This window comes from Dietzia sp. MNB45 (assembly GCF_051994785.1).
Lineage (GTDB): Bacteria > Actinomycetota > Actinomycetes > Mycobacteriales > Mycobacteriaceae > Dietzia > Dietzia kunjamensis.
In genome coordinates, this window is record NZ_CP163397.1 from 3,368,231 (window position 1) to 3,592,606 (window position 224,376).

The 224,376-nt window shown below is 70.6% G+C and carries 220 protein-coding genes, 4 pseudogenes and 1 riboswitch (2 of these 225 only partly in view); of the genes and pseudogenes, 119 read left to right on the forward strand and 105 right to left on the reverse strand.

Annotation, left to right across the window (positions count from 1 at the left end):
* Positions 1-245, reverse strand: partial view of a Rieske (2Fe-2S) protein gene (locus AB5G72_RS16130; protein ID WP_082924071.1) — the 5' portion only. The gene continues 235 nt to the left of window position 1, outside the view; only the first 245 of its 480 coding nucleotides appear in the window; the start codon lies at positions 243-245; the stop codon falls past the left edge of the window.
* 76 nt (positions 246-321) lie between these two features.
* On the opposite strand from AB5G72_RS16130, the gene AB5G72_RS16135 reads away from it, so the two are divergent.
* The gene (locus tag AB5G72_RS16135) at positions 322-1,482 is read left to right on the forward strand and encodes a pyridoxal phosphate-dependent aminotransferase (protein WP_440220397.1); all 1,161 of its coding nucleotides are present in this window, start codon (positions 322-324) and stop codon (positions 1,480-1,482) included.
* 128 nt (positions 1,483-1,610) lie between these two features.
* On the forward strand, positions 1,611-3,440 hold the full coding sequence (locus tag AB5G72_RS16140) for an acyl-CoA dehydrogenase (RefSeq protein ID WP_440220398.1): 1,830 nt from the start codon (positions 1,611-1,613) through the stop codon (positions 3,438-3,440).
* A gap of 187 nt (positions 3,441-3,627) precedes the next feature.
* On the opposite strand, the gene AB5G72_RS16145 is transcribed toward AB5G72_RS16140, so the two are convergent.
* From AB5G72_RS16145 to AB5G72_RS16155, 3 genes are read right to left on the reverse strand one after another with little or no spacing between them, the layout of a single operon-like run.
* On the reverse strand, positions 3,628-4,593 hold the full coding sequence (locus AB5G72_RS16145) for an NADPH:quinone oxidoreductase family protein (protein ID WP_440220399.1): 966 nt from the start codon (positions 4,591-4,593) through the stop codon (positions 3,628-3,630).
* Positions 4,594-4,614: 21 nt separating this feature from the next.
* Entirely contained in the window at positions 4,615-5,052 is a 438-nt protein-coding gene (locus AB5G72_RS16150; protein ID WP_120285311.1) for a hypothetical protein, read from the reverse strand.
* Positions 5,053-5,074: 22 nt separating this feature from the next.
* On the reverse strand, positions 5,075-5,737 hold the full coding sequence (locus AB5G72_RS16155; protein WP_182634059.1) for an SDR family oxidoreductase: 663 nt from the start codon (positions 5,735-5,737) through the stop codon (positions 5,075-5,077).
* Positions 5,738-5,913: 176 nt separating this feature from the next.
* Here AB5G72_RS16155 and AB5G72_RS16160 point away from each other — a divergent pair, with 176 nt between their 5' ends.
* Complete coding sequence (locus tag AB5G72_RS16160; protein WP_440220400.1) at positions 5,914-7,176, forward strand: Ig-like domain-containing protein; 1,263 nt, start codon at positions 5,914-5,916, stop codon at positions 7,174-7,176.
* 156 nt (positions 7,177-7,332) lie between these two features.
* Here AB5G72_RS16160 and AB5G72_RS16165 read toward each other — a convergent pair whose 3' ends face one another.
* Complete coding sequence (locus tag AB5G72_RS16165) at positions 7,333-8,808, reverse strand: peptide MFS transporter (protein ID WP_067719028.1); 1,476 nt, start codon at positions 8,806-8,808, stop codon at positions 7,333-7,335.
* 226 nt (positions 8,809-9,034) lie between these two features.
* Here AB5G72_RS16165 and AB5G72_RS16170 point away from each other — a divergent pair, with 226 nt between their 5' ends.
* Positions 9,035-10,396, forward strand: a complete 1,362-nt coding sequence (locus AB5G72_RS16170) for a hemolysin family protein (RefSeq protein WP_069390358.1) — start codon at positions 9,035-9,037, stop codon at positions 10,394-10,396.
* The gene (locus tag AB5G72_RS16175) at positions 10,393-11,496 is read left to right on the forward strand and encodes a hemolysin family protein (RefSeq protein WP_227022199.1); all 1,104 of its coding nucleotides are present in this window, start codon (positions 10,393-10,395) and stop codon (positions 11,494-11,496) included. The genes AB5G72_RS16170 and AB5G72_RS16175 overlap by 4 nt, the downstream gene beginning before the upstream one ends.
* A gap of 40 nt (positions 11,497-11,536) precedes the next feature.
* On the opposite strand, the gene AB5G72_RS16180 is transcribed toward AB5G72_RS16175, so the two are convergent.
* Positions 11,537-12,040, reverse strand: a complete 504-nt coding sequence (locus AB5G72_RS16180) for a DUF4112 domain-containing protein (protein ID WP_069390357.1) — start codon at positions 12,038-12,040, stop codon at positions 11,537-11,539.
* 63 nt (positions 12,041-12,103) lie between these two features.
* On the opposite strand from AB5G72_RS16180, the gene AB5G72_RS16185 reads away from it, so the two are divergent.
* From AB5G72_RS16185 to AB5G72_RS16195, 3 genes are read left to right on the forward strand one after another with little or no spacing between them, the layout of a single operon-like run.
* A complete protein-coding gene (locus AB5G72_RS16185) occupies positions 12,104-14,092 on the forward strand; it encodes a penicillin-binding transpeptidase domain-containing protein (protein WP_440220401.1) in 1,989 nt (662 codons plus the stop codon).
* A 9-nt stretch (positions 14,093-14,101) separates the two neighbouring features.
* Positions 14,102-15,055: an SDR family NAD(P)-dependent oxidoreductase gene (locus AB5G72_RS16190; RefSeq protein ID WP_440220402.1), complete on the forward strand. Its 954-nt coding sequence runs from the start codon at positions 14,102-14,104 to the stop codon at positions 15,053-15,055.
* A 49-nt stretch (positions 15,056-15,104) separates the two neighbouring features.
* Complete coding sequence (locus AB5G72_RS16195) at positions 15,105-16,916, forward strand: acyl-CoA dehydrogenase (protein ID WP_440220403.1); 1,812 nt, start codon at positions 15,105-15,107, stop codon at positions 16,914-16,916.
* 177 nt (positions 16,917-17,093) lie between these two features.
* On the opposite strand, the gene AB5G72_RS16200 is transcribed toward AB5G72_RS16195, so the two are convergent.
* The gene (locus AB5G72_RS16200) at positions 17,094-17,771 is read right to left on the reverse strand and encodes a fasciclin domain-containing protein (protein ID WP_167457869.1); all 678 of its coding nucleotides are present in this window, start codon (positions 17,769-17,771) and stop codon (positions 17,094-17,096) included.
* A 503-nt stretch (positions 17,772-18,274) separates the two neighbouring features.
* Here AB5G72_RS16200 and AB5G72_RS16205 point away from each other — a divergent pair.
* The 3 genes from AB5G72_RS16205 to AB5G72_RS16215 all read left to right on the forward strand — a co-directional run bounded on the left by AB5G72_RS16205 (position 18,275) and on the right by AB5G72_RS16215 (position 21,344).
* Positions 18,275-19,834 (forward strand): molybdopterin-dependent oxidoreductase, encoded by a 1,560-nt coding sequence (locus AB5G72_RS16205; protein WP_440221515.1) that lies wholly within the window; start codon positions 18,275-18,277, stop codon positions 19,832-19,834.
* A gap of 74 nt (positions 19,835-19,908) precedes the next feature.
* Positions 19,909-20,490, forward strand: coding sequence for an ECF RNA polymerase sigma factor SigK (gene sigK / locus AB5G72_RS16210; protein ID WP_067719012.1), 582 nt, complete (start codon positions 19,909-19,911; stop codon positions 20,488-20,490).
* Positions 20,487-21,344 carry an anti-sigma factor gene (locus AB5G72_RS16215; protein WP_440220404.1) on the forward strand — a complete coding sequence of 286 codons (858 nt, stop codon included), beginning with the start codon at positions 20,487-20,489 and terminating at the stop codon, positions 21,342-21,344. The genes sigK and AB5G72_RS16215 overlap by 4 nt, the downstream gene beginning before the upstream one ends.
* A 136-nt stretch (positions 21,345-21,480) precedes the next feature.
* On the opposite strand, the gene AB5G72_RS16220 is transcribed toward AB5G72_RS16215, so the two are convergent.
* From AB5G72_RS16220 to AB5G72_RS16230, 3 genes are read right to left on the reverse strand one after another with little or no spacing between them, the layout of a single operon-like run.
* Positions 21,481-22,797, reverse strand: a complete 1,317-nt coding sequence (locus AB5G72_RS16220; protein ID WP_440220405.1) for a class I SAM-dependent methyltransferase — start codon at positions 22,795-22,797, stop codon at positions 21,481-21,483.
* Positions 22,794-24,266 carry an FAD-binding oxidoreductase gene (locus AB5G72_RS16225; protein WP_440220406.1) on the reverse strand — a complete coding sequence of 491 codons (1,473 nt, stop codon included), beginning with the start codon at positions 24,264-24,266 and terminating at the stop codon, positions 22,794-22,796. Before AB5G72_RS16225 ends, AB5G72_RS16220 begins: the two co-directional genes overlap by 4 nt.
* Positions 24,267-24,276: 10 nt before the next feature.
* The gene (locus AB5G72_RS16230) at positions 24,277-25,206 is read right to left on the reverse strand and encodes a sterol desaturase family protein (protein WP_440221516.1); all 930 of its coding nucleotides are present in this window, start codon (positions 25,204-25,206) and stop codon (positions 24,277-24,279) included.
* A 142-nt stretch (positions 25,207-25,348) separates the two neighbouring features.
* Between AB5G72_RS16230 and AB5G72_RS16235 the strand changes: the two genes are divergently transcribed.
* Positions 25,349-25,909 (forward strand): DUF732 domain-containing protein, encoded by a 561-nt coding sequence (locus AB5G72_RS16235; protein ID WP_440220407.1) that lies wholly within the window; start codon positions 25,349-25,351, stop codon positions 25,907-25,909.
* An 11-nt stretch (positions 25,910-25,920) separates the two neighbouring features.
* Here the strand turns inward: AB5G72_RS16235 and AB5G72_RS16240 are convergent, their stop codons facing one another.
* On the reverse strand, positions 25,921-27,069 hold the full coding sequence (locus tag AB5G72_RS16240; protein ID WP_440220408.1) for a patatin-like phospholipase family protein: 1,149 nt from the start codon (positions 27,067-27,069) through the stop codon (positions 25,921-25,923).
* A 190-nt stretch (positions 27,070-27,259) separates the two neighbouring features.
* On the opposite strand from AB5G72_RS16240, the gene AB5G72_RS16245 reads away from it, so the two are divergent.
* Both AB5G72_RS16245 and aroD read left to right on the forward strand, forming a co-directional pair.
* Positions 27,260-27,742 carry a DUF4262 domain-containing protein gene (locus AB5G72_RS16245; protein WP_154830188.1) on the forward strand — a complete coding sequence of 161 codons (483 nt, stop codon included), beginning with the start codon at positions 27,260-27,262 and terminating at the stop codon, positions 27,740-27,742.
* A 38-nt stretch (positions 27,743-27,780) separates the two neighbouring features.
* Positions 27,781-28,560: a type I 3-dehydroquinate dehydratase gene (aroD, locus tag AB5G72_RS16250; RefSeq protein ID WP_440220409.1), complete on the forward strand. Its 780-nt coding sequence runs from the start codon at positions 27,781-27,783 to the stop codon at positions 28,558-28,560.
* On the opposite strand, the gene AB5G72_RS16255 is transcribed toward aroD, so the two are convergent.
* Complete coding sequence (locus AB5G72_RS16255) at positions 28,557-28,997, reverse strand: SRPBCC family protein (protein WP_154830186.1); 441 nt, start codon at positions 28,995-28,997, stop codon at positions 28,557-28,559. The genes aroD and AB5G72_RS16255 overlap by 4 nt on opposite strands.
* A gap of 49 nt (positions 28,998-29,046) precedes the next feature.
* On the opposite strand from AB5G72_RS16255, the gene AB5G72_RS16260 reads away from it, so the two are divergent.
* The 3 genes from AB5G72_RS16260 (at position 29,047) to AB5G72_RS16270 (ending at position 30,939) form a co-directional block, all read left to right on the forward strand.
* Entirely contained in the window at positions 29,047-29,616 is a 570-nt protein-coding gene (locus AB5G72_RS16260) for a DUF1697 domain-containing protein (protein WP_440220410.1), read from the forward strand.
* A gap of 250 nt (positions 29,617-29,866) precedes the next feature.
* Positions 29,867-30,427, forward strand: coding sequence for a DUF2599 domain-containing protein (locus AB5G72_RS16265; protein WP_440220411.1), 561 nt, complete (start codon positions 29,867-29,869; stop codon positions 30,425-30,427).
* Positions 30,424-30,939 (forward strand): GNAT family N-acetyltransferase, encoded by a 516-nt coding sequence (locus tag AB5G72_RS16270; protein ID WP_163376180.1) that lies wholly within the window; start codon positions 30,424-30,426, stop codon positions 30,937-30,939. Before AB5G72_RS16265 ends, AB5G72_RS16270 begins: the two co-directional genes overlap by 4 nt.
* On the opposite strand, the gene AB5G72_RS16275 is transcribed toward AB5G72_RS16270, so the two are convergent.
* Positions 30,863-32,371, reverse strand: a complete 1,509-nt coding sequence (locus AB5G72_RS16275) for a hypothetical protein (protein WP_440220412.1) — start codon at positions 32,369-32,371, stop codon at positions 30,863-30,865. The two genes, AB5G72_RS16270 and AB5G72_RS16275, sit on opposite strands and share 77 nt — an antisense overlap.
* Positions 32,372-32,416: 45 nt before the next feature.
* Between AB5G72_RS16275 and AB5G72_RS16280 the strand changes: the two genes are divergently transcribed.
* Complete coding sequence (locus AB5G72_RS16280; RefSeq protein WP_440220413.1) at positions 32,417-33,244, forward strand: alpha/beta fold hydrolase; 828 nt, start codon at positions 32,417-32,419, stop codon at positions 33,242-33,244.
* On the opposite strand, the gene AB5G72_RS16285 is transcribed toward AB5G72_RS16280, so the two are convergent.
* Positions 33,210-33,962: a PAS domain S-box protein gene (locus AB5G72_RS16285; protein ID WP_271800417.1), complete on the reverse strand. Its 753-nt coding sequence runs from the start codon at positions 33,960-33,962 to the stop codon at positions 33,210-33,212. The two genes, AB5G72_RS16280 and AB5G72_RS16285, sit on opposite strands and share 35 nt — an antisense overlap.
* Before the next feature lie 170 nt (positions 33,963-34,132).
* Between AB5G72_RS16285 and AB5G72_RS16290 the strand changes: the two genes are divergently transcribed.
* The 3 genes and pseudogenes from AB5G72_RS16290 (at position 34,133) to AB5G72_RS16300 (ending at position 37,248) form a co-directional block, all read left to right on the forward strand.
* On the forward strand, positions 34,133-35,791 hold the full coding sequence (locus AB5G72_RS16290; protein ID WP_440220414.1) for an AMP-dependent synthetase/ligase: 1,659 nt from the start codon (positions 34,133-34,135) through the stop codon (positions 35,789-35,791).
* Positions 35,792-35,847: 56 nt separating this feature from the next.
* Positions 35,848-36,666, forward strand: a pseudogene (nadE, locus tag AB5G72_RS16295) (ammonia-dependent NAD(+) synthetase); the annotation flags it as partial.
* Positions 36,667-36,690: 24 nt separating this feature from the next.
* Entirely contained in the window at positions 36,691-37,248 is a 558-nt protein-coding gene (locus tag AB5G72_RS16300) for a cysteine hydrolase family protein (protein ID WP_440221517.1), read from the forward strand.
* A 15-nt stretch (positions 37,249-37,263) separates the two neighbouring features.
* Here AB5G72_RS16300 and AB5G72_RS16305 read toward each other — a convergent pair whose 3' ends face one another.
* The 3 genes from AB5G72_RS16305 to AB5G72_RS16315 all read right to left on the reverse strand — a co-directional run bounded on the left by AB5G72_RS16305 (position 37,264) and on the right by AB5G72_RS16315 (position 39,639).
* The gene (locus tag AB5G72_RS16305) at positions 37,264-38,271 is read right to left on the reverse strand and encodes a pirin family protein (RefSeq protein WP_440220415.1); all 1,008 of its coding nucleotides are present in this window, start codon (positions 38,269-38,271) and stop codon (positions 37,264-37,266) included.
* A gap of 55 nt (positions 38,272-38,326) precedes the next feature.
* On the reverse strand, positions 38,327-38,932 hold the full coding sequence (locus AB5G72_RS16310) for a DedA family protein (protein WP_120285713.1): 606 nt from the start codon (positions 38,930-38,932) through the stop codon (positions 38,327-38,329).
* A 74-nt stretch (positions 38,933-39,006) separates the two neighbouring features.
* Complete coding sequence (locus AB5G72_RS16315; RefSeq protein WP_206473511.1) at positions 39,007-39,639, reverse strand: YdcF family protein; 633 nt, start codon at positions 39,637-39,639, stop codon at positions 39,007-39,009.
* A gap of 112 nt (positions 39,640-39,751) precedes the next feature.
* Here AB5G72_RS16315 and AB5G72_RS16320 point away from each other — a divergent pair, with 112 nt between their 5' ends.
* The 3 genes from AB5G72_RS16320 to tpx all read left to right on the forward strand — a co-directional run bounded on the left by AB5G72_RS16320 (position 39,752) and on the right by tpx (position 41,833).
* A complete protein-coding gene (locus AB5G72_RS16320; RefSeq protein ID WP_440220416.1) occupies positions 39,752-40,420 on the forward strand; it encodes a DNA-3-methyladenine glycosylase family protein in 669 nt (222 codons plus the stop codon).
* A gap of 11 nt (positions 40,421-40,431) precedes the next feature.
* Entirely contained in the window at positions 40,432-41,235 is an 804-nt protein-coding gene (locus tag AB5G72_RS16325; protein WP_185951521.1) for an adenylate/guanylate cyclase domain-containing protein, read from the forward strand.
* A gap of 100 nt (positions 41,236-41,335) precedes the next feature.
* The gene (tpx, locus tag AB5G72_RS16330; protein ID WP_163376173.1) at positions 41,336-41,833 is read left to right on the forward strand and encodes a thiol peroxidase; all 498 of its coding nucleotides are present in this window, start codon (positions 41,336-41,338) and stop codon (positions 41,831-41,833) included.
* A 117-nt stretch (positions 41,834-41,950) separates the two neighbouring features.
* Here the strand turns inward: tpx and AB5G72_RS16335 are convergent, their stop codons facing one another.
* Positions 41,951-42,514 (reverse strand): NADPH-dependent FMN reductase, encoded by a 564-nt coding sequence (locus AB5G72_RS16335; RefSeq protein WP_067718956.1) that lies wholly within the window; start codon positions 42,512-42,514, stop codon positions 41,951-41,953.
* 66 nt (positions 42,515-42,580) lie between these two features.
* Positions 42,581-43,393, reverse strand: coding sequence for a hotdog fold thioesterase (locus tag AB5G72_RS16340; RefSeq protein ID WP_440220417.1), 813 nt, complete (start codon positions 43,391-43,393; stop codon positions 42,581-42,583).
* Between the two features lie 74 nt (positions 43,394-43,467).
* On the opposite strand from AB5G72_RS16340, the gene AB5G72_RS16345 reads away from it, so the two are divergent.
* Positions 43,468-44,949, forward strand: coding sequence for a sensor histidine kinase (locus AB5G72_RS16345; RefSeq protein WP_440220418.1), 1,482 nt, complete (start codon positions 43,468-43,470; stop codon positions 44,947-44,949).
* Between the two features lie 55 nt (positions 44,950-45,004).
* Here AB5G72_RS16345 and AB5G72_RS16350 read toward each other — a convergent pair whose 3' ends face one another.
* The gene (locus AB5G72_RS16350) at positions 45,005-45,691 is read right to left on the reverse strand and encodes a response regulator transcription factor (protein ID WP_096906600.1); all 687 of its coding nucleotides are present in this window, start codon (positions 45,689-45,691) and stop codon (positions 45,005-45,007) included.
* 12 nt (positions 45,692-45,703) lie between these two features.
* Entirely contained in the window at positions 45,704-46,543 is an 840-nt protein-coding gene (locus AB5G72_RS16355; protein ID WP_440220419.1) for a serine O-acetyltransferase, read from the reverse strand.
* A gap of 84 nt (positions 46,544-46,627) precedes the next feature.
* Between AB5G72_RS16355 and AB5G72_RS16360 the strand changes: the two genes are divergently transcribed.
* Positions 46,628-46,951 carry a putative quinol monooxygenase gene (locus AB5G72_RS16360; RefSeq protein ID WP_069389471.1) on the forward strand — a complete coding sequence of 108 codons (324 nt, stop codon included), beginning with the start codon at positions 46,628-46,630 and terminating at the stop codon, positions 46,949-46,951.
* A 24-nt stretch (positions 46,952-46,975) separates the two neighbouring features.
* On the opposite strand, the gene AB5G72_RS16365 is transcribed toward AB5G72_RS16360, so the two are convergent.
* The gene (locus AB5G72_RS16365) at positions 46,976-47,794 is read right to left on the reverse strand and encodes a DUF1906 domain-containing protein (RefSeq protein WP_271800425.1); all 819 of its coding nucleotides are present in this window, start codon (positions 47,792-47,794) and stop codon (positions 46,976-46,978) included.
* Between the two features lie 162 nt (positions 47,795-47,956).
* On the opposite strand from AB5G72_RS16365, the gene AB5G72_RS16370 reads away from it, so the two are divergent.
* A complete protein-coding gene (locus tag AB5G72_RS16370) occupies positions 47,957-48,871 on the forward strand; it encodes an SDR family NAD(P)-dependent oxidoreductase (RefSeq protein ID WP_440220420.1) in 915 nt (304 codons plus the stop codon).
* 68 nt (positions 48,872-48,939) lie between these two features.
* On the opposite strand, the gene dapA is transcribed toward AB5G72_RS16370, so the two are convergent.
* Positions 48,940-49,827 carry a 4-hydroxy-tetrahydrodipicolinate synthase gene (gene dapA / locus AB5G72_RS16375; RefSeq protein ID WP_440220421.1) on the reverse strand — a complete coding sequence of 296 codons (888 nt, stop codon included), beginning with the start codon at positions 49,825-49,827 and terminating at the stop codon, positions 48,940-48,942.
* A gap of 126 nt (positions 49,828-49,953) precedes the next feature.
* On the opposite strand from dapA, the gene AB5G72_RS16380 reads away from it, so the two are divergent.
* Genes AB5G72_RS16380 through AB5G72_RS16390 form a run of 3 tightly spaced genes read left to right on the forward strand, consistent with a single transcriptional unit; the run spans position 49,954 to position 52,722 of the window.
* Entirely contained in the window at positions 49,954-50,298 is a 345-nt protein-coding gene (locus AB5G72_RS16380) for a hypothetical protein (RefSeq protein ID WP_440220422.1), read from the forward strand.
* An 11-nt stretch (positions 50,299-50,309) separates the two neighbouring features.
* Complete coding sequence (locus tag AB5G72_RS16385; protein ID WP_120285372.1) at positions 50,310-51,683, forward strand: hemolysin family protein; 1,374 nt, start codon at positions 50,310-50,312, stop codon at positions 51,681-51,683.
* Positions 51,676-52,722, forward strand: a complete 1,047-nt coding sequence (locus AB5G72_RS16390; protein WP_440220423.1) for a hemolysin family protein — start codon at positions 51,676-51,678, stop codon at positions 52,720-52,722. The genes AB5G72_RS16385 and AB5G72_RS16390 overlap by 8 nt, the downstream gene beginning before the upstream one ends.
* A 48-nt stretch (positions 52,723-52,770) precedes the next feature.
* On the opposite strand, the gene AB5G72_RS16395 is transcribed toward AB5G72_RS16390, so the two are convergent.
* Positions 52,771-52,896, reverse strand: a complete 126-nt coding sequence (locus AB5G72_RS16395; RefSeq protein ID WP_256821000.1) for a hypothetical protein — start codon at positions 52,894-52,896, stop codon at positions 52,771-52,773.
* 235 nt (positions 52,897-53,131) lie between these two features.
* On the opposite strand from AB5G72_RS16395, the gene AB5G72_RS16400 reads away from it, so the two are divergent.
* On the forward strand, positions 53,132-53,914 hold the full coding sequence (locus AB5G72_RS16400) for a pirin family protein (protein ID WP_440220424.1): 783 nt from the start codon (positions 53,132-53,134) through the stop codon (positions 53,912-53,914).
* On the opposite strand, the gene AB5G72_RS16405 is transcribed toward AB5G72_RS16400, so the two are convergent.
* The 4 genes from AB5G72_RS16405 to AB5G72_RS16420 all read right to left on the reverse strand — a co-directional run bounded on the left by AB5G72_RS16405 (position 53,911) and on the right by AB5G72_RS16420 (position 59,039).
* The gene (locus tag AB5G72_RS16405) at positions 53,911-55,644 is read right to left on the reverse strand and encodes a BCCT family transporter (protein WP_440220425.1); all 1,734 of its coding nucleotides are present in this window, start codon (positions 55,642-55,644) and stop codon (positions 53,911-53,913) included. The two genes, AB5G72_RS16400 and AB5G72_RS16405, sit on opposite strands and share 4 nt — an antisense overlap.
* A 128-nt stretch (positions 55,645-55,772) precedes the next feature.
* On the reverse strand, positions 55,773-56,381 hold the full coding sequence (locus AB5G72_RS16410) for a CAP domain-containing protein (RefSeq protein ID WP_440220426.1): 609 nt from the start codon (positions 56,379-56,381) through the stop codon (positions 55,773-55,775).
* 100 nt (positions 56,382-56,481) lie between these two features.
* Positions 56,482-57,441, reverse strand: coding sequence for a diacylglycerol kinase (locus AB5G72_RS16415; protein ID WP_440220427.1), 960 nt, complete (start codon positions 57,439-57,441; stop codon positions 56,482-56,484).
* On the reverse strand, positions 57,438-59,039 hold the full coding sequence (locus AB5G72_RS16420; RefSeq protein ID WP_440221518.1) for an FAD-binding oxidoreductase: 1,602 nt from the start codon (positions 59,037-59,039) through the stop codon (positions 57,438-57,440). The genes AB5G72_RS16415 and AB5G72_RS16420 overlap by 4 nt, the downstream gene beginning before the upstream one ends.
* A gap of 155 nt (positions 59,040-59,194) precedes the next feature.
* Between AB5G72_RS16420 and AB5G72_RS16425 the strand changes: the two genes are divergently transcribed.
* Both AB5G72_RS16425 and AB5G72_RS16430 read left to right on the forward strand, forming a co-directional pair.
* On the forward strand, positions 59,195-59,791 hold the full coding sequence (locus AB5G72_RS16425) for a TetR/AcrR family transcriptional regulator (protein WP_096906590.1): 597 nt from the start codon (positions 59,195-59,197) through the stop codon (positions 59,789-59,791).
* Positions 59,788-61,461 carry a glycerol-3-phosphate dehydrogenase/oxidase gene (locus AB5G72_RS16430; RefSeq protein ID WP_440220428.1) on the forward strand — a complete coding sequence of 558 codons (1,674 nt, stop codon included), beginning with the start codon at positions 59,788-59,790 and terminating at the stop codon, positions 61,459-61,461. The genes AB5G72_RS16425 and AB5G72_RS16430 overlap by 4 nt, the downstream gene beginning before the upstream one ends.
* A 61-nt stretch (positions 61,462-61,522) precedes the next feature.
* Here AB5G72_RS16430 and AB5G72_RS16435 read toward each other — a convergent pair whose 3' ends face one another.
* Positions 61,523-61,921: a MerR family transcriptional regulator gene (locus AB5G72_RS16435; RefSeq protein ID WP_206473542.1), complete on the reverse strand. Its 399-nt coding sequence runs from the start codon at positions 61,919-61,921 to the stop codon at positions 61,523-61,525.
* Between the two features lie 132 nt (positions 61,922-62,053).
* Here AB5G72_RS16435 and AB5G72_RS16440 point away from each other — a divergent pair, with 132 nt between their 5' ends.
* Both AB5G72_RS16440 and AB5G72_RS16445 read left to right on the forward strand, forming a co-directional pair.
* Positions 62,054-63,619, forward strand: coding sequence for a SulP family inorganic anion transporter (locus tag AB5G72_RS16440; RefSeq protein ID WP_440220429.1), 1,566 nt, complete (start codon positions 62,054-62,056; stop codon positions 63,617-63,619).
* A gap of 76 nt (positions 63,620-63,695) precedes the next feature.
* A complete protein-coding gene (locus tag AB5G72_RS16445; RefSeq protein ID WP_440220430.1) occupies positions 63,696-64,904 on the forward strand; it encodes a glycosyltransferase 87 family protein in 1,209 nt (402 codons plus the stop codon).
* Here the strand turns inward: AB5G72_RS16445 and AB5G72_RS16450 are convergent.
* Entirely contained in the window at positions 64,856-65,632 is a 777-nt protein-coding gene (locus AB5G72_RS16450; RefSeq protein ID WP_259822114.1) for an acetoacetate decarboxylase family protein, read from the reverse strand. The two genes, AB5G72_RS16445 and AB5G72_RS16450, sit on opposite strands and share 49 nt — an antisense overlap.
* Positions 65,633-65,778: 146 nt before the next feature.
* Between AB5G72_RS16450 and AB5G72_RS16455 the strand changes: the two genes are divergently transcribed.
* Entirely contained in the window at positions 65,779-65,958 is a 180-nt protein-coding gene (locus AB5G72_RS16455; RefSeq protein ID WP_119192540.1) for a hypothetical protein, read from the forward strand.
* 70 nt (positions 65,959-66,028) lie between these two features.
* Here AB5G72_RS16455 and aspA read toward each other — a convergent pair whose 3' ends face one another.
* Positions 66,029-67,492, reverse strand: coding sequence for an aspartate ammonia-lyase (gene aspA, locus AB5G72_RS16460; protein ID WP_440220431.1), 1,464 nt, complete (start codon positions 67,490-67,492; stop codon positions 66,029-66,031).
* Positions 67,493-67,598: 106 nt separating this feature from the next.
* Here aspA and AB5G72_RS16465 point away from each other — a divergent pair, with 106 nt between their 5' ends.
* Entirely contained in the window at positions 67,599-68,420 is an 822-nt protein-coding gene (locus AB5G72_RS16465) for a phosphatase PAP2 family protein (protein WP_407335208.1), read from the forward strand.
* The gene (locus AB5G72_RS16470) at positions 68,417-68,989 is read left to right on the forward strand and encodes an O-acetyl-ADP-ribose deacetylase (RefSeq protein WP_096906583.1); all 573 of its coding nucleotides are present in this window, start codon (positions 68,417-68,419) and stop codon (positions 68,987-68,989) included. Before AB5G72_RS16465 ends, AB5G72_RS16470 begins: the two co-directional genes overlap by 4 nt.
* A 217-nt stretch (positions 68,990-69,206) precedes the next feature.
* Here the strand turns inward: AB5G72_RS16470 and AB5G72_RS16475 are convergent, their stop codons facing one another.
* Positions 69,207-70,502, reverse strand: coding sequence for an ISL3 family transposase (locus AB5G72_RS16475; RefSeq protein ID WP_440220432.1), 1,296 nt, complete (start codon positions 70,500-70,502; stop codon positions 69,207-69,209).
* A gap of 195 nt (positions 70,503-70,697) precedes the next feature.
* On the opposite strand from AB5G72_RS16475, the gene AB5G72_RS16480 reads away from it, so the two are divergent.
* Positions 70,698-71,255, forward strand: a complete 558-nt coding sequence (locus AB5G72_RS16480; protein WP_440220433.1) for a hypothetical protein — start codon at positions 70,698-70,700, stop codon at positions 71,253-71,255.
* Between the two features lie 195 nt (positions 71,256-71,450).
* On the opposite strand, the gene htpG is transcribed toward AB5G72_RS16480, so the two are convergent.
* A complete protein-coding gene (gene htpG, locus AB5G72_RS16485) occupies positions 71,451-73,526 on the reverse strand; it encodes a molecular chaperone HtpG (RefSeq protein WP_440220434.1) in 2,076 nt (691 codons plus the stop codon).
* A gap of 108 nt (positions 73,527-73,634) precedes the next feature.
* Between htpG and AB5G72_RS16490 the strand changes: the two genes are divergently transcribed.
* The 3 genes from AB5G72_RS16490 to AB5G72_RS16500 all read left to right on the forward strand — a co-directional run bounded on the left by AB5G72_RS16490 (position 73,635) and on the right by AB5G72_RS16500 (position 75,616).
* Positions 73,635-74,267, forward strand: coding sequence for a maleylpyruvate isomerase N-terminal domain-containing protein (locus AB5G72_RS16490; protein ID WP_440220435.1), 633 nt, complete (start codon positions 73,635-73,637; stop codon positions 74,265-74,267).
* Between the two features lie 83 nt (positions 74,268-74,350).
* A complete protein-coding gene (locus tag AB5G72_RS16495; RefSeq protein WP_120285398.1) occupies positions 74,351-74,779 on the forward strand; it encodes a VOC family protein in 429 nt (142 codons plus the stop codon).
* Positions 74,780-74,839: 60 nt separating this feature from the next.
* Positions 74,840-75,616 carry an SDR family NAD(P)-dependent oxidoreductase gene (locus AB5G72_RS16500; RefSeq protein WP_067718885.1) on the forward strand — a complete coding sequence of 259 codons (777 nt, stop codon included), beginning with the start codon at positions 74,840-74,842 and terminating at the stop codon, positions 75,614-75,616.
* Positions 75,617-75,755: 139 nt separating this feature from the next.
* On the opposite strand, the gene AB5G72_RS16505 is transcribed toward AB5G72_RS16500, so the two are convergent.
* The 4 genes from AB5G72_RS16505 to AB5G72_RS16520 all read right to left on the reverse strand — a co-directional run bounded on the left by AB5G72_RS16505 (position 75,756) and on the right by AB5G72_RS16520 (position 78,969).
* Positions 75,756-76,586, reverse strand: coding sequence for an amino acid ABC transporter permease (locus AB5G72_RS16505; protein WP_440220436.1), 831 nt, complete (start codon positions 76,584-76,586; stop codon positions 75,756-75,758).
* Entirely contained in the window at positions 76,583-77,245 is a 663-nt protein-coding gene (locus AB5G72_RS16510) for an amino acid ABC transporter permease (RefSeq protein ID WP_067718880.1), read from the reverse strand. The genes AB5G72_RS16505 and AB5G72_RS16510 overlap by 4 nt, the downstream gene beginning before the upstream one ends.
* A 113-nt stretch (positions 77,246-77,358) precedes the next feature.
* The gene (locus AB5G72_RS16515) at positions 77,359-78,177 is read right to left on the reverse strand and encodes a glutamate ABC transporter substrate-binding protein (protein ID WP_440220437.1); all 819 of its coding nucleotides are present in this window, start codon (positions 78,175-78,177) and stop codon (positions 77,359-77,361) included.
* Positions 78,178-78,234: 57 nt separating this feature from the next.
* Positions 78,235-78,969, reverse strand: a complete 735-nt coding sequence (locus AB5G72_RS16520) for an amino acid ABC transporter ATP-binding protein (RefSeq protein WP_069389523.1) — start codon at positions 78,967-78,969, stop codon at positions 78,235-78,237.
* Positions 78,970-79,083: 114 nt separating this feature from the next.
* Here AB5G72_RS16520 and AB5G72_RS16525 point away from each other — a divergent pair, with 114 nt between their 5' ends.
* Together AB5G72_RS16525 and AB5G72_RS16530 are read left to right on the forward strand one after the other, a co-directional pair.
* Complete coding sequence (locus AB5G72_RS16525; protein WP_440220438.1) at positions 79,084-80,322, forward strand: fatty acid desaturase family protein; 1,239 nt, start codon at positions 79,084-79,086, stop codon at positions 80,320-80,322.
* Positions 80,323-80,324: 2 nt separating this feature from the next.
* Entirely contained in the window at positions 80,325-80,789 is a 465-nt protein-coding gene (locus AB5G72_RS16530; RefSeq protein WP_440220439.1) for a hypothetical protein, read from the forward strand.
* Positions 80,790-80,835: 46 nt separating this feature from the next.
* Here AB5G72_RS16530 and AB5G72_RS16535 read toward each other — a convergent pair whose 3' ends face one another.
* The 3 genes from AB5G72_RS16535 to AB5G72_RS16545 all read right to left on the reverse strand — a co-directional run bounded on the left by AB5G72_RS16535 (position 80,836) and on the right by AB5G72_RS16545 (position 82,940).
* Complete coding sequence (locus AB5G72_RS16535) at positions 80,836-81,114, reverse strand: WhiB family transcriptional regulator (protein ID WP_067718868.1); 279 nt, start codon at positions 81,112-81,114, stop codon at positions 80,836-80,838.
* Between the two features lie 238 nt (positions 81,115-81,352).
* Positions 81,353-82,366: a hypothetical protein gene (locus AB5G72_RS16540; protein ID WP_396468207.1), complete on the reverse strand. Its 1,014-nt coding sequence runs from the start codon at positions 82,364-82,366 to the stop codon at positions 81,353-81,355.
* A gap of 13 nt (positions 82,367-82,379) precedes the next feature.
* Complete coding sequence (locus AB5G72_RS16545) at positions 82,380-82,940, reverse strand: type 1 glutamine amidotransferase domain-containing protein (protein WP_067719144.1); 561 nt, start codon at positions 82,938-82,940, stop codon at positions 82,380-82,382.
* Positions 82,941-83,026: 86 nt separating this feature from the next.
* On the opposite strand from AB5G72_RS16545, the gene AB5G72_RS16550 reads away from it, so the two are divergent.
* On the forward strand, positions 83,027-83,761 hold the full coding sequence (locus tag AB5G72_RS16550; protein ID WP_440220440.1) for an LmeA family phospholipid-binding protein: 735 nt from the start codon (positions 83,027-83,029) through the stop codon (positions 83,759-83,761).
* A 6-nt stretch (positions 83,762-83,767) separates the two neighbouring features.
* Here the strand turns inward: AB5G72_RS16550 and AB5G72_RS16555 are convergent, their stop codons facing one another.
* A complete protein-coding gene (locus AB5G72_RS16555) occupies positions 83,768-85,324 on the reverse strand; it encodes an adenylate/guanylate cyclase domain-containing protein (protein WP_440220441.1) in 1,557 nt (518 codons plus the stop codon).
* A 247-nt stretch (positions 85,325-85,571) separates the two neighbouring features.
* Here AB5G72_RS16555 and AB5G72_RS16560 point away from each other — a divergent pair, with 247 nt between their 5' ends.
* Positions 85,572-87,245, forward strand: coding sequence for a DEAD/DEAH box helicase (locus tag AB5G72_RS16560; RefSeq protein ID WP_440220442.1), 1,674 nt, complete (start codon positions 85,572-85,574; stop codon positions 87,243-87,245).
* A 52-nt stretch (positions 87,246-87,297) separates the two neighbouring features.
* Here AB5G72_RS16560 and AB5G72_RS16565 read toward each other — a convergent pair whose 3' ends face one another.
* The 4 genes from AB5G72_RS16565 to AB5G72_RS16580 all read right to left on the reverse strand — a co-directional run bounded on the left by AB5G72_RS16565 (position 87,298) and on the right by AB5G72_RS16580 (position 91,962).
* Positions 87,298-88,593 (reverse strand): ISL3 family transposase, encoded by a 1,296-nt coding sequence (locus AB5G72_RS16565; RefSeq protein ID WP_440220432.1) that lies wholly within the window; start codon positions 88,591-88,593, stop codon positions 87,298-87,300.
* Positions 88,594-88,791: 198 nt separating this feature from the next.
* Positions 88,792-89,616: a thioesterase family protein gene (locus AB5G72_RS16570; RefSeq protein ID WP_440220443.1), complete on the reverse strand. Its 825-nt coding sequence runs from the start codon at positions 89,614-89,616 to the stop codon at positions 88,792-88,794.
* A 22-nt stretch (positions 89,617-89,638) separates the two neighbouring features.
* Positions 89,639-90,841 (reverse strand): fatty acid desaturase family protein, encoded by a 1,203-nt coding sequence (locus tag AB5G72_RS16575; protein ID WP_440220444.1) that lies wholly within the window; start codon positions 90,839-90,841, stop codon positions 89,639-89,641.
* Positions 90,842-90,933: 92 nt separating this feature from the next.
* A complete protein-coding gene (locus AB5G72_RS16580; RefSeq protein WP_440220445.1) occupies positions 90,934-91,962 on the reverse strand; it encodes an LLM class flavin-dependent oxidoreductase in 1,029 nt (342 codons plus the stop codon).
* Between the two features lie 71 nt (positions 91,963-92,033).
* On the opposite strand from AB5G72_RS16580, the gene thiM reads away from it, so the two are divergent.
* On the forward strand, positions 92,034-92,891 hold the full coding sequence (gene thiM / locus AB5G72_RS16585) for a hydroxyethylthiazole kinase (protein ID WP_440220446.1): 858 nt from the start codon (positions 92,034-92,036) through the stop codon (positions 92,889-92,891).
* Positions 92,888-93,601, forward strand: a complete 714-nt coding sequence (locus AB5G72_RS16590; protein WP_440220447.1) for a thiamine phosphate synthase — start codon at positions 92,888-92,890, stop codon at positions 93,599-93,601. The genes thiM and AB5G72_RS16590 overlap by 4 nt, the downstream gene beginning before the upstream one ends.
* 83 nt (positions 93,602-93,684) lie before the next feature.
* Here AB5G72_RS16590 and AB5G72_RS16595 read toward each other — a convergent pair whose 3' ends face one another.
* Together AB5G72_RS16595 and AB5G72_RS16600 are read right to left on the reverse strand one after the other, a co-directional pair.
* Complete coding sequence (locus AB5G72_RS16595) at positions 93,685-94,365, reverse strand: potassium channel family protein (RefSeq protein WP_325769406.1); 681 nt, start codon at positions 94,363-94,365, stop codon at positions 93,685-93,687.
* Positions 94,358-95,734 carry a TrkH family potassium uptake protein gene (locus tag AB5G72_RS16600; RefSeq protein ID WP_271799717.1) on the reverse strand — a complete coding sequence of 459 codons (1,377 nt, stop codon included), beginning with the start codon at positions 95,732-95,734 and terminating at the stop codon, positions 94,358-94,360. Before AB5G72_RS16600 ends, AB5G72_RS16595 begins: the two co-directional genes overlap by 8 nt.
* Before the next feature lie 89 nt (positions 95,735-95,823).
* On the opposite strand from AB5G72_RS16600, the gene AB5G72_RS16605 reads away from it, so the two are divergent.
* Positions 95,824-96,177 (forward strand): VOC family protein, encoded by a 354-nt coding sequence (locus tag AB5G72_RS16605; protein WP_440220448.1) that lies wholly within the window; start codon positions 95,824-95,826, stop codon positions 96,175-96,177.
* Between the two features lie 5 nt (positions 96,178-96,182).
* Here the strand turns inward: AB5G72_RS16605 and AB5G72_RS16610 are convergent, their stop codons facing one another.
* Both AB5G72_RS16610 and AB5G72_RS16615 read right to left on the reverse strand, forming a co-directional pair.
* On the reverse strand, positions 96,183-97,082 hold the full coding sequence (locus AB5G72_RS16610; protein ID WP_440220449.1) for a sigma-70 family RNA polymerase sigma factor: 900 nt from the start codon (positions 97,080-97,082) through the stop codon (positions 96,183-96,185).
* A complete protein-coding gene (locus AB5G72_RS16615; protein WP_440220450.1) occupies positions 97,079-97,579 on the reverse strand; it encodes a carboxymuconolactone decarboxylase family protein in 501 nt (166 codons plus the stop codon). The genes AB5G72_RS16610 and AB5G72_RS16615 overlap by 4 nt, the downstream gene beginning before the upstream one ends.
* Positions 97,580-97,733: 154 nt before the next feature.
* Here AB5G72_RS16615 and AB5G72_RS16620 point away from each other — a divergent pair, with 154 nt between their 5' ends.
* The 3 genes from AB5G72_RS16620 (at position 97,734) to AB5G72_RS16630 (ending at position 98,804) form a co-directional block, all read left to right on the forward strand.
* Positions 97,734-97,874, forward strand: coding sequence for a hypothetical protein (locus AB5G72_RS16620; protein ID WP_156523631.1), 141 nt, complete (start codon positions 97,734-97,736; stop codon positions 97,872-97,874).
* 36 nt (positions 97,875-97,910) lie between these two features.
* Positions 97,911-98,051, forward strand: coding sequence for a hypothetical protein (locus AB5G72_RS16625; protein WP_317471152.1), 141 nt, complete (start codon positions 97,911-97,913; stop codon positions 98,049-98,051).
* 108 nt (positions 98,052-98,159) lie between these two features.
* A complete protein-coding gene (locus AB5G72_RS16630) occupies positions 98,160-98,804 on the forward strand; it encodes a DUF1707 SHOCT-like domain-containing protein (RefSeq protein WP_440220451.1) in 645 nt (214 codons plus the stop codon).
* 1 nt (position 98,805) lies between these two features.
* Here the strand turns inward: AB5G72_RS16630 and AB5G72_RS16635 are convergent, their stop codons facing one another.
* Entirely contained in the window at positions 98,806-99,300 is a 495-nt protein-coding gene (locus tag AB5G72_RS16635; protein WP_440220452.1) for a hypothetical protein, read from the reverse strand.
* Positions 99,301-99,354: 54 nt separating this feature from the next.
* Entirely contained in the window at positions 99,355-100,728 is a 1,374-nt protein-coding gene (locus AB5G72_RS16640) for an MFS transporter (RefSeq protein ID WP_440220453.1), read from the reverse strand.
* A 260-nt stretch (positions 100,729-100,988) separates the two neighbouring features.
* Between AB5G72_RS16640 and AB5G72_RS16645 the strand changes: the two genes are divergently transcribed.
* A complete protein-coding gene (locus tag AB5G72_RS16645) occupies positions 100,989-102,794 on the forward strand; it encodes an N-acyl-D-amino-acid deacylase family protein (protein ID WP_440221519.1) in 1,806 nt (601 codons plus the stop codon).
* On the opposite strand, the gene AB5G72_RS16650 is transcribed toward AB5G72_RS16645, so the two are convergent.
* On the reverse strand, positions 102,755-104,164 hold the full coding sequence (locus AB5G72_RS16650; protein ID WP_440220454.1) for an MBL fold metallo-hydrolase: 1,410 nt from the start codon (positions 104,162-104,164) through the stop codon (positions 102,755-102,757). The two genes, AB5G72_RS16645 and AB5G72_RS16650, sit on opposite strands and share 40 nt — an antisense overlap.
* A gap of 150 nt (positions 104,165-104,314) precedes the next feature.
* Here AB5G72_RS16650 and AB5G72_RS16655 point away from each other — a divergent pair, with 150 nt between their 5' ends.
* Together AB5G72_RS16655 and AB5G72_RS16660 are read left to right on the forward strand one after the other, a co-directional pair.
* Complete coding sequence (locus AB5G72_RS16655) at positions 104,315-104,725, forward strand: PPOX class F420-dependent oxidoreductase (RefSeq protein ID WP_067718824.1); 411 nt, start codon at positions 104,315-104,317, stop codon at positions 104,723-104,725.
* A gap of 105 nt (positions 104,726-104,830) precedes the next feature.
* Positions 104,831-105,403 (forward strand): peroxidase-related enzyme, encoded by a 573-nt coding sequence (locus AB5G72_RS16660; protein ID WP_440220455.1) that lies wholly within the window; start codon positions 104,831-104,833, stop codon positions 105,401-105,403.
* A gap of 16 nt (positions 105,404-105,419) precedes the next feature.
* Here the strand turns inward: AB5G72_RS16660 and AB5G72_RS16665 are convergent, their stop codons facing one another.
* On the reverse strand, positions 105,420-106,142 hold the full coding sequence (locus tag AB5G72_RS16665) for a superoxide dismutase family protein (RefSeq protein WP_440220456.1): 723 nt from the start codon (positions 106,140-106,142) through the stop codon (positions 105,420-105,422).
* A gap of 444 nt (positions 106,143-106,586) precedes the next feature.
* Here AB5G72_RS16665 and AB5G72_RS16670 point away from each other — a divergent pair, with 444 nt between their 5' ends.
* From AB5G72_RS16670 to AB5G72_RS16710, 9 genes are all read left to right on the forward strand, one after another.
* A complete protein-coding gene (locus AB5G72_RS16670; protein WP_440220457.1) occupies positions 106,587-106,811 on the forward strand; it encodes a Flp family type IVb pilin in 225 nt (74 codons plus the stop codon).
* Positions 106,812-106,904: 93 nt separating this feature from the next.
* Positions 106,905-107,297 carry a TadE/TadG family type IV pilus assembly protein gene (locus tag AB5G72_RS16675; protein WP_440220458.1) on the forward strand — a complete coding sequence of 131 codons (393 nt, stop codon included), beginning with the start codon at positions 106,905-106,907 and terminating at the stop codon, positions 107,295-107,297.
* 23 nt (positions 107,298-107,320) lie between these two features.
* A complete protein-coding gene (locus tag AB5G72_RS16680) occupies positions 107,321-108,229 on the forward strand; it encodes a pilus assembly protein TadG-related protein (RefSeq protein WP_440220459.1) in 909 nt (302 codons plus the stop codon).
* A gap of 10 nt (positions 108,230-108,239) precedes the next feature.
* Positions 108,240-108,956 (forward strand): Flp pilus assembly protein CpaB, encoded by a 717-nt coding sequence (cpaB, locus tag AB5G72_RS16685; RefSeq protein ID WP_440220460.1) that lies wholly within the window; start codon positions 108,240-108,242, stop codon positions 108,954-108,956.
* A complete protein-coding gene (locus AB5G72_RS16690; RefSeq protein ID WP_440220461.1) occupies positions 108,956-110,188 on the forward strand; it encodes an AAA family ATPase in 1,233 nt (410 codons plus the stop codon). The genes cpaB and AB5G72_RS16690 overlap by 1 nt, the downstream gene beginning before the upstream one ends.
* Positions 110,185-111,690 (forward strand): CpaF family protein, encoded by a 1,506-nt coding sequence (locus AB5G72_RS16695; RefSeq protein WP_440220462.1) that lies wholly within the window; start codon positions 110,185-110,187, stop codon positions 111,688-111,690. The genes AB5G72_RS16690 and AB5G72_RS16695 overlap by 4 nt, the downstream gene beginning before the upstream one ends.
* Positions 111,687-112,631 (forward strand): type II secretion system F family protein, encoded by a 945-nt coding sequence (locus tag AB5G72_RS16700; RefSeq protein WP_440220463.1) that lies wholly within the window; start codon positions 111,687-111,689, stop codon positions 112,629-112,631. Before AB5G72_RS16695 ends, AB5G72_RS16700 begins: the two co-directional genes overlap by 4 nt.
* A gap of 69 nt (positions 112,632-112,700) precedes the next feature.
* The gene (locus AB5G72_RS16705) at positions 112,701-113,609 is read left to right on the forward strand and encodes a type II secretion system F family protein (RefSeq protein WP_440220464.1); all 909 of its coding nucleotides are present in this window, start codon (positions 112,701-112,703) and stop codon (positions 113,607-113,609) included.
* A gap of 1 nt (position 113,610) precedes the next feature.
* On the forward strand, positions 113,611-114,264 hold the full coding sequence (locus AB5G72_RS16710; RefSeq protein ID WP_440220465.1) for a prepilin peptidase: 654 nt from the start codon (positions 113,611-113,613) through the stop codon (positions 114,262-114,264).
* Positions 114,265-114,294: 30 nt separating this feature from the next.
* Here AB5G72_RS16710 and AB5G72_RS16715 read toward each other — a convergent pair whose 3' ends face one another.
* The 4 genes from AB5G72_RS16715 to AB5G72_RS16730 form a co-directional block, all read right to left on the reverse strand.
* A complete protein-coding gene (locus AB5G72_RS16715; RefSeq protein WP_440220466.1) occupies positions 114,295-115,224 on the reverse strand; it encodes a TspO/MBR family protein in 930 nt (309 codons plus the stop codon).
* Between the two features lie 185 nt (positions 115,225-115,409).
* Positions 115,410-117,842, reverse strand: a complete 2,433-nt coding sequence (locus AB5G72_RS16720; RefSeq protein WP_440220467.1) for a heavy metal translocating P-type ATPase — start codon at positions 117,840-117,842, stop codon at positions 115,410-115,412.
* Between the two features lie 7 nt (positions 117,843-117,849).
* Entirely contained in the window at positions 117,850-118,065 is a 216-nt protein-coding gene (locus AB5G72_RS16725; RefSeq protein ID WP_154830127.1) for a heavy-metal-associated domain-containing protein, read from the reverse strand.
* A gap of 68 nt (positions 118,066-118,133) precedes the next feature.
* Complete coding sequence (locus AB5G72_RS16730) at positions 118,134-118,424, reverse strand: metal-sensitive transcriptional regulator (RefSeq protein WP_067718792.1); 291 nt, start codon at positions 118,422-118,424, stop codon at positions 118,134-118,136.
* 152 nt (positions 118,425-118,576) lie between these two features.
* On the opposite strand from AB5G72_RS16730, the gene AB5G72_RS16735 reads away from it, so the two are divergent.
* Together AB5G72_RS16735 and AB5G72_RS16740 are read left to right on the forward strand one after the other, a co-directional pair.
* Positions 118,577-119,005 (forward strand): ChaB family protein, encoded by a 429-nt coding sequence (locus tag AB5G72_RS16735; RefSeq protein WP_120285466.1) that lies wholly within the window; start codon positions 118,577-118,579, stop codon positions 119,003-119,005.
* A gap of 54 nt (positions 119,006-119,059) precedes the next feature.
* A complete protein-coding gene (locus AB5G72_RS16740; RefSeq protein WP_440220468.1) occupies positions 119,060-120,394 on the forward strand; it encodes an APC family permease in 1,335 nt (444 codons plus the stop codon).
* A 12-nt stretch (positions 120,395-120,406) separates the two neighbouring features.
* Here AB5G72_RS16740 and AB5G72_RS16745 read toward each other — a convergent pair whose 3' ends face one another.
* Positions 120,407-120,961 (reverse strand): hypothetical protein, encoded by a 555-nt coding sequence (locus AB5G72_RS16745; protein ID WP_187353589.1) that lies wholly within the window; start codon positions 120,959-120,961, stop codon positions 120,407-120,409.
* Between the two features lie 76 nt (positions 120,962-121,037).
* Positions 121,038-122,364 (reverse strand): annotated as a pseudogene (locus tag AB5G72_RS16750) (cytochrome P450).
* A gap of 8 nt (positions 122,365-122,372) precedes the next feature.
* On the opposite strand from AB5G72_RS16750, the gene AB5G72_RS16755 reads away from it, so the two are divergent.
* The 4 genes from AB5G72_RS16755 to AB5G72_RS16770 all read left to right on the forward strand — a co-directional run bounded on the left by AB5G72_RS16755 (position 122,373) and on the right by AB5G72_RS16770 (position 126,111).
* On the forward strand, positions 122,373-122,561 hold the full coding sequence (locus AB5G72_RS16755; protein ID WP_440220469.1) for a hypothetical protein: 189 nt from the start codon (positions 122,373-122,375) through the stop codon (positions 122,559-122,561).
* 179 nt (positions 122,562-122,740) lie between these two features.
* Positions 122,741-124,066, forward strand: coding sequence for a lipase family protein (locus AB5G72_RS16760; RefSeq protein WP_440220470.1), 1,326 nt, complete (start codon positions 122,741-122,743; stop codon positions 124,064-124,066).
* A 165-nt stretch (positions 124,067-124,231) separates the two neighbouring features.
* On the forward strand, positions 124,232-124,711 hold the full coding sequence (locus AB5G72_RS16765; RefSeq protein ID WP_440220471.1) for a MarR family winged helix-turn-helix transcriptional regulator: 480 nt from the start codon (positions 124,232-124,234) through the stop codon (positions 124,709-124,711).
* Positions 124,708-126,111, forward strand: coding sequence for an MFS transporter (locus AB5G72_RS16770; protein ID WP_440220472.1), 1,404 nt, complete (start codon positions 124,708-124,710; stop codon positions 126,109-126,111). The genes AB5G72_RS16765 and AB5G72_RS16770 overlap by 4 nt, the downstream gene beginning before the upstream one ends.
* Positions 126,112-126,186: 75 nt before the next feature.
* Here the strand turns inward: AB5G72_RS16770 and AB5G72_RS16775 are convergent, their stop codons facing one another.
* A complete protein-coding gene (locus AB5G72_RS16775) occupies positions 126,187-126,552 on the reverse strand; it encodes a DUF1330 domain-containing protein (protein ID WP_440220473.1) in 366 nt (121 codons plus the stop codon).
* Positions 126,553-126,601: 49 nt separating this feature from the next.
* Positions 126,602-127,339: a mycothiol-dependent nitroreductase Rv2466c family protein gene (locus AB5G72_RS16780; RefSeq protein WP_440220474.1), complete on the reverse strand. Its 738-nt coding sequence runs from the start codon at positions 127,337-127,339 to the stop codon at positions 126,602-126,604.
* 91 nt (positions 127,340-127,430) lie between these two features.
* On the opposite strand from AB5G72_RS16780, the gene AB5G72_RS16785 reads away from it, so the two are divergent.
* Positions 127,431-128,150, forward strand: coding sequence for a haloacid dehalogenase type II (locus AB5G72_RS16785; RefSeq protein WP_440220475.1), 720 nt, complete (start codon positions 127,431-127,433; stop codon positions 128,148-128,150).
* A gap of 241 nt (positions 128,151-128,391) precedes the next feature.
* Here the strand turns inward: AB5G72_RS16785 and AB5G72_RS16790 are convergent, their stop codons facing one another.
* From AB5G72_RS16790 to AB5G72_RS16825, 8 genes are all read right to left on the reverse strand, one after another.
* Positions 128,392-128,994 carry a cadmium resistance transporter gene (locus AB5G72_RS16790; protein ID WP_106385994.1) on the reverse strand — a complete coding sequence of 201 codons (603 nt, stop codon included), beginning with the start codon at positions 128,992-128,994 and terminating at the stop codon, positions 128,392-128,394.
* Positions 128,991-129,350 (reverse strand): Cd(II)/Pb(II)-sensing metalloregulatory transcriptional regulator CmtR, encoded by a 360-nt coding sequence (gene cmtR / locus AB5G72_RS16795; protein ID WP_440220476.1) that lies wholly within the window; start codon positions 129,348-129,350, stop codon positions 128,991-128,993. The genes AB5G72_RS16790 and cmtR overlap by 4 nt, the downstream gene beginning before the upstream one ends.
* Before the next feature lie 51 nt (positions 129,351-129,401).
* Complete coding sequence (locus tag AB5G72_RS16800) at positions 129,402-130,268, reverse strand: hypothetical protein (protein WP_440220477.1); 867 nt, start codon at positions 130,266-130,268, stop codon at positions 129,402-129,404.
* A gap of 128 nt (positions 130,269-130,396) precedes the next feature.
* Entirely contained in the window at positions 130,397-130,852 is a 456-nt protein-coding gene (locus AB5G72_RS16805; RefSeq protein ID WP_440221520.1) for an N-acetyltransferase family protein, read from the reverse strand.
* 351 nt (positions 130,853-131,203) lie between these two features.
* Complete coding sequence (locus AB5G72_RS16810) at positions 131,204-132,082, reverse strand: HTTM domain-containing protein (protein ID WP_440220478.1); 879 nt, start codon at positions 132,080-132,082, stop codon at positions 131,204-131,206.
* Complete coding sequence (locus AB5G72_RS16815; RefSeq protein ID WP_440220479.1) at positions 132,076-132,465, reverse strand: hypothetical protein; 390 nt, start codon at positions 132,463-132,465, stop codon at positions 132,076-132,078. Before AB5G72_RS16815 ends, AB5G72_RS16810 begins: the two co-directional genes overlap by 7 nt.
* Positions 132,462-133,814: an alpha/beta hydrolase domain-containing protein gene (locus tag AB5G72_RS16820; protein WP_440220480.1), complete on the reverse strand. Its 1,353-nt coding sequence runs from the start codon at positions 133,812-133,814 to the stop codon at positions 132,462-132,464. The genes AB5G72_RS16815 and AB5G72_RS16820 overlap by 4 nt, the downstream gene beginning before the upstream one ends.
* Positions 133,815-133,864: 50 nt before the next feature.
* The gene (locus AB5G72_RS16825; protein ID WP_440220481.1) at positions 133,865-134,620 is read right to left on the reverse strand and encodes a hypothetical protein; all 756 of its coding nucleotides are present in this window, start codon (positions 134,618-134,620) and stop codon (positions 133,865-133,867) included.
* 248 nt (positions 134,621-134,868) lie between these two features.
* Between AB5G72_RS16825 and AB5G72_RS16830 the strand changes: the two genes are divergently transcribed.
* From AB5G72_RS16830 to AB5G72_RS16840, 3 genes are all read left to right on the forward strand, one after another.
* Complete coding sequence (locus tag AB5G72_RS16830; RefSeq protein WP_440220482.1) at positions 134,869-135,693, forward strand: acyl-CoA thioesterase; 825 nt, start codon at positions 134,869-134,871, stop codon at positions 135,691-135,693.
* Positions 135,694-135,738: 45 nt separating this feature from the next.
* Positions 135,739-137,376, forward strand: coding sequence for an acyl-CoA dehydrogenase family protein (locus AB5G72_RS16835; protein WP_440220483.1), 1,638 nt, complete (start codon positions 135,739-135,741; stop codon positions 137,374-137,376).
* A 150-nt stretch (positions 137,377-137,526) separates the two neighbouring features.
* The gene (locus AB5G72_RS16840) at positions 137,527-138,894 is read left to right on the forward strand and encodes a cytochrome P450 (protein WP_440220484.1); all 1,368 of its coding nucleotides are present in this window, start codon (positions 137,527-137,529) and stop codon (positions 138,892-138,894) included.
* A 311-nt stretch (positions 138,895-139,205) separates the two neighbouring features.
* Here the strand turns inward: AB5G72_RS16840 and AB5G72_RS16845 are convergent, their stop codons facing one another.
* Complete coding sequence (locus tag AB5G72_RS16845) at positions 139,206-140,840, reverse strand: long-chain fatty acid--CoA ligase (RefSeq protein WP_120285489.1); 1,635 nt, start codon at positions 140,838-140,840, stop codon at positions 139,206-139,208.
* A gap of 84 nt (positions 140,841-140,924) precedes the next feature.
* Positions 140,925-141,338 carry a carboxymuconolactone decarboxylase family protein gene (locus AB5G72_RS16850; protein ID WP_120285726.1) on the reverse strand — a complete coding sequence of 138 codons (414 nt, stop codon included), beginning with the start codon at positions 141,336-141,338 and terminating at the stop codon, positions 140,925-140,927.
* A gap of 140 nt (positions 141,339-141,478) precedes the next feature.
* A riboswitch (cobalamin riboswitch) is annotated at positions 141,479-141,617 on the forward strand.
* Positions 141,618-141,706: 89 nt separating this feature from the next.
* Between AB5G72_RS16850 and AB5G72_RS16855 the strand changes: the two genes are divergently transcribed.
* The 4 genes from AB5G72_RS16855 to AB5G72_RS16870 are packed head-to-tail and all read left to right on the forward strand — an operon-like array spanning position 141,707 to position 145,366.
* Positions 141,707-142,654 carry an ABC transporter substrate-binding protein gene (locus AB5G72_RS16855; protein ID WP_440220485.1) on the forward strand — a complete coding sequence of 316 codons (948 nt, stop codon included), beginning with the start codon at positions 141,707-141,709 and terminating at the stop codon, positions 142,652-142,654.
* On the forward strand, positions 142,651-143,679 hold the full coding sequence (locus AB5G72_RS16860; protein ID WP_440220486.1) for a FecCD family ABC transporter permease: 1,029 nt from the start codon (positions 142,651-142,653) through the stop codon (positions 143,677-143,679). Before AB5G72_RS16855 ends, AB5G72_RS16860 begins: the two co-directional genes overlap by 4 nt.
* The gene (locus tag AB5G72_RS16865) at positions 143,676-144,545 is read left to right on the forward strand and encodes an ABC transporter ATP-binding protein (protein ID WP_440220487.1); all 870 of its coding nucleotides are present in this window, start codon (positions 143,676-143,678) and stop codon (positions 144,543-144,545) included. The genes AB5G72_RS16860 and AB5G72_RS16865 overlap by 4 nt, the downstream gene beginning before the upstream one ends.
* On the forward strand, positions 144,545-145,366 hold the full coding sequence (locus tag AB5G72_RS16870) for an MBL fold metallo-hydrolase (RefSeq protein ID WP_440220488.1): 822 nt from the start codon (positions 144,545-144,547) through the stop codon (positions 145,364-145,366). The genes AB5G72_RS16865 and AB5G72_RS16870 overlap by 1 nt, the downstream gene beginning before the upstream one ends.
* A 67-nt stretch (positions 145,367-145,433) precedes the next feature.
* Here AB5G72_RS16870 and AB5G72_RS16875 read toward each other — a convergent pair whose 3' ends face one another.
* Complete coding sequence (locus AB5G72_RS16875; protein ID WP_120285497.1) at positions 145,434-146,039, reverse strand: TetR/AcrR family transcriptional regulator; 606 nt, start codon at positions 146,037-146,039, stop codon at positions 145,434-145,436.
* Positions 146,032-148,410 (reverse strand): MMPL family transporter, encoded by a 2,379-nt coding sequence (locus AB5G72_RS16880; protein WP_440220489.1) that lies wholly within the window; start codon positions 148,408-148,410, stop codon positions 146,032-146,034. The genes AB5G72_RS16875 and AB5G72_RS16880 overlap by 8 nt, the downstream gene beginning before the upstream one ends.
* Positions 148,411-148,644: 234 nt before the next feature.
* Here AB5G72_RS16880 and AB5G72_RS16885 point away from each other — a divergent pair, with 234 nt between their 5' ends.
* The 7 genes from AB5G72_RS16885 (at position 148,645) to AB5G72_RS16915 (ending at position 156,213) form a co-directional block, all read left to right on the forward strand.
* The gene (locus tag AB5G72_RS16885) at positions 148,645-150,039 is read left to right on the forward strand and encodes an MBL fold metallo-hydrolase (RefSeq protein ID WP_440220490.1); all 1,395 of its coding nucleotides are present in this window, start codon (positions 148,645-148,647) and stop codon (positions 150,037-150,039) included.
* Between the two features lie 119 nt (positions 150,040-150,158).
* Positions 150,159-150,755 carry a rhodanese-like domain-containing protein gene (locus tag AB5G72_RS16890; protein WP_440220491.1) on the forward strand — a complete coding sequence of 199 codons (597 nt, stop codon included), beginning with the start codon at positions 150,159-150,161 and terminating at the stop codon, positions 150,753-150,755.
* 42 nt (positions 150,756-150,797) lie between these two features.
* Positions 150,798-151,679, forward strand: a complete 882-nt coding sequence (locus AB5G72_RS16895; protein ID WP_440220492.1) for a sulfite exporter TauE/SafE family protein — start codon at positions 150,798-150,800, stop codon at positions 151,677-151,679.
* Between the two features lie 186 nt (positions 151,680-151,865).
* The gene (locus AB5G72_RS16900) at positions 151,866-152,411 is read left to right on the forward strand and encodes a DUF421 domain-containing protein (protein WP_440220493.1); all 546 of its coding nucleotides are present in this window, start codon (positions 151,866-151,868) and stop codon (positions 152,409-152,411) included.
* A 77-nt stretch (positions 152,412-152,488) separates the two neighbouring features.
* On the forward strand, positions 152,489-153,376 hold the full coding sequence (locus tag AB5G72_RS16905; RefSeq protein ID WP_440220494.1) for a hypothetical protein: 888 nt from the start codon (positions 152,489-152,491) through the stop codon (positions 153,374-153,376).
* Positions 153,369-155,144 carry a GMC oxidoreductase gene (locus tag AB5G72_RS16910; protein WP_440220495.1) on the forward strand — a complete coding sequence of 592 codons (1,776 nt, stop codon included), beginning with the start codon at positions 153,369-153,371 and terminating at the stop codon, positions 155,142-155,144. The genes AB5G72_RS16905 and AB5G72_RS16910 overlap by 8 nt, the downstream gene beginning before the upstream one ends.
* Positions 155,145-155,226: 82 nt before the next feature.
* Complete coding sequence (locus AB5G72_RS16915; protein WP_440220496.1) at positions 155,227-156,213, forward strand: linear amide C-N hydrolase; 987 nt, start codon at positions 155,227-155,229, stop codon at positions 156,211-156,213.
* A 70-nt stretch (positions 156,214-156,283) separates the two neighbouring features.
* Here the strand turns inward: AB5G72_RS16915 and AB5G72_RS16920 are convergent, their stop codons facing one another.
* Positions 156,284-157,153 carry an oxygenase MpaB family protein gene (locus AB5G72_RS16920; RefSeq protein ID WP_440220497.1) on the reverse strand — a complete coding sequence of 290 codons (870 nt, stop codon included), beginning with the start codon at positions 157,151-157,153 and terminating at the stop codon, positions 156,284-156,286.
* 126 nt (positions 157,154-157,279) lie between these two features.
* Here AB5G72_RS16920 and AB5G72_RS16925 point away from each other — a divergent pair, with 126 nt between their 5' ends.
* The 4 genes from AB5G72_RS16925 (at position 157,280) to AB5G72_RS16940 (ending at position 160,946) form a co-directional block, all read left to right on the forward strand.
* Positions 157,280-158,083 carry a siderophore-interacting protein gene (locus AB5G72_RS16925; RefSeq protein WP_440220498.1) on the forward strand — a complete coding sequence of 268 codons (804 nt, stop codon included), beginning with the start codon at positions 157,280-157,282 and terminating at the stop codon, positions 158,081-158,083.
* A 114-nt stretch (positions 158,084-158,197) separates the two neighbouring features.
* A complete protein-coding gene (locus tag AB5G72_RS16930; protein ID WP_256820164.1) occupies positions 158,198-159,181 on the forward strand; it encodes an ABC transporter substrate-binding protein in 984 nt (327 codons plus the stop codon).
* Positions 159,178-160,152: an ABC transporter permease gene (locus AB5G72_RS16935; RefSeq protein WP_440220499.1), complete on the forward strand. Its 975-nt coding sequence runs from the start codon at positions 159,178-159,180 to the stop codon at positions 160,150-160,152. Before AB5G72_RS16930 ends, AB5G72_RS16935 begins: the two co-directional genes overlap by 4 nt.
* A gap of 2 nt (positions 160,153-160,154) precedes the next feature.
* Positions 160,155-160,946 (forward strand): ABC transporter ATP-binding protein, encoded by a 792-nt coding sequence (locus tag AB5G72_RS16940; RefSeq protein WP_440221521.1) that lies wholly within the window; start codon positions 160,155-160,157, stop codon positions 160,944-160,946.
* Between the two features lie 210 nt (positions 160,947-161,156).
* Here AB5G72_RS16940 and AB5G72_RS16945 read toward each other — a convergent pair whose 3' ends face one another.
* The 6 genes from AB5G72_RS16945 to AB5G72_RS16970 all read right to left on the reverse strand — a co-directional run bounded on the left by AB5G72_RS16945 (position 161,157) and on the right by AB5G72_RS16970 (position 167,769).
* Positions 161,157-162,002 carry a glycosyltransferase family 2 protein gene (locus AB5G72_RS16945; protein WP_440220500.1) on the reverse strand — a complete coding sequence of 282 codons (846 nt, stop codon included), beginning with the start codon at positions 162,000-162,002 and terminating at the stop codon, positions 161,157-161,159.
* Positions 161,999-163,105: a glycosyltransferase gene (locus AB5G72_RS16950; RefSeq protein ID WP_440220501.1), complete on the reverse strand. Its 1,107-nt coding sequence runs from the start codon at positions 163,103-163,105 to the stop codon at positions 161,999-162,001. The genes AB5G72_RS16945 and AB5G72_RS16950 overlap by 4 nt, the downstream gene beginning before the upstream one ends.
* Positions 163,102-164,352, reverse strand: a complete 1,251-nt coding sequence (locus AB5G72_RS16955) for a glycosyltransferase (RefSeq protein WP_440220502.1) — start codon at positions 164,350-164,352, stop codon at positions 163,102-163,104. The genes AB5G72_RS16950 and AB5G72_RS16955 overlap by 4 nt, the downstream gene beginning before the upstream one ends.
* 104 nt (positions 164,353-164,456) lie before the next feature.
* On the reverse strand, positions 164,457-165,869 hold the full coding sequence (locus tag AB5G72_RS16960; RefSeq protein WP_440220503.1) for a glycosyltransferase family 2 protein: 1,413 nt from the start codon (positions 165,867-165,869) through the stop codon (positions 164,457-164,459).
* The gene (locus tag AB5G72_RS16965) at positions 165,866-166,888 is read right to left on the reverse strand and encodes a hypothetical protein (protein WP_440220504.1); all 1,023 of its coding nucleotides are present in this window, start codon (positions 166,886-166,888) and stop codon (positions 165,866-165,868) included. Before AB5G72_RS16965 ends, AB5G72_RS16960 begins: the two co-directional genes overlap by 4 nt.
* Complete coding sequence (locus AB5G72_RS16970; RefSeq protein WP_440220505.1) at positions 166,885-167,769, reverse strand: WcbI family polysaccharide biosynthesis putative acetyltransferase; 885 nt, start codon at positions 167,767-167,769, stop codon at positions 166,885-166,887. Before AB5G72_RS16970 ends, AB5G72_RS16965 begins: the two co-directional genes overlap by 4 nt.
* Positions 167,770-167,830: 61 nt before the next feature.
* Between AB5G72_RS16970 and AB5G72_RS16975 the strand changes: the two genes are divergently transcribed.
* Complete coding sequence (locus AB5G72_RS16975; RefSeq protein WP_440220506.1) at positions 167,831-168,955, forward strand: glycosyltransferase; 1,125 nt, start codon at positions 167,831-167,833, stop codon at positions 168,953-168,955.
* Positions 168,956-168,982: 27 nt separating this feature from the next.
* Here the strand turns inward: AB5G72_RS16975 and AB5G72_RS16980 are convergent, their stop codons facing one another.
* Positions 168,983-169,660, reverse strand: coding sequence for a DNA alkylation repair protein (locus AB5G72_RS16980; RefSeq protein ID WP_440220507.1), 678 nt, complete (start codon positions 169,658-169,660; stop codon positions 168,983-168,985).
* A gap of 55 nt (positions 169,661-169,715) precedes the next feature.
* On the opposite strand from AB5G72_RS16980, the gene AB5G72_RS16985 reads away from it, so the two are divergent.
* The 5 genes and pseudogenes from AB5G72_RS16985 to AB5G72_RS17005 form a co-directional block, all read left to right on the forward strand.
* On the forward strand, positions 169,716-170,150 hold the full coding sequence (locus AB5G72_RS16985) for a pyrimidine dimer DNA glycosylase/endonuclease V (protein ID WP_440220508.1): 435 nt from the start codon (positions 169,716-169,718) through the stop codon (positions 170,148-170,150).
* A 22-nt stretch (positions 170,151-170,172) separates the two neighbouring features.
* On the forward strand, positions 170,173-171,339 hold the full coding sequence (locus AB5G72_RS16990) for an alpha/beta hydrolase (RefSeq protein WP_440220509.1): 1,167 nt from the start codon (positions 170,173-170,175) through the stop codon (positions 171,337-171,339).
* A 74-nt stretch (positions 171,340-171,413) separates the two neighbouring features.
* On the forward strand, positions 171,414-171,851 hold the full coding sequence (locus AB5G72_RS16995; protein WP_120285517.1) for a nitroreductase family deazaflavin-dependent oxidoreductase: 438 nt from the start codon (positions 171,414-171,416) through the stop codon (positions 171,849-171,851).
* 57 nt (positions 171,852-171,908) lie between these two features.
* Complete coding sequence (locus AB5G72_RS17000; RefSeq protein ID WP_120285518.1) at positions 171,909-172,838, forward strand: patatin-like phospholipase family protein; 930 nt, start codon at positions 171,909-171,911, stop codon at positions 172,836-172,838.
* Positions 172,835-173,471, forward strand: a pseudogene (locus tag AB5G72_RS17005) (NAD(P)-binding protein); the annotation flags it as partial. The gene AB5G72_RS17000 and the pseudogene AB5G72_RS17005, both read left to right, overlap by 4 nt.
* 393 nt (positions 173,472-173,864) lie before the next feature.
* Here the strand turns inward: AB5G72_RS17005 and AB5G72_RS17010 are convergent.
* On the reverse strand, positions 173,865-174,806 hold the full coding sequence (locus AB5G72_RS17010; RefSeq protein WP_120285520.1) for a GlxA family transcriptional regulator: 942 nt from the start codon (positions 174,804-174,806) through the stop codon (positions 173,865-173,867).
* Between the two features lie 107 nt (positions 174,807-174,913).
* Between AB5G72_RS17010 and AB5G72_RS17015 the strand changes: the two genes are divergently transcribed.
* The 3 genes and pseudogenes from AB5G72_RS17015 to AB5G72_RS17025 all read left to right on the forward strand — a co-directional run bounded on the left by AB5G72_RS17015 (position 174,914) and on the right by AB5G72_RS17025 (position 177,225).
* A complete protein-coding gene (locus AB5G72_RS17015; RefSeq protein WP_096906522.1) occupies positions 174,914-175,225 on the forward strand; it encodes a putative quinol monooxygenase in 312 nt (103 codons plus the stop codon).
* Positions 175,226-175,767: 542 nt separating this feature from the next.
* Positions 175,768-176,922: pseudogene (locus AB5G72_RS17020) on the forward strand (ISL3 family transposase); the annotation flags it as partial.
* Positions 176,923-177,036: 114 nt separating this feature from the next.
* A complete protein-coding gene (locus AB5G72_RS17025) occupies positions 177,037-177,225 on the forward strand; it encodes a hypothetical protein (RefSeq protein WP_143337732.1) in 189 nt (62 codons plus the stop codon).
* 45 nt (positions 177,226-177,270) lie between these two features.
* On the opposite strand, the gene AB5G72_RS17030 is transcribed toward AB5G72_RS17025, so the two are convergent.
* Positions 177,271-178,527, reverse strand: coding sequence for a glutaminase (locus tag AB5G72_RS17030; protein WP_096906520.1), 1,257 nt, complete (start codon positions 178,525-178,527; stop codon positions 177,271-177,273).
* 128 nt (positions 178,528-178,655) lie between these two features.
* Positions 178,656-179,063: a cupin domain-containing protein gene (locus tag AB5G72_RS17035; protein ID WP_120285521.1), complete on the reverse strand. Its 408-nt coding sequence runs from the start codon at positions 179,061-179,063 to the stop codon at positions 178,656-178,658.
* A gap of 230 nt (positions 179,064-179,293) precedes the next feature.
* On the opposite strand from AB5G72_RS17035, the gene AB5G72_RS17040 reads away from it, so the two are divergent.
* Positions 179,294-179,911 carry a fasciclin domain-containing protein gene (locus AB5G72_RS17040; protein ID WP_154830089.1) on the forward strand — a complete coding sequence of 206 codons (618 nt, stop codon included), beginning with the start codon at positions 179,294-179,296 and terminating at the stop codon, positions 179,909-179,911.
* A gap of 104 nt (positions 179,912-180,015) precedes the next feature.
* On the opposite strand, the gene AB5G72_RS17045 is transcribed toward AB5G72_RS17040, so the two are convergent.
* The 3 genes from AB5G72_RS17045 to AB5G72_RS17055 form a co-directional block, all read right to left on the reverse strand.
* The gene (locus AB5G72_RS17045) at positions 180,016-181,479 is read right to left on the reverse strand and encodes an FAD-dependent oxidoreductase (protein WP_185951636.1); all 1,464 of its coding nucleotides are present in this window, start codon (positions 181,477-181,479) and stop codon (positions 180,016-180,018) included.
* A 116-nt stretch (positions 181,480-181,595) separates the two neighbouring features.
* Positions 181,596-182,423, reverse strand: coding sequence for a mycofactocin-coupled SDR family oxidoreductase (locus tag AB5G72_RS17050; protein ID WP_120285524.1), 828 nt, complete (start codon positions 182,421-182,423; stop codon positions 181,596-181,598).
* Positions 182,424-182,499: 76 nt separating this feature from the next.
* Positions 182,500-184,020 (reverse strand): PLP-dependent aminotransferase family protein, encoded by a 1,521-nt coding sequence (locus tag AB5G72_RS17055; protein ID WP_440220510.1) that lies wholly within the window; start codon positions 184,018-184,020, stop codon positions 182,500-182,502.
* A 95-nt stretch (positions 184,021-184,115) separates the two neighbouring features.
* Here AB5G72_RS17055 and AB5G72_RS17060 point away from each other — a divergent pair, with 95 nt between their 5' ends.
* Positions 184,116-185,345, forward strand: a complete 1,230-nt coding sequence (locus tag AB5G72_RS17060) for an aminotransferase class I/II-fold pyridoxal phosphate-dependent enzyme (protein WP_440220511.1) — start codon at positions 184,116-184,118, stop codon at positions 185,343-185,345.
* 120 nt (positions 185,346-185,465) lie between these two features.
* Here the strand turns inward: AB5G72_RS17060 and AB5G72_RS17065 are convergent, their stop codons facing one another.
* The 7 genes from AB5G72_RS17065 to AB5G72_RS17095 all read right to left on the reverse strand — a co-directional run bounded on the left by AB5G72_RS17065 (position 185,466) and on the right by AB5G72_RS17095 (position 194,307).
* Complete coding sequence (locus AB5G72_RS17065; protein ID WP_440220512.1) at positions 185,466-186,650, reverse strand: alpha/beta hydrolase; 1,185 nt, start codon at positions 186,648-186,650, stop codon at positions 185,466-185,468.
* Between the two features lie 107 nt (positions 186,651-186,757).
* The gene (locus AB5G72_RS17070) at positions 186,758-188,053 is read right to left on the reverse strand and encodes an alpha/beta hydrolase (RefSeq protein WP_185951640.1); all 1,296 of its coding nucleotides are present in this window, start codon (positions 188,051-188,053) and stop codon (positions 186,758-186,760) included.
* An 81-nt stretch (positions 188,054-188,134) separates the two neighbouring features.
* Positions 188,135-188,629, reverse strand: coding sequence for a glutathione peroxidase (locus AB5G72_RS17075; RefSeq protein WP_069389837.1), 495 nt, complete (start codon positions 188,627-188,629; stop codon positions 188,135-188,137).
* Positions 188,630-188,803: 174 nt separating this feature from the next.
* The gene (locus AB5G72_RS17080) at positions 188,804-189,193 is read right to left on the reverse strand and encodes a DUF6262 family protein (protein ID WP_010079171.1); all 390 of its coding nucleotides are present in this window, start codon (positions 189,191-189,193) and stop codon (positions 188,804-188,806) included.
* Positions 189,193-190,668, reverse strand: a complete 1,476-nt coding sequence (locus tag AB5G72_RS17085) for a tyrosine-type recombinase/integrase (protein WP_440220513.1) — start codon at positions 190,666-190,668, stop codon at positions 189,193-189,195. The genes AB5G72_RS17080 and AB5G72_RS17085 overlap by 1 nt, the downstream gene beginning before the upstream one ends.
* Positions 190,665-191,783, reverse strand: coding sequence for a site-specific integrase (locus AB5G72_RS17090; RefSeq protein ID WP_440220514.1), 1,119 nt, complete (start codon positions 191,781-191,783; stop codon positions 190,665-190,667). The genes AB5G72_RS17085 and AB5G72_RS17090 overlap by 4 nt, the downstream gene beginning before the upstream one ends.
* A 424-nt stretch (positions 191,784-192,207) precedes the next feature.
* Positions 192,208-194,307: a HEAT repeat domain-containing protein gene (locus AB5G72_RS17095; RefSeq protein WP_440220515.1), complete on the reverse strand. Its 2,100-nt coding sequence runs from the start codon at positions 194,305-194,307 to the stop codon at positions 192,208-192,210.
* Positions 194,308-194,362: 55 nt separating this feature from the next.
* Here AB5G72_RS17095 and AB5G72_RS17100 point away from each other — a divergent pair, with 55 nt between their 5' ends.
* Together AB5G72_RS17100 and AB5G72_RS17105 are read left to right on the forward strand one after the other, a co-directional pair.
* Positions 194,363-195,139: a MerR family transcriptional regulator gene (locus AB5G72_RS17100; RefSeq protein ID WP_120285529.1), complete on the forward strand. Its 777-nt coding sequence runs from the start codon at positions 194,363-194,365 to the stop codon at positions 195,137-195,139.
* Between the two features lie 167 nt (positions 195,140-195,306).
* On the forward strand, positions 195,307-195,894 hold the full coding sequence (locus tag AB5G72_RS17105; RefSeq protein WP_440220516.1) for a dihydrofolate reductase family protein: 588 nt from the start codon (positions 195,307-195,309) through the stop codon (positions 195,892-195,894).
* A 3-nt stretch (positions 195,895-195,897) separates the two neighbouring features.
* On the opposite strand, the gene AB5G72_RS17110 is transcribed toward AB5G72_RS17105, so the two are convergent.
* Positions 195,898-197,298, reverse strand: a complete 1,401-nt coding sequence (locus tag AB5G72_RS17110) for an MFS transporter (protein ID WP_440221522.1) — start codon at positions 197,296-197,298, stop codon at positions 195,898-195,900.
* A 150-nt stretch (positions 197,299-197,448) separates the two neighbouring features.
* Positions 197,449-197,790, reverse strand: a complete 342-nt coding sequence (locus AB5G72_RS17115) for a transglycosylase family protein (protein WP_067713017.1) — start codon at positions 197,788-197,790, stop codon at positions 197,449-197,451.
* A 266-nt stretch (positions 197,791-198,056) separates the two neighbouring features.
* Here AB5G72_RS17115 and AB5G72_RS17120 point away from each other — a divergent pair, with 266 nt between their 5' ends.
* Together AB5G72_RS17120 and AB5G72_RS17125 are read left to right on the forward strand one after the other, a co-directional pair.
* On the forward strand, positions 198,057-198,935 hold the full coding sequence (locus tag AB5G72_RS17120) for an alpha/beta fold hydrolase (RefSeq protein WP_440220517.1): 879 nt from the start codon (positions 198,057-198,059) through the stop codon (positions 198,933-198,935).
* Positions 198,936-199,031: 96 nt separating this feature from the next.
* Complete coding sequence (locus tag AB5G72_RS17125) at positions 199,032-199,241, forward strand: DUF2945 domain-containing protein (protein ID WP_067713023.1); 210 nt, start codon at positions 199,032-199,034, stop codon at positions 199,239-199,241.
* Between the two features lie 48 nt (positions 199,242-199,289).
* Here AB5G72_RS17125 and AB5G72_RS17130 read toward each other — a convergent pair whose 3' ends face one another.
* Positions 199,290-199,754 carry an SRPBCC family protein gene (locus AB5G72_RS17130; protein WP_069389847.1) on the reverse strand — a complete coding sequence of 155 codons (465 nt, stop codon included), beginning with the start codon at positions 199,752-199,754 and terminating at the stop codon, positions 199,290-199,292.
* A 151-nt stretch (positions 199,755-199,905) separates the two neighbouring features.
* Here AB5G72_RS17130 and AB5G72_RS17135 point away from each other — a divergent pair, with 151 nt between their 5' ends.
* Genes AB5G72_RS17135 through AB5G72_RS17145 form a run of 3 tightly spaced genes read left to right on the forward strand, consistent with a single transcriptional unit; the run spans position 199,906 to position 203,704 of the window.
* Positions 199,906-200,949, forward strand: a complete 1,044-nt coding sequence (locus tag AB5G72_RS17135; RefSeq protein ID WP_440220518.1) for an ABC transporter substrate-binding protein — start codon at positions 199,906-199,908, stop codon at positions 200,947-200,949.
* Between the two features lie 48 nt (positions 200,950-200,997).
* Entirely contained in the window at positions 200,998-202,578 is a 1,581-nt protein-coding gene (locus AB5G72_RS17140; protein ID WP_163376935.1) for an ABC transporter permease, read from the forward strand.
* The gene (locus tag AB5G72_RS17145; protein ID WP_185951647.1) at positions 202,571-203,704 is read left to right on the forward strand and encodes an ATP-binding cassette domain-containing protein; all 1,134 of its coding nucleotides are present in this window, start codon (positions 202,571-202,573) and stop codon (positions 203,702-203,704) included. The genes AB5G72_RS17140 and AB5G72_RS17145 overlap by 8 nt, the downstream gene beginning before the upstream one ends.
* A gap of 258 nt (positions 203,705-203,962) precedes the next feature.
* On the opposite strand, the gene AB5G72_RS17150 is transcribed toward AB5G72_RS17145, so the two are convergent.
* Positions 203,963-204,796, reverse strand: a complete 834-nt coding sequence (locus AB5G72_RS17150) for an SDR family NAD(P)-dependent oxidoreductase (protein WP_120285536.1) — start codon at positions 204,794-204,796, stop codon at positions 203,963-203,965.
* Positions 204,793-206,379 (reverse strand): NAD(P)-binding protein, encoded by a 1,587-nt coding sequence (locus AB5G72_RS17155; protein ID WP_185951649.1) that lies wholly within the window; start codon positions 206,377-206,379, stop codon positions 204,793-204,795. The genes AB5G72_RS17150 and AB5G72_RS17155 overlap by 4 nt, the downstream gene beginning before the upstream one ends.
* 90 nt (positions 206,380-206,469) lie before the next feature.
* Between AB5G72_RS17155 and AB5G72_RS17160 the strand changes: the two genes are divergently transcribed.
* The 4 genes from AB5G72_RS17160 to AB5G72_RS17175 all read left to right on the forward strand — a co-directional run bounded on the left by AB5G72_RS17160 (position 206,470) and on the right by AB5G72_RS17175 (position 210,970).
* Complete coding sequence (locus AB5G72_RS17160; protein ID WP_440220519.1) at positions 206,470-207,507, forward strand: AraC family transcriptional regulator; 1,038 nt, start codon at positions 206,470-206,472, stop codon at positions 207,505-207,507.
* Positions 207,504-208,160, forward strand: a complete 657-nt coding sequence (locus tag AB5G72_RS17165; RefSeq protein ID WP_120285539.1) for a TetR/AcrR family transcriptional regulator — start codon at positions 207,504-207,506, stop codon at positions 208,158-208,160. Before AB5G72_RS17160 ends, AB5G72_RS17165 begins: the two co-directional genes overlap by 4 nt.
* A gap of 251 nt (positions 208,161-208,411) precedes the next feature.
* On the forward strand, positions 208,412-209,401 hold the full coding sequence (locus AB5G72_RS17170; RefSeq protein WP_440220520.1) for an AurF N-oxygenase family protein: 990 nt from the start codon (positions 208,412-208,414) through the stop codon (positions 209,399-209,401).
* A 9-nt stretch (positions 209,402-209,410) separates the two neighbouring features.
* Complete coding sequence (locus AB5G72_RS17175) at positions 209,411-210,970, forward strand: FAD-dependent oxidoreductase (protein ID WP_440220521.1); 1,560 nt, start codon at positions 209,411-209,413, stop codon at positions 210,968-210,970.
* A 68-nt stretch (positions 210,971-211,038) separates the two neighbouring features.
* Here AB5G72_RS17175 and AB5G72_RS17180 read toward each other — a convergent pair whose 3' ends face one another.
* From AB5G72_RS17180 to AB5G72_RS17195, 4 genes are all read right to left on the reverse strand, one after another.
* The gene (locus AB5G72_RS17180; RefSeq protein ID WP_440220522.1) at positions 211,039-211,839 is read right to left on the reverse strand and encodes a hypothetical protein; all 801 of its coding nucleotides are present in this window, start codon (positions 211,837-211,839) and stop codon (positions 211,039-211,041) included.
* Positions 211,840-211,954: 115 nt separating this feature from the next.
* A complete protein-coding gene (locus AB5G72_RS17185; protein ID WP_440220523.1) occupies positions 211,955-213,400 on the reverse strand; it encodes a protein adenylyltransferase SelO in 1,446 nt (481 codons plus the stop codon).
* Positions 213,397-214,101: a potassium channel family protein gene (locus AB5G72_RS17190; RefSeq protein WP_244200826.1), complete on the reverse strand. Its 705-nt coding sequence runs from the start codon at positions 214,099-214,101 to the stop codon at positions 213,397-213,399. Before AB5G72_RS17190 ends, AB5G72_RS17185 begins: the two co-directional genes overlap by 4 nt.
* 54 nt (positions 214,102-214,155) lie before the next feature.
* Positions 214,156-214,551 (reverse strand): hypothetical protein, encoded by a 396-nt coding sequence (locus AB5G72_RS17195; protein WP_407335288.1) that lies wholly within the window; start codon positions 214,549-214,551, stop codon positions 214,156-214,158.
* Positions 214,552-214,696: 145 nt separating this feature from the next.
* Between AB5G72_RS17195 and AB5G72_RS17200 the strand changes: the two genes are divergently transcribed.
* From AB5G72_RS17200 to AB5G72_RS17225, 6 genes are all read left to right on the forward strand, one after another.
* Complete coding sequence (locus AB5G72_RS17200; RefSeq protein ID WP_440220524.1) at positions 214,697-216,175, forward strand: sodium/glutamate symporter; 1,479 nt, start codon at positions 214,697-214,699, stop codon at positions 216,173-216,175.
* A 55-nt stretch (positions 216,176-216,230) separates the two neighbouring features.
* Positions 216,231-216,446, forward strand: coding sequence for a hypothetical protein (locus tag AB5G72_RS17205; protein ID WP_120285546.1), 216 nt, complete (start codon positions 216,231-216,233; stop codon positions 216,444-216,446).
* Positions 216,446-216,742, forward strand: coding sequence for a hypothetical protein (locus AB5G72_RS17210; RefSeq protein ID WP_096906501.1), 297 nt, complete (start codon positions 216,446-216,448; stop codon positions 216,740-216,742). Before AB5G72_RS17205 ends, AB5G72_RS17210 begins: the two co-directional genes overlap by 1 nt.
* Positions 216,739-217,269 (forward strand): bifunctional adenosylcobinamide kinase/adenosylcobinamide-phosphate guanylyltransferase, encoded by a 531-nt coding sequence (locus AB5G72_RS17215; RefSeq protein WP_163376892.1) that lies wholly within the window; start codon positions 216,739-216,741, stop codon positions 217,267-217,269. Before AB5G72_RS17210 ends, AB5G72_RS17215 begins: the two co-directional genes overlap by 4 nt.
* Positions 217,270-217,277: 8 nt before the next feature.
* Complete coding sequence (locus AB5G72_RS17220) at positions 217,278-218,171, forward strand: dihydrodipicolinate synthase family protein (RefSeq protein WP_440220525.1); 894 nt, start codon at positions 217,278-217,280, stop codon at positions 218,169-218,171.
* Positions 218,172-218,254: 83 nt separating this feature from the next.
* A complete protein-coding gene (locus AB5G72_RS17225; RefSeq protein WP_440220526.1) occupies positions 218,255-220,426 on the forward strand; it encodes a bifunctional lysylphosphatidylglycerol flippase/synthetase MprF in 2,172 nt (723 codons plus the stop codon).
* A gap of 281 nt (positions 220,427-220,707) precedes the next feature.
* Here the strand turns inward: AB5G72_RS17225 and AB5G72_RS17230 are convergent, their stop codons facing one another.
* Both AB5G72_RS17230 and AB5G72_RS17235 read right to left on the reverse strand, forming a co-directional pair.
* A complete protein-coding gene (locus tag AB5G72_RS17230) occupies positions 220,708-221,487 on the reverse strand; it encodes a dienelactone hydrolase family protein (RefSeq protein WP_440220527.1) in 780 nt (259 codons plus the stop codon).
* Between the two features lie 131 nt (positions 221,488-221,618).
* The gene (locus tag AB5G72_RS17235) at positions 221,619-223,391 is read right to left on the reverse strand and encodes a phosphoenolpyruvate--protein phosphotransferase (RefSeq protein WP_440220528.1); all 1,773 of its coding nucleotides are present in this window, start codon (positions 223,389-223,391) and stop codon (positions 221,619-221,621) included.
* 140 nt (positions 223,392-223,531) lie between these two features.
* Between AB5G72_RS17235 and AB5G72_RS17240 the strand changes: the two genes are divergently transcribed.
* On the forward strand, positions 223,532-224,299 hold the full coding sequence (locus AB5G72_RS17240) for a DeoR/GlpR family DNA-binding transcription regulator (protein ID WP_163376888.1): 768 nt from the start codon (positions 223,532-223,534) through the stop codon (positions 224,297-224,299).
* Positions 224,296-224,376: the 5' end (the start) of a 1-phosphofructokinase family hexose kinase gene (locus tag AB5G72_RS17245; RefSeq protein ID WP_440220529.1), read on the forward strand. 879 nt of this gene lie beyond the right edge of the window; the window shows 81 of its 960 coding nt (coding positions 1-81); it begins with the start codon at positions 224,296-224,298; its stop codon lies beyond the right edge, outside the window. Before AB5G72_RS17240 ends, AB5G72_RS17245 begins: the two co-directional genes overlap by 4 nt.

The following is a 224,376-nucleotide window of genomic DNA, read 5'->3' on the forward strand; positions in this document are numbered from 1 at the left end:
GCCCTGAACTGCTTGGCCGTGCCCGGCGGGATCTCGGCGGCGGGGATGGTGGTCGCGGGGACCGTGGTGGTCTGCTGCACCGTCGACGGGGGCTGCGCGGGCTCGGTCATGCCACAGGCCGAGGCGATGCCCGGCAGCAGGATGATCCCGGGCAGGGCGGCCAGCACCGCGCGGCGCTGGGTGCACGGCCCGACGGCGGCGGCTCCACCGGTCGAGGCGGACGTGGCGGCGAGGGGCTCGGTCATGCCGCCCATGGTATCGGTCGGCGCCACCCGTCTTGCGTGTGCCGAACACCGTGGGCCGAACACCTAGGCTGCCCGTATGACGGTCCGCAGACTCCGACCCCACGCCACGACGATCTTCTCCGAGGTCTCGCAGCTGGCCACGCGGTTCGACGCCATCAACCTGGGCCAGGGCTTCCCCGACACGGACGGACCGGAGTCGATGATCGAGGCGGCCGCACGCGCCATGCGGGAGGGCCACAACCAGTACCCGCCGGGCATCGGCACCCCGGAACTGCGCCGGGCCGCCGCCGACCACGAGACCGCCCACACCGGACTGGTGCACGACCCGGACACCGAGGTGCTGGTGACGGTCGGCGCGACCGAGGCGATCGCCGCCGCGGTGGTGGGCCTGGTGGAGTACGACGACGAGGTGGTCGTGATCGAACCGTATTACGACTCCTACGCGGCCACGGTGGCGATGGCCGGCGCCACCCGTCGCGCCGCGAGGATGGTCCGCTCGGGCGGCGAATTCCGACTCGACGTGGACTCGTTGCGGGACGCGTTCTCCCCGCGGACGCGGGCCGTGCTGGTGAATTCGCCCCACAATCCCACCGGGGCCGTCCTGCCGCGCGAGGACCTCGAACAGATCGCCGCGCTGTGCCACGAGTTCGACGCGATCGCCATCTCCGACGAGGTGTACGCCCACCTCACCTACGACGGGGTGGAGCACGTGTCGATCGCGACGCTGCCCGGGATGGCCGAGCGGACCCTGCGCATCTCGAGCGCCGGCAAGCTGCTCAACTGCACCGGGTGGAAGATCGGATGGCTCACCGGGCCCGCGGACCTCGTGGCGGGGGCCCGCACCGCGCGGCAGTACATGAGCTTCACCGTCGCCTCGCCCCTGCAACTGGGCGTCGCGCACGCACTGCGCCACGAGCAGGAGTGGATCGCCACGCTGCGGCAGGACATGCAGGTTCGGCGGGACCAGCTGGTGGACACGCTCTCGGGAGTCGGGTTCGACCTCGTCGTCGCACAGGGCACGTACTTCCTCACCGCGGACCCGCGCCCCCTCGGGGTGACCGACGCGGCGGCCTGGTGCCTGGAGTTACCGGAGCGGATCGGCGTGGCGGCGGTGCCGTTCGCCCCGTTCACCGACGCCTTCTCGGCGGAGTGGTCCCACCTGGTGCGGTTCGCGTTCTGCAAACGGCCCGAGGTGCTCGACGAGGCGGGGCGACGGTTGCGAGCCCTGCAGGAATAGTCGGTCCGGCACCGCCACCCACCTTCCGGACTACGGTCCGTAATCGCGCCGTCCGCGGGGCGCCGTGCTCTACCGTGGGCACCTGGTGCGCCGTCCGGCGCGGACCACCGTCGTCGGAAAGGCCCCGCGTGTCCCACTACCGCAGCAACCCACGTGACCTGGAGTTCGTCCTGTTCGACGTGTTCGGACTCGACGAGATCCTCGAGCGCGACGAGTCCACCGAACTCGACGGTGAGACCGTCCGGACGATGCTGCGCGAGGCCGCAGCCCTGGCCGAGGGGCCGGTCGCCGCGTCGTTCACCACCGCCGACCGCAACCCGCCCACCTTCGACCCCGAGACCCACGAGGTCACCCTCCACCCCGACTACGTGGCCTCCGTCCGCGCCTGGCAGGACGCCGGCTGGGGCCTCGTCGGCGTGGACCCGGCCGTCGGGGGCGTGGCCGCGCCGCGCCTGGTGACCTGGGCGATCACCGAGTATCTCGTGGGCGCCAACCCGTCGATCTTCATGTACCTGTCCGGGCCGCTGTTCGCCGGGATCATGCACTCGATCGGCAACGAGCAGCAGAAGACGTGGGCCACCAGGATCATCGAGCGCAACCACGGGTCGTCCATGATGCTCACCGAGGCCGAGGTCGGCTCCGACGTGGGCGCCGTGCGCACCAAGGCGATCGAGCAGCCCGACGGCACTTGGCACATCGAGGGCACCAAGCGGTTCATCACCGGCGCCGACACCGGCGACCTGTTCGAGAACATCTGGCACCAGGTGCTCGCCCGACCCGAGGGCGCCGGCCCCGGCACCAAGGGCCTGAGCTACTTCCTCGTGCCCAAGTACATGCCGGACCCGGAGACCGCCGCGCCGGGCGAGCGCAACGGCGTCTACGTCACCGGCATCGAGAAGAAGATGGGCCTGGCCGCCTCCGCGACCTGCGAGGTGGCGTTCGGCGCGCACGGCCGACCCGCCGTGGGGTTCCTGGCCGGTGACGTCCACCTGGGCATCAAGCAGATGTTCAAGACCATCGAGGCCGCCCGGATGATGGTCGGCACCAAGGCCATCTCCACCCTCTCCACGGGCTATCTGAACGCTCTCGAGTTCGCGCGCGAGCGGGTCCAGGGCAACGACATGGCCGACGCCGGCAACCCGGACGCCACGAAGGTCACCGTCATCCACCACCCCGACGTGCGGCGGTCGCTGCTCACGCAGAAGGCGTACGCCGAGGGGCTGCGCGCGGTGTACCTCTACGCCGCCGCCCACCAGGACATCGTGTCCGCGGAGGTCGTCTCCGGCGCCGGGCCCGAGCTCGCGCACACGGTCAACGACCTGCTCCTGCCGATCGTCAAGGGCGTGGGCTCCGAGCGGTCCTACCAGTGCCTCGCCGAGTCGCTGCAGTGCTTCGGCGGCTCCGGGTACCTCAAGGACTACCCCGTCGAGCAGTACATCCGCGACGCCAAGATCGACTCCCTCTACGAGGGCACCACCGCGATCCAGGCGCAGGACTTCTTCTTCCGCAAGATCATCCGCGACGGCGGTACCGCACTGGGCCACGTCGCGGCGCAGATCCACCGCACCGTGGACGAGGCCGGTCCCGCCGAGCTCGAACCCGCGCGCGCCGGGGTGGCCGGCGCCCTGGCCGACGTCGAGTCGATGGTCGGCACCCTCACCGAGCACCTCATGGGCGCCCAGGAGGATCCCGAGAAGCTCTACCTCATCGGGCTCGGCGCGGTCCCCCTCCTCATGGCGGTCGGCGACCTCATGGTGGGCTGGATGCTCCTGCGCGAGGCGGGCGTGGCGCTGGACCGGCTACCGGAGGCGACCGGCGACGACCACGACTTCTACACCGGCAAGGTGACGGTGGCGAACTTCTTCGCCCGCGCCCACCTGCCGCAGGTCGGCGCCGCGCGGGCCACCATCGAGGCGCTCGACGTGGACGTCATGCACATGCCCGAGGGCGCGTTCTAGGTCGGGGCCTTCCGGTTCGGCCCGCCGGGCCGGGAGCGCACCTCGTCGTCGTCGTCGATCCCGGCCCTGCGGGCTACGGTGTCGTTCCCGGCCCGCCCCCCTCGTCGAGAAGAGCGTTTCGCCCACGTCTACCGAGTAGACGTGCGCGAAACGCTCTTCTCGATGGGGATCTGGGACGAGAGGGAGCTCAGCGACCGGTGGTGAGAACGATCTTACCCACCGCGCCGCGGCCGTCCATGAGCTCGAGCGCCTCCGTGGCCTGCTCCAGGGGGAACTCGGCGCCGACCAGCGGGTCGAGCTTGCCGGCGGCCAGGAGCGGCTCGACCTCGACCCACTGCTTCTGCAGGTAACCGGGGTTGGACATCCAGTACTCGCCCCAGCCCACGCCCACGGCGCTCTTGTTGCCCAGCAGCAGCCGGTTGACCTTGACCGTGGGGATCTCGCCGCCGGTGAACCCGATGACGAGGATCCGCCCCTCCTGACCGAGGGACCGGATGGAGTCGGTGAACCGGTCCCCGCCCACGGGGTCGACGACGATGTCGACGCCCTTCCCACCGGTGAGCTCCTTCACGGCGTCCTTGAAGCCCTCGGGCGCGATCGCGTCGCTCGCCCCGGCCTTCAGCGCCAGGTCCCGCTTCTCCTCCGTGGAGGCCACGGCGATGACGCGGGCACCCATCGCGGTCGCGAACTGGGTGGCCGCGACCCCGATCCCGCCGCCAGCGCCGTGGACCAACACCGTCTCCCCCGCCTGCAGCCGGCCGCGGTGGGCCAACGCGAAGTGGACGGTGAGCACGTTCATCGGGATCGAGGCGCCCTGCGTGAACGACAAGCTGTCAGGGAGACGGAACACCTGACCGGGATCGGCCGAGACCACCTCGGCGAACCCGCCCAGACCCGGGAACGCGCACACGCGGTCCCCGGCGGCGAATCCCGAGCCGTCGGGGGCGGAACGCACCACGCCCGCCACCTCCGAGCCGGGGACGAACGGCAGCGGCGGCGAGATCTGGTACTTGCCGCGCGTCTGCAGCACCTCGGGGAAGGTCACCCCGGCGGCGTGGACGTCGATCAGCACCGCACCCGCGTCGGGCTCGGGGACGTCGACCACCTCGAGGACGGCGGGTCCGTCATGGCTGGAGATATGGATGGCACGCATGCGGTCCATAGTGTCAGCCCGTCACTGAGCGCGTGCGCCGTCCGCCTCGCGCTGGTGCCGCTGCCGGCGGAGCAGGTGCAGGGCCAGCCCCACCGCCACGACCACCTGGCCGATCTGGAAGGCCAGCGCCATGACGATGAACTCGCGGCCGAACGTCGTCGGCGAGATCAGGAGGGCTGCGCAGATGCCCAGCAGGACGACCGTGATGAGCTGTCCGCCCGCCAGGAACCGCCGCGGATTCGTGGTGAGCTGGCGACGGAACGCCATCAACAGCGAGTTGAGCGCCACCAGCAGACACACCGGGACGCCGATCTGGGCCGGGAACAGGAACAGCACCACGAACAGCGGGTGGGAACTGAGGGTGACCGTGCCCTCGAACAGGAACTGCGGAACACTCCACAGGGCCGTGAGCAGCGCGCAGATCACCGAGATCCACGAACCGCCCACGAGGATCCTCACGCGGAGAGAATAACGCCGCCGGTCACTCCCTCGTCAGCGCCTCACCGATCGGGATGTCGCCGTCCGAGAATTCGATGGTGCGACCGGCGGTGTCCGGTCGGCGCAGGACGGCGGCGATGACGGCGGCCACCGCGTCCCTGCTGGTCGACCGGTCCTCGCGCTTGTCGTCGCCCACCCCGATGGTCTCGCCGCCGGGCTCGTCGGTCAGCGCCCCCGGCCCGAGGATCGTCCACCCCAGGTCCGAGTCGCGCAGGTGCGCGTCCGCGGCGCCCTTGGCCTCCGCGTACGGGAAGAACGAGTCGTCCTCCGGGACGCCGTGGTCGGGGCCCGCACCGTCGTAGGAGACCATGACGTAGCGTCCCACCTCCTCGGCAGCGCTCGCGTCCATCGAGCGGATGGCGGCGTCACGGTCCACGGCGAAGGTGCGGTCGGGGTTCCCGCCGCCGGCGCCGGCGGTCCAGACGACCGCCCCGCTGCCGCGCACGATCTCGCGGAGCCCATCGACGTCGAGCGTCTCCACGTCCGCGACGACAGGGTTCGCACCCGCGGAGCGGACGTCGTCGGCGTGATCGGGATTGCGGATCACCGAATACACCTCGGCACCCGCCTCTGACAGGATTTTGGCGGCGCGGAGGCCGACCTTGCCGTGGCCGCCGATGATGGTCACTGGTTTGTCGATGCTCATCCTTCCGTTGTACGCCTCCGTGTTCGTCAGCGGGGGCTCCCGGGTTCGATCACGAATCCACAACAACCGGGCGTCCGTCGGTCCGGCGATTGGCCCGGTGTCGGACCCGGAGTGCATCATGTGGACATAAGCCGGGACTCACCGGCGGCCCCGCGTTCGTTCTTTCGGAGTACCGCATGTCCCTGTCCAGGTCTCGAACCCACTCTGCTCGGGCGGTGCCGGGTCCCCTCGGCCTGCTCGCCGCTCTCCTCGCCCTGCTCCTGGTCACCGCCGGGTGCACGATCCCGATGCCCGTCGGTTCCGCCGGGGAGACGACGCCCACGACTCCGACCTCCGAGGCGCCCGCCCCGGCGACGCTGGAGGTGACCCCGGCCGACGGCGCCACGGAGGTCGCCGTGGTGGACGGTGTCCGGGCCACCGTGGAGAACGGGACCATCACGGACGCCGTGCTCACCAACGATGCCGGCAAGGAGATCGAGGGCGAACTCTCACGCGACGGTTCCCAGTGGAAGCCGGCCGTCACCCTCGGATACGGGCGCACCTACACCCTCGAGATCACGTACGAGGGCGCGGCCGGCGGGAGCCGGAGCGACACCCGCACGTTCACCATGGCCGATCCGCTGGCCGTCGTCACGCCCAGCCTCGTCACCACGGGCGGGGCCGCCCTCGAGTCCGACCGTGAGTACGGCGTCGGGATCATCGTCGCGGCCAGGTTCGACCAGCCGATCGCCGATCGCGACGAGGCCGAGAAGCACATGACGGTCACGACGACCCCCGAGGTCGAGGGCAACTGGTTCTGGCTCAACGACTCGACCGCGCGCTGGCGACCCCGCGACTACTACGAGCCCGGCACGCGCGTGCAGGTCGCGCTGGACGTCGAGGGACGCAGCCTCGGCGGCGGGCAGTGGGGCGGGGCGAGCGCGGAAGCCGACTTCACCATCGGCGAGCGTCGCGTGGCGATCGCCGACGACGCGACCAAGACCGTCACCGTCTACCACGACCAGAAACCCGTGAGGGTCATGCCGACCTCCATGGGCAAGGGCGGATGGGCCACCTACGGCGACGTGACGATGCACTTCTGGACCCAGCCGGGCAACTACACGGTGCTCGACAAGGCCAGTTCCGTGGTGATGGACTCCTCGACCTACGGCCTGCCGTTGTCCGCCGGGTACAAGGTGACCGTCGACCACGGTGTGCGCCTCACCAACGACGGGATCTACCTCCACGCGCTCGAGTCGTCGATGTGGGCACAGGGGAACACCAACACCTCGCACGGCTGCCTCAACCTGTCGCCCACCGACGCGAAGTGGTACTTCGACCAGGCCGTGACGGGCGATGTCGTGGAGGTCAAAGGCACGGGCGGACCCGAACTCGGGGTCTGGCAGAACGGTGACTGGTCGGTGCCGTGGGAGGTCTGGCAGTCCGGCTCCGCCGACTGACGTCCCCCACGCGGCCCACGCGACCTACACGGCTCACGCGGCCCACGCGACCTACGAAATCCGCTATCCGGATTCCTGATCTGCGCTCCCGAATGGAGTAGCCGATCCGGAATCCGGATAGCGGATCTTCTTATCTCGTGGTGTCTGGGTGCGAGGTCAGCGCACGCCCATCATGTTCTTCCTGATCCACGGCGACAACGCGGCCATGATCCCGGCCAGGACGATCGAGGCGACGCCCAGCACGAGGAAGTAGTTGCGCTCGGCGCCGGCGTCCGTCGGGTCGTAGTACCCCGCGAGCACGCCGGACAACGCGCTGCCGATCGAGACGCTGAGGAAGAACAGCGCGACCATCTGCGTCTTGAACGCCTCCGGGGCGAGCTTGGTGGACAGGGACTGCCCGACCGGTGAGAGCAGCAGCTCGGCCATCGTGAACAGGAACAGGATCCCGACGATGCCCAGCAGCGGCGTCGCCACACTGCCCACGAAGAACAGGAACACCAGGTAGGCGATACCCATGATGAGGTTCGCGAGGGCGAACTTCATCGGGCTCGAGGGCTGACGGTTCCCGAGCTTGACCCAGAGCGTCGCGAACACGGCGGCGAAGATGATGATGAACAGCGGGTTGATGGACTGCACCCAGCTCGCCGGCATCTCCCAGCCGCCCAGGTTGCGGTCCAGTCGCTGGTCGGAATAGATCGCGATCACCGTGAACTGCTGCTGGAACAGGGCCCAGAACGCCACCGAGGCCACGAACATCGGGATGAACGAGACCACCCGGCTGCGCTCGACCGGCTCCGTCTTGGCACTGGTGATGAGGAGGGCGAACAGCGCGATGGCGCCGACCACGGCGATCGCGGTGACGATGTCCGCCAGTGACTCCAGCGGCACGAGGCCGGTGGCGATGGCTGCGACGACGAGCACCGCCACGACCGCGCCGATCCCCAGGTAGCGGACGCGCTGTGGCCGCGGGAGCGGGTCGGGGACGACAGCGCCGACGCCCTTGAGGGTGGCGCCGCGCATCGCGACGTATTGGATGAGCCCGATTGCCATACCCGCGGCCGCCGCCCCGAAGCCCCAGTGGAAGCCGTAGTTGTCCCACAGCACCCCGGTGAGCAGCGGGCCCGTCAGACCGCCGATGTTGACCGCCATGTAGTAGATCGAGAACGCGGCGTCCCGCCGGTCGTCGGTCCGGCGGTACATGTCGCCGACCACCGTGGAGGTGGTGGCCTTGAGGGTTCCCGCACCGACACCGACCAGCACGAGGCCGATGCCCAGGCCGATCGCCCCGGGTACGAGCGCCAGGGACAGGTGGCCGAGCATGATCATCACGGCTGCGCCGAACAGCGTCCTCTCGGCGCCGAGGAGGCGGTCCGAGACCCAGCCGCCCAGGATCGCGGAGGCGTACACCAGACCGCCGTACGCGCCGACGATCGAGGCGGCGATCTCCTGGGAGTAGCCGAGTCCGCCGTCGCCGACCGCGTAGTAGATGTAGTACGCCAGCAGACCCTGCATGCCGTAGAAACTGAACCGCTCCCACAGTTCGATCCCCGACAGGTTCGCCAATCCGAGTGGGTGGCCGAAGAACCTGCGGTCCGAATCGGCGAGAGCCACCTCGGCATTCCGAGTTGTCATGTACGTCAGTGATACTCCTGCTCCCCGAGCCGGACAAAACCGGTGCCGCGCGAGCTGCCCCGTAGGGGTGGGAGTCGACAATCGGTGCCCCAGACGGGAGAATCGGACCGATCAGCCCGGGCGATCTGCCCCGGGCGTAATCGAGAAGCGCAGGAGCACCTCCAGTGAGCCGAGCCGACACCCCGGCCCGATCTATCAGCCCCCTTCACCGAAGGGGGGACACCGGATGAGCATCGCGCTCTCACTCCTGGTCGGCGTCGTCGTCGTCCTGGCCATCACCGCGCTCACGGGCTACTTCGTGGCGCAGGAATTCGCCTTCATGGCCGTTGATCGCTCGCGGATGGGGGCTGCCGCCGAAAAGGGCGACCCCGTCGCCGACCGCGTACTCGGGGTCACCAGGCGGACCTCGTTCATGCTGTCGGGTGCGCAGCTGGGCATCACCGTCACGACCCTCGTCGTCGGCTACGTGGCCGAGCCACTCATCGGGCGAGCCCTGGGCGAACTACTCGGTCTGGCCTCCGTTCCACAGGCCATCGGCGTCGGTGTGGGCACGGTCCTGGCCCTGCTGTTCTCGACCGTCGTGCAGATGCTCTTCGGCGAGCTCGTGCCCAAGAACCTGGCGATCGCCAAACCTGAACCCGTCGCTCGCTGGTTGGCGCGGTCGACCACCATCTACCTGGCGCTGTTCGGCTGGCTCATCGGGCTGTTCGACAAGGCGTCCGAGGCCCTGCTCAAGGCCGTCGGCATCGAGCCGGTGCACGACAAGGAGCACTCCGCCACCGCCCGCGACCTCGAGCACATCGTCCACGAGTCCAGCGAGACCGGCGAACTCTCCCCCGAGCTCAGCCGCCTGTTGGACCGGATGCTCGACTTCCCCGGCCAGCCGGCGGAGCACGCGATGATCCCGCGCTCCCGTACCGACGTGGTCCGCGGGGAGGACGCGGTCCCGGACGTGCTGTCGAAGATGGCCACCGGCCACACCCGCTACCCCGTGGTCGGTGAGGACTCCGACGACGTCATCGGCATCGTCGACCTGCACGACCTGCTGGTGATCTGCGACGACGAGCGGGACACCTCCCTGACCCTGGTGTCGGAGGTCATGCGGGCCCCGATCGTCGTGCCCACCTCCCTGCCGTTGCCCGAGGTGGCGGCGCGCCTGAGCGAACAGAAGGCCGAGATGGCCGTGGTCGTCGACGAGTACGGCGGGTTCGCCGGAGTCGTGACGATGGAGGACATGGCGGAGGAGATCGTCGGGGAGATCGCCGACGAGCACGACCCGCAGGCCGCCGGGGACGCCCCGGTCAGTGAGGGGTTGGGCTGGGTCCTGGGGGGCGACACCCACCTGGACGAGGTCGAGCGCCTGCTCGACATCACCCTGCCCGAGGTCGACGCCGAGACGCTGGGCGGCCTCGTCGTCGAGACGATCGGTGACCTGCCGGACGTCGGCGACCGGGTGGACATCCCGCTGCCCGACACCGACATCCTCGAGGAGGTCTCCGCCGATCGCGTCCTGCGGGCCGAGGTCCGTCGTCTCGAGCGTCGCGTCCCCGCCGAGCTGCATATCGTGGTCGAGGAGGCCACACGATGACCCCCACCACGACCCTCATGGCCGCCGAGGCCCAGTCCGGACTCATGAGCAATCCCTGGGTGGTCCTGGCCGCGACCGTCCTGCTCATCGCGGCGTCCGCGTTCTTCGTGGCCGTCGAGTTCTCCCTCATCTCCGCGCGGCGCCACCGCCTCGAGGACGCCGCCGCCACCAGCAGGGCCGCCCGGGCGGCCCTGCGCAACGCCTCCGAACTCACCCTCCTGCTGGCGGGTGCGCAGCTGGGGATCACGCTGTGCGCGCTGGCGCTGGGGTCGATCACCAAGCCCGCCGTGCACCACTGGCTCACCCCGGTCTTCTCCGGCTGGGGCCTGCCGTTGTGGACCGCCGACGTCATCGCGTTCATCCTCGCGCTGATCATCGTGACGTTCCTGCACCTCGTGGTGGGCGAGATGGCCCCCAAGTCGTGGTCGATCACGCATCCCGAGTACTCGGCCACCCTGCTGGCTATTCCGATGCGGGCGTTCCTCTGGCTCACCCGTCCGCTCCTGGTCGCCCTCAACGCCATGGCGAACAACATCCTGCACCGGCTGGGTGTCGAGTCGAGGGACGAGGTGTCCGCGGGCCAGGACGCCGATTCACTGCGCGAGCTCGTGCGGCACTCCGGTGAGGCGGGGACTCTGGACGACACCCATCAGCGCCAGCTGCTCAGCGCCCTCGAGCTGCAGGAGCTCACCGTGGGCGACCTGCTCGGGGAGCGCGGGGTCGACACGCCCGCCTCGCCGGAGGAGATGTCCTCCGTCGGCGCGGACGCCACCCCGGGCGAGATCCGCGACACCGCCCGCCGCACCGGCCACCTGCGGCTACTGGTCCTCGAGGATGACACCGCCGTCGGCGTGGTGCACGCGCGGGACGCCATCGACGTCGAGGGGCCGGCCACCGCCCGCGAGCTCATGCGGTCGAGCCTGTCCCTCGAGCACGACCTGACCGTCGCGGAGGCGTTCCGCCGGATGCGTGACGCACGGGCGCACCTCGTCGTCGTCGAACAATCCGGCGGGCACCCGGGCACCCACGTCTCCGAGGTCCGCGGCGTCCTCACCCTCGACGACGTGGTCCGTCGCCTCCTGCCCGTCACCTCGGGGTAGATAGGCGGGGGGTAGATCGGCGCAGGTGGACCGGCGCGGGTCAGATCCGGCTGATGAGCCAGACCACGCCGAACAGCGCCAGCCCGGCTATCCCCAGCAGGACCAGCAGCATGAGCCCGACCGCGCCGATCGCCCTCAGCAGGTAGCCGCGCGCGTCGGTGTCGACGCGTCTGCCGTCGGCGATGGTGCGGTCGACCAGCCGCAGGTTCTTGGACGTGGCCTTGTGGGCGGCATCGGCGACGTCACCGACGAACGGGATCAGCCCGAGCACGGCGTCCACCAGGTAGTTCCAGCCCATCCGGAACAGGATCCGCACGGGCACCCGGTTGCGCACCGCCTCGGCGAACACGGCGGCCGCGAACACGGTGCCGACCGCGTCGCCGACGACCGGGACCAGCCCGATCACCGGATCCAGACCGACGCGATAGCGGGTGCCGGGGATGCGGACGAGGTCGTCGAGCACGCGCGCGAGACCGGTGGTGACCGGGGAGACACCGGTGCGGTCGACGGGTGCCGGGGCGGGGTCGGGACGGTCGGGGTTCACGGGCCCGAGCCTACGGTCCGCGCTCCCGGTGCGCCCGGGCCCGGGATCTGGTTTCGTGGAGAGATGATGCCCACGCCCGCCTCTCAGCCGAGTCTCCGCCCGCTGCGGCCCCACCGCGATCCCGGCGCGACCCGGCACCCGCATCGTCGCGCCGGAGGCCTCGTGGCGGCGGCCCTCGCCGTCGTGCTCGTGGGGTCGGGGTGCGCCGCGCTGACCGGCGACACGGGCGCCGACGAGGTGGACCAGTTCCTGGCCGCCCTCAATCGGGGCGACGTGACGGGCGCGGCCGCGCTGACCACCGACCCGGCCGCCGCGGAGGAGACCATCATCGCGAGCGTCGAGGGGATGGGGTTGCCCGCGATCTCCGCGACCACCACCGGCGACGACGGGCGCCCCGACCGCGACCCGGTGACGGTGGAGATCACGTGGGACATGGGCGCCGCCGGAGCCGACGATGAAGGCGGCGAGAACGAGGGCGGCGCCGACGGTTCTGGTGACGACGACGAGGCGGGCTCCGGCCCGGCCGGCGGGGACGAGGCTGCCGGCGCCGGGACGCGCAGCGTGACCACCCGCGGCGAGGTGCGGACGACCGAGGTGGGCGACCAGTGGAAGGTGCAGTGGGCGCCGACGGTGCTCGACACCCGGCTGGCCGAGGGGGGTCGGCTGACGTTCGCCGAGGAACTCGACTGGGACACCGACATCCTCGACCGGACCGGCGAGCCGCTCATGCAGTGGACGCCGGTCACCGCGGTGACGCTCGCACCCGACGCCGCCGGCTCCGCGGACGCGGTCGCGTCGCTGGTCAGCGGGGCCGCACCGACGATCACCGGTCAGACGATCCGCGACGGGATGGCCGAGGCCGGCGACCAGCCGTACCAGGTCGTGGCGTTGCGCCCGGCGGACATCGACCCGATCCGCGATCAGCTCGCCGCGGTCCCGGGCGTGAGCCTGCCGGAGCAGGGCCAGCTCATCCGCACCGACCGGGACCTGGATTCCCCCGCCCTCGACGGCCTGCCGAACGCCTGGACGGAGGCGCTGCAGTCCGAGGCCGGGTGGTCGGCGCAGATCGTCAACCCCGGCGCCGAACCGATCGAGATCGGGGGCGCACCGGCCGGGGAGGTCGACGACCTGGTCTCGATGGTCCAGATCTCGATGCAGCGTGAGGCCCAGCGGGCCGTGGACGGAAGCGGGTTGGCCGCGTCGATCGTGGCGATCCAGCCCTCCACCGGCGGGGTGCTGGCCGTGGCCCAGAACTCCGCCGCCGACCGGCAGGGGCCCGTCTCCCTGCAGGGGCGCTTCCCGCCGGGGTCGACGTTCAAGGTGGTCACCACCGCCGCCGCGCTCTCCGCCGGCGTCGTGGGCCCGGACGAGATCGTGCCGTGCCCGGCGTCGGTCACCGTCTCGGGCCGGACGATCCCCAACGACGACGACTTCGAGCTGGGCCCCGTCCCCCTGGAGACGGCGTTCGCCCGGTCGTGCAACACCACTCAGGCCGTCATCAGCGACCGCCTGGAACCCGCGGCGATGAAGGACACCGCCGCGAAGCTGGGCCTCGGCGTCGGGTTCTTCACCCCGGGGCTGAACACCTACACGGGGGAGGTGCCCGTCACCGAGCGGGGCCCGGGCCGGGTCGAGGCGGCGATCGGGCAGGGCGAGGTGCTGGCCAGCCCGTTCGGCATGGCCGTGATGACGGCGTCACTCGCGAACGGTGGCCGGATGATCCTGCCGCAGCTCATCGACGGGATGCCCGCGGTCGCCAACGACTCCGCTGAGCCGCTCGACCCGGCCGTGGTCGACACCCTGCGCCGCTACATGGTGCAGACCGTGCAGTCGGGCACCGCGACGGCCGCGAGGTCCGTGCCCGGGCTGGGCGGCAAGACCGGCACCGCCGAGGTGGGCAGCGGGCCGGCGCACGGTTGGTTCGTGGGCTTCACCGGGGACATCGCGGTGGCCGTTCTCCTCGAGGGCGCGGACTCCTCGGGCCCGGCGGTGCAGCTGGCCGCCGACTTCCTCGGGGGTGTCGGCCAACCGGCTCCCCTGGCGGCTCGGTAGTTTCGGCACATGCGCCTGCCCAAGGTCTCGCTCCCCGAATTGTCCCTGCCCGATCTGTCCCTGCAGAATCTGCCGCTGCCCGGCCTCGACCGGCTGCCGTTCTCGTCGTCGGCCCCCTCCCCCACCGACACCCACCGCCGCGTCCTGGTGACCGGCGGCGCCTCCGGCCTCGGTCTGGCCCTGGCGACGGCGTTCCTCGAGCGCGGCGACCGCGTGATCATCGCCGACCTCGCCCCCACCGACGACCGCCCCGACTCCGTGCCCGCCGACGCCCACTACCTCCGGCTCGACGTGCGCTCGGAGGACGAGTGGCAGGCCGCACGCGCCGAGGTCGAGCAGATCTGGGGCGGCCTGGACGTGCTCGTCAACAACGCCGGTATCGCCCAGGGCGGCCGCATCGAGATGCTCACCGAGGACGACTGGCGGCAGATCGTCGACATCAACCTGCTCGGCGTCGCGCGCGGATGCCGCACCTTCGTCCCGATGCTCAAGGCGCAGGGCAGCGGTCACCTCGTCAACACCGCTTCTCTCGCCGGCCTCGTCCACCCGCCCACCATGTCCTCCTACACGGCGGTCAAGGCGGCGGTCGTGGCGATCTCCGAGAGCCTGCGGTGGGAGCTCGAGCCGTTCGGCGTGGACGTGTCGGTGCTGTGCCCGTCCTTCTTCCGCACCAACCTCGCCTCCAGTCTCAACGCCTCCGACCCCGCCGCCAGCGGGTTCGCGAGCAAGCTCATCGACCGCTCCGAGCGGGGCGCCGACGAGATCGCCTCCGAGGTGATGACGGGCCTGGACGCCAAGCAGTTCCTCATCCTCCCCGACCCCGACGCCCGCAAGTCCTACCGCGCCAAGCGGTTCCTCCCCTCCGCGTACGCCAGGACCATGCTCGGCATGGGCCAGAAGTTCGCGGCCGCGACACGGGCCACGGGCGGGTCGGGCGCCGAGGCCGGGGGAACGGGCACGTGAGCACCGGGGGCGGCGCGCGCTGGTACCGCGCGCTAGTACCCTGCGGGGCATGACCCCTTCGCACCTGCTCTCCCGCGCCGACCTCGATTTCCTCCTGCACGACTGGCTCCATGTCTCCGAGCTGTGCGATCGGGAGCGGTACGCGGAGCACTCGCGCGAGACGATCGACTCCGTGGTGGACCTGTCGGCCGAACTCGCCGAGAAGTACTTCGCGCCCCACTTCCGCAAGGCCGACCTCACCGAGCCCCGGTTGGTCGGCGAGGACGTGGAGCTCATCCCCGAGATCGGCGAGGCACTCGCGAAGTTCGCCGAGGCCGACCTCGTGGGTGCGGCGATGGACGAGCGGGTCGGCGGTATGCAGCTGCCCTACACCGCCTACCTGGCGTGCATGGCCTGGTTCTACGCCGCGAACATCTCCACCGCGGCCTACCCGCTGCTCACGACCGGCAACGCCAACCTGCTCATCGAGCACGGCTCCGACGAGCAGATCGAGCGGTACGTCAAGCCGATGATCGAGGGCCGCTTCACGGGGACGATGTGCCTGTCCGAGCCGCAGGCCGGGTCGAACCTCGCCGACATCACCACCCGTGCCGAGCCGCAGCCCGACGGCACGTACCGGCTGTTCGGGCAGAAGATGTGGATCTCCGGCGGCGAGCACCAGATGGCCGAGAACATCGTGCACCTGGTGCTGGCGAAGGTTCCCGGGTCGCCGGCGGGCACCCGCGGCATCAGCCTGTTCGTCGTGCCGAAGTTCCTGGTCACCGACGACGGCACGATCGGCGAGCGCAACGACATCGTCATCACCGGCCTCAACCACAAGATGGGCTTCCGCGGCACGGTCAACACCATGCCCACGCTGGGCCAGGGCATGCACACCCCCGGCGGTCGGGCGGGCGCGATCGGGTACCTCGTCGGAGAGGAGAACACCGGCCTCAAGAAGATGTTCACCATGATGAACGAGGCCCGCCTCGGCGTGGGCCTCGGCGCGACCGCCGTCGGCTACACCGGGTACCTCAAGTCGCTGGACTACGCCCGGAACCGTCCCCAGGGCCGAAAGGTCGGGGCGGACCCGTCATCGCCGCAGGTCATGCTCACCGGCCACGCGGACGTGCGCCGCATGCTGCTGGCCCAGAAATCGTACGCGGAGGGCGCCCTCGCCCTGGGGCTGTACTGCGCGCGACTGGTCGACGACGAGAAGACCGGATCCCCGGAGGAGTCGGCGGCGGCGAAGATGCTGCTCGACGTCCTCACCCCGATCGCCAAATCGTGGCCCTCGCAGTGGTGTCTCAAGGCCAACGAGCTCGCGGTGCAGGTGCTGGGCGGGGCCGGCTACACCATCGACTACGACGTGGAGCAGCACTACCGCGACAACCGTCTCAACCCGATCCACGAGGGCACGCACGGTATCCAGGGCCAGGACCTGCTGGGACGCAAGGTGATGGCCGGTGGCGGGGCCGGGTTGGCCGCGCTGACCGGGCGGATCACCCAGGCGTGTGACCGGGCTGCCGAGGCGGGCGGGTCCGCGGCCGAGATGGCCGCGCTGCTGCGCCCGCGCGTCACCCGCCTCATCGAGGTCACCACCGCGCTGGCGGAGGTGGGGGCCACGGATCCGGAGGCCTTCCTGGCCGACGCCACCGAGTACCTCGAGGCCGCCGGGCATGTGGTGATCGCCTGGATCTGGGTCGAACAGGTGATGGCACTGGGCGCGCGCACCGGCGACGAGGACGACGCTTTCGCCGCGGGCAAGCTCAGGGCCGCGGAGTACTTCCTGCGCCGCGAGCTCCCGATCGTCGACGCCAAGTTCGACCTGCTCGCCGCGGGCGACCGCACGACGCTGGACATGCGCGACGACTGGTTCTGACCTCTGGTTCTGACCCGGGTCCGGTGCTGGACCGCGCCCGGTTCGGCCGACCGCTCGGCGGCGGCACACGACGCGGCCCGGGCCGGCGCTCTCGCGTCGGCCCGGGCCTCGTCTCGTCTGGTCGACCTCACCGGATGGGCGGGAGTTCAGGGCACCCGTCCGCGGTGTTCGGTCAGATCACTCCTCGGGGATGAGGACCTGGTCGATGAGGTAGACAGTGGCGTTGGCGGTCTCGACGCCGCCGCAGACCACGTTGGCACCGTTGACCATGAGCTCGTCGCCGGAACCGGTCACATCGACGTCAGCGCCGTTGAGCGTGGTCTGCATCCCGGAGATCTCGTCGGGCGTGATCTGGCCCTCCACGACGTGGTAGGTGAGGATGCCGGTGAGCAGGTCGGCGTCGGTCTGGAGCGCCTCCATCGTCGCGTCATCGATCTGCGCGAACGCGTCATCGACGGGGGCGAAGACTGTGTACTCGCCGTTGTTGAGGGTGTCGACGAGGTTGACGTCCGGGTTGACGCCGCCGGACAGGGCGGCGGTGAGGGTCGTCAGCAGCGGGTTGTTGGAGGCGGCCGTGGCGACCGGCTCCATCGCCATGCCGTCGACCGAGCCCGGTCCCTCCGGGTTGGCCTCGGCGTAGTCCGCGCACCCGGGGCCGACGAGCATGCCGGCCGGCTCGGCCTCCATGGACGAGGTCTCGGAGGAGGCGGTGGTGCTCATCATGGAGCTGGCGGTGCCCTCGGCGGTGGTCTCGGTGTCGCTTCCGTCGTCGGTCGAGCAGCCGGCGAGGACGAGTCCGGAGACCGCGGCGGCTGCGGCGATCGAGGCGACTCGGCGGGAGATCGTGATGCCCATTGTGCTGTCCTTTCGGTGGAGCCCCTGTGGTGTGGGGCTCTGTGCGGTGGGTCACCAGTGCTTCGCCGCCCCCCGTGATCCGGATGGGTCCGGCCCGGATTTTTTTTCGAGCCGCCGGCCGCAGCCGCCTGCCGCCGCCCGTCACGATGGCGTCTCGCGTGAACAGATGCGCAGGCCAGACGCCCTCCCCGGGGGCGGCGGTCGCCGGCGCGTCCATCCGCGCGAGCAGGGCGCCATGCGCGGGAGCGGATGCCGGCTGAGGGTCGTCGGGGAGGTGTCCCGGTGACGCCGGGCACCGGGGCACCGGGGCACCGGGGCACCGGCCCGGGGTCGCCGGGGTGTGCCGGCCGTGCAGGCCCGCCGTGCAGGCCCGCCGTGCAGGCCGACCGGGCCGTCCGACCGGGCTCCGGCTCCGAATCAAGGACGTGAACACTCCACAGACCCGATCCCTCGTCGCGGCCAGAGCCGGCGCGGGCCTCCTCGCCACCGGTCTCGCCGTCGCGGTGGGTCATGCCGTCGCCGGAGTCGTGGCCCCCGGGTCGTCGCCTTTCCTCGCCGTGGCCGACTCGGTGGTCGACCGGGCCCCCTCCGCGGTGCGCGAGGTGACGATCGACGCACTCGGTACCGCCGACAAGCCGGCACTGATGGCCGGGCTGGCGGTCATCCTCGTCGTGACGGGCGTGGTGGTGGGCCTCATCGAGCGCCGCGGGCGCCCCGCCGGCACGATCGTGCTCGCCCTTTTCTGCCTCATCGGCACCGCAGCGGCGGTGACCCGGCCGACAGCGGGGCCGCTGTGGGCACTGCCGACGGTGCTCGGCGCGATCGTCTCGATCGTGGCCCTGCGGGCGATGATCGGCGCCCTGTTCCCCGCGTCTTCCGTCGCCGCGGCCGCCGGAGGCCCGGAGGGGTCCGCCTCCGCCGGCACCGGGGAAAGTGCCTCCTCGCCCGGCACCGGCGCGGCGGGGACCGCGACGCGGCGGGATCCCGACCGTCGACGCTTCCTGGTCCTGGCCGGGTCGGCCGCGGCCGTCATCGCCGCGGCCGGTGCCACGGGAATGGCACTGACCCGCCGGGCCGCCGAGGGGGTGGCCGAACGCACCGGGTTGCGGTTGCCCCGGGTCCTCGCGCGGAACGCGGCGCCTGCCGTGCCGACAGGTGTGGTCCCGGACGCGCCCGGCGTGACCCCGTTCCTCACCGACAACGACGAGTTCTATCGGATCGACACCGCTCTGCGGGTCCCTTCGCTGAGGGCCGCCGACTGGCGACTGCGCATCCACGGGATGGTGGAGCGCGAGATCGAGCTCGACTGGCAATCGCTGATCGACAGGGAGACCCGCGAGCGCATCATCACCATGACCTGCGTGTCCAACGAGGTCGGTGGCGACCTGGTCGGCACCGCGAGCTGGACCGGCTTCTCCATCGCTGACCTGCTCGCCGAGGCCGGGCCCCTGCCGGACGCCGACATGCTGCTGTCGACGTCGGTCGACGGCTGGACCGCCGGCACCCCGCTCGAAGCACTGACCGACGGCCGCGACGCCCTGCTGGCCGTGGGGATGAACGGCGAACCACTGCCGTTCGAGCACGGGTACCCGGTCCGTCAGGTGGTGCCGGGGCTCTACGGGTACGTCTCGGCGACCAAGTGGGTCGTGGACTGGGAGGTCACCCGATTCGACCGGGCCAGTGCGTACTGGACGGATCGCGGGTGGGCGGAGCGGGGTCCGATCCGGACGGCCAGCCGCATCGACCGGCCCGCGCCGCTCGCCGAGGTGCCGCCCGGGCCGGTCGTGGTGGCGGGCACCGCCTGGGCGCAGCGTCGCGGTATCGAACGGGTCGAGGTCCGGGTGGACGACGGCCCGTGGCGCGAGGCGCAACTGTCCGAGGAGTACTCGGTCGACACCTGGCGGATGTGGTCGTGGACCTGGAACGCCGAGCCCGGCCTGCACACCCTGCACGTCCGCGCGACGGACGGGACCGGTCGGGTACAGCCCGAGGAGCGGCGGGATCCCGTCCCGAGCGGCGCCACGGGTTGGCACAACCGGACGTTCCGGGTGGCGACGGCATGACCCTCGTAGAGATCCGCGCACCGGGAACACGGCCGCCCCGCGACCCGGACCGGATTGGCCCTAGACTGGGGATCGTGTCCGAGCCAGTCGCCCCGCCACTGACCGACCCGGGGCGCCTGCTCGAGCTCGCCGCCTCCGGTGACCTCCAGGCCTTCGGTCGCTTCTACGACCTCATGTCCCCGCGCGTCTACGGCCTGGCCCTGAGGGTCCTGCGGGACCCGGGGTACGCCGAGGAGACCGTGCAGGAGGTCTTCCTCCAGGTCTGGAAGCAGGCTGCCGACTACCGGCCGAGTCTGGGATCGGTGCAGTCCTGGGTGCTGACCATCACGCACCGTCGGGCGGTGGACCGGGTTCGTTCGGAGACGTCCGCCGCGCGGCGCGACGAGATGGACGCGGCGGCGGATTTCACCCGGTCCGGCGACATCGCGGAGCAGGTCACCGAACAGCTCTCCCGTGACGAGGACGCCGCGGAGGTCCGCAGATGCCTGGGGACCCTCACGGACAACCAGCGCGAGTCCATCGAGATGGCCTACTTCTCCGGCCAGACGTACCGCGAGGTCGCCGACCGTCTCGGCACCGCGCTACCCACGATCAAATCGAGAATCCGCGACGGTCTCCGTCGCCTGAAGAACTGCCTGGGAGGTGAGCTGTCATGAGCATTCGGCACCACGATCATCCGTCGGACCTGGGCAGCGTCCGTCCCGAGGACCTCGACCTCTACGCCCTGGACGCCCTGGACGATGACGAGGCCGAAGCCGTCGAGATGGCGCTGGTCAGCGCATCGGCCGAGGAGAAGTCGTCCATGCTGGCGCACATCGCCTCGACGCGTGAGGTAGTCGCCGGCATCGTCGCCGACGCCGGGCTCGACACCGCGCCCCCGCCGCAGTTGCGGGACCGCGTCCTGGAGTTGGCCGCTGCCGGTACCCCCCGCGGGCCGGCCCGGCCGGCCGACGCCGGGGACACCGACCGGGATCAGCCCGGCGGAGGCACCGACGTGGTCGACCTGAGCGGGGAGCGCGAGCGCCGGCGGCCCGGTCCGCTGTCGTTCCTCGCCGCCGCGGCGGCCGCCGTGGTGCTGGTCGCCGGTGGCGTGACCATCGGTCGCATCACCGACAACGCAGGGGGCGACAGCTCGGTGCCCGTCGCGGCCCCGCCGTCGATGCCCGGCAAGGTCTCCTCGCTGCTGGCGGCGGAGGACCTCGCGGTGGTCCGCGGCCAGGTCGGCGCGACCGGTACCGCCACCGTCCTGGCGTCCAAGACGGAGGACATGGCGGTCATCTCGATGACCGACCTCCCCGAGCCGGCCACCGGCCGCGCCTACCAGCTCTGGTTGATGGGTGACCACGAGCCCATCTCGGCGGGGACCATGGAGTCCGGCCAGGTCGGGCCGTCGCCCTCGGCGCAGATCGACGGCATCCGGAACTCCGAGCAGATCGGCATCACCGAGGAGCCCGCGGGTGGATCGCCGGCGCCGACCGGTCAGGTCCTCCTGGCCCTCGATATCGACTGACCCGGCGGTCCGGCTGCGCAGGCGATGCCCGCGCGGGCGGCCTGCCTCGTCGAGAAGAGCGTTTCGCACATCGCCACTCGGTCGATGCGGGCGAAACGGTCTTCTCGACGAGGGCGGCCTCTCGCTCAGGCGTTCGTCAGGCCTGCCACCACGGCCGCAGCGGCACATCCCAGGTCATGGTGTCGCCCAGCCGGACCGCGAGGATCTGGTGCAGCTGGATCTTGTTGTGTTCGAACCCGTACTGGCACGCGCCCATGTAGAGGCCCCACAGTTTGGCCATGGGCTCGCCGACCTCCTCCACGGCGTCGTCCCAGTGCTCGACCAGGTTGGCGCACCAGTCCCGCAGGGTGAACGCGTAGTGCTGGCGCAGGTTCTCCTCGTGCACCACCTCGAAGCCCGCGTTCTCGGCCTCCAGGTGCACGGTCCCCGCGCCGGCGAGCTCACCGTCGGGGAAGATGTACCGGTCGATGAACTGCCCCGCCTTGACCGTGCGCGAGTTGTCCGGCCGGGTGATGCAGTGATTGAGCAGGCGCCCGCCGGGCCGCAGATAATTATGCAGCCGGGTGAAGTAGTCGTGGTAGTTCTTGCGGCCGATGTGCTCGGTGATGCCGATCGAGCTGACGGCGTCGAAGTCGAGTTCGGGTACGTCCCGGTAGTCCTGCAACCGGACCTCCGCGAGGTCGCCCAACCCGTCGCGCGCGATCGCGGCCTGTCCCCACTCGGCCTGCTCCTTGGACAGGGTCACGCCGATCACCCGCACGCCCCGCGCGGCGGCGTAGCGGACCATGCCGCCCCAACCGCACCCCACGTCGAGCAGCCGGTCGCCGGCCTGGAGACCCAGCTTGTCGAACACCAGCCGGTACTTGTTCTCCTGCGCCTCCTCGAGGGAGGTGTCGGGGGCGGTGTAGCAGGCGCACGTGTACGTCATGGATTCCCCGAGGATCCACTCGTAGAAGCGGTTCGACACGTCGTAGTGGTAGCTGACGACCTCGGAGTCCCGCTCCTTGGAGTGTCGGCGCATCCCCGACACCACCCGCTTCCACGCGGGCTTGACCTCCATGGGCGGCGTGGGGAGGAATCTGATGTTCTCCGTGCCCACCGCCCGGGCGATCCGGGCGAGGGTCCGGGCATCGGGGGTGCGGGTCATGTGTTTGCGGAAGACCTCGAGCGCCCCGAACACGTCGTGGGGCGCCCCGGGGTGGACACCGTCCATCTCGAGTTCACCCATGAGGTAGGCCCGCGCGAGCCCGAGGTCACCGGGGGCGGTGACGAAGTACTGCAGCGCCTTCTCGCTCTTCAGCCGCAGCACCAGGTCACTGTTCTCCGGTCCGATCGAGGACCCGTCGTAGGCCTCGATCCGCAGGGGCGGTTCACCGGCGGCGAAGGCGCCGATGATCTCGCCGATCGTCATCTTCCCCGGGGCACCAGCGGTCCCCGCACTCGTCGTGGTCACCGTGCACCCACCGCCTTGTCGTAGAGGGTCGCGAACCGGCCCTCGGGATCGAATTCCGTCTTGAGCCTGCCAGCGTGGTCACCGCCGTAGAGCTGGGCGAACTCCTCGCGGGAGTAGAAGACCTCCGAGTACAGCGACTTGTGACCGCCGAGCCTGGAGACCTCCTCCTCGATGCGCCGGTTCCACGCCCCCTCGGCCATGCCGGGTCCGATCGGCGCGGACGACCAGAAGCCGATGTTGACGTAGGTCGTGTCCGGGGCCAGCGGGTACAGCGGCCAGGGCCGGTCGGAGCCGGGGCCGCCGCCCACGCCGGGCGAGGGGCTGGACTCGCGCAGGCGCAGCGGGCAGATCCACAGCGGCTCGATGGGCACCTCGCGCAGGAACCACCCGAGGAAGTCGGCGGTGTGGTCGATGGTGACCTCCACGTCCTGCACCACCCGCTCGCGCGGGCCCTCGCCCTTGAGCGCGCCGATCCTGTTGCCCAGGTCGTACTTGTGGTCCAACCCGATGATCTTCCAGTACGCCGAGCTCCTCAGCAGCTGTTGCGGCCACAACCTGCGGATGCGCGGATTCTGCACACCGAACGCCCGGGAGCACCAGAACCAGTCCGTGTCCCAACGCCAGAGGTAGTCGCGGATGGTCAGGCGGTCGCGCTCCACCGAGCCGGCGGGACCGCCGTGTTGGATCGAGCGGTAGAAGATCGCCTGCTTGTCGGCCACCCCGGTGTAGTCCGAGACGGGCCCCGGCTCGTCGGTCCGCCGACCCAGGCACAGGTACGACTCGTCGGCCGAGAACACGACCCCGTCCAGGAAGTCGACCTCCTCGTCGTCGTATCGCTCGTCCTCGCTGATCCGCGCCAACGCCGACTCGAGCGCGGTGAGGGAGTCGAATCGCACGTGTCGCAGTTCCACGAAGCGCCCCACCGGTTCGAGCGCGATCCGCAGCCGCACCGCGTACCCGAGCGAGCCGTAGGAGTTGGGGAAACCACGGAAGAGCGCGCGTTCGCGCTCGGTGCCGTCGGGGCGGGCGGTGACGATCTCGCCGGTGCCGGTGAGCACGTCCATCTCGAGCACGGACTCGTGCGGTAGGCCCAGGCGGAACGAGGAGGACTCGATGCCCAGCCCGGTGACCGCGCCACCGAGGGTGATGGTCTTGAGCTGCGGCACCACGTACGGCATCAGCCCGTGCGGCAGCGTCGCGTCGACCAGGTCCTCGTAGGTGCACATGCCCTGGACGTCGGCGGTGCGCGCCCCGGGGTCGACGGAGATGACGCGCGTGAGACCGGAGGTGTCGAGACCGGGCGACGACGACGAGGCGCGCGGCCGGAACAGGTTGGACGTCCGCTTGGCCAGCCGAACCGGTTCACCTGCGGGCACGGCCCGGAAGCTCTCGACCAGTCGCCGCACGCCTTCGTCATGTCGGGCGGTACCCACGACGAGTGGGTCGGCGAGGCTGGTGGCAGTTCCCATGCGCCCCACCCTAGTGCGGCTCGGGGACCCCGGCGCATGATCGGGGGATGGGTGCCGGCACCGGGGCGGGCCTCCACCCCGGTGGGCCGAACGCGTAGCCGAGCCGCTCGCGCCAGCTCGCGGCACCGCGGAGGTCCCGCCAGATGGCGACGTACTCGTGCGTCTGGAGCCAGAACGGGTTGTGCGAGGTCACCGGCGTCGTGAGCCCGTAGATGGGCCGGTGGGTCTCGGGGCGGAAGGTGCCGAACAGGCGGTCCCAGATGATGAGGATCCCGCCGTAGTTGCGGTCCAGGTATTCGGCGTCGCTGCCGTGGTGCACGCGGTGGTGAGAGGGGGTGTTGAACACGAACTCGACCGGTCCGGGCAGCCGACCGATGCGCTCGGTGTGCACGAAGAACTGGTAGACGAGCGAGATCGAGAACCCGGTGAAGACCATCCACGGCGGCACCCCCAACAGCGGTAGAGGCAGCCAGGCGACGATCTCGCCGGAGTTGTTCCACTTCTGGCGCAGGGCGGTCGCGAAGTTGTAGTACTCGCTCGAATGGTGGGCCTGGTGGGTGGCCCAGACGAGCCGGATCCGGTGCGCGCCGCGGTGGTACCAGTAGTAGAGGAAATCGTTGCCGACGATCGCGAGGACCCACGTGTACCAGGCATCCGACGGCAGATGCCACGGCGCGACGTAGACCCACACCGCGGCGTAGATCACCAGGCCGATCAGCTTCCCGACCAGCCAGAACGCCTGCGAACCGGCGCCCATCAGGAGCGAGGTGACGGCGTCCCGAGGCTGGTAGCCACCCGGCTCCCGGGCCTCGAGCACCCGCGCCGAGATCCACTCGATGGCGACGAACGCGATGAACACCGGAAGTGCCAGCAGAACCGGCTCGTGCAACGGATCCGCGAGGGCCCCGAGCGCGCGACCCAGCGATTCGGAGTACCCCATCTCGTTCACATCTCGATTGTGACACCACTCACAGACAATCGGGACATCAGGCCCGACCCGGCCGCTCGGGTGCAATACCCTCGCGACAGCACCGGCCCCGAGTGCCGGTGTTGCGCAACCGACTCGAAGAGGAGGACCCACCGTGGCCGTCACACCCCGGTCCGCACGCACCCGTTCCCGCCCCCTCGCCGCCGCATCCGGCCTTGCAGCTCTGGCCCTCGTACTGGGGGCCTGCGGAGAGGAGGGCGAGGCGCAGCAGGCCGTCGGCGAGGCCACCAGCGCGGTGGGCTCCGTCGCCGCCGAGGCGACGTCGGCGGTCGGTGACGCGATGAACGACGGCGGGGAAGGCGGCGAGGGCGGCGTCACGACCGGCAACGGCCCGCAGCCCGAGGGCTCCGAGGAGGGTGGGGGCGAGAGCCCGAACCCGGACGAGGAGTTCCTGAACGACATCCGGCGGGTCGGCGTGGACACGCCGGACGAGCAGGACTACATCACCCGGGGTCGCGACGCCTGCACCTCGTTCGACGAGGGGACCGGCTACATCGACGTGCTCCAGATGTACAACGACGCCCATCCCGATGCTCCCGTGACCGAGGCACCGGCAGTGGTGACGGCCGCGGTCAAGGCGTACTGCTCGCAGCACCTGCCACTCGTCGGCGACGGAGGCGAGAACGGCGGTGGCGAGAACGGCGGAGGCGCCTAGGACCGACCCCGTCAGATCCCGGCGCGGTCGAGCGCCTCGGCGGTGAGGCGGCGGCCCAGCGCGATCAGCTCGTCCGCCCGGTGGAAGTCGAACGTCGAACACGCGTCCGAGGGGACCTCCACCAGCACATCGGGGCGGTTGCCGGCCATGCGGTAAGCCGTCACGATGCTCTCCATCGCCTCGATGGTGTGGGTGACCACGTCGAAGATCCGTAGGGACCCGGGAAGGGATTCCTCGGCATCGGCGGCGACCTCCTGCTCGCCCTCGTCGACCGCCTCTTCCACCACGTCAGACGGCTGACCGGGCGCCCGGACTCCGGCCGTCCCGTCGTAGACGCCGTCGACAGGGTCGTCGGCCGCGTCGTCGGCCACGTCACCGCCGGCATCCGATGAGTCCTCGTCCTCCGGGACAGCCGGATCCTGACCGAATCGCGCGGCGATCAATCGCACCAGGTCGCCGTCGCGGACGTCCGCCGCCGCGGTCCGGATCCGACCGGTCAGCTTGCCCGCCGGCCCCGGCCCGGCCGGGACGCCTCTCCGGGAGATTTTGGGCTCGGCCTCGGGGGACACCTCGTCCGGGTCCGAGCTCTCCTGGAACGTCGACCCGCGGATCCCGGACCGACGACCCGTCAGCGAGACCGCGAGCAGCAGGTCGCTGTTCACGGGCGCCAACGGTTCCAGCGGGACGGGGTTGGTCACGCCACCGTCGACGATCAACCGCCCTCCGACCAACGCCGGGGTGATGACGCTGGGGATGGCGAACGACGCCCGCACCGCCACGTCCGCGGGGCCGCGGGTGAACCAGACCTCCCGGCGGGCCCGCAGATCGGTGGCGACGGCGGTGAACGGGATCTCGAGATCCTCGATGCGGACGTCGTCCAACATCGCCCCGATCACCGCCATGATCCTGTTCGCCCGGATGGCGCCGCCGCCCGCGAAGGAGACGTCGAGGAGCCGCAGGACGGCGGGCTGGGTCAGGCCCCGCACCCACTTCTCGAAGTCGTCGAGCTTGCCGGCCGCGTAGAGAGCACCCACGACGGCACCCATCGACGCCCCGGAGACACCGACCACCTCGTGTCCACGTGCCTGCAGCTCACGGATCACGCCGATGTGCGTGTATCCACGCGCCCCGCCCGAGCCCAGTGCCAACGCGACCCTCACAGGCGCCCCTTCCGGTCGAGTCCGACCACGCGTCCCCCGCGTGTCCGCCCCCAGTGTGCACCCGTCCCGTCCCGGTACACGACCTCATCTTCACGGTCCGTGTCGTAGGTGGGATCTACCGTCGACACCGCATCGAGCACCTGTTCGACGCCGGGCACCGGGCCCGATACACCCGCACAGAGGAGATCCCATGTCCCACACCGCCATCCCACCCCGTACCGGCTCCGCCTACGCCCCCACCATCGACCGCGACATGCTGCGGGTCGCCGCTAACGTCGAGCGCTCCGGGATGCACGTCGTCCACGTCGGCGAGGGCTGCGACTGCGGCGACTGCGCCGCCACACCACTTCCTCCGGACGACAGGTTCGGCTACACCATCGGACTGACGGATCTGGGGCACCCCGAGTTGCTCGTGCGGGGCCTGTCGGCGCGGGAGACCGCCGATCTGCTGGGCCGGTGGGGCGAGACCGTCCTGGCCGGCCAGGTCTTCGATGCCGGGCACCTGCTGTGCGAGGGCTCCGGCGGCCCGACCTGGGAACTGGTCCCCGTACGCCGGCCGTCCCGCACCCTGCGCTGGGCGGGCAGGTACTACCGCACCTCCGGAACCGGGGGCCTGGCCGCGCTGGAGTTGATCCCGGCCCGCCGGCCGTGCCCCTGCGAGGGGTGTAGCTGACGGTCCGGGCCCGGCGGGGGTCGTCGTAGGGTCTAACCATGCCCCGTCACCAGCTGCACCTGGATGCGCGTTCGCCGTCGATCATCGTCCCGATCACCGCCGGCGACCTCACGCAACTGGAGCAGCAGGCCGCGGCGTTGGCCGACGATCCCGTGGTCGATCTCGTCGAGTGGCGGGTCGACCTCTACGAGCCCGCCCCCGCCCGGTCCGGGGCGGCCGCCGCCGAGGCCGGGACGTCGACCGATCCCGGCCCGGCGGTGGCAGCGCTCGAGGCCCTGGCCGGGCTGCTTCCGGACACCCCGATCCTGGCCACGTTCCGCACCACGGCCGAGGGCGGTAGTGCCGGGATCACCGACGACGCCTACATCGCGCTGGTCGCATCTCTCGCGGCGACCGGCCTGGTGGCGGCGGTGGACGTCGAGCACAGGCACCCGCGGGCGGCACGGGCGATCGAGGCGGCCCACGCGCACGGCACCTCGGTGGTGGCGTCGAACCACGACTTCGATGCCACCCCACCGGCCGCGGAGATCGTCGCTCGACTGGAGGCCATGGAAGCCGCCGGGGCGGACGTGGCCAAGATCGCCGTGATGCCTCGCACGGCGGCCGACGTGGTGACGCTGATCGCGGCCACCGAGAGTCGCCACCGCGTCGCCGGTATCCCGCTGATCACCATGTCTATGGGCGCGCTCGGGGCGGTGACGCGTATCGGCGGCGGCACGTTCGGATCGGCGGCCACCTTCGCCACCGTGGGCGCGGCTTCGGCGCCGGGGCAGTTGCCGGCGGCCGGGGTGCGGGCCGCGCTCGATCTGCTGGGTTAGCCGTAGCGCCGCAGGACCTCCTTGCGGAGGCCGGAGGTGGCCACGTCCGCGATGTGCTTCTGGGCCTTCTTGAGCATCACTCCGGGAAATTTGATCTTGAGGTCCACCTCGAGGTCGAAGACCACCTCGGTGGTGCCGTCGCCCTTGTCCGTCAGCACATAACGCGCGTTCTGCACATTCTGGGTGCTGCTCTCGACGAGCGACCAGCTCACCTCGCCGTCGTACCACTCGTACCGCACGACCATCTCGTCGGTCACGCCGTACTGCGCGATCTTCTCCCACACCACGATCGGCCACCCCTCGTCGTCGGCCTCGCGGATCTCGACCTCGCGGTGGGCCTCCGACCAGTCGACGAGGGATTCGACGTCGGCGAGGACCTCCATGATCTCCGGGATGCCGGCCTCGATCGTGGTCACTGACTGCACTGACACTGCCATGGTCGCCAAAGTTACCCTCGCGGCCCGCCCGTGGTGCGAGGATCGGTCCATGAACGCCGCAGCCGGTCCCGGCGGGTCGAGCGCAGACCGCAAGGTCGCGTTGCTGCGGGGGATCAACGTGGGCAGGTCGGCCAGGATCGCGATGGCGGACCTGCGGGCCTGCACCGAGGAGTCGGGCTGCACGGAGGTGAGAACCGTCCTCGCCACCGGGAACGTCGTGCTCACCGACCCACGCACCGAGGACGAACTCCGGGCGGTGCTCGAAGCCGCCTACGCCGACAGGTTCGGATACGACGCGGTGGTGCAGGTCCTCACCCGCGATGCGGTCGAGGAGGCGGTGGCGGCGTACCCGTTCGAGTCGCTCGACGAGCACCACGACTACGTCGTGTTCTCCGATGACCCGGCGGTCACCCGGGCGGTCGCCGAGGCGATGGGCGCGGCGATCGAGCCCGGCGGCACCGAGGTCGTGACAGCGGGATCAGGGTGCGTGTACTGGCGGGTTCCCAAGGGGGCGACGCTGAACTCGGCCGCCGGCAAGGCCTCCGGCAACCGAGCGCATGACCGTCACCTGACGAGCAGGAACCTCCGGACGCTACACAAGATCCTCGCGGTGGGCTGAGACGCGTCAGGGCCCTTGGACGGACGCGCCGATCGTGTCGACGAAGGCAGCGAGGGGCCCGAAGATCGCGGGGAAGATCCCGTCCCACATGGCCTGCAGCTGGGAGAGGTCGAACGGGGGCATCGGTCACGCTCCTTCTGTGGGAGGGGTGGCGTGCGGGCTCTCCGCCTGCGCCGGGTTCCCTTCCGCAGACAGGATCCTCTGCACACGTGCTCGGACGCAACCCTTTGCCCGTGGCAGACTGCGAGCGATGTCCCACCGCCCGCCCACCGGATCCACTGCCGCCGCACTCGGCGCCGTGCTGTTGGCGGCCATCGCGCTGGGTGGGTGCTCGTCGGACCCGCGGGAGCCCGCGCCCGGGGATGCGGGGGCGACGACGTCCGTGTCCACCTCCGCGGCGCGGGTGCCGACGGCCGCGCCGCGGGAGTCCCCGCCCCCGGCGCGGTCGTCGTCCCCCGCCACCGACAGTCCCGTCCCCTCGGAGTGGGGCTCGCCCTCGCCCGTCCCGCCGTTCATCGAGGCCGCGACCTGGGGCGACTCCGACTACGGGGTGACGCTCGAGGTCGCCCCGTCCACCGCCGGCCGCCAGGCGTGGGGGGACGACGATTCGCGAACGGCCTGGCGGGAGGTCGTCCGGCTCGTCCCCGAGGCCGACAGCCCGGGGATGTGGGAGCAGTTCGACTGCCACTGGACCTGGGCGCGACTGCTCGAGCCGGACAAGCCCACCTGGAATCTCGAGCCGTGGCGGCCGGTGGTCTCGCCCGAGCGCATGCTGGCCGAGGGGTGCAACCCGGGAGGGCCGGAGGTGTGAGGGCGATCCGCCGCGCCACCGTGGCCGACGCCGCCGGTTGTCTGGACGTGTACGCGCCGTACGTCCGCGAGACCACGGCGACGTTCGAGACCGAGGTGCCGCCGGTCGACGAGTTCGCGGCGCGGATCGACCGGGCACTGGCGGGGTACGACTGGCTGGTGGCCGAGCTCGACGGCCGGATCGTCGGGTACGCCTACGCCGGGCCGGTCAAGGACCGCGCGGCTTACCGCTGGTCATGCGAGGTGAGCGTCTACGTCGATCCGGGCGCGCACGGCCTCGGGTTGGGGCGGTCGCTGTACCGGGAGCTGTTCGCCCGGCTCGAGGCGGCCGGATTCCGCCGACTGCTGGCGATCGTGACCCTTCCCAACGAGCCGAGTGTGGCTCTACACCTGGCCATGGGGTTCCGCGAGGCGGGCCGGCTGGAACGGATCGGGTTCAAGCACGGGCGGTGGCTCGACGTGGGGTGGCTGCAGGCCGACCTGGGACCGGAGTCCGGCGCGCCGCCCCACTGACCTGCCCGAGGTCTGCCTCGACCTGCCCGCCCGGCCCGGTGCGACCGGCGGCCGGGGTGGCGCGGCGGACCAGCCCGGCGCACAGCTCGTCGAGCCAACCCCCCACCGACCCGCGGGCGGCTTCGGTGCCCGGATAGCGGCAGCGCACGTGCAGCCCCGAACCGCTGACCACGAACCACACCATCACCCCGTCGGTCCGGATCGCGGCCGACACGTGCTGCGGGCTGAGGCTCAGGTCCACGTCAACCGGCAGGCGGCGGTGGTCGAGCCACGAGATCGCGAACATCCCCGGGGTGTGCGGCATCCCGCCGTACGGGGCGAGTATCGGCCCCAGTGCGTGCGAACCGAGGTCGACGGCCTCGCGCACGGCCACCGCGCACGCGGCCGGGTCGGGGTCGTCGCACTCGATCACGGAGTTGGTGATGAACCACCCCACCGAGTCGTTCCAGCGGGCGGAGCGCACATCGTGGCGGGAGTGCACCGGCAGGACCGCGCGCAGGCCCACCCCGGCGCGGCGGTGGAGTACGGCCGTCATCTCGGAGATCGCCAGCGAGATCATGCGTACTCCGCCGGCGGTGGCCGCCTCATCCAGGGCGGCGACCCCGGCCGGGTCGAGCACGTCGCGCACCTCGACCACCTCCTCGCGCGGGGTGGAGATGTCGCCCAGGTCGAGCGGGAATACCGGCATCTCACCGCCACCGCGGGCCAGGATCGCGGCCCAGCGTCGGTGCACCTCGTCCGGCGCGGGCGGGCGGGCGGCGAGCTCGGCGGTGTGGGCGGCGAACGCCGTCGCCGGCGGCAGGCAGGTGCCCGGTTCGAGGCCGCAGGCCAGGTCGTCGAGGCACGAGCAGAAGTCGCGCATCAGCACCAGCAGCGACCAGGCGTCGACGTGGCAGTGGTCGAGCCCGATCACCACGACCGGCCGCTCCCGCTCGTCCCGCGGCTCCACCAGGCACAGCGCGTGCGCCGGCCGGGAGAACGGGCAGCACGCCTTGTCGAACACCCGGCGCAGGACGGCCCTCGGGTCCTCCCCCGGCTCCGCGGGCGGGGTCCGCCACCCGAGTGGCCGCACGGTCACGGGCCGAAGGCGCAGCTCGTCGTCGTTGTCGTCGTCACGGTCGTCGCGGTCGTCGCGGTCGGTCCTCCCCTCGTGCTCGTCGCGGTCGTGCCCGCCTCCGGTGAGCACCGTGCGCAGCGTCTCGTGGCGCGCGACCACCGCGAGCCACGCCCGCGCGACCTCGTCCCGGTCGGCCGGGAACGGCAGCGTGAACGCCACGGCCATCCACGAGCCCGGGCGGGGGCCGAGCGAGGCGTGGCGCGCCTGGTCGAACGAGGGGGATCGATCCTCGCCGTGAGCTGGGGTGACATCGGTCGCAAACCGGTGCACGACGCCGTCGGGGAGCGACATCCGCGTTACGGTGGTGAGCCTCATGGCCCGGACGGTAGGGGCGGCGTGTTACGGGGAAAGGCGCGAAGTGTGACGACGACGAGACGGCTCGACGCCCGGCCCGGCGGGGACGGGCCCGCGCTCGCCCGCGACGTACGCGGGGACGGGCTGCCGGTGGTGCAGTTGCACGGGCTCAGCTCGAGCCGGCGCCGCGACGAGGTGTTCGGCCTCGACCTCACGGCGGGCCGCGACGGCCTGCGGGTCGTGCGCTACGACGCCCGCGGTCACGGTGAGTCCCCGGGCACCGCGGACCCGGACGACTACACGTGGCCGGCGCTGGCCCGCGATCTGCTCGCCCTGCTCGACGAGGAGTTCCCCGGCCAGCGAGTCCACGGTGTGGGTCAGTCGATGGGGTCAGCGACGCTGCTGACCGCGGCGGTGGCCGAGCCGGACCGGTTCGCCTCCCTCACGCTCGGCATCCCGCCGACGGTGTGGCGGTGGCGCCGCGAGCAGTCCCGCCTGTACGACCTCGCCGCGCGGCAGGTCGCCAGGTGGGGCGGCGCGCGGTGGTCGGAGCTGACGCGGACGCCGCCGACGTCCCCCGCGATCGATCCCGACCGGCCGCCCACCGCCCCCGACGTGCGCGACGAGTGGCTGCCCGCTGCGTTCCGGGGCGCGGCCGCGACCGACCTGCCGCCGGAGGAGCAGATCGGGCGGCTGCGGATGCCGGTGCTGCTGCTGGCGTGGCCGCAGGACGCCTCCCACCCGCTCGAGGTGGCCGAGCACCTGCTGGAGCTGCTGCCGGACGCCCGGCTCGAGGTCGCTCGCTCCCCGACGGAGGTCGAGGCGTGGCCGCGGGCGGTGTCGGCCTTCATCGGGGGCCTCACTGACGAGACCGCAGCAGCCCCGCCTCGGTAGCGCGGGTGGCCACCGCGGCGCGGCTGCGGGCGCCGAGTCTGGTGGTGATGCGGCTGACGCGGTCCTTGACCGTGTGCACGCTCAGGTGGACGTGGTCGGAGATCTCCTGGTTGGAGTAGCCGTCGGCGATCAGGGCGATGATCTCGAGGTCGTCCTGCAGCCCCATCACGCGCGCCGTCTCGAGCTGGAGCGAGCTCTCCACGGCGTCGAGCGCCTGTTCCGTCCGGCCCGGGTCACCACCGGCGCGGCCGACCATGAGGTTGAGGCGCCGGTAGACCTCGAGCGCGGCGCGCTGCTGCTCCTCGAGCAGTTCCAGGCGCCTGGTCTTGGTGGCCAGGTTCGCCTGGAGCCGCCGCAGCTCGGTCATGTCCCGGCCGACGCCCTGCCGGCCGACCAACCGGCCGTCGCGGTAGATGTTCCCGGCGTGGATCTCCAGGTCGCGGAGCTGGCCGTCCGGCTGCAGGATCCGCGTCTCGAAGAAGCGTCCCGGGTCGGCGCTGGCCATCCCCAGTCGGAAGTGTTCGACGGTCTCCGCGAGGGCGTCGGGGTCGATGACCTTGGCGAAGTGCTCACCGATCAGATCCGCGAGGTCCCAGCCGAAGATCCGTTCGCCGGCGGGGTTGATGTAGGTGAACCTGCCGTCGGTGTCGACGGCGTAGACGACATCCGCCAGGCGGGCCAGGAGGTCCCGGTAGTCGAGGGACGGATCGTCGTGCATCAGCCCAGGCTACGGCAGCGTGTGTGCCCGGCCCGGCCCGCCGGGGCCGGCACCCGTTCGGGTGCTCTTCCACGACCTCCGGGGGTGTCGCCGCGCCCACGAACCGGGCGAGAATGTGAGCCAGACGACACCGCCACCCCGAGAGCCCCGACAACCCCCAGGAAACCATTGTGACCTCCACCGCCACCCCGTCCGCCTCCGCGATCGCCACCCGCCTGGCGGAGTCGGGCACCCTCGCCGACCTGTTCCTCGCCACGGCCGCCGCCCACCCGGGCGCGGTCGCGCTCCGCTCCCACGAGACGGGAGCCGAGGTCACGTACGCACAGGCCCGGGCGCGGGTCGGGGCGATCGCCGACACGCTCCGCGAGCTGGGTGTGGCCCCGGGCGAGCCGGTCGCCCTGATGCTGCGCAACCGGCCGGAGTTCCACCTCGTGGACACCGCCGTGATGATGCTCGGCGCCGTGCCGTTCAGTCTCTACAACACGTCGGCGCCGGATCAGCTCGCCTACGTCCTGGCGGACGCCGGTGTGAAGACCATCGTGACCGAGTCGGCGTTCATCGGGGTCCTCGAGGCCGCGCGGGGGTCCGCCCCGGCGGTGGAGCGGCTCGTCCTGGTGGACGAGCACCCGGCCGGCCACGACGACCTGCTGCGCGAGTTGGCCGCCGAGGAGACCGCTTTCGACTTCTCCTGCGCCGAGGCGATCCGCCCCGACGACCTGCTGACGCTCATCTACACCTCCGGCACCACGGGGCCGCAGAGGGGCGTCGAGCTCACCCACGAGGGCATGATCACGCAGCTTCGCGGAGTCCATGGCGCGGTCCCGCTGCCGGGACACGGGCGCCAGATCTCGTTCCTGCCCGCGGCCCACGTGGCCGATCGCTGGACCTCGCACTACTCCGGCTTCATGGCCTACGCCAACACGGTGACGTGCGTGGCCGACATGGCGGAGCTGCCGGCCGCGCTCGTGGCCACGCGCCCGACCCTGTTCGGCGCCGTCCCGCGGGTCTGGGAGAAGCTCAAGGCCGCACTCGAGGCGGGTTACCCGGGTGACGCCGTGGCCGACTCCGTCGCGAACCCGCAGGTAGCCGAGGCGTTGCGTGCCAAGATCGGACTCGACGAGGCCCGGTGGGTCGTGACCGGGGCGGCCCCCACCCCTCGTGGTGTCCTGGAGTTCTTCACCGCCCTCGGCCTCCCGCTCTGCGAGATGCTGGGGATGTCCGAGGTCTCGTGCTGTGTGGCCACCAACACCCCGGACGCCATCAAGCTCGGGAGCGTCGGAAAGCCGCTCGACACCGTCGAGGTCCGGATCGCCGAGGACGGCGAGGTGGCGGTGCGCGGCCCACAGGTCATGCGGGGGTACCGCGGTGCGCCGGAGAAGACCGCCGAGGCGATCGACGGCGACGGGTGGCTCCACACGGGCGATATCGGCCGGCTCGACGAGGACGGCTACCTGTGGATCGTCGACCGCAAGAAGGAGCTGATCATCAACGCGGCCGGCAAGAACATGTCCCCGGCCAACATCGAGATGGCCATCCGCTCGGCGGGCAACGCGATCTCCCACGTGGCCGTGATCGGCGATCAGCGCCCCTACAACGTCGCCCTGATCGTGGCGGACCCGCAGCGGGCGGGCGACCCGCAACTCGAGAAGGCGATCCGGGCGCAGGTCGATCGCGCCAACGCCACGCTGTCGCGGGTCGAGCAGATCAAGAAGTACACGGTGCTGCGGCAGGACTGGCGCCCCGGGCACGAGCTCACACCCACGATGAAGCTGCGACGCCGGGTGGTCGACGATCTCTACGCGGCGGAGATCGAGCAACTCTTCGCCTGAACGTGGCCACCGGCCTCCGGTGGCGCGCCGCCGCGGCGCATCCACACAATGGGGCCATGCGTGAACTTCAGAGGACGATCATCGACCACCTCGGGGTGAAGCCCGAGATCGACCCGGCCGCCGAGGTCGACCGTCGGGTGCGGTTCCTCGTGGACTACCTGCGGGCGAGCGGCGCCAAAGGGTACGTGCTGGGACTGTCCGGCGGGGTGGACTCGACACTGGCCGGGCGCCTGGCCCAGCTCGCGGTGGAGCGGATCCGCGCGGAGGGCGGGGACGCGGTGTTCGTCGGGATGCGCCTGCCCTACCGGGTGCAGCACGACGAGGCCGACGCCGTCGCCGCGGTGGAGTTCGTCGACGCCGACGAGACCGTGACCGTGAACGTCGCACCGGGGGTCGACGCCCTCAACGGGGCGATCCGGGAGGGCACGGGGGCCGAGCTCACCGACTTCACGAAGGGCAACGCCAAGGCGCGCCACCGCATGGTCGCCCAGTACGCGCTGGCCGGGGACCGCGGACTACTGGTGATCGGCGCCGACCACGCCGCCGAGAACGTCACCGGGTTCTTCACGAAGTTCGGCGACGGCGCCGCGGACGTGTTGCCGCTGTCGGGGCTGAACAAGCGGCAGGGTCGCGCCCTGCTCCGCCAACTGGGCGCCCCGAAGCGACTGTGGGACAAGGTGCCCACCGCCGACCTGCTGGACGAGAACGAGGGCCAGACCGACGAGGACGAACTCGGCCTGCGCTACGACGACATCGATGACTACCTCGAGGGCCGCGACGTCCCCGAGCACGTGGCGCGGACGATCGAGACGGTGTGGCACCGCAACCGGCACAAGCGCACCACGCCGGTCGAGGTCTCGGACACGTGGTGGCGTCCGGGCGAGCAGACCGCCCTCGTGGTGATCGACATGCAGAACTCGTACTTCGAGTTCCCCGAACTGGCGAAGGTGCGCGACGAGCTGGTGCCGCGGGTCAACGAGCTCATCCGTACCGCCCACGACGCCGGACGACCCGTCGTGCTGGTGCGCACCGAGCACTCCCGCGACAAGTCCACGTGGACGCTCAACATGTGCGAGGACGACCAGGGCTTCGCGTTCCCCGGCACCGAGCAGGCGCAGTTCCTCGACGAGTTGGCCACGGGCGATCACGTGGAGGTGGTCAAGACCCGCGACAGCGCCTTCTTCAAGACCGAGCTCAAGGCCCGGCTCGAGCAGCTCGGCGTGGACCACCTGCTGCTGTGCGGGGTGTCGACGCACAGCTGCGTGTCGCAGACGGCGATCGACGGATTCGCCGAGAACCTCCACGTCGCGGTCGCCCGCGGTGCCATCTCGTCGGACAACTCCGCCCTGTCGGAGGCGCTGCTGGACTTCTGCGCCGACCAGATGCGCCAGCCGATCATCGACCAGGAGGCCAGCCTCGAGCTCCTGCGAACCGGCGCCTGGCCCGACGGGGACTGACCCGACGGCCGCGGTCTAACCCACCGGCCGCGTGACGCGGCCGTCGGGGTAGCGGGCGAACCGGGTCTCGCCGCGCGGGTGGACGGGGTCGTTCTGCGGCAGGTCCCAGGTGCCGAACACGCCGGCGCGGTACTCCTGCATGGCGGTGACGATGTCCTCGCGGGTGTTGCCGACGAACGGCCCCTGCTGGACGACCGGGGCGCCGATCGGCCGGGCCTGCAGGACGAGGAACGACGCGCCCTCGTCACCGGCGGTCACGGTGACCGCCTCCGGGGCGAGGACGGCGGCGTCGTACCCCAACTGCCGGTCGTCGACCGTCAGCGGCCCGCCGTAGTTGTAGAGCACCCGGTTCGCCGAGGGGTCGGCACCGGGTAGCTCCGTGCTCACGCCGGGCTCGAGCGTGACGATCCAGATGGCCAGGTGGTTCTCCGGTCGCGCCGCCCAGGAGTGTGGGGGCGGGTCGAGCGCCCGCACGCCGTCGATCTCCCCGGCGATCAGGCGGAACCTCGCGGCGGCGCCATCGGCTCCGCGGACGACGACCGGGGTCTTCTCGGACCAGAACATGTCGAAGTGTGGCTCGGCGGACTTGTCCTCGGGTGCGAGGTTGAGCCAGATCTGGAACAGCTCCATGGTGTTGGGCCGCTCGGTGTCCAGGAGCGGGAACATCTCCGAGTGCGAGATCCCGGAGCCGGCGGTGAGCCACTGGGTGTCGCCGTGGCCGAAACGGGCCGCCGCGCCGAGGGAGTCGGCATGGTCGACCACGCCGTCGAGCACCACGGTCACGGTCTCGAACCCGCGGTGCGGGTGCTGGGGGAAGCCGGGGACGGTCTCACCGTGGTACATCGACCACCCGTCCTTGCCCGAGAAGTCCTGACCCAGGGACCGGCCTGCGAGGGAGGCGGCAGGACGCATGGTCTCGCCCTCGGCCGGAGGGAACTCGTCACGGTGATGGACGGCGAACAGGAACGGGTCGAGGCCCGGCCACTGGCCTCCGAGCGGGACGACCTGGCGGATGGCGGACATGGTTTCCTCCTGCGGTGCACGGGTGAGCTGACACGACTTTTTGCTGTCACATCAGTTAACCGCGTGGGGCGTCGCGGTGTTCCCGCTGCTCCCTGAACTCCAGGTAGGCACGCCGCCCCAGGAACACCGCCAGCAGCACCACGATCGCCGCGACGACGGCGTTGGACGCCCATCCCGCCACCGACTCGATCCGGTGCCACTGCTCACCCAGGAGATACCCGGCCACGACGAACAGCGAGTTCCAGATCAGACTGCCGGCCGTGGTGAGCAGCACGAACAGCAGGAGGCTCATCCGCTCCACACCCGCCGGGATGGAGATGAGGCTGCGCACGACGGGCACCATCCGACCGAAGAAGACCGCGCCCCGCCCGTGGCGGGTGAACCAGCCCTCGGCCTTGTCGAAGTCCGCGACCTGGATCAGCGGGACCCGGTCGAACAGCGCGCGGACCCGCTCGGCACCGAGCCAGAAACCCAGACCGTAGGCGAGGATCGCCCCCAGCACGGACCCGAGGGTGGTCCAGAAGATCGCACCGGCGAGGGTGAACGTGCCCTGCGCCGCGCTGAACCCCGCCAGCGGCAGGATGACCTCGCTGGGGATGGGCGGGAAGACGTTCTCCAGACCCACGACGAGGGCCGCGCCGGGCCCGCCGAGCGCCTCCATGACGCCCACGGCCCAGCCGGCGATCCCGCCGAGATCACCCTCGGTCGAAAGGACCACAGGAGCGGCGACCTCGATCAGCCCCGCGCGACCACGCCGGTGACCGGGATCCGGCCGTCCACGGCCTGGCGGAAGTTGAGCACCGCGCGCTTGACGTGGTCGCCGGTGGTCACGACGACGGCGCCGGTGGTGCCGCGCTCCCGGAAGATCCGGTCGGTGAACTGGGCGTTCTGCACCGTGGAGGCGGAGTTCCCCTCCTCGGTGATCCGGAACGGCGCGATCCCGGCGCCACGCAGCCAGTCGCCCATCGCGCGCGCCTCGGTGCGCCCGTTCTGCGGCACGCCGCCGGTGACGATGATGCGGGCGGTCGGGTACGCCTGCGCCAACCGGTATCCGGTCCGCAGTCGCTCCTCGAGCACGGGGCGGATGCCGCCGTCGGGGAGAAGTCCGGCACCCAGGATGACGATGTCGGTGGTGAACGGGTTGACGGTGAGCACCGCGGGATCGTCCACGGTGGGGACCTCGAAGTCCCCACACAGCGCCAGTAGCTCCTGGCCGACGTTCTGGCAGCCGAGCATCGTCAGGCCGCTGTACAGCGCGACGCCCGACGGCACCTCGGCCGAACCAGCGGAGGCGGTGCCCGCTCCGGCGCCCAGCGCGAGAGCGGCGGCGGCCGCGACGGCGGCGAGACGCCTCTGAGTTCTACGCACGATAACGGTCCTCTCCCGAGCAGTGTCGTGACCAGATGGTTATCGCATTGTGCGTGAAGGTCGTTACCCGAGGCACGGAGCGGTCACGAACGCCCCGCGTACCCTTCACGTCATGCCGGAAGGATACGACAAGGTCACGGCCGTGCGGTACCTCCACGAGGCCGACCCACACCTGCGCGCGCACATCGACGCCGTCGGTCCGTGCACCCTCACCCCGACGCCGGACACGGGGCCGCACACCCTCTTCGACCGGTTGGCCTCGTCGATCCTGTCCCAGCAGCTCTCGGTCAAGGCCGCGGCGACGATCGCGGGCCGGCTGCGCGGGCGGGCGACGAGCGACGCCCAGCTCGACCCCGCGCTCGTGGCCGCGCTGTCCGACGAGGAACTGCGGGCGTGCGGGATCTCGCGGCCGAAGGTGGCCGCCCTGCGGGACCTCGCCGACGCGGTGCGTGGGGGCCGGATCCCCACCCTGGGGGAACTGAGGGACTACGACGACGACGAGGTCATCAGCTCCCTGACGACGGTCCGCGGGATCGGCCGATGGACCGTGGAGATGCTGCTGATCTTCCTGTTGGACAGACCCGACGTGTTCCCCGTGGCCGATGTCGGGGTGCGGCGGGGATTCGAACGGGTGCTGGGCCTGGACGACAAGGCCTCCCCCGCGATGATGCTGGAACACTCGGCTGGCTGGGCACCGTACCGGTCGGTGGCGTCCTGGTACCTGTGGCGGGCGGTGGACCAGACGGGCGAGGCGGCCCCGGCGCCCACCTCCTCGTCCTAGGCTTCACGACCATGGCGAACCTCTACTGGGAGCGGGTGCGGACGGCGACGGCCCGCGCCGCGGCGGGCGCACGAGATGTCAACCGTCATCCCACGTCGGTCGAACTGCTGCGGCGGGCCCGGCGGGCCCTGCCCGGGGACGCCGGTTTCGGCGACCCGCTCTCGGCCGCCGGCCGCGACAGCGCGGGGACGATCGCCCGGGTGGCCGGCCGACTGTTCGACGAGCAGCCCACCGCGTCCCGGGAGGTGACGCTCGGCGGGCTCCAGGTGTGGCACGCCGTGCTCGAGCGCACGGGGCGGGCCGGCGGCGGGAGCGAGGTGACCATCGTGTTCACCGACATCGTCGGGTTCTCCGACTGGGCGATGCGCGCCGGCGATGAGGAGTCGCTGCAGCTCCTCCGACGGGTCGCCGCGGCCACCGAACCCGAGGTGCTCGCCCACCGTGGCGCCGTCGTCAAACGTCTCGGCGACGGACTGATGGCCACGTTCCCGTCTCCCCAGCTGGCGCTGGACGCGGTGGCCGGTTGCCTTGACGGGGTCGCCGGCGTGGAAGTGGCCGGCTGGCGTCCGCGGTTGCGGGTCGGCGTCCACACCGGGCGCCCGCGCCGGATCGGGGACGACTACCTCGGCATGGACGTCAACGTCGCCGCGCGGCTCGCGGAGAAGGCCGGGGCGGGCGAGATCCTCGTCAGCGAGTCCACCCGCGCCGGGCTGGACCCCGACAGCGTGGCGACCCGCCCCAAGCGGACCTTCCGGTGGGGCGGGGTCAAGGGCGTCCCCGACGGGATCGCCGTCTACGTGGCGACCCCGCGCTGAGGAGTTCGGCGGGACCGGGAGCGAGGAACCCGCCATTCGCCGCCCCACCCCGGAACCGGCCGGACCACCGCCGACCGCCGCCATCCGGTAGAACGGACGCATGGCAACCACCAATTTCAAGGGCAACCCCGTCAGCACGTCCGGCGAGCTCCCCGCCGTCGGCTCGAAGGCCCCGGAGTTCGAACTCGTCGGCACCGACCTCGCTCCCGTGACCTCCGGGTCGCTGGCCGGTAAGAAGCTCATCCTCAACATCTTCCCCAGCGTCGACACGGGCGTGTGCGCCCAGTCGGTGCGCACCTTCCACGAGAAGGCCTCCGGCCTGGAGAACACCGAGGTCGTCAACATCTCGGCCGACCTGCCGTTCGCCCACAAGCGCTTCTGCGCCGCCGAGGACATCGAGAACGCCACCGCCGGCTCGACCTTCCGCAGCGACTTCGCCGCGGACTACGGCGTCAAGATGACCGACGGCCCCATGGAGGGCCTGCTGGCCCGCTCGGTCGTCGTGGTCGACGCCGAGGGCAAGGTCGTCTACACGCAGCTCGTCGACGAGATCACCACCGAGCCGGACTACGACGCCGCGCTCGCCGCCGTGAACTGAGCGCACCGCAGCGAACGCACCGCAGCGAACGACGAGGCCCGCCCCCGAAGAAACGGGGGCGGGCCTCCTTGCTCAACTACTGCGTCCGGCTACTGCGCCTGTGTAGCGCGCCGCGACTCAGGCGCTCGCGTCCACCAAGGAGAAGCGGCGGGTGGCCTGCTCGAGCTGATCGAACAGCGTCGCCAGCTCCTCGGAGCGGCGCTCCGCGGGCTGCACGCCCTCGGGGCCGAACTCGGTGAACAAGCTCAGCGAGATCTGCTGACGCACGCCGTACATGTGGAAGTTGGCCACTATCTGCCGCCAGTGCTCCACGGCGCGCACACCACCCTCGGCTCCGTAGGAGACAAAGGCGACGGGCTTGTTCGCCCACTCGCTACCGAGCGAGTCGAAGGCGTTCTTCAGGCCGCCCGGGACACTGTGGTTGTACTCGGGGGTGACAAAGACGAAGGCGTCGTAGGAGTCGATGGTCGAACTCCAGCGCTGCACCCGCTCGTCGGAGTACTGCTTGTTCGCCGCGCCCGGCACCGTGGCCGAGGTGAGCAGCGGGACGTCGAACGACTTGAGGTCGACCAGCTCATAGGTGGCGTCCTGCCGCGCCTGCGATTCCTGCGCGACCCACTCGGCCACGGTCTGCCCGGAACGCTCCTCGCGAATGCTGCCCAGAATGATGCCGATCTTCACGTACGGTCCCCTCTCGTCGTGCGGGTTGCTGATGACGAGAACTCTACTTGATTGACGTGACACCTACTACCGGTGGCCGTAGACCGTGACCGTAGCCACGGCACAGACGCGCCCCCGCTCATCCCTCGTCGTCACCTGGGCGATGCCCCAACTCCGGCCGTCGTGCAGGACCTCGGCCCGGACCGTCACCGGCTGCACCAGCGGGATCTGTCGTACGTACCGCACGTCGAGCGAGGACGAGCTGACCTCGCGTTCGTGCGGGAACACCGCCGCCCCGGCGACCTCCGCGGCCGCCGCGAACACGCCGCCGTGCAGATTGCCCAGCGGGTTGGCCAACGTCGGCTCCGGCGCGATCACGCCCTCCACGACGCGGGTTCCGCCCGGGCCGTCGTCCCGCTCGTCCAGCGTCAGGCACAGGACCTCGGCCAGCGTTCCCGGCGCGAGCCTGGACGGCCACGGCGGCTCGTCGTCGTACCCGTCCGGGTCCACGGCTCCCGCGATCTCCATGGATTTAACCAGTCCGGAGGCGATCACCCCGCCGTCGTCGTCGACGACCTCACCGCGCGTCGTGAGGCAGTGACCGTCGTCGCCCAGGTGGTCCGTGCGGATGCCCAGTCCCGCCGATCCCGCGCGCGGTCGCGCCAACAAGTCCATCCGCAGCTCGGTGGTGACCGTCCACATCCCCTCGGGGCGCCGGCGGTGGTTCTCCGACCCCAGGCCCGAATCCACCAGGACCGCCAGACCGCCGGTGGCGAAACGCCCCGACGGGTCGATGAACTGGTCGTCGACCGGCTGGTGCCAGCTCACCGACCCGTCCGGGTTCGGGCTGAACGTCAACCCCAGGCGGGGCTCCGGGCCGTCGTGCTGCGATTCTCTCACCCGCCGACGCTAACACGTGTTCTCGTTCACTCCCCGCGACCGCGCGCGCCGGATCGCGTCCGCACAATGGAGACGTGCCACTGAACCGCGCGGCCCTCACGACCCCCCGCCGCTGGCCCATCCGCGTCGCCACGACCGTGATCGCCACCGGCATCGTCATCCTCGTGCTGGCGGCAGCGGCGGGCGGTGCGTGGCTGCTCCTGCGGTCGGCCGTGCACGGCGCGATCGACTCCGCCGACCGTGCCCGGGCGGTCGAAGTGGCGGGTGGGCTCGCGGCCCGGGGTCCGCAGGCGTCCCTCGAGCTGGTCTCCGAACCACTGTCTGGGGTGGACCTGGTGCGGGTCGTCGCGCCCGACGGCCGCGTCCTGGCCGGTCAGGTCACCCGCGGCCTCGAGAACGTCCCCGCGCTGCCCTCGCCCGCCTCCGGTCAGGTCATCCAGCGCGACCTCGACGCCCCGAACGGCGCCGACCTCCGCCTCACCTCCGTCGGCGTGGAGGTCCGCGGGGGAACGTTCGCCGTGGACGTGGCCACCGACACCGACCGCTACGACTCCCTCCTGGCCACCGGCGCGGTGCTGTTCCTGGCGTTCGTCCCCGTCGCCGGCCTGGCCACAGCCGTGTTTGTCCACTACGCCATGGGGCGGGTGCTGCGGCCGGTCGAGTCGATCCGCTCCCGCGTCGCCGAGATCTCCGCCTCCGGCCGTGGCGAGCGGGTCCCGGTCCCCGAGGCCGAGGACGAGATCTCCCGCCTGGCCCGGACGATGAACGCCATGCTCGCGCGCCTCGACGCCGCCCGCACCGCACAGGTCGCGTTCGTCGGTGACGCCTCGCACGAGCTGCGCAGCCCACTGTCCACGCTGTCGACGATGCTCGAACTGTCCTCCACCTCCGGCACCCCGGTGGACGTGGAGACCGTCGACGAACTGCTCCTGCCGGAGGTGCAGCGGATGCGCACGATGGTCGAGGACCTGCTCCTGCTGGCCAAGAACGACGAGCGCGGCCGGCCACTGCGGCGCGACGACGTGGACCTCGACGACATCGTGCTCTCCGAGGCCGCCCGGCTCCGCGGCCTCGTCGGCGGAGGCGACGGAGGCGGGGTCGGCGGCGCCAGCAGCGGCAGCGGGCTCGAGGTCGCGGCCTCGGTCGAGCCCGCGCGCCTCGTGGGCGACGCCGATGCCCTGCAGCGCGTGGTGCGCAACCTCGTCGACAACGCCCGCCGCCACGCGCGCGACCGGATCGCGCTGCGGCTCACCGTCGACCGCACGACCCCCGGGGCGCCGCGCGCGGTGGTGTGTGTGGACGACGACGGCGAGGGCGTTCCGCCTGATCAACGGGATTCGGTGTTCGATCGCTTCGCCCGCCTGGACGCGGACCGCGCACGGGGCACGGGCGGATCGGGACTGGGTCTGGCGATCGTCGCCGAGATCACCCGCTCCCACGGCGGCTCGGTCCGGGCGGAGGACGCCCCTGGCGGCGGCGCGAGGTTCGTGGTCGAGCTGCCGGTGGAGATCATGGACGACGCCGCAGACGACTTTCCCGACGGCGGGGCGGGGTGAGGCGGGGAGCGGTGAGGCGTGGGCGCGGTGAGGCGTGGGCGGGGTGGCGCCCGGATCAGGGACGGGCCGCGACGCTGTCCACCAGCCGGTAGCCCTGCCCGCGAACGGTCTCGATGGCGCGGGCCCCGAACGGGGCGTCGATCTTGCGTCGGAGGTAGCCGACGTACACCTCGACGATGTTGTCGTCACCGTCGTAGGCGGCGTCCCACACGGCCCGCATGATCTGGACCTTGGACACCACCTGGTTGCGGTGGCGGATGAGGTACTCGAGCACCGCGTACTCGCGCGCGGTCACGGTGATCCGCGTATCCCCGCGGCGGACCTCCCGCGCGGCCGGGTCCACCACGAGGTCGCCGGCCTCGAACGTCGCCGGGCGCTCCGGTGCCCCCCGCCTCACCAGCGCCCGGAGGCGGGCCTCGAGGACGACGAACGAGAACGGCTTGACCAGGTAGTCGTCGGCGCCGAGGTCGAAGGCGTCGGCCTCGTCGTATTCGCCGTCCTTGGCGGTGAGCATGAGCACCGGGGTCCAGACCTCGCGGCGTCTCATCTCGCGGACGACCTCGTACCCGCTGCGCCGCGGCATCATGATGTCCAGCACGACCACGTCGAAATCGTCGGCGCAGGCCATCTCGAGGCCCTCCTCACCGTCGGCGGCGGTCTCCACGGCCCAGCCGCCCGTGACGAGTCCCCGGCGCACGCTCTCGCGCAGCGCCGGCTCGTCGTCGACCACCAGGACCCGCATCGGCGTGTCGTCCTACCCCTCGGCGTCGATCTCCTGGTCCATCCGCTCTGCGGGGACCAGCGAGTCAGCGTGCCGCCGGACCACCTTCGCGGGGACCCCTGCCACGGTGGTGTGGGGCGGGACCTCGTGCAGGACGACCGATCCCGCGGCCACCCTGGAGCAGGCGCCCACCCGGACATTGCCCAACACGATCGATCCGGCGGACAGCAGCACGCCGGAGCCGATCTTGGGGTGGCGGTCGCCGTCCTCGTTGCCGGTGCCGCCGAGGGTGACGCCCTGCAGGATTGACACGCCGTCGCCGATCACGCAGGTCTCGCCCACGACGATCCCGGTGGCGTGGTCGACGAGGATGCCCGAGCCGACACGGGCGGCGGGATGGATGTCCATCGCGAACACCTCGGAGATCCGGCTCTGCAGGAACGACGCCGCCATGACCCGCCCGGAGTTCCACATCTCATGGGCCACGCGGTGCACCTGCAGGCCGAGGAAGCCCTTGGCGAAGAGGTAGGGCACCAGGTAGTTGGGGTACGCCGGGTTGCGCTCGAAACTCACCACGAGGTCGGCCGCGACGGCCTCCAGAACGTGGGGATGCCGCACCAGCACCGCCCGGATCTCCTTCTCCAGCACGTGCCGACCGATCTCGGGGGTCGCGACCCGGGAGGCGGCGAGGCGCGCGAGGGATTCGCCGAGGTCATCACAGCCGTCGATGAGGTCCAGGACCAGTCCCGCGATCAGCGGTTCGTTCCTGCTCGAGGTCGCGTCCAGCGACAGGCGGTTCCAGACGGCGCGGACGGAGGAGTCGGCCTCTGCCCGCGGGACGCACGGGTTCTCGGTGCTCATCTCGATGGTCACCTGATACAGCGTATGCCTGCCCCGGCGATCGGGGCGAGTCGCACCTCCCTCGACGGCCCGCTCCCCACGCGGCAGGATGGGGCCATGATCCTCATCAACGTGCGTTTCGACGTCAAGCCCGAGTTCGCCGAGTCCTGGCTCGAGTTCACCCGCGAGTTCACCGAGGCCACCCGCGCCGAGCCGGGCAATCTCTTCTTCGACTGGTACCGGTCGCCGGAGTCCCCGAACACCTTCCTGCTGTGCGAGGCCTTCCGGGAGGGCGACGCCCCCGCCCAGCACGTGAACTCCGACCACTTCGCCGAGTTCACCGGCTCGGCCGCCCGCTACCTCGAGCGGACCCCGCGGATCATCAACACCACCGCCGAGGGCGAGGAGTGGGGGACGATGGGCGAGATCACCGTCGAGTAGGCGCAGGCCCCGCCAGACGTCGCGTCAGATCGAGCTGCCGAGCGCCGACTGCGCGAGCGCGATCGGGTCGACCGGCCACCACTGGCCGTAGTCGAGTGCGTAGACACGGTTGAGGTCGGACACGACGCCGCCGACGGTGACCTGCTGCCGGACCGGCAGCTGGTGGATCGTCGCGCTCGGGTTGAGGCGCCCACCGGAGCCCCAGTCGTGCTGCCAGAAGTACCGCCCCAGGCCGGTCTGACGGCACCAGTCGATGGTGGGGGCGTTGGCGTACACGCCGAGCTCCATCCCCGCGCCGTGGAGATGGGCGCGCCAGCGCTCGAGGTACGGGCGGATCTGATTGTCGAACTGCCACCGGGTGGGGTTGTCGTCGATCGCCACGTACATCGGCACACCGGACGGTCCACCGGCCTCGCGGTGGATCCGGATCCCGATCGGGGCGTGGCGGTCGCCGCCCGCGGCGCCTTCCTTCCAGTCGGCGGTCTCGGCACGCCCGTACTGGTAGCAGGAGACCATGTTGAGGCCGCTCCGTCGGAAGTCGTCGACCTCGCGACGCAGCAGCGGCTTGCCGGTCATCCAATTGGCGTCGGGGCGGCGGTTGGAGCAGTACCGGACGGCGCCCATGTGGCCGGCCGCGCGGATCGACGCGGCCGCCGGCGGGCCGGAGGCGTAGTCGAGCAGGGTGCCGATCGGGACCCCGACACCCGCTCCCGGCAGTGCACCGAGCCCGGCGGGGATCGAGGACTGGGCACCCACCGCGGGGGTGATGCCCGCGGCGAGGGCGCCCGCCCCGGCGGCGCCGATGCCGGCGCGGCGGAGGAAGGTTCGGCGGTCGAACGTCATGGAGCTACTCCGGGATCTCGAGGAAGGGGCACGCGGGGGCACATGTGACACGTGGGGCTCGCGCACCCGACGAGTGTGTCACAAGGACATCGCGAAGGATATCCCGGCGTTACCACACGGACGGACCACCACAGCGCAGGCACGGCTGGTTGACTGACGTTCATGACTCGCGCGCACAGATGGTCCGCCACCGACATCCCCGACCAGACGGGCCGGACCTTCGTGGTCACGGGCGCCAACGGCGGGATCGGGCTGGCGACCACCGCCGCACTCACGGCCCGGGGCGCCCGGGTCGTCATGGCCTGCAGGAACGAGGAGAAGGCGCAGGAGGCGCGCGCGACGCTCCCCGCCGGTGACCGGGAGCGCGCGCAAGTGCGCCTGCTCGACATGGCGGACCTGGACTCCGTCGACGCGTTCGTGGCGGCCACGGCGGCGGAGGGTGCGCCGGTCGACGTGCTGATCAACAACGCCGGTGTGATGAACATCCCCCACGCCCGCACCGCGCAGGGACACGAGATGCAGTTCGGGGTCAACGTGCTGGCACATCACGCGCTCACCCTGGGACTGGAGCCGCTGCTGACGGACCGGGTCGTGTGGCTGGGCTCGCTCGCCCACCTGCGCGGACGACTCGACACCGACGATCTCGACATGGACGTGCGCGGCTACCGACCCATGGCGGCGTACGCGAACTCCAAGCTGGCGTGCATCATGTTGGGCTACGAGTGGCAGCGCCACTTCGATCGGACCGGCAGCGGGCTGCGGTCGGTCGCCGCCCATCCCGGTTACACGGCGACCGACCTCATCCGTCAGAGCGGCAACCCGCTTGCGGACCGCTTCTTCGAGTTGGGCAACTCCATCACGTGGGCGGGCCTGTCGCCGGAGATGGGTGCGCTGTCCGTGCTGTACGCGGCGACGGTGCCCGGCCTCGCCGGCGGCGAGTTCGTGGGTCCCGATCGCCTCGGGGGCCTGCGCGGGCATCCGAAGCCCGCCGGGTCGGGTCGCCGTTCGCACGACCGGACCACGGCCGCCGCATTGTGGCGGCGGTGCACGGAGATGGCCGCGTTCCAGCGGGCATGACGAGGGTCACGACGGCGAGGTCATCCTCCGGGGAGTGGTGACCGTGGTCGGCCGGTGGCCGGGATGGGTCAGGCGAGCCCGGCCGCGGCCAGCCCGTCGCGCAACTTGGCCCGGTGCTCGGGCGGCCCCTGGAGGAGGGGCATGCGCAGGCGGTCCGAGCCGATGAGGCCGGCCTCCTTCAGCGCCGCCTTGACCTGGATGGCGCCCTGCGAGGTGTGCATGATCGCGTCCACGGCCGGGATGAGGCGGGTGTGGATCTCGCGGGCGCGGGGCAGGTCGCCGGCGTCGACGGCCTCGATCATCGCCCGGTAGTCGTCGCCGGCGACGTGGCCGACGACCGAGACGATGCCGGTGGCACCGAGGGCCAGGAAGGCCAGGTTGAGCACGTCGTCGCCGGAGAACCAGAGCAGGTCCGTCTCCGCCATGAGTCGACTGGCCTCGAACAGGTCACCCTTGGCGTCCTTGACCGCCAGCACCCGGGGGATCTCGGCCATCCGCCGGATGGTGTCCGTGGCCAGGGCGGTGCCCGTGCGGCCGGGGATGTCGTAGGCCATGATCGGGTGGTCGGCGGCCTCGGCGATCATCCGGAAGTGCTCGACGATCCCGTGCTGGGTGGGCTTGTTGTAGTACGGGGTCACCACGAGCAGGGAGTCGGCGCCGCGGGCGACCATCTCGCGCGCCGCGCGCATCGAGTGCTCGGTGTCGTTGGTGCCGCAGCCGGCCATGACCTTCACCCGGTCGCCGACGGCCTCGACGACGGCGGCCACGCTGTCGTAGTCCTCGTCGTCGGTGGTCGTCGCGGACTCGCCGGTCGTGCCGTTGACCAGCAGTCCGTCGTGGCCGTGATCGGCGAGATGGACCGCGAGCCGCTGCAGGCCGTCGAAATCGATCGAGCCGTCGTCATGCATGGGGGTCACCATCGCGGTGATGACCCGACCGAAGGGATTGTCCGACATGCGCACCAGACTAAGCCACGGTGACGCGGTCGGGAGATTCCGACGTGAGGGGTCCCCACGGGACTAGGGTCGTCAGCACCCCGGCGCCGGGGACCGGCGCCCACCACCGAGACCGCGGAGGCGATTGTGACCGACCAGACCCGACCCGACGACCCCGCGCGCATCCCGGAGGAGCCCGCGGAGTCGTTCGGCAACACCATCGACGGATCGGGGGCCGGCGACGGCAGCACCTCCCGGGGCGGGGACGAGGCGGACACCGCCACCGGGTCCGCCGCCACCGAGCCCGCCGCCGACCGGGCCGCCGGGGGCGCGACACCGCACGACTCCGCGGGAGCGGCGAGCTCCGCTGCGACGTCCGGCGCGGGCGGGGACGGCGCTGCCGAGCGCGCCGAGCAGAAGAAGGTGTACCAGACCCCTGAGCAGCCGGATCAGGCCGTGGGCGGCTCGGACGGTACGGCAGACGGCCAGTAGCCGGGCCTGACGTGGCCATCGCCCTGACGCTCACGCTGGCGTTGATACTGCTCATCAGTGCCAACGCCTTGTTCGTGGCCGTCGAGTTCGGGTTCCTCACCGTCAACCGGGACGACGTGCGTGCGGCCGGCTCGGAGGGCGATCGCATCGCCACGACCCTCGACGGGTCCCTGGCCAGGACCTCGACGAACCTGTCGGGGGCCCAGCTGGGCATCACGGTCAGCAGCCTCCTGGCGGGATACCTCACCGGTCCCTCCGTGGGGGAGCTGATCACCGGCGCCCTCGGCGTGTCGGGGATGTCCGAGCCGGCGGCCCGCGGCATCGCGATGACGGTGGCCTTCGTCGTCGTCACCTTCCTCCAGATGGTCTTCGGCGAACTCGTCCCCAAGAACTGGGCCATCGCCGCTCCGATGCGGGTCGCGCGGCTGGTCGTGATCCCCCAGCGGATCTTCATGGCGGTGTTCGGCTGGCTGGTCACGGGCCTCAACACCACCGCCAACGTCGTCCTGCGGCTGCTCGGGTTCACCCCGCAGGAGGAACCCGGCGAGGCACGGTCACCCGAGGAGCTGCGGGCGTCGGCCGCGCGGTCGGGCCGTCAGGGCGCGATGGACCCGCACACGGCCGAGCTGGTGACCCGCTCGATCTCGTTCGGGGAACACCGCGCGGCGGACGTGATGGTGCCCCGTCCGCTGGTCACGTTCCTGCGTGACCACACCGCGCAGGACCTGCTCGACACGGTGGCCGCGACGGGCCGGTCGCGGTTCCCCGTCCTCGGCGCGACCGTCGACGAGGTGGTGGGCGTCGTCCACTACCGGCAGGCGTTGGCCGTGCCTGTCGACGAGCGCGCCCGGACGCCGGTGCGGGAGATCGCCACCGAGGCGACCGTGGTGTCGGAGGTGATGACGCTCGACCCGCTCATGCGGCTGCTCCGTCAGACCGATCTGCAGATGGCCGTGGTGGTGGACGAGTTCGGCGGGACCGCGGGGATCGTCACCCTGGAGGACCTGGTGGAGGAGATCGTCGGCGAGATCGATGACGAGCAGGACCGTGCGTCGCGCACCCACGAGTGGGTCGACGACGACACCGTTCTCGTGGGCGGGATGATGCGGCCCGACGAACTGGGCGCCATCCTGCGACTGGAGATCCCGCCGGTGGAGACGGTGTCCACCCTGTCCGGGCTCCTGTCCGAGGCGGTGGACCGACTCCCCCGGGTCGGCGACGAGACCGAGTTGGACGCGCACGACCACGAGAACCGCGACGACGACGACCTGCCGACGCGGGCGCGTGTGCGCCTGCGGGTGGAATCACTGCGCGCGCACCGGGCCGAGCAGGTGCGCGCCACCGTCCTGCGGGACGAGCCCGAGGCGGTGGACCCGGATGAGTGACGGCGTGGCATTGCTGGTCCTGGTGGCCCTCCTGCTGGGCAACGGGTTCTTCGTCGCCGCGGAGTTCGCGATGGTCTCCGCGCGGCGCGACAACCTGGAGCCGCACGCGGCCGAGGGCAGCACGCGCGCACTGTGGTCGCTGCGCGGCATGGAGAACGTGTCGCTCTCGCTGGCGGCCACGCAGCTCGGCATCACGGCCTGCTCGCTGCTCATCGGCGCGGTCGGCGAACCCGCCATCGCCCATCTCATCGAGCAGCCGCTGGGCTGGTTGGGCGTGTCCACCGGGTTCGCCCACCCGATCGCTCTGGTGATCTCCCTGCTCATCGTCACATTCCTGCACATGGTGCTCGGCGAGATGGTGCCCAAGAACATGGCGATCGCCCGGCCCGCGGCCGCGGCCCTCCTGCTCGGCCCGGTCCTGCGGGTCTTCGTGCTGGTGTTCCTTCCCGCGATCTGCCTGATGAACAAGTCCGCGGACGCGGTGGTGAGGTACGTACTGCGGGTGGAACCGCGTTCCGAGGTGGAGACCACTTTCACGGTGGACCAGATGCACGGGATGGTCGCCGCGGCCGAGGACTCCGGCCTCCTCGACGAGGACGAGACGCTGCTGCTCGAGGGCGCGCTCGAGTTCGATCACATCACCGCCGCCGATGTCCTCCGGCCGATCGCGGAGGTGGACTCGATCGAGGAGGACTGGACCACCGGTGACGTGCAGCAACTGTGCGTGCGGACGGGGCACTCGCGGTTCCCCGTGCGCCGCGGCGGCGCGTACGTCGGCTACGTCCACGTCAAGGACACCCTCGGCGACGACCTGTCCCAGCCTCTGCGCCGGGATCGGATCCGCGAACTGGGGATCGTGCCCGCGGAGACCCCCCTCGACGACGTCCTGGAGGCGATGCAGCGGGCGCGGGCCCACCTCGCGGTCGTCGACGATCGCGAACCCGGCGAACCCGACCCGCGTGGGCTGCTGGTCCTGGAGGACGTCCTCGCCGAACTCGTCGGCGAGGTCAGGGATGCGACGCCCGGAGCCGAGCAGTAGGGCGCCCGAGCAGTAGGGCGCCCGAGTAGCAGAAAGGGCCCCGACGACCTACCGGACCTTGTCGGGGTTGGTGTCGAGCACCCGACCGAGGGTGTTGTCCACGACGATCTGCGCCACCCCGCTGTATGTGGCCACGCCCACCCGCACCGTGGTGGCCAGCGCGTTCTGCAACATCGTGGAACCTCCTGCTAGTCGGTGTGACACCCGTCACTCTACGCTCGTCTGCGGCGGGCCGCTGACAGATAAACAAACTTTCTGGACAGTTGTTCTGAACGATCGCCCGAGCAGTCGACCCGACCCTAAGGTGCCCCCTCCATCGCCGCCACCGAACGCGCGAGAGCGTCATCCCGCCACCGGCCGATGCTATAGTTGATGCGTCATCCACCTCTGGGGAGGGGGCACAGAGCCCATGTCCGACATCCGTATCCACCGGTCCCGGTCGCGCTCACACGACGCCGGCGGGTGGTTGGACTCCCGCCACTCGTTCTCGTTCGGCAACTACCAGGACCCGATGAACACGCACTTCGGCCGCCTGCTGGTGAACAACGACGACCGCATCGCCGCCGGCTCCGGATTCGACACGCACGGCCACCGGGACATGGAGATCGTCACCTGGGTCCTGTCCGGCTCGCTCGTGCACCAGGACTCCGAGGGACACAGCGGGATCATCTACCCCGGACTCGCGCAGCGGATGAGCGCCGGCACGGGAATCCTGCACTCCGAACGCAACGACGCCTGGCGTGACGGCTCGGTCCGCACCGAGGCCGCCCCCGCCGACCCGGTCCACCTCGTCCAGATGTGGGTCGTCCCGGACGAGAACGGCGGGGATCCCGGGTACGAACAGCTCGAGATCGAACCGGCGGAGCTGGAGAACCAGCTCGTCGTCGTCGCCGGAGGGCTACCCACCTACTCGGACCGTGCCGCCATCCGGATCCGCGACCGCACGTCCGCGCTGCACGCAGCGCGGCTGGGACCCGGCCGGTCCGTCCACCTCCCCGACGCGCCCCACCTCCACCTCTACGTGCCCCTGGGCTCGGTGACGCTGGAGGGCGAAGGCCCGATGGACACCGGCGACGCCGCGCGGATGACCGCCGCCGGGGGGCGGCGTGTCACCGCCGGCGACCACGGCGCCGAGATCCTCGCGTGGGAGATGCACGCGGGCATGACGATGCTCGACGTCCGCGGCCACTAGTCCTTCTCGGTTGCCGTCCCCTTGTCGTCGCCGGCCGACAGGGGGGCACCGTCGTCCTGCTCCCCGTCCCCCGGGATGTGGTACAGCGGGTGCACCGGCTCGGGCGAGGGCGCCTCCTCGTGCTTCTCGAGCTCCTCGGCCGAGTAGGCACGGCGCCACTGGCGGGTGATCGTGGGCGGCCTCTCCCCCATGTCATTGCTGATCCCGCGGACCAGGCTGTACATCATGACGAAGCCCATGATGAAGAACGGCAGTCCGACGACGGTGATGACCTCCTGCAGCGCGGTGAGCCCACCCTCGCCGGTACCGGCGAGGATCGTCGCGCCGACCGCTCCCATGAGCACGCCCCAGATGACCCGCTGATGGGTCGGCGAGGGCTCGAAGTCGTCGTCCTTGCCGGAGGCCATCATGTCGACGACCATCGACGCCGAGTCGACGGACGTAGTGAAGAAGACGACGACGAGCAGCACCGCGATACCGGAGAGCAGCGTGGCCAGCGGGTAGTTCGACAGGAACGCGAACAGCGCGCCCGGGATGTCGCCGTCGTCGACCACCGCCTCGGTGAGGCCGCCGGAACCGAAGAGTTCGATGTGGAACGAGGCCATGCCGAAGATGCCGAACCACAACACCGAGAAGCCCACCGGCAGGGCGAGGACGCCGAAGACGAACTGGCGGATCGTGCGGCCGCGGCTGATCCGGGCGATGAAGATGCCCACGAACGGCGACCACGTGATGGTCCACGCCCAGTAGAAGACGGTCCACGTGTTCTGCCACGAGGCCAGGTCGTCGTTGGCAGGAAAGACGTTGTTCCACAGCGCCAGCTCCGGCAGGGTCGACAGGTAGATCCCCAGCGACTCGACGGTGCCCTTGAGCAGGAAGAGGGTGGGCCCGGTCGCCACGACGAAGATCAGCAGCGCGACCGCGACCGCGATGTTGAGGTTGGACAGCCGCTTGATGCCCTTCTCGAGGCCCAGGGCCACGGAGATGCACGCGATGGTGGTGACCACGACGATGACGAGGACCTGGACGACCGGGGACATGGCGATGCCGAACAGCTCGTCCAGGCCGGCGTTGATCTGCAGCGTGCCCAGGCCGACCGACGTCGCCACACCGAACACGGTGCCGACGAGCGCCACGATGTCGATCGTCTTGCCGAGCGGGCCGAAGATCTTGTCGCCCAGCAGCGGCGCGAAGATCGAGCTCACCCGCGGCGGCATCTTGCGCTTGTAGATGAAGTAGGCGAACGCCAGGGCGGGCAGCGCGAAGATCGTCCAGGTGTGCAGGCCGAAGTGGTACAGCGTGAACGCCATCGCCTCGGTGGCCGCGTCCCGGGTGCCGGGTTCGACACCCCCGCGCGGCGGGGTCGCGAAGTGCGAGATGGGCTCCGCCACGCCCCAGAACATGAGGATGGTGCCGATCCCGGCCGCGAACAGCATGCCGAACCAGGTGAGTGTGGAGTGCTCGGGCAGCTCGTCGTCCCCGCCCAGGCGGACGTGACCGAACCGGCTGAGCGCGATCCAGATGAGGAAGCCGAGGAACGCGGTGACACCGAAGATGTAGAACCAACCGAGGTTGGTCATGATCCAGCCGGACGCGGTGCCGAATACGCTGCCCACCCATTCGCCGGCGAAGAACGTCACCACGACGAAGGCGACGATGACCCCGACGGTCGTGAAGAACACCCCCGGATCGGTCTTGAGCCTCAGTGCTCTCAGTATCCGTTCGGACATGGTCTCCCCCGTCGTCTCGGCTCTACCCGGGCGCCGGTGCCGCCGGATCGAGTGGTTCAGTCAGAGTGCTGCTTCTATTAGTGGTCGGGCTTCTACTTGTGGTCGGACTTCTACTTGTGGTCCTGCTTCTAGTACGCGAAGTTGTGTACCACGAATACCTTCCCGCCGCTCGAATAGGCGATTCCCATCCCGGCGGACCGGTAACCGGGATCGAGGAGGTTCTCGTTGTGGCCGGGCGAGTTCTTCCACAGGTCGACGAGGCAGGTCGCGCCGCAGTGGGTCCCGGCGGCGACGATGTTCTCCCCGTAGCCACGGCCGATCAGGGCGGTGTTGTGGACCACCTCGTCGCGGGCGGCGAGACGGTCGGCCCAGGCCTGGGCCTCACGGTCGAGCTCCGGATTCGGTGCCAGCGTCCCGAGTGCGCGGCCGACGCGGTACGAGTCGATCTCGCGGACGATGCCCTCGCGCAGCCCCCCGGTCACCGCCATGCCGGCGACATCCCGGTAGGCCATCTCGCTGGAGCCGACCGCAGCCCACGCCTCGGGAGGCAGTGCGGCCCGCACCTGGGAGACTAGACCGTCCACCTGGGGGACCAGGTGGGCCGGGATCAGGTGCTGCGGGATGAAGGACGGCAGGGTCCGGTCAGCCGTCTGGGCAGAGGCGGTCGCGGCCCCACCCAGAAGGGTGGCGGCGGTGACGGCGATCGTCGCGAGTGACGCGATGGGACTGGTGCGCATGGTGGTGATCATGCCGTCTCGGTGCGCCTGAAGCGAACCGATTGGCCGATGAGGTAACAGGACGGGCGCGGGACGGCGTCAATGCTGTGACCAGCAGATATCAGTGATGCTGGTGTGACTGGAGTGGCTCACGGGGTACGAGGAACCGACCCGCTCCGGGGAGCACCTCGACGGTCACCGGAAGGGGCGCGATGGCGTCCCCGTCGGCGAAGGCCTCGACGTCCGCGGCCTCGAGTCGGACCGTCCGGCACCGCCTCGTCGACACGCCGCGCAGACCCACGTGGGCACCGGAGTAGATCAAGGGGAAGTGCCGCATGAAGCGGAGTTTGGAGATCTTCCCGACGTAGCAGACGTCGAACAACCCGTCGCTCCGGTCGGCGTCGGGTGCGATCTTCATGTCCCCGCCGTAGCTGCGGGTGATTGCGAACGCGCTGAGCAGGACCTCGGTCTCGACGGTGTCCTCGCTCGGCAGCCCGGCGTCGAAGACCATCCGGAAGCGCCGGGGACGGTAGGTCGGGAACTCGATGATCGAGGCGAGGACGTAGCGCAGGGGCCCGCGGAGGAGTCCCATCTCGTTGACCCGCCGGTTGACCCTGGAGTCCAACCCCGCGCACAGCACCGAGGCGAACACCGTTGGTTCCCCGCCGTCCGGGGTGGCCCGGCCGAGGTCGACGGTCTCGACCCGGCCGTCGGCGACGACGTCCGCGGCGGCCTCGGGATCGCCCAGCGGGATGCCGTACTCGCGGGCCAGGTCGTTGCCGGTGCCCGCCGGGATGATGCCCACGGGCACATCGGTGAAGGCCTGCGCCTGCACGGCGATCGAGACCATCCCGTCTCCGCCGCACACCACCAGCGCGTCGGTCCCGTCGGCGACCGCCCGCCGCGCCAACGCGAGAGACTCGGTCGCCCCGCCGCCGGCCAGTCGCGTGACCTGGAGTCCGTGCGCACGCAGCCGGTCGGCGGCCCGGTCCGCCACCTTCTCCCCGCGCCCACCGCCCGCGGCGGGGTTGACCAGTAGCGTGACCGCGCCGATCCGGCGGTCGGACAGCTGCGCGCTCATGGGATGAGTGTGCCCGGGTTGCACACGCCGTGGGGGTCGACGGCGTTCTTCACCGCGCGCAGCATCCGCAGGCCGACCTCGCCGATCTCCGACTCCAGATACGGGCGGTGGTCCACCCCGACCGCGTGGTGGTGGGTGATCGTGCCGCCGGCCGCCACGATCGCCTCGGAGGCCGCCCGCTTCGCCTCGAGCCACTGGGCGACGGGGTCCTGCCCACGCTGACCGGCGACCACGGTGAAGTAGAGGGACGCACCCGTCGGGTAGACGTGGCTGATGTGGCACATGACCAGCGCCGGCGTTCCGGAGGCCTCGAGCGAGGTGGTCAACGCCTCCGTGACCGCGGCCCGCAGTGCTGGCAGTCGGGACCAGTCGGTGGCGGTCTCCAGGGTCTCCACCAGCGCGCCGTTGTCCAGCAGCGCATCGCGCAGGACCGGGGCCCCGAAGCGGCCGTGCTCCCACGACTGCGCGGGCCCCGGGCCCAGCGAGGTGCCGCCGTGGGTGATCAGGACCTCCCGCGTCTCCGCGTGCCGGGACCCGGCATGGGCGGCCGTGCCCTCGAACAGGCAGAGACACAGGCACCCTCCGGAGCGGTCCTCGTCGTCCCCGGCCTGCTCGCCGATCGACTCGGTCGCGGTGGCGAGGTTCACCATCGTCTCCGTCTCGTCGGACAGGCGGATGACCGTCGGGCCCGTCCCCTGCTGCTCGACCGCGCGCAGCGCCGCGGCGCCGGTGGCGAAGTCGGGGAAGCGGAACGCTTCGTGCCGCACCACCTCCGGCACCGGATGGATCCGCACGCGCACCCGGGTGCACACGCCGAACGCACCCTCCGATCCCAGGAGCCACTGCCGCAGGTCCGGTCCGGCGGCCGACGCCGGGGCCCGGCCCGCCTCGATCACGCCGACCGGGGTGACCACCGTCAGCCCGCTGACCATCTCGTCGAAGCGCCCGTACCCGGCGGAGCTCTGTCCCGAGGACCGGGTCATGGCGTAACCGCCCAGCGTGGCGTAGGGGAAGGACTGCGGGAAGTGCCCGAGCGAGAAACCGTGCTCAGCCAGCAGTTCCTCGGCCCGCGGACCCGTGACGCCCGCCCCGAGGACCGCCTCCCCCGACTCGGGGTCGATGGACTCGAGACCGTCGAAATGGGCCAGGTCGACGCTCAGCACGGCCCTGTTCGTCCCGGAGTCCGGGTCCAGGCCGCCGACGACGGAAGTGCCGCCGCCGAAGGGGACGACCGCGACCTTCTCGGAGGTGCACCAGTCCAGGAGGGCGGCCACCTCGTCGTCGTCCCCCGGGGCCACCACCGCATCGGGGCAGTCCACGGCCGGCCTCGTCCGCCACGCCAACAGGTCGGGCGTCGACTTGCCGCGGGCGCGCGGAAGGCGCTGCGCGTCGTCGGCCGAGACGTCGCCGGGGCCCACGATGTCGGCCAGTGCGGCGAGATCGGCATCGGTCAATCGCGACGGCGAGGCGGTCACCGCGGACGGGTCGAACGTCCGCCCGGTCTCCGCGGTCACGCCGAGCACGTCGCGCAGCAGGGCGCGGATGCTCTCGCTCAGCTCCGTGGCCTCGGCGGCCGTCCCCCACCTGGACAGGTCCATCGGCGGTAGCGGCAGGCGGCCGGATCGGTGCTTGTCAGCGGGGTTCACGTCGCTCATACTGGGACACTAGAGCACGATCTGTTCCGCTCACGGGTTTTCGTCCGGTGTCCCGTCACCGACCCGCGCCCCGCGGGACCCGCCGCGAAGGAGGCCCGGTGACCATCTCCGCCCCCTCGCGCCACACCACCCGGGACCGCGCACTCACCGCCGCCCGCGCCGCGATCCTCGAGATCGGCCCCAGTCGCACCACGATGGTCGAGGTCTCGCGCCGATCCGGCGTCGGACGCACCACCCTCTACCGGCACTGGCCGGACATCAGCGCACTGGTCGCCGATCTCCTCACCCGCGAACTCACCGGCGTGGTCGAGCGCGTCGGCCCGGACCTGCTGGAAGGCGCGGTCCACGATGCCGACGAGTTGGCCCGCCTGCTGTGTGCGATGGCCGACGAGGTGCGCACCGACCCCCTGCTCGACGCGCTGCGCCGACACGAGAGCGGCATGCTCGCCGAGTACGTGTTCCGCCGGCTCGGCACGTCCCAGCACCGACTCATCGATTTCCTCCGCGACGTCCTCGCCCGCGCCATCGCGGCCGACGCCCGCCTCGCCGGCCGCGACCCCGACCGCATGGCCACCATGCTCTACCTCGCGGTCCAGGCCGCCGTGCTGTCCGCTCCACTGGCCGACCCGCCGCTCGACGCGGACTCGTGGCGCGCCGAGCTCCACCTGCTCGTGACCGGGTACCTGGGCCTGTGACCGGGCACGCGAAAGCGGACCACGGGCCCACCGCGCGCCCCGGGCCCACCGATGCGAGGGCCCCGTCCACCGCGCTGTCCGCCGGTCGACGCGCGCGCGAGCTCGCCGAGCTGCGCGGCCGCTCCACTCCCGTGGACCTCATCGTGATCGGCGGCGGCATCACGGGCGCGGGGATCGCGCTCGACGCCGCCTCCCGCGGACTCGAGACCGTATTGCTGGAGTCCCACGACCTGGCGTTCGGTACCAGCCGGTGGTCCTCCAAGCTCGCCCACGGCGGGTTGCGCTATCTGGCGACCGGCAACGTCGCGATCGCGCGCCGCTCGGCCGTCGAGCGTGGCATCATGCTCGAGCGCACCGCCCCCCACCTCGTGCGTCCGCTCGCGCAGGTTGTGCCCGTCTACCGCGACACCCAGCCGGTGGGGGCCGTGCTGCCGGGCCTCGGGTTCGTCGCCGGTACCGTGCTCTCCCGTCTCGCCGGGACGCGCGCCGACCGCCTGCCGGGCGCGCGGGTGCTGGGCCCGCGCCGGGTCGCCGAGTACGTGCCGGGCGTGCGCCGCGACGGCCTGCGGTTCGGCCACCTCAACTGGGACTGTCAGCTCGTCGACGACGCCCGCCTGGTCACCGCCGTCGCGCGCACCGCGGCCGGGCACGGGGCCCGGGTGATCACGCGGGCGCGGGTGCTGGAGGCGAGCGGCACGCGGGTCACCGTCCGCGACGAGCTCGGCGCGGGGGTCGCGGGTGGCGCTGTGGTGGGCGGCGCGGCGCGGAGCGACGACGACGACGACGAGTTCACCCTCTCCGCGCGGGCCGTCGTGTCGGCGACCGGCGTGTGGGCCGGCCAGACCACCCCCGGGGTGCGCGTGCGCCCCTCGCGTGGCACCCACCTGGTCCTCGACGCGGCCGCGTTGGGCCATCCCGTCGGCGCCCTCACCGTGCCGGTGCCGGGTGAGACCAACCGCTTCTGCTTTGCCATCCCGGCGGAGTTCGGGCGCCTGCACGTGGGGTTGACCGACGTCGACGCCCCCGGCCCGGTGCCGGACGTGCCGGAGTCGACCGAGGCGGAGATCGACTTCCTGCTGGATGTCGTCAACCGGGCGCTCGAGGTGCGGCTGACCCGCGACGACGTGCTGGGCACCTTCGCGGGCCTGCGCCCCCTGGTCGATTCCGGCGACGGCGACACGGCCGACCTCTCCCGCGATCACGCCCTGCTCACCTCGGACAACGGCCTCGTCACGATCACCGGCGGCAAGCTCACGGAGTACCGGCTCATGGCCGAGCAGGTGGTCGACCTCGTCGCGGGGCGTGCAGGACTCCCCGCCGGTCCGTGCCGGACGGCCGACCTCCCGCTCGTCGGGGCGCCGGGGCATCCCGTGGCCGCGGTGGCGGCCACCTCCGCCGGACTCCTCCCCGCCTCCCTGGTCGCGCGCTACGGCCAGGAGGCCGGCACCGTGGTGGCGGCCAGCCTGCTGGACCGGCCGCTGGAGGCGGTGGCCGAGGGCCTCGACGTCACCCGCGCCGAGTTCTCCTACGCGGTCACCCACGAGGGGGCGCTGACCGTCGACGACGTCCTCGACCGTCGCAGCCGCATCGGGCTGGTGGCCACCGATCGGGCCGCCGCCGAGCCGGTCGCCCGTCAGGCCCTCGCCGCGGGACGGGCCGCCGCGGACTGACTGCCGGTACGCCTTCCGCGCCAGCCGCGACCCGACTGGAGCCGATGGGCGCCGGGAGGCCCTAGTCGAATCTCCTGACCAGCTGCAGGAACTCCGTGCCGTAGTCGAGCTGGGTCTGCAGGTCGCGGTAGCGGGCTTCGGCTTCCGAGCGGATCTCCTCGACCGTCGTCCGGGCCGCGTGCCAGGCGTCGAGCTCGACCGATCCCGAGCCGCGGCCCGCGGAGAGGACGTCCGTCGCCCGGAGGAACTGCCTCATGCGTTCCAACGAGAACCCCAGGGGTTTCATCCGCCGCACCAGGAACAGCCGCTGGACATCCGCATCGGTGTAGAGCCGGAAACCGCCGGCGGTGTGACCGGAGGGCACCACCAGGCCGAGTTCGTCGTAGTGGCGGAGGGTGCGGATCGACAGGCCGGTGATCTCGGCGACCTCGCCGATCTTGCGCACCGCGTCGTCCGACATCGTTCTCCTCGTGGGCTTGTTCACACTCATCGGCTCGGGTTCGCGCTCGACCAACTCTACCGCTACGGTACATTCAGAATCTCCCGCTACGGGAGAGTCTGTCAAGCCCCTACATGGTGAGGAAAGTTCTCCGTGACAGCTCCCGCGACCACGCCCGCGGCCTCTCCCGCTCCCGGCGTCGCCGATGACGGTCTGGCGCCCGTCGGTGTCCTCGCCTCGCTGAAGTACGCCTTCTCCTCGGCCCGGCGACTGCGCACCGAGGTGCTGGCCGGGCTGGTCGTCGCCCTCGCGCTGATCCCCGAGGCCATCTCGTTCTCCATCCTCGCCGGGGTCGACCCGCGGGTGGGGCTGTTCGCCTCGTTCACGATGGCCGTGACGATCGCCTTCACCGGCGGTCGGCCGGCGATGATCTCCGCCGCCACCGGCGCGATCGCCCTGGTCATCGCTCCCGTCGCGCGTGACTACGGGATGGACTATCTGGTCGCGACCGTTCTGCTGGCCGGCATCATCCAGGTGGTCCTCAGCCTCATCGGCGTGGGCCGACTCATGCGCTTCATCCCCCGCAGCGTGATGGTCGGGTTCGTCAACGCCCTGGCGATCCTCATCTTCACCGCGCAGATCCCGCACCTGCTCGGGGTGCCGTGGCTGGTCTACCCGATGGTCGCCGTCGGCCTCCTCATCATGGTCTTCTTCCCGAGGCTCTCGGCCGCGCTTCCCGCACCGCTGATCGCGATCGTGGCGATCACCGCAGTCGTGGTGCTGTTCGGCTGGACCATGCCCAACGTGCACGACCAGGGCGAACTGCCCGACTCGCTGCCGTCGCTGTTCTTCCCCGACGTGCCGTGGACCATGGAGACGCTCCGGATCATCGCCCCCTATGCCCTCGCGATGGCCCTGGTCGGGCTCATGGAGTCCCTGATGACCGCCAAGCTGGTCGACGACATCACCGAGGTGCGCACCGACAAGACCCGCGAGGGCTGGGGCCAGGGCGTGGCCAACATCGTCACCAGCTTCTTCGGCGGCATGGGCGGCTGCGCGATGATCGGCCAGACGATGATCAACGTCAAGCAGTCGGGCGCCCGCACCCGGCTGTCGACCCTCCTGGCCGGGATCTTCCTGCTCATCCTCGTCGTGGCACTGGGCGACATCGTGGGCCTGATCCCCATGGCCGCTCTCGTCGCGGTGATGATCATGGTCTCCGTGGCCACCCTGGACTGGCACTCCATCCATCCCCGCACCCTGCGCCTGATGCCGCTCAGCGAGACGCTCGTCATGGTCGTCACCGTGGCCGCCACCGTGATCACCCACAACCTGGCTATCGGCGTCGTCCTCGGCGTCCTCACCGCGATGGTCATGTTCGCCCGACGCGTCGCGCACATGACCAGCCTGGAGAAGGTCTCGGAGCTCGACGTGAATCACGACGGCACCATCGACATCCGTACCTACCGGGTCCGCGGGGAACTGTTCTGGGCCTCCAGCAACGATCTGGTCTACCAGTTCGACTACTCGGGCGATCCCCAGCACGTTGTCATCGACCTGACCGAGGCCGACATCTGGGACGCCTCCACCGTGGCCACCCTCGATGCGATCAGCCACAAGTACGCGGCCAAGGGCAAGACGGTCGAGATCATCGGCCTCGACGGGGCCAGCCAGGAGCGACTGGAGAAGCTCTCCGGCAACCTCGGTGAGGGGCACTGACCTGACCCGACCCGGCCAGACCAGACCGTATCCTGGTCGACCGCACCCCGTTCCGGACCCAAAGGAGCGCTACCCGATGCACACCCTCCCGAAGCCGGGGAGCGCGCTGCGCCTGGCAGGTCTGATCCTGACCGCGGCCGTGATCACCGCGGTCATGGTGCGAGCCGCGACCGAGTTCATGCTGGACCTCCAGGTGTTCCAGGATGCCGGTCGGGCTCTGCTGGCCGGGGCGGACCTGTACTCCGAGGGCTTTCCCACCCGCTCGGGCTTCAGGTTCATCTACCCGCCGTTCGGCGCCGTCGTCTTCCTGCCGCTGGCGCCACTCGGAGCCACTGTCGCCCAGCTCGCCTGGACCGCCGCCACGGTGGTCGCGGTCTGGGCGATCCTGGCCATGGCCGCGTCCCGGCTCCAGCTTCAGGGCGCACGAACCCTGGCCCTGGCACTGACCGGCGTGGCGCTGCTGTTCGAGCCGGTCCGCGCGAACATCGGCTTCGGCCAGATCAACATCTTCCTGTTCCTCATGGTCACCGCCGACGTCCTGGGCTTCACTCCCCGCCGCGCCCGCGGCGTCTTGCTCGGCCTGGCCGCCGGCATCAAGATCACCCCGGCCGCGTTCGGCGTTCTGTTCCTCGTCCGGAGAGACTGGGCGTCCCTGGCACGGGCGGTTGGGACAGTCGCGGCCACGATCGGCCTCGGGCACCTCATCCGCCCGGCCGAGTCCTGGCATTTCTGGACCGCCGAGTTCTTCCTCACCGAACGGGGCGGCACACGGCACTTCGTCCCCAACCAGGCCCTGAGCGGCCTGCTGGCCCGGGCCCGGATCCCCGCCGAGCACCTCGACCCGCCCGTCTACGGCTTCTTCCTGCTCGTCGCCGCGGCAGCCACCTGGGGAGCCTGGCGACTGACCCGGGACAACCGGCCCGTCGACGCCCTACTCCTGGTCGCCCTCGGGGTCTTCATCGCCTCTCCGGTGGCGGTGACCCACCACTGGTCCGGCGTGATCATCGCCATCCCGCTACTACTGACCGCCCGGCGCAGACCGGTCCGGATCGCGGTGGCGGTCCTGGTCCTCACCCACCTGATCGGCACGCACTACGCCTACGCGCTCACCGCGGTCGACCCAGCCGCCCACGTGCTGCAGTGGCTCATCGGCAACGCGCAGGGTGTGAGCGGAATCGCCGCGTTCGCGATGCTGCTCGGCGACGCCGCTCTGGGCGGCGGCGCCCCCGGGCGGCGTCAGCCGATCCGTTCGGGCGCCTGGAACTCGGCCTCGAACCTGTCGTAGGAGAAGGTGGCGAGGGCGCGGGCGCGGTCCAGCCCGAGTTCGCGTACCGCCTCGGCGAACCGCGCGACATCGGCGTCGCTGTCATCCGCGCCCGTCGCGATCGTCACGCGAGCGCCGCTCAGCGGACGCATCCGCCCACCTCGGGCGGTGGCCTCGGCCGTGACCCGCACCGGCTGACCGTCGAGGACCTGCACGCAGTTCATGGCGAGTGACTGGCTGCCGGGGATCGGGACCCCGACGCGGGTGTCCAGCCTGAGATCGACCCCGCCGGCGCCCGCCGACCCGACGGCCCCGAGGCGGGCATCGTCGAGCGCCCCGCCGGCGGTGCCGACCATGTCGCCCTTCCACTTGGGAAAGCCCCACAGCTCATTGCCCGCCGCGAGGGTGAAGTCCTGGTCCACGGGCAATTCGTGGATGTGCACCAGGGTCCCGTGGCCCGGCACCTTGAGCTGGAAGGCCAGTCCCATCTCGTGGTACGCACCCAGGACGTTGCCCGGCACGTCGTGGTAGCGCACGTGGATCATGATCGCGGGGGTCCGGCCGCCGGGCAGTGCCACCGGCTCGGCGCCCGCGGTGTCGAGGACGGCGGACTGGCGGCCGGCGGCGATGAGCCGGCGGACGACGGCTGCCCGGGTGAGAAACGCCGCGCCGGAGACCGAGGCGGACACGACGGGGACCGGGAAGGTGATCTCGCGCCCGGCGACGACGCGGGAGGTGGGAGAGCTCATGGTGCGACGGTAGCGGTCGCGCGGGCCGGAATCATCAGCTTGCCCGGCTAACGATCGGGGCGGCGGGTCCGATATCACCTGTGTAGGCCAGCTCATGTCCCGCCGCCCGGTTCGCGGCGCGACCACCGATCCATCTGGAGGCACTCATGCTCAAGGCCATCGCCGACTTCTTCGCCCAGTTCGACTTCACCGTCGGCTCGTCCGCCGCCATCAACGCCGCGATCTCGGGCTCGTCCGCATTCATCGACCAGCAGTTCGGTTTCGACAGCTCGCTGGGGAACCTCGCCGTAAGCAGCATCGGTCGCGTCGGCGAGCCCCCCGCCTGACACGGCTCACCCTGACACGGCTCACCCGGGTTGGAGTCGGACCGCCCTGGTCCGACTCCGACCCGGCGGCTCAGGCCGTGGGGCCGGTCATATCCTGCCCGGGTTGTGCCACGTCCCGTGTACCACCTTTTCCCTTGTACTTCGGCCGCAGGAGGTTGGACGGCGACAAGATGTCATCGAGCTCCTCCGCCGACAGCAGCCCCATCTCCAGCACCACCTCCCGGACCCCGCGGCCCGACCGGGCGCACTCACGGCCGACCCGGTCACCGTTGTGGTGGCCGATGATCGGGTTGAGGTAGGTGACGATCCCGATCGAGTTCATCACGTTCTGGCGGGCCACCTCGACGTTGGCGGTGATCCCCTCCACGCACTTCTCGGTCAGCGTCTCGATGGCGTTGGTCAGCAGGGAGATCGACTCGAACATCGCCTGGGCGATCACCGGCTCCATGACGTTGAGCTGGAGCTGACCGGCCTCGGCGGCCATGGTCACGGTGACGTCGTTGCCGATCACCTTGAAGCACACCTGGTTGACGACCTCGGGGATCACCGGGTTGACCTTGGCGGGCATGATCGACGACCCGGCCTGCAGCTCCGGCAGGTTGATCTCGTTGAAGCCGGCGCGCGGCCCCGAGGACAGCAGCCGCAGGTCGTTGCAGATCTTGGAGACCTTCACCGCGGTCCGCTTGAGGGCGGCGTGGACGTTGACGTAGTCACCGGTGTCGCTGGTGGCCTCGATGAGGTTCATCGCGCCGGTGACCGGCAGTCCGGTGACGGCCCGCAGATGTTTGATGACGGCGCGACGATAGTCGGGCGGGGTGTTGACTCCGGTGCCGATCGCGGTCGCACCGAGGTTGACGTCGAGCAGCATCCGGGCCGCGGCGCCGAGGACGTGGAGTTCCTCGTCGAGCGTCACGGCGAAGCCGCCGAACTCCTGGCCCATCGACATGGGGACCGCGTCCTGGAGCTGCGTGCGCCCCATCTTGAGGACCTCGCGGAACTCCTCGGACTTGTCGTAGCAGGCCTCCCGCAGGGCGACGATCGCCGGCTCGAGTCGCTCCAGCGCGTGCCACAGGGCGATGCGGAATCCGGTCGGGTAGGCGTCGTTGGTGGACTGTGAACGGTTGACGTCGTCGTTGGGGCTGACGATGTCGTAGGAGCCCCTGGGGTGGCCGAGGCGCTCGAGGGCGAGGTTGGCCACGACCTCGTTGGTGTTCATGTTCACCGAGGTGCCGGCGCCGCCCTGGAACTGGCAGGAGGGGAACTGGTCCATGCAGCGCCCGTCGACCAGGATCTCGTCGCAGGCCCCGACGATCGCCTTCGCCACCGTCTCGTCGAGGACACCCATCTCGAGGTTCGCGAGCGCGGCGGCCTTCTTGACCATGACCATGCCGCGGACGAAGTCGGGGATGTCGCTGATGGTGGTGGAGGTGATCGGGAAGTTCTCGACGGCCCGGACCGTGTGGATGCCGTAATACGCCTCCGCCGGGACCTCCTTGGTACCGAGCAGGTCATGTTCCACACGGGTCTGGCTCATTCGTCCTCCGCCTCTCGGGTCGCCTGCGGCCCACCCTAACCGCGCCGCACCCGACCTCGCGGCGATCCACCGGCGGGAAGGCCGCCGCTCTGCCTAGTGTGGGGGCATGTCGCGCACGACGACCTCCCGTCGCTCCCGAGCGTTCACCTCCGCTCGGGACATCCTGCGGCAGCTGTACCCGTCGGACGGGGTGCTGGGCAGCATCGTCGACCGGCGAGAGATGCCGCTGCCGCGCGGGACGTGGACGATCTTCGGGGTGGCGTTCGTCGGGTTCGCGACCCCGGTGATCGGATTCGTCGAGCTGGCCGAGCGCATCCGCGGCGATGCGGGCCTGCCCTTCGACCGGCCCGTCATGCTGTGGCTGCAGAGTCGCCATTCGCCGCGCAACACGCGCATCGTCCGGGCCGTCACCGAACTCGGCGGAGTCACTGCGGTGCCGTTGTTCGCCCTGGCCACCTCGGCGTATCTGGTCTCCGTCCGGGGCAGTCGCCGGCCCGCCGCACTGTTGACGGTGTCCCTGGTGGGGTCGACGATCATCAATTCGGTGCTCAAGGCCCTGTACCGGCGGGGTCGGCCCACGTTCTTCACCCACATCGTGGAGGAGAAGAGCTACTCGTTCCCCAGCGGTCACGCCATGGCGAGCGCGGCGTTGGCCGGGTGCGCCTGCGTCCTGGCCTGGCCAACGGCGTGGCGTTACCCGGTGATCGTCGGGTCCGCGGGGTACGTCCCGGCCATCGGCGTCACCCGCATGTACCTGGGTGTGCACTTCCCGAGCGACATCCTGGCCGGCTGGTGCGTGAGCCTGGCGTGGGTGGGCGAGGTGGCGACCATCATGTGGTTGATGGACCGCCTCGACGACTCGCCGACGCCGATGATCACCCACCGGAGGTCACCCCGCGAGGCCGTGACGCCCGGGGTGTCGGGATGACGACGACGAGGCGCGCCCGGATCGAGCTGGGCCATGGCGACATCACCCGGATGGCCGTCGACGCGGTGGTCAACGCGGCCAACAGTTCCCTACTCGGGGGCGGCGGTGTGGACGGGGCGATCCACCGCGCGGGCGGGCCGACGATCCTGGCCGAGTGCCGGGAGCTGAGGGCGGGCCGCCTGCGAGACGGGCTGCCGACGGGACAGGCCGTCGCGACCGGTGCCGGAGATCTCCCCGCCCGCTGGGTCATCCACACCGTGGGCCCGGTCTACGAACGCACCGGCGGCGCGGAAGCAACGGGCGGCACGGGCGGCACCGGCGGCGGAGCGTTGCTGGCCGGCTGCTATCGCAATTCCCTCGCCGTGGCCGATGAGCTCGGCGCCCGCACGGTGGCCTTCCCGCTCATCTCCGCCGGGGCCTACGGCTGGCCGCGCGAGGACGCGATCCGCACCGCGCTCGGGACTCTCGCCGGCATCGACACCGAGGTGGAGTCCGCCACGCTGCTGCTGTTCGACGCAGCCACCCTGAGCTTGGCCGAGCAGTGCCTCGCCGAGATCCGGCCCCGCTGACCCGCCCCGCGCCCGGCCCGCCTCGCACTCCGATCCGCCCCGCCCCGCGCCACCCCGCACCCCGCCCCGCACCACCCCGCACCGCACCACCCCGCACCCCGCCCCGCACCGCACTCCGATCCGCCCCGGCCAGATCCGCTACTCTCCCTCCGGATCCGCTAGTCCAATCCGACCAGCGGATCCGGATTCGGCATAGCAGATTTTCGGCTCTTATGACTCATGCGTGGGCCTTTTGGCGGCCGGGGAGGGTGGGACGGTGGCCGCCGAGGTTGAGCATGGCCAGGGCGATGAGGGCCTCTGGTGAACGGAAGCCGAAGGCCATTCGGGTGATGAGGCGGATCTTGGTGTTGACCGATTCGATGAGCCCGTTGGAGAGGCCGTGTTCGATCGAGGCAAGGATCTCGGTCTTGTAGGTGCAGATGGTGCGCTGCAAGTGGACGAACCGTTCGATGCGGCATCGTCTGGCCCAGCTGATCCACGCTTCCAGGGCGTCTCTGGCCTCGTCGATCGGGAGTTGGAAGATCAGACGCAGGCCTTCTTTGAGCAGGTAGGCGCGGTACAGGGTGGGTTCGGTCTTGGCGATCCACGCCAGCTTGGCACTCTGCCGGGTGGTGAGATTCTCGGGGTTCTTCCAGAGCGCATATCGGGCGTGCTTGATGTCCCGGGCGTAACCGCGGGCCCGGTTGACCTTGTTGGCCAGACGACGTTCACGCAGTTGCCGTTTGTCGCCGCGGGCCTCGTTCCACACCTGTCGACGCACTTCATCCAGGGCATCGGTGGCCCACTTGACCACGTGGAACGGATCGGTACAGCGCACCGCCTCGGGGCACGCTCGGGCTACGACGTCGCCGATCCACTTCGCCCCGTCAGCGGTGACATGGGTGATCTGCCCACACCGGTCGGCCCCGAGAGCGTCGAAAAACGCCTGCACGGTGGCTTTGTCCCGGCCAATGGCAACCCACACCAGGCGACCGGTGTCGTGATCGACCACGATGGTCAGATACTTGTAGTTGCGCTTGTAGGAGATCTCGTCGATTCCGATCCTCCGCAGACCGGCCAACGGATCGGTACCGGCGACGGTGTCGGCCCAGACGCGGGCGATGATCGACCCCACCGTGCGCCAGGCGATGCGCATCAGCTGGCACGTGGCGCTCTTGGAACACTGCGTGGCCAGCCACGCGACCTGCTGGTCAAAGGGTCTGGTGTGACCGGCGCCGTGGCGGGCCCAGGGCACCTGACGCACAGTGGGACCGTGCACGGGGCAGCTCACTCGCGGCGAATCGGCCTCGAGAAACACCATCGTTGAGCCCATATCCAGACTGCGCCAGCGGCGTCGGCCAGCGCCGTTGTCGTACCGGGCCGCCGGCGTCCCGCAGACGCCGCACCGGGCCCAGTACCCCCTTTGAGGGCGAACATGTGCGACCACGATCTGCTCGATGTGGTCGAACTCGACGTTCTCGATAACCGTTCTCTCGACGCCCAGCACCGCACGCCATAGGCTGACACCTCGCACGCCGTTCTCCGCTCTTCGGTTTGGACTTAGACACCCAAAACCTAAGCCGAGAACGGCGTGCTTCTACCCGAGATCCACCGAACGACCCATGGACAGGTCACAAGAGCCAGATTTTCGGGGGTGGCGGAGAGCGTGGTGGTCGAGAGAGGTGGTCCGACCCGGGGCTCGGTCGCGCCGGATGGGCGGACGCGTGGCGTGCTCCCGGCGACGGTTCTGACGGAGGTCTGCGCCCCGTGGGTGGTGCTCACCGTCGGGTCGGTGCACCTCGGCCGGGCGGTGGGGTCGACCGGGTGGGGGCTCGCGACCGCCGCCGGCCTGGGCATCGTTCCGCAGGCCGCGATCACCTGGCGGGTCCGACGCAAGGCGCTGTCCGACCACCACGTCACCCGGCGGGAGGACCGCCCCCTGGTGATCGTCGGCATCGCCGGGTCGGTGGCGACCCTGCTCGCGGCCCAACGGTGGGGCGACGCCCCGGACGAGTTGCAGCGGATGACGCGGGCCGCACTGGTGGCGCTGGGCGTGACCGGGGCCGCGACGCTCCGGATCAAGGTCTCGTTCCACACCGCCGTGCTCGCCGGGGTCGTCACGGTCCTCGCCCGCGAACTCTCACCCCGCTACTGGCGACTGCTGGCCCTCGTACCGACGGTGGCGTGGGCGCGCGTGCGGGTCAGCCACCACACCCCGGCCGAGACCGCGCTCGGGGCGGTGATCGGCGTGGCCTGCGGCTCCCTGGCCGGGGCCGGACACCGGTGATCGGGTAGTCGTGTGGCCCCGGGCGGGGCTGCTGGGGTGGGCGTTGCTGCGAGAGTGGGCGTCGCTGCGGGGGTGTGCGTCGCCGGACACGGGACCGCCGCCCCGCCGGACCCCTGAGGGGAGCCGGCGGGGCGGCGGGCGTGTCGAGCCGACGAGGCCGCCGGGCCAGTGGCGCGATGGGCCGCTGGGGCGACGTCAGATGCGGTCGACCAGCAACTTGGCGAACGCGGCCGGATCGGACAACGTGCCGCCCTCCGCGAGGACGGCCGCACCCGACAGCAGCCGGGCGGTATCGGCCAGGCCCGGCGCCGACGGATCCGATGCGTACTGCTCGCGCAGTCGCCCGACCAGCGGGTGCGTGGGATTGAGCTCGAGGATCCGCTTGCTCGTGGGCAACTCCATGCCCGAAGCGCGGTACATGGCCTCGAGCTGCGGAGTCATGTCGAACTCGTCGCCCACCATGCACGCGGCCGACTCGGTGAGCCGGTGCGACAGGCGCACCTGCTTGACCTCGTCCGACAGCTCCTCGCCCAGCCAGGTGAGCAGGTCGGCGAACTCGGCCGCGTCGGGCTCGTCCTTGTTCTCCTCGCCCTCCGAGCCGATGCCGGACAGGTCCACGTCGCCCTTGGCCACCGACCGCAGGCGCTTGCCGTCGACCTCGCCGACCGCGTCCACCCACACCTCGTCGACCGGGTCGGTGAGGATGAGGACCTCGACGCCGCGGGCACGGAACGCCTCCAGGTGCGGGGAGTTCTCCACCGCCGCGCGGGACGTCCCGGTGAGGTAGTAGATCTCCTCCTGCCCGTCGGCCATCCGGGAGACGTACTCGGCGATGGTGGTGCCCACCTCGTCGTCGTCACGCTCGTCGTCGCGCGGGGTCTCGTCCGATCCGGACCCGGCGTCCCCGGCGCCCGCCTGGGCGGGACGCGTGGAGGCGAACGTGCTCACGGCCAGCAACTGCTCCCGGGCGTCGACGTCCGCGATCAGGCCCTCCTTGAGGACGGCTCCGAAGTTGGCCCAGAAGCTACGGAACTCCTCCGGCCGGTCGGTCTTGATCTGCTCGATCGTCTGCAGCACCCGCTTGACCAAGCGCTTGCGGATCGCCCGGATCTGGCGGTCCTGCTGGAGGATCTCGCGGGAGACGTTGAGCGACAGGTCCTGGGCGTCGACGATGCCCTTGACGAAGCGCAGGAACGGCGGGACCAGCTCCTCGCAGTCGTCCATGATGAAGACACGACGGACGTAGAGCTGCACCCCGCGCTTGGTGTCCGGGGAGAACAGGTCGAACGGCACCTGCGTGGGAAGGAACAGCAGCGCCTGGTACTCGAACGTGCCCTCCGCCTTGAGGGTGATCGTCTCCAGCGGCTCGTCCCACGCGTGTGAGACGTGACGGTAGAACTCGGCGTACTCCTCGTCGGTGACCTCCGAGCGGGGCCGCGTCCACAGCGCCTTCTGGGAGTTGAGCGTCTCCGTCTCGGTGACCGTGCCGGGAGCCTCGGGCGCGGCGTCCTCGGCGCCGTCCCCGTCCGCGCCGTCCCCGTCCGCACCGGCCCCGTCCGTCGACTCCGGCGCCGGGCGCTCGACGTCCATGCGGATCGGCCAGGCGATGAAGTCCGAGTAGGTGCGCACCACCCGGCGCAGCGTGTGCTCCTCGGCGTAGTCCGGGAGCGCCGCGTCCCCACCGGCCGGCTTGAGCTGCAGGATCACCGAGGTGCCCTGGGGAGCGTCCGGGGCGTCCTCGATCGTGTACGTGTCCTCGCCGCTCGACGTCCAGCGCGTCCCCACACTCTCGCCCGCCTTGCGGGTGACCAGCGTGACCGTGTCCGCGACCATGAACGTCGAATAGAAGCCGATGCCGAACTGACCGATGAGGTCCGCGGTGGCCTGCTCCGAGACCTCACCGGACTCCTGCGCCGCCCGGGCCGCGGAGAGTGCCTCCCGCATCTGCCCGGTGCCCGACCTGGCGAGCGTGCCGATGAGGTCCACCACCTCGTCGCGGGACATGCCGATGCCGTTGTCGCGGATCGTCAGCGTCCGGGCGGCGGCATCCGGGATCAGCTCGATGTGCAGATCCGAGGTGTCCGCGCCGAGCGAGGAATCCTGCAGCGCGGCCAGCCGGAGCTTGTCCAGCGCGTCCGACGAGTTGGAGATGACCTCGCGCAGGAAGGTGTCCGGATTCGAATAGATCGAGTGGATCATCAGATCCAACAGCTGCCGGGTCTCGGCCTGGAACTCCCGGGTCTCTGCTGCACCGGAGGTCTGCGGGCTCATGGCGGGTATCGGTCCTTTCTCGTCACGGCTGAAGGGCTGGCGCGATCTGTTCACACCGTCCCAGTCAACCTAGTGTGAAGCCCAGACATTCCTGGAGGTGAGGTGCCCGTGACCCCGACCCCGCTGAGCCCGGAGGACCTCGCGGTCCTCGACCGGGCCACCACCCTGTTCGGCCGCGCGCTCGCCGGCGGACTCGACGGTGACTGCGAGGCCTGCCCGGGATGGACCCGGCGCGACTGCGCCAACCACGTCCTGGGTGGTGGACTGCGCTACGCCGCCTACTTCCCACGGCTGCCGGAGTCGGAGATCGAGTGGACCCGCACCGCCGACCACGCCGGTGAGAAGCCGGTCCCCGCCCTGCACCGCACGTCCGCCGGTCTGCGCAGGGAACTCGCGCGGGCCCGGGACGCGGACGCGACCGTCCCGCACCGGCTGGCCGAGATCCCGGTCCGTGACCTCCTCGCCCTGCGGGTCTTCGAACTCCTGGTCCACGCCCACGATCTCGACCCGCGGACGTGGGTCTCGACGGAGGCGGAAGACCTCGCCGCCTGGACCCTCGACCACGCCCGGAGCGTGGTGGAGTTGATGCGATCGTTCGACGTGCTCGCCGAGGCGAGCCCCGTGACGCTCGGCGCGGATTCGCGCGACCGACTGCTCGCACTGTCCGGACGGCGCCCCTCCCCGGCCGGACCGGTCGGCGACGGCGACGGCGACGGCGACGGCGACGGCGCCCAGAATTAACGTGACCGGCGCCGCAGACGGGTCTAGCGTTGCGAATACCGGGTAGCACCGGCACGCGGTCGCCCACGACGAGAGGCTCCGACATGGCCATGACCTGCGTCCCCTACATCTCCTTCCCCGCCAATGCGGCGGAGGCGTTCCCCTACTACCAGGAACTCTTCGGCGGGAAGCTCGAGGTGATGACCTACGACCAGTTCCCCTCCACCGAGGACTTCCCGTTCGACCCACCGCACGGTTCGGTCGCCCACGCGACCCTCGAGGCCCCCGGGATCAGCCTGACCGGCGGTGACGCCATGGGCGAGAGCCTCCCGCAGCCGCGCAGCGACGTCTACTCGTTCCTGCTGGGATTCGACACCGAGGACGAGGCCCGTGCGTTCCTGGACAAGGTCACCTCGAGCGGTGGCGAGATGGCGATGCCGTTCGAGGTCGCCCCGTGGGGTGACCGGTACGGGCAGGTCCACGATCGGTTCGGCATCCGCTGGGACGTCGTCGTGCCGGGCACCGGCGACTGATTACGCACTGACCCGGCCAAGCCACCCTTATCCAGCGCCCGTGCTTGTTACCGTTCTGGCATGGAAATCTCTGGAGCAAGTGCCATCGTCACGGGCGGTGCGTCGGGAATCGGCGCCGCCGTCGTCCGTCAGCTCGCCGCCAAGGGCGCCAAGGTCGTCGTCGCCGATCTCAATGCCGAGAAGGGTGAGGCCCTGGCGAACGAGGTCGGAGGCGTGTTCGTCTCCGTCGACGTCACCAAGACCGACCAGAACGAGAAGGCCGTCGCCGCCGCTCTCGAGCTCGGTCCCCTGCGCTACCTCGTCAACTCGGCCGGCATCGGCTGGGCGCAGCGCACCATCGGCCGCGACGGCGAGTACTCGTCGGCCTTCGACATCGACTCGTTCCGCAAGGTCATCGACATCAACCTCATCGGCTCGTTCGACATGCTGCGGCTGGCCGCCACCAAGATGAGCACGCAGGAGGCCGACGAGGACGGACAGAAGGGCGCCATCGTCAACATGGCCTCCGTCGCCGCGTTCGACGGCCAGATCGGCCAGGCCGCCTACTCCGCCTCGAAGGGCGGCATCGTCGGCCTGACCCTGCCCGTCGCGCGTGACCTGTCGGCCGCCGGCATCCGCCTCAACACCGTGGCGCCCGGCCTCATCGACACCCCGATCTACGGCGAGGGCCCGGACTCGGAGGCGTTCAAGGCCAACCTCGGCTCGAATGTCCTGTTCCCGAAGCGTCTCGGCTCGGGCGACGAACTGGCGTCCATGGTCATGGAGCTGCTCACCAACCCGTACATGAACGCGGAGACCATCCGCGTCGACGGTGGCATCCGGATGCCACCGAAGTAGCACGCCCCCGGAATCGACCACGCCCCCGGGCATCGAAAAGGACGTTCCGCGCACTCCCCTCTCGGGCGATGTGCGCGGAACGTCCTTTTCGTCGGTGTGGGTCCTCGACGGTGCGGGCTTTCGACGGTGCGGGTGCGGGTCAGGCCTTCGCGCGGCGCCTCTTCATCCGGCCCTCGAGGTACACGGCGAACTTGGTGAGTGTGTAGTTGACGAGGATGAACAGGATGCCCGCCACGATGTAGGCGGGGACGGTGTTCGCGTACGCCGAGCCCAGGGTCTTGGACCAGTTGAGCAGCTCCAGGTAGGTGATGCCGTAGCCCAGTGCGGAGTCCTTGAGGACGACGACGAGTTGGCCGACGAGGGCCGGGAGCATCGCCGTGAGTGCCTGGGGGAGCTGGATCGAGCGCAGCACCTGCCCCGGGGTGAGGCCCACGGCCAGTCCCGCCTCGGACTGCCCCGCGGGCAGCCCGTGGACACCCGAGCGGACGAGCTCGGCGATGACCGCGCCGTTGTAGAGGGTGAGCGCGGTGACGACGGCGGCGAGCGGCGCGTGCTGGTTGGGCACGATGTTGGAGGTGGCGAAGTAGCCGAAGTAGGCGAAGACCATCATCAGCAGCACGGGCACGGAGCGGAAGAACTCGACGATGATGCTGCAGAACCAGCGCAACGGTGCGAACGGCGACAGCCGGCCCATGCCGAAGAGCAGCCCGAAGACCACGGCGAGCACGATGGAGATCGCCGCCGCCGTGAACGTCCCCTTGAGGCCCGGGATGAGGTAGGACGTCCACACCTCGGGGTCGGTGACGAACGGTTCCCACATGAAGGCCTTGAGCTGGCCGGCCTTCTCGAACTGGAGATAGATGACGTAGGCGATGGCGACCACGAGGACCACGCCGACCGCGGTGAGGATCCTGTGCCGCAGCCGGGCCTTGGGGCCGGGTACGTCGAAAAGTACCGCCTGTGTGCTCATCGCTTCACCGACAGCTTCCGGGAGAGGGAGGTGGTCCACAGTCCGATCGGGAGGGTGAGGACCACGAAGACCATGGCGAAGAAGAAGAACGTCAGCAGGCTCGCGCCCTCGTTCTCCGTGATGACCTGGAGCAGGCCGGCGGAGTCCCCGACGCCGATGACCGCCGCGACGGTGGAGTTCTTGATCAGCGCGATGACCACCGAGCCCAGCGGGGCGATGGACCCGCGGAACGCCTGCGGGAGGATGACCTCTCGCATGGACTGGCCGAAGGCCAGACCGATCGAGCGGGCGGCCTCCGCCTGCCCCACCGGGACGGTGTTCACGCCGGAGCGCAGGGCCTCGCAGACATAGGCGGCGTGGTAGACGGCCAGCATGATCGCGGCCCACCAGAAGGCGTTGCGGGCGAAGTCGTCCGAGACCGACAGCTGGAGGATGAAGGACAACCCCAGGATGCTGAAGACCATCAGCAGCGTCAGCGGGAGGTTCCGGAACGTGTTGACGTACGAGGTGCCGAGGCCGCGCAGGACGGCCACCGGGGACACGCGCAGGACGGCGATGATCGTCCCCAGGACCATGGCCCCGATGGTGCCCAGGACCGAGAGCTGGATCGTCACCCAGACCGCCCCGAGGACGTCGTAGTCGGCGAAGATGTCGCCCATGGTCCACCTTCCGTGGTGAGGTGCCCGCCCTCCTCCCCGCGCCGGTGGGTCGGCGCGGGGAGGGAGGCGGTGGTCGGCCGGAGCGGGTGTCGCTCCGGCCGGGACGGATCAGGTCAGGCGCAGGCCTCCGGCTCGGGCGGGTTGCCCTCGCCCGGGGTGAAGCCGGCGGCGCCGAGGTTCTCCTCGACGGCGGTGTCCCAGCTGCCGTCGGAGATCATCTCGCGGATGGCCTCGTTGATCTGCTCGCACATCTCCGTGTCGCCCTTGGCGATGCCGACGCCGTACCGCTCCTCGGAGAACGGCTCGCCGACCACCTTGAGCTGGCCCTGGTACTGGTCCTGGGCGGCGTATCCGGCGAGGATCGTGTCATCGGTGGTCAGCGCGTCGACCGCATTGGACACCAGCGCCGAGACACACTCCGAGTACGTGCCGAACTCCTGCAGGTTCACACCCGGCACCTGCTCCTTGACCGTCTGGGCCGACGTCGACCCGGTGACCGAGCACAGACGCTTGCCGTCGAGGGAATCGGGACCGGTGATCGAGTCGTCGTCGGAGCGGACCAGCAGGTCCTGACCGGCGATGAAGTACGGGCCGGCGAAGCCGACCTTCTCCTTGCGGGAGTCGGTGATGGAGTAGGTGGCCACGATCATGTCGACCTGACCGGTCTCCAGCAGCGTCTCGCGCTGGGCGCTGGGGGCCTGCACCCACTCGATCTCGTCCTCGGGGGTCCCGAGCTTGTCGGCGATGTAGCGCGCCACGTCGACGTCGAGGCCGGTGTAGTCGTTGCCCTCCTTCAGCCCGAGTCCCGGCTGGTCGAACTTGATGCCGACCTTGAGCTGGTCCTCGCCGCCGCCATCGTCGCTACCGCACGCGCTCACGCCGAGTGCCAGGGCGACGGCCGCCGTGGCCGCTCCGATCCGTCGGATGTTCATGGGTTCTCCTCGTGGGATGGGTGGATGGGTCTCGTTCGGGTCCGCGGACGGGCCCGACTAGTTGGTGAGGATCTTGGACAGGAAGTCCTTGGCCCGGGAGCTCTGCGGATTGGTGAAGAACTCCTCCGGGGTGGCCTGTTCGACCAACTCTCCGTCCGCCATGAAGATCACGCGGTCGGCCGCCTTGCGGGCGAAGCCCATCTCGTGGGTCACCACGACCATGGTCATACCGGTCTTGGCCAGCCCCGTCATCACGTCGAGGACCTCGTTGATCATCTCCGGGTCCAGGGCGGACGTCGGCTCGTCGAAGAGCATGACCTTGGGGTCCATCGCCAGCGACCGGGCGATCGCCACGCGTTGTTGCTGACCGCCGGACAGCTGCGCCGGGTACTTGGACGACTGCTCGTGGACACCGACCCGTTCGAGCAGTTCCATCGCGCGCTTCTCGGCCTCCGACTTGGACTGTTTGCGGACCTTGATGGGACCCAGCGTCACGTTCTCGAGGATCGTCTTGTGCGCGAACAGGTTGAACGACTGGAACACCATCCCGACGTCGGCCCGCAGTCTCGCCAGCGCCTTGCCCTCCTCGGGCAGCGGCTTGCCGTCGATGGTGATGGAGCCGCTCTCGAAGGTCTCGAGCCGGTTGATCGTGCGGCACAACGTCGACTTCCCGGACCCCGACGGGCCGATCACCACGACGACCTCCCCCTGCTCGATGGACAGGTTGATGTCCTTGAGCGCGTGGAAGTCACCGAAGTGCTTATTGACGCCTGAGATCTCGACGAGAGCCATGGTGGGATCATAAGCGTCCGATGAACGCTTGCCGGTCAACTCGGCAGTAGTTGTCCGCAGTTCGGGTTTCCCGGAACGGTCGACATGACGCTGACCGCTACGTACCGTTCTTACATGGCGATATCTGATGTAAGGGAATACGCCCATCTCTCCGCCGAGGACGTCGATGCCATCGGTGAGGAACTGGACGCGATCCGCCAGGAGGTCGTCGACTCCCTCGGGGACGACGACCGCCGCTACGTGCAGAACACCATCCGCCTGCAGCGCGGACTGGTGACCGGCGGCCGGGTCGTCCTCCTCTTCTCCGGGTACCGACCCGCGTGGCTGGTGGGCACCGGACTACTGGCGGCCGGGAAGATCATCGAGAACATGGAGCTCGGGCACAACGTGATGCACGGGCAGTGGGACTGGATGAACGACCCGGTCATCCACTCCAGCTCCTGGGAGTGGGACATCGTCGGCACGTCCGAGCACTGGAAGGCCACCCACAACTACCACCACCACAAGTACACCAATATCGTCGGCATGGACGACGACGTCGGGTACGGCGTGGTGCGGGTGACCCGCGACCAACCGTGGCACCCGGCGAACTCGCTCAACCTGGTGTGGAACACGATCCTCGCCCTCGCCTTCCAGTGGGGCGTCGGCGTCCAGCACCTGGAGATCGCGCCGGCGACGATCAACTCCTCCGGGCGGGCCGAGCGCAAGAAGCGGATCGGCCAGTTCCTCCGCAAGGCCCGGCGCCAGGTGGGCAAGGACTACGTGTGGTTCCCGCTGCTGTCGGGGCCCAACTGGAAGTCCACCATGAGCGCCAACATGACCGCGAACATCATCCGCAACCTGTGGTCCAACGCCGTGATCTTCTGTGGCCACTTCCCGGACGGCGCCGACAAGTTCACGCTCGACGATCTCGAGTCCGAGACGCAGGCGCAGTGGTACCTGCGCCAGATGCTCGGCTCCGCGAACTTCACCGGCAGCAAGCTCACGCACTTCATGTCCGGCAACCTGTCGTTCCAGATCGAGCACCACCTCTTCCCGACGCTCCCGTCGAACCGGTACGCGGAGCTCTCGGAGAAGGTCCAGGACGTCTGCCGGCGGTGGGACCTGCCGTACACCACCGGGCCGCTGTACAAGCAGTACTGGCAGTCCTGGCGCACCATCGCCAAGCTCTCGCTCCCGAACCGGTTCCTCAAGGCCACGCCGGACGACGCGCCGGAGACCCGCTCGGAGAAGATGTTCGCCGGCGAGCCGACGACCTACGACGACGCCGTGGGTCCGCGCTCCGGCCTGGTCACCGCGCTCAAGCACCACACAGGCCCCGACCAGCTGCGTCGCCTGACCCGGACGGTCTGAGCGTGGCGGGCCCGGGAGAGGGAGACCGGACCCCGAGCGTCGACGAGGCGCATCGGCGGCCAGAGGGGGCGACCGACGCCGAGGTCGAGGCGGCCGGCACCGTCGGCGAGGCGATGGAGTACATCGAGCGCGCCCGCGGGCACCTGTACGACCTGCACCAGCTGATCGGCCGGGCGGACATCCTCTTCCAGGAGGCCGCCGACCAGCTGGCGCAGGCCGGTCGGCCCGAACTGGCGGAGCGCATCCGTGAGGAGATGGTGGGGGTCAACGTCCTGCACGGACGCTGGACGTTCCAGATCGTCGAGGAGTTCGACGACGGGTTCTGGAGCACGGCCCGGACCCTCGACCGAGCGGTGCGCGACGAGCTCACCGGCGGGCGGCGGCACGTTCACGAGGCCGAGATGAAGGAGGCCAACCGGACCGGCGGCCGCCGCGGGCACGAGGCCACCCCACAGGATCACAACTAGGATCCGGACCGCCGGACCGTCAGCCGAGGACCCACCAGCCGAGCGATCAGCCCGTTCTGTGGCGGCCGGAGATCCTGTGCCTCTCGGCCTCGGTGAGTCCGCCCCACACTCCGTAGAGTTCACCGGAATTGAGGGCGAACTGCCGACAGGTATCGAAGACCGGGCACGTGGCGCAAACCGACTTGGCCTGCTCCTCCTTCTTGCGCCGCTCCCCCTTCGACTCCTCCTCCAGGCTGTAGAACAGGTCTTCGTGCCCGATGCACGCGGCGTTGTCACGCCAGGACCAGAAGTCCGAGGTGGGTTCGAGGTTCCTGTATCTCGGCATTCATCCTCCGTCCCTGCGCCTCGCGAAGTGCCCTGCCTCGAGCCCTGAAAGTTCGTCGTTCGCAGTCGATGACGCAATACTGTCAGGGTTCCGAGCACGTCGCGCCGCACTTCGGGGGTCGTGAGATGAAGGATCGCCCCCGGGGACGGCATGTGTGCAGCAGTTATCAGCCTTCGTGATGGCATCGTGAGAAAACGCCTAGGCGTGGTGGGGTGGCGTGGATCACCCGAAAAGGGGCCTACTTCGTCGTCGTCGTCGCCCGGATGACCTCCGCGGCGCGGTGTGCCGCCCCGTCCACCCCCCACCACGACCGGATCCCGGCGGCCTCGCCGTCGAGGGCGCGGTCCACCTGTGCGCGCACCTCGCGCGCGACCGCCGTCGGGCCGTCGCCGTAGCGCAGGACCGACGCGCCGGGGATGGAGCCGAGCGCCTCGGCGGTGGCGTCGTGTTCGCCGTACTCGTGCTTCCCGGGGACGACGACCAGCGGCACATCGGCGCAGGCCGCGTCGGCGACGGACGCCTGACCCGCGCCGGTCACCACGACGTCCGCAGAGCTCAGCACGGGCCAGGGGTCGGAGTGCCACTCGCCGTCGGGCCCGCCCAGTTCCACCCAGTCCGTCACGCCCAGCTCCGCCGCGGTGGTCCGCACGGCGCGCCAGAAGCGGTGGTCACCGCCGGTGCCGGAGGCGTTGAGGTGGACGACACGGGGGCGACGACGAGCCCGCTCCTCGCGTCCGCGTCGCTCGAACCGGGAGACGCCCCCGATCTCGCTCACCCGCTTCTCCGCCCGCGCCACGGTCTCGCGGTGCACGCCCGGCGGCCAGGCGGCGATGAGCCTCTCGGCCGCCCGGCACCGCAGCAGATGCGGTTCGTCGTCGCGCACGCCCGGGGGAAGGGTGCTCACCATGGGTGTACCGGTCATGCGGGCGGCCAGCGACATCGCCGGGGAGCCGTCGACCCACAGCGCGCGGGGGCGTTCACGGTCCATCCACGCCACGGCGGCACGACGGGCGGCGAGGGTGATCTCGTCCCGCGCCGGCGGTCCGGCCGCGTGCGCGGCGGCGGGCCCGGTCCGTGCGTCCGGCTCTGTCGGCAGGTGGACCACGCGGGTCCCGGGGGGACGCTGGGTGTCGTCGAAGGGGCCGGTGACGAGCATCGTGACCTCGTCGCCCCGGTCGCGGAGCGCGGCGACGACCGGCAGCACCCGGTGCAGGTGCCCCCGTCCACGGTTGTGGACGTACACGCCGATCATCGCCCGGTCGCCCCTAGGCCGACCCCCGGGCGGCGCCGACGAGCGCCTCGCAGAAGGCCGGGAGATCGTCGGGCCGGCGGCTCGTGAAGACCCCGTCGTCGCTGACGAGCTCGGAGTCGACCCACTCCGCGCCAGCGTTGACCAGGTCGGTCCGCAGGCTCGGGAAGGAGGTGACCTTCCGGCCGCGCACCACGTCCGCCTCGATGAGGACCCACGGCGCGTGGCAGATCGCGAACACCGGCTTGCCAGCCTCGACCATCTCGCGCACGAGGGTCACCGCGTGCTGGTCCCCGCGCAGGGCGTCCGGGTTCGCGACGCCGCCGGGCAGGACGAGCACGTCCACGTCGGCTGCGGAGATGTCCGCACTCGTGCGGTCCACGGGCCGGGTGCCGGCCGGGCTGAGGTGATCGACCAGCCCGACCTCGCCGTCCTCCGTGCTGACGAGGACCGGCCGGAAGCCGGCGTCGGAGACGGCGTCCCACGGTTCGGTGAGCTCGACGCGCTCGATCCCCTCGGAGGCCACGAGGAAGGCGACGGTACGGGTGTCAGTGAGTGCATCCTGTGTCTCGGTCATGATCCCGATCGTGAGGTCCTGCCCGCCGCGCCGCAACCGGTCCGGCGACGGTAGACCCGGGTGCTCCGGTCCGGCACGATACGACCATGGGCAGACGAGATCGGATGGACCGCAGAGAACGTCGCGACGGTAGGCGCGGTGGGTGCGGGTGCGGGTGCTCGCTGGTCCTGCTGCTCCTGCTTCTGGCGGGTCTGGTGGTGGCCGCGGAGTTCGGCGCCCGCTGGTACCTGTCGGACCGGGCCGAGCGCGAGGCGTCGGCGGAGCTCGGGGCGCCGGTGTCCGTGGAGTTCGGGACCAGCCCGGTGTTGTGGGACCTGGCCACGCAGCAGGCCGTGGGCACGGTCCGCCTGACCTCCCCCGGTGACGCCACCGTGCCGCGGATCGACGTGACCGGCTACGCGGTCTCGCAGGTCGACGGTGGCATCCGCGCCGAGTCCGCGGACGGCACCGCCACACTCAGCGCCGATCAGCTCGCGGCGGCCGCGGCGGAGGGCAACCCGGCGGAAGGCTCGCCGATCGCGGGCATGACGGAGGTGCGCTCGGTGCGCCCCGACGCACCGGCCGGACTGCTGCGCGCCGACATCGGCGGCATCGCGGAGATCGGCGTGCAGCCCGGTGTGAACGACGGGCAGCTCACGCTCACGCCGCAGCAGACCTCGCTGCTGGGCTTCCCACTGCCGGACGGACTGTTCTCCGGCATCACCGGCACCGTCGACACGACGATGGCCTCACTTCCCGAGGGCGTGGTGATCGAGGACGCGCGCGTGGTGGACGACGGCCTCGAGGTGATGCTCGGCGGGCGTGACGTGGTGCTGCGCTAGGGGTGGTCAGTCGGTCGCCGGCGCGCACAGCCGCGTGGGCTCGGTGCGGCCGCGCACCACCTCGGACCCGACCTGCTGCCAGCGGCCACGCTCGGACTCCGCGGCGGCGTCGGCCGCCACGCCCGAGGCCAGGACCAGGCCGGGCTGCTCCTTGGCCAGCTCGCACAGCCGCGAGGCCTCGTTCACCGCGTCGCCGATGACGGTGTACTCGAAGCGGTCGTCCGAGCCCACGTACCCGGCCACGACGTCCCCGTAGGACGCCCCTATGCCGGCGCGGCAGTCCGGCACCCGCGCGGGCAGGCGCTCGGCCAGCACCCGCGCGCAGGCCAGGGTCGCGGTCGCCGGGTCCGCCATCGAGCGGGGCGCGCCGAACACGACGAGCGCGGCATCGCCGAGGAAACTGTCGACGATGCCGTCGTACTCCTCCACGGTCTCCACGACCACGGAGAAGAACCGGTTGAGCACGTCCACCACCTCGCCGGCCTCGGACCGCACGGCCATCTCGGTCGAGCCGATGAGGTCGACGAACACCACGCCCACGCGCGAGTCGCGCCCGCCCAGCTCGGGATCGTCGAGCTCCGCGGCCTCGGCAACCTCGCGCCCGACGTGTCGACCGAACAGGTCGCGCAGCCGTTCGCGCTCCTGCAGCCCCGAGGCCATCTCGTTGAACCCGCGCTGCAGCTCACCGAGCTCCGTGGCGTCGTAGACCACCACGCGCCGAGAGAGCGTGCCGTCGCTGATGTCCTGCATCGCCCACCGGACGCTGCGCAGCGGGGCGATCATCGACCCCGTCGCGAGGGAGATGAGGAGGAACCCGGCCAGGAGGGACGTGGCACCCAGGACGATGACGACGACGGCGAGGCGTTCCAGCGACAGGGCACGGCCCGCGAGTGTGTAGACGGCCACGATGATCAGTCCCGTGATGGGCACCCCGCTACCCAGGGCCCACGCCACCCGGAGCCGCGTCATGGCGCCGAGGAACCGGGCCCGCGGGGCGCGGCCCGTGGACAGTGCGACCGCCGCCACGGGCCGCAGGCCGAAGTCGGCGAGCAGGAACGCGGCGCCGCACACGACCATGCCGGCGAAGGAGATGGTGAACCCGACCACCGGGATCGATGTGGGGTCGACCAGGCCGTACGCGGGGGTGACGACCGCGACGCCGAGCAGCCACAGGAAGGCCTGGATGAGGGTGATGCGGGCGGGCAGGCGCAGGGTCCGGGCGCGGTCACGGTCGGTGGGCTCGCGGCCGTCGAGGAACCACCGGACGCGGCGGTAGACCGCACCGGTGACCCAGATCGTGCCCACGATGACCGCCATCGTCACGTAGACGGGCACCACGATCACCGAGGGGACGAGGAACTCCCGCGACAGCACCGCCGGGCCCGGCAGCACGAAGAAGACCAGCACCACGGCCACCGCGACGCCCACCAGGTTGGAGGCGAGCAGGGTCAGGACCAGCAGGATCCGGACGCGCAGCGCGCGAAGGCGGGCGGACTCCTCCTCCCGGCCGAGAAGCACCGACCCCAGTTCCGGTCGACGCAGCAGGGACAGGTCTATTCGCACGCCTCGTATCGTGCCACCACGGGGAGGCGATCGTGATGCCCTCGTCACACCCGGGCCGCGGGGCTGGGGTGTGGGGCCCGCTACGCGTAGGGTGGTCCTCGGACGGCCCGCACCACTCTTGCCTCGGGCCGTGCGGTTGTCGACCTCCCCGTGGTCGCGCACCGGGCGCATCGCTCACCGAAGTGGATGCGACTCCCCGCGAGCGCGCCGGGCAAGACGCCATTCTCTATGTACGGAGCCTTCTCCCTTGTCACGTTCTTTCGCCGATCTCGGCGTTCCTTCCCCCCTGCTCGACGTTCTCGGCAGCGCGGGGATCACCACCCCCACCCCCATCCAGTCGGCCACGCTGCCGGACGCACTGACCGGCCGTGACGTGCTGGGCCGGGGCCGCACCGGCTCCGGCAAGACCTACGCGTTCTGCATCCCGCTGGTCGCCCGCCTCGCCGCGTCCGGCGGCCGCCGCGCCCGCAACTCCCCGCGTGGGCTGATCCTGGCGCCGACCCGTGAGCTCGCCCGGCAGATCAACGAGACCCTCGAGCCGCTGGCGACCTCCATGGGCCTGAAGACCACCGTCATCTTCGGCGGCGTCTCCCAGGGCCGTCAGGTCGAGGCGCTCAATCGTGGCGTCGACATCGTCGTGGCCTGCCCGGGTCGACTCGAGGATCTCATGGGACAGAAGCACTGCCGCATGGACTCGATCGAGATCAGCGTGCTGGACGAGGCCGACCACATGGCCGACCTGGGCTTCCTGCCCGGCGTCACCCGCATCCTCGCGGCGACCCCGTCCGGTGCGCAGCGACTGCTGTTCTCCGCGACCCTGGACTCCGGCGTCCAGAAGCTGGTCACCAAGTTCCTCACCGATCCCGTGGACCACTCGGTCGACGACGGCACCGCCACCTCCGGCCCGACCGCCCACCACGTGGTGCGCGTCGACGCCGACGACCGCGTCCGCGCGCTGGCCGACCTGGCCGTGGCGCACCCGCGGACCGTGATGTTCACCCGCACCAAGCACGGTGCCAAGCGTCTCGCGAAGCAGCTCACCGGCCGCGGCGTCGTGAGCGTGGACCTTCACGGGAACCTGTCGCAGAACGCCCGCGTGCGTAACCTCGACGCGTTCTCCTCCGGTGCCGCGACCGTGCTCGTGGCCACCGACATCGCCGCCCGCGGCATCCACGTCGACGACGTCGGGCTGGTCGTCCACGCCGATCCGCCGGCCGAGCACAAGGCCTACGTCCACCGTTCGGGCCGCACCGCCCGCGCGGGCGCCATCGGCACCGTCGTGACCGTCGCCACCTCCGACCAGGTGCGCGAGGTGCGGTCGCTGCTGCGCGCGGCCGGGGTCACCGCCGGCGAGATCGAGCTGCCCATCGGCGCCGATGCCGCCGTCGCGTTGGCCGACGCCCCGGAGCCGCCCGCGCACGTGCCGTCCGACGACGGCGCCGAGGGCCAGTCCGTTCGCGGGCAGGCCCGTCGCAGCCGCGGCCAGGGCCGTCAGAACCAGAACCAGCAGCGTCAGGGCCGCGGTGGCGGGCAGGGTCGTGACGGTGAGCAGAGCCGCGGTGGCGGGCAGGGTCGCAGCGGCGGGCAGGGTCGCGACGGCGGCCAGAGCCGGGACGGCGGTCAGAGTCGTGACGGCGCCGGCCGTGGTGGTTCAGAACGCGGTGGTTCAGAACGCGGTGGCCGTGATCAGCAGGGCTCCGGCACCGGCGGCGCTCGTCGTCGTCCCCAGACCGCCGACGCCCACGGTGCGCCCCGCCAGGGCTCCGCACGTCAGGGCTCCGGCGCACGGGGCTCGGGCGGGCAGCGCTCGGCCGGCCAGGGTTCCGCGACCCAGGGCTCCGGCGCACGCCAGTCGGTGGGCCAGGCGGCCGGGCGGCCCCGCAGCGACCAGCGTCGCCGCTCCACCCGCACCGCCGGCTGACCTGAGGGGAGCCACCCCTCCCCTCCCCACCCGAAAATCCGGCTCTTATGACTCATGCGTGGGCCTTTTGGCGGCCGGGGAGGGTGGGACGGTGGCCGCCGAGGTTGAGCATGGCCAGGGCGATGAGGGCCTCTGGTGAACGGAAGCCGAAGGCCATTCGGGTGATGAGGCGGATCTTGGTGTTGACCGATTCGATGAGCCCGTTGGAGAGGCCGTGTTCGATCGAGGCAAGGATCTCGGTCTTGTAGGTGCAGATGGTGCGCTGCAAGTGGACGAACCGTTCGATGCGGCATCGTCTGGCCCAGCTGATCCACGCTTCCAGGGCGTCTCTGGCCTCGTCGATCGGGAGTTGGAAGATCAGACGCAGGCCTTCTTTGAGCAGGTAGGCGCGGTACAGGGTGGGTTCGGTCTTGGCGATCCACGCCAGCTTGGCACTCTGCCGGGTGGTGAGATTCTCGGGGTTCTTCCAGAGCGCATATCGGGCGTGCTTGATGTCCCGGGCGTAACCGCGGGCCCGGTTGACCTTGTTGGCCAGACGACGTTCACGCAGTTGCCGTTTGTCGCCGCGGGCCTCGTTCCACACCTGTCGACGCACTTCATCCAGGGCATCGGTGGCCCACTTGACCACGTGGAACGGATCGGTACAGCGCACCGCCTCGGGGCACGCTCGGGCTACGACGTCGCCGATCCACTTCGCCCCGTCAGCGGTGACATGGGTGATCTGCCCACACCGGTCGGCCCCGAGAGCGTCGAAAAACGCCTGCACGGTGGCTTTGTCCCGGCCAATGGCAACCCACACCAGGCGACCGGTGTCGTGATCGACCACGATGGTCAGATACTTGTAGTTGCGCTTGTAGGAGATCTCGTCGATTCCGATCCTCCGCAGACCGGCCAACGGATCGGTACCGGCGACGGTGTCGGCCCAGACGCGGGCGATGATCGACCCCACCGTGCGCCAGGCGATGCGCATCAGCTGGCACGTGGCGCTCTTGGAACACTGCGTGGCCAGCCACGCGACCTGCTGGTCAAAGGGTCTGGTGTGACCGGCGCCGTGGCGGGCCCAGGGCACCTGACGCACAGTGGGACCGTGCACGGGGCAGCTCACTCGCGGCGAATCGGCCTCGAGAAACACCATCGTTGAGCCCATATCCAGACTGCGCCAGCGGCGTCGGCCAGCGCCGTTGTCGTACCGGGCCGCCGGCGTCCCGCAGACGCCGCACCGGGCCCAGTACCCCCTTTGAGGGCGAACATGTGCGACCACGATCTGCTCGATGTGGTCGAACTCGACGTTCTCGATAACCGTTCTCTCGACGCCCAGCACCGCACGCCATAGGCTGACACCTCGCACGCCGTTCTCCGCTCTTCGGTTTGGACTTAGACACCCAAAACCTAAGCCGAGAACGGCGTGCTTCTACCCGAGATCCACCGAACGACCCATGGACAGGTCACAAGAGCCGAAAATCCGCTACTCGAAATCCGGATCGGCTACTCCAATCGGACTAGCCGATCCGGATTTCGAGTAGCGGATTTGGCGTTGGGGCGCCGGTCAGCCGAAGACGGTGATGGTCTGCCGGCTGATCGCCACCAGCTCACCGTCCGGCCGCCACAGCATCGCGTGGGTGTGCGCGTAGCCGTCGCGGGCGGCATCGGTGGCGGCGGCGTAGCCGAGGATCGACTCGGCCGGGAACGCCTCCGGGCGCACCTCGGCGATCAGCTCCAGCGTCCACGTCAGGCTGCTGCCGGGCGCGAAGCCGTCGAGCATCTGGATGGGAGCTGGCGGCCACGCGTCGGCCAACACCACCAGATGCTCTTCGTCGAACCGCTCCGGGGCCTCGCGCAGTGACGCCCACCCGGACAGGTCGGCCGTCTCGGAACCGGAGAACGGCAACTGGCCGCCGACCTGCCGCAGCTCGACGAACCGGTAGAACTCCGGCGTCAGCTTCTCGATGTAGGGGAACGCCTCGATCGCCGTCGGATCGCCCAGCGCCGGCATCGGATGGGCGGGCGCGACCGAGATCGACGACTGCCGGTGCTTGCCGAAGGCGGCCAGCGCGGTCGCGACGATCGCGCCCTCCTGCCGAACGGTCGCCTGGCACTGGACGACGTTGGAGCCCACGCGCAGGATCTCGGCGTCGACCTCAACGGGGCCGGTCGTCGCGGGGCCGATGAACGACACGGTGATCGACCGCAGCGGGTGGACGACGGGGGCCGAGCCGTCTCCGGTGTCCCGACTACGCAGGCACCCCTTCATGGCAGACAGCAGCAGGGCGCCGGTCAGGCCCCCGAAGATCGCCCTGCCCTGTGTCCATCCCTGCTCGACCTCGACGGTCCCGCCGCGTGCAGCGGCCTCCAACATGCTCGTCAGCGACATGCGGTCATTCTGTCACCGGGGGTCAGCGGCTCTGGTGGGCGCGTCCCTTCCGGACCCCGGCCAGCGCGGTGGCCAGGCCGGGCATGCGCGGCCCGAGGGCGAACATCTTCTCGCTGCGGGTCTCCGGGGCGTTGTCGGCGGTGCGGCGCAGGAAGCGGTCCGGCAGTGACAGCCGCGCGATGGTGCGCCACGACTGCAGGTACTGCTTCCACAGCGGCCCGCTGACGTACGGCAGGTCGTATCGCTCGCACAGCTCGCGGACCTTGAGCGAGATCTCCGAGTACCGGTTGGACGGCAGGTCCGGGAACATGTGGTGTTCGATCTGGAACGACAGGTTGCCGGACATGAGGTTCATCGCCGGGCCGCCGTCGAGGTTGGCGCTGCCGAGCATCTGCCGCAGGTACCACTCCGCCTGCGTCTCGGTCTCGATGTCGTCCATCGTGAACTTCTCGGCACCGTCGGGGAAGTGCCCGCAGAAGATCACGGCGTTGGTCCAGATGTTGCGGATGATGTTGGCCGTGATCGTGGCGGTGAGGGCCTGGCGGCCGCTCGGACCGGCGAGCACCGGGAAGAGGATGTAGTCCTTGAGGATCTGCTGGCCGGCCTTGCGCAGGAATGCGCGGGCTCGGCGGCGGTCGGCCGGGGACGCCTCGCGGTCGAACGCGTCGGCCGTGTCGACCGCCTGCAGGCCGATCCCCCACTCGAAGCCGAGCATGAGGACGGCGTTGACGAGGACGTTCCCGGCGAACCGGGGCTCCCAGGGGATGTCGCGGGTCACGCGCAGGACACCGAACCCGACGTCGTCATCGACGCCGACGATGTTGGTGTACTTGTGATGTAGGTAGTTGTGGGTGTGCTTCCAGTCGGCGGAGCTGCCGACGAGGTCCCATTCCCAGTTGGTCGAGTGGATCTCCGGATCGTTCATCCAGTCCCACTGGCCGTGCATGATGTTGTGGCCGAGTTCCATGTTCTCGAGGATCTTGGCCACGGCGAGGGTGCCGGTCCCGAGGGCCCACACGGTGCGGTTGCGGGCGCCGAAGTACAGCAGCGCGCGGGCACCGAACTCCAGGCCTCGCTGGAGTTTGATGATGCTGTGGATGTAGCGGTAGTCGCGCTCCCCCCGGGAGGCGATGATCTCGGCGCGGACAGCGTCGAGCTCCCGCCCGAGCTCCTCTATCTGGTCGGAGCTGAGGTGGGCGTATTCGCCGACATCGGAGATCGCCATACGTCCAGGATAGGCCGGTTCGGGTGCCCGCGGCTACGGCTGCGGGTCCGGCAGCCCTGCTTTCGTGATCAAGGGCACCCGATCCGGCACCGTCAGTCACTCCAGGCGCGCCGCAACACTTCCAGGGAGCCGTGGACCCGCTCGACCGTCGATCCCACCGGCGCGATCATGAGTTCGTCGGCCCCCGCGGTGCGCGCGAAGTCGGTGAGGTACTCGCGGACCGCCGGCCCGTCGCCGACCGCCGTGTAGTGGATCATGTGCAGGATCTGGCGACCGCCGGCGGACTCCATGATCATGTCGAGTTCCTCGTCGGAGAACTCGCGTCCGCGGCCGGCCATGAGCTTGACCCGCTGGCGGCGGTACCAGTGCAGTTCGAGTTCGGCTCGCTCGGTGTCGTCGTCGGCCACCACGTTGACGGCGGCGATCATGTACGGCTCGGCCAGCTGCTCGCTGGGCTGGAAGCGCTCGCGGTAGACCTGCGAGGCCTGCTCGAGGGCGTCGGGCGCGAAGTGCGAGGCGAACGCGTACGGCAGCCCGTAGGCGGCGGCGAGCTGCGCGCCGAACAGGGACGAGCCCAGGATGTACAGCGGCACCTTGGTGCCCCGCCCGGGAATGGCGGCGATCCCGCGCGTGCGGGCGAAGTCGGAGGGCGAGTCGCCGAGGAACGCCTGCAGCTCGCGGACGTCGTCGGGGAAGTTCTCGGCCGCCGACGGCTCGCGGCGCAGCGCACGCAGGGTCTGCGGGTCGGTGCCGGGGGCGCGCCCCAGGCCGAGGTCGATGCGTCCGGGGTGTAGCTCGGCGAGGGTGCCGAACTGCTCGGCGATCACGATCGGCGAGTGGTTGGGCAGCATCACGCCGCCGGAGCCGAGCCGGATGCGCTCGGTCTGCGAGGCGATGTGCGCCATGAGTACCGCCGGCGCCGAGGAGGCGATGGACGGCATGTTGTGGTGCTCGGAGTACCAGACCCGCTCGTAGCCCAGTTCCTCCGCCTTCTGCGCCAGCGCCACCGAATCCTGCAGTCCCTCCCCGATGCTCTGGCCGGGGCGGACGGTCGCGAAGTCGATGACGGACAGGGGCAGGGCAGTACCGGACTGGGGGGAGCTGGTCTCGGGGGAGGTCATGCCCCGTGCAACCCGGGCCCCCGGCACGCTATTCCTGTTGGCGGCGGGGCGGGGGCGGCAGACTGGGGGGCATGTCCCCCGCTGCTGACCGCGCCGTCGACCTCGCCCGCCTCGTGACCGTCATGCGCGAGACCGGCCCGCTCGTGCACTGCCTGACCAACTCGGTGGTCCGGCAGATCACCGCGGACGTGCTGCTCGCCGCCGGGGCGGCGCCCGCGATGGTCGACCACCCCGACGAGGCCTCCGACTTCGCCGCCATCGCCTCCGGCGTGCTCATCAACGTCGGCAACCCGACGGCCGAGCAGGTCGAGGGCATGCACGCCGCGATCGCCTCCGCCCGCGCCGCCGGCACCCCGTGGGTGCTGGACCCGGTGGCGGTCGGCGGCCTGGTCCTGCGGACGGGGCTGGCCACCGACTGGCTCGAGGCCGGGCCCGCCGCGATCCGGGCGAACGCGTCGGAGACCATCGCGCTCGCCGGCACGGGAGCGGGCGGCCGGGGCGTGGATTCCACGGAGGACGTCCTCGCCGCCGAGTCCGCTGCCCGGGACCTCTCGGCCCGATCGGGGGCCGTGGTCGCCGTGACGGGGCCGCGGGACCTCGTCGTCACCCAGCGCCCCCCGCATCTCGGCGAGGCCGCGCCTCCCACCCGCACCACGTGGGTCGAGTCGGGTCACCCGCTGCTGCAGAAGGTCATCGGCACCGGCTGCGCCCTCGGGGCGCTCACGGCGGCCTATCTCGGGGCGGCGCGGTCGGCCGGGATCGCGGACCACGACGCGGTGGTCGCCGCTCACGCCCACGCCGGCGCGGCGGGGACGGTCGCCGCGCGCACCGCCGCGGGCCCGGGCAGCTTCGCCGTGGCGTGGCTCGACGCCCTGTACACGCTGACCCCTCAGGAGATCGCGGGCCTGGTCACGGTGTCGGAGGCGTGAGCGGCGCCGGTGTCGACTGGCGGCTCTACCTGGTCACCGACCCCCACCTGGGCGGCGGGCGCGACGTAGTGCCGGGGATCGTCTACGAGGCGGTGCTGGGCGGGGTGGGTGTGGTCCAGGTGCGGGACAAGGAGTGCGACGACGACGAGTTCGCCACGCACGCCGCCGCCGTCGCCGACGCCGTCGCGAGGGCGTGCGCCGACACGGGCCGTGACGTGCCGGTGTTCGTCAACGATCGTCTCGACGTCGCGCGGGAGCTGGGACTGCACCTGCACATCGGGCAGCGGGACGTGCCGTTCGCCCTGGCCCGCGCGGCGCTGCCGGACGAGCTGATGCTGGGACTGTCGATCGAGTCGGACGCGCAGTTGGCCGCGGCGATGACGGGGCCCGGTCCGGTGCCGGACGTGATCGGGGTGAGTCCGGTGTGGTCGACCGCCACCAAGACCGACACCGCCGACGCGCTCGGTCCCGAGGGCGCGGACCGGTTGGCCCGGGCCGCGCACTCGTACCGCCGACCCGGGGGCGTCACCGGCGACGCCGACGCGGGCATCCGCGCGGTGGGCATCGGCGGGGTCACGCCCCTGACCGTCGCGCGGTTGGCCGCGACCGAGCTGGACGGGGTCTGCGTGGTCTCGTCGATCATGGCCGCCCCGGACCCGCGGGCCGCGGCCGCCGACCTGCTCGCCCGCTGGGACGCCGCCCGCCGCTGATCCGGGGCACGGGCGCGGGTGCCGGGCGCGCGTGCAGGTCCCGGGCGCAGGTCCGGCCCGGCCCTCGGGGCGCGCGGCGCTCGTTATCTCTTGCGCTCGGAGAAGTCGGCGAACCGCTCCAGATCGCGGACGTGGCCGGACACGATGATGACGTCGTCCGCGCCGATGATGGTCTCCGGCTGGGCGTACTGGAACGGGCTGCCCGGGGCCTTGATGCCGACGATGTTGACCTTGTGACGCTTGCGCGGGTGGCAGTAGTCGATCGACTTGCCGATGACGTCCCTTGGTGGCCGCATCTTGACGATGGCGAAGTCCTCGTCGAACTCGATGAAGTCCATCATCTGGTTGGCCACCAGGTGGGCCACGCGGACGCCGGCGTCGTGCTCGGGGAACACCACGTGGTCGCATCCGATGCGGGTGAGGATCTTGCCGTGGGCCTGGTTGATCGCCTTGGCCCAGACCTGTTCGATCCCCAGGTCGACGAGGTTCACCGCGACCAGCACGGACGACTCGATCGAGGTGCCCACGCCGACGACGGCGGTGGAGAAGTCCTGGGCCCCGAGCTGTTGGAGCGCCTCGAGGTCGGTGGCGTCGGCTTCCACCACGTGGGTGAGGGAGTCGGCGTACCTCTGGACTAGTCCGTGGTCGCGTTCGACCGCGAGGACCTCCCGGCCCTGGCCGACGAGTTGGGTGGCGAGGGAGACGCCGAACCGGCCGAGGCCGATGATGAGGACTGGGGACTGGCGACGGGTGCGATCAGCCAATGATCGGCCTCTCTGTGGGTAGGCGATACCTGGTCCGCTTTGCTCGCATGGTCAGCGCGGTGGCGAAGGTGATGATGCCGACTCGTCCGGCGAACATCAGCCCGGACAGAAGGTACACCCCCGCCGGCTCGAGTTCAGCGCTGAGACCTGAGCTCAACCCGCAGGTGGCGAAGGCGGAGATGGACTCGAACAGGGGGCGCCCGAGATCCTCTCCGGTGAGGATCATCAGGGCCAGGGCGGAGCCGGCGACCAGCGTGAGACCCATCCCGGCCACGGACACCGCGACCCGGATCGACGAGGTGGGCAGCGCGCGGCCGTGTGCCGTGGCGTCCTCCCGGCCCCGGGCCTCGGCGAGGAAGGCCAGGAAGATGACGGCCAGGGTGGTGACCTTGACGCCGCCGGCGGTCGAGACCGAACCGCCCCCCACGAACATCAGGGCGTCGGTGATGAGCATGGTCGACGCGGTCGTGTCGACGGGGTCCATGATGGCGAAGCCCCCGGAGCGCATCATCACCGAGGCGAACACCGAGTGCTGCAGTTTGTCGACCACGCCCTCGCCACCGAGGGTGGCCCCGTTGCTCCACTCGAGCGCGGCGAACCCGAGGGCCCCGACGAGCATGAGCAGCACGCTGACCTCGACCGTGAGGCGGGTGTGGAGGTTCCAGCGTCCCAGGTGCCACTGGTGCTTCCACAGCACCAACAGGACGGGGAAACCCAGACTGCCCAGGAACACGGCGCAGATCAGCGCCCAGAACACGACCGGGTCGTCGGCGACGGAGGCCAGGCCGTCGGGGTGGAGGACGAACCCGGCGTTGTTGAACGCCGACACCGCGTAGAACACCGCGCGCCACAGCCCGTCGCCGAACGCGCCCTGCTGGGCGATGAACCGGGGCGCGAGGATGAGCGCGATCACGAGTTCCACCAGGGCGGACGAGACGACGATGGTCTTGATCAGCGACCGGACCTCGCCCAGTCCACCCGCCGACACGCCCGTCTGGGCGAGCAGCCGGGTACGCACCCCGAACTGCCGGGTCACCGAGAGTGCCAACAGGGAGGAGATCGTGACGATCCCCAGGCCACCGAGCTGGATGCCCGCCAGGATCACCACCTGCCCGGCCGTGGACCAGTGGGTCGCGGTGTCGACGGTGGTCAGGCCGGTCACCGACACGGCGGAGGTGGCGGTGAACACCGCGTCGTGCAGCTGCGCGTGCTCTCCCGAGGAGGTGGCCCAGGGCAACATCAGCAGCACCGTGAAGACCATGATCGCCGCGGCGAACGCCAGGAGCGCCGAGCGGGCCGGGGAACTGTAGGTGAACGCCCGGGCTGCCTGCGCGCCCGAGGACACGACCCCCGGAATCGTCGAGACCATGCCGCGAGGGTAATCCCGGCCGCCGCGTCGGCCACAGTTGGTGCGCGAAGCCGTTACTGAACGGCGTCAACACTCGTAACGTCGGCGGTATGCCACGGATCCCTCTCGAAATCACGCTGGTCGAGTTCCCCAGCACCTCGATGTCCGCCACGCGCGAGTTCCTCGCGACGGTCTGCGGCTGGGAACCCACCGTGTACGGGGAGTCGTACGCTTGCTTGGCCGGCGGGGGCATCGACGTGGGCGTGCAGGGGGACGACGACGAGCAGTCCCCCGCCCCGCTCATGGTGATCCGCGTGCCGGACCTCAACGAGGCCCGCGAGCAGGTCGAGGCCGCCGGCGGCGTGGTGACGTTCGGGCCGTTCGACTTCCCCGGTGGCCGTCGCTTCCATTTCCGTGAGCCCGGCGGGAGCGAGATGGCGATGTGGGTGCCGGCGCCAGCCTAGAACCGTCAGGCCGGCGCGAACCCCGCGGGTAGTGCGAGCCGGGTGAGCTTGTCCGGGTTGCTGTGGAAGTAGAGGCGTGAGATCCGGCCGTCGACCACGCCGACCTGCGCCACCCGCAGGACACCGCGGGCGAGGATCGCCAGCGCGAATTCGCCGTTGACCTCGACGGGCGCGATCATCCCGCCCGAGAGCTCCGTGGCCTTGATGAGGAAGTAGGCGCACTTGCGGGCCCCCACGATGTCCCGCCGGGCGGCGTTGACCTTGCCACCGCCGTCCGAGATCACGCGGGCATCCGCGGTGAGGGCGGCGATCGTCTGCGGGAGATCGCCGGCCAGGACGGCCTCCACCAGTGTCGAGATCACCGCGTCCGAGGCGGGTTCGGGTGGGCGGAGGTCGGATTTTAGGCGGTGCCGGGCCCGGCTCACCCACTGGCGGACGGTGGCCACGGCCGCGCCCAGGGTGTCGGCGATCTCGGCGTAGGGTAGGTCGTACGCCTCACGAAGGACGAACGCCGCGCGCTCATCCGGGCCCAGCTGTTCGTAGGCCAGCAGCACGGCGATCCGCAGATCGTCGCGACGCTCGGCCCGGTCTGCGGGCAGCAGGGCGGTGTCGACGGGCTCGGGCAGCCACTCGCCCACGTAGTCCTCCCGCTTGCGCCTGCGCAGCCGGTCCAGACACAGCCGCGTCGCGACGGTGGTCAGCCACGCGTCGACGTTCCTGGGCGCGGACGACGGATCGAGCGCCACCCACCGCGCCAGCGCCTCGTCGGCGGCGTCCTCGGCGTCGGCCCAGGTCCCGGTGATGCGGTAGCCCACCCCGAGCAGTCGGCCCCGCACCCGCTCCAGCGCGGCGCGGTCCGGCAGCGCGGTGCCGGCCGCGGGGGTCGCGGGCGGGGCCACAGTCATGGCCGGGTCGCCGGTTCCAGATCGCTCGGGACGAGACCGCGCAGCGTCGCCGGGTCCTTGCGGGTGGCGATCGCGATCCGGTTCCATGCGTTGATCGTGACGATCTCCATGACCAGCTGTCCAGCCCCACCTTCGCCCCGGTGGCGGACCACCTCGTCCCACAGCTCGTCGGGAACGGAGTCCTCGCCGTCGATGCGGGTGACGGCGTCCGCGAATTCCAGGACCGCCCGCTCGGCCGGGGACAGCTCGTCGGCGTGGGCGTGCCAGTTCTCGGAGACCGCGATCCGGGTGCCGCTCCACCCGTCCTTGCGGGCATCGCGGCGGTGCATGGCCAGGCAATAGCGGCAGCCGTTCACCGCGGAGACGCGGAGCCGGATGAGGTGGCTGTCCTCCCGGGAGACCCGCGCCCGCGAGTAGGCCTCGAGTGCCAGCATGGGTGCCATCGCGCCCGCGCTGACCTGTTTGCGCTGTTCGGTGCTGCGTCGTGGTGTGCTCATGTCTCTTCGACGCACGAGGCCGGCCCGATGTGACAGACACGGTGGGAAGTGTGATGCGAATGTAATAGTTTCCTTCGAAATCTGTGGTGTGGTGGACCATAAGGCGGTTGTCGCCGATGTGCCCTGTGTCCCCCTACCCGCACGAGAGGCCCCCATGGATCCCTCAGTCCTCGGCCCTGTTTCCGGCTCGCTCATGGCTCCGATCGACTTCCTCGTCGACACCCCCGCGGAGCCGCTCGCCCACGTGTTGTACGACATGGCCATCGGCGTCATGGAACTCGGTCTCGGCCTGTAACCCCGGACCCGACTCGTTCACGTCAGGAGCATCGTCATGCCACACCCTGCTTTCCTCGGCCCGATCTCCACGGCCGTGATGAACCTCGTCGACGGGCTGTCCCGGATGAACGCGCCGGTCGAGGTGATCACCTCTCTGACCATGTGGGCGTGGGACATCGCCGACCTCGGGAGCTGATGCGCCTCCGCCCCGCCGCGACGAGCGGGTTCGGAGCAGTAGCCCGATTATGCGAATCGGGGCGTTCCCCTATGGCGTCGAGGGCCGGGCGGTTCTAGCGTTGAGCCCATGACCGACCCGGACGACCTGCTGCTCTCCGACTCCGAGCGGCTGCACGCCCTCATGGCGCTCGGCGACCACTACGCGTCCGGCCGACTCGATGACGCCGAGTTCCACGCCCGGTCCGGAGACGTGGCCGCGTCCCGCACCCTCGGCCAGCTCCGCGGCTCGTTCGGCGACCTGCCTGGCGGGACGCCGCTGACCTCGGTCGACGGCATGATCGTGCAGTCGGCCACCGCCACCGGTGGCGAGCTGGAGGTCTCGTCGTCGTCGTCCTCGTCGACTTCGTCCGCCCTGTCGCCGGGGTCCCCCACCGGCACGGTGACGCCCGCGACCCGAGGCACGGACGCCGACCTGGAGGACCTGCGCAGGCGCGGGAAACTGGTCGAGTCGCTCGACGGCGTGGTGATCGGGCTGACGCTCATCACGTTCCTCGTCCTGCAGATCATCGTGGACTGGCAGTACGCGTGGATGGTGTGGCCCTCGCTGGTTCTCACGCTGGGCCTCCCCCGGCTCGTGCTGCGCTACACGGATTCCGACGAGAAGACGTACGAGAAGCTCAAGAAGGCCGACGAGAAGGCGCGCGAGGAGCGGCTGCGGGCGGCGACCGAGCGGATCCGTGAGCTGGGTGACGGGCGGGAGAACCGCGACTGAGCTACCCGGTCACGTCCGGTGGGCCACCATTTCCCGCGCGAGTGTCGCTGTTCCGCCCACCGGTGCCGTTGCCGCCGTTCCCACCGATGGTGCCGCTGTTCCGCCCGCCGGAGCCGCCGGCCTCGTCACGCCTGGCCAGGGTGGTGGCCACCACGGGGAACAGTGCCATGCCCAGCCCCACGGCCACGATGATCGTCCCGATCCCCAGCGAGGCGAGGACGGGGACACGGCGCTGGGCGAGCTCGGCGTCGCACGCCTCCTGGGCCTCCGTGCTCGGCTGGGGACGCTCGCCGCGCAGGAGGTCCTTCCAGCTCAGCGAGGTGAGGGCGTTGTCCTTGTCGCGGGCCTCGGTGTAGTCGGGGCTGAAGTAGGTGCCGCAGTCCACTCGCTGCACGAAGCCGCCCGTGGACACGCCGAGGCTGCCCAGCAGGATCCCGCCGAGCACCACGAGCAGGCCGAGGACGGCGACGAGGGCACCGATCACGCGAGTGGTCACGGCGCTATCGTCACATCCCCGGTGCGACAGCGCATCCGGGCCGGACGGCCGCGGTCAGGTGTCCTCGAGCGCGACCCCCTTGCGCTCGGGGAGGGTGAAGGCGGCGAGGGCGGCGACGACGAAGGCCGCGGCGAAGACCCCGAAGACCATCACCGTGTCGCCCAGATCGAGCAGGAGCGGCACGAGCAGTGGCGCGATGATGGAGGCGATCCGCCCGAACGCCGCCGCGGCGCCGGTGCCGGACCCGCGGGTCGAGGTGGGGTAGAGCTCCGGGCCGATCGCGTACAGGGCGCCCCACGCACCGAGGTTGAAGAACGACAGCGCCATGCCGGCGGCGATGATCGTGGCCGGAGAGTCCGCCAGGCCGAACAGTCCGGCCGCCACCGCCGAACCGGTGAGGAACACCGCGAGCGTGACCCGCCGACCCCAGATCTCGATGAGCCACGCCGCCACCGCGTACCCCGGCAGCTGGGCGAGGGTGATGATGAGCGTGTAGCCGAACGACTTCACCAGGTCGAAGCCCTGTGAGACGAGCAGGCTGGGCAGCCAGATGAAGGCGCCGTAGTAGGAGAAGTTGATCCCGAACCACACGATCCACAGGGCGGCGGTGCGCTTACGCAGGCGCGCGGACCAGATGGACTCGGCGGGCTCGGCGGGCTCGGCGGGCGACGCGAGCGCGGCGCCGGTGGCGACGGACGCTGCCCCGTCGGCGCCGGCATGAGCGGGCGCGGCCGTGGACGGCGCGGCCGGCGGCTCGACCCCTGCGGACGCCTCGTAGTCGCGGACGATCCGCTCGGCCTCGTCGACGCGGCCCGTCGATTCCAGGTAGCGCACCGATTCGGGCAGTCCGAATCGCACGACCAGCGCGTACGCGGCCGGGATGATCCCGATGGCCAGGGCCCACCGCCACCCGTCGTCGCCGACCGGCACCACGAAGTAGCCGATGAGGGCGGCCATGATCCAGCCGACGGCCCAGAACCCCTCGAGGATCACCACCACCCGGCCACGGATCCGCCGCGGCGCGAACTCGCTGACCAGCGTGGACGCCACCGGCAGCTCGGCGCCCAGGCCCAGGCCGACGATGAAGCGCAGCACGATGAGCATGGCGATGCCGGTCGACAGGGCCGCCGCGCCGGTGGCGAGGCCGTAGACCAGCAGGGTGGCGGCGAAGACCTGGCGTCGACCGATCTTGTCGGCGAGCAGTCCGCCGAGGGCGGCGCCGATCGCCATCCCCACGAACCCGATGGACCCGACCCAGGACAGCTCGGTGGGCGAGAGCGACCAGTGGACCGCCAATGCCGCCATGACGAACGAGATGAGGCCGACGTCCATGGCGTCGAGTGCCCAGCCCACGCCCGAGCCGAGCAGCAGCTTGCGGTGCTTGCGGGTGAACGGCAGGCCGTCCAGGCGCTCCGTGCGGGTCGTCATGGCGGCCACGCTACTCGGCATCCCTGACACAGCCCGGTGCCAACCCGGGCTGGACATGGACGAATGTCCGAGTAGCCTGGGGGCAGCTGTGTTCCACATCACATCAAGAGGAGTTCCTCGTGAGCATCACCGAGAACGCCGATCGCGCCGATCGCGCCGATCGCGCCGATCGCGCCGATCGCGCCGATCGCGCCGATCGCGCCGAGGGCGCTGAGAACGCCGAGAACGCCAGCCCGGGTGGGACGGACTTCGACGTCGTCATCCGCGGGGGCACGGTCTTCGACGGCACCGGCGCCCCCGGCGTCCGCGCGGACGTCGGGATCCGGGCCGGTGTCGTGGCGGCGATCAGCCCCGCGCCGCTGCCCGTCTCGCCGGGCACGCGGGTCGTGGAAGCCGAGGGGCGGTGGGTGACGCCCGGATTCGTGGACACCCACACCCACTACGACGTCGAGCTGCTCGTCTCCCCGGGCCTGGGCGAATCCGTCCGGCACGGGGTGACCACGGTCCTGGTGGGCAACTGCTCCATCTCGGGCGTGTACTCGGGCGCCGTCGACGTCGCCGACCTGTTCAGCCGCGTCGAGGCCCTGCCCCGCGACTCGGTGCTGGCGGCGCTCGAGCAGAAGAAGACCTGGTCGGGCCCGGCGGACTGGCGGCGCACGGTCGAGAACCTGCCGCTGGGGCCCAACGTCGCGTCGTTCCTCGGCCACTCCGACGTCCGCGCCTCGGTGATGGGGTTGGGCCGGGCGACCGACCCCACGCAGTCCCCCAGCCGCGACGAGTTGCGCAAGATCGACCGCCGCATCAACGCCGCTCTCGACGAGGGCTTCCTCGGCGTGTCCACCATGACCAATCCGTGGGACAAGATGGACGGTGACCGCTACCGCTCGCGGACCCTGCCCTCCACGCACGCCTCGTGGGGCGAGTTCCGGCGGATCAGCCGGCTGCTGCGTCGCCGTGACCGCGTCCTGCAGGGCGTGCCCAACCTCAACACCAAGGTCGACGTGGCCTTCTACGCCGCCACCAGCACCGGGCTGTTCCGCAAGCCCCTGCGTGTCTCCCTGCTGGCCGCCGCCGACACGCTGGCCGAGCCGTGGGTCAACCGCATCTTCCGGCCCATCGCCTGGGTCGCCAACACGCTGGGCCGCGGCAAGTTCGTGTGGCAGCACCTGCCCACGACGTTCAAGGTGTGGGCCGACGGGATCGACCTGGTGGTGTTCGAGGAGTTCGGCTCCGGCCGCGAGGCACTGCACCTCGTCGACGAGATGGCCCGCACCGACCTGCTCGAGCAGGAGAGCTACCGGCGCTGGTTCCGCCGCGACTTCGAGAAGCGCTTCAGCCCACGCGTGTGGCACCGGGACTTCGACGACGCGCTCATCGTGGCCTGCCCCGACGAGTCACTGGTCGGCCAGACCGTCGGCGACGTCGCGCGCGCCCGGAAGCTCCACCCGGCGGACGCCTACCTCGACCTGGTGGTGGAGTACGGCACCGACTTCCGGTGGACCACCACCATCGCCAACGCGCGGGAGAAGGTCGCCAACCGGCTGGCGCGGACCCCGGGCGTGACGATCGGTTTCTCCGATGCCGGCGCGCACCTGCGGAACATGGCGTTCTACAACTTCGGGATCCGTCTGCTCGAGCGCGTGCACCAGGCGCAACTCAAGGGCACGCCGTTCCTCACCACCGAGGAGGCCGTGTACAAGCTCACCGGCGAGCTGGCGGACTTCTACTGCCTCGACGCCGGGCGCCTACAGGTGGGCGCGCGCGCCGATGTGGTGGTGGTCGACCCGTCCGGGCTCGACGGCGAGTCCCTCGAGTACCACGAGGAGGCCATGGACGAGTTCGGCGGGATCCGCCGGATGGTCAACCGCAACGACCGGGCGGTCGCGGCGACGATCATCGGCGGCCACGTGGTGTGGTCCGACGGTCAGTTCGCCGAGGGCTACGGCCGGAGGTTCGCGGCGGGCCGGTTCCTGCCCGCGGGCGAGGCCGTGGCACCGCGGCCGGTGGAGGCGCCACGGCCCGCCGCTCACTCCGTGGGCATCCCGGCGTCCTCCCAGGCGGAGTAGCTGCCCTCGAGCTCGGTGACGTCGTAACCGACGCTGCGCAGTGAGCTGGCCACGACAGAGCTGCGGGTGCCGGACTGGCAGTAGGTGACGATCTTTCCCGAGTCGGGCAGTTCGTCGCGCTCCCACATCACCTGGCCGCCGTGCAGCTGGGTGGCGCCGGGGACGTGTCCGTCCTCGTACTCGGAGGTGGCCCGGACGTCGAGCACCATGGCGTGCTCGTGGGACTCCAGGTCCTTCGGGTCCACGGTCTCCGGGCGGAACGTGGGCAGTCCGTCGGTGGAGGTGACGTACCCGCGCGTGGTGTCGACGCCCACGCGGATGACGTGGCGCCGCAGTTCGTCGGCTTCCTCGGCGTCCTCGGCGAGGAAGACCAGGCCGCGGGCGTCGGATTCGGGGTCGATCGCCCAGCCGGCGTAGGTGCCCGCCTGGCCGGCGGGGAGGTTGATGGCGCGGTCGACGGTGCCGTCGTGGACGTCGTCGGCGGGGCGGGGGTCGACGACGACGAGGTCACCGGATTCGATGCCGGAGGCCACCTCCTCGGCCAGCAGCTCCCGCAGCTCTGGTAGGGGATTGCCGAGCACGGAGGGGCCGTCCCGGTTCTCGCGCTTCATCCGCCCGAAGTACGCCGGCGCGTCGGGCTGGCCGTCGAGGAGTTCGGAGATGAAGCCCTCCTCGTCGTCGTTCTCCACGTACTTGGGCCACCACGCGAACTTCCGCTCGTAACCCACCGAGCTGGACGGCAAGGCCCCCAGGGACTTGCCGCAGGCCGAGCCCGCGCCGTGGGCCGGGAACACCTGGACGTGGTCGGGCAGGGTGAGGAAGCGCTCGCGCAGGCTGGCGAACAGCTGCTTGGCGCTGTCGACGCGGGTGTCCTCGTCGTTCGACGCGTTGCCGCCGGTGGTCTCGTCGAGCAGGTCCGGTCGGCCGAGGTCACCACAGAACACGAAGTCGCCGGTGAGCGCGTAGCCGGGCTCGTCGGCGAACGCGCCGTCGGTGACGAGGAGCATGAGGTGCTCGGGCGTGTGGCCGGGGGTGTGCACGGCCTTGAGCTGGACGTTGCCGAGCTCGATGGTGTCGCCGTCGCGGAGCCGCTCGCCCTCGAAGCCATAGCGCCAGTCGTCGCCGCCCTCGTCGGAGAGGTAGGTGGTGGCGCCGGTCGCGGCGGCCAGCTCGCGGGTGCCGGACAGGTAGTCGGCGTGGATGTGGGTCTCGGTGACCTTGACGATGCTCATGCCGTGCTGGTCGGCCATGTCGAAATAGGCCCGCAGGTCGCGGCTGGGGTCCACGACGATCGCCTCGCTGCTGCTCTGGCAGCCGATGAAGTAGCTGGCGTGGGCCAGGTCGTAGTCATAGATGCGTTCGAAAAGCATTGTGCTGCGTCCTTTTTCCTTGGGGGGAACAGGTACATCAGCCACCGTAAAACCCTGCGGGGTATCTGGCTACCGGTCGGTTCGTGCGCCGTCGCGGTCGGGCAGCGCACACTGGGAACGGACCGCAACGCCGATGGAAGGATCCCCGCCGTGACCGATTCCCACCTGGACGACGACACCCGCGCCGTCCTGCTCGCACCCAACCCGGCCGTCATGGCGACGCTGCGCAAGGACGGCTCCCCGGTCACCGTGCCGACCTGGTATCGACTCGTGGAGGGTGACCGGATCCACCTCAACCTCGACGCCGGCCGCGTGCGACTGCAGCACCTCCGGCGCGACCCGCGGGTGGCACTGTCCGTCATCGCGTCCGAGGACTGGTACACCCACGCGAGCATCCAGGGGCGGGTCGTGGAGATCGCCGACGACCCAGACCTGTCCGGCATCGACGCCCTGAGCACGCACTACACCGGCGAGCCGTACCCGGTGCGCGACCGCGCCCGCGTGGACGCGTGGGTGGAGATCGACCACGTCCACGTGTGGGGGCAGCTCCGCGAGTCCTGAGCGCAGGTGGGGCGCGCGGGGGAGGGCCCGCTGAACGCGTCCGGCGATCCCGCGTGCGCCCTACGCTGAGGCGACCCCTCGCCCGTCTACGCCCCGGAGACCTCCATGTCGGACCGCTATCCCCTCGCCGAGCTCAACGACCTGCCCGATGACCTGCGCGAGCGGATCCTCGCCGAGCAGGAGAAGGCCGGGTTCGTGCCCGAGGTGTTCCTGATGTTCGGGCGCCGCCCCGCCGAGTCGCGGGCGTTCTTCGCCTATCACGACGCGTTGATGGAGCGCGAGGGCAACCTGTCCAAGGCGGACAAGGAGATGATCGTGGTGACCATCTCCGGGCAGAACAGCTGCCTGTTCTGCGTGGTGGCGCACGGGGCGATCCTGCGGATCGTCAAGAAGGCGCCGTTGCTCGCCGACCAGCTGGCGGTGAACTACCGCAACGCCGACCTCACGCCGCGCGAGCGGGCGATCTGCGACTTCGCGACCAAGGTCAACCTGCACTCCGACGAACTGGGCGACGCCGACTTCGCCGCCCTGCACGAGCACGGCCTCGACGACGAGGACGCGTGGGACATCGCCGCGATCACCGGGCTGTTCGGGCTGAGCAACCGGCTGGCCAACGCCACCGACATGCGCCCGAACCCGGAGTTCTACCTCATGGGCCGGGTGCCGCGGCAGAAGTAGTCAGTTCTGCTCGGTGTCAGTTCTGCTCGGTGACGACCCCGCAGGCCGCGCGGCTACCGCCGTCGCCGGCGTTGCGCGTCTCCTCGTCGGCCCCCTCGGGCGCGTAGCGCTCGGGGATGTTGGCGAGGTTGTCCGAGTTCTCGTGGACCATCACGGCCGAGCCGTCCTCGTCCAGGAGAAGGTCGCGGTCCAGGCGGTCGGTGAGCGTGACGATCCGGGCCGTGCCGCCCTCGGTCACGTAGAGGGTCGGCAGGTCCCCGGCGTGCTCGGGGTGGCCGGCTTCGCCGCCGGGACCGGCCAGGTGCCCGCCGGCGGAGAGGAACGCGCCCCGCTCGCCCGGCTGGGTGGGGTTCTCACTGTCGGGCTCGCACAGGCCCGCGCCGTGGATGTGCAGGCCGTGGAAGCCGGGCTCCAGGTCGGTCGCGTTGACCGTGACGAGCGTGCCGCCATCGGACTCGACGAACTCGGCCGTCCCCCGCGGTTCGCCCTCGGGGTTCACCAGTTCGGCGGTCGCGAACGCCTGGCCGCCGGCGTTCTGGCCGGACGCCTTTGTGGTGGTCTCGGAGGTGCTGGTCTCGGACGTGTTCCCCGCGCCGTCCTGGGGCGTGACGTCACCCCCTGCGGCTGGAGAGTCCTCTCCGGTGCCGCATGAGGCCAGCAGGAGCGCGGTTGCGGACAGGGCCACGAAGGTCGAACCCCTCCGGGCGCGGCGGGCGGTGGACACGGTGCGTGCGGTCATCACAAACCTCCTCGGACGGCGTCGTGAGGGTGACGGTACCGAGGCAGACCCGACGCGCAACCGCGTCTGCGGCCTGCATTTTCGCCGGCAGATCACTCACCGGCGGCCCCTACCACTAAGTAAGAAGTCACTTGCACTTCTTACTCAGGTGTCGTTCACCTCGCAGCCGCACTAACGGACCAACGTCCTGATGCCGAGCCCTAGCGGGCAGACCAGCGCCTCCGAGACCCGTTGCGCTGGTCACTATCTCGCTGGAAGCAGGCCCGCGAGCACGGCAAATGCGCGCGTCCTATGAAGTTCATCACGAGAACATATCTGAACGCTTGCACAACCTGAGAAGCGGGTGCATACTCTTCTCAGTCCCCGCACAGATTCCTCTGGCCCTCGCGGGGCGTCCCTCCCCCTCGAGCCACCGGCTCATTCCCTCGCAAGAAAGGGTTCATCATGAACCAGGTCTATGCCCTCATAGCCACCTTCCAGGCGTTCCTCGACGATCGCTTCGAGAACCGCCAGGACCGCGGTGCGACAGCTGTTGAGTACGGCCTGATGGTCGGCCTCATCGCAGTCGGAATCATCGTCACAGTCGCCCTTCTGGGAGACCAGCTCTCCTCGATGTTTAAGGGCGTTACGGACGCTCTCACCGGTGCGGGCGTCACGACCACCACCTAATCCCTTGGTGGGCGTAACGAGTAAGGAACGCGTTACGCCCACCATGGTCCCCTTCCGCCGTCCCCCGCATCTCCCCTCCCCTCAGGCGCCGCAATGCTCACGCCCTCACGTGACCGCGGAGCAGCCGCAGTTGAATTCGCGCTCGTACTGCCGATACTCCTGCTCCTAATCCTCGGAATTTTCGAGTTTGGACGTGCGTACCACGTCCAGACAACCCTCTCTAACGCTGCGCGCGATGGCGTCCGGGTCATGGCACTGCAAGACAACTCCGTCGCCGCGATCGCGGCGGCGGAGGCTTCGGCCAGCCCCCTCGACCTTGCCGACGCCGACATCACCGTGACCCCAGCCGGCGGCTGCTCGTCCGCCCTTACCGGTGCCGGGCTCGCGTCGGTCACGATCGAGTACCCGTTCTCCCTGGTGTCGGGATTCCTTCCCGTCGACGACTTCACCCTGACCGGGAAGGGGACAATGCGATGTTTCGGCTAAACGATGATCGCGGTGCAATTGCCGTGTTCATAGCAATCCTTCTCGTCCCTCTCCTCGGTTTTGCCGCCATCTCTCTCGACATAGCGGCCACCCACGCCGAGAGACAGCAACTCCAAACCGGTGCCGATGCGGCTGCGCTTGCGATCGCCCAGGATTGCGCCCGCAAGAGCTGCGGCGCGCCAATCGACACCGCGCAGACCCTTGCGACGCTCAACAGCAACTCCGGGGCCGCAGTAGCGGACGTCGATCCGGTTCCGACCGAGGAATCCGGGCGAGTCACCGTTCGCACTTCAGCGGTCCGAGAGCATTGGTTTGCTCCGGTCTTGGGTGTGGACTCGACCGAGCTCGCCACCTCTGCCACTGCAGGCTGGGGCTCTCCCACGGGCGGAACATCAGCACTACCGATGATCTTCTCCCTCTGCGACTTCAACAAGTACTCGGTGGACGGGCGCCCATCGGGTCGAGAACAGGTGATCGTGACGACGCCGGCGGGGACGTGCACGGACTCCGTGGACGGATCTCCCACGTACCTCCCAGGAGGCTTCGGTTGGTTGGAGACCGACGTCAAGAAGAGCTGCAACGCCACAACGCGCATAGGCACCCAGGCCGAGAGCGAACCGGGCAACACGGCAAAGCACTGCGATCTCTCGACGATCCGCGACCGAACAATCCTCGTGCCGATCTTCGACGACGCCGATCCGGATGAGAAAGGTGGCCAGGGGAGAGGCGCCTGGTACATGGTGTACGGCTACGCCGCGTTCACGGTGACCGGCTACAACTTCTCCGGCCAGAGCTGGAACCCGCCGTGCCATGGCAATGAACGGTGCATCAGCGGTTACTTCACCACCATGCTCCAGGAAGACCCCGACTTCGACTACGGACCGGGTGGGCCCGATCTCGGGGCTGCCGCCGTCGTTCTTCTACCCGACTAGTGAGAACCCAATGAACCGACGACTCCTCTCAGCCATCGCAGCCGGCGTCCTCGCGATCCTCGGCGCCGTGCTGTTGGTCAGCTACGTCAACAACGCTGACAGCCGCGCGATGGCGAACATGGACCCCATCGAAGTGCTGGTCGTGTCCGCGCCCATCGCTCAAGGGACACCTGCTGAAGAGGCCGCTGCGTCGGTCACCACCGAGCGTCTGCCCAAGGCTGCGATCGGCCCCGATCCCATCCGGTCGCTCGCGGAGGTGGCCGGCCGGGTCGCCGCGACCGACCTCCAGCCCGGAGAACAGGTCCTCGGTGCCCGGTTCGTCACCCGGCAGTCGATGGAGCGGTTCGGCGGCATCCCCGCCCCCGAGGGCTACCACTCAGTGACTATCTCGCTCGACGCGCCACGCATCGTCGGCGGCACGATCACACCCGGCGACAAGGTCGGGGTATTCGTCACGCTCGGGGACCAGACCCACCTCGTCCTGCACAACATCGCGGTGACCCGGGTCCAGGGTGGTCTCGGAGCCACGCAGCCAAACCAAGGCACCGAGAACCCGGACGCCGCGCCGGTGCCCGATGGCGGCGCGATGATCACCATGGCTCTGACCGCCCAGCAGGCCGAGACCATCGTCTTTGCCGCCGAGAACGGCAGCATCTGGCTGTCGATCGAGGACCCCACCACCCCGAAGGACGGCACGCGCGTGGTCAACCCAGGGAACTTCTTCTGATGAGCCGCATACTTGTCGCCACCGATTCCGCCGACCTCCGCGGGAGGGCAACCACCGCGACCGGCGAGCCGATCTCCGTCATCGCGGGGCGCCCGCTGCCCTCGGGTCCGTCGCAACTGTTCCAACAACTCGGGCCTGGCGTCGCCATCCCCCAGGTCGTCGTGATCGACACCGCCGGCGGCAGAGACGAGGCACTCCAACTCTCGTCGCGCCTCGCCACCGAGTGCCCCGGCATGGCCGTGGTGTTGGTGAGCGAGCATCCCGACTCCTTCGCTCTGGCCGCCCTCCGTGCCGGCGCGTGCGACGTGGTCCACCGTGACGCCGAGGTGGGCGAGCTCGCCGCGGTGCTCGTCCGGGCCGCTCAGATCGCCGCCGCCTCTGCGCCCCAGGGGCCGGGCGACCCGGCCATGAACGGGACCGCCAGCACACGGGGCCGCGTCATCAGCGTCGTCTCCCCCAAGGGCGGGGTCGGCAAGACGACCGTCGCCACCAACCTCGCGGTGGGACTCGCCCGGACAGCCCCGCTCTCGACGGTGATTGTCGACCTCGACGTGCAGTTCGGCGACGTGGCCAGCGCCCTCAACCTGGACCCCGAGCACACCCTCCTCGACGTGGTCCGCGGGCCGGCCGTGCAGGACTCCATGGTGCTCAAGACCTTCCTCACCCAGCACCAGACCGGTCTCTACGCCGTGTGCGGGCCCACCTCACCCGCGGACGCCGACGACATCACCGCCGCCGACGTCGCTCAGCTCCTACAGACCCTCGCCTCGGAGTTCCGGTACGTCGTGGTGGACACCGCCCCCGGACTCGACGACCACGCCCTCGCCGCGATAGACCAGGCCGACGAGCTCGTCACGCTGACCAGCCTCGACGTGCCCGGGGTCCGCGGCCTGCGCAAGGAACTCAACATCCTGCGCGACCTGGGGCTGAGTCTCGAGAAGCGACACGTCGTGGTGAACTTCGCCGACCCCCGCAGCGGTCTGACCAAGGCCGACGTTGAAGCGACCATCGGCACCGGCGTCGACCTGGTCCTCCCCCGCAGCAAAGCCGTGCCCGTGTCGGTGAACCAGGGAGTGCCCCTGCTGCAGAGCGACGGTCGCGACGCGATAGCCAAGCAGTTGCGCAAGCTGGTCGACCGGTTCACTCCGGCCACCATGCGCCCCACCGCAACCGCCGTCCTCACCGCCGAGGGTGGTCGGCACCGCCTCCGCCGGAAGCGGGTGAAGGCATGAGCCTGTCCGAACGTCTCCGCGCAGCCCGGGTCACCCCCGGGACGACCGTCACCGACGCGCCCGTCACCGACCCGCTGTCGACGGCCCCCGCCGCGCCGACCTCGACGCCGACCGTGGTCACCCCGGTTGGAACGACGACAACGTCATCGGCCGCTGCACCCACGCCGTCCACGAAGACCGCCAAGAACGCGCCCGCCGACGACGCCACCACCGACCCGCTCGTCGCCCTCAAGGAACGCGCGGCCGACGCCCTGTTCGAGCGCATCGGCGCGCGCCTCAACAACCCGGCACTCACCGAGGAACGGCTCCACGCCATGGTGCGGAGCGAGCTCAACAAGGTCGTCGAGGACGAGACCGTCCCCCTCACCAGCGACCAGCGGGTCCGTCTCATCACCGACGTGCAGGCAGACGTGTTGGGCCACGGCCCGCTCGAGAAGCTGCTCGAGGACCCGGAGATCACCGAGATCATGGTCAACGGTCCCGACATGATCTTCGTCGAACGCGCAGGTCAACTCACCCGCCATCCCTCCAGGTTCGCCTCCGAGGAACACCTTCGTCAGGTCATCGAGCGGATCGTCTCCCGCATCGGCCGCCGCGTCGACGAATCCTCCCCCCTGGTCGACGCCCGACTCGCCGACGGTTCCCGCGTCAACGCCGTCATCCCACCACTGGCCGTCAACGGCTCTTCTCTGACCATCCGAAAGTTCTCCAAAGACCCGTTCAAGGTCCACGACCTCATCCGGTTCGGGACCCTCACCCCGGAGATGTCCGAGCTGCTGCAGGCCTGCGTGGAGGCGCGACTCAACATCATCGTCTCCGGCGGCACCGGTTCCGGCAAGACCACCCTGCTCAACGTCCTGTCCTCCTACATCCCCGAGGGCGAGCGGATCGTCACCATCGAGGACGCCGTCGAGCTGCAGCTCCAGCAGGACCACGTGGTCCGCCTGGAGTCCCGCCCGGCCAACATCGAAGGCCGCGGCGAGATCACCATTCGCGAGCTCGTGCGCAACTCCCTGCGAATGCGGCCCGACCGCATCGTTGTCGGCGAGGTCCGCGGTGGGGAGACCCTCGACATGCTCCAGGCCATGAACACCGGTCACGACGGCTCTCTCTCCACCGTTCACTCCAATTCGCCACGTGACGCCATCGCCCGCCTGGAGACCCTCGTACTCATGGCCGGCATGGACCTGCCGCTGCGCGCCATCCGCGAGCAGATCGCCTCCGCCGTCGACGTGATCATCCAGCTCACCCGACTCCGCGACGGCACCCGCCGCGTCACCGCCGTCACCGAGGTCCAGGGCATGGAGGGTCAAACCGTCACCCTGCAGGACGCCTTCCTCTTCGACTACTCCGCAGGCCTCGGCCCTGACGGCAAGTTCCTCGGCAAGCCCCAGGCCACCGGCGTACGACCCCGCTTCACCGACAGGTTCAACGAACTCGGCATCACCCTGTCCCCACGCGTGTTCGGCGCGACCACCGAGAACCCCGGATCCATCCGATGAGCCAGACGCTGCTGTCCCCCGCAGGATTCGCGATCGCCGCTCTCACGCTCGCGCTGCTCACGGGCGCCTACCTCATCCTCTCCCCCGCACCCGGGCGGATACCCCGCGACCGCCGTCGGCCCGGCATGGCCGACGGCCCCGGACCCCTCAGCCGCGCGGCCACCGCCGCCACCGAGGCGATCGACTCCCTCTTGCGCCGCCGCGGGACCACCGGAGCCGGCCAGCTCGAACGCGCCGGAATCCGCATGGGGCTCCAGGACTACGTCTTCCTCGTCGTCGTCGCCTCGATCGTCGCCTTCGCCCTCGGCCTCATACTCGTCGGACCACTGATGGGCCTGTTCCTCGCCCTCCTCGCCCCTGCCGGCGCCTACGCCCTGCTCCAGGTACTGGCCTCCCGTCGTCGCGCCAAGTTCGCCGACCAACTCGACGACTCCCTCCAACTCATGTCGAGCAGCCTGCGCGCCGGGCACTCCATGCTGCAGGCCCTGGCCTCCGTCGCCCGCGAAGCCGAACAGCCCACCTCCGAGGAGTTCGCGCGGATCATCAACGAGACCCGCGTCGGCCGCGACCTCGGCTCCGCCCTCGAGGAGACCGCCAACCGGATGGGCAGCCAGGACTTCGTGTGGGTCACCCAGGCCATCGCGATCAACCGCGAGGTCGGCGGCAACCTCGCCGAGGTTCTCGACGCCGTGGGCCACACCATCCGCGAACGCAACCAGATCCGCCGGCAGGTGGCAGCGCTCGCCGCCGAAGGGAAGCTGTCGGCCTACGTCCTCATGGCGCTGCCGTTCGGCATCGGCGGGTTCCTGTTTATCTCCAACCCGTCCTACATCAGCGTGCTCACTCAGAGCCCGCTCGGCTGGGGGATGATCGCGGCCGGCGTCGTGATGCTGACAATCGGCGGCATCTGGTTGAGCAAGGTCGTCCGCATCAAGTTTTGACAGGGTCGGCCCCTCCCTCAGGGCCGCCCCTCCTCCCCCAACCCTCTCGCCCCTCGAAAGGAGCCCCGCGTGAGTTCACTGCCCGCCGCGGTGGCCGTGTTCGTCCTCACCGCCTCGATGTTCATGCTGGCCTTCGCGGTATTCGCCGGCCGTGACACCGTCCGCGCGCGCACCGTCGCCAACCTCCGCCGGGGGATCGACGAGGGATACGCCGCTGCACCCGTGGACCTCACGGGGGTCGACGACGACGACTCCCGCAGTCGCCTGTACGAGTTCGCCCGCCGACTCACGCCGGCAGGCACCATCCGCAGGCTCGAGAGGCTGACCATCCGGGCCGGTCGGCCCAAGGGCTGGTCCCTGTCGCGCCTGGTGATCGCCAAGATCGTCGTGCCCCTCCTCGTGATCCTGCTGGGCCTCATGCTGTTCCGAGCCAGGCCGGAGCCACTTCTCCTGCTCCTTGTTCTGGGTACGGCGGCGGTCTGCTACTTCCTGCCCGAGCTACTCCTAAGCAGCCGTAGCCAGGAGCGGAACGACGAGATCCAGCTTGAGTTGGCCGATACCCTCGACCAGATGACCATCGCGGTGGAGGCGGGCCTCGGCTTCGATGCCGCCATGGCCCGCGCCGGCCGCAACGGCACCGGCCCGCTGGCGCAGGAGCTCATCCGCACCCTGCAGGAGATCCAGGTGGGCCAGCTACGCCGCACCGCCTACGAGTCGCTGGCGCTGCGGACAGACGTCCCCGACCTGCGGCGGTTCGTCCGCGCCATCATCCAGGCCGACGCCTACGGCATCTCCGTCGCCGACGTGCTGCGCACCCAGGCCGCCGAGATGCGGCTCAAGCGTCGCCAGCGCGCAGAGGAGAAGGCCCAGCAGGTGCCCGTCAAGGTGATCTTCCCGCTGCTGGTGTGCATCCTGCCCGTACTGTTCATCGTGCTGCTCGGACCCACCGCGATCAACATGATGGAGGCGTTCTCCTGACATGCTCTTCGTGATCGCCGTGGCCTCGGCCGTCGTATCCGGGCTGGCGGCGGCGGCGCTCGGGCGATGGATGCGCTCCCTCGCCGAGTCCGATTCCCGGTGGTTGCGCAGTGGCCTGCACGTGGTGCTGGCGGCGGCCGGCGGGTTCGGCGCCGCGTACCTGGCTCTGGGCTGGGCCGACCTGGTGACGTTCGCCGCGCTCGCTGTGGGCTGCGCGCTCCTGATCGCGATAGACCTGGCTGTCTTCCGACTGCCCGACAAGATCGTCCTGCCCCTGTACCCCATCGTGTTCGGCGGGCTCGCGGTGACGGCCGCGATGTTCGACGAGTGGGGCTCGTTCGGCCGGGCCGCCGCCGCCGCGGCGGCGCTGCTCGCGTTCTACTTCGTGCTCGCGCTCATCAACCCGTCCGGCCTGGGCCTGGGGGACGTCAAACTCTCCGGCGTGCTCGGCGCGTTCCTCGGCTGGTTCGGCTGGCCAGCCGTGCTCGCCGGGACGTTGGCCGCGTTCGTCATCAACGCCACCGTCGCACTCGTGCTGCTGGCGGCGGGCCGGGTGGGGGCCAAGAGCGGCATCGCGTTCGGCCCGGCCATGGTGATCGGCGCAGTCGTGGGCGCCGCCTACTGGGCCGTGCGCTCTGCGGCGCTGGCGGGCTGACGCCCGGACCAAGCTAGGCCCGGCGGCCCGCTAAGCCGTGCGCCCGACCTCGGCAGCACGACGTGGCTGCCGCTTGCGGACCGTGAGTCGCCGGACGAGGGCGACCACGACCACCACGACCGACGCGATCGCCGCCGTCCACACCAGCGCGGCCGATTCGTGCTCGCCCGAGGTGCGGCCGTACGCGACCCACGCCAGTCCCCAGGCCGTCGCCAGCGCCGGCGGGATGCGCCCGCCACTGATGAGCGCGGTCGCCACGCCGACAGCCGCGGCCACGACGATGCCGACGATCCCGAACGGCACCTCGGTCACCACCTCGACGCCGGCGCTCGCGAGCCACGCGTACGTGTTGGCGAAGAACGCCACCGACACCCAGCCCAGATACAGGCCGAACGTGCCGTCAGTGACCACGGTCTCGACCACCCCGCCGATGCGCGGCGCGCCGAGAATGAACATGATGCGGATGAGCACCGCCAGCAGCAGCACGATCACGATGACCGAGCCGAGGATCAACCCCAGTTGCACGGACCAGATCCATGCGGCGTTGAGCAGCACCGAGGCCAGAGCCCACGGTCGCAGCGCCGCCTGCCGGGCGGAGCGCCGGGCCACCGGGGTCAGCTGCCAGATCGCGTACGCGGCGAGCCCGAGGTAGATCACGCTCCAGATGCTGAACGCCGACCCGGCGGGAGCCACCGGGGTCGCGTCGGCGGACAGCACCCCGCCGGCGGCCTCGGCGATCGGGGTCCCGCCCAGCGCTCCGCTGCCGATGAACGCCGCGACGATCGCGGCGGCGGTCCCCAGCAGGGTGATGATGGGGAGCGCCCAGCCGGTGGGGGCGAGCAGCTCACCGGGTCCGCCGGCGTCTGCGGGCCCGCCCGGCGATCCGGCGTGCCCTGGGCCTGTCGCTCGGTCACGGCTAGCGGGGTTACCGCTCGCCCGGTTATCGCTCGCGGGGGTCATGTGAGAGCTCATAACTCCACCCAACCAGGCGACACCCGACGGTGCAGCCGGTGTCGGGGCCCACCCCGACCGCCCTGGGCCGCGAAATCGGCTACTCCGAATCGGGATCGGCGAGCCCAATTGGACTAGCCGATGCCGATTCGGAGTAGCGGATCTGGAGGGGAGGGGCGGCCGGGCGGGTTCGGTCAGACGGTCGCGCGGAAGCGGCGCAGCCGCAGGCTGTTGGCCACCACGAACACCGAAGAGAACGCCATCGCGGCACCCGCGATCATCGGGTTGAGCAGCCCCGCCGCGGCCAGCGGGAGCGCCGCGACGTTGTAGGCGAACGCCCAGAAGAGGTTGCCCCGGATGGTGCCGAGCGTGCTCCGCGAGAGCCGGATCGCGTCGGCCGCCGAGCGCAGATCGCCGCGGACCAGCGTGAGGTCGGAGGCCTCGATCGCCGCGTCGGTACCGGTGCCGATCGCCAGGCCCAGGTCAGCGGTGGCCAGGGCGGCAGCATCATTGACACCGTCGCCGACCATCGCCACCACGCGCCCCTCTGCCTGCAGCCGGCGGACCACGTCGACCTTGTCGGCCGGCATGACCTCGGAGATCACCGTCTGCGGTCCTGGATCGATGCCGACCTCGGCGGCCACTGAGGCGGCCACCGCGGCGTTGTCCCCGGTGAGCAGGATCGGGGTGAGACCCAGCTCGCGGAACTTCTCGATGGCCTCGGCGGAGGAGTCCTTGATCTGGTCGGCCACCACGAGGACCCCGCGGGCCTTTCCGCCCCAGCCCACCGCGACCGCGGTCTGGCCAGCCCGGGCAGCCTCGGCCATCGCGCTGTCCAGCTCCTGCGACAGCGGCATGTTCCGCTCAGCCAGTAGGGCGGGACGGCCCACGACGACCACCTCGTCGTCGTCGGCCCCGGAGGAACCATCGACAGCGGGCTCCGCGGCCGCGCGCCCGGGACCAGCGACAACGCGCCCCGACACCCCCAGACCCTCGTGGTTGGCGAAGTCCGCTACGCCCGGCAGATCGCCGACCTCTTCGCGGGCGCCGGCGACGATGGCACGGGCGATGGGGTGCTCGGAGGCATCCTCCACGGCCCCGGCGCGGCGCAGAACTTCGGCCCGGTCCTCCCCGGCCGCGACAGTCGTAGAGACCAACGCGTGCCGACCGGTGGTGACGGTGCCGGTCTTGTCCAGGACGATCGTGTCGACCTTGCGGGTGGACTCCAGGACCTCGGGGCCCTTGATGAGGATGCCCAGCTGCGCGCCGCGGCCGGTGCCGACCATCAGCGCCATCGGCGTGGCCAGGCCGAGCGCACACGGGCAGGCGATGATGAGCACCGCGACGGCCGCGGTGAACGCCAGGGCGGCGCCGCCGCCGGTGAGCATCCAGAACAGATACGTCGCCACGGCCAGCACCAGGACGACGGGGACGAAGATCCCGGAGATGCGGTCGGCGAGGCGCTGCGCGGCGGCCTTGCCGGACTGGGCGTCCTCCACCATCTGCGCCATCTGGGCGAGCTGGGTGTCGGAACCGACGCGGGTGGCGCGCACGGTCAGGCGGCCGCTGGCATTGACGGTGCCGCCCACCACGGCGTCGCCGGGACCGACCTCGGCGGGCACGGACTCGCCGGTGACCATCGAGGTGTCGACCGCGGAGGCACCGTCGACAATCTCGCCATCGGTGGCGATCTTCTCGCCGGGGCGGACGACGAACTCGTCGTCGACCTGCAGATCCTCCACCGGGATGCGGGTCTCCACACGCCCGCCATCAACACCCCCGCGAAGCACGGCGACGTCCTTGGCGCCCAGCTCGAGCAGCGACCGCAATGCGGCGCCTGCCGTGCGCTTGGACCGCGCCTCGAAGTAGCGGCCCAGCAGGATGAACGTGGTCACCCCGGCCGCGGCCTCGAGGTAGATGTCGCCGGCGCCGTCACTGGGCGAGAGGCTGAACTCGAACCCGTGGGTCATCCCGGGCATGCCCGCGTGGCCGAAGAACAGGGCGTACAGCGACCAGAGGAACGCCGCGGACGTACCGAGCGAGACGAGCGTGTCCATGGTGAACGCACCGTGGCGCAGGTTGATCGCGGCGGCGCGGTGGAACGGCCACGCGCCCCACACGATGACCGGGGCGGCCAGCGTCAGCGACAGCCACTGCCAGTTGGTGAATTGCAGCGCTGGGACCATGGCCATCGCGATCACGGGGATCGACAGGACGGCGGAGATGATGACACGCTGGCGCAGCTCGTCGACCCGGTCGGGCGCGGCGGTGTCGTCGGTGGCGTTGCCGGCGTGGCCGGTCGACTGCCCGGCGTCGGCCGCGGCACCGGACGCGTCGCCCCCGCCGGGCGCGGACGTGCGGGGCTGAGTGTTCCGGGGCCGCGGCAATTGTGCGTGGTACCCGGCCTGCTCGACGGTGTCGAGCAGCAGCTGCGGCTGCAGGCCCTCGGGGATACGGACGCGGGCCTTCTCTGTGGCGTAGTTGACCTCGGCGGTGACGTCGTCGAGCTTATTGAGCTTGCGCTCGATCCGGTTGGCGCACGAGGCGCAGGTCATGCCCTCGATCTGCAGCTCGACCAAGGTGGTCCCGGCGGAGGGCGCCGTGTCCCGGCTGTCGGTGGTGGTCATGGGGTGCTCACTCCTGCGCTGTGACTGTGTACCCGGCCTCGTCCACGGCGGCGCGAACCGCCGCGGGATCGACCGGGTCGGAGGAGACGACGACGAGGCGACCCGACTCCAGATCGACCTCGACCTCCGAGACTCCCGGAATTTCCGAGACCTCCTCCGTCACGGAGGCGACGCAGTGGCCGCAGGTCATGCCGGAGACGGTGTAGGTGGCAGTGGCGGACATGGTGTTCTCCTCGTTCGGGTGGTGGGTGTGCGGTGACTGTCGTGGCCCGCGATCGGTCGGCGCGATGATCAGGACCTGACCAGGCGGGCGATGGCGGCGTTGGCCTCGGCGAGCTTGGCCTCGGCCTCCTCCGGGCTGCCGTTCTCGATGGCGCCGGCGACGCAGTGTCCGAGGTGCTCGGAGAGCAGGCTCAGCGAGACGGACTGCAGGGCCCGGGTCATGGCGGAGACCTGAGTGAGGATGTCGATGCAGTACTTGTCCTCCTCGACCATCCGTTGCAGCCCGCGGGCCTGTCCCTCGATGCGGCGCAGCCGCTTGAGGTGGTCCTCCTTGTGCGGGGTGTATCCATGCTCGGCCATGGCCCATACGGTACCCCCCTAGGGTAAGTGCCGCAAGGGCGGATCGCGTTCTCCGACGAGCGCTCCGACCCCCGGCACCGGTTTCCAATCCGGCCCCTGCTGTTTATGGTCGGGACAGCGCCACTTCCGATGTCGATCTGGAAGGAAATGTCATGCCGAAGACAGACAGCGACGGGAACGCGAAGGACAGCGAGCTGCCCTCGACGCTGCAGCGCAGCGACCAGAAGGCCAAGGACACCTTCGCCAAGGCCTACGACTCGGCGGAGGAGGAGTACAGCGACGAGTCCCGTGTCGCGCGGACCGCCTGGAGCGCCGTCAAGCACACGCACGAGAAGGTGGGCGACCACTGGGAGCCCAAGGACGGCAAGGGGCCCTCGGATTCACGCTCGGAGAGCGGCGGGCCGAACCCCTCCGGAGAGTCGAAGGGCGGGGTGGACGCCAACGCCAGCAAGGACCACCTCTACGAGCAGGCACAGCGGCTCGACATCGAGGGCCGCTCCGACATGACCAAGGACGAGCTCGTGGAGGCACTGCGCAAGGCCAACGACCGGAAGACGAAGGAGAGCCGCGACGAGTCGTGAGCCCGGCAGGAGCAGGACCGCCCCGCCCCCATCCATCGAGGATGTGACCACAGAATGAACCACGACAGTGACCGGAAATCACTCTCTCTCTCCGGCTCGGTGGCGTTGGGCACGGGGGTCATGATCGGCGCCGGCATCTTCGCGCTGGTCGGCCAGGTCGGCGAGCTGGCCGGCGGGTGGATGCCGTGGGCGTTTCTCGCCGGCGCGGTGGTCGTGCTGTTCAGCACGTACTCGTACATCCGGTACTCGGCGACCAACCCGTCGTCCGGCGGCATCGCCATGCTGCTCAAGGCCGCGTACGGCCCCGGCGTGGTCGCCGGCTCGTTCTCCCTGTTCATGTACGTGTCGATGATCCTCGCCGAGTCCCTCCTCGGCAGGACCTTCGGCACCTACCTCCTGCGCGCCTTCGACGTCAGTGACCCGGGCATATGGGTGCCGGTCCTCGCCGTTCTCGCCATCGCCTCCGCCGCAGCCGTGAACCTGGTGGGCAACCGACTGGTGGAACGCTCGGCCATGATCACCGCCGCGATCAAGATCGGCGGGATCGCCGCGCTGGCCATCGCCGGGATCCTCGCCACCGGCGTGGGGTCACTGTCCCGGCTGGTCGACGCCGGGGACCGCACTCCGCCGGATCACGGGTGGGCCGGATTCCTGGCCGCCGTGGCGTTGACGATCCTCGCCTACAAGGGCTTCACCACGATCACCAATCACGGCGCCGACCTGCGCAGGCCCGAACGCAACCTCGGCAGGTCCATCCTCATCTCCATCGCCCTGTGCACGGTGCTCTACCTCCTGATCGTCGTCGCGGTCAGCGGGAGCCTGAGCGTGCCGCAGATCGTCGAGGCGCGTGACTACGCGCTCGCGGAAGCGGCCGCGCCGCTGTTCGGCCAGTGGGGAGTACGCCTCACCGTGATCGTGGCGGTCGTGGCAACCCTGTCGGGACTCATCGCGAGCCTGTTCTCCGTCTCGAAGCTCTACGACATGCTCCGGGACATGGGGCAGGCCCCGGGGCTGCCGGGCCGGGAAGGCCACCAGCCGCTCTACATCACCGCGGGCCTGGCGATCCTCATGGCCGCCTTCTTCGACCTGTCCAGGATTGCGGCCCTCGGCGCGATCCTCTACCTGACGATGGACATCGCCATCCACCTGGGCGTCATCCGGCGACTCCGGGACGAGGTCGACGCCACCGTGTGGATCCCGTGCGTCGCCATAGTGCTCGACCTGGCCGTACTGGTCCCCTTCGTCGGCCTCAAGGCGGGGTCGGATCCGCTGACCATCGCCCTGACCGCAGGTGTCGCCCTCGCGATCTTCGCCGCGCAGTGGATCACCGTCCGGCGCCGCGGCGACGACGATCGCGAGGGGGACGAGCACGAACACGCCGGGGCGTGAACGGTGCGCCCATCAGTCGCGGTCGCGGTGCCTCGCCTCCGCACGGTCGGGCAGCAGGTACTCGGCCGACACGGCGGCCGCCGCGGAACCGACGATCACCAGCACGAATCCGACGATGGCGACGTACGGGCCATAGGCGACCGATGCCTCGGCGGACAGCCCCGACAGGATCGGGTCCGCCGTCCCCGTCGAGCCGTACAGCACCCACATGAACGCGAGGTGGGCGATGAGGACCAGCCCCGCCGTCACGGCGTTGAGGATCGCGAAGATGCCGAGCCGGGCCACGAGCGTGACCACGGTGAGGAACGACAGCGCCACGAGGCCGAGGAAGTTCACCGGGGTGATCTCCCTGAGCCCCAACACCTCGGGCAGCACGAGGCCGGAGAGCGACTGCCCGGCGCCGGTCACCCACGGCAGGTACAGGCTCAGCAGGGCGATCGCCAGACCGACGAAGGCGACAGGGGCGCCGATGCGGCTCTGGATGATCGGGATCGCCTTCTTCCTCCTGGCCGGCGCGCCGTCCGTGGAGGCCACCGGCTCGGGAGCGTGGGTCGTGTGAGCAGCCATGATGATCACCCTTCCGTGTTGTCCCACATGCGGGATGTGAGGTACACCACAGACTAAGTTGATACGACACCTTTCGCTACCCCTGCGGCTGTGATTTCTCTGAATTTCCGGCCCGCCGCACCAGACGGACCGGCTGCCCGTCCTTCGGGAACGGCAGCGACTTCCATCGGCGCCGAGTAGTCCGCGTCGACGTGCCACTCGAAGGTGCGCAGCAGGTGATGCAGCACGAGTGAGACCTCCGCGCCGGCGAAGTGCATGCCGATGCACTTGTGCACGCCGCCGCCGAACGGTTGCCACGCCTGACGGTGGACCTTGTCCTCGCGGCGCCCCTCGGAGAACCGGCCGGGGTCGAAGACCTCCGGAGAGGGCCAGTACTGCTCGAGATGGTGGGTGAAGTAGGGCGCGATCGCCACCATCGTCCCCGCCGGGATGAAGTGCCCCAGCACCTCGGTGCCCTTGACAGCCGTGCGCACGATCGTCGGCACCGGCGACACCAGGCGCAGCGACTCCTTCATCACCAGGTCCAGCGACCCCAACTGCGAGAGCTGGTCGTAGCTGATCGTGTCGCCCGGAATCGCCAGGGACTCCTCGCGGCACCGCTCCTGCCACTCCGGGTGCTGGCCCGGGTATTGCATCATCGTCGAGATGGTGATCGTGGACGTGTCGTGCGCGGCCATGAGCAGGAAGATCATGTGGTTGATGACGTCGTCGTCACTGAACCGCTCGGCGTCGACCTCCACCCGGCACAGCACGGAGAACAGGTCGTCGCCGTCGCCTGCCCGCCTGGCCGGCAGGTACTCGCGGAGGAACTCCTCCACCCGACGTCGGCCGGCCAGTCCGCGGTGCCAACGCCCGCCCGGGACGGGGTATCGCACGAGCGCGGTCGCCGCCTGGACACAGTCGATGAACGCGGCGTTGACCTGATCGAGGCGCGCCTGGCTGGCGCCGGGGGCGCCGCCCATGAAGACCTCCACCGCGAGGTTCAGCGTCAACTGCTTGAGCCGGGGATAGACCTCCACGCGCTCCCCCGGTTGCCACTGCTCGACGGCGGTGCGGACCGCCGGGTCGATCGCCGCCGCGTACCTGGCGAGACGGTCGGAGGTGAACGCCTCCTGCATGAGGCGGCGATGGGCCATGTGCTCGTCGAAGTCCAGGAGCATCAGGCCGCGGTCGAAGAACGGCCCGATGAGGAACTGCCACGCCTCGCCGTTGGCGAACGCCTTGTCCCGGTTCTGGAGGACCACCCCCGAGGCCTCTAGCCCGAGCAGCGCCACGATCCTCGTCCCGAATGCGCGGAACCACGAGACCGGCCCGTACCGCTGGTAGCGCTTCCCCCACAGCCGCATGGGATCCCGCAGATACCCTCCGGCAGCGCCGCCACGAGCTGTACCGCGATTTCGCAGCCCTCGTCGTGACCCAGGCCCGGACACCGTTCGGGGACCGCGCCCTGCCCACTCCCCGGGACGAGATCAGCGCCCGCCTCCTGGTGGGCGGCCAGGGAGAACTCATCACCGCCTGGCTCCAGGCCGAGACCAGCGCGAGCATCGACGACGTCGTCGACGAGGCGACCCGGTGGTTCACCGTGGGCATGCACGCCTGACAGTCGACGCGATTCTCGCCGCCACCCGGCAGCGCGGACTGGCCGCACCGACGTGCCGCCCTGATGGGCGACGCACGACCGGAGTGCCCGTCGCGCACAGCATTCACTTAGACTCTGCTCGACTTCGTGATCCAGAACACAAACAGTCCGGGGGGACCGTGCCACTTCGTCGAACCGCGATGCGCGCAGCCGCATTCGCCGCCACCATCGCCACCGCAGTCGCCGGAGGGGCCCTGGTCGCCCCCGCCGCAGGCGCCCAGGGGTCGTCCAACGACCCGGCACCCACCTTCTACCAGCCGCCGACGGACCTGCCCGCCGCCTCCGGCGAGCTCATCAAGACCGAACCGTTCCCGCTGGCCGGAGCGATCCCACCGATCCCCGGCGCCGAGCCGATCTCCGACGGCGCGGGGCCGCTGTCCACGGACGCGCAGCGCATCATGTACACCTCCGTCGGGTCGCGCGGTGAGGCGATCGCGGTCACCGGCGCCTACCTGCAGCCGCGCGCACCGTGGACCGGGCCCGGGTCGCGTCCGCTGGCCGTCGTCGCGCCGGGCACTCAGGGCCAGGCCGACCACTGCGCACCGTCCAAGACGTTCCAGAACCTCGCCACCGTCCGCACCGACCCGCCGGGCGTCGGGTTCGGGTACGAACTCATCCAGGCCTACGCCCTGCTCGCCCGCGGGTACGCCGTGGCGATGACCGACTACGAGGGCCTCGGCACGCCGGGCCTGCACTCGTACATCAATCGCGCGTCCCAGGCGCGTGCCGTGCTCGACCTCGCGCGCGTCGCGGCGTCGGTGCCGGGCGCCGACATCGCCCCAGACGCCCGCACGGTCTTCACCGGTTACTCCCAGGGCGGCGGCGCCGTCGCCGCGGCCGCCGAACTGCACCCGCAGTACGCGCCGGAGGTCAACCTCGTCGGCACCGCCGCGGGCTCGCCCCCGGCCGACCTGCTGGCCACCCTCGAGCAGGTCGACGGCACCGCGATCGCCGGCGTGATCGGCTACTCCCTCAACAGCCTGCTCGACGCCTACCCGGAGATGGGTCCGCTGATCGACCCGTACTTCAACGACCGGGGCCGGGCCATGCTCGCCACCACCGCCGACCAGTGCATCGGCGAGACCGCGGTCCAGTTCTTCCAGCAGCGCACCACCGCCTACACGGTCTCGGGCCGGCCGGCCGGCGACATCGTGCGCTCCGAGCCGATACTCACGGGATTCCTCGAGCGTCAGCGGATCGGCCGGCTCGCGCCCACCACACCCGTGCGCGTCCTCTCACCCGTGAACGACGACGTCGTCCCCGGCCACCAGTCCCAGCAGCTCGGTCGCGACTGGTGCGCGCAGGGCGTCACCGTGGAGATGGTCATCGACCCGATGCCTGCCGTCGCGCCCGGCCTGGTGATCGGTCACGCCGCACCCATGCTCACCGGCCTGGAGGGCAACCTGCGGTACCTCGACGACCGCGTCAACGGCGTCCCGGCGCCGAGCAACTGCGGGACGTACTGAGGCCGGCTGCTCCGGGGGCCCGGCCCGCCGGGCCCGGCGTCGACAAGACGGTTCCGCACACATTCGCCGAGAGGCAGGTGTGCGGAACGCCCTTGTCGATGCGCTCTACCGCCCACCCCACCCTTACGCAAGCAGATTGCGCAATCTGGTTGTAGACTCGCCGGAGTGACACCCACCGACCAGCCCGCCGGGCAACCCGCAGACCCGACCGCTACCCCGTCGCCCGACATCGCCGCCCTGGCCGACGACCTCCGCCACGCGCTGCGCCCCCTGTGGCGACGGTTCAACTCCCACCGGACGTTGTCGATGGGCAAGGTCGGGATCCTGTCCCACCTGGAGCAGCGCGGACCCCTGGCCGCGACCGACCTGGCGGGCCTCGAGCGGATCAGCCACCAGGCGGTCGCCAACGCCGTCCGCGAACTACAGAATCTCGGACTCGTCTCCCGCAGCCCGGACCCCGCCGACGGCCGACGCACCCTCGTCACCATCACCGCAGACGGGCGCGAACAGCTCCGCACCGAGCGCGCCGCGGGCCAGGACTGGCTGGCCCACGCGATCGGCGACCACCTCGATGACGCCGAGCGCGACCGACTCGCGGCCGCGGTCCCCCTGCTCCGCCGCCTCGACTCCGAGGACCCCCGATGACCCCTCACCGGCGCCCGGCGCCCCGCTGGTTCGTCCAAGCCCTCGTCTACGCCGCCCTGACCAGCTCGATCGTCAGTTCCCTCGGCATGCTGCTGGTGCCGTCGGTCTCCGCGGAGTTCGGCATCCCCGTGAGCACGGCGCAGTGGATGCTCACGGCCAACCTGCTCGTCGGCGCGGTCGCGACCCCGATCATGGGCCGCCTGGCCGACGGCCCCCATACCCGGAAACTGCTCCTGACCAGCCTCGGCGTGATCTTCCTCGGCTCCATCATCGCCACCGTCGCGCCGAACTTCACCGTCTTCCTCATCGGCCGGGCGCTGCAGGGACTGCTCTACGGCACAGTGCCCATCACCATCGCCCTGGCCCGCCGGCACCTCACCTACACCGAATCGCAGCCCACCATCTCGACCCTCTCGGTCACGGTGTCGGTGGGGATGGGACTGGGTTACCCGCTCACCGGCATCCTCGCGGCGACGTTCGACCTGCGGGCGGCGTTCGCCTTCGCGGCGCTGTTCGTGGCCACCGCGGCGTTCGGCGTCTGGCGCTTCATCCCCGCGGGCCCCGATCCGCTCGCGCCCCGCACGCCGTTCGACATCGGCGGGGCCCTGCTGTTGGGCGGCGGTCTGGCCGCGCTGCTGCTGTGGATCTCCGAGGGGCAGACCTGGGGCTGGGGGTCCGCGACGGCGCTTGTCGTCCTCGTGGTCGCGCTGAACACTCTGCTCTTCTGGATCGTGCACAGCATCCGTACCCTGCATCCCCTGGTCAACCTCCGCGTGGTCCGCCGGCCGGAGGTCCTGCTGGCCAACGCCACCGCGATCGGCCTGGGCACCGCGATGTACATCGGGTTGTCCATCGCGAGCCTCGTGGCGCAGGCACCCGCCGACACCGGCTTCGGCCTGGCGGTGCCGCTGATGTGGGCGGGCTTCATGATGGCGCCGCTGTCGGCGGGCAGTCTCGTGGCCAACCGCACGGTCCGTGCCCTGTCCCGCCGCTACGACATGGCGGTCTTCCTCCCCGTCGGCGCGGCCGTGATGACCGTGGCGTCGGTGCTGTTGTGGTTGCGGCACGGTGACTTCTGGACGCTGGCGATCGGCATGTTCCTGTTCGGCGCCGGGATCGGCTCGGGCTACGCCGCGATGCCCGCGCTCATCGCCCGCAGCGTGGCGGTGGACCAGCTCGGCAGCGCGGTGAGCTTCAACCAGGTGCTGCGCACGGTCGGTGGTGCGGTCGGCGCGGCCCTGTCGGCCGCCGTCCTCGCCGCGCACCCCTCCGACTCCGCGTACTCGACCGACCAGGGCATCACCATGGCGTTCGGCGTGGGTGTGATCTGCTGCGCGACGGTGATGCTCGCGTTGGTGCTCCATGCCGTCACAGGTCGACGACGACGAGCCCGTCAGTAGCCCCGGCGTCCCGCATTCTGCACGCGATCGCACTCGGGCATGGGCGTCGGATTCGACGTGCCTACGGGGTCGGAGTCACGCCCAGGGGGTCGTGGCCTGGAGCACCGCTTCCTGCAACGCGCTGGTACGCAGTGCCGTGACGGTCTGGTACTCGGGGTCGGCGACCATCTCGCTGAACGCGGCGCGGCTGGGGTATCGGACCAGCAGAACGGCATCCCAGTCCTGGCCGGTCTCGGCGACCAGAGCTGTGGAACCGTCACCGGCGTAGAGAACCTCGGCGCCGTAGCGGGGAAGGAACGTCTCGTTCAGCGCCGCGGCATACTTCGCGTAGTCCTCACGCCCGCCATCGGCGAACCGGAGCAGGTTCAGCATCACGACCGGGCCGCCGGGGTCGTCGGCGAGGTAGCACTTGAGGTCTCTTCCGCGGGGATCGATAGCCATCAGGCGAGTATCGCCGCCAGTCCCGCCACGGTGGCGCGAACGGCCATCCTCACTTCTTCTGCCGACGGCTTCCGCCGTGCCAGTCCTCTTGTGTGCCGACCGTGTCTGCGTCGACTCCGAACGCGGCCAGCTGCGGCTTCTCGCGCAGGCTGCGCTTGAGTTCGGCGAATCCCGGGAAGCGGGCGAGCCCCACCACGTGGTCCCAGAGCTCGGCTGCCGAGTCCTCGTCTGGCAGCCGGCTGATCACGGGCCCGAAGAACGCGACGCCGGTCGGCGGCTCGAAGTGGATGATGGGCGTGCCCACGTCCTTGCCCGTCAGCGAGAGCGCCTCGTCGGTCTCCCGGCGGATCTCGGCGTCCCACGACTCGTCGTCGACGGCGTCCGCCAGTTCGATCGGCAGGCCAGCGTCGGCGAGGACCAACCCGGCGAACTCGCTCGTCCCGCGCCGCTCACGCTCTTCGCCTTCGCTGCGGTCGTCGCCGGCGTCCGGAGCGGTGTCGAAGATGCGCGCCCCGAAGGCGGCGTACAACGGTGCCATCGCCTCCCGGCCGTGCTCGGCTCGCGCACGGGCCGCCACTCTCAGGAGTCGCAGCCCGGCGGTGTGGCCGGCTTCGTACTCGGGCGGGAAGTGCGCGTCGTAGTCGACCTCGGCGTTGATCAGGCGCAGTGAGATGAACCGCCAGTCGACGGCGTAGTCGCGCTGCGCCTGCACCTGGCGCACCCATTTGCTGGTCATCCAGGCGAAGGGGCAGACCGGGTCGAAGTAGAAGTTGATGTCGGCGTCCATGCGCCCACCCTAGCCATCGAACTCGACGTCCCCGCCGCGTAGCCCGCTGGCGCATAGCATGGTGCACACCCGGTGACCAGGAGGTCTCTACGTGACCGACACACCCGACCATCGCGAAGAGAACCTGGGCGGCGGGCTTGGGCTCCGCCGCCCGCAAGTGATCGTGTTCGACGTCAACGAGACCCTGTCCGACACCACGGCGATGTCGGCCCGGTTCTCCGACGTCGGGGCACCCGGCTCGATGTATCCCCTGTGGTTCGCCGATCTCCTGCGCGACGGCTTCGCCCTCACCGCCGCAGGCGCCGCTCGCCCGTTCGCTGACATCGGCACCGGGCTCCTGCAGGTCATGCTGTCGGGGGTGAAGCTCAACCGGCCTCTCGACGAGGCGATCGAGCACATCATGAGCGGGTTCGTCGGACTCGACCCCCATCCCGATGTCGCCGACGGCGTCACGGCGTTGACGGAGCTGGGGATCCGGTTGGTCACCCTCAGCAACGGTTCGACACAGGTCGCCGAGCAGCTGCTCACGTCATCCGGTGTACGACGCGACTTCGACATGCTGCTGTCAGTCGACTCCGCCGGCGCGTGGAAACCAGCCGCCCCCGCTTACGAGTTCGCACTCGAACAGTGCGCCGTCGCCCCCTGGGACGCCATGCTCGTGGCGGTCCATCCCTGGGACATCGACGGCGCCCACCGAATCGGCATGGCAACGGCGTGGATCAACCGGGCCAACGGCACGTACCCGGCGCATTTCGCCAGCCCGGACCTCGAGGTCACGGACATCACGCAGTTGGCCCTCCGCCTCAGGTGAGGGCGAGTGACCGACAACGATGAGCACCTCCTCCCCGCCGCCACCCGAACGGTCCAGCAACGTCCCGATCCGCTCAGCCATCGAAAGGCCCTTCCGCCCGGAATCTGTATCAATAGATCTTAGACCCGACGGGAAGGAGTTTCATAAGTGCCGAACTACACCCTGTGACACAGCGGCGATTGTGGAGCTGACCTCTCAGTGGCGGTCTTCAGAGACCGCTCATTTGCGGCAGAGAAGAGCCTTATTGGAGCCCGAAGGCTCCGCCGCTGATCAGAATGAAGGCGCCTAAGCCGATCAGGACAATCGGGAACAGGATGTGTTCCCAGCGTTCCAGGACTTCGGCGATCGGCCGGCGCGTGGCGACGAACTTGGCCAGGCCCACCAGTCCTGCTACCAGCACTAGGAACACGATGCAATAGGCGATCACGGCTCCCGTGCCCACGTTGAGGAAGACGGGGACGTAGACGCCGATGTTATCTCCGCCGTTGGCGAAGGTGACGCCGGCGACGGTCCACACGGCGACGTTCTTGCCCTCGATTTTTGCGTCGTCGTCATCGTCATCGGTCCCTCGCCAGGACTGCCACGCGGCCCACAGTCCCAAGCTCAATGGGATCAGTCCGAAGTAGGGGATGGCCTCTGGGGGCAGGAATGCGCCCGCGCCCAGGGAGACGAGTACAGCGGCGCCGAGGATGCCGACGAACCCGAGATACTGGCCGGCCAGGATGCGGGCGGTGGTTCCACGTTGGCCTGCGCCGCGGGCGAAGAACAGTGAGAGGACGATGATGTCGTCGATGTTGGTGGCGATGAACAGGCCGATCGCCTGCAAGGCCGAGGTCAGGATCACGCGCCCGACCCCGTGTCACAACAACCCGGCGCTGAGCAGGCTGGGTCCAGGCAGGAGGCGTTCTCGTTGACGGCGAGGGTGACCTCGACCAGGGAGGCTAGTGACTGCGCCAGATGCGGATCTGCGATCTCATAGCGGGTCTGGCGGCCTTCGGGCACGGCGACCGCGATCCCGCAGTCGCGAAGGCACGCCAGATGGTTCGACACGTTCGAACGCGTCAGTCCCAAGTCCCGGGCCAGCTCCGCCGGGTAGGCCGGCCGCTCCAGCAACGTCAGCAGTATCCGGGACCGCGTCGGATCGGCCATCGCCCGCCCCAACCGATTCATCACATCCACACGAGAAGCAACAGTCAGCATATGTTGAACTATACAGTGATCGCTGAACTGTCGCGAAGGCGCCTTAAGAACCTATTGGTTCAGCCACGCGAACAAGTCGTCAAGCTTTGGTGGCGGTGCACCGGCTTCGACCTTCGCCATGGTTGTGATGATGTAGTCCTCGGTATGGAGACCGGCCGACTCGAGCGCCCGGCGGGCGCACCACCATGCGATCTCCCGCTGCTGGCCCTCCGAGAGTCGGATGAGACGAGCGATGAGGTCCGGATCCATCTCGTTGAGACTTACAGCGCCGTTGACGTGATACAGCTCAGCGGGCACTGAGTCCCACGGCGAGGTTCTCGGCAAAAATCCCCAGCTAGTTGACTCCGTGGCATCGGTCGAGGAATCGCTGGTGACCTCGGAATGAAAAGGAACCTGGTCGGGGGCCCCAACGCCAGGCTGATGCCACCGTTGCGGTGCCCGTACCCCACCCGTGTCGGTCCGCGCGGGCCACAGTCGCAGGCGCCACTCGTCGCCCGGGTCTGTCGAACTGGGCCACCCGTAGCCCACGAAACCTCGTCCGCTGACTTCGAGGATGTAGGTGTCCGGAGCTGCTGAGGCCGCTAGCTCGTCGTAGCCGGGCGAGCCGATGACCAGTGTGCCGGATTCCACCCGGAGAACATTCTCCGAAGTTTGCTCCCATCGATTTCGATCGTCATCGGGTCGAGCGGACCAGAACTCAATGGTCACCGACGTGTCGAAGTTGTTCTGGAGCGGGCTAAGGATGACCGCCATCCCATCCGCGCTGGAGCTGGGGGGAGATGCCTCCGCCAACGCGAACAGATCAGTGCCTTCCGGCGGGAGTGCCAAGGGATCGAATACCTCGAAGTGTCCGTGGTCGATCACGATCCTCCCCGCGCAGGAGTCGACAAGCTGCGGCAGCTGTTCTGGGATCGCCATCCCGCCATGATCGCGACCACCCGGGTGCATGTCGAGTGAAGACCGGGAACTTATGTCTCGTAAAACTGTAGGTTTTCGAGCCGTCTCTTCCGGGGCACGAGCGCATGACAATTCGACGTCAAGACTGACTATTCCTCAGTACTGCGTGGTTCTCGGAGTCGCAAGAGCATGGTTAAGGATCCGCTCGCAACATCAACTGGACGGAAGCCTGCGCGATCGTACAGACGACGGGCGTAGTTGTCCGATTCCACACTGAGGCTTATCGCTGCCAGCTTCTGCTCATGTGCGGCAGCAAGTAAGGCATCAAGCAGGTGGGACCCAATCCCTCGCCCTCGCCGTTCCCGGATGACGCCCATTGACAATTCAGGAATGTTGGCGCTCACAAAGCCGTAACCGGGATCGCTCTCGGGAAACAATCGCACCCAGGCGGCACCCACGGGCTGTGCCCCCTCCGAAGCGATGACTCCAAGGTCGCCTGACCGTGGCCAGCCTGCGACGTAATGCGCCAGCTGGGGATGGGCTAGCACCTCCGCGACGCTTCCGCTCGGACCGTCCGGTCGCCAGTACGCCGCCGCGACGAGCATCTCCGCCAGAAAGGGTGCATCGGAGGCTTGAACACGACGGATAGATACGGCCACAGATCGATCGTAGCTCCCGGTGGGCCGCCACAAACGAACAATCAGTCGTGGCCTCGCATACGAAGAGCGGACTCCAGACGGAGCAGAGCTTGCCCGTCGCGCGTTAGGAATTCACTCACTGTTTTCACGACATTGCCGATGCGAACAGCAGCCTGAAAGCAATCACAGAACGCCGCCACAGAGCGATGTGATTCACAGCGGCGATGGTTGGCGGCGTATCGTCCCGCACGGGTGTACCTCGTCGACACACGAACTTCCCGCCTCGGTTTCGGTCGACTGCCTCGCTGCGGGCCACGGCTAAGTCGGCGGCCTCGGCGAAGCGCCGGTCGTGCTCTGCGACGGGCTTATCGCCCTGGACGCCCCTCGGCCCACGTGTATCGGCCCGAACGCGACCCGGTGAGAATGGCCACCTATGTCGCGGCGCAGTCCAGGGGCCAGCCTCGCTCCTGCGGTCCTTTTGTCGCGTGTAGCCCCCTTGATGTGTGGGACGAACGCATCGATCTCATCCTGGAAGAACGGCAGGTAGAGGCACAGCATCACCCCGCCGTAGATCGACAGTTCCACGAACAGACTGAATCCATCGGTGACAAATACAACGAGTCCCAGATGGAAACAGAGGCCGCTGACCAGCGCGATCCAACGAGTGCGCGCACACCACAATCCGACTGCCAGGAAAGCCTCTATCACGATGGAGGCAATTGATACCGCCATGAGGAATGCCGGTGCTGGATCGACGCCGATGAAGGTCCGCCACACACCATGCTGGACCATGGACGCATACAGTTCCGAACCCGACAGGTAGGTCTCGTTGATCTTCGTGAGAGCGGCAAACGCATAGACGATGGTGAGCTGGAGTTTCAACAACTCGGGAACAGTGACACCCAGGACAAAGATCGCGCAGACGACGATCATCAAATAGGTGTGATGATTGTAGAAATCCAGTGCAGTGATGAACACGAGGAAACCGATCAGCATCGCCATCGCGGCTCGGCGGACGCCTCTCCCGAGGATGAAAAAGACTGCGGCGACCACCATGACCGCGCCCAACGGAAGTGCGACCGCAGCATGATCCGCAAGGCCGATCCCACCGTCTGTGGAGATCGACCCCCTCGCCGTCAACTGGAGAGTCTTGACCGCGGCGAGAACGCCGAAGGCAATGCGGAAGACGGTCAACACGGGTAGACCCTCTCGTGTCTCAACAAGCCGTCTTCCACCCCGGATCGAGCGACCGACATCAGGTCGGGATTCTGTGCGCACAGCATCCGGGGCACATCGTCGCTGTAGGCGATGGCCCGGGTGATCCGCGGCAGATCGTCGAGGCTGAGGTCCCGCTCCGAGCCGTCGGCGGCCGCTCCGGTGTACCCACCGGGGTCGATGGCGCTGAACATCTGCCAACTGAAGGGCAATTCGACTGTGGGCATCGACCCCTCACCGGACCAACGCGCCGCCAGCAGCAGCGCGGGCACCGTGATCTGGCTGACCACGAACACCGCCACGAGCAGCGTCTTCAGCCTGGCTGCAACGGAGAACCGGGGTTCCGCACTTGGCGACGCGCTCACCAGCTGATGCGCTCCGGGCGGGCGTCGGCGAGGATCTCCGCGCGATCGTCGGTCAGCAGGAAGCCCTCCGCGATGAGACGGTCGGTGGCCTCCTCATAGGCCCGCAGGTACTCGTCGCGGCCCGACCACCGCTGACGCAACTGCTCCTCGGGCACCTCCTCCGTGCGACCGAGGAGCATGCAGAACGGCGCGGACTGCGGGTACGGCGCACCGACCAATCTCTCCACCGGTGCCTCCACGGCCGGGGTCCGCACGCCACCCCGGCCGATGCCCAGATCGCCGGGGACCACCTCGTCGTCGTCGAGTTCGACCGGTGGCGCGCCAGGCGGTCGCGCCCCGCCGGCCACCCACGACACCAGGTGACGCAACGCGGCCCGCACCACGAACACCTGCTGCCCACTGTTGATCGCTCCCCCGCAGTCGACCAGGCCCGCCAGCTCGCCCAACTGGTAGGCGTCCGCGTGCGCCTGGCCGGCGATCTCCCAGGTGACGATGGCCTCCGAGTCGGGCTGGCGCGAGCGGGCCGAGTCGAGCAACCCACCGAGGTCGCCCTCGGCCTGGACCACGAACACGGGGGTGTCGAGGTCGTCGCGCAGGAGCATGGTGGACGAGCGGACGGCGGTGGCGATGCCGGCCGCGCAGCCCCGGTCGTCGAACGGCAACGCGCCGCCGCCACGGCTGTGCAGCAGGAAGCCGTCGAACACGCCGACCAGCGGGTGCACACCGTCGATGTAGGAGGTCAGCGCGATCGCCGACTGCGACTCCCCGATCGCGATCACCGTCTCCGGCGCCAGCCCGGCCAGCGGGCCGTCGTCGCGGGCGTCGCGACAGAAGCGGCCCACCTGGGTGACGATGTCGTACGAGTACGCGTCCCCCGGGTGGTGGAGATCGTCGTAGCGCTCGGCCCGCTGCGCCCGCAGGCCGACGGTCTGCCCGCCCATCCCCACGGCGGCGTCGCCGCCCTCGATGCCGATGAACTGCGCCGACACCCCGACCCACGCGTGGCCGGCGCGCACGATCTCGTCGGCGAGGTAGGTGTACTCCGGCGCGGCGTCCTGGCCGCCGCTGACGTTGAGCCACTCCACCAGCACCACGCCGCTGAACCGGGCGGCGTCGGGGCGGCGGACCAGGACGCGGGTGGCGAACGGCACCGAATCGGCCTGAGCCAGCTGGATGCGCCCGTCAGTGGGCAGCTCGCCGACCGAGTAGGACACCGCCTCACCGGCCACCGCCCACTCCGACTCCGTGAACCCCGCCGCCGCGAGGTCCGGGCCCGGGCGGGCGGCCATGGGCGGGGCGATCCGCCCCTCGGTGAGTGCGGTGAACGACGGCGTCCGGACTGGCTGCATGATCCCGATTCTCTCCCGACCGGAGCCCGATCCGGATCCCTTTCGCGTCTCTACCCGCCGTCCGTGGCCGCGTCGTCGCCCGGCGAGGTGGACGTGGGCACCTGGGTGGGCGTGGAGGACGCCGACGTGGTGGCGCTGGTCCGCGTGGTGCTCGCCGGCGATGACGTGGACTCCTCCGACGGCGACCCGGTCCGCGTACTCGTGCGAGTCGGGGAAGTCGCGGCCGGGGTCGGGGTCGTCGCGCGAGGCGCGGGCGTGGACGCGACCGTCGCCGCCCCCGTCGCCGCCGGGGCGCTCCGGTCCCGCGGCGTGCAGTCCCCCAGTTGCTTGCTCGCCATCCACGCGGGGGCGCCCAGGGCGATCGCCTCGTCCGGACACGTCCCCAGGTAGATCGACACGTCCCCGACCCTGCGCCACCTGCCGTCCGAATACGCGACCCAGTAGGGGTCGCCCGACACCGCGCTGGCCATGACCGCCCACCCGGACCCGCAGTCGATGATCCGCGCGCCGCTGTTCGGGTACAACAGGTCGGAATTGATGACCCCGGCGTCGCACTCCGGTCCCGACACCTCGAGCAGCCCGGTGATCTCCGGCGCGGAGGAGCGGGGCATGAGTCGCGACATGCGGGGCGATGAGGGCGAGGTCGCAGGGGAGGACGTCGTGGCGTCGGTGGCCACCGGTTCCGAGCGGTCGCCTCCGGGGCGGACCAGCGCCACCACGCCGAATGCCACCACGAGCACGGCGGCGAGCGCCGCGACGGCAGCGATCAGCGTTCTCGAGGCGGCGAACTTGGGCAGTCCGGTCATCGCGCGTCTCCTGCACGCTCGGAGCCACACATTGTGAGGTCGTCTTTACTATATAAACGACGTCAAGAGTGTCAACGGATTTCACCGGCCCCACCTGCGCGGCCGCTGCCTCGCAACCCCGAGAAAAGCCGGACGATCCCCGGTGGCGGGCGTTCCTCGTCGTCGTCGCCCCTCTCCTCGGTACGGTGAGCCCGCGCCCATCCTCGCGCCCACCCCCGCGCCCATCCCCTCGCCCCACAGGAGGTCCCGTGACCGGTCAGGACGCCCCCACCCACGTGTTCGACGAGGCCGTCGCGCTGGAACCGATCGGCGAGAACCGCTTCCGCGGCCGCACCCACGCCGCGTGGGCCAACATGGTGGGGCCGTTCGGCGGCATCACCGCGGCCACCATGCTGGGCGCGATCCTGCAGCACCCCGACAAGCACGGCGACCCGCTCGCGCTGACCCTCAACTACGCCGGGCCGGTCGCCGAGGGCGAGTTCCAGATCGAGGCCCGCCCCGCCCGCACCAACCGCTCCAACCAGCACTGGTGGGTGGAGATGCGCCAGGGCGACGAGGTCGTCACCACCGCCACCGCGATCACCGGCCTGCGCCGCGAGACGTGGTCGGAGACCGAGACCGCCCCGCCGGCCGTCCCCGCGCCGGAGGAGCTCACCGCCGCCACGTCGGACCGCGGGGTGCGGTGGGTGGACAACTACGACATGCGGTTCGTCACCGGCGGGTGGGACGACGTGGCCTCCGGTGAGGAGCAACCGGAGTCGACGACGACGATGTGGATCCGCGACGCCCAGCCCCGCGGACTCGACCATCTCGCCCTGACGTCCCTGTGTGATTCGTTCTTCCCGAGGTCGTTCCTCCGGCTCGGTCGGCCGGTCCCGGCGGGGACGGTGACGTTGACGATCCACTTCCTGGCCACCGCCGACGAGATCGCCGCCCAGGGCACGGACTTCCTGCTCGGCAGCGTGCACTCGCACCGGTTCCACGGCAACTACCACGACGAGGCCGCTCGCCTGTGGAGCCGCGACGGCACGCTGCTGGCCACGGGCACGCAGTTGATGTACTTCAAGAGCTGAGTATTTCAAGAACTGAGCACCTCAAGAACTAGAGGGGGAGCACCCATGTCCTCGACCCGACACCGCAGTACCCACGTGGTCCTCAACCAGGCGTCGCCCCGCGTGGACGTGGACGAGTACGCCCTCAACCCGGCACTGCAGGAGGCCGTCGCGGTGTTCTCGCCGCACGCCCGCGTCGAGAGGTTCCACGAGATCGGCCGCCACGTGGGCACCGAGCAGTACCAACACGACGCGGAGCTGGCCAACACCCTCACGCCGGTGCACCGCGCGCACGACCGGTGGGGCAACCGGGTCGACGAGATCGAGTTCCACCCCGCCTACCACCGGATCATGGAGTACTCGGTGTCCCGCGGCCTGCACACCTCGGCGTGGGCCGACCCGGGGCCGGGGGCGAACGTCGAGCGGGCCGTGGGGTTCATGCTGGTGTCGCAGATCGAGGCCGGCCACGGGTGCCCGCTGTCGATGACGCACGCGGTGGTCCCGTCGCTGCGGTTGAGCCCCGAGCTGGCCGCCGAGTGGGAGCCGGCGCTGCTGTCGACGGTGTACGACCCCGAGCTGCGCGACCCCGCCACCAAGTCGGGCGTGCTGTTCGGGATGGCCATGACCGAGAAGCAAGGCGGCTCGGACGTCCGCGCCAACACCACCACCGCCGAGCCCGTCGATGACGGTGACTGCCACGTCCTGCGCGGGCACAAGTGGTTCTGCTCGGCCCCGCAGTCGGACGCGTTCCTCGTCCTGGCGCAGGCGCCGGCCGGCCTGAGCTGCTTCCTCGTCCCGCGGGTCCTGCCCGGCGGCGAGCAGAACCCGTTCCTCGTGCAGCGCCTCAAGGACAAGCTGGGGAACAAGTCCAACGCGTCCTCGGAGGTGGAGTTCGACGGCACGCTCGGCTGGATGGTCGGCGAACCCGGCCGCGGGGTGCGCACGATCATCGAGATGGTCGGCCGGACCCGCCTGGACTGCGTGCTCGGCGCGGCGGCGGGCATGCGCCAGGGCGTGGCCGAGGCGGCGTGGCACGCCCGGCACCGGGCCGCGTTCGGCGCGACGCTGGTGGACCAGCCCGCGATGGCCGCGGTCCTGGCGGACCTGCAGCTCGAGGCGGAGGCCGCGACGTGGACCGCGCTGCGCCTGGCCTCGGCCTACGACGACGACGAGTTCGCCCCCTACCGCCGGCTCGCCACCGCGGTCGCCAAGTACTGGATCTGCAAGCGCGGGCCGAACCACGCCTACGAATCGCTGGAGTGCCTCGGCGGCAACGGGTACACCGAGTCGTTCCCGCTCGCCCGCCGCTACCGGGAGCAGCCGGTCCTCGCGGTGTGGGAGGGCTCGGGCAACGTCATCGCGCTCGACGTGCTGCGCGCGATGGCCCGCGAACCGGAGTCCGTGGCCGCGTTCGACGCCGAACTGGCCGCGCAGCTGGGCGGTCACGAGCTGTACGACCGGCACGTCGAGCGGGTGCGCGCGCTGATCGGCCGCGCGGCCGCCGACCCGGGCGCCGCCCCCGGGATCGCCCGCCGCCTGGTAGAGGCGATGGCGCTGGCCCAGCAGGGCGCGGTCCTGCTGGCCCACGCACCGGCCCCGGTCGCGGAGGCGTTCTGCCTGGCCCGGCTCGGCGACGACCGCTCGGCCGAGTACGGCGCCCTGCCCGACGGCGTGGACATCGACGCACTGGTCGCCCGAGCCTGAGTCGGGGGGCGGCCGGCCGGCGGTGTCACGGCCGGCGGGACTGCCGGCTGGCCGGGCCGGGTGAAAGAAACGACACCGCCGGTTTCGGTAATCGCGTGACAACTAGTGACGGCTGTCACACACTGGGGTCACCCGACAACGAGGTGCCTGATGTCCATCCCTGGTGATCCGCGGGAGAGGGTCTACCGACCCGGCCCGGCCCCACTGCGCTCCAAGCTGCCGATCCTCGGCGGCACGCTCGAATACGTCCACAGCCCGCTGGCGACCATGGCCCGCCGCTATCGCGATCACGGCCCCGTCTCCGACCTGAACTTCCTCGGCGCCACGTGGACCGCCCTGATCGGCCCCGACGCCTGCCAGGCCGCCCTGCAGAACGCGGACAAGGCGTTCGCCAGCGGCCCCGGTTGGGGATACCTGGTGGGGCCGTTCTTCAACCGCGGGCTGATGCTGCTCGACTTCGAGGAGCACCACCACTACCGGCACATCATGCAGGAGGCGTTCACCCGTCCCCGGCTCGAGGGCTACACCCGCAGGCTCGCCCCGCTGGTCGACGAGGGCATCGGCGCCTGGGGCCCGGACCGGGCGTTCCAGATCTATCCCGCGCTCAAGACGCACACCCTCGACCTGGCGACCGAGGTGTTCATGGGTGGCGCCGAATACGCCGCGCCCGGGGAGCTCGACAAGGTCAACACAGCGTTCGTCGACTGCGTCCAGGCCGCGAACGGCTATGTCCGTTCCACCGCGGTGCCGTTCACCAAGTGGGGCCGAGCGGCGCGGGGGCGCCGGCTGCTCGAGGAGTTCCTGCGCCGCCACCTGCCGGCCCGGCGCGCCAACCCGGGAGAGGACCTGTTCTCCGCCCTGTGCCAGGTGGCGGACGCCTCCGACGGGATCGACGACGACGACATCATCAACCAGATGATCTTCCTGCTCATGGCCGCGCACGACACCACCACGAGCACGGTGACGTCGATGGTCTACGAGCTCGGCCGCGACGTCCAGTGGCAGGAGCGGCTCCGTCGACAGTGCCAGGACCTGGGTCCGAACCCCACCATGGCCGAGCTGGAGGAGCTGCCCGATCTGGGGTTGGTGATGAAGGAGTCGCTGCGCCTGCACCCACCGGTGCCGGTGATGGCGCGCAAGACGGTCAAGGACACCGAGATCTTGGGCGTGGAGATCCCGGCCGGACGACTCACCTCGATCATGCCGTTGTACTCGCACCACATGCCCGAGTACTGGACGGACCCGGAGATCTTCGACCCCGAACGCTTCTCCGACGAGCGGCGGGAGGACAAGTCGCACCGCTTCGCGTGGGAGCCGTTCGGCGGCGGGGTGCACAAGTGCCTCGGCATGATCTTCGCCAACCTCGAGTCCAAGCTGGTGCTCAGCGCGCTGCTACGCCATTTCGAGTGGTCGGTCCCGCTGGACTACGTCCCGCCCATGAAGAACGACTCGCTGCCCTACCCCGGGGACGGACTGCCCGTCTCGCTCCGGCCGCTGGCACGCGTCGCCGCGAACTGACCCGCCGCCCGCCCCGGCCTCCGCCGTCCAGAGGATTTCGCCTGTATCGCCCGAGTGGGTCTGAGCGAAATCCTCTGCTCGGCGATGATGCCGCGGCGGCGGGGGGCGGGACGGCCAGCGTGTCGGCCGGCGGGACGGCCAGCGTGGCAGCGGCCAGCGGGACGGCCAGCGTGGCGGCCGGCGTGGCGGCCGGCGGGACGGTTGGCACCGAGCAGCCAGTAGCGCAGAAGCAGGGCCCGGGGGCGGTCATACCGCAATCCCGGGCCCTCCGCTGGCCGACGACGCGTTCCCGCGTTCGACCTTCCGCCTGCCTAGTTCTCCAGGGCGTTGACCACGGTGAGGTCGCCGTCGGAATGCGAGACGCGGATGCGCTTCTTGTCGAGCTTGCCGACCGAGGTCTTGGGGATCTCGTCGACGAACGCGAACTTCTCCGGCACCTGCCACTTGGCCATCCGCTCGGCCAGGTGATCGCGCAACTCCTCGACGCTCGGGTCGGGCACACCGTCCCTGACCACGATCGTGGCCAGCGGCCGCTCGTCCCACTTGGGATCCGGGATGCCGATTACCGCGGCCTCGGCGACGGACGGGTGCTCGAGCAGGTAGTTCTCGACCTCGACCGAGGAGATCCACTCGCCACCGGACTTGATGATGTCCTTGGCGCGGTCGGTGAGCTGGAGGAAGCCCTCCGGCTTGATGTAGCCCACGTCGCCGGTGCGCAGCCAGCCGTCGTCGAACTGATCCGAGTCGTCCACCTTGTAGTAGCTCCCGGTGATCCACGGTCCACGGACCTGCAGCTCGCCGACGGACTCCCCGTCCCAGGGCAGCTCCGTGCCGGCATCGTCAACGATCCGGGCCTCGACGCCGGCGAGCAGCCGCCCCTGGGTGAGACGCAGCTTGAACTGCTCGTCCTCCGGCAGGGACGCCTTCGGCCGGGACAGCGTGCCGATGGGCGAGGTCTCGGTCATGCCCCACGCATGGGTGATATTGATCCCGTACTTGTCCCGGAACTTGCGGATCAGTTCCGCCGGGCAGGAGCTGCCGCCCACGACGACGGAGCGGAAGCTCGACATGTCGATGGGATGGTCGACCGAGTACGCGTCGACCGCCATCCAGATGGTGGGCACGGCGGCCGCGAGGGTCGGGCGCTCACTGGCGATCATCGCCGCGAGCGGCTCCGGCTGCAGGAAACGCTCCGGCATGAGCAACGACGCCCCCACCATGAACGCGGCGTACGGCAGGCCCCACGACATGGCGTGGAACATCGGCACGATCGCCAGCACGTTGTCGTCGACCGAGATATCCATGCCGTCCGACATGCACACCTGCATCGAGTGCAGGTAAATCGAGCGATGCGAGTAGACGACGCCCTTCGGGTCGCCCGTGGTGCCCGAGGTGTAACACATCGCGGCGCCGTCGTTCTCGTCCACCTCCGGCCACTCGAACTCCGTGGGCTGCGCGGCGAGAAGCTCCTCGTAGTCATGCACCCGGATCCCCTCGGGGGCCTCCAGGTTCGCGGCGCCCCCACCGGTGACGAGGACGTGCTCGACCGTTGAGAACCGCGGCAGCAACGGCTGCAGCAGCGGGATCAGGGTCGGGTCGACGATGATGACCTTGTCCTCGGCGTGATTGGCCACGAACTCGAGCTGATCCGGGAACAGGCGGATGTTCAGGGGGTGCAGCACCGCGCCCATCGACGGGATCGCCAGGTACGCCTCCATATGCTCGGAATTGTTCCACTGGAACGTCGCGACCCGCTGGTCACCGTCAACCCCGAGGGAGCGCAGCGCATGGGCCAACTGAGCGGCGCGCTTGCCCAAGTCCCCGAAGGAGATCTTCCGTGGGCCCTGATCGGTCCAGGTGGTGATGACCGCATCGGAGTGGACGGTCGAGCCGAACTGCAGGATCGTGCTGATTTTCAGCTGCTCCGGCATCATCGTGCTGCGCATGGGGGCTCCTTGATCGAGGGGTGGCGTCTGTCACTCTGGGGACGAGACTACCTGCCGTCCACGACCTCCCCAGCCGATGTGCGACTACCCGTCGAGGTCGTCGAAGACGGCCTGGACGGTCCTCATCGCCGAGAGGGCCGCCGGCGCACCGCAGTACCCCGACGCGTGGATGACCGCCTCGGTGATCTCCTCGCGGGTCAACCCGTTGGTCAGCCCGCCGCGCACGTGCCCCGCCAGCTCGGCGTCCGCACGCAGTGCCACGAGCATCCCGATGTTGAGCAGGCTGCGGTCCCGGCGGCCCAGCCCGGGCCGGTTCCAGATGTTGCCCCACACGTTCTCGGTGACCACGTGCTGGATCGCCTCCGACGCCGTCCCGGCAGCCCGGTCCATGGCCCGGTCGACGAAGGCGTCGCTCATCACGTCGCGCCTGGTCGCGAAACCCTGCTCGCGCAGATCCGCGGCCGAAGGCCCCTCGCCTGCAGAACTCGTCGTCGTCATCTCCACGGTCCTCTCCCACTGCCGACAGATCTTGTGTCCATCCTCCTCGGACGAACGCCACCGCCTCCGCGCGCCCTCGGCCCACCTCGGACAGGGGCGGCGCCGGAGGCACGCAGATGGGCGGACGCGGCGGCGGGTGGGATACCCTCGACGGGTCCGGCCACCAGCGTCGGACCCCGCGGCAACTCGGCGGAAGTCGGTGCGAATCCGACGCTGTCCCGCAACTGTGATCCCGTCTCAGGACGGGCGAGCCAGGTCGGCCGGTTCCGCGGCAGCCGTACGTACTGACCTCGGACGAAGGACGGTCGCGTGCAGCGGCCCAGGCCGCGGCCCGAGCTGTTTTCGTCCTCCGAATCACGGAGGATGCCATGCACCATCCACGAGCCCGCCGGGCCCGAGCCCGCTCACTGCTGCTCGCCCCCCTGGCCGCCCTGGCGCTGGTCGCCACCGCGTGCAGCGGCACCGGCGGCGACGAGCCGGCCCCGGCCGACCAGACCTCCGCCGCGGCCGACGAGCCGCAGGCGATCGTCTCGCTGGCCCCCACCACCACCGAGATGCTCTACGCCGTCGGCGCCGGGGACAGCGTCGTGGCGGTCGACGAGCGGTCCGACTTCCCCACCGACGCCCCGGTCACCGACCTGTCCGGGTACACGCCCAACCTCGAGGCGATCCTGGCGTACGCGCCGGACCTCGTCGTGCTCACCGACGACACCGGGGACATCGTGGCCGGCCTCGAACGCTCCGGCGTCGAGGTGCTGCAGCTGCCCGCCGCGCAGACCCTCGACGACACCTACACCCAGCTCGAGCAGGTCGGGGCGGCCACCGGGCACATCGGCGAGGCCGCCGAACTCGTGTCGCGGATGCGTGGCGAGATCGACGAGATCGTCGCCTCGGTGCCGGAGCGCGAGACGCCGCTGACGTACTTCCACGAGCTCGACGACACCTACTACACCGTCACCGACGACACCTACGTCGGCGAGATCTACTCCCTGCTGGGCCTGACCTCGATCGCCACCGGCGACGATCCCTACCCGCAGCTGTCCGAGGAACTCATCCTCGAGGCCGACCCGGACCTGGTGTTTCTCGCCGACGGCCAGTGCTGCGGTGTCACCCCGGAAGTCGTGGCCGAGCGGCCGGGCTGGGACGGACTCACCGCCGTGCGCGAGGGGCGCGTCCACGTGGTCGACGAGGACCTGTCCAGCCGGTGGGGCCCGCGGGTGGTCGACTTCATGCGCGAGGTCGCCGCGATCGTCACCGCGGTGCCCGAGGCCGCGCCGGAGACCGCGGGGAGCCCCGCGAACCAGCCCGCCTCGTGACCCGCCCGTCGCCCCGCCACGCCCTCGTGCTGGGCGGGGCGACGCTGTTGCTGGCCGCGGCGGTCCTGCTCGGCACCCTCATCGGCCCGGCCGGCCTCACCCCGGGCGGCGTGGTGCTCGAGCTGGTGGGCCGGCTGCCGCTGGTCGACATCGACTCCGGGTTCACCGAGCGACAGCAGGTCATCCTCTGGGAGATCCGCATCCCCCGCGTGGTGCTGGGCGCGATCGTCGGCGCGATGCTCGCGATCGCCGGGGCCACCTACCAGGGCGTGTTCCGCAACCCGCTCGCCGACCCGTACCTGCTGGGGGTGTCCAGCGGGGCGGGGCTGGGCGCCACCCTGGCGATCGTCGCGGGCGGCGCGATGGGCTCGGCGATGGTGCCGCCCGCCGCGTTCGCCGGCGGCATGATCGCGGTGCTGGCCACCTACACGCTGGGCCGCAGTGTCGGCGGCGGACGCAGCGAGGTGGTCATCATCCTCGCCGGCGTCGCCGTGGCGGCGTTCGCCAGCGCCATCCAGACGTTCTTCATGCAGCGCCACGACGAGACCCTGCGGCAGGTGTACTCGTGGATGCTCGGCCGCCTCACGACCAGCGGCTGGACCGACGTGCAGACCGTGCTGCCGTACGTGCTCGTGGCGGTGGCCGTGATCGCCCTGTTCCGGCGCACCCTCGACGTGATGGCGGTCGGGGACGCCGAGGCCGCGACGCTCGGGATCGCCCCGGCGCGGGTGCGCCTGGTCCTCGTCAGCGTGGCCACCCTCGGCACGGCGGCGGTGGTGTCCGTGTCGGGCCTGATCGGGTTCGTGGGCATCGTCATCCCGCACGCCGTGCGGATGCTCATCGGGCCCGGGCACCGGCTGCTGCTGCCGGTGTCGCTGCTGGTAGGCGCGGCGTTCCTCATCCTGGCCGACGTGGTCGCCCGCACCGCGATGAGCCCGGCCGAGCTGCCCATCGGCGTGGTCACCGCCGCGATCGGCGCCCCGTTCTTCCTCATCGTCCTGCGCCGCAGCCGGGGGAACATATGACCGCCACACCACCCGCGTCACCCGCGCCGGTCGCCCTGGCCTGCCGCGACCTGCACGTCACCCGGGACCGCACGGCCATCCTCCACGGCGTCGACCTCGCCGTGGACGCCGGCTCGTGGGTGTCCCTGGTGGGCCCCAACGGCTCGGGTAAGACGACCCTGCTGTTCGCGCTCGCCGGGCTCATCCCCGCCGACGGCCACATCGAGGTCGACGGGCTGACCCCGCGCCGCGCGGGTCGCCGCAGGGTGGCACGGACCGTGGCGATGATGCCGCAGCGCCCGGTCGTCCCCGAGGGGGTCACGGCGCGCGAACTCATCGGGCTCGGCCGCACCCCGCACATCGGCCGGTTCGGCACCGAGAGCGCCGACGACCACGAGGTCGTCGACCGCGTCATCGACCGCCTGGACCTGCACGACCTGGCCTCGCGCACCGCCACGACGCTGTCCGGCGGTGAGCTGCAGCGGGTGGTGTTGGGCCGCTCGCTGGCCCAGGAACCGCGGGTACTGCTGCTCGACGAGCCCACCAGCGCGCTGGACATCGGCCACCAGCAGCAGGTGCTCGACCTGGTGGACTCCATGCGCCGCGAGACCGGCCTGACCGTCGTGGCGGCGATGCACGACCTCACCTCGGCCGCCCACTACGGGCAGCGGCTGGTGCTGCTCGACCGGGGCCGCGTGGTGGCCGACGGCCGGCCCGAGGAGGTCCTCACCGTCGAGCGGGTGGCGCAGGTCTACGACGCGCGGGTGGAGGTCCTCGACCGCCGCGACGGCCGCGCCGTGTTGCCGCTGCGCGAGGCGGGGCCGGACCCCGCGCCCGGGTCGGCGCCGGGGGCGGCGCCCGGGTCGGCGCCGGGGACGGGCGCCTGATGGAGGTCGTCCTGCTGGGGACCGGCGCCGCGGACGGCTGGCCCAACCCGTTCTGTCGGTGCCCGTCGTGCGAGGAGGCACGCCGGCTCGGCGTGGTGCGCGGCCAGACCTCCGCGCTTGTCGACGACGAGCTGCTGATCGACTGCGGACCGGAGGCACCCGGCTCGGCCGTGCGGCTCGGACGGTCTCTGGCGGGGGTGCGACATCTGCTCGTCACGCACGCCCACGCCGACCATCTCGGACCCCAGGTCCTGCTCTTCCGCTCGTGGGTCCCCGACGCCGGCGAACTGGAGGTGGTCGGCCCCGCGGACGCGCTCGACGCGTGTCGGCCCTGGGTGGGCCCCGACGACCCGGTGCGCTTCGTCCCCGTCGCCGCCGGGGACCGGCTCAGGGTCGGCGAATACGAGGTGCGCGTGCTGCCCGCCCGGCACCGCGTGTTCCGCGACGGCGACGCGGTGCTCTACGACGTGACAGGGCCCGGCGGCGCCCGCCTGCTGTGGGCGAGCGACACCGGGCCGTGGGACGACGAGTGGTTCACCGCGGTGCGCGGCGCCCGCTACGACGCGGTCTTCCTCGAGGAGACGCTGGGCGACCGCGAGGAGATCTCCCCCGCCCACCTGGGCCTGAACCGGTTCGGGGCGATGCTCCGGCGACTCCGCGACGTCAGGGCGGTCGACGAGCGGACCGACGTGGTGGCCGTGCACCTGGGCCACCACAACCCGCCGCCCGACGAGCTGGCCCCGCGCCTGCGGGAGCACGGCGCGCGGGCCGGCGTCGACGGCGAGGTCGTCCGCTGCGGGGAGGCTCCCCGGCTGTACTGACCCGGTCGCGCCAGCCCGGTCGCGCTGTTCGGTCGTGCTGTTCGGTCGCGCTGTTCGGTCGTGCTGCTCAGTCGCGCTCGAGGAACCTCGCGGCGCCGTGCTGGAGGAGATCGAACGCGTCGTCCAGGTAGGACTCGGCGGAGTCGGCGGGCCCGGCCCCACCCGGTCGGTGCCTGAGCACCGACGCCCCGGCGGCGAGGCTCAGGTCGACCATGACGCGTACCCGGAACCGGTTGAGCTGCGGTGCGCGGCGGCCGACCGCCTCGTAGAGCGGATCCAGGATGTTCTCGGCGATGCTGGTCCGGGCGTCCGGGCCCAGCATGAGGCCGATCTGCTCCCCGGCCACCAGCAGGTTCTCGGCGGCGTCGATGTCGTCCGCCGAGCGCCCGTAGAGCTCGTGGAAGGTCGAGCGCAGGACATCCAGTGGCGACAGGTCTGCCGGCGCCTGCTCCACCTGCCGCACCCATTCGGCGATCTGTTCGCGCAGGAAGTGCACGAACGCGTCCTCGCGGTGGGCGAAGTAGTTGTGGAACGTCCGGGTCGAGACACCCGCCCTCCCGGCGATGGCCGAGACCGTCGCCCGCTCCGCCCCCTCGGCGACCAGCAGTTCCACTGCGGCCGCCGAGAGGCGGGTGCGGGTGTCGGCCTTCTTGCGCTCACGCAGGCTAGGCATCGACGCGGGCTTTCTCACCACCGTCGGCGGATGCCACAGCGGAGCTCTCCTGCTGCCCGGTCTCCAGGGCGGAGCCCTCCACGTCGACGGTGGGGAGGATCTTGTCCAACCACCGCGGCAGGCCCCAGGCGCGCTCGCCGAGGAGGAACATCACCGCGGGGATGATCGTCATGCGGACGATGAAGGCGTCGAACAGCACGGCGACCGCCAGGGCGAAGCCCATCACCTTGATGAACTGCTCGTCGATCAACATGAACGCGGCGAAGACGCTGATCATGATCAGGGCCGCCGCGGTGACCACGCGGGCGCCGTGCTTGAAGCCGTTGGCGACCGCGTTGTGGGCGGTCTTGCCGTGGACCCAGCCCTCGCGCATACGCGAGACCAGGAAGACCTGGTAGTCCATGGCGAGCCCGAACACGATGCCGATGAGCATGATGGGCAGGAAGCTGATGACCGGCTGCGGATCGGAGATGATGCCCAGCCAACCCTCCTGCCAGATCGCGACGGTGATGCCGAAGGTCGCCGCGACCGAGAGACCGAAGCCCAGGGCGGCGATCAGCGGCACCCAGATCGACCGGAACACCAACATGAGCAGCACGAACGCGAGCGCGAGGACGATGCCGACATACGGCAGCAGCACCTCGGTCAGACGCTCGGAGATGTCCTCGTAGATCGGGGTGACGCCGGTGACGGAGTATGTCCCCCCGGTCTCCTGCTCGAAGCCCTCGGCTCCGGACCGGATCTCCTCGAGGACGCTCGCGGCGCGCTCGTCGGTGGCACCGTACTCGGGGGTGATGAGCACCTGGGCGGCGTCACCGGCCTCGTTGGTTTCGATGATCTGCGCGTTCTCCACCCCGTCGAACGCCTGGATCTGATCCACCGCGGCGGCCCACGCCGCCGGACGCTCCTCCTCCGGTACCTGCAGGGTGTCGACGAGCGCGATCATCGGGGCGTTGCGGCCCGGGCCGAACGCTTCCTCCGTCATGTCGTACGCCATACGGTTCGGGGTGTCCGGGGCCATCGTGCCGTCGGACGGCATGGCCAGCCGCAGCTGCGCGGCCGGGATGGCCAGCAGGAGGAGCAGCAGGACACCGGCGCCCGCGAAGAGCACGGGACGGGCACGGATCCGGCGGACCCACGCCAGGCCCATCGTCGGCTTCTCGTCCTCCGGGTCGGGCGCCTTGACGCCCTTGATGCGGGCGGCGAAGAGCTTGGTGCCGACCGCGCCGAGGATGGCCGGCAGCAGCGTGATCGCGACCAGTACGGCGATCGCCACCGTCGCGGCGGCGGACAGCGCCATCGCGGTGAGGAACGGGATGTTGATGATCGACAGCGCCGCGAGGGCGATGAGCACGGTCAGTCCTGCGAAGACGACCGCGGATCCGGCCTTGCCGACCGCGAGCCCGGCGAGGTGTGCACGCTTGTGGGCGTCGATCGCCTTGAGTTTCTCCGCGAGTTCGGCGGGCTCGAGATCGTTGCCGCCGATGTGTTTGACCAGCTCGGTGCGGAAGCGCGACACGATGAACAGCGCGTAGTCGATACCCACGGCCAGGCCGATCATGGACGCCAGGGTCGGCGTCATGGTGTTGATCGTGTCGGTGAAGGCGGTGGCGGCGAAGATTCCGCCGATGCCGATCCCGACGCCGATGACGCCCGTGAGCAACGGCATGCCGGCGGCGATGAGCGAGCCGAAGGTGACCAGGAGGATCACGGCGGCGACCGCGATGCCGATGATCTCGCCGACGGCGCTGATCTCGGACATCTGGAACGCGTTGCCGGAGTACGCGATCGTCAGGTCGCCCTCGTGCTCGGCGACGACCTCGGCGAAGGCCTCGCGGTCCTCGGCCTGCACGTCCATCGTGCTCTCGGCGTCGAACCGCACCTCGACCGTGCCGGTGCTCTCGTCCGGGCTGAGCGGGCTCAACGCGGCGATATCGGCCGCGATCTGCTCCTCGGCGATGCCCTGCTCGGCCTTGGCCGCGGTCAACTGCTCCGACAGCCCCTCGGCCGCGATCACCGGGCTGACCAGCGCGTCGGTCCCGGCGAGAAAGTCCAGGCCCTGCAGATCGGCGAGGAAGGCATCGACGTCCTCGGAGACCGCCGGGTCGGTGAGGGCGCTGCCCTCGGGCGCCCCGATGACGACGGTCCCCGTCGGGGCGTCGAGCTGGCTGCCCGCGCCGGCGAACCTCTCCTGCATCTCCTCCTGGGTCTCGATGGACTCCAGTCCCGGGATCGAGAAGGTGGTGCTGGTCTGCTGCGTCAGCGTGGCGGCGGCCGTGCCGACACCGACGATCAACAGCATCCAGGCTGCGATGAACCGCCATCTGAACAGATAGGCGGACCGCCCGATGCGGTAGAGGAATGACGCCATGCGCTGGCTCCTGGTGCGTAGGTGCATTTCGCGAACCCTCGCAGTTTTGCACGGCATCTGCACGATTGCACAGCTCGTGAAATCTTTTGTGGCGCAGGACACCCCCGGACGCCACGCGCGGCGGCGGAGCCGCCACAACGTCATACCCCCCAGGGTGTCTTGTACATACCCCCCGGGGTATGTACTGTCGTGGCACACCCCGAAACAGGGAACCCGATCGACAAGGAGAGCAGCATGCTTCTCGAGCGCATCTACGACGAGGACCTCGCCCAGGCCGGCTACTTCATCGGCTGCCAGGCCAAGAACGAGGCGATGGTGGTGGACGCCCGCCGCGACGTCCGCGAGTACCTGGACCTGGCCGCGCGCCACGGCATGACGATCACAGGCGTCACCGAGACCCACATCCACGCCGACTACCTGTCCGGCACCCGCGAACTCGCGGAGGCCACCGGGGCGACCATGTACGTCTCCGGCGAGGGCGGCGACGATTGGCAGTACGGGTTCGAAGCGGAGCGCCTGCACCACGGTGACCAGCTCACGCTGGGCAACATCACCGTCGAGGCCGTGCACACCCCGGGCCACACCCCGGAGCACCTGTCGTTCCTCATCACCGACGGCGCCTTCGCGGACAGCCCCGGATACATGCTGACCGGCGACTTCGTCTTCTCCGGAGACCTCGGCCGACCGGATCTGCTCGACGAGGCCGCGGGTGGGGTCGACACCCGCTTCGAGGGCGCCAAGCAGATCTTCCGCAGCCTGAAGGACTCCTTCGTCACCCTGCCGGACCACGTCCAGGTCTTCCCCGGCCACGGTTCGGGCAGCGCCTGTGGCAAGGCCCTCGGCGCGCTGCCGTCGACCAGCGTCGGCTACGAGCGCCGCTTCGCATGGTGGGCCGGGTACGTCGAGCGTGACGACGAGCAGGGCTTCATCGACGAGATGCTCGACGGGCAGCCGGACGCGCACGCCTACTTCGGCCGCATGAAGCAGCAGAACAAGGAGGGCCCGGCGGTGCTGGGCGCACTGGCACCGCTCCGCGAGTTCGGCACCACCGAGCTGGCCGACGCCCTCGAAGCGAACGAGGTCGTCGTCGTCGACACCCGAGGCCAGGACGAGGTCCACGCCGGCACCGTCCCCGGGGCGCTCAACATCCCCGGCGTCGACAAGGCGGCATCCTTCGGCGCCTGGGTCTACGACCCCGAGAAGGAGGACACGCCCCTGGTGGTCCTGGCCGAGGACGTCGAGATGGCCGAGGCGCTGCGCGATCACCTGCTGCGCGTCGGAATCGACACGGTCACCGGCTACACGACCACCTTCGAGGGGCTGCCGATGACGACCCCCGAGATGATCGGGCCGGACGAGCTCGCCTCGTTCGACGCCGCGATGGTGCTCGACGTGCGCAACAAGACCGAGCACTCCGAGGGCCACATCCCGGGCTCCGAGCAGCTCAGCGGCGGCCGGGCGCTGTGGAACCTCGACCGGCTCCCCACCGAAGGACCGATCGTGACCTACTGCCAGAGCGGCGTCCGCAACTCGGTCGCGGCCAGCGCCCTGCGTCGCGCCGGCTACCGCGTGGTCGAGCTCGAGGGCAGCTACGCCGCCTGGTCCGAGCGCAACCTCGCGACCGTCTGACCGGTCGCGCCCACACCCGGGGGCCGGACACCCGTCCGGCCCCCGGGCCCGGTGGCGCCCGGCGCCACCACCCCGACACCCCCACACACCCCGAACAGTCAAAGGACATCGCTTCACCCATGCTCTCCACGCTGACGAACGCCCCGATCATCGCCCCCGCCGACCTGCGGGAGGCGATGGACTCGGACACCCCGCCCACCGTCATCGACGTGCGCTCCGGAGCCGAGTTCTCCTCGGTGCACATCCGCGGCTCCTACAACGTGCCGCTGCCCCTGCTCGCCGAGCACGGTGAGGAGTTCGCCACCCGCCTGCCCGGCCAGGTCGTCCTCATCTGCCAGTCCGGCAACCGGGCCCGCCAGGCGAACGAGCGGCTCGAGTCCGTGGGCGTCGACCCCGACTCGGTGACCGTGCTCGACGGCGGCATCGCCGGCTACGAGGCCGCCGGCGGCGAGGTGATCCGCGGTAAGGGCGCCTGGGCGATGGACCGGCAGGTCCGCATGGTCGCCGGCTCGCTCGTCCTGGCCGGCGTCACCGCCTCCAAGGTCGTCTCCCCCAAGTTCGCCTACCTCGCCGGCGCCATCGGAGCCGGGCTGACCTACTCCGCGGCGAGCAACTCCTGCGCCATGGCCGCGGGCCTGTCGAAGATGCCGTGGAACCGTTCGGCCGACGAGCCGGGCCTCGGCGCCGTCCTGGACTCGCTGCCCGCCCGCTCCTGACCGATCCCACCCCGGCGCCCCCGCCGGAGAAAGGCACCTGACATGGAGATCACCACGATCATCGTCGTGGCCCTGGCCGTCCTGGTCGGACTGTCCCTGGGCCTGCTCGGCGGGGGCGGATCCATCCTGGTCGTCCCACTGCTCACCTACATCGGTGGGCTCGACCCCAAGGAGGCGATCGCGACCTCCCTGTTCGTCGTGGGCGCCACCTCACTGGTCAGCCTCGTCGGCCACGCCCGCAAGGGCAACGTCCAGTGGCGTACTGGACTGATCTTCGGCGCCGCCGGCATGGTGGGCGCGTTCCTCGGCGGACTGGCCGGCGGTTACATCCCCGGCACCGTCCTCATGGTCGCCTTCGCGATCATGATGATCGCCACCGCCGGCGCCATGATCAAGGGACGCAAGGACTGCGACGGGCAGAGCAACGATCACCACCACCCGCTGTGGCGGATCCTGCTCGACGGCCTCGTCGTGGGCGCCGCGACCGGTCTGGTCGGCGCGGGCGGCGGCTTCCTCGTCGTCCCGGCCCTCGTCCTCCTGGCGGGCCTGCCGATGACCGCCGCCGTGGGCACCTCGCTGCTGGTCATCGCCATGAAGTCCTTCGCCGGGCTCGGTGGCTACCTCACCTCGGTGTCCCTGGACTGGCCGCTCGTCGCCGCGGTCACCGCCGCCGCCATCGCCGGCTCGTTCGTCGGCATCCGCCTCACCTCCGTGGTCCCCGAGAAGGCGCTGCGCAAGGGCTTCGGGTTCTTCGTCCTGATCATGGGCGCCTTCGTCCTGTCCCAGGAGCTACCCTTCCCCGCCGCGCCGATCATCGGCGGCATCGTCGTGGTCCTGGCAGCCGCCGCCGCGATCTGCGCGTTCGGGTTCAGGGAACGCTGCCCCCTCCGGTCCCCGCAACCGGCCGCCGCCAGCGTGGCCTGACACCGGCCCGGCCCCGCGCCGGAAGACGATCCTCCCCGACCGCACGGCCCCCGGCCGTGCGGTCGCGGTCGTTGCCCGTGCCGGCGCGGCGGTCGGCCGTGCGGTCGCGGTCGTTGGCTGTGCCGGCGCGGCGGTCGGCCGAGGCGCCGGTTGCCCTCCCACCGCGCCTCGCGCACGATGCGCGGCATGGATTCCACACTGCTCTGGGACGGTTGGGAACCGATCGTCCACTCCGTCGTCATGGTCGTCTGCGGCTTCGTCGCCCTCGTCCTGATGCTCCGCGTGTCCGGCCCCCGCACGATGGCCAAGATGACCCCCCTCGACTTCATCGTCGCCGTCACCATCGGGTCGGCGTTCGGCCGCACCCTCACCGCCACCTCGGTCCCCCTGGCCCAGACGGTCCTCGTCCTGGCGCTCCTCGTGGGGCTCCAGTGGCTCTTCGCCGCCGCCCGCGCCAGGTCGTCACGGGTGCGTACCCTTCTCGACCACCCGCCTGTCCTCCTCTACTACCAGGGCCAGATGCAGCACCGGGCGCTCCGACGTCACAAGCTGCTCGAGGAGGACGTCCACACCGCCGCGCGCCAGTCCGGGAAGGGTTCACTCGCGAATGTCGCGGCCGTGATCCTCCAGCAGGACGGCAGCCTGGGCGCGATCGGCGACGCGGACCTCGGTGACGCCTCCAGCCTGCTCCCCTACACCGGTCGACCTGACAAGCGACATACAGACACATAAGAGAAATCTGTCAAACCGGTCGCGTGATGTCCATCACATGGCTAACGTTTGGCCCCCGGATACCCGAGGGGGCACAGATGGACCAGTTCAACCGGCGGAGATTCCTCGCCAGGGCATCGATGTTCGGGGCGTTCGTCAGCGCCGGAATCGCCCTACCCGGGGTGGTACCCCCGTCATCGGGCCTGGGCGGCACGGCGAACGCGCAGACCGGGAGCAACGCCTTCGACGCGGTCGAGGCGTTCTCCCTCGACACCATGCGCGGACTGTGCGTCATGGTCATGCCCGGCCCGGACGACTGGTCACGGCAGCAGGGCACGCCGCGGACGGATCCCGGCCCCATCGAGGTCGGTGGCGGCGAGTTCATGAAGGACCTGTTCGACAACTACCTCGGTATGGGCGACCAACTCGCCCGGCCCCTGGCGCTCGGGATCGCCCAGGCACTGTCCGACCTGGGGATCCAGACCGGCCCCTTCCTCGGGCTGAGCGAACCCGACGGGCGGCGCATCGACCAGGTCCTGGGCTACGTCTACAGCGACCGGGTGCTCCCGCTGAGCCTCCCCGTGGCGCTCCTGCTCAACACCGGCGCGCTACTCGCCGCCCCGCCCGCGATCGCCGGTCCGCTGGGGTCGCCGTTCTCCCGGCTGTCGATCGGAGACAAGCTGCGGGTCCTGGAGGGGATCGAGGGGTCCGTTCCGCAGCTGGTCTCGATCATCGACGGCGCGCTCCCGGTCCCGCTGCGCGGCACCGCGTCCGGGTTCCTGAAGTTCGCCGGCGGCATCCTCCTCGAGGGAACGGCCTTCGGCGTGTACTCCGAACAGCACAACTACAACCCCGTGACCAGGACCGTCGAGCCACGGCCGGTCCCGTGGGACCTCACCGGATATCGACCGGACGGCCTCGTGGACGGCCACCCGGAGCTCCTCGGCTACTACCAGAATCGGACGGAGGTGCCGGCGGATGCGTGATGTCATCGTCATCGGCGCGGGAGGAGGCGGCCCGGTGGTCGCCGCGGAACTGGCGGGACGCGGACTGGACGTGCTCGTCCTGGAGGGCGGCCCACGCCAGGCCGACCCGTCCACCGAGTGGTCGCACGCGGAGAACGACGCCAACAACCCCAACAACGGGTTCCTGCGTTTCGGCCCGGAGGACCGGTCCAAGCCGGCGTGGTTCCGGGAATGGACCACCAACATGTTCGTCTGGCAGCTGTCCGGCGTCGGCGGGACCACCCAGCACTACTACGGCAACAGCCCGCGCCCCATGCCCGGCGTCTTCCGCGGCTACACGGGAGCGGACGCCGCGGAGTACGACACCGGTCACCTATTCCCGTTCACCTACGACGAGCTCGTCCCGTACCTCGAATGGGTCGAGGCGACGCTGCCCATCGAGACCGCCGCGATGGGGACCAAGGAGGCGCTGACCTTCCGGGGCTGCGAGAACTACGGCCTTCCCCTGCAGACATCCAGGAACATCACCCGCAACGCCTACCGACCGCAGCAGAACGCGATCCTCCAGCCCGGCGGCAACGCCGGCCGGACGGACGACCCCAATCTGCTCACCTACCCGCAGTCGACCGGCTGCACCTTCTGCGGCCACTGCTTCCAGGGGTGCTACATGCCCCGGCAGGCCCCGCGGAACCAGTTCGCCAAACGCTCGACCGACAACAGCTACGTCCCGCTCGGCCTGTCCGCCGACGCCGTCCGCCCCGGTGGCCGCGCCTTCGAGCTGCTCGCCAACAGCTTCGTCCAGTCGATCCGCCATGAGCAGGAGGGTGCACACACTGTCGCCCGGGGCGTGACGTGGCGTGACAACGCCACCGGGGAGATCTTCTCCGAGGACGCCCGGGTGGTGGTGCTCGCCGGTGGCGCCACCGAGAGCCCCCGACTGTGGTTCAACAGCGGACTCCCCAATCCCAACGACTGGGTGGGACGGGGGCACACCGACCACTTCTTCGACTGGGTGGTGGGCAGCTTCGACGAGTACACGGGGAACTCCAAGGGCGCCAACTCCTCGGCGCGGATGGACTTCCCCGGACGCGGCGGGATCGAGAACGTCGGACTGGGTCCGGCGATCCAGGCCTTCTCCCTCTCACTGTCCGATTCGGGCGCCCGCGGGTACTACGACAACGGTCGCGGTTTCACCGGGCCCTGGGACGGGCCGGCGGGTCGCCTGGTGGGCAACGAACTCAAGGACCTGATGATGGGCGGGATCGACAACCTGCTCAACTTCCTCGTGATCACCGACGACCACGTGGAACCGGGCAACCGCGTCACCCCGTCCCTGTTCCCCGCCGACGAGAACGGCGCACCCGCCAAGATCGATGTCTCGCTGCGCCGACGCACGCCACGGACCCTCGAGAACCGGGAGTTCATGGTCCGCCGCGCGGCCGAGATCATGCGCGCGGCCGGGGCGAAGAAGGTCTATCGGATGGACTGGGCTCCCCTGCTGCTGCACGTGCACTCGTCGATGCGGATGGGTGAGTCCGACCAGAACTCGGTGCTCGACGCCAACGCGGAGGCCAGGTGGGTCAAGCGGCTGTTCATCGCCGACAATTCGGCGCTGGCCAACTCGCTCGGCGGACCCAACCCCACGCTGACGACCCAGGCGCTCGCGACCCGCACCGCGGAGAAGATCTTCCAGATGTACTTCGACGGGGACCCGTGGGTGGACAAGGAGGCGCCGGTGGTGAGCACCGACCCCCGTATCTCTGCTCGCCTGCAGCAACTCGGACTGTAGGGCGGCCCTCGATCGCCGTACCGACGGGTGGACGCCGTGATAATTTCTGCTTATCTACCGCTGAGGTAAGCGAAAGGCATCCATGTGCACACGGGCCCTCTGGTCTCCGTCCCCTGACACCGTCCTCACCGGGCGGACCATGGACTACGCGGTCGATCTGGCGACGAACCTGTGGGCGTTCCCGCGAGGGATGCAGCGGGACGGCTGCGTGGACGACTCCCTGACGTGGACCTCGAGGTACGGCAGTGTCGTGGCCGCCGCGTACGACCAGGCCAGTGCGGACGGGCTCAACGAGGCCGGGCTGGCCGGTCACCTCCTCTGGCTGGCGGAATCCGACTACGGCGAGCGTGACGCCGGGCGCCCGGCGCTCAGTGCGGCGGTGTGGGTGCAGTACATGTTGGACAACTTCGCCACCGTGGCGGAGGCCGTCGACTGGATGCGCAACTCCCGGGTCCAGGTCAGGACGTCGGGCGATCCGGGCACGGGGCGGGCCGTCACGGTCCACCTCGCGTTAGATGACAGCACCGGGGACTCGGCGATAGTGGAGTACATCGACGGCGAGCCCCACATCTGGCACGACCGGGCGTACACCGTGATGACCAACTCCCCGCCCTTCGCCGAGCAACTCGAGCGACTCCGCGAGATCAGGGGCTTCGGGGGCGAGCGGCCGCTGCCCGGCGGCTCGGACGCCGACGAGCGTTTCGCGCGCACCGCCTACTACCTCGACCGCCTCCCCGCCCCGGACGACCGGACCCTGGCCGTGGCCGAGATGCTCAGCGTGATCCGCAACGCCTCGCAGCCGTTCCGTGTGGCGGAACCGGATCAGCCGAACGCCTCCACCACCCTGTGGCGGACCGTCACCGACCTGTCCGACGGGGTGTGCGTCTACGAGAGCACGCGCCGACCCAACATCGTGTGGGTACGGCTGGACCATCTCGATCTGAGTGAGGGCGCGCCGGCCCGCCGTCTCGACCTGGTGGCGGACACCGGCCTGGAGGGCGGGTTGACCGGGGAGGTCAGCGGGCGGTTCGAGGCGCATGAGCCGATGGAGTTCCTGCACGCGACCTGATCGCCGCAATCGGGCTGGCCGGGGCTGGTCGGGGCCGACCGGGGACGGGGCCGACCGGCCCCGTCGGAATCTAGAAGACGCTGATCCCCAGCCGGCGTCGCATCCTCAGGTCCGCGATGTTGAGCGCATAGTAGGCCCGGAGTGGCCGCGGGAAGACCATCTCCAGTACCGAGGTGAGCGCGAGCACCACCCGTCGGCGGCGCAGGTCACCGGGGGTGATCTCCCAGTGCATCTCGTCGCGGATGCGCCGGGGCACCGCGAACTTGGTCATGGACAGGTTCCACGGCCCGATCGTCTTGTGGGCCAGGGTGCCGAGCTGCTTCATCCGGACCTCGAGCACCCGGAAGTCGGCGAGCTTCTGCAGGTACTCGCGGACGGTGTCGTCGATCTCCACCGCCTCGAGCCCGTCGGCGAAGCGCTTCTCGTACTCGGCCCAGGTGGCCGGCCATCGCGCCTCGGGGACGTTGAGCGTCGTCCCCAGGGGTCGCGCCATCTCGTTGATGCGGTCCAGCTCGGCCTCGGTGAGCGGGCCGTGCATCATCTGCCACTGGTCGGTGTAGTACCGCACCAGACACAGCGCCACCCAGAGTTGGGACCCGGCGTCATTGGCGTTGTAGCGCACGGGGCTCGACGCAGTGGAGGTCACCTGGGCGTGGATCCGGTGGACGGCCTCGTGGAAGAACCGGCGGTCGGAGTCGGAGCCGAGGGTGGCCACGGCGAGGTACTGGGCCGTGGTGCGTGCCCGCTTGATCGGGCGGAGGTCGCCGCGACCGCGATCCACCCTGCTCTCGACGACCCCATGTCCCACGGCCGGGTTGGCCAACTGCATGACCACGTTGGCGACCGGGAGCCAGAAGGCCAGGTGGGTCGAGATGTCGGGCAGGTGCCGGATCGGACGGCCCCGGCCTGTCGCGATGTCGGTCCGCGTGCCTGCGGTCATTCGCGCCCCCTCGCTTGATCACATATATCTTACATGGCTCCCCTTCGCTCGTCAGCCTCCACTCGCCGCGCCCGGAAACATGCAAGGATAGGGTCACCTAACTAACCCAGGTCGAAGGAGAATGACGTGACTCGCCCCCAGACCCGTCCTCCGCTCACCCTCACGGTGCTGCGTACGGAGCCGGTGACCGCGCACCTCGTGCGGGTCGTCCTCGGCGGGGACGGCTTCGACTCGTTCGCCACCCGCGCCGAGACGGACAGCTACGTCAAGCTCGAACTGCCCCACGCCGGGGAGACGGTCGTGCGCACGTACACCGTCCGACGGGTCGACGCGGACGCTCGCGAGATCTGGATCGACTTCGTCGTCCACGGTGACGAGGGTGTCGCCGGTCCGTGGGCCCGGTCCGTCGCACCCGGCGCCCTGGTCGCGGTGCGCGGCCCCGGCGGCGGGTACCGGCCGGACCCGGAGGCGGATTTCCACCTGTTGGCAGGTGACGAGACCGCTGTGCCGGCGATTGCGGCGGCGTTGGAGTCGCTACCGGAGAACGCTGTGGGTGCCGTGTTCCTCGAGGTGTCCGACGACGACGACGAAATCCTGATCACCGCGCCGGCGGGCGTGGAAGTCACCTGGGTGCACCGCGGAACCTCCTCGGCGGACGCCGGCCCCGGGATGATCGACGGCGAGGCACCGCTGATCGACGCGGTCCGGGGCATGCCGTGGCCGGACGGGGACGTGCAGGCGTTCGTCCACGGCGAGGCCGAGACGGTGATGAAGCACCTGCGCCCCTATCTGCGCACCGAGCGCGGCATCCCCGCCGCGCGGGCGTCGATCTCGGGATACTGGCGGCGTGGGCGCTCGGAGGAGGGCTTCCGCACCTGGAAGCGACAGCTGGCGGAATCGGAGGAGGCGCCGCAGCAGCCCGTGAGGTGAGTCCGGGCTCACCATGCCCGGGCGACCCGGTAACCTCATGTGCCAGCACCGTTCGCATCCGGCCCCTCGCGTGAACACCGTGAGGCCCAGAAGGCACAGACAAGGGCATGGCATATGGCATTCTCACGCGCGAAGCTCATCACCGGACTGGTCGCCACCTCGGCACTCGTCCTCGCAGGTTGCTCGAGCGGTGGTGAGGACGACGCCGCCGGTGGTGGTGGCGAGTCCTACCGCATCGGCATCAACCAGCTCGTCCAGCACCCGGCCCTCGATTCCGCCACGGCCGGCTTCAAGGAGGCCTTCTCCGAGGCCGGCGTCGAGGTCGAGTTCGACGAGCAGAACGCCAACGGCGAGCAGGGCACCGCGCTGACCATCGCCCAGCAGTTCGCGGCCGACGACCTGGACCTGGCCCTGGCCGTGGCCACCCCGGCCGCGCAGGCGATGGCGCAGAACATCACCGACGTGCCGCTGCTGTTCACCGCGGTGACCGACCCGGTCTCGGCGGAGCTGGTGGACTCGATGGAGGAGCCGGGCGCCAACGTCACGGGCACCTCGGACGCCGCCCCGATCGACAAGCAGCTCGAACTGCTCAAGGAGATCGTCCCGGACGCCGAGCGCATCGGCATCGTCTACGCCTCCGGCGAGGTCAACTCGCAGGTCCAGGTGGATCAGGCCCGTGAGGCCGCGGGCCCGCTGGGCCTGGAGATCGAGACCCAGACCGTCACCACGGTCAACGAGATCCAGCAGGCCGTCGAGGCCCTCGGTGACGTCGACGCGATCTACGTCCCCACGGACAACATGGTCGTCTCGGGCATCGCCTCGCTGGTCCAGGTCGCCGAGAGCAAGCAGATCCCGGTGATCGCCGCGGAGTCGGGCACGGTCGAGGGCGGCGCCGTCGCCACCCTCGGCATCGACTACACCGAGCTGGGCCGCCAGACCGGCGAGATGGCCCTGCGCATCCTTCGCGACGGCGAGGACCCGGCCACCATGCCCGTGGAGACCGCCACCGAGTTCACCTACGTGGTCAACGAGGACGCCGCCGAGCGTCAGGGCGTGACGATCCCCGAGGACATCCTCGCCGAGGCTGAGAAGAAGTGATCGGGACCGTCGAGGTAGGCCTCATCTACGGGGTCATGGCGCTGGGGGTCTACCTGACCTTCCGCGTGCTCAACTTCCCCGACCTCACCGTCGACGGCAGTTTCACCACGGGCGCCGCGACGGCGGCCATGGGCATTCTCGCCGGCTGGAATCCGGTGCTCGCGACCCTCGCGGGTTTCGGCACCGGGTTCCTCGCCGGCACGGTCACGGGACTGCTGCACACCAAGGGCAAGATCGACGGCCTCCTCGCCGGTATCCTCACGATGATCGCGCTGTGGTCCGTCAACCTGCGGATCATGGACGGCGCGAACATCCCGCTGCTGCGCAGCGACACCGTGTTCACGCCCCTGAAGGACGCCGACCTGCTGGGCGAGTGGCCCGGGGTGGCCATCCTCGCGGTCGTGGTCCTGCTGCTCGGGTTGATCGTCCTGTGGTTCCTCACCACCGACCTCGGCCTGTCCATCCGTGCCACGGGCGACAACGGCCCCATGATCTCCTCGTTCGGCGTCTCGACCGACTTCACCAAGACCCTCACGTTGGCCCTGTCGAACGGGTTCGTGGGCATGTGCGGCGCGCTCATCGCCCAGTACCGCGGTTTCGCCGACATCTCGATGGGCATCGGCCTCATCCTCGTCGGCCTTGCCTCGGTGATCATCGGGCAGGCCATCCTCGGCCAGCGCAAGCTGCTGCTCGCGGTGCTCGCCGTGATCCTGGGCGCCCTGCTCTACCAGCTCATCATCTTCGCCGCCCTCCGCGTCGGCCTGGATCCCAACGATATGAAGGCCGTCACGGCCATCCTCGTCGTGGTCGCGCTGCTACTGCCCCGCTGGAAGGGCGCGGGCGGACGCTTCGGACGCAAACCCACCACCCCGGTCGCCGCCAACGAACGTGCGGCGGCGGGAACCGGGACCGCCGTCGGCGCGGGACCCGAGTCCGCCGGCGGCGCCGCGACCGGCACCAAGGAGGCGTGACGATGCTGACCGTCACCGGAGTGTCCAAGACGTTCTTCCCCGGCACCGTCAACGAGCGCCGGGCGCTGCACGATCTCAGTCTCACGCTCGCCGAGGGCGACTTCGTCACGGTGATCGGTTCCAACGGCGCCGGCAAGTCGACACTGCTCAACGCCGTCTCCGGGCGGTTGCTCGCCGACAGCGGGAACATCGAGATCGACGGCACCAACGTCAACCGCCTGCCGCAGCACCGGCGCGCCAAGTACGTCGGCCGCGTCTTCCAGGACCCGCTCGCCGGGACCGCGCCCAACCTCAGCATCGAGGAGAACCTGTCGCTCGCGTTGCTGCGCGGTCGCCGGCGGGGCCTCGGCCCGGGCCTGAGCAAGAAGCGCCGCGGACAGTTCGCCGAGCAGCTCTCCATGCTGGAGCTCGGCCTCGAGGACCGGCTCACCGCCAAGGTCGGCCTGCTCTCGGGCGGCCAGCGGCAGGCGCTGTCCCTGCTCATGGCCGGGTTCACCCAGCCGCGCATCATGCTGCTCGACGAGCACACGGCGGCGCTCGACCCGCAGCGTGCGGAGTTGGTCACCACGATCACCGAGCGCATCGTCCGCGAGGGCGGTCTGACCACCCTCATGGTCACGCACAACATGGAGCAGGCCATCCGCCTGGGCAACCGGCTCATCATGATGCACGAGGGCCGGATCGTCTACGAGGCCGACGCCGCGACCAAGTCCGCACTCACCGTGCAGGACCTGCTGCGCGAGTTCACCAACATCAAGGGCGCGACCCTGTCGGACCAGGCCTTCCTCGGCTGACCCGCCCCACCCGCCGAGCGCGCCCCGCGCCGGCGGCGACCCGACCAGGCCCCGCTGGCCGCCACCCCGACCGGGCCCCGCTGGCCGCCACCCCGACCGGGCCCCGCCGCCGACCGCCCGTCGAGCAGAGGAATTCGCACACCCGCTTCTCGGGCGATACGCGCGAGATCCTCTTCTCGGCGCGCGTGGTGCTGTGGGCAGGGGTGCGACTCAGCGGTCGACGGGGGCAGCGGCCTCCCAGCCGTCGCCGCTGCGGCGCACGAGCCCCATCTGCTCGAACTCCTCGAACCAGCCCGGGGCCGGCCAGTCACCCCAGCGCTCGGCGTAGTGGGCGCCGTTGCGCAACAGGTCGGCAAGGTGGTCGACCGGCGGATCGGCGACCGGGTGCCACCGGTGGTAGGCATGGGCGCCGGCCACGAGCAGCACCGGCACGCGGCGGTACAGCAGCCTGCGCCCGAAGTCGGTGTCCTCGACGCCGTAACCGGTGAAGGTCTCGTCGAACCCGCCGAAGTCCGCGCGTAGGCCGGCCCACAGCGCCGGGCGCAGGGCGAACGACAGGGACCAGAACATCCCGAACTCGTCCGGCTCCAGCGCGCGGGTGCCCCGGGCCGGGAACGGGCGTGCCGGGTGCGGGTCGGTGAAGGCCGGCAACTCGGCGGGGTCGGGGGCACCGGCGGACTCGGGCAGGTAGGTGACCGGGCCCAGGCCCACGACGCCGTCGGGCAGTTCGGAGTAGTACCACCCCAGGTCGGGGCCCGGCATGCAGTCGACATCGAGGAAGACGATCAGCTTCACTCCCAGCTCGGCCGCTCGGTCGCCGCCGAGATTGCGGCTCCGGGCGACGGGCAGGTCGGGGCCGGCCTCCAGCTCCACGACCTCGACACCGTCAGCGGCGAGTTCCTCGGCCAGGTCGGCACTGCCCGGCCGCTCGGGCAGGACCACGACGTGCCGGGCGCCGGGCAGGTGCTGGGCCATCGCCCGACGTTGTGAGCGGAGGTGCTCGGCGCGACCGGGCGTGCAGACGGTCACCACCGCGATCGACGCGGCGGCGGTCACAGCGCGGCCTCCGCCGCGTGACGGGCCCCCTGGCCCGCCGCGTGACGGGCCCCGTGACCGGCCCCCTGGCCCTCCGGCTCGTGACCCGAGGCGACCGCGGTGAGCACGTCGGCCAGGCGTGCGGCCGCGCCGTCGACCTCCCACGCCTCCCGCAGGCCCGACCCGGCACCCGGGGTCGAGCGGGCGCGCTCGAGCGTGCGCCGGATCGAGTCGACCAGCTGCTCGACCGGGTCGTCGCGGCCCACGACCTCCGCCAGCCCCAGCGTCCGGAGGGTGTCGGCGGTGGCGTCCTGCTCGCCGAAGGGGCGCTCCTCGGGAGTCACGACGACGTGGGCGTCGGCGGCGGCGAGGTCGGCGATCGAGCTCTGCCCGGCGGCGGTGATCACCACGTCGGCCCGGCACAACTCCTCCCACGGGTCGGCCACCCAGCGTCCGCCCGGCCCACCGAGCGAGATCCACTCGACGTTGCCGAGTAGCCCGGGAACGGCGTCCCAGCGGGCGTCGTGGCCGGCACCACCGGAGCCCCGCAGATGCAGGATTCTCGGTCGACCACCGCACCGGGCGCCCGGGTCGGGAGCGCGGTCGGCGAAGCGCGAGACCCCGCCGACGGGCACCAGCGGGCGGTCCGCCCCTGCGGGGGCCGGCGCACCGGCGGCGCGCGGCCACCCGGCGACCAGGGCCGAACACACCCCGTGCGCGAGGACGTGCGGGGCGTCGTCGCGGCGGCCCGGCAGCACGGTGGTGACCACGGGCGTCCCGGTCAGTCGCGCGGCCAGGGTCACCTCGACGGAGATGTCGCTCCAGAACACGTCCGGCGCGGTCCGGTCGATCCACCCGGCGATCATCGCCATGCGCTGACGGAGCCCGGTCTGCCCCAGCGGCACCCAGTGCAGCCTGCCTCCGGCGGTCGGGTCGGTCACCGGCCCGGCCTCGTCGTAGTCCAGTGGAAGCGGGAGGACCCGGATCCGCCCGGGGTCGGGATTGGCGTCGTCGCGGATGCGGGCGGAGGTGAGTATGGTGACCTCGTCGTCCAGGTCGGCGGCGACCGAGAGCGCCCGCTGCACGTGGCCGTTGCCCTGGTGGTGGGCGTAGATCCCGATCACGACGCGGCGCCCACCAGCAGCCCGCGCAGGCGGGCTTCGAGCAGGTCGATGCGGGCGTCGTGGGAGAACGCGGCGGCCGCCGCGCGGGCGGTCGCGGCGCGGTCCAGCGTCAACGCGGCGGGGATGCCGGCCGCGAGGGCGGACGCGGGGTCACGGCCCGGTTCGACGAGCACGACGCCGGGTTGGCCGCTGAGGATCTCTCGGATGCCTCCACGCGCCAGTGCCACGACCGGGGTACCGCAGGCCAGCGCCTCGACGGCGGTGAGCCCGAACGGCTCCTCCCAGCACGGGGTCACCAGTGCGACCGCTGCCGAGGCGACGAGCGGGACGAGCGCGTCCCGACCGAGCGGACCGTGGTAGCGCACGCTGTCGCCGGCGTCGCGCAGCCGGGGCGCGAGCACCCTCTCCATGTACCGGTCGTCGCCGACCCGGCCGGCCAGGTCGAGCCGGAGCCCGGTGCGCCGGGCCGCCTCGACCGCCAGGTGCGGGCCCTTCTCCGGAACGATCCGGCCGGTCCACACGGCGCGGGGACGGTCGGTGGGCCGGGTGCCGACCCGGGAGGTGCGCCCGGCGACCGGTCGGGTCGCAGCGGTGGTACCGGCAGCGGTGCCACCCGCAGCGGCGGTACCGGCAGCGGCGGTACCGGCAGCGGCGGGCCGGAAGGTGGAACGGGCGCCAGTCCGCCCGGCGGCCCCTGTCCGGGGGCGCCAGACCTGCAGGTCGACCCCGTTGGGCAGCACCTCGGCGCCGTGGGGCACCCGCCAGGACCCCAGGACGGAGCGACTCACGGCGAGCACCCTGCCGGTCGCCGACCCCAGTCGGTCGAACGCCTCCTGCATGGGCGCCAGCTGCGGGCAGTGCAGGGTCGTGATCATGGGCGTGGCCATCGCGGCCGCGCGGACGAGCGGGACGTGCGACAGGCTGTGGTTGAGCACCACGTCGAACCCGGACACCGCCACGTGGTCCATGAGGCGCTCGAACTCCGCGGCGTCGGCCTCGTACCCGCCGGGCGGGTAGTAGCTGTCCCCGCGTCCGGTGGCGGCTGCCAGGGTGGTGAACTCGTGGCGCCGGTCGTGCCCCTCGCTGCCGGCGGCGGCGTAGAGCGTGACACGGTGTCCTCGTGCGCGCAGGGCCCGCACCTCCTTGGCCACCACGACCTCGAGCCCACCGGCGTACGGCTCCCGGATGGGGAACCGCGACGGGCCGATCACTGCGATGTCGAGTAGATCCTCGTTGCGGGCGTCCACGGGCCCCCTCTCGTCTCGTCGCCCCCGGCGGGTGCGGGTGATGTCGGAACCTCTGATAGTGGCCCCCCGGGGGGCCCTCCGCCACCGCTGGCCACCCCCGGCGCTCACCAGCCGCCGAGCACCCTCTCGAGCCGCACCCCCGCGCCGTCGTCGTCGATGCCGCGGACGCCGGCGTGCGACGCCGTGACCGCGGTCGGCTCGGGTGGCTGCTCGCCCCAGTGGAGTTCGCGTGCGAGCGCCCGCGAGCTGCGGACCTCCGCGAGGCTGTAGCCCTCGTCGTCGTCCAGGGTCACGCTCCCCACCGGTGGGCACAGCGCGCGCAGGCGCCGCGGGTCGAGCGCCCCCGGCGCACAGGGACGGAGGATGTCGACGAGGACGGGGGGACGACGACGAGGGCCCGCGCCCGGCGTCCCGGGCCGCCACCACCGACCGCGCGTCCCGAGGGTCACCCTGGGGTCATCGGCGAAGAGTCGGGCGACCACGGCGGCGTCGGGTGTGGCGGGGTCGACGGTCACGGCCACGTCGCCCCAGGCGAGCAGGGAGAGGCAGGTCGCGGCGGTGGAGCCGGTCCCGGCGAACTCGGGGCTGCCGGCGTGGACGTGGACCGCGACCGACGGCAGGGCGAAGATCCCGGCGGACGGCCGGGTGAGCGGCGAGGCGATGAGGCCGGCCAGGAGGGCGGACTCGGCGTTCTTCTGGGCGAGTTTGCGCGCGAGCGGGTCGGACTCGTCGCGGTGATCGTCCGCGTGACCGCCGTCGGTGTGGTCGGCGTCGGTGTGCTCGGCGTCGGCGCGGCCGGCCCAGTCGGGGCCGTCGTGCCAGGCCACCGCGTCGGGTAGGTAGCGCAGGCGGCCGCCGGCCTGTTCGCAGCGCCACGCCAGATCCCAGTCCTCGCCGCCGTAGCCGACGATGTCCGGGTCGAACCCGCCGGCGAGGTCGTAGAGGCGGCGGTGCAGGCCGCAGGCGGCGGACAACACGCCCCGCCACAGGTCCTCGCCGCGGGTGAGGTCCGCCGTCTCCGCGTAGAACGCCGCAGGCCAGGCGGGGTCGGGGAGAATCTCGTCCGGCTCGACGGTCGGGTCGGCCCCGGTTCGGGTGGCGGCGAACCGGCCGTACCGCCGGCGGCCCACCGCGAGCAGGTCCGGGTGGCCGTCCAGCGCGGCGCACATCGTCGCCACGAAGTCGGGCCCCGGGACGGTGTCGCCGTCGAGGAACAGCAGGAGGTCGCCGTCGCCCGCGCAGGCGCCGAGGTGGCGCGCTGCCGAGGCGCGGAAGCCGCGATCATCCTGGCGCACGACGGTGACCTCGGGCGGGACCACCGGCGCAGTGCGAGAGCCGTCGTCGGAGACGATGACGCGAACGGTCCGTCGGGGGTCGCTCTGGTGGCGCAGCGCCGTGAGGATCCGGTCGAGCATCGGCTGGTCCTCGTAGAACGGGATCACCACGTCGACACTCTTGGGGACGTCACTGCTCGGGACGTCACTGTTCGGTGCGTCGGTGCTCGCGGAGTCTGTCATGCGAGCCATCCCTCCCACGCCCGGCGGTACGCCCGGCCGAGGTCGGCCATCCCCGACGGCGCCGCCTCGCGACGGGTGGGGGACGGGTCGTCGAGGAGTCGGCGCAGGTCGCCGGCGAGATCCGCCCCGTCGGTGATGAGCAGGGAGCCGGGATGCCGGCGCACCATCTCGCGGGTGTAGTCCGAGTCGTAGACCAGGGGGCGTCGCCCGGCCGCGGCCCAGGTGTTGAGCGACCCCGACGCCGACACGTTCCGGAACAGGGCGACGGGCACGGTGACCTCGCCGAGGACGCGGGCGAGGTCGTCGTCGTCGATCCGACCAGTCACCTCCGCGCCGCCACCGGCGGCCCGGACGGTCTCCAGCGCGGCGTGGACGTAGTCGTCGTGCCCCTCGGCGGGCGTCCCCAACAGGCGTAGTGACACGGCCTCGTCGCCGGCGTCGGCGAGCGCGGCGACGGCGGCGGCCACCACGTCGACGGCCTTGCCCGGGTGCAGGAATCCGAACACGCCCACCGACCGGGCGTCGGGGGTCAGGTCGGCGGGCGGCGCCAGGTCGGGGACGGGCAGCGGGATCACCGCCTCGACGGCGATGTCGGCCGCCGCGCAGAGGTGGCGCTCGTGCTCGGAGCTCACCACGACGAGCCCCGCCGCCCCCGCGATGCGCTGGTAGACCCGCGTGCGCCGCCGACACCGCTCGGCGCCCTCTGCAAGCTGGGGGACGTCATGCAGGGTGACCGCGATGCGGCGGCCGCGCGCCAGATCCTCCACGGTCATCGCGGCGTCGTGAGCGGTGGCGCCGAAGAGGGAATCGGTGATGTGCAGGTGGACCGGCACGCCGGGTCGGGCGTCGAGTACCTCGCGTACCCCGGCGACGTCCGCGACCTCCAGCACCTCCGTCCCGGCCGCGCGGGCGCACTCCACCGCGAACCGGGTCACCCCGTGTTCGGGCGGCCCCAGGGCGAGTGTGATCGGTGCGATCGTCAGCGGCGCGCGCTGCTCGCCGGCATGCCCTCTGCTCACCTCAGCCCCAGCATCTCGATGCGGGCGGCGTGCCGACGCAGGCCCTCCTCCACCACTCCGGGCGTGGCCGCGTACCAGTCGAGGTGGGCGTCGACGATCTCGCTGCTGGGCACCGGGACGCCGTCGACCAGCCACTCGCCCGAGCGGGCGCCCCCGGCGACATCACCCGTCTCCACGCCGAGCGCCCGTGCGACGGTCGACTCCACCGGCGCGCGCGTGCCGCCGAGGGGCTCGCGGTCGCCGATGCGGGGCGGGTCGGTGAGCAGGCCTGCGGGCAGGCGCTCGATGATGCGGTCGAACACCGTGGCCAGCGTGTGCCGGTCGGGGTGGTTGATGGTGTGCCAGCGCGGGGCACCCTCGAGGAGGTCCGAGGCGACCAGCGTCCCGTGGGCCTGCTCGCGCACGCGCAGCGCCTCCACCGACTCGGCGGCCGAGGCCCGCGCCTGCTCGGGGGTCGGACCGGCATCGAGAACGCTCGGGTCACCGGTCGCGGCGGCGACGATCGCCCGCAGGTCGTGGTACGGCGCGATCGGCGGGACCAGGGAGCGGTCGTGGGGTGGGCGGACCAGCACCTGGTACGGATGCAGTCCGGCGTACCGCAGGACGGGGGTCAGCACGACCGTGGCCGAGGCCGGCAGGCGCGCGGCGAGCTGGCGGTGTCCGAGCGGCAGGTCGCGGTAGTCGTCGCGAACGGGTTGGACGATCAGCACGTCCGTGCGGGCGAGGTCCGTCTCCAGGCCCGGCAGGTCGTCGGCCGTCATCTCGTACACCGGCCGCACGTCCACCACCCGGACCTCCGCGGAGGTCCGGAGCAGGTCGCGGTAGACGTCCGCCTGGCAGTTGCCGATCACCATGACGGTCGGGAGGTCGGGGGTGCTCACCGGGCCGAGCGTATGCAGGGGCCCAGGTGGCGGCAACCGGCGGGCGTGGCACGGTGGCGGGGTGAACACTGGCTCCTCTCCGACCCCGCCGCCGGTCCGGGTGCGTTCCGTGCCGGCCGGGCACGACTACGTCCGCCACGCCATCTCGCCCGCGGCCGACGTCTCGGTGCTCGCGGACCCCGTGTTGGATCCGGCCGAGCCCGCCCGCTGGTGGCCGTACCCGGCGCTCGAGGCCGCCGACCGTCCCGAGGTCCTCGACGGGGCCGACGTCGTGCATGTGCACTTCGGTTACGAGCACCGCTCCCCCGGGCAGATCGCGGAGTTCGTGGCGGCGTTGCGGTCGCGGGGCCTGCCGCTGGTGGTCACCGTGCATGACCTGACCAACCCGCACGAGCCCGACCCCGCCGCCCATCTCGAGCGCACCGGCCACCTCGTGCGGGGCGCCGCCGCGGTGATCACGCTGACCCGCGGCGCCGCCGCGGAGATCCGCGAACGGTGGGGCGCCCGCGCGCAGGTCCTCCCGCATCCCCGGCTCATGGCCGCGGAGGTCACCGAGCCGTACCGGCTCGCGCGGCTCGATCGCTCCGGAGGCAGGCGCATGGTCGGTGTGGTGCTGGGCTCGCTGCGCGCGGGAGTCGCCGGCGAGGAACTCCTGGCCCCGCTGGTCACCGCGCTGTCCGAGGGTGCCCACCTGACTGTGATGGTTCGCGCGGACGCCCTGGCCGCCGCGCGCGATGCGGAGCATCCCCGCCACGCGGCCGCGACCGCGCTCGACCGGCTCGACGCCCATCCGGACGTCGAGGTCCGTGCCCACGACCACCTGGCCGACGACGAACTGTGCGCGGCCCTGGCCGGATTCGACGCGCTCGTCCTGCCCCACCGCCACGGCACCCATTCCGGCTGGCTGGAGCTGTGCCGCGATCTGGGGCTGCCGCCGGTCATCCCGCGGATCGGGTACCTGGCCGAGCAGTGGGACCCCGGCGTGCTCGGATCGGGGTCGGCCGGATCGGGCACGGCCGTCTACGACCCGGGCCACCCCACCGCCGACGACCTGCGCCGGGCGCTGATGGCCGCCCTCGACGGCCCGCCGGTCCCGGCGCGCGCTCCCGCGTCCGAGGACGCCGCGGTCGCCGCCGCCCACGCCCGGATCTACCGACACGTGCTCTCCGCTGCTGCCGAGAGGTAGTGCAGCGGGGCGGACCCGGTCGGGTCGTCAGGCCTCCTGGCGACGGACCATCTCGCCGATCCACTCCGGCGCGTACGGCGAGGTGCAGTTCGGCGGCGTCGGGTAGTCACGCAGCACACCCAGGCGCTCGCCGATCTCCAGTGCGCGCGCCCGCAGATCCGGATGCTGGATCCCGATCTGGGCCAGGCACGTGTTCATCTCCCACTGCAGCCGTTCGTGGGCGCCGGCCATCTCGGCCTCGATCACGTCCAGCAGCGCGGGCAGGTCCAGCCCCTCGGGCTTCTTGACCACCCGGTCGGCGGTGAGCGCCCAGCCGGCGGAGGCGACCACCGGGTCGGCGTCGTCCAACCACGCCACGCGCAGGTCCTCGGCGTGCGGGCCCTTCATCACGACGTAGCCGACCAGCCAGTCGTGGACCTTCCGGGTGCGGGCCTCGCGCAGCATCGTGTCCAGCTCGGTGGCCGAGAACTCCCTGGGCCGGCAAATGAGCAGCGCGAGCAGCCGCGCGGCCGAGTCGCCCGTGGCCCACAGCTCGAGGGCCAGCGGATGGTTCTTCTTCACCCGCTTGGCCACCGCGCGGAGCGTGGTGAGGTTGACCGCGTGGTCGTCGCCGTGCCGCTCGTTGACCTCCAGGATCCGCGCGTCCTCGAGTTCCGCGAGTTCCGCCATCACCTCGTCGCGGGTCGGCGTTGTCGTCGTCGTCATATCCGTCTCCTCCTCCGCGCCTCCCGGCGGCGCCGTGCGCACCTATACTCGCCGGGTGCGCCTGTGGAGCATCGATCCCGTCCTGCTCGACCGCGCCGCGCTGGTCGCCGGGTGGCGCGAGGGGCTCCTGGCCCAGAAGGTACTCCGCGGGCTGACCAAGGGCTATCGCAGTCATCCGCAGCTCGAGCGCTTCCGCACGCTCCCCGACCCGGTCGCGGGGGTCGCCACCTGGCTGCACGGGCTCGCCGACGCCGCCGACGTGCGCGGCTTCCGCTTCGACCGCACGCGCGTCGTCCTGCCTCCCGGGGTCGAATGCCTGCCGCTCACCGACGGGCAGCTCGCGCTGGAGTGGGCACACCTGCGGGCCAAGGTGGCCGAGCGCGACCCCGCGTGGCTGGACCGCCTCGTCGCACCGCGCCCGCACCCGATGTTCGACCTGGTCCCGGGTCCGGTGGCCGCCTGGGAACGCGCACCCCTACCGGAGGCCTGACATGCCGACACCGTTCGTCCGAGTGCCTTTGCCCGTGGTCCTCGCCCCCGCCGCGGTCTCCACGGCGCTGGCGTTGTGGCCGATCCGCCGACCGTTCGCCGCCGCGACCGCCGGCTGGGTGTGGAGCCTGCCCGCGCAGGAACTCCCGCTGCACGTCGGGGCGCTGGTCGGGGCCGCGACCGCGCCCGCCCTGGCCGGTCGGGCCGCGCGCCCATCCGATCGCGTGGGGGTCGGCATCGCCGCGCTGACCTGGTCGGGGCTGGGCGTCGTGCTGTCGCGGCACCTCGCCGCGAAGGCCGTCCTCGACCGCGCGCTGGCCGAGGGGCTGGGCGAGGGGGAGACGACGACGAGCCCGTCGGCCCTCCACCGCACGCCGTGGCCGAGAGTGCTGTTCCGCCCGTGGCCGCTGCGGCCGCGCGGGGTGCGGGCCCGCCGGGGCATGGTCTACGGACCGGACCCGAAGGCCAACCGCTTCGATCTTTACACCCGTAGCGGCTCGGCAGGACCCGGTGGCGGCAGTAGCGGCAGCGACGCCGGCGACGTCCGCGGAGTGCTCGTCCACATCCACGGTGGGCACTTCCGGGCCGGCGGCCCGAGCCGGGAGTCGCGAGCGATGCTGTTCGACCACGCCGCACGCGGGTGGGCGGCGATCAGCACCACCTACCACCTCTCGCCGACCCCGGAATCGGGATTCCCGCAGCACCTGGTCGACGTCAAGCGGCTCCTGGGCTGGATCCGCACCGAGGGCCCGGCGCACGGGATCAGGGCCGACGCGCCGATCGTGGTGGCGGGCAGTTCGGCCGGGGCACACCTCGCGATGATGACCGCCCTGACCGGGGGAGATCCCCGATTCCAGCCGGGATTCGAGGACGCCGACACCACTGTCGCCGGCGCGATCGGGTTGTACGGCTACTACGGTCGCCTGGGCCTCGAGACCCGGGACGTCTCCGACCCCGTGCGGCACGCGGCATCCGGCGCCCCGCCGGTGGCGATCATCCACGGCACCCACGACACCTACACGCCGGTGAAGGGGTCACGCCGACTCGTACGGCACCTGCGCGCCGGATCGCCGAACCCCGTGGTCTACGCGGAACTGCCCGGAGCCCAACACGGGTTCGACGCGGTGCGCTCGCCGCGCTACCTGGCGGTCGTCGAGGCGGTCTCGAGATTCACCGACCGACTCGCCTGATGTGGGCAGCGAGCGCGCCTTGCCAAGCGTAGTGTCGCCCTGAGCCGACGGAACCCCATCACCGAGGAGCCCCGATGCCACTGTCCGGCGAGTACGAGCCCAGCCCGAGCGAGTGGGTTCGGATGCAGGTCGAGACCTACGAGAAGACCGACGGCGCGGAGGGCGGCGACCTCGCCGGCATCCCCGTGGTCATCGTGACCACCGTCGGCCGGAAGTCCGGCAAGCTGCGCAAGACCCCGCTGATGCGCGTCGAACACGAGGGGTCGTACGCGGCCGTCGCCTCGCAGGGCGGCGCTCCCACCCACCCGGTCTGGTACTGGAACATGAAGGCCGACCCGCACGTGGAGGTCCGCGACAGGGACCGGGTCGGCGACTACACGGCCCGCGAACTCAGCGGCCCCGAGCGAGACCGGTGGTGGGACCGGTCCGTCGCCGTCTACCCTGACTATCGCGACTACCAGCAGAACACCGACCGGATCATCCCTGTGTTCGTATTGGAGCCGCGCGATTAGGATCAGCGCGGGGCTCTCCGGGGCGGCGCCCCCCGCGGGACACGGGGAGGGCGCCGGATGAGTCGCACCGCTCTCGTCCTCGGCTGCGGGGGCACGATCGGTGGGGCCTGGATGATCGCCGCCCTCCACGCGCTCACCGAGCAGACGGGATTCGACCCCCGGGAGGCGGACGTCCTCCTGGGGACCTCGGCGGGCGCCGAGCTGGTGACCATGCTCGCCGGCGGCATCGGGGTCGACGAACTGGTCGATATGCAGCGCGGGCAGGCCTGCGACATGCGACTCCGCGAACACGTCGCCTCCACCCCGCCCGGGCGGCCGCCACTGCCCCGGCTCCCACTGCTAAACCCCGGTCTGCTCCGCACACGGTCCGGACTGGGCGCCCTCACCGGTATCGCGCCCACCGGCCGAGCCGACGCCAGCTGGCTGCAGCGGCTCGCCGAGGGCTTCGAGGTCGGCGCCTGGCTCCCCCACACCGGTGCCCGGATCGTAGCCTACGACGTCCTCGCCGGGGAGCGGGTACTGTTCGGCGCCCCGGGCTCGCCGATGGCCACCGTCGGCGAGGCGTTGCGCGCCTCCTGGGCGACCCCCGGGTGGATGCCGCCGGTGCCCGTCGGTGACCGGATCTTCGTCGACGGCGGCATGGGCTCCACCGCGTCCGTGGACCTGATCGGGCCGGAGGACGCCGACCTCGTGTTCGTCCTCGCCCCCATGGCCTCGGCGCCCGGCGTCCGCGTCCCCGGCCGGGGCGGCGGGATCGAGTACGGGCTGATCCGCCGCCCGATGTCCACCCAGCTGCACGACGAGGTCGCCGCCGTCCGTGCGCGCGGCGCCACCGTCGTCCCGATCCTGCCCACCACCGTCGACCTCGCCGGCCTCGGCGCCTACTTCATGAACGCCTCCCGACGGGAGGCGGCGTTCGAGTCGTCCATGGTGACCGCGCCGGACACCGTCCGCGATGCGCTGACGGACAACGCGGTCGACGTGTGAGTCCGGGTCGATCGCGCGAGGGGCGCGAGCCGCGCGTGGTGATCGTAGGGGCCGGGGTCGCCGGCATCACCGCCCTGCACGTCTTCCACGAGCGCGGCTTCGCCGACGTCACCGTGCTGGAGAAGGGCTCCGACGTCGGCGGGGTCTGGTACTGGAACCGCTACCCGGGCCTGACATGCGACGTGCCGTCCCAGCTCTACCAGTTCCGGTTCGCGCCGAAGCCCGACTGGTCGCGCGTGTGGGCCGACGGCGCCGAGATCCAGCGCTACCACCGCCGGGTCGTCGACGACCTCGGCCTGGCCGGGCACATCCGGACCGACACCCCGCCACGGAACTCCGCCAGTCCGGGGACGTACTACCGCGCCATCCAGCGCAGCGACGCCGAGCTCGTCACCGACGCCATCGCGCAGGTCACCCCGGGACGGGATCCGCACCGCCGACGGCACCGAGCGGCCCGCCGACGTGATCGCGCTGGCGACCGGCTTCCGCGCGCACGACTACATGCGTCCCATGGAGGTCGTCGGACGCGACGGCCGCACCCTCGAGCGCGAGTGGGCCGACGGCCCGCGCGCCTATCGGATGACCGCCGTCCCGGGCTTCCCCAATGCGTTCACCGTGCTGGGCCCCAACTCGGCTCTTCCCAGATGAGGGTGTAGGTCGGCCGGGCGCGTCGGTCCGCAGATAGACGTCGAGATCTCCCGACGATGGAGGTTCCTACGCCATCCATCCGAAAGACCTCGACGTGTCCGACGCTACCCCGCCGGCCGGCTTCGGCCGCCCTGACCTGACCGCCTTCGCGGCTTATCCCAATCGACCCTGATCGGGTCTGCTGATCCTCTCAACGAGAACGCAGCGACATCACAGCCACCCACCCCCGACCGTCCGGGAAGCTGGGGCACGTCACATGGCCTGTGCTGCGGGCGTGTCGAGTGGGTCGTCCAGGGGCGACGCAGGAGCGTCGACGCGACGTGCTGAGAGGTGGTTCCAACCGGGCGCTAGGACACTGGCTACAGGCATGGCGATAGGTCAGGAACGGCGTCGCTCCCTACGCAGGAGGGAGCGCAGAGTCTCGGCGTTTGCGTAGCCGACCCGTAGCGCGATCTCGGCGGAGGTGAGGTCCGTGGTTGCGGAGAGGTGCCGAGCTCGTTCGATGCGAAGCCGTTGGACGAAGCCGAGCGGAGTGAGGTTGAGCGCCGCACGGACTCGTCGTTCGAGGGTGCGCCGGCTGGTGCCGAGCGACTGCGCGATGAAGGCGACGTTCAACGGTTCGTCCAGGCGGGCGCGCACGAAGCGTTCGAACTCGACCACGATCGGGTCCTCGTGCCGGAGATGTTCGTAGGCGACGAAGGCCGCCTGCGACGGGCGCTCGTCGATGATGAGGAGCTTGGCGACATGTTGGGCCAGGTCGGGGCTGATCGATCGCACGAGTGAGAGCGCGAGGTCGATGTGGGCGAACGCGGCGCCGGCGGTGACGAGGTTCCCGTCGACCACGACCATGGTGTCGAGATCGAGGGCGACGGTCGGATAGCGCTTCAGGAACTCCGGCCCCAGGAACCAGCTGGTCGTCGCCCGCCGATGATGCATCCGTCCGGTCTCGGCGACAGCGAACACGCCGGTGCACGCCGCGGCGATCCGGGTGGTCGCCTCGTCGAGGCGCCCGAGCGAGGCGATGACCGAACGAGCATCTCGGCTCTGGAGGGCGTCGTTGGTAGCGGCGGCCGTAAGGGTTCCAAGCGCAGGGACGACGACCACGTCGAACTCTGCGGACTCCGACAGCGGGTGGTCCACCGACAGGGTCATCGATGCCGTCGTGGTCACTCGCCGTTTCGGACCGAGGATGGCGAGTGTGATCGGGTCGATCCGCGGGTCGACATCGCCGCGGGCTCCGTCGGCCACCCGCACGATGTCGATGATCGACGCGATAGCCGAACCGAAGCAGCCGTCGATCGCGATCAGTCCGATACGCATGGCGTAAACAATAGCAATGCTGCCGTATACGCCACTTCCCACCGGCCCTCGCTCGTCATACGCTGAACTCGTCCCACGAAGAACCCCGATTTCAAGGAGAGTCCCTCATGTCCACACCCGCATCACTTCCGTATGCCTTCGTCGCCAAGATCGTCGCGGCCGATGGACAGCACGACGCGCTCGCCGATCTGCTCGCCGGCGCTGTCGCACTCGCCAACGAAGAAGCAGGAACGATTGTCTGGTTCGCGGTCAGGACCCACGCCGACACCTTCTGGATCTTCGATGCATTCCCCGACGAGTCCGCTCGCGACGCCCACGCCAACGGCGCCATCGTCGCAGCCCTGACGGACAACCAGCACCTCCTCGGCGCAGCACCCGAGATCCTGGCGGCCGACGTCCTCGCGTCCAAGCTCCCGTAGTCCGCCAACGCACGAGACGATCGCGCCCCGCCGAGCCGTCGCCAGGTCGCGACGCAACGCCATGCTGCGTTGCCGAGCGGTGCGAGGCCTATCGGCACACGGACAGGATGCAGGCCGCGAGCGCTCAGCCGGCGAGGGGTCCGTCGCAGAGAAGAGCGACGTCGGTGTCGGGCAGAGCCGTGAGGCCAGCGCATCGCTCGACCACCAGAACCGAACCGCCCCTGCCCTGCGTTTCCGCAGGTCAGGGGCTGTTCGCCGGAGCCGCCTGTCGGAATCGAACCGACGACCTAATCACGTCGGCTTTGCGTCTATCGCTTGATGCGCCCCACTGGGCGAACGAGCTGCTGAACTGCGCAAACGCCGAGCGTGGGGGACGCCGCCATCCGGTGGTGACCGACGACGACCGACCAGTACCGACCGTTTCACCGGAGCTTGCGGCGGCGTCGAAGCCGAGCAAGCTCCATTCCTTTAGCTCACCGCGCCCTCCTCCTCGCCGGTCCCGTCGTCGTCGAAGACGTTTCAGGGGTCTTCTCAGATGACGGTGTAGGTCGGCCGGGCGCGTCGGTCCGCAGATAGACGTCGAGGTCTCCCGACGACGACCGACCGTGCTGGAAGTTGTAGTGCGCCGCTACCGCTGTGCCGACTGCGGACACGTGTGGCGCCAAGACACCAGCGCCGCGGCGGAGCCACGCGCGAAGCTCTCGCGCACCGGGCTGCGGTGGGCGCTGGAAGGGATCGTGGTCGCACACCTCACCGTCGCCCGTGTCGCCGAGGGACTCGGGGGCGCGTGGGACACCGCCAACAACGCGGTCCTGGCTCAAGGCAAGCGGCTGCCGATCAACGACCCCACGCGGTTTGAGGGCGTGAAGGTCATTGGCGTCGATGAGCACGTCTGGCGCCACACCAGGCGTGGCGACAAGTACGTCACCGTGATCATCGACCTCACCCCGGTCCGCGATGGCGCCGGCCCAGCAAGGCTGCTGGACCTGGTCGAGGGCCGGTCGAAGGCGGCGTTCAAGACCTGGCTCGCCGACCGCGACGACGCCTTCCGTGACGCGGTCGAGGTGGTCGCGATGGACGGCTTCACCGGGTTCAAGACCGCCGCTGCAGAGGAGATCCCGGACGCGGTCACGGTGATGGATCCCTTCCACGTCGTGCGCCTGGCCGGTGACGCCCTCGACAGGTGCCGGCGCCGGGTCCAACTCGCGATCCACGGGCACCGTGGGTTCAGGGACGACCCGCTCTACAAGTCGCGGCGCACGCTGCACACCGGCGCGGACCTGCTGACCGACAAGCAGAACGACAGGCTACGCGCGCTGTTCGTTGATGACGCTCACGTCGAGGTCGAGGCGGCCTGGGGTGTCTACCAGCGCATGATCGCCGCCTATCGCCACGAGGACCGGCAACGTGGCCGCGAGCTCATGGAGAAGCTGATCACCGACCTCAGCGCCGGCGTCCCCAAGGTGCTCACCGAGCTCACCACCCTGGGCCGGACCCTGAAGAAGCGAGCCGCTGACGTGCTCGCCTACTTCGAACGACCCGGCACCAGCAACGGGCCGACCGAGGCGCTCAACGGACGGCTCGAACACCTGCGCGGCTCCGCACTCGGGTTCCGCAACCTGACCAACTACATCGCCCGAAGCCTGCTCGAGACCGGCGGCTTCAGACCCCAACTCCTACACCCCCGATTGGGATGAGCCCCCAACTCCCCCACCGGCTCGATCTCACTGCAGCACACCGCCGAGCTCACCGCCCGGTACATCGCCCACTGGATCGAACTCCTCCGCGACGGCGCGATCCGGTCGGTGGAGGTGACCGAGGAGGCGACCGCCGAGTTCAACGACGACGTCGCCGGGGCGATGGGGCCGACGGTCTGGAACACCGGCTGCCACTCCTGGTACTTCCACGACGGCGGCACGATCGACCTGTTCCCCTTCGACCGGGCGCGACTGGCCGAGCTCATGAGGGAACCGGACCACTCGCACTTCCGGGTGGGCTGAGTGACCGGTGCCGCTGGGTGCGCCGGGCTGGCGCGCCCGGGCTAGCTAGCGGGCCGCCCGCCGGTTGACCGGCCGGGTCCCGTCGCCCAGGTCCGGTCGGGGGAGGCGCCGGCCCGGGTCGGCCAGACCGACGACGTGGCCGTCCGCCGACAACCGCGTCATCGCCTCGAGCAGCATCCGGCGCGCGCTCGTGTTGACCGAAGACACGCGGCTGAGGTCCAGGGTCACCTCGCTCGGCCCCTCGGGGATCTCGGCGAGACGCCGCAGGACCTGCTCGGCGCTGGCGAACGTCATGGGGCCCTGCAGCCGGAAGGTGCGGCGCCCGGAGATCTCGTCGAACCGCACCGAACGGACGGCCTCCACGTCCGTGACGGTGGTGTTCATCAGGTGCAACTCGAGATCGTGGGACAGCCGCTCGAAGGTGCGCACACCCTCCACGCTGTGGCCGTGCTCGTCGAGTCGCGGGGAGAACACCCCGAGCCCGACCTGCCCGGGCAGGGCACCGAAGATCCCGCCCGACACCCCGCTCTTGGCGGGGATCCCCACGGTGGACATCCAGTCCCCGGCGGCGTCGTACATCCCGCAGGTGGCCATCACGGCGAGCACCTGCCGGGCGACCGGCGCCGAGACCACCCGCTCCTTGGTGACCGGGTTGATGCCGCCCGTCGCCAGCGTCACCGCCATCACCGCGAGGTCGCGCACGGTCACCCGATAGGCGCACTGCCGGGTGTAGCCGCGCACCACCTCATCTGGGTCGTTCGCGATGATCCCGCCTGCGCGCACAAGGTTGGCCATGGCCCGGTTGCGGAACGCCGTTCGCAGCTCGGAGTCGAGCACGGCGTCGTCCACTCCGAGCTCGCGGCCCGCGAAGGCGGACAACCCCTGCCTCACCGCCTCGTCACGGTCGTCCTGGGTCGCGTCGGGCTCGCTCACCAGCGTGTGCGTGGTGATGGCCCCGATGTTGATCATCGGATTGCGCGGCCGGCCCGTCTCTCGGTCCAGGGAGATCTGGTTGAACGCGTCCCCGGACGGCTCCACCTCGACCTTCTCCAGGACCGCCTCGATTCCCCGGTCCCGCAGCGCGAGCGCGTAGACGAACGGCTTGCTCATCGACTGGATGGTGAACTCGGCGTCCGCGTCCCCGGCGGTGTAGACGATGCCGTCCATCGTGCAGGCGGCCACCGCGAACCGGTCGGGGTCCACGGCCGCGAGTTCGGGGATGTAGTCGGCGAGCCGGCCGGCGTCACCGTTCGAGCAGGCGTCGCGGATCTCGAGCAGATAGTCAGGTACCGGCGTCTTCACGCCACCAGCGTGTCATGCCGGAGGGCCCGGGGCGGCGTGTGCACCGCCCCGGGCCCTCCGGCACCGCGAACCGGTCGCGGCCATGATCGTCGTCAGCGCTCGTGGTAAATGGTCGTCAGTGGTCGTGCTCAGTGATCGTGGTGGTCGTCCGCCTTGGTCGGGTGGACGGTCCCGTGCTCGTGCTCCGGCGGACCGTACAGTGAGTACACCTTGAGGTCCTCCTCGCCGGTGTTGGTGACGTTGTGCCAGCTCCCGGCGGGCACGAGGATGACCCAGTCGTCGGAGACCTCGCGCACGAAGTCGAGCTGATCCTTCGCGGGGCCCATCTCGACCCGGCCCTTCCCTGCCTCGACGCGCAGGAACTGGTCGTGGTCGTCGTGGACCTCGAGACCGATGTCGTCCCCGGGCTTGATGCTCATGACGGTGAGCTGCATGTGCGATCCCGTCCACAGCGTGGTGCGGTAGTTGTCGTTGGCGAGGGTGGCGTCCTCGATGTCGACGACGAACGGGTTCGGACCCTGATCGGTGGGGCTCATCGATGCTCCTGCTTCTTCGTAGACGGATGTACGCGGTGGCCGGCGGCCAGCGTTCCATCTCGAGTTTCGACGACTCCCGGGACGCTCGCAAGCAAGGGCATCCTCCCGAGGCGCGGCCCGGGGGACCTGTCCCCATCCCGTCACGGGGCCACAACGATCAGGCCACGGGGGTTCACGTACCCCCTGTGCAGTGCGGACACTGACGGGCAACCCCGACGAAAGGAAGCTTGATGAAGCGGACGATCGCAGTGACGGGAGCCATCGGTCTCGCGGTGTTCATGGGAGCGTGCGGCACCGACGATGACGGTGGCACGACCACGGCCGACGAGACCACCACGGAGATGATGACGGAGGAGACCACCACCGACGAGACCACGAAGGACCAGACCACCACCGAGGAGACCGGCGCTGCGGCCGAGGGCGACATCGTCGACACGGCGAACGCCGCGGGCGACTTCACCACCCTCACCCAGGCCATCGAGGCCGCGGGCCTGACGGAGACCCTCAAGGGGCCCGGTCCGTTCACGGTCTTCGCCCCCACGGACGAGGCGTTCGAGGCCCTGCCCGAGGGCACGCTGGACGAGTTGCTGGCCGACCCCACGGGCGACCTGGCGCAGATCCTGCAGTACCACGTGATCGAGGGTGAGGTCCCCGCGGCCGACGTCCTCGAGATGGACGGCCAGACGGTCGCGACCCTCCAGGGCGGGGAGCTCACGGTCGAGGTGGAGGGCGAGAACGTCGCCCTCGTCGACGGCAACGGCACCCGCATCAACGTCGTCCAGACCGACGTGGACGCCACCAACGGCGTCATCCACGTCCTCGACGGAGTCCTGATGCCGCCCGCCTGACCCGCCGGTGACACTCGCTGCGCCCCGACCCGGCCCTTCCCCGACCGGCCGGGGCGCGGCTCATGTCAGCCGGTCGTGTCAGCTGCGCGCGCCAGCCGGTCGGGTCAGCGGGGCGTGTCGTACCTCTTGAGGTCACTGGTGGCCGGGCCCTCGATGAGCTCGCCACACGCCGAGAAGCGGGACCCGTGCCAGGGACAGTCCCACGACCGCTCCACGTCGTTCCACGTCAGCGCGGCTCCCATGTGGGGGCACAGCAGGCCGACGCGGCAGGTCTCGCCGTCGTCGCCCGTCGCCTCCCCCATCGGTCGGATACTCGGCCGTGGCTTGCGCACGATCGCCTGCGCCGCGGTCGCCGCGAGCTGGACGGGCACGTCCGCGAACAGGGGCACGGCGTTCTTCGCGATGCCCGTGATGCTGGGCTTGCCGAACGACACCCGCGGGTCCACGCCCTCGAGCCGGTCCACCATGATCCCGGCCGCCGCCGGCGCGCCCGTGAGGCCCCACTTGCTGTAGCCGCCCGCGAAGTGCACGCGCCCCTTGCCCCACGGCAGGGGCCCGGACTTGGGCAGCATCGTCACCGGGTGGAAATCCTGCGCGGACCAGCCGTGGGTCATCGTCGCGCCGGGGAAGTACTTCTCCGCGTACTCCCGCAGCGAGTCGATCTTGGACGCGGTGCCCGTGGCGGTGCCGGTGCGGTGCCCGTTGCCGCCGACGAACAGCACCTCACCGCCGGGTGAGGGCACCGTCCGCAGCGAGCGGACCGGGCTCTCGACCGAGCCGTACATCCCCTCCGGCAGGCCACCGGGGTACTCGAACGCGCAGAGGTAGGACCGTTCGGGTTCCATCGTCGCGACGGTCGGGCCGCGGTCCAGGGCCGGGGACGCGGTCGCCAGCACGACGTCGCGGGCGGTCATCGTTCCCGGATGGGCGGTGACCTCGACGAACGCGTCGTCCCCGGTCCCCTGCGCTGTGAGTGCGGTGACACGGGCGTGCTCCACGATCCGCACGCCGAGGGCCGTGGCCGTGCGGGCCAGCGCCGCGAGCGCCTCCACCGGGTCGATCTGCATCTGATCCGGCAGCTCCACGGCGGACCGGGCCGGGAACGGCACGTCCACCCGGTCGTACCAGCGGGCGGGCAGACCCAGGTCGACGAGGGTCTTCATCTCCTTGCGCAGGGTCGACGTGCCCATCCGTCCCTTGGAGAACGTCACCGCACGCCGACGCTGGGAGTCGACGCCGTGGGTCTCGCAGAACTCGGCCCACCAGTCGAGTCCGTACCGGTTGGCGTCGGCGTACGCGCGCGCCGTCTCCAACCCGTGCTTGGAGCGGATGCTCGACAGTCGGGTGCCCTGCAGGACCGAGACCTTGGCCGTGGTCGCGCCGCTGGCCCCCGCGCCCACCGTGTGCGCCTCCAGGACCACGACCGCCTTGCCGCGCGCGGCGGCCATCAGCGCCGTGATCAGGCCGGTGAACCCGGCCCCCGCGATCACCAGGTCGACGTGCTCGCCGTCCGGGAACTCGGCCGCCGGGGAATCGATCGTCGTGCGTCGCCAGAATGAAGTGCCCATCGTGCGCCTCCTGGAGGGTGCTCGCCGCGGATGTCGCTGGCGCTCACAGTAAGACCGGTCACGTCCCCCCGCATCCGCTCCTCCGGCCGCCGGTCTCCCCACCGGCGGCCGGCCGGCTACTTCGCGGTGAACCCCGCGTCGACGGGCATCGTCACCCCGGTGACGTGGCGGCCGGACTCCTCCACCAGGTAGAGAACGGCCCGCGAGATGTCGATGGGCTCGAGCATCGGCACGGGCAGGGCGTTGCCCATCGTGTGGCCCTCGGGGTTGTTCGCGAACCACCTGGCCATCTCGTCGTGCGCCACCATCGCGGTCAGGACGCCGGCCGGGTGGATCGTGTTGATGCGGATGTTGTGCGGCGCGAGCCAGATCATGAAGCTGCGCATGAGCCCCACCACCCCGTGCTTGCTGGCTGTGTACCCCGTGGCCGCGCCTGACCCGTCGCCTCCCCGCCCGGACAAGCCGTTGGTCGACGAGATGAGGACGATCGACCCGCCCTCTCCGCGCTCGATCATCAGCGGGGCGATGGCGTGGACCGTGTTCCACACCCCCACGAGGTTCACCATGATGGTGTCCAGGAACGCCTGCTGGGCGTCCGGTTCCTCGCCGCGCTGGGAGTTGATCCCCGCGTTGGCCACCACGATGTCCGGGACGCCGAAGCGCTCCCGGCAGGCGTCGACCGCCGCCGCGACGTCCGCCGGCTCGCGCACGTCGCCCGTCACCGCGACGATCTCCCCGCCGACCGCCTCGACCTCGGCGACCGTCTGCTGCAGGTCATCGGCGGTTGCCAGCCCGTAGGGGACGGTGTCGATGTCCTCGCAGATGTCCATCGCGAGGATCCGCGCTCCCCGCCGGGCGAGCTCCACGGCGTGACTGCGCCCCTGCCCCCTCGCCGCGCCGGTGATGAAGGCGACCCTGCCCGCCAGTGACTGTTCCTGACCCATGTGTGAACCGCTTTCCGATGCGATGAGTTGACTACCGTCAGGATTCAAGCACCGGCCGGGCGCCCGCGGACGGAGATCATCCGGATCCGAGCCGCTCCAGCACCCGTCGGAGCTCCACCGCGAACCCGGCCGCGTCGCGCGAGGAGAGCCGCGCATAGCTCAGCACCAGGCCGGACACCGCGTGTTGCGCGGACTGCCCTCCGAGCGACCGCGTGCGCCACCCGGCCCGCTCGAGCGCGCGCACCACCTCGTCGTCGTCATATCCGGGCAGCACCACACACAGGTGCAGCCCCGCTTCCACGCCCGTGACCTCGAGGTCCGGGCATTCCCGGCGCAGCGCCGCCACGAGCCGGGAACGACGGTCGCTGTACACGCGCGCCGCCCGCGCCAGGTGCCGGTCCATCGCGCCCGAGGTGATGAACGCGGCCAGCGCCTCCGCCGGCAGTGAGGACGGACCCCGGCGGTGGACCGCGAGCCAGCGCTCGACCTCGCGGCGCATCGCCGTCGGTGGCAGGCACCACGCCACGCGCAGGTCCGGGGCCACGGATTTGGAGGACGTGCCCACGTAGGCGACGTGGTCGGTGGCCGCGGGGAGGCTGACCAGCGCGGGCAGCGGGGCGACGCCGTAGCGGAACTCGCCGTCGTAGTCGTCCTCGATCACCAGCGACCCGGTCCGACGCGCCCACTCCACGAGCGCGACCCGGCGGTCCACACTCATGCGGTGCCCCAGCGGGAACTGGTGCGCCGGCGTGGTGAAGACGATCGCCGGCTCCGCCCCCAGCCGCGCAGCGTCGAGGCCGCCCGGCCGCGCGGGATGGAACCGCACCTCCAGGCCCTGCTCCCGGGCCATGAGCACCGCACCGCGGTACCCGGGGTCCTCGGTGTGGAACCGCACGGTCCCGCCCCCGGCCCGCCCCTGCTGCCCGGCGACGAACGCCGCGCACAGGGCCGCGATCGCCGACCGCGAGCTGTCGAACAGCAGCGGGTCGCCCGCGGCGATCCCCCGATGCCGGCGGAGGTGATCGGCCACCGCGACGCGCAACGCCGGGCTCGGTTCCTCCCACGGGTTCAGGCCCGCCAGACCCTGCGCCGCGGCGGCGCGCACCGCCGACCGCCAGGCACGATCGTCGACGAGGGAGGCGTCGGGGATCCCGGGACGGAGATCGCGCGGCGACCGGCCGCGGCGCGGTGCGGGTGGGACCGGCTCCGGGGGCGCGGGTGACGCAGTGGTCGCCGCCGAAACCTCCGGTGACGAGGTGCGGGCGCCCTGCCGCATGAGTGGCGACGACGACGACGAGGTTCGGCTGACTCCGCGCGTCCGCGCCCCGGCCCGTGCAGCCTGACCGGCTCCGGCGGCGACCCGGGTCCCCGACCCCTGGGTGGAGACGATGAAGCCGGCCGCCGACAGTTCATCGAACGCGCGAACCACGGTCCCGCGGGAGAGTCCGGTCTGCTCGGCGAGCGCGCGCGTGGAGGGCAGCCTGTCGCCGTCGGCCACGGATCCGTCGGCGACCAGATCGATGATCGCGTCCGCCAACTCCGCAGCCCCCGACACCTGCCCCACCACCAGGGATCCGGAGCGAGCGGTGCGGGCCATGGGGGAATCGTAGGTCACGGCGTCGCACAGTGGTCTCACAATTCTGCGCGAAATGGTCCTTCCGGGGGCGCCACTTTCGGGGTGGGATGGGGTCCATGACGACCTACCGCCAGTCCCGACGACTCCGCGACGTGCGCTACGACGTGCGTGGCCCGATCCTCACCGAGGCGATGCGCCTCGAGGCCGAGGGACACGACATCCTGCGGCTCAACCTGGGCAACATGCACCCCTTCGGGCTGACCGCCCGGCCGGAGCTCGTCGACGCGGTGGCGGCGGGACTCGCCGCCGGGCAGGCCTACTCCGACTCCCGCGGCATCCCCACCGCCCGCGAGGCCGTGACGGACTACTACCGCCGACACGGGATCGGTGGCGTCTCGCCCGAGAACGTCTTCCTCGGCAACGGCGTGAGCGAACTCATCACGCTGGTCCTGCAGGCCATGGTCGACCCTGGCGACGAGATCCTGGTCCCCGCCCCCGACTACCCGACCTGGACGGGCGCCGTGAACCTCACCGGAGGCGTGCCCGTGCACTACCTCGCCGACGAGTCCGACGGCTGGAACCCGTCGCTCGAGGACATCGAATCCAGGGTCACCCCACGCACCACCGCCCTGGTGATGATCAACCCCAACAACCCCACGGGCGCGGTGTACAGCGAGGACACCGTCCGGGGGATGGCCGACATCGCGCGCCGCCACGGGCTCGTCCTGCTGTCCGACGAGATCTACGAGAAGGTCCTCTTCGGCGACGCCCGCCACCACCACGCCGCGTGGGCGGCCGGCGACGACGTACTGTGCCTGACCTTCGGCGGGCTGTCCAAGGCATACAGGGTGTGCGGCTACCGGGCCGGCTGGGTGGTCGCGACCGGCCCGATCGCCGACGCCACCGACCTACTGGAGGGACTGACCCTGTTGTCCAACATGCGGGTCTGCCCCGGCGTCCCCGCGCAGCACGCGATCCCCGTCGCCCTGGCCGAGGACTCACCGTGGGGCCACGACGTGGTGGACCCGGACGGCCGACTCGAGCGGCAGCTGGCCCGGACCGCCGAGCGCCTCAACGCCATCCCCGGCGTGAGCTGCGTGGCGCCGCGGGGCGCGCTGTACTGCTTCCCGCGCCTCGACCGCGAGATGTTCGGCATCTCCAGCGACGAGCAGTTCGCCCTGGACCTCCTGCGCTCCGAGCACGTGCTGGTCACCCACGGCACCGGCTTCAACTGGCCCGAACCCGACCATTTCCGCATCGTGTGCCTGCCGGAGGCGCCGGTGCTCGACCGCGCGCTCGACGCGATCGCCCGGCACCTGGACCGCCTGCGGCTGGCCGCGGCCTGACCAGCCGCCGCATCGACCCCGTCGACTCCATCGAAAAGACAGTTCCGCACACGTCGCGCGAGAGGCGGGTGTGCCGAACTGTCTTCTCGACGGGCGTGCGCGGGGGGCTTCCGCCGGGGATCAGTTCTGGAGAGCCGGCTTGATGTGGTCCCAGCCGGGCGTGATGTAGTCGACGAACGTCTGCCACCCGTGGAGGCCCTCGTCGCCGTAGTCCACGCGATGCGCGATGCCGTGGCGGTCGAGTTCGCGGGAGAAGCTCCTGGCCCCCTCGATGACCCCCTTTTCCAGCACCAGGCCCTGCAGCATGGCGAAGTAGTCGTCGCCGTAGTTCCGGAGATCCCCTTCGGACACCGCCGTGCCCCCGGTCGCGAAGTACACCGCGGTGCCCTCGAGACCCTCCGGGTGGGAGATCGTGTCGTGGTACTTCCACAGATCGCTTCCGCGCGGGCCCCACATGTTGGCGGAATCGCCGCCGCGCCCATCCACCGAGCCACGGACCGACTGGTAGCCCAGCTCGTCGGTGGTCGAGTAGTAGCCGGAGAGCGCCATGACGCCGTCGTACAGCTCCGGGTAGGTGGCCGCCAGGTGCATTGCGGCCTGCGCACCCATCGACGCGCCGGCGATTCCGTTCTTGCCGTTGTGCTTCGTACCCCGGGTCGCCAGTTCTGCCTCGACGAGGTCGGGCAGCTCCTCGGTGAGGAACGTCTCCCACTTGTTGTAGCCGAAGACCTCGTCCTCGCTCTGCCAGTCGGACCAGTACGAGGAGGGGCCTCCCGTAGGTGTCACCAGGTGGACGTTCTCCTCGGCCATGCGCGCGGGCATGTTCCCGGCCCGCTTCCAGCCCGAGTTACCTTCGACCGAGTCGACCCCGTCGAGGAGATACAACACGGGCGCCGGACCCTCGTCCGTCACGCGGGACGGGAGCACCTCGAGCACGACCTCGCGCTGCATGGCGGCGGAGGTGACGAGCCAGTGCTCGTACTCTCCGTGCTGGGTGATGGCGCGGAGCTCGACTGCGTCGATCGACTCGTCGCGCGGTCGCGGCGGGTTGGGGAGTTCCACGTAGGACCCGGTGCCACCGAGCGGGATGTTGGTGGAACCGGCCGACCCGAGCGACCCGAGTGTCGAGCCCAGCGGAAGGGACCCGGCCGCCGACCCGATCAGCTCCACTTCCTCGAGTCCCAGGGACGAGGTGTCGATATCGCCGCCGATCTGGGCGGAGGCGGGCGCGGCGAATCCCAGGGACAGGATGGCCGCGAGGACGGTGGCGGTAGCGGTGGCGCGGCGACGGACGCGGGTGTTCATCGGGGTCCCCTCATTGTGAGTGTGGCCGAGGTGGGTGCGGCCGAGCGATACAGAAGCGGTCCCGCGCCCCGGTGTGGGAGCGCAGGACCGCTTCTCGAGAAGGTCGATCAGGAACCGGTGGACCCGGAGGAGCCCAGGGATCCGGAGGTCCCCAGGGAACCGGCTGAGCCGGATGCACCCGGGGTGCCCGTTCCGGGCTCGACGTCTCCGCCGTACAAGGCGGGCTTGATGTAGTCCCATCCGGACTCGAAGTTCTTGAGGAAGTTCGGCCAGTTGTGCAGGCCGGTGTCGGCGAAGTCCACCTTGTGCTCGATCCCGGCACGATCGAGTGCCTTCTCGAAGGCCTTCGAGTTCTCGTACACGCCCATCTCCAGCACCAACCCGATTATCAGGTCTTGGTAGTTGGCACCGTATTGCTTGACGTCATCGGGACCGATCTCGGCGTTTCCGGCCGAGAAGTACACAGCCTTGCCGCGCAGACCCTCCGGGTGAGAGATGGTGTCGTTTTCCGCCCACCGCGCGCTACGGTGCGGGCCCCACATGTTCTCGACGTCTCCACCGCGAGTCTCAACGGAGAGCCGCACGGTCTGGTACCCCAGGGCGTCCATGGTCGAGTAGAAGCCACTGAACGACATCACGGCGTCGTAGACATCGGGGTGTGTAGCCGCAAGATGCATGGCCGCCTGAGCGCCCATGGAGATGCCGCCGACGGCTGCCTTGTCATTCGTGTTGAGCCGCTCATCGACGATCGCCGGCAGTTCCTCGGTGAGGAACGTCTCCCACTTGTTGTTGCCCAAGACCGGGTCGATCTCCTCCCAGTCGGTGTAGTACGAGGCGTAGGCACCCGCCGGGTTCACCACGTGAACGTTCTCGTCCTCCATCCGATCAGCGATGTACGCCTGGTGAGCCCAGCCGGTGCTGCTGATCGGCGCACCCACGCCGTCGAGCATGTAGAGGACGGGCGCCTCGCCCGTGCCGCGCGAGGGGACGACCTCGACGGTGATCTCACGCTGCATTGCCTTCGAGGCGATGGTCCAGTACTCGTACGCCTGATCGTTCCCGGCCTTATCGGCGCGGTAGCGCTCGATTCCACGAAACTCCGTCTCGGTGATCGAGGTGTCGACCGGCGTCGGTTCGCCGACAGGAGCCGAGGAGCCCTCGCCGAGCGGGACGTCGGCGGAACCGACCGACCCGAGGAGTCCGGCGGCCGAGCCGATCGGCACGGAGCCGACGGCGTCGATGATCGCCTCGAAGTCTTCCTGGCCGAGCGCCGACGGATCGATGAGTGTCGAGGGGTCGATGCTGGCGGTCTGGGCGAAAGCGGGAGTGGCCGACCCGAGGGTCAGGGCGACGGCGAGTGCGCCGGCGGTCGCAGCCGCGGCGCGGCGGAGTCCGAAGGACATGAAGCTCCAAATGTTGTAAGTAGTGACTTACGAAGCTTAATCCGTTCTCAGCTCAAATCGTTACTCACGCCGTGCGAGTCACTACCCCCTCAGTGCCGCCTCGACCGCCTCCCGCAGGTCCTCGGGCTTCCGGTTGGGTCCGAACCTGTCGATCACGTGGCCGTCGCGGCCCACGAGGAACTTGGTGAAGTTCCATTTGATCCGGCCGCCGAGCACCCCGGACTTCTCGGACTTGAGCCACTCGTAGAGCGGGTGAGCATCCGAGCCGTTGACCTCGATCTTGGAGAACAGCGGGAACTCCACGCCGAAGTTGCGCTCGCAGAACGCGCCGATCTCCTCGTCGGAGCCCGGCTCCTGGTGCGCGAACTGGTCACACGGGAACCCGAGCACTACAAAGCCCTCGTCGCGGAACTCCTCGTACAGCTTCTGCAGCCCCTTGTACTGGGGTGTGAACCCACACTTGCTCGCGGTGTTGACCACCAGGACGACCTGCCCGGCGTAGTCGGACAAGTCCTTCCCGCTCCCGTCGAGCAGGCTCGCCCGAAAATCCGCGAGAGTTGTCTGGTCGTGGCGCATGGGCACTCCTCGTCGTCGCCCCGGCCCCGGTCGGCCGGCCCTCGACGCCATTGTGACCGTTATCTGGAGTCTGGTCAGACGTGGCCGTGACGTCCAGCACAAGACTCAGCGGATCGGAGGTCTTCCTTGTGGACGTGGTTATCTGGGGTCGTCCGTCAAGCTGCTCGGCCCCAGTCACCGCTCCGGGTTCGACGCCCGTAGTCGGCCGAGGGCGTGTTCCAGTTGTTTCCGGAGTCGCTGGTTCTCGGCGGTGAGGTCGCGGACGCGCGCGTTGGCAACTTCGAGGCGGCGTATCAGGGATGCATCGGTGGAACGTTGAGACGCGGGCAGTGGTGCGCCGACGGCACCCTGCTGGAGGCCGCGGAGCCGGCGGACCTCGGCGCAGATGTCGTCCTGGGTGTAGAGCCAGGACCGCGAGACGTGTGCCTTCTGCGCGACGATCTGGAAGGTGACTGCTCCTCCCTCGCGGTCGAGGTCGCGAAGAGCCTGGGTGGCTTTGGCACGGGCGGTCTCGTGGCGCCGCTGGGCGGCGGCGATCAAGTGGTGGCTGTTATCGGCATGCATCAGGTACTTGCCTCGTCGTCCTGGTCGTCCTCCAACGAGGTGATGATCTGATCGAGGTTTCCCAGGACCTGCTGGTTCATCTCGATCAGTCGTTGCTGGCCGCGGGCTTCGGCAGCGGTGATGATCTGCACGACCTGTTGACGATGCTGGCGGTGCTCGGGCAGGGACTCGGAGGTGGTGATGAACATTGGGCAGCTCAGGCACGCGTTCGCGTGCGGGCAGGATTGCTGGACCGGCAGTCCGCAGAAGCCGTTGGGCAGGGCCTGGGTGGCCCGCCCGACGCGCTGCTTGGCCCAGGCCGCCTCGGCCAAGGGGCCGTCCGGGTCGAGGGTGACGGTCTCGCCCTTGATGTTGACCTTCCGTGAAGCTTCCCAGTGCCGGCGGATCGTGGTGTCACTGAGCCGGGCATAGTGGGCGGTCATGACGTGGGAGTCGTGGTCGAGAATCCGCCGGACCACTTCTTGGGGGACGTCTCGGTTGATCAGTCTCGTACCCAGGGTGTGCCGGAAACTGTGCGGGACGACGCGAACGGGCTGGCCGTGCTCATCACGGACGTCGCAGCGCTTGAGCCAGCTGTGCAGCGCCTTGCGGTAGACCCCGTCCCCGACCGACTCGCGGCCGTCGTCGTTGTCCGTGACTCGCGGGAAGAGCACCGGCTCCCCGCCCGGCCACCGCTCGTGCACACGGCGACGCTGCGCAGTGATGGCTTCGGCGAGGTCGGCGTCGATGGGCACCAGGGCTTCGCGTTTCATCTTGCGGTTGAGGTAGCGCAGGTAGGGCGCTCCCTCGCCGTCGTAGACGATGCAGTCGGTCGGCAGACGGACGGTGTCGGTGATGCGCAGCCCGCAGCCCATCAGGATCAGCGTGATCAGCTCATAGGCGGCGTTGTTCCACTTGGCGAGGTTGTCCGGGTTCTCCAGCTGAGCCATCACGGTTTCGCTCAGCGCGCGCGGTTGCCGGATGGCCTCCTTGGGGAAGTCCTCGCTGAAGAACATCACCGTCGAAGGCAGGGAATCGTCCCAGCCGTGCTGCCGGATGGTGGTGAAGAACAGGTCCAGCTGGCCGATCAACATGCGGTGCTTCACGGTGCCCGAGAACCGGGCGTGCAGGTGCGCGAGGTAGCGCTCCAGCAGGTCCCGGTCCAGGTCTGCCAGCCCCTGGACGGAGGGTGCCACGTCCGCGAGGAACTGCCCGAAGTGCGCGATCGCCCGCGTGCCCGAGGAGACGCTGACCACCCCGAGGCCCGTGGCCAGGCGCCAGCGGGCCCAGCGTTTGGCCAAGGCTTTGAGCCAGGGCTGCGGGATGTCCTCGAAGGTGATCCGGGCCAGCCGTCCGTGCTTGATGCCAAGTTCACGCAGCCGCCAGACGTCCTTGCCGTACTCAGCATCCCAGCTGTTGGTCTGAAGGGACGTTCGGCGCCGCTCACGCCCGGCCCTTGATGGCTGTTCGGGCGCCAGCGGGCTCGGCGCACTCACAGTCGCCCCTCTCGGCCGGTGAACCAACCCGCTTCCTCCAGCGCCTTGCGAGCGTCCTCGGCGCTCAGGTGCCCGTAGACGGCGGCGGTGGTGGTGATGTCGGCGTGGCCGAGGAGCTTGGAGACCACCTCGATCGGCACACCGTCGCGCAGCATCCGGGTCGCGGCGGTGTGGCGGTACCAGTGCGGGTCGAAGTCGATCCCGGTGCGCCGCCGCAGACGCTTGACCAGGTCGTAGACGGCCGTGTAGGTCAGCGGGTGACCGTGGGGTCGGCCCCAGAGGTTGACGAAGACGTAGTCGGAGTCTAGATCGTCGTACTCCAGGTGAAGGTAGTCGGCGTAGAGCCGGACCAGCTCCGCGCTGACCGGCACCGTCCGCGGTGCGCATGACTTGGAGCGGGCACCGTTGCCATTGACCCGGCGCTGGACCGTGATCTGGGACTCGGCAGCGGCAATGTCCTCATGCCGCAGCCCCAGCGCCTCACCGATCCGCATCCCGGTGTCGAACAGCACCGCGAACAAGAACCGGTCCCGCAGATGGTCACAGGCATCGAGGATCGTCTGCACCTCGGCGGCGGAGAGCACGCGCGGGAGCTTGCTCTGCGCGCTCAGCACGATGGCCCGCCGAGCCTGCGGTTTGCCCTTGCTGATGTGGTGCAAGAACGGCTTCCACCCCGAGCCACGACCTCCGGCCGGCTGCCACGTCCTGAGCAACTCCCCGAGGTCGACGCCGTGGCGCGCCGCGTGCTGGTAGAAAGCGCTGAGCGCGGAGAGTTTCCGGTTGACCGCGGACTCAGTGCAGTGATGCTCCACCGACGGCAGGATCGGGACCGTCCCGTCGCGCAGCTGCGGCGGTCGGCGTAGCCAGGCGACGAACTCGGCGACGTTCTCCAATCGCACCTCACGCCAGTCCAGGTTCTGGGCACCGAGGAACACGAACCAGTCCTTCAGGTCGTGGGCGTAGGCTTTGACCGTGTTCGGAGACCGCTCGATCTGAGTCAAGTACGCGAGGTACCGCTCGATCGGAGTCACCGGGGCACCGTAACCGTCCAGCACCGTCCATGACTCCACGGCATCGACCGGCGATAGCACCCGCTGGACAAATAGGTCTCTCATGTGGCGCTGGAAACGCTCCGCTGGCCTCGCTTCGCTGCGCCACGGATGTGGCGGGAGCATGCGCGGCGATTGTTGGCGTTGCTGGCGTCCAGGAACGGGCGGCCACAGTGACTGATGCTGCACGCCTTGACCCGGTGCCATCCTCCGAACTGGACGAGGAGATAGAGGAGGTGGCGAATCTCCTCGTCTGCGAGGGGTTCGTTCCAGCCGGTGCGCCATCCACGGGTGGGCGTCGTGGGACAGCGCGCGAGGTCATTCCATAGGAGCTCCAGAGCTGTTACACCGTCGGGCAGCAACGTGATGTAGCGCCGGAGGATGCCTGGACTCTTTTCAGCGTGCGTTGCGAGGATTGCTGCCAGACGCGTGATCTCGCCGGTGCGAGCGTCGAGGCCCCTGCCCGCCCGTCCTGGACGTGGTGGCGTGGTCATCTCGTGCGTTCCGTTCTGGACTGCGCGCGGTTCGCGATGGCACGGAGTCGCGGATCGTCCGCCTCAGTGTGGCGGGAGAGGACCACCTGAGCTGTCGGAGTGCGCAGTTCGTACAGGGCCATGGCCGCCGAGAGGCGAACCTCTTCGTCGGTGTCCTGCAGCGCCTGGGCCAGGGCATCGGTGGCACCTTCGGCACCCGTGCCGATGAAGCCGAGGACTTCGGCGGCGTGGCGCCGCACTGGTGCCTCGTCGCTGGTCAGTGACGTGACGAGGAATGGCACAGCCGTTCCGCCGAAGGATGCGAGGTCGCGGGTGAGTCCGTTCTGACTGGTGCTGTCGCCGGTTCCCAGATGCGCTGCCAGGGTCGGGATGGCTCGGGGGTCGCCGATGCGGGTGAGTGCCCACCTGGCCTTGGCCGCCACGCCGGGGTCGTCGTCGGTTACCAGCGGCACGATGGTGTTTGTGGTCGCTGGGTCCGCGATCTTGCTGAGGACGTGCAGCGCTTGCACGCGCGAAGCAGTATCGGCCCCGGCCAGGGCGTCCAGCAGAAGGGGTGTGGCTGCCTCCGCGACGCGGGTGACCGCCCAAGAGAGCGTGTCGCGGACGAAGAAGTCCTGCTCGGACCACAACCGTGCCACAAGCACCGGAGCGGCAGCAGGGTCGGCCAACGTGCCGAGGTCGAGGGCCGCGGTCTGACGCACATCCCGGTCGGGGTTCGTGAGCCCGTGGAGAGCATCGTCGACCTGTGGGTTGCCGGTGGGCTCAATCGGCTCGCCCAGGCCTGCGGCAGCGGCGAACTCCGGCCACATCTCCGTGATGGCCGCAAGGATCTTCGCCTGGGAGTCGGACAGCCACGTGATGGTCGCGGACTCACTGGGGCCGCCTTCGTAGCCCGCGAGGTCCACGGCGCGTCCCTCGACCCATGTCCGGCGCACGCGGGCGGTGTCAGCGATGACGTCGAGGGGATTGCCGGCCACGAGCACGAGGTCTGCCCTCTTGCCTGGGCTCAGGGTTCCGCGGTCGTGCAGGCCGAATAGGCGCGCCGGCACGGAGGTTGCGGCGCGCAAGGCGTCGGCGGGACCGAGGCCGGCTGCTGTAGCCAGGTGGTGAATCTCCCGGTGGAGGCTGGCGCCATAGATCAGGCCGGGGTTCGGGACGTCCGTTCCGGCGAGGATCGCACAGCCGCGCCGTGCCAGTTCACGGACGTTGGTAGAGGCCGCACCCAGGTTCGGTCCGGTGGGTGGCATCCACCGCCGGGCTTGAGTGTCGAGCATCTCGCGCCAGGCCGGTGTCAGCTGGGTATCGAGCGGGACGTCCTCGCGCAGCGGCATGATCCCTGCGCGCACGGGGAAGCCGTCCGAGATCGTCAAGGTCGCGATGACAGCGAGCCCGGCCGTGGCCACCTCGTCCAGCTGCGTCTGGCTCATGGGGACGAACGGCACGTGCGCGAGCATGTCCACCCCGCACCGGGCGACGAGTGCTGCTCCCTCGCCCGTCGAGACGTGAGCGACGACCGGCAGCCCGGCGGTATGCGCGCTCTGGACAAGGGCGAGGATCGTCGCCTCGTCTAGGGCCGGGATGTCCAGCATCGCCCCAGACCCGTCGTCGTAGATTACCTTCAGGTGCGTTGCGCCCTCGGCCACCCGGCCAGCCACGAAGGGCTCTGCATCGCCCGGGCCCGTGACATAGGGAAAGGGCGAGTACGCCATTGTGGGGTGTCCTCCCGGGGCGGTTGCGCCGATGCTCGAGGTCACGAAGTCCGCGCGCGCAGGTCCGTCGCCGCGGCGAGAGGTGAGCACCGCCGTGCGTTCAGCCGCGATGAGGTCCGGCTTGGAGAACTGGTCGACGAGAGTCGTCACGCCGAACTGAGCGGCGAGCACGGTGCACTCCGGCGCCAGATGCACGTGCGCGTCAATGAGACCGGGCAGCAGCGTCCCGCCCTCGCCGTCGATGACCACATCTCCCGCTCGAATGATCTCCTGCTCGCCGACCGCGTCGACCAGACCCCGATCAACACGCACGTGCGTTCCAGCAAGAACTGCCGTCCCATCGAAAATGCGGTCTGCCTTGATGACGAAGGGTTGTGCTGCACTCATACAGGCGACGTTAGAAGTTGCCGTAGCGAGAGGGTCAAGCCGCTACCGTTGGGTTGTGCAGTACTCGATCAGCCAAGTCGCCAAGATGGCCGGCGTCTCAGCCCGGACCCTGCGGCACTACGACGAGATCGGTCTGCTCGCCCCGGCAGCGGTTTCCTCCAACGGCTACCGCTGGTACGGCCGGAGCCAGCTGCGCCGGTTACAGCGCATCTTGCTGCTGCGCGATCTCGACGTCTCGCTTCCGCAGATCAACGCCATTCTCGCGGGAGATGACGGCGAAGCCTCCGCGCTGCGTCGCCACCTGATGCTCGTTACCGCTGAGCGAGACCGCCTCGACCGGATCGCTGCCACGATCGTCCGTACCCTGGACGACCTCGAAGGCGAGGACCGCCTGCCTGATGAGGAGTTCTTCCGGGGACTGGACGAGGAACGAGCACAACTTGCCGCCACCCTTCAGGAACGATTCGGAGACGCTGCCGCCAGCACCCTGCAGATCGCGGCCGCTCGCACGGCACATTGGACCAGGAGCGACTACGACCAGGCAGCGGCCGACGGCCGGGAGCTCTACGGCCGCCTATCCCGCACACGTCAGTCCGGCGTCGACCCCGCCTCACCACAAGCGCTCGACATCGTTGCGGAGCACTACGAAGCCGTCCATGCCATGTGGCCCGTCGATCCCGCGGCCTACCACGCTCTCGCTGACCTGATCGAGAGCGACCCCCAGCAGCGAGACGTCGTGGGGGCCGAAGATCGCCACCTTGCCCCATGGCTGGCAGCCGCCATCCGCGCCTACGCCATCCACCGCCTCGACTACCGTCGCCCCTCAGACTGAGACGGGACATTCGTGCGCTACTGGCGCCAGGCTTCTGGTGTGGACACGTCCAGGACATGAAGCGCCAGGCCAGACCCCGCTTCCCGCCCGCGGACTCTAGATAACGATCGTTTTCAGGCCCCGCGTGCGGGCGTACTCTGGCAGACCCGCGCGTGAGGAGCCCGCCCGTGAGCCGATTGATCTACACCGCCTTCGTCTCGCTCGACGGCGTCGTCGAGGCCCCCGGCGGCGAGCCCGGGTACCACAACACCGGCTGGACGTTCGCGGTCGACTTCGACGAGGACGTCTACTCGATCAAGGCCCGCGAACAGGACGAGGCCGGCGCGATGATGCTCGGCCGCGTCAGTTACCAGGCGTTCTCCGCCGTGTGGCCGCAGATGGACGACGAGTTCCCCCGCTACAACGCCATGCCCAAGTACGTGGTGTCCACGACGTTGGCCGAGAGTGACCTTGTCGAGGGATGGGGGACGACGACGATCCTGCGCACGCTCGACGAGGTGGCCGCGGTGAAGGAGGCCGAACCGGCGCCGATCCTCGTGCACGGGTCGGCGACGCTGGCTCGGACCCTCTCCGACGCCGGGCTCATCGACCGTTATCACCTGCTGGTGTTCCCGTTCGTCCTCGGCGCCGGCAAGCGCATGTGGAGCGAGACCGACAAGCCCCGGCAGAAGCTGGAGTTGGTCGAGAGCGAGGCGTACCCCAACGGTGTGCAGAAGCTGATCTACGACGTCGACGGATTCGACCCGGGCGTCTGAGATCTAGCGGGCCGCGCCGCGGGAGACCTCGGGCATCGTCACCGCCGACACCGCGCCGATCACCCCGAGCACCGCGAGGAAGATCAGCGCCCACTGCACGCCCAGCACCGCGAGCGCCGAGCTGATCCCGCCCACCACCAGCAGGATGATCCCCATGGCCGTGTTGCCCACTGCCACGTAGGTGGTCCGGAGATCGCCCTCGGCCACGTCCACCACGTAGGTCTTGCGGCCGACGCGGACGCCGGAGTGCAGCAGCGTGAGCAGGAAGTAGGCCCCGACGAACACCGTGGCCCCCAGTGCCGACCCGCCGTCGAAGCCCGGGATCGAGACCGCGAGCACCAACGCGACCGCCACCGCCGACGCGGCCGTGGCGGCGCCCGCCATGAGCAGTCGGCTCGACCGGTCGGCCAGGCGCCCGAAGACGCGCCCCCCGATCAGTGACGCCACGCCCGAGGCGAGGATGAACCCACCCAACCCGGCCAGCGCCCCGGAGCCCGAGGCGACCGACATCGACACGATGAACGGCGGGCTCAGCGAGGACACCAACAGCAGGCCGCGGACGGTCACGAACTTGCGGAACGTGGCGTCGTCCCGGAACAGCCGCGCCGCGTCCGCGAACCACGTCGTCGACTCCTCCGACGCGCCGCCGGCGGCCGCGCCGTGGTCCTTCGCCGCGCCGTGGTCGTTTGTCGCGCCGTGGTCCTTCGCTCCCCGGCGGAAGCGCCCCTCGCCGGCCGGTTCGACCACGCGGGAGTACGTCGACGCCGAGAGCAACCACAGCACCGCGCCCGCCACCAGCAGGAACGCCAGTTCGGTGCTGTCGAGGTCGCCGCCGCCGAGGATCCGGATGGCCAGGCCGAGCGTGATCGCGACCAACCCCGCCGCCGACGTGGCCAGCCCGATGATCTGTCCGCGCTCCCCCGACGGGATGGTGCGGCCCTGCACGTCCTTCGACGCGATCGAACACAGGCAGCGGCCCAGCGAGAACACCACGAGCGCGACCAGGATGCCGACGCCCGCCGCCGTCCCGTGCCCGAGGGCGGCGATCGCGGCCATTGCCGCCACCGATGCCGCCTGCACCAGCGCGCCCGTGACGAACACCCACTTGCGGCGGCGCACCCGCACCACCAGCGGCGTGAGGAAGGCCTGCGGCAGCATCGACCCGGACTCCCGGATCGGCACCAGCAGGCCGACCAGCGCCGCCGGCACCCCGAGCACGTGGAACAGCCACGGCAGCACGGTCGATGCGTTGACCGTCTGGTCACCCGAGGACTGCAGCGTGTTGGCGGCCACGAGCCTCAGCCCGTTGCGCGGAAGCTCGCGGCGGACGACGTCGGGGAGGTCGCGCTCGGCGTCGGCATCGCGGGTGACGAGGCGAGAATAGAAGCGTTCGGCGGTGGTCACCATTCAAGAGAATAGCGGCCCGCCCGCCGGGGCATCCGGGCCCCTTCGCGGCCTCGCACAGACGGCGACCGGCGCCGGGGGATCACCCCGGCGCCGGTCGCGTGCTCTCTGTGCGTGTCCGCCCGGATCAGGCAAGCGGACGCGCGCAGATCAGGCGAGCGGGCCGCCGCAGTTCGGCCACGCGCCCGGGCCCTGGCCCGCGAGCACGCGTTCGCCGATCTGGATCTGCTGCTCGCGCGTGGCCTGGTCGGCCGTCGCGGCGAACTCGCCGCCGCCGTAGCCGCTCCACGTCTGGGCCGCGAACTGCAGGCCGCCGTAGTAGCCGTTGCCGGTGTTGATGTGCCAGTCGCCACCGGACTCACACTGCGCGACCTGGTCCCACGCGCTCGGCGGGGCCGCGTTCGCCGCCGGAGCGGCCAGTGACGCGCCCCCGGCGGCGATACCGCCGGCCATGATCGCGCCGGTCAGGGTTCGTACGAGCTTCTTCTGCATCTCCGTGACCTCCTGTGGATCTCGTGTCGTGCGTCGATCTCCTGTCGCGGCGGCCGACACTACGAACCGACCGGCGGGCCCCCGCAACCCCCTCCGCGGGTCCGGGGCCGGGGCCGAGCAGCACACGGGGGCACGGCGGGGACGGATCATTGCTGGTCACCGCACCGGTTCGGCGGGATCGACGCCAGGCGGGACCGGTCGCGTGAGAAGGCTCACCTCGTCGTCGTCGACCCGCCGGATGTCCAGGCACCCCTAGGCTCGTCGACATGACCGAACACCGGGTGGACATCGACGGCCGCACGGTGGCCGTGCACGAGTGCGGAGATCCCGCGGGGGCGCCGCTCATCCACTTCCACGGCACGCCGGGATCACGGCTCGAGGCGGACTTCGGGGCCAGGCTCGCCGAACGGGCCGGCGTCCGCGTCATCGGATTCGACCGACCCGGGTACGGCCGGTCGGACGCAGGGCCGATCAGCCTGGCCGGCGTCACACGTGATGTAGAGGCGATCGCCGACGCCCTGGGCCTCGGGAGGTTCGCGGTGTCGGCGTGGTCGGGGGGTGGGGCGTTCGCGCTGGCCACCGCCGCGGCGCTGCCCGGGCGGGTGCTGCGGGTCGGGGTCTCCGGTGGTCTCGCGCCGTACGAGGGCAGGCCGGGCGCACGGGAGTCACTCACGCCGAACGACCTCGACGCGCTGTCGCACCTGCCCGACGACCCGGCCCGGGCGGCGGAGGTGTTCCGCACCGGCAACTCCGACTTCCTCGACGCGATGCTCTCGGTCCGCGACGACGAGGCGGCGCCCTGGGTCGACTGGATGTTCGCGGCCAGCGACCCGGCCGTGGTCGCGGACCCCGACGCCCGACACGCCCTGTTCGTCAACTTCCGCGAGGCGCTGCACCGGGGCGCCGACGCGATCGCGTGGGACAACGTCGCGTTTGTGGGGCCCTGGGGTTTCCGGGTCGAGGACATCGCCGCGCCGGTGCTGCTCTGGTACGGCGACGACGACGAGATCGCCCCACCCGACCACGGGCGATGGCTCGCCGCGCATATGGGCTCGGCCCACCTGACGGTCTACGAGGGCCAGGGGCACCTGCTGCCGCTGGCCCACTGGGACGAGATGCTGCGCGCGCTGACCGCGCCGGCGTGAGCGCGCCCGCGTGAGTTCGCCCGTGTGAGCTCGCCCGCTCGAGCTGGCGGGAGAGATGGCCGTGCACTCCCGCCGCCCGGCGCACATACTGGCCGCATGAGTGACTACACGAAGGGCGACCACGTCGAGTGGAACTCCGAGGCCGGGATGGTGCGCGGCGTGATCCGCGAGATCCACACCGAGGACGTCGAGTTCAAGGGGCGCATGCGGCGCTGCAGCACGGACGAACCGCAGTACGAGATCGAGAGCGACAAGACCGGTCACCTGGCCATGCACAAGGGCTCGGCGCTACGGAAGATCGACTGACGCGACTGCGGCGAGGCTGCGGTGCGCTGCGGCCGGGCGCCGCGGCGGTCAGCCGGAGACGGCGGAGGCGAGGTTGGACAGCGAATCCTCCATCTGCTGCTCCGACACCAGCGGGAACGACACCTTCTTGAGTACGTCCTTGTCCGTGACCTTGGACCAGTCGTAGGTGTGACGCACCAGCGTGGAGTCCGGGCCCTGCGCCTCGAGCTCCCAGACCCACTCCCAACCCTTGGGGTCGGTGCCGGCGGGTGCGGGCTGCCACGCCAGGATCTTGTCCTTGCCGAATCCGGTCACGTGGTTGTCCATGCGGTACTCGCCGCCCATGTGCTCGCCCTCCATGTCCATGGAGAAGACGTCGCCGACCTGCTGGATGCGGTCGGACTTGTAGTCGCCCCGGACGAAGCCCGACCCGTCGAGACGGGCGTGGTTCTCCGGGTTGGAGAGGAACTCGAAGATCTCGGCCGCCGAGTGGTCGATCACGCGCTCGACGGTGATGGCAGTGGAATTACTCATGACCCCACCGTGCACCCCGGGACAGCGGAACGCATCCGGTCGGTCGTCCGCTCCGAATTCACCGTGGATTCACCCCGATAGCCCCAGCCCGACCGATGCGGGTGCCAGGATGGGATATCGATTCGAAGGTCCTAGATTGGGAGTGGTCGCTGTGTCGAGGTCTGTTGGTCGCCGGGCGGTTCTGGCGTCGGTCGCGGTGTTCGCGGCCGGCGCCCTCGGATTGGCGGGCTGTTCCGAGCCCGCCACCACGGGCTCCGGCGAGACGTCCGACTCCGCGGCCGCGTCCGGGGAGGTCACCCTGTACACCTCGGAACCCCAGGCCAAGATCGACGAGATCATCTCCGCGTTCAACGAGGAGCAGCCGGACATCGAGGTGAAGGTCTTCCGTGCGGGCACCGGCGACCTCAAGGCCCGCATCGAGGCGGAGCGGAGCACCGGCGCGGTGGCCGCCGACATCCTGCTCGCGGCCGACGTCCCGACGTTCGAGCAGTACAAGGACCAGGACCTCTTCCAGGAGTTCGAGCCGAGCGAGGCCGACGCCATCGAGGATGTCGCCGTCGATCCGGACGGGTTCTACGTCGGCACCCGCATCATCCCCACCGTGATCGCCTACAACACAGGTGACGTCACGGACCCGCCCACGTCCTGGGCCGAGTTGGCCGAACCGGAGTACCTCGACCGGATCATCCTGCCCAACCCGGACGTCTCCGGTGCGGCCGCCTTCAACGCAGCGGCGTGGAGCCTGCAGCCCGACCTCGGCGAGGAGTGGATCAACCGGCTCGGCGCCAACAACCCGCAGGTCGCCGAGTCGAACGGCCCCGTCTCCCAGGCCGTCGCCGAGGGATCCAAGCCCTTCGGCATCGTGGTGGACTACCTGGTCCGCGATCTCGCCGCGCAGGGCTCGCCCATCGCCGTGAGCTACCCGAGCGAGGGCGTCCCCTACATCACCCAGCCCGGCGCGGTCTTCGCCGACGCCCCGAACCCCGAGGCCGCCAAGCTCTTCCTCGACTTCATCGTGTCCCAGAAGGGCCAGCAGATCGCGGTGGAGCAGAACTACCTGCCCGTCCGTGACGACGCCGGAACCCCCGGGGGCGCCCCGGCGCTCACCGACATCACGCTGTTCGACCAGGACCTCGAGGCGATCGCCGCCTCCCAGGACGAGGCCGTGGCCACCTTCAACGCCGCCGTCCGGTAGGTGACGCTCCCCCTCCGGCTGGCACTGTGGGCGTCCCTCGCGGGCGTCATGGTCGTGCCCCTGGCCCTGGTCATCTCCCTGGGGCTGGGGGCGAACCACCTCCCTGAACTCATCGAGCAGGGCCTGCTCCGCGCCACCGCCAACAGTCTCGTCAGCTCACTGCTCTCGGCGATCGGGGCGGTCATCATCGGCACGCTGATGGCGTTCCTGCTCGACCGCACCGACCTGCCCGGTCGCGGCGCGCTCCGACTGTTGCTGCTCACCCCGCTGTTCATCCCGCCGTTCATCGGCGCCATCGCGTGGAGCGGCCTGCTCACCGACGGTGGCCTGGTGGACCGGGTGCTGGGGTTCTCCCCGTGGAACTTCTACGGCGGGCCCGGGGTGGTCTTCCTCCTCACCCTGCACGCCTACCCGATGGCCTACTTCGTGGTGGCCGCGGCGCTGCGCAGGATCCCCGCCGAACTGGAGGAGGCGAGCCGCCTCTCCGGTGCCCGGCCGTCGCGGACGCAGGTCGACATCACGCTGCCGCTGATCCGCCCGGCCATGGCGGCGGCGTTCACCCTGACCTTCGTCAGCGGGATCGGCGACTTCGGCATCCCCGTCATCGTCGGCCTCCCGGCCGGGTACGAGACGCTCTCCACCATGGTCTACCGGTTCCTCGAGTCGGGTTCCGTGGCCTCACCGCTGCAGACCGTCTCCCAGATCGGGGTGGTGCTGCTCCTGCTCGGCGTGCTGGGCACGCTGCTGGACCGGCAGGTCACCAAGGGGTCCGTGGAGTTCGGCGGCACCGGACGTCCCGCCGACCCCCAGGCCCTCGGCCGTGCGCGCGTCCCGCTCGGGGTGATCGCGTGGGTCGTCAGCGTCGTGGTGACCCTCGCCCCGCTCGTCGGGCTGGCCGTCCGGGCGCTCCTGCCCGCCCCGGGGGTCCCGCTCACCCTTGAGACCGCGACCCTGGACAACTTCCGCCGCGCGCTCACCGCCTCGACCACCATCGACGGCGTGACCAACTCCGTGGTGCTCGCGCTCGGCGCCGCCGTGGTCTGCGGCGTCCTCGGCCTGCTCGTCGCGCTGTTCACCACGCGGTTGGCCGGTCGTGACCGGGAGCCGATGCTCCTGTCGGTGCTGCTCCCGCAGGCCGTGCCGGGCCTCGTGATCGCCACCGGGTGGCTCATCCTCGGCCGCTACACCGGGCTGTTCAACACCCGCTGGGTCATCCTCGGCGCGTACGTCACGGCGTTCACGGCGATCGTCGTCCAGACCGTCCGCGGACCGCTCGCGGGGATCCACTCGTCGATGGAGGAGGCCGCGCGGATCGGCGGGGCGAAGGCGCTGCGCTCCCGCCTCGACACCAGCGTGCGCCTGGCGTTGCCGTCGGTCGGGATCGGCATGATCATGGTCGCGGTGACGGCGGTCCGCGAACTCACGCTCTCGGTCCTGCTCGTCGCGCCCGGCACCCAGACCCTCGGCGTGGTGATCTTCCAGTACCAGCGGGCGGGGGACTACAACGCCTCCTCCGCCCTGTCCGTGGTCCTCATGGTGGTGGGCCTGCTGGTCCTGGCCGCCTTCGGCGCCCGCTACAGCCGACCCGCCACCGGGTCCGAATCCGCACCCAGGAGTATCCGTGCCTGAACTCGTCGCCCACGGCGTCGGCGTCCGCTTCGGCGAGACCGTCGCCCTCGACAACCTCGACGTGCGGGTGGACTCCGGCCGGATCCTCGCGCTCGTGGGGCCGTCCGGGTCCGGCAAGTCCACCTTCCTGCGCGCCATCGCCGGATTCGAACGACCCACCGCGGGAACGATCCGGGTCGGCGACAGGACCCTGGTCGGCGACGGCATCCACCTCCCGCCCGAGGAGCGGGGTCTCGGCATGGTCTTCCAGCACCACGCCGTGTGGCCGCACCTCAGCGTGGAGGACAACGTCGCCTACCCGCTGCGGCGTGCGAAGGTCCCGGCCGCCCGGCGGCGCCGACTCGTCGCGGAGGCACTCGAGACCGTCGAACTGGGCGACTTCGCCCGTCGTCGCCCCGACACCCTGTCCGGCGGCCAGCGGCAGCGGGTCTCGCTCGCCCGGGCGATCGTCGCGCGGCCGGGGGTGCTGCTCCTCGACGAGGCCCTGTCCGCACTCGACGAACCCCTCCGCGCGTCCCTCCGACTCATGCTCCGCCGGCTGGCCGCCGAGCACGACCTCACGATGGTCCACGTCACCCACGACCGCGGTGAGGCACTGGCGATCGGGGACGAGGTGGCCGTCCTCCACCGGGGCCGGCTGGTGCAGTGCGACGTGCCCGACCAGCTCGATGCCGCCCCGAACAGCGCGTTCGTCGCGGGCTTCCTGCACGATGCCACGCTCGTCGACGGGACCGTCTCCGGTGACGGGTTCCGTTCCGACACCGGCGGGATCACCCTGCGCCCCGACGCGCTGACCGGCCCCGCCGGGTCCGTGACGGGCCCGGCGACGCTCGCCCTCCTGCCGGGCGGGCTCGCCCTGAGCACTCCCGGCGCCAGGGTCGAGACCGCGGCCGGATCAGGATTCGGGCCGGGGGTCGGGGCAGGTCCGGGGGTCGGGGCCGGGCCCGACCGGATCGGCGCGGAGTTCGTCACCTCGCTGTACGGCCGTAGCGGTCGGACCGTCATCTGCCGGCACGGGGACATCGAGCTGCGGGTCCTCGTGCCGACGGGCACCGCCGTGCCGACGCGGGTGGGCGAGGCCGTGGGGATCGACGTACGCCGCGGGTTCGTCTACCCACGCGACTGAGACGGGAGCCCGAGCCCACGGACCCGAACCCCGGGCCCACAGCCCACAGCCCACGGCCGCGGGCCCGGGCCCGGGCCGCGGGGCTCATGGGGTCGATCAGCTCCTGGTTGTCGTCACGCAGGTCCACGGCGCACCACTGAGGGGAGCGGGTGATGATCTTGTCCGGCCGAGCAGAGGAATTCGCCTGTATCGCCCGAGTGGCTCTGCGCGAAATCCTCTGCTCGGCCGCAGTGGGCCCGTCCCCGGACCCGGGCCAGGTCAGCGGCCGCGCGCCACGACTCTGCCGATGAGGCGCGTCGAGCCCAGGAAGGGCACGCGGGTGAAGCGCTTGGAGTACCAGAAGAACGTCGCCAGGGCGTCGGGCGTGATCACCACTCGCCGGGCCTCGATGCCACGCACCGATCGCCGCGCGATGATCTCCGACGTCAACCGCGTCCGCGACAGCAGCTTGCGTGCCATCTCGTCCGCCCGCGCGTCCTCACCGGACAGGGAGTCCGCCAACCCGGACCGGAAGAACTGCGGGCAGATCACCGACGTCGACACCCCGCGGGGCCGGAGCTCGGCGTCCAGGGTCTCCCCCAGCGCCACCGCCGCGGCCTTGGTCGCGTTGTAGGCGCCCATCTGCGGAGCGTGCACCAGGCCGGCGGCCGAGGCGGTGATGACCAGACGGCCCCCACGGCCGAGTTTCGGCGCGAGCGCCCGGCAGCCGCGCACCACCCCGAGCAGGTTGATGTCCACGATCCGCTGCCACGCCTCCATCGAGGTGGAGCCGAGCGCACCGCCGATCGCGATCCCCGCGTTGTTGACGAGGATGTCCAGCGACTCGATCTCCTCCGCGGCGGCCCGCCAGTCGTCATCCGAGGTGACGTCGACCCGGCGGTACGTCCACCGCCCCACCAGTTCCTGCACGGCGGGCGGGGGCTCGGCGTGGACGTCCGTGAGGATCACCTCGTCCCCGAGTGCCAGGTACTCCCTGGCCAGCGCCAACCCCAACCCCGACGCGGCACCGGTGATGAACACGCGCCTGCCACCACCGTCGGCGACCGCCCGCCCGGACCGTTCGGCACTCTTCCGTGGGAGAAATCGGCTCATGCGGTGGCCACCTCGTCGTCGTAGTCGTCTTCGTGATCCCGTGCGTCCTCGACCTGCCCACCGTCGCGGCCGACGCCGACCGCCTCGCGCCCACGGCGCGCGTCGGTGAGCTCCACCCGGTCCCCGAACGCCATCTCGCGGCGCTGGTCACCGAAGGCAAGCTCGGGGATCTCCACCAGGAAGTTCTGGACGTAACGCCACGGGCGGGTCGTGCCCTGCTTGGGGAACTTGTGGCCGTCACGCTGGATGTACCCGGCGTCGAAGTCCAGCAGGAGCTGGTCGGCGGGCCCGGCGGGAGGGCGCGGCGCGTACACCGACTCGCCCGCCTTCCAGAGCTTGACCATGTACCGGGAGACCAGATCCGCGCGCAGTGTCCAGGACGAGTTGATGTAGCCGACCGTGAAGCTGAAGTTGGGCACTCCCGCCAGCATCATGCCGCGGTAGGTCGCCAACCTCGGGACGTCCAGCGCCTCGCCGTCGATGCTCAACGTGCCGCCGCCGAACGCCTCGAGCCGCAGGCCGGTGGCGGAGATGATGACGTCGGCCTCGATCTCCTCACCCGACCGCAGACGGATCCCGGCCGGCGTGAACCGGTCGATGTGCCCGGTGACCACCCGTGCGCCACCACGCTGGATCGCCCGGAAGATGTCCCCGTCGGGGGCCTTGCACACACGCTGGTCCCACGGCCGGTACGGCGGCGTGAAGTGCTCGTCGATCTGTTCGGACGAGATGTAGCGCCTCTGCATGAGCCGCAGCCCGGCCTTGAACAGCCAGGGCAGCCGCTGTGCGATGACGAACTGGGCGGTGTCCCGCGCACCGTGGTTGAGGCGCGCCGCCCGGTAGCTCCACGGGGCGGGCAGCAGTCGGCGCCACACCGCGCTGATGAGGTCCTTCTCCGGCAGCGGGCCGACATAACTGGGGGTGCGCTGGAGCATGGTCACGTCCGCGCCCAGCTCGGCGAGCGCCGGCACCAGCGTCACGGCCGTCGCGCCCGACCCGATCACCACGAACTTCCGGCCGGTGTAGTCGAGGTCGGCGGGCCACTGCTGGGGGTGGATGATCTCGCCGCGGAAATCCGCCTCGCCGGGGAACTCGGGGCGGAACCCCTCTGCGTGCGAGTAGTAGCCGGAGCCGAAGTGCACGCGCCGCGCCCACACGATGCGTTCGCCGTCCTCGGTGACGCAGGTGATCCGGTAGAGCTGGTGGTCACTGCGCCAGTCCGCGTCGGCGACCCACGAGCGCAGGTGCAGGCGGTCCAGCGCGCCGGCCTCGCGGGCGGTGTCGCGGAGGTACTCCTTGATCTCCGCGCCGCTGCCGAGGGTCGAGGCGTGTGGCCAGGGCCGGAACGGGAACCCGAAGGTCGCCATGTCCGAGTCCGAGCGGATGCCGGGGTAGCGGAACGTGTGCCACGTGCCCCCCAGGTCGTCATGGGCGTCGTGCATCTCCCATCGCCAGTCGGGGAACGCCTCGTGCACGTGGTGGGCCAGGTCGATGCCGGACAGGCCCGCCCCGACGATCAGCAGGTCCAGCGGGTCTCCGGGCGCTGCGCCCGGGCCGTCCGGACGCTCGATGGAATTGATCATGACCGGTACGGTATCCGCCGACGGCACCGCAGGCTTGCCGGAATGCGCCAATAAGTTGCTCGATCGCGCCAAGTGCCGCAGGGTGGTCCCATGGCGTTCATCCGATCGGCCGGCCTGCGCGGGGTCCGGCAGGTGGTCACCGAACTCGGCGGCGACCCCGACGACCTGGCCCGCCGGTCCGGGCTCCCCGCCGGCGCGCTCGACAGTGACGAGATCCTGGTGGAGGACCTGTCGATCGCCCTCCTGCTGGAGACCGCTGCCGCGGAGCTCCGGTGCCCCGACCTCGGACTGCGCGTCGCCGGGCACCAGGATCTCGACATGCTCGGCCCGGTCGCCGTGGCCGTGAAGAACGCCCGGACCACCACGCAGGCGCTCGAGATGACCTCCAAATACCTGTTCTTCCACTCCCGCTCGATCGAGATCACCGTGGTGCCCGATCCGCGCGACGAGGCCGACATCCTGGGGGTGCGGTTCGGCTACCGGGACCCCGGGCAGCTCATCCCGCCGCAGACGGTGGATCTCGTCCTGCTCTTCCTCCACCGCGCCATGCGCAGTGTGCTCGGCGGGGACTACGGCCTGGTGTCCGTCGACCTGCCCAACCCACTCAACACCGACGCCGCGCGGTACGAATCGCTCTTCGGCGCGCCGGTCACGCCGTCCACCCCGGCCGCGGTGCTGCGCGTACCGTCCGCCCTCCTGGGCCGCACCATCTCCGGCGGCGACGAGGCGGTCCAGCAGCTCGCCCTGCGGTACCTGGACCAGCACATCCCCGAGGACCGGCGGAACATGACCGAACGGACGCGGGCGGTCCTGCACCAGTCCCTCGACACCGGCACCTCGTCGCTGCCCCGGGTCGCAAGATTGCTCTCGGTCTCCCCCCGCACGCTGCAACGCGGACTGGCCGGGGAGGGCACGAGTTTCGCGACACTGCGGGACGAGGTCCGCCGCGACATCGCAGTGCGCCTGCTCACCACGACGGAGATCCCGCTGGCCCAGATCGCCTCGGCGCTGGCCCTCGGCGACGCCACGACGTTCAGCCAGTACGCGAGGCGCTGGTGGGGGATGACCGCACGCGAGTTCAGGCACGGGCACACGACCCCGCCCGGAGTGGGACAATCGCGCACATGAGCGACACCCCCGCGTCCGACCCGTTGGCGATGTTGCGTTCCGGGCGAAGCCTCCCGGACGGCACCTCGATGGACGACCCCATCCGGGAGCAGATCCTCGACGCGGCGTCCGCACAGTTCGAGAGCGTGGGGATCGCCCGGTCCACGATGAACGACATCACCCGGCGGGCCGGGCTGGCGCGGATGACGCTGTACCGGCGCTTCGCCAACAAGCAGGAACTGGTCGAGGCGACGCTGCTGCGCGAAGCCGCCTGGTTCCTCGCCGACCTGCAGCGGGAGATCGACGCCCACGCCACGGTGGAGGACAAGCTCACCGAGGGCTTCGCGTTCACCGTCGAGACGCTCCGCGACCACGACCTGCTCAACCGCCTGCTGGAGACCGAGCCGGAGGCGACCGTCCCGCACTTCACCGTGCAGGGGGCGCCGCTCATCACCGCCGCCGCACACTTCCTGGCCGCCGAGATCTCGCGGACCGTCCCCGACTCCCGCCCCTACGAGGAACTGCTCGTCGGGGCCGAGCTCACGGTCCGCCTCGTCATCTCGTTCGTCCTCACGCCGTCGACCGCCATCGATCTGGACGACCCGGAGGTCTCGCGGGCGTTCGCACGCACCCACCTGGGCCCGCTGCTCGGCGGTGGACTCGCCGAGGGCTGACCCGCACCGCCGTGCAGAGCCCCGCCGCGCAGAGTCTCGTCGCGCAGAGCCCCGCCGTGCGGAGTCTCGCCGCGCGGAGTCTCGCCGCGAGGATCCCCGCCGCGCAGATCTGAACCGAACCTCGTGAATGGTTGACGAATCGCCTCTGCGTGTCTAGCGTCAGGTACAAATAGATCGCGGATGTCACTCTGTCACCGTCGATCTGCAGTCCACGCTCCCGATCCACGAGTCGGGAACCGGAAGGATGAGCCATGACCGCTGTCGCCCCCTCCCCGTCGGCCACCACCGAGGAGTACGAGGACACGCTCCGGCGCCTGTCTCACGCCTCGGTCCACCGCAGCTTCGACGCCTTCAAGGACATCCCGTGGGACGACCCGGACTTCGCGGTGGACCCCACCGACGAGCGCTGGATCCTGCCCGCCGGGATCGACCCGCTCGGCGGCCACCCGTGGTACCTGGGGCTGCCCCGGGAGAAGCAGATCGCGATCGGCCTGTGGCGTCAGGCCAACATCATGAAGGTCGGCCTGCAGTTCGAGAACATCCTCATCCGCGGGATCATGCAGTACGTCTTCAAGAGCCAGAACGGCGCCGCGGAGTTCCGGTACCTCACCCACGAGGCCACCGAGGAGTGCCACCACACCCAGATGTTCCAGCAGGGCGTGAACCGCATCGGCGCCGACGTGCCCGGCATGCCGCGGTGGATCCGGCGGCTGTCCCCGATCATCCCGCTCGCCGCGGGCCCGTTCCCGGTGGCGTTCTTCATCGGCGTCCTGGCCGGTGAGGAACCCATCGACCACACCCAGAAGCAGGTCCTGCGCAACTCGGACACCCTGCCGCCGGTCCTGTCCCGGATCATGGAGATCCACGTGGCCGAGGAGGCCCGGCACATCTCGTTCGCGCACACCTACGTGGCGCGCAACGCCCCCAAGCTGAGCCGCGGCCAGGCGATGGCCGTCTCACTGGCCTTCCCCGTGATCATGCGGGTGCTGTGCGACGCGATCCTCAAGCCCACCAAGGAGTTCCGCGAGACGTTCGACATCCCGGACGAGGTCGTCCGCGAGCTGTACTGGGACAGCCCCGAGTCGCAGCGGTTCCTGTCGGACCTGTTCGGCGACGTCCGCAAGCTCGCCGAGGACTCGGGCCTGATGAACCCGGCCGCGCGGCGGGTGTGGAAGGCCCTGAAGATCGACGGGCGCCCCTCCCGGTACCGCGGCGAGCCGCCCGTGGCGTTCCGCGACTAGGCCGCCGACATGCCCCACGTCGTCACGCAGGCCTGCTGCGCGGACGCCTCATGCGTCCACGCCTGCCCGGTCAACTGCATCCACCCGACCCCCGACGAGCCCGACTTCGCCACCGCCGAGATGCTCTACATCGACCCGGTGTCCTGCGTGGACTGCGGGGCGTGCGTGGGGGCGTGCCCGGTCGGGGCGATCGTCCCGCACACCGCGTTGGCCCCCGAGCAGCAGGACTTCCTCGGGATCAACGAGGCACTGACCGGGGACGACCGGCCGAGCAGGCCCCAGGCCCGCGTCCCCACGATCGTCCGCCTCGGGCCCACCCGGACGACCCTGCGGGTCGCGGTCGTGGGAGCCGGCCCCGCCGCGCTGTACGCAGCCGACGAACTCCTCCGCCAGCCCGGCGTGGAGGTGACGGTGTTCGATCGGCTCCCCGTCCCCCACGGGCTCGCCCGACACGGGGTGGCGCCCGACCACACCAGCACCCGCGCGGTCGCGGACCTGTTCACCGCGATCGAGGAGCAGCCCGGGTTCGGCTACCGGCTCGGCGTGCACGTCGGCGAGGACATCACCGCCGAGGAGGTGGCGGCCCACCACCATGCGGTGGTGTACGCGACCGGGGCCGGGACGGACCGCCCCCTGGACATCCCGGGGGTCGACCTGCCGGGGAGCACGTCGGCCACGCGGGTCGTCGGGTGGTACAACGACCATCCCGACCACGCCGACGCCGACGTCCCGCTGGATCACGAGCGGGCGGTGATCGTCGGCAACGGCAACGTGGCACTGGACGTCGCCCGGATCCTGGCCACCGACCCGGAGCGGCTCGCGGGCACCCCCATCGCCCGCCATGCCCTCAAGGCGCTGCGCGGCAGCCGGGTCCGCGAGGTCGTGGTTCTCGGCCGTCGCGGCCCCGAGCACGCGGCGTTCACCCTGCCCGAGCTGGTCGGACTCGACGCACGGGAGGACATCGACCTGCGCGTCGACGCCCCCGACGGCATCGACCCGGACGCCGCGACCACCAGACAGGGCCGCCTGAAGCTGGAACTCCTTGCCCGGATCGCCGACCGGCCGAGCCGCGGGACCGCGGAGACGACCCCTCGTCGCCGGATCATCCTGCGTTTCGCCACCGCGCCCGTGGAGGTCGTGGGCACCGCGCGGACCGAGGGCCTGCGGGTCGTGCGCACCGAGCCGGTCGCCGACCCCGACGGCCGGGTCCGCGCAGTGCCCCGCCCGGGCTCCGAGGAGACCCTCGCGGCGGGCCTGGTCCTGGGCTCGGTGGGCTACCGCGGCGTGGCGGTGCCCGGGGTGCCGTTCGACCCCGCGTCCGCGACCATCCCCAGCCGCGAGGGCCGCGTCCTCGACGCCGCCGACGGCCGCGAGGTGCTCGGGCTCTACGTGGTCGGGTGGATCAAGCGGGGCCCACGCGGGTTCATCGGCTCCAACAAGACGTGCGCACGCGAAACGATCAACTCCCTGCTCGCCGACGCGAACGAGGGTCGCCTACCCACTCCGGGCCCGGCCGCGCGGTTCGAGGAGCTGCTCCGGAGCCGCCGTCCGGTCCCGGCGACCGTCTAGCCGTACCGAACCGTCTGGCTGTACCGAACCGTCCAGCTGTACCGCACCGTCTGGGTGTACCGACCCGCTCAGGCGGCCTGATCGGACGCGACCTGATCCGCGATGACCCTCGCGAGCCGCGCCAGCGGGGAGGCACCGTCGACGTCGGCTTCGTACAGAGCGGCGTACCCCGCGTCGCGATAGGTCAGCAGGGTGTCGGTGACGTCGTCGAGCTGACGGAGCAGATGGGGCGACCACAGTCCGGGATGCTCCACGACGTGCAGACGCAGGGCGAACCGGGTGCGGGTGTCGGGGAGGTTCTCGATCAGCTCGTCGTAGACCTGGACGGGCGTCAGGTCTGAGGCCCTCACGGCGCCGCGGAGCAGGCTCGACGGCTGCACGCCGCTCAGCGGATCCCCCGGCACGGACACCCAGTGGGTGCGATCGGGGATCGGTCCGCGACGCAGTCCCGCCACGCCCTGCCCACCCGGATCGGGCATGCCGGCGAGCCAGCGGTCGCGCGGTCGGAACGGGTCGGCGACCAACCCCACGGCGGCGACCCGGTCGAGGTCTTCCGGGTGCGAGTCCATCCAGTCGTGGATCACCCGGGTCCCGCAGCACGCACCGATGAGTACGAGGTCGTCGGACGGGTGGAGATGGACGAGACGGTTGAGGTCGGCCACCCCGGCCGCGGACGCCGATTCCCAGGTGTGCGACCGCCGGGGTCGACCCGACCCGGGCGCCGGCCACTGCACCCGAACGGCCTCCCGGGCACCTGTCCATTCAACGAGGTCGTCGACGAACCGGCCGAGGATGGCCGAGGGCTGGCGGTACCCGCCGTCGCTGTCCGCGATGAGTAGTCGCACGTGGTGGCCTCCCGCCCGTCTCACGGCCCGGCCGTAAGATTGATGTGACAACCTCATTGTCGTACGAACGGCTGACAAACAGCACCCACGGAAGATAAGTGTTTCGTATCAATACGCGCGTACTGCTGGGGGCGGCGCGTCAGGTGCCGCAGTAGGTGACGTGTGGCGCGGCCTCGGGAGGGGCGGGACGTTCATAGCGCTCGTAACCGGCGCGCCGGGTGTAGGGGTCGGTGACGACGACGAGGAGTTCCGACAGCGGCCCCATGTCCCCTGCCGTGGCCGCGTCGAGGGCCTCCTCGACGAGATGATTGCGCGGGATGTAGATCGGATTGACCCGGTCCATCGATCCCCGGTCGGGTCGACGCGCCCGCCATGTCGCCAGCCAGCCCTCCGCGAGCGCTCCGACCAGCTCGCGCACCGGCTGATCATCCCCGTCCGCGGCCGCCCCGAGCGCGCGGAAGAAACCGGTGTAGTCGGCCCGCGTCGCACTGAGCAACCGGGACAGCTCGTCGATGAGGTCGGTCGCCTCGGCGTCCCCGACCTCGTCCGGCAGGCCGATCTTGGCGCGCATCCCGGCCGTCCACGCCCGCTGGTAGTGCTCCGGGAACGTACCCAGCACCTCGGTGAGGAGCCGGACCGCCTCGTCCTGGTCCGGGTCGACCAGCGGGACGAGGGTCTCGGCGAACCGGGCGAGGTTCCACTGCAGAACCGGCGGCTGGTTGGCGTAGGCGTAGCGGCCGCCGGTGTCGATGGAACTGAAGACCGTGGCCGGGTCGAACTTATCCATGAAGGCGCACGGCCCGTAGTCGATGGTCTCGCCCGAGACGGTGGTGTTGTCCGTGTTCATGACGCCGTGGATGAACCCGAGGAGCATCCAGCGGGCCACGAGCTCCGCCTGGCCGCGGAGCACGGACGCGAACAGCTCCAGGTACGGGTTCTCCGCGTCGGCGGCGTGCGGGTGATGCCGGGCGATGGCGTGGTCGGCCAGCCGACGCAGCAGCTCGTCGTCGTCGACCGATCGCGCGAACTGGAACGTCCCCACCCTCAGGTGGCTCGCGGCGACGCGGGCCAGCACCGCGCCCGGCAGCGGCGACTCGCGGTACACGGTGTTCCCGGTGGCCACCACGGCGAGCGAGCGGGTGGTGGGGACGCCGAGCGCGTGCATCGCCTCGCTGATGACGTACTCGCGGAGCATGGGGCCGACCGCGGCCAGACCGTCGCCACCGCGGGCGAACGGGGTGCGCCCCGAACCCTTGAGGTGCAGGTCACGGCCATCGGGCAGCTCCCCCATCAGCAGGGCCCGCCCGTCGCCGAGCCGGGGCGAGTACCCGCCGAACTGGTGTCCGGCATAGGCCTGGGCGACCGGCGTGGCCCCGTCCGGCACGTGAGTGCCCGTCAGCACCCGCACGCCCTCCTCGCCACGCAGGTAGTCGGCGTCCAGGCCGAGCTCGTCGACCAGCGCGTCGTTGAGCACGAGCAGCCGCGGCCCGTACGCCTCCGCGGCCTTCCACGGCACGCCCAGTTCCGGGAACTCGCTCGCGTACCGGGTTCCGAGAGTGAGGGGACGTGCGGTGTCCGTGGTCATGGCCCCGACGATACGGACGAGCCGCCGGGCGGGTCGGCGCGTGGACCGGGCTCACCGGGTCCGTCCCCGTCCTCTCCCGCACCATCGCGTTCGGCGATCCTCTCCAGGAGCCAGGCGGCGAGCGTCGCCGTCACCACGCCCAGCAGGGCGATCCCGCCGAACATGAGCCCCACCGCGATCGTGCGTCCCACCGGGGTCACCGGCGAGTAGTCGCCGTACCCCACGGACGTCGCCGTCACGGTCGCCCACCACAGGGACTCACCCCATGTCTGGATCGACGCCCCCGGTGCCCCACGTTCCGCGTTCAACACCGCGAGCGAGGACACCACGAGCAGGACCGCCGTCCACCCCGCGGCGTAGGTGATCGCCTGACCGCGCACCACTGTGCCCGCCGACCGCCTCATCCCCCCGAGCAGGGTCACCAGCCGGAGCAGTCGCAGCGGTCGCAGGACCGGCAGAGCGACGACCGCGAGGTCGTACCAGTGCCTGAGCAACCACGGTCCGCGACGCTCCGCCAACGCCAACCTGACCACGAAGTCCACGGCGAACAGAACCCAGGTCCCCGCCATCACGATCCGGGTGACCACTCCCACCGGACCCACGGGTTGTCCGACCACCATCACCGCGTAGGCGACCAGGAACGCCAGAGCCGCACCGATCAGGGGCCACTCCTCCAGCTCCTTCCACCGCGTCTCCGTCACCCGTCGATGATCCCCCCGGGCGCGGCGCGGTGGCCTCGGTCACGCGTGATGGCCTCAGAAGTACTGCGACCCGCCGTCGATGCTGATGTGCTCGGCGGTGATGAACGTCGTGCCCATGAGGTTGAGCGGGGGGTTCGACTCGCCGACCGCCTCCAACGTGCTCACCATGTCTCCACCGCCCATCGGGGTGGCCACGCCGCCGGGGTGGATGCTGTTGACCCGGACATTCTTCGGGCCGAGTTCCACCACTGCGTCGTCGACGATCTTCCTCATGCCCTCGAGGTCGCGGACGTCCCCGACGGACAGTAGCGCGCGTCGCCCCTGGGCCTCGACCAACCGGCGGGTCCCGTCCGGGTCCTCCGGGGCGGCCAGGCGGACGGCGTGCGTCCTGCCCTGCCCGCGGGCGACCCCCGCGACGAACGTGACCTCGCCGTCGAGTTGTGCCGCCATGCCGAACGCCAGTCCTCGCCACGGTCTGCCACTGAAGATGGGCGCGACTGTCCCGAGAAGTGGGCGGATCGGGGCCTATTCGCGCGCCCGGCGGATAGGTTCGGGAGGACACCGCAAGCCGCACATCCGGAACCGAGGTCACCCAATGTCCGCAAATGCTGTGGGATTCGCCCTTCTCATCCTCGGACTGGCGTTGTTGATCGGGAAGATCATCCGCGTCAAGGTCGGGATCGTGCAGTCCCTGTTCCTCCCCAGCTCCATCGTCGGTGGTGCACTGCTCCTCCTGCTCGGGCCGGAGGTCCTGGGCAGGTTCACCGGGCCGTGGGGCGAGAACGGGCTCTTCACCGAACCGATGGTGGAGGTGTGGTCCTCCCTCCCGGGCCTGCTCATCAGCGTCATCTTCGCCACGATGTTCCTCGGCCAGGACCTGCCGCGCCCCTCCCGGGCCGTCAAGCTCGTCGGTCCGCAGCTCTCCCTCGGCGTGGCCCTGGGCTCCGGGCAGTACGTCGTCGGACTGTTGCTGGCCGCCCTGATCCTCGTGCCCCTGCTCGGCGCCTCACCCATGACGGGCGCCCTCATCGAGATCGGCTTCGAGGGCGGTCACGGAACCGCGGCCGGCATGCGGGGCGTGTTCGAGGAACTCGGGTTCACGGTGGGGGCCGACCTCGCCGTCGGCATGGCCACGGTGGGCATCGTCGGTGGCATCGTGCTCGGCATCGCCCTGATCAACTGGGGCGCCCGCACCGGCAGGACCGAGCTCATCAGCGGCAGCGCCAAGATGTCCATCAGCGAGCAGAAGGGCCTGTTCCGCGAGGACGAGTACTACTCGGCGGGCAAGATGACCTCCCGCCCGTCGTCCGTGGAGCCGCTGTCCCTCCACGTCGCGCTGGTGACCCTGGCGATCCTCATCGGTCTGGGGATCCTCGAGGGGCTGCGATGGATCGAGCAGGCCACCTACGCGTCGGTCATGCTCGACGAGAACACCCCGCTGGAGATCTTCGCCTACGTACCGCTGTTCCCCATCGCCCTGCTCGGCGGCGTCATCGTCCAGGTGGTCGCGACCAAGGCCGGGGTGGCCCACGTCATCGACCCGCAGATCATGCTGCGGATCCAGGGCTGGGCGCTCGACTTCCTCATCGTCGCCGCCATCGGCACCCTGTCCCTGCAGGCGATCGGCGAGAACATCGGCGCCTTCACGATCCTCGCCGTGGCCGGCATCCTGGTCAACGTCGGCATCTTCCTCTGGCTGGCACCGCGCATCATCGGCCGCTACTGGTTCGAGCGCGGCATCGGAGACTTCGGCCAGTCGATGGGCGTCACCGCCACCGGCCTCATCCTCATGCGCATCGTCGACCCCGATGCCCAGAGCCCCGCGTTCGAGGCGTTCGGCTACAAGCAGCTCGTCTTCGAACCGTTCTTCGGCGGCGGACTCGTCACCGCGATGGCCGTGCCGATCATCTTCCTCACCGGTGTCTGGCCGCTGTTCATCACCATGCTGGTCGTCTTTCTCGTCGCCGTCCTGTCCGGGCTGCTCTACTTCCGTCCCAGGGAGATGAAGGAGCGGGCCGAGTGGAAGAATGCCGGGAAACCGCAAGACGAATCCGACACCGCCACCGCGAGCTGACCACGGCGGCCCGGCAGCGCCTAGGATAAGAGAAATCCGATCTGGGAGGTGCGCCGTGGCCACGAAGAAGCGCTGGAACGACCTGACCGACACGCAGAAGACGGTCCTGCTCACCCTCATCTCGGTGCAGGTGTCACTCGCTGCGACCGCGTGGGCGGACCTCGCCTCCCGGCCCGCGGCGAAGGTGCGTGGCTCCAAGGGCAAGTGGGCCGCGATCATCGCGATCAACTTCATCGGGCCGCTCCTCTACTTCACCCGCGGGCGGCGGTAGTGAACACCCGGTCACGGGCCGGGCTGGCCGCCGGTGTCCTCCTCGTCGTCGTCCTCACCCTCGGCGCGTGCGCGGCCGGACCCAACGTCGACGTCGCCCCCACCGGCGCCGGGTTCCTCCTCGGCCTGTGGCACGGGATCATCCTCCCCGTCACCTTCGTCATCTCCCTCTTCACCGACACCGTGACGATCTACGAGGTGAACAACAACGGCAACTGGTACGACTTCGGCTTCGTCGTGGGACTGGCCCTGTTCTCCGGCCCGGCCCTCGCCGGCGGCCGGGGGCGGCGGGGATGACGCGCGTCCTGGTGACCGGCGGCGTCCGATCCGGCAAGTCCCGGCACGCGGTGCGACTGCTCGGCGGCACCGACACGGTGACGTTCGTCGCGCCGGGCCGCCCCGCCGACGAGCTCGACGACCCCGACTGGGCCGCGCGCGTCGACCACCACCGGGCACACCGGCCCGCGGGATGGCGCACCCTGGAATCCCCCGATGTGGCCTCCGCACTGCGCCACGCCCCCGGCCCGGTCCTCATCGACTGCCTTGGCACGTGGCTCACCGCCACCGTCGACGACCTGGGACTGTGGGACGCCCCCGCCGACGAGGCGCGCGCCGCCGTTGACGAACGGACCGACGCCCTCTGCGCCGCCCTCACCGCCCGCGACGACGTGGTGCTGGTGACCAACGAGGTCGGATCCGGGGTCGTGCCCCCGTACCGCTCGGGCGCCGTGTTCCGAGACCTGCTGGGCGCGCTCAACCAGTCCGTCGCCGAGTGCTGCGACGAGGTGCACCTGGTGGTGTGCGGGCGGGTCCTCACGCTGTGACCGGGCACGTGACGACCGGCCTGAGCGCCTTCCCGCTCACACCTATGAGCGATGACCGGGTCGACGAGAGCGCCTATGCGGCGATCATCGAGCGACTGGTACGCGCGGGCGTCGACTCGATCGGTGCGCTCGGTTCCACCGGTTCGTATGCCTACCTCGACCGCGAGGAGCGGCGCCGGGTCGCCGAGGCGACCGTCCGGCACGCGGCGGGGGTTCCGGTGATCGTCGGGATCAGTGCCCTGCGGACCTCCCACGCGCAGGCCCTCGCCCACGACGCGCAGGCGGCCGGCGCCTCGGCGGTGATGCTCGCGCCCATGAGCTACCAGCCGCTCACCGACGACGACATGATGGGCCTGTACACGGACGTCGCCGGTGAACTCTCCGTGCCACTGGTGGTCTACGACAACCCCGGCACCACCCGTTTCGGATTCACGCCCGAGCTCTACCTGCGACTGGTCGAACTCCCGCAGGTGGCCTCGATCAAGATCCCGCCGCCGCCGGCGGAGCCCGCAGCGGCGCGTGAGCACCTCGCCCGACTGCGCTCCGCGGTGCCCGAACGTGTGGGCCTGGGGGTCTCCGGCGACCCCTCGGCCGCGGCGGCACTGCTCGCGGGCTGCGACAGCTGGTACTCGGTGCTGGCCGGCACCGTCCCGGGCCCCGCCCTGGCGATCGCGCGGGCGGCGCTGTCCGGTCGGGCCGAGGAGGCGTTGGCCGAGTCCGCCGGGCTGGCGCCGCTGTGGGAACTCTTCTCCGCGCACGGCAGCCTGCGGGTGGTCGCGGCCGTCGCCGAGATCCTCGGGCTGGCCGCGGAGAACTGTCTGCCCCGGCCCGTGCTCGGCCTCACCGGTGCCGACCGGACGGTCGTAGAGACGGTGGTCACAGCCCTTTCGCTGGGGAAATAACCGCACACTCATGCCGGCGGCTCCATACTTGGAGGACCCGCCCCCACCCCGCCCCTCGCCGTGCGCCGCCCCCGGAGGACCCCGTGAGCACCGACCAGCTGACAGAGACGTCCCACGAGCCCGCCGCGCCCTCACCCGTGACCGTCGCCGCCCGCGCGGTCGCCACGGCGGCGCGACGGCTCCCCGTCACGGCGGTGATCGTCGCCGCGCTGCTCGTCACCGGGGTGGCGTTGGAGGCCCTGTGGCGCAGCGCCCGCGACGCCACCTGGTTCCCCGACGTCGCCTACGGCGTGCCCGCGCTGGAGGGCGGCCGCTGGTGGACACTCGTGACCGGGCCCTGGCTCGGGCTAACCCCGCTGCAGCACGTGTCCCTGCTGGTGCTGGTGGCGGCGGGCATCGGGATGGGCGAGTGGCGCCTGGGCCCGGTGCGTACGGCACTGACCGCGGCCGGCGGGCAGCTCATCGGCGTGCTCGGGGCGGTCGCCGTGATCGTCCCCGGCGACGCGGTCGGCTGGGAGTGGGCCACGGAGCTGTCGGTGGTGCTGGACGTCGGCTGCTCGACCGCGGTGATCGCCGTGCTCGCCGCCGCCACGGCCACCCTCGTCTCGCCCTGGCGACTGCGCGCGCGGGCGCTGCTCTACGGCTATGTGATCGTGTCGTTCCTGTTCGTCGGGAGCCTGGCCGACCTCACCCACTTCATCGCGTTCGTGGTGTTCCTCGCCGTCGGCGAGCGGTTCTTCTCCGGCACCGAGCACGGCCTGCGGCCGCGGACGCGACGGGAGACCCGGCTCGTGGTGTCGGCGGGCATGTGGTTCATCGCCGCGGTCCACGTGGTGGTGTACTTCCTGCCCTCCGACGGCCCCCTCGGGCCCACCGAGGCCGAGGACGTGAACCTGGTCGGTATGCTCCTGTCCGTCCTCATCGCCGCGGCCACGGCGGAGCTGCTGCGCCGTGGCTACCGGGCAGCGTGGGGCGTGGCCCTCGCCTATGCCCTGGTCACCGCGGTGGTCACCCTCGTCGTCACGGTCCTGGTCGTCGCCGCGGACTTCGAGTCCCTCGGCGCCGTCACCCTCGGTACCGGTCTGCTCTGGGTGGGCGAGGCCGTGCTGCTGGTGGTGGGCCGGGGCGCGTTCGGCGTGCGGGTGCGGCGACGGGTGACCGGGTCGCGCGTCCACTCGGACGACGTGGTGGAGCGCGTCCGTGAGCTCATCCGTCGCCACGGCGGCAGCACGATGTCGTGGATGATCACGTGGCAGCCGATGAACTACTTCTTCGGCGCGGGCACGAGCACCGCGGGTCCCGACTCGGCGGGCGTCGTGGGGTACCGGATGCACGTCGGCACCATCATCGCGCTGGCCGACCCGGTCGCCGACCCCGCCGATCGCGACGTGCTGCTGAGCTCGTTCGTCGACTTCGCCGAGGCGCAGGCCGCCGTCCCGTGCCTGTTCTCGGTGTCCGGCGAGACGGCGGATCGGATGCGGGTGCACGGGTGGCGGGCGCTGCAGATCGCCGAGGACACCATCATGGATCTTCCCGACCTGGCCTTCGCGGGCAAGAAGTGGCAGAAGATCCGCTCCGCGATGAACAAGGCGGACAAGAGTGGCACCACCTACGTCTCCGGGCTACTGCGCGAGCAACCCGCGGCGGTGCTGGCGCAGGTGCGGGAGATCTCCGAGCAGTGGGTCGGAGACAAGGAGCTGCCGGAGATGGGCTTCACGCTCGGCACGGTCGAGGAGGCGCTCGACGACGACGTCCGCATCGCGCTGGCCGTGGACTCCGGCGGGGTGGTCCAGGCGGCGCTGTCCTGGCTGCCGGTCTACCGCGGCGAGCCCGACGGTGGCGTACGCGGCTGGACCCTGGATCTCATGCGCAAGCGCAACGGCCCCGGCGCGAACAACATGGTCGAGTTCCTCATCGCCCGCTCCGCGCTGGAGTTCAAGGACGAGGGCGCCGACTACGTCTCGTTGTCCGGTGCCCCGTTGGCGCGTAGTGGCGACGACGACGAGGTGGCCGTCCTCGACCGCGGACTCGATCTGCTGGGTCAGGCACTCGAGCCCTACTACGGATTCCGGTCGCTCCACCAGTTCAAGTCGAAGTTCAATCCGAGGATCGAGCCCGTCTACCTGTGTTTCCGCGACGAGGCGGACCTGCCGCGAATCGGGGTGGCGATCGGCCGGGCGTACCTTCCGGGAGCGACGACCCGCCAGCTCGCGGCCCTGGCCCGCTCGGGCCCCTCGGAGACCGTCGACGTCTGACGTCCCGGGGCGGGACGCACCACTGCGCCCCGGACCTCCCGGCATCCGCTCCCGCGCCTGGCGTCTCGCTCCCGAGCCTGGCGCCTCGCCCACCGGACCTCCCGGCATCCGCTCCCGCGCCTGGCGTCTCGCTCCCCCGCCTGACCGCCCACCACGCAGCCGCTCCCGCGCCTGGCGTCTTGCGTGCCCCGGCGGGCAGGCGAGAGTTCATCGTGACGGGCGGGAGTAACCGAGGGGCCGTGAGGGCCGCGGTGGGCCGGGGGTCTCCGTCCGGGCTCAGCTCATTCGCCGTGGCGCGCGAGGCGCCGTGCCAGGTGCTCGCGCAGGTCCTCGAAGTGCCGTTCCGCGGCGGTCTCGTCGTACATCGACGTATCCGCCATCGAGTACCCGTGGGGGGCACCGGGGTAGACGTCCTGGTCCAGGGGCACACCGGATTCCCGAGCCAGGGACGCGATGATGTCCATCCCTTCGCGCGGCATCGACGGGTCGTCGTCGGCATGACGCAGGAGGACTGCGGCCCGGGTGGTCGCGAGACTCAGGTGGGGACTGTCGCTCTCGTCCGTCGCCAACCCGCCGCCGTGGAATCCCCCGACGGTGGCGATGCGGTCCGGGTGGTCCCCGCCCGCGCGCAACGCGAGTCGCGCCCCCATGCAGTAGCCGATGACCCCCGCGTCGCCGGTGACCCCGGGCAGTGCCAGCAGCGCGTCCAGGTACGCGGCGGTGTCCGGTCGCGACAGGTCCGAGGTGAGCCCCTCCATCAGGGGGAAGACCTTCGCGATGTAGCCGTCCCGCTCGCCCGGTTCGCGTAGATCGACGGTCGGGGCCAGGTCGTCGACGGTGCCGGAGCGGTAGAAGACGTTCGGCGCGAGGACGACGTAACCCCAGCTCGCGATGCGATCCATCATCGTGCGCATCTGCGGCCTCAGACCGAAGATGTCCGGGAACAGCAGCACGCCCGGCACGTCGTGCTCGGCGGTCTCGGGCCGCGAGACGAACGCCTCCGCGGTGCCGTCCGCCGTGTCGATGGTCAGGTCCACGGTCATGTCGCCACGCAGGTCCACAGTCGAATCCCTTCCGTCGTCACCGACGGTAACTCCGCGATCCGGGCACCACAGCCCGGTCGCGCAGAGCGGGACGGTCGCGGAGAGCGGGACGGTCGCACCGAGCGGGACGGTCGCGCCGAGCGGGACGGTCAGTTCCGGGCGGCCAGCACCGCGTCCCTGGCCTCGAGCGCCGTGTCACTGTCCAACGCCAGGGCCGCGAGCTCCCGGCACTGCTCGAGGGTGGCCCCCGCCAGGGCAGCTCCGACGAACGGCAGCGCGGCGGTGGCCACGGAGAGCGAGCTGACTCCGAGCCCCAGCAGGACGCACGCCAGGTTGGGGTCCGCCGCCGCCTCACCGCACACCCCGACCGGGATCGTGCGACCGTCCGGCGACCGGCCCGCGGCCTCGGCAACCGCCCGGATGAGCCGGAGCACGGCGGGTTGCCAGGGGTCGGTGAGGGCTGCCAGGTCGGACGACATCCGGTCGGCGGCCATGACGTACTGCGTGAGGTCGTTGGTGCCGATCGACAGGAAGTCAACGTGCGGGAGGAACCTGTCGACGGCCACCGCGACCGACGGCACCTCGACCATGATCCCGGGGGTCAGGCCGCGCCGACGGCACCGGTCGGCGAAGTCGCGGGCCTCGTCGACGGTGGCGACCATGGGGGCCATGACCCACGGTGAGGACTGTGCCCCGCCCACCCGGCGGCCGGCCGTGGCGAGGGCGTCGAGCTGCCGGTCCAGCAGCCCGGGGTCGATGAGGTCCACGCGGATGCCGCGGACGCCCAGAGCGGGGTTGTCCTCCTCGGTCATGCCCGCGAACGCCAGCGGTTTGTCCGAGCCCGCATCGAGGGTCCTCGTGACGACCCGGCCGTCCGGGAATGCGGCCAGGACCCGGGCGTAGAGGTCGACCTGCTCGTCGTGGGTCGGTTCGGCGGCCCGGTCGAGGAACGCCAGCTCGGTGCGGAACAGGCCGATCCCGCCGGCCGGGCCCGACGCCGCGTTCTCGGCCCCCTCACCGTCCTGGACGTTGGCCAGCAGGCGCACGGCGTGCCCGTCGGCCAGGACGGCGGGGCCGCTCCAGTCTGCGGCGGCGGCCCGGGCGCGCCGGTCCGCCTCGGCGGCCGCTCGGGCCGGGCCCTCCTCGGGCTCGACGGTGACCGTGCCCGCGGCGGCGTCCACCAGCACGTCGGCGCCGTCGGCGATCGCGGCGAGTCCCCCGGCGGCGACCATGCACGGGATGCCGAGCTGCCGCGCGATGATCGCCGTGTGCGAGGTGGGCCCGCCGTGCTCGCAGACGATCGCCAGCACCATGGCCGGGTCGAGCCCGGCGGTGTCCGCCGGGGCGAGGTCGTCGGCCATGAGCACGCCCGGCGCGTCGAAGTCGGGGACGCCCGGCTCGGGCAGGCCGCGCAGCTCGGCCACGACGCGCGCGCAGATGTCGCGGAGGTCGGTAATGCGTTCGGCCTGTCGACCGCCGACACGAGCGAACATCGCGGCGAAGGTCTCCGTCGCCGCCACGGCCGCGGCCTCGACCGCCGCGCCCTTCTTGAGTTCCTTGACCACCGCCTTGGCCCAGCCGCGGTCGCGGGCGAGGACGGCGTTGGCGGACAGGACCTCTGCGCTGACGCCGGTGGCCAGGGCGGCCCGTTGATCCAGGCGGTCGGCCACGGTCCGGGCCGCCGCGACGAAGCGTTCGCGCCCCCTCTCGACCTGCTCCTCGTCCGGCGCGGCCGCTGCCTCGGTTCCCGCCGCGGCTCCGGTTCCCGCCGCGGCTCCGGCCCCCTCCGCGCCCGCGGCCGCGCCCGCGGCCCCCGGGTCGAGGACATCCTGCCTGACGACCCACCGGGCGGGCCCGTAGGCCAGTCCGGCGACCACGCCGGTGCCGCGGATGACCGTCCCGGACTTCGACTGCTGCGTCATGGGAACTCCTAGCGGACCGGACGCCCTCGTCCGGCTCATCGATCGGTTATGTGACGAGAATAACTAAATCGGCTTGACTTTCCAACCGTATCGGGCAGAATCCAACACAATCGGTCACCACAGCGGAGAGGTCGGAGCCCATGTACGGGAGCGAACGACGGCGACACATCACGGAGGCGCTGGCCGCCTCCGGGCGGGTGACCGTCGCCGAACTCGCGGCCGACCTCGATGTGAGTGCCGAGACGATCCGCCGAGACCTGTCGCTCCTGGAATCCGAGGGGCACCTCGAACGCACCCACGGCGGGGCGGTCCCGGCGGTGCCCGGTGGCCGCGTCGAACGCACCCTGGCCGCGCGGCGGTCGGAGAACGTGGACGCGAAGTCCGCGATCGGCCGGGCTGCGTTGCGGCTGCTCCCGGCCGTGGGGGGCGCGGCCCTGCTCGATGCCGGCTCCACCACGGACCGCCTGGCCGAATCGCTGCCCGCCGACCACGGCCTCACCCTCATCACGAACTCGGTCCCCATCGCCGACGGCCTGCACCGCGCGGCGTCGGAGGACCTCCACGTCCTCGGCGGGACGGTCCGCGGCCTCACGGGGGCGTGCGTGGGCCCGTCGGTGCTCCGGGCGCTGGAGTCGATCCGGGTCGACGTCGCCTTCGTGGGCACGAACGGCCTCCACCCCGAGCGCGGCCTCACCACCCAGGACCCGGACGAGGCGGCGGTCAAGAACGCCATGTGCCGGGCGGCCCGCCGGGTGGTGGTACTCGCGGACTCGAGCAAGTTCGGGCACGAGTTCCTGGTCTCGTTCGCCCCGCTGGACGGGGTCGACGTCCTGGTCACCGACGCTCCCCCGCCGGGCCCGCTGGCCTCGGCACTGGACACCCACGGAATCGAGGTCGTGCTGCCATGATCGTCACCCTCACCATGAACCCGTCGGTGGACCGGACCGCGCAACTGCCCGCACCGCTCACCGTGGGCGGGGTCAAC

What these genes read in the sequence shown, in the direction of transcription:
- AB5G72_RS16135 (WP_440220397.1), top strand. Translation starts at nt 322, where the DNA reads ATGACGGTCCGCAGACTCCGACCCCACGCCACGACGATCTTCTCCGAG.
- AB5G72_RS16145 (WP_440220399.1), bottom strand. Translation starts at nt 4,593, where the DNA reads ATGCGTGCCATCCATATCTCCAGCCATGACGGACCCGCCGTCCTCGAG.
- AB5G72_RS16155 (WP_182634059.1), bottom strand. Translation starts at nt 5,737, where the DNA reads ATGAGCATCGACAAACCAGTGACCATCATCGGCGGCCACGGCAAGGTC.
- AB5G72_RS16160 (WP_440220400.1), top strand. Translation starts at nt 5,914, where the DNA reads ATGTCCCTGTCCAGGTCTCGAACCCACTCTGCTCGGGCGGTGCCGGGT.
- AB5G72_RS16165 (WP_067719028.1), bottom strand. Translation starts at nt 8,808, where the DNA reads ATGACAACTCGGAATGCCGAGGTGGCTCTCGCCGATTCGGACCGCAGG.
- AB5G72_RS16170 (WP_069390358.1), top strand. Translation starts at nt 9,035, where the DNA reads ATGAGCATCGCGCTCTCACTCCTGGTCGGCGTCGTCGTCGTCCTGGCC.
- AB5G72_RS16175 (WP_227022199.1), top strand. Translation starts at nt 10,393, where the DNA reads ATGACCCCCACCACGACCCTCATGGCCGCCGAGGCCCAGTCCGGACTC.
- AB5G72_RS16185 (WP_440220401.1), top strand. Translation starts at nt 12,104, where the DNA reads ATGATGCCCACGCCCGCCTCTCAGCCGAGTCTCCGCCCGCTGCGGCCC.
- AB5G72_RS16190 (WP_440220402.1), top strand. Translation starts at nt 14,102, where the DNA reads ATGCGCCTGCCCAAGGTCTCGCTCCCCGAATTGTCCCTGCCCGATCTG.
- AB5G72_RS16195 (WP_440220403.1), top strand. Translation starts at nt 15,105, where the DNA reads ATGACCCCTTCGCACCTGCTCTCCCGCGCCGACCTCGATTTCCTCCTG.
- AB5G72_RS16200 (WP_167457869.1), bottom strand. Translation starts at nt 17,771, where the DNA reads ATGGGCATCACGATCTCCCGCCGAGTCGCCTCGATCGCCGCAGCCGCC.
- AB5G72_RS16215 (WP_440220404.1), top strand. Translation starts at nt 20,487, where the DNA reads ATGAGCATTCGGCACCACGATCATCCGTCGGACCTGGGCAGCGTCCGT.
- AB5G72_RS16225 (WP_440220406.1), bottom strand. Translation starts at nt 24,266, where the DNA reads ATGGGAACTGCCACCAGCCTCGCCGACCCACTCGTCGTGGGTACCGCC.
- AB5G72_RS16230 (WP_440221516.1), bottom strand. Translation starts at nt 25,206, where the DNA reads ATGGGGTACTCCGAATCGCTGGGTCGCGCGCTCGGGGCCCTCGCGGAT.
- AB5G72_RS16245 (WP_154830188.1), top strand. Translation starts at nt 27,260, where the DNA reads ATGTCCCACACCGCCATCCCACCCCGTACCGGCTCCGCCTACGCCCCC.
- aroD (WP_440220409.1), top strand. Translation starts at nt 27,781, where the DNA reads ATGCCCCGTCACCAGCTGCACCTGGATGCGCGTTCGCCGTCGATCATC.
- AB5G72_RS16255 (WP_154830186.1), bottom strand. Translation starts at nt 28,997, where the DNA reads ATGGCAGTGTCAGTGCAGTCAGTGACCACGATCGAGGCCGGCATCCCG.
- AB5G72_RS16260 (WP_440220410.1), top strand. Translation starts at nt 29,047, where the DNA reads ATGAACGCCGCAGCCGGTCCCGGCGGGTCGAGCGCAGACCGCAAGGTC.
- AB5G72_RS16265 (WP_440220411.1), top strand. Translation starts at nt 29,867, where the DNA reads ATGTCCCACCGCCCGCCCACCGGATCCACTGCCGCCGCACTCGGCGCC.
- AB5G72_RS16275 (WP_440220412.1), bottom strand. Translation starts at nt 32,371, where the DNA reads ATGAGGCTCACCACCGTAACGCGGATGTCGCTCCCCGACGGCGTCGTG.
- AB5G72_RS16285 (WP_271800417.1), bottom strand. Translation starts at nt 33,962, where the DNA reads ATGCACGACGATCCGTCCCTCGACTACCGGGACCTCCTGGCCCGCCTG.
- AB5G72_RS16305 (WP_440220415.1), bottom strand. Translation starts at nt 38,271, where the DNA reads ATGTCCGCCATCCGCCAGGTCGTCCCGCTCGGAGGCCAGTGGCCGGGC.
- AB5G72_RS16310 (WP_120285713.1), bottom strand. Translation starts at nt 38,932, where the DNA reads ATGGAGGCGCTCGGCGGGCCCGGCGCGGCCCTCGTCGTGGGTCTGGAG.
- AB5G72_RS16320 (WP_440220416.1), top strand. Translation starts at nt 39,752, where the DNA reads ATGCCGGAAGGATACGACAAGGTCACGGCCGTGCGGTACCTCCACGAG.
- AB5G72_RS16325 (WP_185951521.1), top strand. Translation starts at nt 40,432, where the DNA reads ATGGCGAACCTCTACTGGGAGCGGGTGCGGACGGCGACGGCCCGCGCC.
- tpx (WP_163376173.1), top strand. Translation starts at nt 41,336, where the DNA reads ATGGCAACCACCAATTTCAAGGGCAACCCCGTCAGCACGTCCGGCGAG.
- AB5G72_RS16350 (WP_096906600.1), bottom strand. Translation starts at nt 45,691, where the DNA reads ATGCGGGTCCTGGTGGTCGACGACGAGCCGGCGCTGCGCGAGAGCGTG.
- AB5G72_RS16360 (WP_069389471.1), top strand. Translation starts at nt 46,628, where the DNA reads ATGATCCTCATCAACGTGCGTTTCGACGTCAAGCCCGAGTTCGCCGAG.
- AB5G72_RS16365 (WP_271800425.1), bottom strand. Translation starts at nt 47,794, where the DNA reads ATGACGTTCGACCGCCGAACCTTCCTCCGCCGCGCCGGCATCGGCGCC.
- AB5G72_RS16370 (WP_440220420.1), top strand. Translation starts at nt 47,957, where the DNA reads ATGACTCGCGCGCACAGATGGTCCGCCACCGACATCCCCGACCAGACG.
- dapA (WP_440220421.1), bottom strand. Translation starts at nt 49,827, where the DNA reads ATGTCGGACAATCCCTTCGGTCGGGTCATCACCGCGATGGTGACCCCC.
- AB5G72_RS16390 (WP_440220423.1), top strand. Translation starts at nt 51,676, where the DNA reads ATGAGTGACGGCGTGGCATTGCTGGTCCTGGTGGCCCTCCTGCTGGGC.
- AB5G72_RS16395 (WP_256821000.1), bottom strand. Translation starts at nt 52,896, where the DNA reads ATGTTGCAGAACGCGCTGGCCACCACGGTGCGGGTGGGCGTGGCCACA.
- AB5G72_RS16400 (WP_440220424.1), top strand. Translation starts at nt 53,132, where the DNA reads ATGTCCGACATCCGTATCCACCGGTCCCGGTCGCGCTCACACGACGCC.
- AB5G72_RS16405 (WP_440220425.1), bottom strand. Translation starts at nt 55,644, where the DNA reads ATGTCCGAACGGATACTGAGAGCACTGAGGCTCAAGACCGATCCGGGG.
- AB5G72_RS16410 (WP_440220426.1), bottom strand. Translation starts at nt 56,381, where the DNA reads ATGCGCACCAGTCCCATCGCGTCACTCGCGACGATCGCCGTCACCGCC.
- AB5G72_RS16415 (WP_440220427.1), bottom strand. Translation starts at nt 57,441, where the DNA reads ATGAGCGCGCAGCTGTCCGACCGCCGGATCGGCGCGGTCACGCTACTG.
- AB5G72_RS16420 (WP_440221518.1), bottom strand. Translation starts at nt 59,039, where the DNA reads ATGGACCTGTCCAGGTGGGGGACGGCCGCCGAGGCCACGGAGCTGAGC.
- AB5G72_RS16435 (WP_206473542.1), bottom strand. Translation starts at nt 61,921, where the DNA reads ATGTCGGACGACGCGGTGCGCAAGATCGGCGAGGTCGCCGAGATCACC.
- AB5G72_RS16445 (WP_440220430.1), top strand. Translation starts at nt 63,696, where the DNA reads ATGCACACCCTCCCGAAGCCGGGGAGCGCGCTGCGCCTGGCAGGTCTG.
- AB5G72_RS16450 (WP_259822114.1), bottom strand. Translation starts at nt 65,632, where the DNA reads ATGAGCTCTCCCACCTCCCGCGTCGTCGCCGGGCGCGAGATCACCTTC.
- AB5G72_RS16455 (WP_119192540.1), top strand. Translation starts at nt 65,779, where the DNA reads ATGCTCAAGGCCATCGCCGACTTCTTCGCCCAGTTCGACTTCACCGTC.
- aspA (WP_440220431.1), bottom strand. Translation starts at nt 67,492, where the DNA reads ATGAGCCAGACCCGTGTGGAACATGACCTGCTCGGTACCAAGGAGGTC.
- AB5G72_RS16465 (WP_407335208.1), top strand. Translation starts at nt 67,599, where the DNA reads ATGTCGCGCACGACGACCTCCCGTCGCTCCCGAGCGTTCACCTCCGCT.
- AB5G72_RS16470 (WP_096906583.1), top strand. Translation starts at nt 68,417, where the DNA reads ATGACGACGACGAGGCGCGCCCGGATCGAGCTGGGCCATGGCGACATC.
- htpG (WP_440220434.1), bottom strand. Translation starts at nt 73,526, where the DNA reads ATGAGCCCGCAGACCTCCGGTGCAGCAGAGACCCGGGAGTTCCAGGCC.
- AB5G72_RS16495 (WP_120285398.1), top strand. Translation starts at nt 74,351, where the DNA reads ATGGCCATGACCTGCGTCCCCTACATCTCCTTCCCCGCCAATGCGGCG.
- AB5G72_RS16500 (WP_067718885.1), top strand. Translation starts at nt 74,840, where the DNA reads ATGGAAATCTCTGGAGCAAGTGCCATCGTCACGGGCGGTGCGTCGGGA.
- AB5G72_RS16505 (WP_440220436.1), bottom strand. Translation starts at nt 76,586, where the DNA reads ATGAGCACACAGGCGGTACTTTTCGACGTACCCGGCCCCAAGGCCCGG.
- AB5G72_RS16510 (WP_067718880.1), bottom strand. Translation starts at nt 77,245, where the DNA reads ATGGGCGACATCTTCGCCGACTACGACGTCCTCGGGGCGGTCTGGGTG.
- AB5G72_RS16515 (WP_440220437.1), bottom strand. Translation starts at nt 78,177, where the DNA reads ATGAACATCCGACGGATCGGAGCGGCCACGGCGGCCGTCGCCCTGGCA.
- AB5G72_RS16520 (WP_069389523.1), bottom strand. Translation starts at nt 78,969, where the DNA reads ATGGCTCTCGTCGAGATCTCAGGCGTCAATAAGCACTTCGGTGACTTC.
- AB5G72_RS16525 (WP_440220438.1), top strand. Translation starts at nt 79,084, where the DNA reads ATGGCGATATCTGATGTAAGGGAATACGCCCATCTCTCCGCCGAGGAC.
- AB5G72_RS16535 (WP_067718868.1), bottom strand. Translation starts at nt 81,114, where the DNA reads ATGCCGAGATACAGGAACCTCGAACCCACCTCGGACTTCTGGTCCTGG.
- AB5G72_RS16540 (WP_396468207.1), bottom strand. Translation starts at nt 82,366, where the DNA reads ATGATCGGCGTGTACGTCCACAACCGTGGACGGGGGCACCTGCACCGG.
- AB5G72_RS16545 (WP_067719144.1), bottom strand. Translation starts at nt 82,940, where the DNA reads ATGACCGAGACACAGGATGCACTCACTGACACCCGTACCGTCGCCTTC.
- AB5G72_RS16550 (WP_440220440.1), top strand. Translation starts at nt 83,027, where the DNA reads ATGGGCAGACGAGATCGGATGGACCGCAGAGAACGTCGCGACGGTAGG.
- AB5G72_RS16570 (WP_440220443.1), bottom strand. Translation starts at nt 89,616, where the DNA reads ATGTCGCTGACGAGCATGTTGGAGGCCGCTGCACGCGGCGGGACCGTC.
- AB5G72_RS16575 (WP_440220444.1), bottom strand. Translation starts at nt 90,841, where the DNA reads ATGGCGATCTCCGATGTCGGCGAATACGCCCACCTCAGCTCCGACCAG.
- AB5G72_RS16580 (WP_440220445.1), bottom strand. Translation starts at nt 91,962, where the DNA reads ATGACCTCCCCCGAGACCAGCTCCCCCCAGTCCGGTACTGCCCTGCCC.
- thiM (WP_440220446.1), top strand. Translation starts at nt 92,034, where the DNA reads ATGTCCCCCGCTGCTGACCGCGCCGTCGACCTCGCCCGCCTCGTGACC.
- AB5G72_RS16600 (WP_271799717.1), bottom strand. Translation starts at nt 95,734, where the DNA reads ATGGTCTCGACGATTCCGGGGGTCGTGTCCTCGGGCGCGCAGGCAGCC.
- AB5G72_RS16605 (WP_440220448.1), top strand. Translation starts at nt 95,824, where the DNA reads ATGCCACGGATCCCTCTCGAAATCACGCTGGTCGAGTTCCCCAGCACC.
- AB5G72_RS16610 (WP_440220449.1), bottom strand. Translation starts at nt 97,082, where the DNA reads ATGACTGTGGCCCCGCCCGCGACCCCCGCGGCCGGCACCGCGCTGCCG.
- AB5G72_RS16615 (WP_440220450.1), bottom strand. Translation starts at nt 97,579, where the DNA reads ATGAGCACACCACGACGCAGCACCGAACAGCGCAAACAGGTCAGCGCG.
- AB5G72_RS16620 (WP_156523631.1), top strand. Translation starts at nt 97,734, where the DNA reads ATGGATCCCTCAGTCCTCGGCCCTGTTTCCGGCTCGCTCATGGCTCCG.
- AB5G72_RS16625 (WP_317471152.1), top strand. Translation starts at nt 97,911, where the DNA reads ATGCCACACCCTGCTTTCCTCGGCCCGATCTCCACGGCCGTGATGAAC.
- AB5G72_RS16630 (WP_440220451.1), top strand. Translation starts at nt 98,160, where the DNA reads ATGACCGACCCGGACGACCTGCTGCTCTCCGACTCCGAGCGGCTGCAC.
- AB5G72_RS16640 (WP_440220453.1), bottom strand. Translation starts at nt 100,728, where the DNA reads ATGACGACCCGCACGGAGCGCCTGGACGGCCTGCCGTTCACCCGCAAG.
- AB5G72_RS16650 (WP_440220454.1), bottom strand. Translation starts at nt 104,164, where the DNA reads ATGCTTTTCGAACGCATCTATGACTACGACCTGGCCCACGCCAGCTAC.
- AB5G72_RS16660 (WP_440220455.1), top strand. Translation starts at nt 104,831, where the DNA reads ATGTCGGACCGCTATCCCCTCGCCGAGCTCAACGACCTGCCCGATGAC.
- AB5G72_RS16665 (WP_440220456.1), bottom strand. Translation starts at nt 106,142, where the DNA reads ATGACCGCACGCACCGTGTCCACCGCCCGCCGCGCCCGGAGGGGTTCG.
- AB5G72_RS16670 (WP_440220457.1), top strand. Translation starts at nt 106,587, where the DNA reads ATGAACCAGGTCTATGCCCTCATAGCCACCTTCCAGGCGTTCCTCGAC.
- AB5G72_RS16675 (WP_440220458.1), top strand. Translation starts at nt 106,905, where the DNA reads ATGCTCACGCCCTCACGTGACCGCGGAGCAGCCGCAGTTGAATTCGCG.
- cpaB (WP_440220460.1), top strand. Translation starts at nt 108,240, where the DNA reads ATGAACCGACGACTCCTCTCAGCCATCGCAGCCGGCGTCCTCGCGATC.
- AB5G72_RS16690 (WP_440220461.1), top strand. Translation starts at nt 108,956, where the DNA reads ATGAGCCGCATACTTGTCGCCACCGATTCCGCCGACCTCCGCGGGAGG.
- AB5G72_RS16695 (WP_440220462.1), top strand. Translation starts at nt 110,185, where the DNA reads ATGAGCCTGTCCGAACGTCTCCGCGCAGCCCGGGTCACCCCCGGGACG.
- AB5G72_RS16700 (WP_440220463.1), top strand. Translation starts at nt 111,687, where the DNA reads ATGAGCCAGACGCTGCTGTCCCCCGCAGGATTCGCGATCGCCGCTCTC.
- AB5G72_RS16710 (WP_440220465.1), top strand. Translation starts at nt 113,611, where the DNA reads ATGCTCTTCGTGATCGCCGTGGCCTCGGCCGTCGTATCCGGGCTGGCG.
- AB5G72_RS16715 (WP_440220466.1), bottom strand. Translation starts at nt 115,224, where the DNA reads ATGACCCCCGCGAGCGATAACCGGGCGAGCGGTAACCCCGCTAGCCGT.
- AB5G72_RS16720 (WP_440220467.1), bottom strand. Translation starts at nt 117,842, where the DNA reads ATGACCACCACCGACAGCCGGGACACGGCGCCCTCCGCCGGGACCACC.
- AB5G72_RS16725 (WP_154830127.1), bottom strand. Translation starts at nt 118,065, where the DNA reads ATGTCCGCCACTGCCACCTACACCGTCTCCGGCATGACCTGCGGCCAC.
- AB5G72_RS16730 (WP_067718792.1), bottom strand. Translation starts at nt 118,424, where the DNA reads ATGGCCGAGCATGGATACACCCCGCACAAGGAGGACCACCTCAAGCGG.
- AB5G72_RS16735 (WP_120285466.1), top strand. Translation starts at nt 118,577, where the DNA reads ATGCCGAAGACAGACAGCGACGGGAACGCGAAGGACAGCGAGCTGCCC.
- AB5G72_RS16740 (WP_440220468.1), top strand. Translation starts at nt 119,060, where the DNA reads ATGAACCACGACAGTGACCGGAAATCACTCTCTCTCTCCGGCTCGGTG.
- AB5G72_RS16745 (WP_187353589.1), bottom strand. Translation starts at nt 120,961, where the DNA reads ATGGCTGCTCACACGACCCACGCTCCCGAGCCGGTGGCCTCCACGGAC.
- AB5G72_RS16760 (WP_440220470.1), top strand. Translation starts at nt 122,741, where the DNA reads ATGCGCGCAGCCGCATTCGCCGCCACCATCGCCACCGCAGTCGCCGGA.
- AB5G72_RS16770 (WP_440220472.1), top strand. Translation starts at nt 124,708, where the DNA reads ATGACCCCTCACCGGCGCCCGGCGCCCCGCTGGTTCGTCCAAGCCCTC.
- AB5G72_RS16775 (WP_440220473.1), bottom strand. Translation starts at nt 126,552, where the DNA reads ATGGCTATCGATCCCCGCGGAAGAGACCTCAAGTGCTACCTCGCCGAC.
- AB5G72_RS16780 (WP_440220474.1), bottom strand. Translation starts at nt 127,339, where the DNA reads ATGGACGCCGACATCAACTTCTACTTCGACCCGGTCTGCCCCTTCGCC.
- cmtR (WP_440220476.1), bottom strand. Translation starts at nt 129,350, where the DNA reads ATGCTGACTGTTGCTTCTCGTGTGGATGTGATGAATCGGTTGGGGCGG.
- AB5G72_RS16800 (WP_440220477.1), bottom strand. Translation starts at nt 130,268, where the DNA reads ATGGCGATCCCAGAACAGCTGCCGCAGCTTGTCGACTCCTGCGCGGGG.
- AB5G72_RS16805 (WP_440221520.1), bottom strand. Translation starts at nt 130,852, where the DNA reads ATGCTCGTCGCGGCGGCGTACTGGCGACCGGACGGTCCGAGCGGAAGC.
- AB5G72_RS16820 (WP_440220480.1), bottom strand. Translation starts at nt 133,814, where the DNA reads ATGCAGCCAGTCCGGACGCCGTCGTTCACCGCACTCACCGAGGGGCGG.
- AB5G72_RS16825 (WP_440220481.1), bottom strand. Translation starts at nt 134,620, where the DNA reads ATGACCGGACTGCCCAAGTTCGCCGCCTCGAGAACGCTGATCGCTGCC.
- AB5G72_RS16835 (WP_440220483.1), top strand. Translation starts at nt 135,739, where the DNA reads ATGTCCTCGACCCGACACCGCAGTACCCACGTGGTCCTCAACCAGGCG.
- AB5G72_RS16840 (WP_440220484.1), top strand. Translation starts at nt 137,527, where the DNA reads ATGTCCATCCCTGGTGATCCGCGGGAGAGGGTCTACCGACCCGGCCCG.
- AB5G72_RS16845 (WP_120285489.1), bottom strand. Translation starts at nt 140,840, where the DNA reads ATGCGCAGCACGATGATGCCGGAGCAGCTGAAAATCAGCACGATCCTG.
- AB5G72_RS16850 (WP_120285726.1), bottom strand. Translation starts at nt 141,338, where the DNA reads ATGACGACGACGAGTTCTGCAGGCGAGGGGCCTTCGGCCGCGGATCTG.
- AB5G72_RS16855 (WP_440220485.1), top strand. Translation starts at nt 141,707, where the DNA reads ATGCACCATCCACGAGCCCGCCGGGCCCGAGCCCGCTCACTGCTGCTC.
- AB5G72_RS16865 (WP_440220487.1), top strand. Translation starts at nt 143,676, where the DNA reads ATGACCGCCACACCACCCGCGTCACCCGCGCCGGTCGCCCTGGCCTGC.
- AB5G72_RS16870 (WP_440220488.1), top strand. Translation starts at nt 144,545, where the DNA reads ATGGAGGTCGTCCTGCTGGGGACCGGCGCCGCGGACGGCTGGCCCAAC.
- AB5G72_RS16875 (WP_120285497.1), bottom strand. Translation starts at nt 146,039, where the DNA reads ATGCCTAGCCTGCGTGAGCGCAAGAAGGCCGACACCCGCACCCGCCTC.
- AB5G72_RS16880 (WP_440220489.1), bottom strand. Translation starts at nt 148,410, where the DNA reads ATGGCGTCATTCCTCTACCGCATCGGGCGGTCCGCCTATCTGTTCAGA.
- AB5G72_RS16885 (WP_440220490.1), top strand. Translation starts at nt 148,645, where the DNA reads ATGCTTCTCGAGCGCATCTACGACGAGGACCTCGCCCAGGCCGGCTAC.
- AB5G72_RS16890 (WP_440220491.1), top strand. Translation starts at nt 150,159, where the DNA reads ATGCTCTCCACGCTGACGAACGCCCCGATCATCGCCCCCGCCGACCTG.
- AB5G72_RS16895 (WP_440220492.1), top strand. Translation starts at nt 150,798, where the DNA reads ATGGAGATCACCACGATCATCGTCGTGGCCCTGGCCGTCCTGGTCGGA.
- AB5G72_RS16900 (WP_440220493.1), top strand. Translation starts at nt 151,866, where the DNA reads ATGGATTCCACACTGCTCTGGGACGGTTGGGAACCGATCGTCCACTCC.
- AB5G72_RS16905 (WP_440220494.1), top strand. Translation starts at nt 152,489, where the DNA reads ATGGACCAGTTCAACCGGCGGAGATTCCTCGCCAGGGCATCGATGTTC.
- AB5G72_RS16910 (WP_440220495.1), top strand. Translation starts at nt 153,369, where the DNA reads ATGCGTGATGTCATCGTCATCGGCGCGGGAGGAGGCGGCCCGGTGGTC.
- AB5G72_RS16915 (WP_440220496.1), top strand. Translation starts at nt 155,227, where the DNA reads ATGTGCACACGGGCCCTCTGGTCTCCGTCCCCTGACACCGTCCTCACC.
- AB5G72_RS16920 (WP_440220497.1), bottom strand. Translation starts at nt 157,153, where the DNA reads ATGACCGCAGGCACGCGGACCGACATCGCGACAGGCCGGGGCCGTCCG.
- AB5G72_RS16930 (WP_256820164.1), top strand. Translation starts at nt 158,198, where the DNA reads ATGGCATTCTCACGCGCGAAGCTCATCACCGGACTGGTCGCCACCTCG.
- AB5G72_RS16940 (WP_440221521.1), top strand. Translation starts at nt 160,155, where the DNA reads ATGCTGACCGTCACCGGAGTGTCCAAGACGTTCTTCCCCGGCACCGTC.
- AB5G72_RS16960 (WP_440220503.1), bottom strand. Translation starts at nt 165,869, where the DNA reads ATGACAGACTCCGCGAGCACCGACGCACCGAACAGTGACGTCCCGAGC.
- AB5G72_RS16980 (WP_440220507.1), bottom strand. Translation starts at nt 169,660, where the DNA reads ATGACGACGACGACAACGCCGACCCGCGACGAGGTGATGGCGGAACTC.
- AB5G72_RS16995 (WP_120285517.1), top strand. Translation starts at nt 171,414, where the DNA reads ATGCCACTGTCCGGCGAGTACGAGCCCAGCCCGAGCGAGTGGGTTCGG.
- AB5G72_RS17000 (WP_120285518.1), top strand. Translation starts at nt 171,909, where the DNA reads ATGAGTCGCACCGCTCTCGTCCTCGGCTGCGGGGGCACGATCGGTGGG.
- AB5G72_RS17010 (WP_120285520.1), bottom strand. Translation starts at nt 174,806, where the DNA reads ATGCGTATCGGACTGATCGCGATCGACGGCTGCTTCGGTTCGGCTATC.
- AB5G72_RS17015 (WP_096906522.1), top strand. Translation starts at nt 174,914, where the DNA reads ATGTCCACACCCGCATCACTTCCGTATGCCTTCGTCGCCAAGATCGTC.
- AB5G72_RS17035 (WP_120285521.1), bottom strand. Translation starts at nt 179,063, where the DNA reads ATGAGCCCCACCGATCAGGGTCCGAACCCGTTCGTCGTCGACATCGAG.
- AB5G72_RS17040 (WP_154830089.1), top strand. Translation starts at nt 179,294, where the DNA reads ATGAAGCGGACGATCGCAGTGACGGGAGCCATCGGTCTCGCGGTGTTC.
- AB5G72_RS17045 (WP_185951636.1), bottom strand. Translation starts at nt 181,479, where the DNA reads ATGGGCACTTCATTCTGGCGACGCACGACGATCGATTCCCCGGCGGCC.
- AB5G72_RS17050 (WP_120285524.1), bottom strand. Translation starts at nt 182,423, where the DNA reads ATGGGTCAGGAACAGTCACTGGCGGGCAGGGTCGCCTTCATCACCGGC.
- AB5G72_RS17055 (WP_440220510.1), bottom strand. Translation starts at nt 184,020, where the DNA reads ATGGCCCGCACCGCTCGCTCCGGATCCCTGGTGGTGGGGCAGGTGTCG.
- AB5G72_RS17060 (WP_440220511.1), top strand. Translation starts at nt 184,116, where the DNA reads ATGACGACCTACCGCCAGTCCCGACGACTCCGCGACGTGCGCTACGAC.
- AB5G72_RS17065 (WP_440220512.1), bottom strand. Translation starts at nt 186,650, where the DNA reads ATGAACACCCGCGTCCGTCGCCGCGCCACCGCTACCGCCACCGTCCTC.
- AB5G72_RS17070 (WP_185951640.1), bottom strand. Translation starts at nt 188,053, where the DNA reads ATGTCCTTCGGACTCCGCCGCGCCGCGGCTGCGACCGCCGGCGCACTC.
- AB5G72_RS17075 (WP_069389837.1), bottom strand. Translation starts at nt 188,629, where the DNA reads ATGCGCCACGACCAGACAACTCTCGCGGATTTTCGGGCGAGCCTGCTC.
- AB5G72_RS17080 (WP_010079171.1), bottom strand. Translation starts at nt 189,193, where the DNA reads ATGCATGCCGATAACAGCCACCACTTGATCGCCGCCGCCCAGCGGCGC.
- AB5G72_RS17090 (WP_440220514.1), bottom strand. Translation starts at nt 191,783, where the DNA reads ATGAGAGACCTATTTGTCCAGCGGGTGCTATCGCCGGTCGATGCCGTG.
- AB5G72_RS17095 (WP_440220515.1), bottom strand. Translation starts at nt 194,307, where the DNA reads ATGAGTGCAGCACAACCCTTCGTCATCAAGGCAGACCGCATTTTCGAT.
- AB5G72_RS17115 (WP_067713017.1), bottom strand. Translation starts at nt 197,790, where the DNA reads ATGCAGAAGAAGCTCGTACGAACCCTGACCGGCGCGATCATGGCCGGC.
- AB5G72_RS17120 (WP_440220517.1), top strand. Translation starts at nt 198,057, where the DNA reads ATGACCGAACACCGGGTGGACATCGACGGCCGCACGGTGGCCGTGCAC.
- AB5G72_RS17125 (WP_067713023.1), top strand. Translation starts at nt 199,032, where the DNA reads ATGAGTGACTACACGAAGGGCGACCACGTCGAGTGGAACTCCGAGGCC.
- AB5G72_RS17130 (WP_069389847.1), bottom strand. Translation starts at nt 199,754, where the DNA reads ATGAGTAATTCCACTGCCATCACCGTCGAGCGCGTGATCGACCACTCG.
- AB5G72_RS17140 (WP_163376935.1), top strand. Translation starts at nt 200,998, where the DNA reads ATGGTCGTGCCCCTGGCCCTGGTCATCTCCCTGGGGCTGGGGGCGAAC.
- AB5G72_RS17150 (WP_120285536.1), bottom strand. Translation starts at nt 204,796, where the DNA reads ATGAGCCGATTTCTCCCACGGAAGAGTGCCGAACGGTCCGGGCGGGCG.
- AB5G72_RS17155 (WP_185951649.1), bottom strand. Translation starts at nt 206,379, where the DNA reads ATGATCAATTCCATCGAGCGTCCGGACGGCCCGGGCGCAGCGCCCGGA.
- AB5G72_RS17160 (WP_440220519.1), top strand. Translation starts at nt 206,470, where the DNA reads ATGGCGTTCATCCGATCGGCCGGCCTGCGCGGGGTCCGGCAGGTGGTC.
- AB5G72_RS17165 (WP_120285539.1), top strand. Translation starts at nt 207,504, where the DNA reads ATGAGCGACACCCCCGCGTCCGACCCGTTGGCGATGTTGCGTTCCGGG.
- AB5G72_RS17170 (WP_440220520.1), top strand. Translation starts at nt 208,412, where the DNA reads ATGACCGCTGTCGCCCCCTCCCCGTCGGCCACCACCGAGGAGTACGAG.
- AB5G72_RS17175 (WP_440220521.1), top strand. Translation starts at nt 209,411, where the DNA reads ATGCCCCACGTCGTCACGCAGGCCTGCTGCGCGGACGCCTCATGCGTC.
- AB5G72_RS17185 (WP_440220523.1), bottom strand. Translation starts at nt 213,400, where the DNA reads ATGACCACGGACACCGCACGTCCCCTCACTCTCGGAACCCGGTACGCG.
- AB5G72_RS17195 (WP_407335288.1), bottom strand. Translation starts at nt 214,551, where the DNA reads ATGGCGGCACAACTCGACGGCGAGGTCACGTTCGTCGCGGGGGTCGCC.
- AB5G72_RS17200 (WP_440220524.1), top strand. Translation starts at nt 214,697, where the DNA reads ATGTCCGCAAATGCTGTGGGATTCGCCCTTCTCATCCTCGGACTGGCG.
- AB5G72_RS17215 (WP_163376892.1), top strand. Translation starts at nt 216,739, where the DNA reads ATGACGCGCGTCCTGGTGACCGGCGGCGTCCGATCCGGCAAGTCCCGG.
- AB5G72_RS17235 (WP_440220528.1), bottom strand. Translation starts at nt 223,391, where the DNA reads ATGACGCAGCAGTCGAAGTCCGGGACGGTCATCCGCGGCACCGGCGTG.
- AB5G72_RS17240 (WP_163376888.1), top strand. Translation starts at nt 223,532, where the DNA reads ATGTACGGGAGCGAACGACGGCGACACATCACGGAGGCGCTGGCCGCC.